Origin of the sequence: Micromonospora nigra, from assembly GCF_900091585.1 — a bacterium.
GTDB lineage: Bacteria > Actinomycetota > Actinomycetes > Mycobacteriales > Micromonosporaceae > Micromonospora > Micromonospora nigra.
Window position 1 is genome coordinate 2,225,486 of the sequence record NZ_FMHT01000003.1, and the last position, 230,686, is coordinate 2,456,171.

General features: G+C 73.4%; 200 protein-coding genes, 1 tRNA gene, 3 pseudogenes and 1 riboswitch (2 of these 205 cut by a window edge). Of the genes and pseudogenes, 81 read left to right on the top strand and 123 right to left on the bottom strand.

Annotated features, from left to right (window positions below; genetic code table 11):
* The 3 genes from GA0070616_RS09450 to GA0070616_RS09460 all read left to right on the top strand — a co-directional run.
* Positions 1–874, top strand: partial view of a DEAD/DEAH box helicase gene (locus tag GA0070616_RS09450; protein ID WP_175440020.1) — the 3' portion only. 836 nt of this gene lie to the left of the window's left edge; the window shows 874 of its 1,710 coding nt (coding positions 837–1,710); its start codon lies off the left edge, out of view; it ends in the stop codon at positions 872–874.
* Positions 875–1,004: 130 nt separating this feature from the next.
* Complete coding sequence (locus GA0070616_RS09455) at positions 1,005–2,153, top strand: class I SAM-dependent methyltransferase (RefSeq protein ID WP_091079551.1); 1,149 nt, start codon at positions 1,005–1,007, stop codon at positions 2,151–2,153.
* A 113-nt stretch (positions 2,154–2,266) separates the two neighbouring features.
* A complete protein-coding gene (locus GA0070616_RS09460) occupies positions 2,267–2,683 on the top strand; it encodes a helix-turn-helix domain-containing protein (RefSeq protein WP_091079555.1) in 417 nt (138 codons plus the stop codon).
* A gap of 128 nt (positions 2,684–2,811) precedes the next feature.
* Here GA0070616_RS09460 and GA0070616_RS09465 read toward each other — a convergent pair whose 3' ends face one another.
* Together GA0070616_RS09465 and GA0070616_RS09470 are read right to left on the bottom strand one after the other, a co-directional pair.
* Complete coding sequence (locus GA0070616_RS09465; protein ID WP_245712710.1) at positions 2,812–3,858, bottom strand: hypothetical protein; 1,047 nt, start codon at positions 3,856–3,858, stop codon at positions 2,812–2,814.
* A 190-nt stretch (positions 3,859–4,048) separates the two neighbouring features.
* Positions 4,049–6,223: a RecQ family ATP-dependent DNA helicase gene (locus tag GA0070616_RS09470; protein WP_091079559.1), complete on the bottom strand. Its 2,175-nt coding sequence runs from the start codon at positions 6,221–6,223 to the stop codon at positions 4,049–4,051.
* 246 nt (positions 6,224–6,469) lie between these two features.
* Between GA0070616_RS09470 and GA0070616_RS09475 the strand changes: the two genes are divergently transcribed.
* Complete coding sequence (locus GA0070616_RS09475) at positions 6,470–7,273, top strand: hypothetical protein (protein WP_091079561.1); 804 nt, start codon at positions 6,470–6,472, stop codon at positions 7,271–7,273.
* A gap of 149 nt (positions 7,274–7,422) precedes the next feature.
* On the opposite strand, the gene GA0070616_RS09480 is transcribed toward GA0070616_RS09475, so the two are convergent.
* The 7 genes and pseudogenes from GA0070616_RS09480 to GA0070616_RS09510 form a co-directional block, all read right to left on the bottom strand.
* A complete protein-coding gene (locus tag GA0070616_RS09480; RefSeq protein ID WP_091079564.1) occupies positions 7,423–8,169 on the bottom strand; it encodes an SDR family NAD(P)-dependent oxidoreductase in 747 nt (248 codons plus the stop codon).
* 124 nt (positions 8,170–8,293) lie between these two features.
* Positions 8,294–9,391, bottom strand: a pseudogene (locus GA0070616_RS09485) (branched-chain amino acid ABC transporter permease); the annotation flags it as partial.
* Entirely contained in the window at positions 9,388–10,278 is an 891-nt protein-coding gene (locus GA0070616_RS09490; protein WP_091079566.1) for a branched-chain amino acid ABC transporter permease, read from the bottom strand. The pseudogene GA0070616_RS09485 and the gene GA0070616_RS09490, both read right to left, overlap by 4 nt.
* Positions 10,278–11,078: an ABC transporter ATP-binding protein gene (locus GA0070616_RS09495; RefSeq protein ID WP_245712711.1), complete on the bottom strand. Its 801-nt coding sequence runs from the start codon at positions 11,076–11,078 to the stop codon at positions 10,278–10,280. Before GA0070616_RS09495 ends, GA0070616_RS09490 begins: the two co-directional genes overlap by 1 nt.
* Positions 11,078–11,821: an ABC transporter ATP-binding protein gene (locus GA0070616_RS09500; protein WP_091079570.1), complete on the bottom strand. Its 744-nt coding sequence runs from the start codon at positions 11,819–11,821 to the stop codon at positions 11,078–11,080. The genes GA0070616_RS09495 and GA0070616_RS09500 overlap by 1 nt, the downstream gene beginning before the upstream one ends.
* Before the next feature lie 6 nt (positions 11,822–11,827).
* Positions 11,828–13,036 carry a substrate-binding domain-containing protein gene (locus GA0070616_RS09505; RefSeq protein ID WP_091079574.1) on the bottom strand — a complete coding sequence of 403 codons (1,209 nt, stop codon included), beginning with the start codon at positions 13,034–13,036 and terminating at the stop codon, positions 11,828–11,830.
* Positions 13,037–13,673: 637 nt separating this feature from the next.
* Positions 13,674–14,795 carry a glycerophosphodiester phosphodiesterase gene (locus GA0070616_RS09510; RefSeq protein ID WP_091079578.1) on the bottom strand — a complete coding sequence of 374 codons (1,122 nt, stop codon included), beginning with the start codon at positions 14,793–14,795 and terminating at the stop codon, positions 13,674–13,676.
* A gap of 140 nt (positions 14,796–14,935) precedes the next feature.
* On the opposite strand from GA0070616_RS09510, the gene GA0070616_RS09515 reads away from it, so the two are divergent.
* Together GA0070616_RS09515 and GA0070616_RS09520 are read left to right on the top strand one after the other, a co-directional pair.
* Positions 14,936–16,270, top strand: a complete 1,335-nt coding sequence (locus tag GA0070616_RS09515) for a TrkH family potassium uptake protein (protein WP_091079582.1) — start codon at positions 14,936–14,938, stop codon at positions 16,268–16,270.
* Positions 16,260–16,928, top strand: coding sequence for a potassium channel family protein (locus tag GA0070616_RS09520; RefSeq protein ID WP_091079585.1), 669 nt, complete (start codon positions 16,260–16,262; stop codon positions 16,926–16,928). The genes GA0070616_RS09515 and GA0070616_RS09520 overlap by 11 nt, the downstream gene beginning before the upstream one ends.
* A gap of 14 nt (positions 16,929–16,942) precedes the next feature.
* Here GA0070616_RS09520 and GA0070616_RS09525 read toward each other — a convergent pair whose 3' ends face one another.
* From GA0070616_RS09525 to GA0070616_RS09555, 7 genes are all read right to left on the bottom strand, one after another.
* Positions 16,943–18,670, bottom strand: a complete 1,728-nt coding sequence (locus GA0070616_RS09525; RefSeq protein WP_091079589.1) for a serine/threonine-protein kinase — start codon at positions 18,668–18,670, stop codon at positions 16,943–16,945.
* A 70-nt stretch (positions 18,671–18,740) separates the two neighbouring features.
* Positions 18,741–20,294, bottom strand: coding sequence for a fused MFS/spermidine synthase (locus GA0070616_RS09530; RefSeq protein WP_091079593.1), 1,554 nt, complete (start codon positions 20,292–20,294; stop codon positions 18,741–18,743).
* A 36-nt stretch (positions 20,295–20,330) separates the two neighbouring features.
* On the bottom strand, positions 20,331–21,347 hold the full coding sequence (locus GA0070616_RS09535; protein ID WP_425412933.1) for a coiled-coil domain-containing protein: 1,017 nt from the start codon (positions 21,345–21,347) through the stop codon (positions 20,331–20,333).
* Between the two features lie 242 nt (positions 21,348–21,589).
* Positions 21,590–22,399 carry an inositol monophosphatase family protein gene (locus tag GA0070616_RS09540; protein ID WP_091079598.1) on the bottom strand — a complete coding sequence of 270 codons (810 nt, stop codon included), beginning with the start codon at positions 22,397–22,399 and terminating at the stop codon, positions 21,590–21,592.
* The gene (locus GA0070616_RS09545) at positions 22,392–22,844 is read right to left on the bottom strand and encodes a response regulator (RefSeq protein ID WP_091079602.1); all 453 of its coding nucleotides are present in this window, start codon (positions 22,842–22,844) and stop codon (positions 22,392–22,394) included. Before GA0070616_RS09545 ends, GA0070616_RS09540 begins: the two co-directional genes overlap by 8 nt.
* Entirely contained in the window at positions 22,841–24,616 is a 1,776-nt protein-coding gene (locus GA0070616_RS09550) for a sensor histidine kinase (protein ID WP_091079606.1), read from the bottom strand. Before GA0070616_RS09550 ends, GA0070616_RS09545 begins: the two co-directional genes overlap by 4 nt.
* Positions 24,613–25,821, bottom strand: a complete 1,209-nt coding sequence (locus GA0070616_RS09555) for a PP2C family protein-serine/threonine phosphatase (RefSeq protein WP_091090336.1) — start codon at positions 25,819–25,821, stop codon at positions 24,613–24,615. The genes GA0070616_RS09550 and GA0070616_RS09555 overlap by 4 nt, the downstream gene beginning before the upstream one ends.
* A 199-nt stretch (positions 25,822–26,020) precedes the next feature.
* Between GA0070616_RS09555 and GA0070616_RS09560 the strand changes: the two genes are divergently transcribed.
* Positions 26,021–28,399, top strand: a complete 2,379-nt coding sequence (locus GA0070616_RS09560) for a M28 family peptidase (RefSeq protein WP_091079609.1) — start codon at positions 26,021–26,023, stop codon at positions 28,397–28,399.
* Positions 28,400–28,480: 81 nt separating this feature from the next.
* On the opposite strand, the gene GA0070616_RS09565 is transcribed toward GA0070616_RS09560, so the two are convergent.
* The 4 genes from GA0070616_RS09565 to GA0070616_RS09580 all read right to left on the bottom strand — a co-directional run bounded on the left by GA0070616_RS09565 (position 28,481) and on the right by GA0070616_RS09580 (position 31,313).
* Positions 28,481–29,422, bottom strand: coding sequence for a threonine/serine dehydratase (locus GA0070616_RS09565; RefSeq protein ID WP_091079612.1), 942 nt, complete (start codon positions 29,420–29,422; stop codon positions 28,481–28,483).
* 121 nt (positions 29,423–29,543) lie between these two features.
* A complete protein-coding gene (locus GA0070616_RS09570; protein ID WP_013736060.1) occupies positions 29,544–29,798 on the bottom strand; it encodes a Smr/MutS family protein in 255 nt (84 codons plus the stop codon).
* A 158-nt stretch (positions 29,799–29,956) separates the two neighbouring features.
* Positions 29,957–30,325 (bottom strand): tetratricopeptide repeat protein, encoded by a 369-nt coding sequence (locus GA0070616_RS09575; protein WP_091079615.1) that lies wholly within the window; start codon positions 30,323–30,325, stop codon positions 29,957–29,959.
* A gap of 232 nt (positions 30,326–30,557) precedes the next feature.
* On the bottom strand, positions 30,558–31,313 hold the full coding sequence (locus GA0070616_RS09580; protein WP_091090341.1) for an ROK family protein: 756 nt from the start codon (positions 31,311–31,313) through the stop codon (positions 30,558–30,560).
* Positions 31,314–31,451: 138 nt separating this feature from the next.
* Here GA0070616_RS09580 and GA0070616_RS09585 point away from each other — a divergent pair, with 138 nt between their 5' ends.
* The 5 genes and pseudogenes from GA0070616_RS09585 (at position 31,452) to GA0070616_RS09605 (ending at position 36,936) form a co-directional block, all read left to right on the top strand.
* Entirely contained in the window at positions 31,452–33,089 is a 1,638-nt protein-coding gene (locus GA0070616_RS09585) for an ABC-F family ATP-binding cassette domain-containing protein (RefSeq protein ID WP_091090345.1), read from the top strand.
* Positions 33,090–33,127: 38 nt separating this feature from the next.
* Positions 33,128–33,373 (top strand): annotated as a pseudogene (locus tag GA0070616_RS09590) (hypothetical protein); the annotation flags it as partial.
* Positions 33,374–33,577: 204 nt separating this feature from the next.
* Entirely contained in the window at positions 33,578–34,303 is a 726-nt protein-coding gene (locus GA0070616_RS09595; protein WP_091079622.1) for a methyltransferase domain-containing protein, read from the top strand.
* 260 nt (positions 34,304–34,563) lie between these two features.
* Positions 34,564–36,222 (top strand): glycoside hydrolase family 10-like protein, encoded by a 1,659-nt coding sequence (locus GA0070616_RS09600; RefSeq protein WP_091079627.1) that lies wholly within the window; start codon positions 34,564–34,566, stop codon positions 36,220–36,222.
* 174 nt (positions 36,223–36,396) lie between these two features.
* Entirely contained in the window at positions 36,397–36,936 is a 540-nt protein-coding gene (locus GA0070616_RS09605; RefSeq protein ID WP_091079631.1) for a phospholipase, read from the top strand.
* A 244-nt stretch (positions 36,937–37,180) separates the two neighbouring features.
* Here GA0070616_RS09605 and GA0070616_RS09610 read toward each other — a convergent pair whose 3' ends face one another.
* A complete protein-coding gene (locus GA0070616_RS09610) occupies positions 37,181–40,027 on the bottom strand; it encodes an ATP-binding protein (RefSeq protein ID WP_091079635.1) in 2,847 nt (948 codons plus the stop codon).
* Positions 40,028–40,200: 173 nt separating this feature from the next.
* Positions 40,201–40,419, bottom strand: a complete 219-nt coding sequence (locus GA0070616_RS09615; protein ID WP_091079638.1) for an FmdB family zinc ribbon protein — start codon at positions 40,417–40,419, stop codon at positions 40,201–40,203.
* A 56-nt stretch (positions 40,420–40,475) separates the two neighbouring features.
* Between GA0070616_RS09615 and GA0070616_RS09620 the strand changes: the two genes are divergently transcribed.
* The 3 genes from GA0070616_RS09620 to GA0070616_RS09630 all read left to right on the top strand — a co-directional run bounded on the left by GA0070616_RS09620 (position 40,476) and on the right by GA0070616_RS09630 (position 46,196).
* Positions 40,476–41,735: a lytic transglycosylase domain-containing protein gene (locus GA0070616_RS09620; protein WP_091079642.1), complete on the top strand. Its 1,260-nt coding sequence runs from the start codon at positions 40,476–40,478 to the stop codon at positions 41,733–41,735.
* Between the two features lie 72 nt (positions 41,736–41,807).
* Positions 41,808–42,824, top strand: a complete 1,017-nt coding sequence (locus GA0070616_RS09625) for a GNAT family N-acetyltransferase (RefSeq protein WP_091079645.1) — start codon at positions 41,808–41,810, stop codon at positions 42,822–42,824.
* A 105-nt stretch (positions 42,825–42,929) separates the two neighbouring features.
* The gene (locus tag GA0070616_RS09630; RefSeq protein WP_091079648.1) at positions 42,930–46,196 is read left to right on the top strand and encodes a lamin tail domain-containing protein; all 3,267 of its coding nucleotides are present in this window, start codon (positions 42,930–42,932) and stop codon (positions 46,194–46,196) included.
* A 97-nt stretch (positions 46,197–46,293) separates the two neighbouring features.
* Here the strand turns inward: GA0070616_RS09630 and GA0070616_RS09635 are convergent, their stop codons facing one another.
* The 10 genes from GA0070616_RS09635 to GA0070616_RS09680 form a co-directional block, all read right to left on the bottom strand.
* A complete protein-coding gene (locus GA0070616_RS09635) occupies positions 46,294–47,082 on the bottom strand; it encodes a hypothetical protein (RefSeq protein ID WP_091079652.1) in 789 nt (262 codons plus the stop codon).
* Positions 47,079–47,414 (bottom strand): PadR family transcriptional regulator, encoded by a 336-nt coding sequence (locus tag GA0070616_RS09640; RefSeq protein WP_342672263.1) that lies wholly within the window; start codon positions 47,412–47,414, stop codon positions 47,079–47,081. Before GA0070616_RS09640 ends, GA0070616_RS09635 begins: the two co-directional genes overlap by 4 nt.
* A gap of 85 nt (positions 47,415–47,499) precedes the next feature.
* On the bottom strand, positions 47,500–48,483 hold the full coding sequence (gene hemB, locus GA0070616_RS09645; protein WP_091079654.1) for a porphobilinogen synthase: 984 nt from the start codon (positions 48,481–48,483) through the stop codon (positions 47,500–47,502).
* A 13-nt stretch (positions 48,484–48,496) separates the two neighbouring features.
* Positions 48,497–50,077: a bifunctional uroporphyrinogen-III C-methyltransferase/uroporphyrinogen-III synthase gene (locus tag GA0070616_RS09650; protein ID WP_091079658.1), complete on the bottom strand. Its 1,581-nt coding sequence runs from the start codon at positions 50,075–50,077 to the stop codon at positions 48,497–48,499.
* Positions 50,074–51,042 (bottom strand): hydroxymethylbilane synthase, encoded by a 969-nt coding sequence (gene hemC / locus GA0070616_RS09655; protein ID WP_091079662.1) that lies wholly within the window; start codon positions 51,040–51,042, stop codon positions 50,074–50,076. The genes GA0070616_RS09650 and hemC overlap by 4 nt, the downstream gene beginning before the upstream one ends.
* Entirely contained in the window at positions 51,039–52,430 is a 1,392-nt protein-coding gene (locus GA0070616_RS09660; protein WP_091079666.1) for a glutamyl-tRNA reductase, read from the bottom strand. Before GA0070616_RS09660 ends, hemC begins: the two co-directional genes overlap by 4 nt.
* Complete coding sequence (locus GA0070616_RS09665; protein ID WP_091079668.1) at positions 52,427–53,197, bottom strand: redox-sensing transcriptional repressor Rex; 771 nt, start codon at positions 53,195–53,197, stop codon at positions 52,427–52,429. Before GA0070616_RS09665 ends, GA0070616_RS09660 begins: the two co-directional genes overlap by 4 nt.
* A 368-nt stretch (positions 53,198–53,565) precedes the next feature.
* Positions 53,566–54,216 (bottom strand): HAD family hydrolase, encoded by a 651-nt coding sequence (locus GA0070616_RS09670; RefSeq protein ID WP_091079672.1) that lies wholly within the window; start codon positions 54,214–54,216, stop codon positions 53,566–53,568.
* A 24-nt stretch (positions 54,217–54,240) separates the two neighbouring features.
* Positions 54,241–54,492, bottom strand: a complete 252-nt coding sequence (locus GA0070616_RS09675; RefSeq protein WP_091079675.1) for a glutaredoxin family protein — start codon at positions 54,490–54,492, stop codon at positions 54,241–54,243.
* Entirely contained in the window at positions 54,485–56,149 is a 1,665-nt protein-coding gene (locus tag GA0070616_RS09680) for an AMP-binding protein (protein WP_245712712.1), read from the bottom strand. The genes GA0070616_RS09675 and GA0070616_RS09680 overlap by 8 nt, the downstream gene beginning before the upstream one ends.
* Before the next feature lie 394 nt (positions 56,150–56,543).
* Between GA0070616_RS09680 and GA0070616_RS29125 the strand changes: the two genes are divergently transcribed.
* The 4 genes from GA0070616_RS29125 to GA0070616_RS09695 all read left to right on the top strand — a co-directional run bounded on the left by GA0070616_RS29125 (position 56,544) and on the right by GA0070616_RS09695 (position 59,783).
* Positions 56,544–56,678, top strand: a complete 135-nt coding sequence (locus GA0070616_RS29125) for a hypothetical protein (RefSeq protein WP_281187932.1) — start codon at positions 56,544–56,546, stop codon at positions 56,676–56,678.
* Entirely contained in the window at positions 56,675–57,604 is a 930-nt protein-coding gene (locus GA0070616_RS09685; protein ID WP_091079681.1) for an ECF subfamily RNA polymerase sigma factor, BldN family, read from the top strand. The genes GA0070616_RS29125 and GA0070616_RS09685 overlap by 4 nt, the downstream gene beginning before the upstream one ends.
* A 287-nt stretch (positions 57,605–57,891) precedes the next feature.
* Positions 57,892–58,749, top strand: coding sequence for a DUF5667 domain-containing protein (locus GA0070616_RS09690; protein ID WP_091079685.1), 858 nt, complete (start codon positions 57,892–57,894; stop codon positions 58,747–58,749).
* Between the two features lie 161 nt (positions 58,750–58,910).
* A complete protein-coding gene (locus tag GA0070616_RS09695) occupies positions 58,911–59,783 on the top strand; it encodes an HAD family hydrolase (protein WP_091079688.1) in 873 nt (290 codons plus the stop codon).
* Positions 59,784–59,811: 28 nt separating this feature from the next.
* Here the strand turns inward: GA0070616_RS09695 and GA0070616_RS09700 are convergent, their stop codons facing one another.
* From GA0070616_RS09700 to GA0070616_RS09735, 8 genes are all read right to left on the bottom strand, one after another.
* Entirely contained in the window at positions 59,812–60,669 is an 858-nt protein-coding gene (locus tag GA0070616_RS09700; protein ID WP_091090354.1) for a lysophospholipid acyltransferase family protein, read from the bottom strand.
* Between the two features lie 284 nt (positions 60,670–60,953).
* Positions 60,954–62,027, bottom strand: a complete 1,074-nt coding sequence (locus tag GA0070616_RS09705; protein ID WP_091090351.1) for an NAD-dependent epimerase/dehydratase family protein — start codon at positions 62,025–62,027, stop codon at positions 60,954–60,956.
* A gap of 122 nt (positions 62,028–62,149) precedes the next feature.
* Complete coding sequence (locus GA0070616_RS09710) at positions 62,150–62,251, bottom strand: 30S ribosomal protein bS22 (RefSeq protein WP_007465623.1); 102 nt, start codon at positions 62,249–62,251, stop codon at positions 62,150–62,152.
* 220 nt (positions 62,252–62,471) lie between these two features.
* Positions 62,472–62,681 (bottom strand): helix-turn-helix domain-containing protein, encoded by a 210-nt coding sequence (locus GA0070616_RS09715; RefSeq protein ID WP_091079691.1) that lies wholly within the window; start codon positions 62,679–62,681, stop codon positions 62,472–62,474.
* Positions 62,682–63,124: 443 nt separating this feature from the next.
* On the bottom strand, positions 63,125–64,555 hold the full coding sequence (locus GA0070616_RS09720; RefSeq protein ID WP_245712713.1) for a hypothetical protein: 1,431 nt from the start codon (positions 64,553–64,555) through the stop codon (positions 63,125–63,127).
* 99 nt (positions 64,556–64,654) lie between these two features.
* Positions 64,655–66,193 carry a hypothetical protein gene (locus GA0070616_RS09725; RefSeq protein WP_245712714.1) on the bottom strand — a complete coding sequence of 513 codons (1,539 nt, stop codon included), beginning with the start codon at positions 66,191–66,193 and terminating at the stop codon, positions 64,655–64,657.
* Complete coding sequence (locus tag GA0070616_RS09730) at positions 66,186–66,734, bottom strand: alpha/beta hydrolase (RefSeq protein WP_245712715.1); 549 nt, start codon at positions 66,732–66,734, stop codon at positions 66,186–66,188. The genes GA0070616_RS09725 and GA0070616_RS09730 overlap by 8 nt, the downstream gene beginning before the upstream one ends.
* Before the next feature lie 54 nt (positions 66,735–66,788).
* Positions 66,789–67,709, bottom strand: coding sequence for a proline dehydrogenase family protein (locus GA0070616_RS09735; protein ID WP_091079695.1), 921 nt, complete (start codon positions 67,707–67,709; stop codon positions 66,789–66,791).
* Positions 67,710–67,841: 132 nt separating this feature from the next.
* Between GA0070616_RS09735 and GA0070616_RS09740 the strand changes: the two genes are divergently transcribed.
* Genes GA0070616_RS09740 through GA0070616_RS09750 form a run of 3 tightly spaced genes read left to right on the top strand, consistent with a single transcriptional unit; the run spans position 67,842 to position 69,908 of the window.
* A complete protein-coding gene (locus tag GA0070616_RS09740; RefSeq protein ID WP_245712716.1) occupies positions 67,842–68,138 on the top strand; it encodes a hypothetical protein in 297 nt (98 codons plus the stop codon).
* A gap of 1 nt (position 68,139) precedes the next feature.
* A complete protein-coding gene (locus GA0070616_RS09745; protein ID WP_091079698.1) occupies positions 68,140–69,327 on the top strand; it encodes a glutathionylspermidine synthase family protein in 1,188 nt (395 codons plus the stop codon).
* A complete protein-coding gene (locus tag GA0070616_RS09750) occupies positions 69,324–69,908 on the top strand; it encodes a CGNR zinc finger domain-containing protein (RefSeq protein WP_091079702.1) in 585 nt (194 codons plus the stop codon). The genes GA0070616_RS09745 and GA0070616_RS09750 overlap by 4 nt, the downstream gene beginning before the upstream one ends.
* Before the next feature lie 88 nt (positions 69,909–69,996).
* Here GA0070616_RS09750 and GA0070616_RS09755 read toward each other — a convergent pair whose 3' ends face one another.
* The gene (locus GA0070616_RS09755) at positions 69,997–70,803 is read right to left on the bottom strand and encodes a sugar phosphate isomerase/epimerase family protein (RefSeq protein ID WP_175440021.1); all 807 of its coding nucleotides are present in this window, start codon (positions 70,801–70,803) and stop codon (positions 69,997–69,999) included.
* Positions 70,804–70,877: 74 nt separating this feature from the next.
* Positions 70,878–71,822, bottom strand: coding sequence for a Ppx/GppA phosphatase family protein (locus tag GA0070616_RS09760; RefSeq protein ID WP_091079705.1), 945 nt, complete (start codon positions 71,820–71,822; stop codon positions 70,878–70,880).
* A 73-nt stretch (positions 71,823–71,895) separates the two neighbouring features.
* Between GA0070616_RS09760 and GA0070616_RS09765 the strand changes: the two genes are divergently transcribed.
* Positions 71,896–72,705, top strand: coding sequence for a DUF3109 family protein (locus GA0070616_RS09765; RefSeq protein WP_091079707.1), 810 nt, complete (start codon positions 71,896–71,898; stop codon positions 72,703–72,705).
* An 81-nt stretch (positions 72,706–72,786) separates the two neighbouring features.
* Here GA0070616_RS09765 and GA0070616_RS09770 read toward each other — a convergent pair whose 3' ends face one another.
* Together GA0070616_RS09770 and GA0070616_RS09775 are read right to left on the bottom strand one after the other, a co-directional pair.
* Positions 72,787–73,470, bottom strand: a complete 684-nt coding sequence (locus tag GA0070616_RS09770; protein WP_091079709.1) for a response regulator transcription factor — start codon at positions 73,468–73,470, stop codon at positions 72,787–72,789.
* Positions 73,471–73,494: 24 nt separating this feature from the next.
* Positions 73,495–74,775 carry an ATP-binding protein gene (locus GA0070616_RS09775; RefSeq protein ID WP_091079713.1) on the bottom strand — a complete coding sequence of 427 codons (1,281 nt, stop codon included), beginning with the start codon at positions 74,773–74,775 and terminating at the stop codon, positions 73,495–73,497.
* Positions 74,776–74,973: 198 nt separating this feature from the next.
* On the opposite strand from GA0070616_RS09775, the gene phoU reads away from it, so the two are divergent.
* Entirely contained in the window at positions 74,974–75,621 is a 648-nt protein-coding gene (gene phoU / locus GA0070616_RS09780; RefSeq protein WP_091079717.1) for a phosphate signaling complex protein PhoU, read from the top strand.
* Positions 75,622–75,675: 54 nt separating this feature from the next.
* On the opposite strand, the gene GA0070616_RS09785 is transcribed toward phoU, so the two are convergent.
* On the bottom strand, positions 75,676–76,443 hold the full coding sequence (locus GA0070616_RS09785) for a phosphoglyceromutase (protein ID WP_091079721.1): 768 nt from the start codon (positions 76,441–76,443) through the stop codon (positions 75,676–75,678).
* 149 nt (positions 76,444–76,592) lie between these two features.
* Between GA0070616_RS09785 and GA0070616_RS09790 the strand changes: the two genes are divergently transcribed.
* The gene (locus GA0070616_RS09790; protein WP_091079724.1) at positions 76,593–77,912 is read left to right on the top strand and encodes an MDR family MFS transporter; all 1,320 of its coding nucleotides are present in this window, start codon (positions 76,593–76,595) and stop codon (positions 77,910–77,912) included.
* Positions 77,913–78,005: 93 nt separating this feature from the next.
* Entirely contained in the window at positions 78,006–79,298 is a 1,293-nt protein-coding gene (locus GA0070616_RS09795) for an MFS transporter (protein ID WP_091079728.1), read from the top strand.
* Between the two features lie 380 nt (positions 79,299–79,678).
* Here the strand turns inward: GA0070616_RS09795 and GA0070616_RS09800 are convergent, their stop codons facing one another.
* The 3 genes from GA0070616_RS09800 to mshA form a co-directional block, all read right to left on the bottom strand.
* Positions 79,679–80,632: a hypothetical protein gene (locus GA0070616_RS09800; protein WP_175440022.1), complete on the bottom strand. Its 954-nt coding sequence runs from the start codon at positions 80,630–80,632 to the stop codon at positions 79,679–79,681.
* Positions 80,633–80,712: 80 nt separating this feature from the next.
* Entirely contained in the window at positions 80,713–81,330 is a 618-nt protein-coding gene (locus tag GA0070616_RS09805) for a type III secretion system chaperone family protein (RefSeq protein ID WP_425412934.1), read from the bottom strand.
* Positions 81,331–81,426: 96 nt separating this feature from the next.
* Positions 81,427–82,773, bottom strand: a complete 1,347-nt coding sequence (gene mshA / locus GA0070616_RS09810; protein WP_091079737.1) for a D-inositol-3-phosphate glycosyltransferase — start codon at positions 82,771–82,773, stop codon at positions 81,427–81,429.
* Positions 82,774–82,955: 182 nt separating this feature from the next.
* Between mshA and GA0070616_RS09815 the strand changes: the two genes are divergently transcribed.
* Complete coding sequence (locus GA0070616_RS09815) at positions 82,956–83,717, top strand: SDR family NAD(P)-dependent oxidoreductase (RefSeq protein WP_091079742.1); 762 nt, start codon at positions 82,956–82,958, stop codon at positions 83,715–83,717.
* 4 nt (positions 83,718–83,721) lie between these two features.
* Complete coding sequence (locus GA0070616_RS09820) at positions 83,722–84,501, top strand: SAM-dependent methyltransferase (RefSeq protein ID WP_091079746.1); 780 nt, start codon at positions 83,722–83,724, stop codon at positions 84,499–84,501.
* Between the two features lie 64 nt (positions 84,502–84,565).
* Here GA0070616_RS09820 and GA0070616_RS09825 read toward each other — a convergent pair whose 3' ends face one another.
* Positions 84,566–84,781, bottom strand: coding sequence for a helix-turn-helix transcriptional regulator (locus GA0070616_RS09825; RefSeq protein ID WP_245712717.1), 216 nt, complete (start codon positions 84,779–84,781; stop codon positions 84,566–84,568).
* Positions 84,782–85,045: 264 nt separating this feature from the next.
* On the opposite strand from GA0070616_RS09825, the gene GA0070616_RS09835 reads away from it, so the two are divergent.
* The gene (locus GA0070616_RS09835; protein WP_091079754.1) at positions 85,046–85,366 is read left to right on the top strand and encodes a hypothetical protein; all 321 of its coding nucleotides are present in this window, start codon (positions 85,046–85,048) and stop codon (positions 85,364–85,366) included.
* A gap of 3 nt (positions 85,367–85,369) precedes the next feature.
* On the opposite strand, the gene GA0070616_RS09840 is transcribed toward GA0070616_RS09835, so the two are convergent.
* Positions 85,370–86,461, bottom strand: a complete 1,092-nt coding sequence (locus tag GA0070616_RS09840; protein ID WP_091079758.1) for a UDP-N-acetylmuramate dehydrogenase — start codon at positions 86,459–86,461, stop codon at positions 85,370–85,372.
* 70 nt (positions 86,462–86,531) lie between these two features.
* Between GA0070616_RS09840 and GA0070616_RS09845 the strand changes: the two genes are divergently transcribed.
* From GA0070616_RS09845 to GA0070616_RS09875, 7 genes are all read left to right on the top strand, one after another.
* The gene (locus tag GA0070616_RS09845) at positions 86,532–87,293 is read left to right on the top strand and encodes a maleylpyruvate isomerase family mycothiol-dependent enzyme (protein WP_091079761.1); all 762 of its coding nucleotides are present in this window, start codon (positions 86,532–86,534) and stop codon (positions 87,291–87,293) included.
* A gap of 184 nt (positions 87,294–87,477) precedes the next feature.
* Positions 87,478–88,785, top strand: a complete 1,308-nt coding sequence (locus GA0070616_RS09850; RefSeq protein WP_091079764.1) for an ABC transporter substrate-binding protein — start codon at positions 87,478–87,480, stop codon at positions 88,783–88,785.
* Between the two features lie 133 nt (positions 88,786–88,918).
* A complete protein-coding gene (locus GA0070616_RS09855) occupies positions 88,919–89,926 on the top strand; it encodes a carbohydrate ABC transporter permease (protein ID WP_091079768.1) in 1,008 nt (335 codons plus the stop codon).
* Complete coding sequence (locus GA0070616_RS09860) at positions 89,923–90,756, top strand: carbohydrate ABC transporter permease (RefSeq protein ID WP_091079770.1); 834 nt, start codon at positions 89,923–89,925, stop codon at positions 90,754–90,756. Before GA0070616_RS09855 ends, GA0070616_RS09860 begins: the two co-directional genes overlap by 4 nt.
* Positions 90,753–92,123 carry a GH1 family beta-glucosidase gene (locus GA0070616_RS09865; protein WP_091079773.1) on the top strand — a complete coding sequence of 457 codons (1,371 nt, stop codon included), beginning with the start codon at positions 90,753–90,755 and terminating at the stop codon, positions 92,121–92,123. The genes GA0070616_RS09860 and GA0070616_RS09865 overlap by 4 nt, the downstream gene beginning before the upstream one ends.
* A gap of 20 nt (positions 92,124–92,143) precedes the next feature.
* Positions 92,144–93,148: a LacI family DNA-binding transcriptional regulator gene (locus GA0070616_RS09870; protein WP_091090376.1), complete on the top strand. Its 1,005-nt coding sequence runs from the start codon at positions 92,144–92,146 to the stop codon at positions 93,146–93,148.
* Between the two features lie 104 nt (positions 93,149–93,252).
* Positions 93,253–93,666 carry a RidA family protein gene (locus GA0070616_RS09875; RefSeq protein ID WP_091079778.1) on the top strand — a complete coding sequence of 138 codons (414 nt, stop codon included), beginning with the start codon at positions 93,253–93,255 and terminating at the stop codon, positions 93,664–93,666.
* A 16-nt stretch (positions 93,667–93,682) separates the two neighbouring features.
* Here the strand turns inward: GA0070616_RS09875 and GA0070616_RS09880 are convergent, their stop codons facing one another.
* Together GA0070616_RS09880 and GA0070616_RS09885 are read right to left on the bottom strand one after the other, a co-directional pair.
* Positions 93,683–94,198 carry an O-acetyl-ADP-ribose deacetylase gene (locus GA0070616_RS09880; RefSeq protein ID WP_091079781.1) on the bottom strand — a complete coding sequence of 172 codons (516 nt, stop codon included), beginning with the start codon at positions 94,196–94,198 and terminating at the stop codon, positions 93,683–93,685.
* A 1-nt stretch (position 94,199) separates the two neighbouring features.
* The gene (locus tag GA0070616_RS09885; protein ID WP_091079785.1) at positions 94,200–94,991 is read right to left on the bottom strand and encodes an EI24 domain-containing protein; all 792 of its coding nucleotides are present in this window, start codon (positions 94,989–94,991) and stop codon (positions 94,200–94,202) included.
* Between the two features lie 46 nt (positions 94,992–95,037).
* Between GA0070616_RS09885 and GA0070616_RS09890 the strand changes: the two genes are divergently transcribed.
* Positions 95,038–96,030 (top strand): helix-turn-helix transcriptional regulator, encoded by a 993-nt coding sequence (locus GA0070616_RS09890; protein WP_091079789.1) that lies wholly within the window; start codon positions 95,038–95,040, stop codon positions 96,028–96,030.
* On the opposite strand, the gene GA0070616_RS09895 is transcribed toward GA0070616_RS09890, so the two are convergent.
* Positions 96,014–96,928: an SDR family oxidoreductase gene (locus tag GA0070616_RS09895; protein WP_091079792.1), complete on the bottom strand. Its 915-nt coding sequence runs from the start codon at positions 96,926–96,928 to the stop codon at positions 96,014–96,016. The genes GA0070616_RS09890 and GA0070616_RS09895 overlap by 17 nt on opposite strands.
* A 77-nt stretch (positions 96,929–97,005) precedes the next feature.
* Here GA0070616_RS09895 and GA0070616_RS09900 point away from each other — a divergent pair, with 77 nt between their 5' ends.
* Entirely contained in the window at positions 97,006–97,701 is a 696-nt protein-coding gene (locus tag GA0070616_RS09900; RefSeq protein ID WP_091090380.1) for a nucleotidyltransferase domain-containing protein, read from the top strand.
* 31 nt (positions 97,702–97,732) lie between these two features.
* On the opposite strand, the gene GA0070616_RS09905 is transcribed toward GA0070616_RS09900, so the two are convergent.
* The 4 genes from GA0070616_RS09905 to GA0070616_RS09920 all read right to left on the bottom strand — a co-directional run bounded on the left by GA0070616_RS09905 (position 97,733) and on the right by GA0070616_RS09920 (position 100,481).
* On the bottom strand, positions 97,733–98,620 hold the full coding sequence (locus GA0070616_RS09905) for an alpha/beta fold hydrolase (protein ID WP_091079797.1): 888 nt from the start codon (positions 98,618–98,620) through the stop codon (positions 97,733–97,735).
* Positions 98,617–98,931, bottom strand: coding sequence for a DUF2516 family protein (locus tag GA0070616_RS09910; RefSeq protein ID WP_091079800.1), 315 nt, complete (start codon positions 98,929–98,931; stop codon positions 98,617–98,619). The genes GA0070616_RS09905 and GA0070616_RS09910 overlap by 4 nt, the downstream gene beginning before the upstream one ends.
* 69 nt (positions 98,932–99,000) lie before the next feature.
* On the bottom strand, positions 99,001–99,813 hold the full coding sequence (locus tag GA0070616_RS09915; RefSeq protein WP_091079804.1) for a hypothetical protein: 813 nt from the start codon (positions 99,811–99,813) through the stop codon (positions 99,001–99,003).
* Positions 99,810–100,481 carry a helix-turn-helix domain-containing protein gene (locus GA0070616_RS09920; protein ID WP_091079807.1) on the bottom strand — a complete coding sequence of 224 codons (672 nt, stop codon included), beginning with the start codon at positions 100,479–100,481 and terminating at the stop codon, positions 99,810–99,812. The genes GA0070616_RS09915 and GA0070616_RS09920 overlap by 4 nt, the downstream gene beginning before the upstream one ends.
* A 119-nt stretch (positions 100,482–100,600) precedes the next feature.
* Here GA0070616_RS09920 and GA0070616_RS09925 point away from each other — a divergent pair, with 119 nt between their 5' ends.
* Positions 100,601–101,392, top strand: a complete 792-nt coding sequence (locus GA0070616_RS09925; protein ID WP_091090383.1) for an alpha/beta fold hydrolase — start codon at positions 100,601–100,603, stop codon at positions 101,390–101,392.
* A gap of 41 nt (positions 101,393–101,433) precedes the next feature.
* On the opposite strand, the gene GA0070616_RS09930 is transcribed toward GA0070616_RS09925, so the two are convergent.
* The 4 genes from GA0070616_RS09930 to GA0070616_RS09945 form a co-directional block, all read right to left on the bottom strand.
* Positions 101,434–102,387 (bottom strand): asparaginase, encoded by a 954-nt coding sequence (locus GA0070616_RS09930; protein ID WP_091079810.1) that lies wholly within the window; start codon positions 102,385–102,387, stop codon positions 101,434–101,436.
* Between the two features lie 100 nt (positions 102,388–102,487).
* Entirely contained in the window at positions 102,488–103,315 is an 828-nt protein-coding gene (locus tag GA0070616_RS09935; RefSeq protein WP_091079813.1) for a beta-keto acid cleavage family enzyme, read from the bottom strand.
* Between the two features lie 84 nt (positions 103,316–103,399).
* Positions 103,400–104,527: a CAF17-like 4Fe-4S cluster assembly/insertion protein YgfZ gene (gene ygfZ, locus GA0070616_RS09940; protein ID WP_091079817.1), complete on the bottom strand. Its 1,128-nt coding sequence runs from the start codon at positions 104,525–104,527 to the stop codon at positions 103,400–103,402.
* On the bottom strand, positions 104,524–104,952 hold the full coding sequence (locus tag GA0070616_RS09945; protein ID WP_091079820.1) for a Fur family transcriptional regulator: 429 nt from the start codon (positions 104,950–104,952) through the stop codon (positions 104,524–104,526). The genes ygfZ and GA0070616_RS09945 overlap by 4 nt, the downstream gene beginning before the upstream one ends.
* Before the next feature lie 281 nt (positions 104,953–105,233).
* Here GA0070616_RS09945 and GA0070616_RS09950 point away from each other — a divergent pair, with 281 nt between their 5' ends.
* The gene (locus GA0070616_RS09950; protein ID WP_091079824.1) at positions 105,234–106,082 is read left to right on the top strand and encodes an aminotransferase class IV; all 849 of its coding nucleotides are present in this window, start codon (positions 105,234–105,236) and stop codon (positions 106,080–106,082) included.
* Positions 106,083–106,135: 53 nt separating this feature from the next.
* Here the strand turns inward: GA0070616_RS09950 and GA0070616_RS09955 are convergent, their stop codons facing one another.
* Positions 106,136–106,729, bottom strand: a complete 594-nt coding sequence (locus tag GA0070616_RS09955; protein WP_091090387.1) for a heme-binding beta-barrel domain-containing protein — start codon at positions 106,727–106,729, stop codon at positions 106,136–106,138.
* Positions 106,730–106,737: 8 nt separating this feature from the next.
* A complete protein-coding gene (mtfM, locus tag GA0070616_RS29130) occupies positions 106,738–106,842 on the bottom strand; it encodes a small membrane protein MtfM (RefSeq protein ID WP_275587258.1) in 105 nt (34 codons plus the stop codon).
* Positions 106,843–106,866: 24 nt separating this feature from the next.
* Here mtfM and GA0070616_RS09960 point away from each other — a divergent pair, with 24 nt between their 5' ends.
* From GA0070616_RS09960 to GA0070616_RS09970, 3 genes are all read left to right on the top strand, one after another.
* Positions 106,867–107,229 carry a DsrE family protein gene (locus GA0070616_RS09960; RefSeq protein WP_091079827.1) on the top strand — a complete coding sequence of 121 codons (363 nt, stop codon included), beginning with the start codon at positions 106,867–106,869 and terminating at the stop codon, positions 107,227–107,229.
* Between the two features lie 61 nt (positions 107,230–107,290).
* Entirely contained in the window at positions 107,291–107,671 is a 381-nt protein-coding gene (locus GA0070616_RS09965) for an SCP2 sterol-binding domain-containing protein (protein WP_091079831.1), read from the top strand.
* Positions 107,668–109,722, top strand: a complete 2,055-nt coding sequence (locus GA0070616_RS09970; RefSeq protein ID WP_091079836.1) for an amylo-alpha-1,6-glucosidase — start codon at positions 107,668–107,670, stop codon at positions 109,720–109,722. The genes GA0070616_RS09965 and GA0070616_RS09970 overlap by 4 nt, the downstream gene beginning before the upstream one ends.
* 49 nt (positions 109,723–109,771) lie before the next feature.
* On the opposite strand, the gene GA0070616_RS09975 is transcribed toward GA0070616_RS09970, so the two are convergent.
* Positions 109,772–110,629, bottom strand: a complete 858-nt coding sequence (locus tag GA0070616_RS09975) for a hypothetical protein (protein ID WP_091079839.1) — start codon at positions 110,627–110,629, stop codon at positions 109,772–109,774.
* Positions 110,626–111,213, bottom strand: a complete 588-nt coding sequence (locus GA0070616_RS09980) for a winged helix-turn-helix domain-containing protein (RefSeq protein WP_091079841.1) — start codon at positions 111,211–111,213, stop codon at positions 110,626–110,628. The genes GA0070616_RS09975 and GA0070616_RS09980 overlap by 4 nt, the downstream gene beginning before the upstream one ends.
* 289 nt (positions 111,214–111,502) lie before the next feature.
* On the opposite strand from GA0070616_RS09980, the gene GA0070616_RS09985 reads away from it, so the two are divergent.
* Positions 111,503–115,882, top strand: a complete 4,380-nt coding sequence (locus GA0070616_RS09985) for a S8 family serine peptidase (RefSeq protein ID WP_245712718.1) — start codon at positions 111,503–111,505, stop codon at positions 115,880–115,882.
* A 188-nt stretch (positions 115,883–116,070) separates the two neighbouring features.
* Here the strand turns inward: GA0070616_RS09985 and GA0070616_RS09990 are convergent, their stop codons facing one another.
* From GA0070616_RS09990 to GA0070616_RS10005, 5 genes are all read right to left on the bottom strand, one after another.
* A complete protein-coding gene (locus GA0070616_RS09990; protein ID WP_091079847.1) occupies positions 116,071–116,394 on the bottom strand; it encodes a DUF1416 domain-containing protein in 324 nt (107 codons plus the stop codon).
* 3 nt (positions 116,395–116,397) lie between these two features.
* The gene (locus GA0070616_RS09995; RefSeq protein ID WP_091079851.1) at positions 116,398–117,246 is read right to left on the bottom strand and encodes a sulfurtransferase; all 849 of its coding nucleotides are present in this window, start codon (positions 117,244–117,246) and stop codon (positions 116,398–116,400) included.
* Between the two features lie 206 nt (positions 117,247–117,452).
* Positions 117,453–117,530 carry an Ms5788A family Cys-rich leader peptide gene (locus GA0070616_RS29300; protein WP_342672298.1) on the bottom strand — a complete coding sequence of 26 codons (78 nt, stop codon included), beginning with the start codon at positions 117,528–117,530 and terminating at the stop codon, positions 117,453–117,455.
* A gap of 100 nt (positions 117,531–117,630) precedes the next feature.
* Positions 117,631–118,413, bottom strand: coding sequence for an LmeA family phospholipid-binding protein (locus GA0070616_RS10000; protein ID WP_091079854.1), 783 nt, complete (start codon positions 118,411–118,413; stop codon positions 117,631–117,633).
* 80 nt (positions 118,414–118,493) lie between these two features.
* Positions 118,494–119,522, bottom strand: a complete 1,029-nt coding sequence (locus GA0070616_RS10005; protein ID WP_091079856.1) for a hypothetical protein — start codon at positions 119,520–119,522, stop codon at positions 118,494–118,496.
* A gap of 243 nt (positions 119,523–119,765) precedes the next feature.
* On the opposite strand from GA0070616_RS10005, the gene GA0070616_RS10010 reads away from it, so the two are divergent.
* From GA0070616_RS10010 to mshD, 3 genes are all read left to right on the top strand, one after another.
* Positions 119,766–120,488, top strand: a complete 723-nt coding sequence (locus GA0070616_RS10010; RefSeq protein WP_217628254.1) for a winged helix-turn-helix transcriptional regulator — start codon at positions 119,766–119,768, stop codon at positions 120,486–120,488.
* A gap of 133 nt (positions 120,489–120,621) precedes the next feature.
* Positions 120,622–121,497, top strand: a complete 876-nt coding sequence (locus GA0070616_RS10015; RefSeq protein WP_091079860.1) for a polysaccharide deacetylase family protein — start codon at positions 120,622–120,624, stop codon at positions 121,495–121,497.
* Positions 121,498–121,595: 98 nt separating this feature from the next.
* On the top strand, positions 121,596–122,519 hold the full coding sequence (gene mshD / locus GA0070616_RS10020) for a mycothiol synthase (protein ID WP_091079863.1): 924 nt from the start codon (positions 121,596–121,598) through the stop codon (positions 122,517–122,519).
* Positions 122,520–122,579: 60 nt separating this feature from the next.
* Here the strand turns inward: mshD and GA0070616_RS10025 are convergent, their stop codons facing one another.
* Positions 122,580–123,413, bottom strand: a complete 834-nt coding sequence (locus GA0070616_RS10025; protein WP_091079865.1) for an NUDIX hydrolase — start codon at positions 123,411–123,413, stop codon at positions 122,580–122,582.
* A gap of 72 nt (positions 123,414–123,485) precedes the next feature.
* On the opposite strand from GA0070616_RS10025, the gene GA0070616_RS10030 reads away from it, so the two are divergent.
* Positions 123,486–124,454, top strand: coding sequence for a Gfo/Idh/MocA family protein (locus tag GA0070616_RS10030; protein ID WP_091090394.1), 969 nt, complete (start codon positions 123,486–123,488; stop codon positions 124,452–124,454).
* Between the two features lie 78 nt (positions 124,455–124,532).
* Here GA0070616_RS10030 and GA0070616_RS10035 read toward each other — a convergent pair whose 3' ends face one another.
* The 3 genes from GA0070616_RS10035 to GA0070616_RS10045 all read right to left on the bottom strand — a co-directional run bounded on the left by GA0070616_RS10035 (position 124,533) and on the right by GA0070616_RS10045 (position 127,228).
* Entirely contained in the window at positions 124,533–125,537 is a 1,005-nt protein-coding gene (locus GA0070616_RS10035) for an inorganic phosphate transporter (RefSeq protein WP_091079868.1), read from the bottom strand.
* Positions 125,538–125,541: 4 nt separating this feature from the next.
* Positions 125,542–126,168, bottom strand: a complete 627-nt coding sequence (locus GA0070616_RS10040; protein ID WP_091079871.1) for a DUF47 domain-containing protein — start codon at positions 126,166–126,168, stop codon at positions 125,542–125,544.
* Positions 126,169–126,310: 142 nt separating this feature from the next.
* Complete coding sequence (locus GA0070616_RS10045) at positions 126,311–127,228, bottom strand: PPK2 family polyphosphate kinase (RefSeq protein ID WP_091079873.1); 918 nt, start codon at positions 127,226–127,228, stop codon at positions 126,311–126,313.
* Between the two features lie 128 nt (positions 127,229–127,356).
* Here GA0070616_RS10045 and sigJ point away from each other — a divergent pair, with 128 nt between their 5' ends.
* Complete coding sequence (sigJ, locus tag GA0070616_RS10050; RefSeq protein ID WP_091079876.1) at positions 127,357–128,340, top strand: RNA polymerase sigma factor SigJ; 984 nt, start codon at positions 127,357–127,359, stop codon at positions 128,338–128,340.
* A 19-nt stretch (positions 128,341–128,359) separates the two neighbouring features.
* Here sigJ and GA0070616_RS10055 read toward each other — a convergent pair whose 3' ends face one another.
* Positions 128,360–128,866: a DUF402 domain-containing protein gene (locus GA0070616_RS10055; protein WP_091079880.1), complete on the bottom strand. Its 507-nt coding sequence runs from the start codon at positions 128,864–128,866 to the stop codon at positions 128,360–128,362.
* Between the two features lie 73 nt (positions 128,867–128,939).
* On the opposite strand from GA0070616_RS10055, the gene GA0070616_RS10060 reads away from it, so the two are divergent.
* Positions 128,940–131,156, top strand: a complete 2,217-nt coding sequence (locus tag GA0070616_RS10060) for an ATP-dependent DNA helicase (RefSeq protein WP_425412989.1) — start codon at positions 128,940–128,942, stop codon at positions 131,154–131,156.
* A gap of 52 nt (positions 131,157–131,208) precedes the next feature.
* Here the strand turns inward: GA0070616_RS10060 and GA0070616_RS10065 are convergent, their stop codons facing one another.
* Positions 131,209–132,507, bottom strand: coding sequence for an AI-2E family transporter (locus tag GA0070616_RS10065; protein WP_245712719.1), 1,299 nt, complete (start codon positions 132,505–132,507; stop codon positions 131,209–131,211).
* A gap of 158 nt (positions 132,508–132,665) precedes the next feature.
* Here GA0070616_RS10065 and GA0070616_RS10070 point away from each other — a divergent pair, with 158 nt between their 5' ends.
* Together GA0070616_RS10070 and GA0070616_RS28045 are read left to right on the top strand one after the other, a co-directional pair.
* A complete protein-coding gene (locus tag GA0070616_RS10070; protein ID WP_091079886.1) occupies positions 132,666–133,004 on the top strand; it encodes a GroES family chaperonin in 339 nt (112 codons plus the stop codon).
* Between the two features lie 122 nt (positions 133,005–133,126).
* Positions 133,127–133,294, top strand: coding sequence for a hypothetical protein (locus tag GA0070616_RS28045; protein ID WP_175440024.1), 168 nt, complete (start codon positions 133,127–133,129; stop codon positions 133,292–133,294).
* Positions 133,295–133,401: 107 nt separating this feature from the next.
* On the opposite strand, the gene GA0070616_RS10075 is transcribed toward GA0070616_RS28045, so the two are convergent.
* Both GA0070616_RS10075 and GA0070616_RS10080 read right to left on the bottom strand, forming a co-directional pair.
* A complete protein-coding gene (locus tag GA0070616_RS10075) occupies positions 133,402–134,850 on the bottom strand; it encodes a PrsW family intramembrane metalloprotease (protein ID WP_091090401.1) in 1,449 nt (482 codons plus the stop codon).
* A gap of 73 nt (positions 134,851–134,923) precedes the next feature.
* Complete coding sequence (locus GA0070616_RS10080; protein ID WP_245712720.1) at positions 134,924–136,153, bottom strand: FUSC family protein; 1,230 nt, start codon at positions 136,151–136,153, stop codon at positions 134,924–134,926.
* A 111-nt stretch (positions 136,154–136,264) separates the two neighbouring features.
* Here GA0070616_RS10080 and GA0070616_RS10085 point away from each other — a divergent pair, with 111 nt between their 5' ends.
* Positions 136,265–137,665: an FAD-binding oxidoreductase gene (locus tag GA0070616_RS10085; protein ID WP_091079893.1), complete on the top strand. Its 1,401-nt coding sequence runs from the start codon at positions 136,265–136,267 to the stop codon at positions 137,663–137,665.
* Between the two features lie 60 nt (positions 137,666–137,725).
* Here GA0070616_RS10085 and GA0070616_RS10090 read toward each other — a convergent pair whose 3' ends face one another.
* Positions 137,726–138,256 carry a hypothetical protein gene (locus tag GA0070616_RS10090; RefSeq protein WP_091079897.1) on the bottom strand — a complete coding sequence of 177 codons (531 nt, stop codon included), beginning with the start codon at positions 138,254–138,256 and terminating at the stop codon, positions 137,726–137,728.
* Between the two features lie 83 nt (positions 138,257–138,339).
* The gene (locus GA0070616_RS10095; RefSeq protein WP_091079901.1) at positions 138,340–140,163 is read right to left on the bottom strand and encodes a glycerol-3-phosphate dehydrogenase/oxidase; all 1,824 of its coding nucleotides are present in this window, start codon (positions 140,161–140,163) and stop codon (positions 138,340–138,342) included.
* Positions 140,164–140,264: 101 nt separating this feature from the next.
* Here GA0070616_RS10095 and GA0070616_RS10100 point away from each other — a divergent pair, with 101 nt between their 5' ends.
* The 3 genes from GA0070616_RS10100 (at position 140,265) to GA0070616_RS10110 (ending at position 143,972) form a co-directional block, all read left to right on the top strand.
* Positions 140,265–142,643 (top strand): S8 family serine peptidase, encoded by a 2,379-nt coding sequence (locus GA0070616_RS10100; protein WP_091090404.1) that lies wholly within the window; start codon positions 140,265–140,267, stop codon positions 142,641–142,643.
* Between the two features lie 64 nt (positions 142,644–142,707).
* Positions 142,708–143,643, top strand: coding sequence for a GNAT family N-acetyltransferase (locus tag GA0070616_RS10105; RefSeq protein WP_091079906.1), 936 nt, complete (start codon positions 142,708–142,710; stop codon positions 143,641–143,643).
* A gap of 86 nt (positions 143,644–143,729) precedes the next feature.
* Positions 143,730–143,972 (top strand): hypothetical protein, encoded by a 243-nt coding sequence (locus tag GA0070616_RS10110; protein ID WP_091079909.1) that lies wholly within the window; start codon positions 143,730–143,732, stop codon positions 143,970–143,972.
* A gap of 57 nt (positions 143,973–144,029) precedes the next feature.
* Here the strand turns inward: GA0070616_RS10110 and groL are convergent, their stop codons facing one another.
* Together groL and GA0070616_RS10120 are read right to left on the bottom strand one after the other, a co-directional pair.
* Complete coding sequence (gene groL, locus GA0070616_RS10115; protein WP_091079913.1) at positions 144,030–145,652, bottom strand: chaperonin GroEL; 1,623 nt, start codon at positions 145,650–145,652, stop codon at positions 144,030–144,032.
* 834 nt (positions 145,653–146,486) lie between these two features.
* Complete coding sequence (locus tag GA0070616_RS10120) at positions 146,487–146,690, bottom strand: cold-shock protein (RefSeq protein ID WP_091079916.1); 204 nt, start codon at positions 146,688–146,690, stop codon at positions 146,487–146,489.
* A gap of 222 nt (positions 146,691–146,912) precedes the next feature.
* Between GA0070616_RS10120 and GA0070616_RS10125 the strand changes: the two genes are divergently transcribed.
* On the top strand, positions 146,913–147,443 hold the full coding sequence (locus tag GA0070616_RS10125) for a GNAT family N-acetyltransferase (RefSeq protein WP_091079919.1): 531 nt from the start codon (positions 146,913–146,915) through the stop codon (positions 147,441–147,443).
* Positions 147,444–147,594: 151 nt separating this feature from the next.
* Here GA0070616_RS10125 and paaN read toward each other — a convergent pair whose 3' ends face one another.
* The 7 genes from paaN to GA0070616_RS10160 all read right to left on the bottom strand — a co-directional run bounded on the left by paaN (position 147,595) and on the right by GA0070616_RS10160 (position 157,800).
* Entirely contained in the window at positions 147,595–149,268 is a 1,674-nt protein-coding gene (gene paaN, locus GA0070616_RS10130; RefSeq protein WP_175440025.1) for a phenylacetic acid degradation protein PaaN, read from the bottom strand.
* Between the two features lie 52 nt (positions 149,269–149,320).
* The gene (locus GA0070616_RS10135) at positions 149,321–150,337 is read right to left on the bottom strand and encodes a GNAT family N-acetyltransferase (protein ID WP_091079926.1); all 1,017 of its coding nucleotides are present in this window, start codon (positions 150,335–150,337) and stop codon (positions 149,321–149,323) included.
* A gap of 73 nt (positions 150,338–150,410) precedes the next feature.
* A complete protein-coding gene (locus GA0070616_RS10140; protein WP_091079931.1) occupies positions 150,411–151,409 on the bottom strand; it encodes a GNAT family N-acetyltransferase in 999 nt (332 codons plus the stop codon).
* A gap of 271 nt (positions 151,410–151,680) precedes the next feature.
* A complete protein-coding gene (thrC, locus tag GA0070616_RS10145; RefSeq protein WP_091079934.1) occupies positions 151,681–152,967 on the bottom strand; it encodes a threonine synthase in 1,287 nt (428 codons plus the stop codon).
* Positions 152,968–152,978: 11 nt separating this feature from the next.
* Positions 152,979–153,115: riboswitch (SAM riboswitch) on the bottom strand.
* Positions 153,116–153,336: 221 nt separating this feature from the next.
* A complete protein-coding gene (locus GA0070616_RS10150) occupies positions 153,337–153,780 on the bottom strand; it encodes a DoxX family protein (protein WP_091079937.1) in 444 nt (147 codons plus the stop codon).
* 220 nt (positions 153,781–154,000) lie between these two features.
* The gene (locus GA0070616_RS10155; protein ID WP_091079941.1) at positions 154,001–154,933 is read right to left on the bottom strand and encodes an ABC transporter permease; all 933 of its coding nucleotides are present in this window, start codon (positions 154,931–154,933) and stop codon (positions 154,001–154,003) included.
* Positions 154,933–157,800: an alpha/beta fold hydrolase gene (locus GA0070616_RS10160; RefSeq protein ID WP_091079945.1), complete on the bottom strand. Its 2,868-nt coding sequence runs from the start codon at positions 157,798–157,800 to the stop codon at positions 154,933–154,935. Before GA0070616_RS10160 ends, GA0070616_RS10155 begins: the two co-directional genes overlap by 1 nt.
* A gap of 365 nt (positions 157,801–158,165) precedes the next feature.
* On the opposite strand from GA0070616_RS10160, the gene GA0070616_RS10165 reads away from it, so the two are divergent.
* Genes GA0070616_RS10165 through GA0070616_RS10190 form a run of 6 tightly spaced genes read left to right on the top strand, consistent with a single transcriptional unit; the run spans position 158,166 to position 166,053 of the window.
* Positions 158,166–159,338, top strand: coding sequence for a hypothetical protein (locus GA0070616_RS10165; RefSeq protein ID WP_091079949.1), 1,173 nt, complete (start codon positions 158,166–158,168; stop codon positions 159,336–159,338).
* Positions 159,325–162,054 (top strand): sensor histidine kinase, encoded by a 2,730-nt coding sequence (locus tag GA0070616_RS10170; RefSeq protein ID WP_091079952.1) that lies wholly within the window; start codon positions 159,325–159,327, stop codon positions 162,052–162,054. The genes GA0070616_RS10165 and GA0070616_RS10170 overlap by 14 nt, the downstream gene beginning before the upstream one ends.
* On the top strand, positions 162,051–162,527 hold the full coding sequence (locus tag GA0070616_RS10175; protein ID WP_175440026.1) for a roadblock/LC7 domain-containing protein: 477 nt from the start codon (positions 162,051–162,053) through the stop codon (positions 162,525–162,527). The genes GA0070616_RS10170 and GA0070616_RS10175 overlap by 4 nt, the downstream gene beginning before the upstream one ends.
* A complete protein-coding gene (locus GA0070616_RS10180) occupies positions 162,524–162,991 on the top strand; it encodes a DUF742 domain-containing protein (RefSeq protein ID WP_091079955.1) in 468 nt (155 codons plus the stop codon). The genes GA0070616_RS10175 and GA0070616_RS10180 overlap by 4 nt, the downstream gene beginning before the upstream one ends.
* Positions 162,969–163,688 carry a GTP-binding protein gene (locus GA0070616_RS10185; RefSeq protein ID WP_091079959.1) on the top strand — a complete coding sequence of 240 codons (720 nt, stop codon included), beginning with the start codon at positions 162,969–162,971 and terminating at the stop codon, positions 163,686–163,688. The genes GA0070616_RS10180 and GA0070616_RS10185 overlap by 23 nt, the downstream gene beginning before the upstream one ends.
* Positions 163,689–163,728: 40 nt before the next feature.
* Positions 163,729–166,053, top strand: a complete 2,325-nt coding sequence (locus tag GA0070616_RS10190; protein ID WP_091079962.1) for an AAA family ATPase — start codon at positions 163,729–163,731, stop codon at positions 166,051–166,053.
* Positions 166,054–166,100: 47 nt separating this feature from the next.
* Here the strand turns inward: GA0070616_RS10190 and GA0070616_RS10195 are convergent, their stop codons facing one another.
* The 5 genes from GA0070616_RS10195 to GA0070616_RS10215 all read right to left on the bottom strand — a co-directional run bounded on the left by GA0070616_RS10195 (position 166,101) and on the right by GA0070616_RS10215 (position 170,302).
* The gene (locus GA0070616_RS10195; RefSeq protein WP_091079966.1) at positions 166,101–166,610 is read right to left on the bottom strand and encodes a GNAT family N-acetyltransferase; all 510 of its coding nucleotides are present in this window, start codon (positions 166,608–166,610) and stop codon (positions 166,101–166,103) included.
* 83 nt (positions 166,611–166,693) lie between these two features.
* Positions 166,694–167,212, bottom strand: a complete 519-nt coding sequence (locus GA0070616_RS28700) for a DUF3263 domain-containing protein (protein ID WP_245712721.1) — start codon at positions 167,210–167,212, stop codon at positions 166,694–166,696.
* A gap of 155 nt (positions 167,213–167,367) precedes the next feature.
* The gene (locus GA0070616_RS10205; RefSeq protein ID WP_091090411.1) at positions 167,368–168,384 is read right to left on the bottom strand and encodes an ABC transporter permease subunit; all 1,017 of its coding nucleotides are present in this window, start codon (positions 168,382–168,384) and stop codon (positions 167,368–167,370) included.
* Positions 168,381–169,361 carry an ABC transporter ATP-binding protein gene (locus GA0070616_RS10210; protein ID WP_281188595.1) on the bottom strand — a complete coding sequence of 327 codons (981 nt, stop codon included), beginning with the start codon at positions 169,359–169,361 and terminating at the stop codon, positions 168,381–168,383. The genes GA0070616_RS10205 and GA0070616_RS10210 overlap by 4 nt, the downstream gene beginning before the upstream one ends.
* 155 nt (positions 169,362–169,516) lie before the next feature.
* A complete protein-coding gene (locus GA0070616_RS10215; RefSeq protein ID WP_091079973.1) occupies positions 169,517–170,302 on the bottom strand; it encodes a DeoR/GlpR family DNA-binding transcription regulator in 786 nt (261 codons plus the stop codon).
* Positions 170,303–170,499: 197 nt separating this feature from the next.
* Between GA0070616_RS10215 and GA0070616_RS10220 the strand changes: the two genes are divergently transcribed.
* Genes GA0070616_RS10220 through nagA form a run of 3 tightly spaced genes read left to right on the top strand, consistent with a single transcriptional unit; the run spans position 170,500 to position 173,569 of the window.
* Positions 170,500–171,429, top strand: a complete 930-nt coding sequence (locus tag GA0070616_RS10220; protein WP_091079976.1) for an SIS domain-containing protein — start codon at positions 170,500–170,502, stop codon at positions 171,427–171,429.
* Complete coding sequence (locus GA0070616_RS10225; RefSeq protein ID WP_091079979.1) at positions 171,426–172,463, top strand: ROK family protein; 1,038 nt, start codon at positions 171,426–171,428, stop codon at positions 172,461–172,463. The genes GA0070616_RS10220 and GA0070616_RS10225 overlap by 4 nt, the downstream gene beginning before the upstream one ends.
* Entirely contained in the window at positions 172,460–173,569 is a 1,110-nt protein-coding gene (gene nagA, locus GA0070616_RS10230; protein ID WP_091079983.1) for an N-acetylglucosamine-6-phosphate deacetylase, read from the top strand. The genes GA0070616_RS10225 and nagA overlap by 4 nt, the downstream gene beginning before the upstream one ends.
* A 36-nt stretch (positions 173,570–173,605) precedes the next feature.
* Here the strand turns inward: nagA and GA0070616_RS10235 are convergent, their stop codons facing one another.
* Positions 173,606–174,817 (bottom strand): DUF4032 domain-containing protein, encoded by a 1,212-nt coding sequence (locus GA0070616_RS10235; RefSeq protein WP_091079986.1) that lies wholly within the window; start codon positions 174,815–174,817, stop codon positions 173,606–173,608.
* 109 nt (positions 174,818–174,926) lie between these two features.
* On the opposite strand from GA0070616_RS10235, the gene GA0070616_RS10240 reads away from it, so the two are divergent.
* Complete coding sequence (locus GA0070616_RS10240; RefSeq protein WP_091079989.1) at positions 174,927–175,694, top strand: phosphatase PAP2 family protein; 768 nt, start codon at positions 174,927–174,929, stop codon at positions 175,692–175,694.
* Positions 175,695–175,703: 9 nt separating this feature from the next.
* Positions 175,704–176,945 carry an APC family permease gene (locus GA0070616_RS10245; protein ID WP_091079993.1) on the top strand — a complete coding sequence of 414 codons (1,242 nt, stop codon included), beginning with the start codon at positions 175,704–175,706 and terminating at the stop codon, positions 176,943–176,945.
* Here GA0070616_RS10245 and GA0070616_RS10250 read toward each other — a convergent pair.
* From GA0070616_RS10250 to GA0070616_RS10265, 5 genes are all read right to left on the bottom strand, one after another.
* Positions 176,916–177,419, bottom strand: a complete 504-nt coding sequence (locus GA0070616_RS10250) for a hypothetical protein (protein ID WP_091090415.1) — start codon at positions 177,417–177,419, stop codon at positions 176,916–176,918. The genes GA0070616_RS10245 and GA0070616_RS10250 overlap by 30 nt on opposite strands.
* 1 nt (position 177,420) lies before the next feature.
* Complete coding sequence (locus GA0070616_RS29435; protein ID WP_425412935.1) at positions 177,421–177,969, bottom strand: DUF6346 domain-containing protein; 549 nt, start codon at positions 177,967–177,969, stop codon at positions 177,421–177,423.
* 53 nt (positions 177,970–178,022) lie between these two features.
* Positions 178,023–184,571: an RHS repeat-associated core domain-containing protein gene (locus tag GA0070616_RS10255; RefSeq protein ID WP_091079996.1), complete on the bottom strand. Its 6,549-nt coding sequence runs from the start codon at positions 184,569–184,571 to the stop codon at positions 178,023–178,025.
* Between the two features lie 219 nt (positions 184,572–184,790).
* Entirely contained in the window at positions 184,791–188,738 is a 3,948-nt protein-coding gene (locus GA0070616_RS10260) for a LamG-like jellyroll fold domain-containing protein (protein WP_091079999.1), read from the bottom strand.
* A gap of 348 nt (positions 188,739–189,086) precedes the next feature.
* Positions 189,087–190,874, bottom strand: coding sequence for a potassium channel family protein (locus tag GA0070616_RS10265; protein WP_091080002.1), 1,788 nt, complete (start codon positions 190,872–190,874; stop codon positions 189,087–189,089).
* A gap of 89 nt (positions 190,875–190,963) precedes the next feature.
* Between GA0070616_RS10265 and GA0070616_RS10270 the strand changes: the two genes are divergently transcribed.
* The 3 genes from GA0070616_RS10270 (at position 190,964) to GA0070616_RS10280 (ending at position 194,086) form a co-directional block, all read left to right on the top strand.
* Complete coding sequence (locus tag GA0070616_RS10270; protein ID WP_091080006.1) at positions 190,964–191,458, top strand: MSMEG_6728 family protein; 495 nt, start codon at positions 190,964–190,966, stop codon at positions 191,456–191,458.
* 38 nt (positions 191,459–191,496) lie between these two features.
* Entirely contained in the window at positions 191,497–193,038 is a 1,542-nt protein-coding gene (locus GA0070616_RS10275; protein WP_091080010.1) for an FAD-dependent oxidoreductase, read from the top strand.
* 79 nt (positions 193,039–193,117) lie between these two features.
* Positions 193,118–194,086: a hypothetical protein gene (locus GA0070616_RS10280; protein ID WP_139128867.1), complete on the top strand. Its 969-nt coding sequence runs from the start codon at positions 193,118–193,120 to the stop codon at positions 194,084–194,086.
* A gap of 36 nt (positions 194,087–194,122) precedes the next feature.
* On the opposite strand, the gene GA0070616_RS10285 is transcribed toward GA0070616_RS10280, so the two are convergent.
* Both GA0070616_RS10285 and GA0070616_RS10290 read right to left on the bottom strand, forming a co-directional pair.
* Positions 194,123–194,893, bottom strand: coding sequence for an enoyl-CoA hydratase/isomerase family protein (locus tag GA0070616_RS10285; RefSeq protein ID WP_091080017.1), 771 nt, complete (start codon positions 194,891–194,893; stop codon positions 194,123–194,125).
* A 138-nt stretch (positions 194,894–195,031) separates the two neighbouring features.
* Positions 195,032–197,419: a M4 family metallopeptidase gene (locus GA0070616_RS10290; protein ID WP_175440027.1), complete on the bottom strand. Its 2,388-nt coding sequence runs from the start codon at positions 197,417–197,419 to the stop codon at positions 195,032–195,034.
* A gap of 259 nt (positions 197,420–197,678) precedes the next feature.
* Here GA0070616_RS10290 and GA0070616_RS10295 point away from each other — a divergent pair, with 259 nt between their 5' ends.
* On the top strand, positions 197,679–198,101 hold the full coding sequence (locus GA0070616_RS10295; RefSeq protein WP_175440028.1) for a protealysin inhibitor emfourin: 423 nt from the start codon (positions 197,679–197,681) through the stop codon (positions 198,099–198,101).
* Between the two features lie 66 nt (positions 198,102–198,167).
* Here GA0070616_RS10295 and GA0070616_RS10300 read toward each other — a convergent pair whose 3' ends face one another.
* The 4 genes from GA0070616_RS10300 to GA0070616_RS10315 form a co-directional block, all read right to left on the bottom strand.
* The gene (locus GA0070616_RS10300) at positions 198,168–198,581 is read right to left on the bottom strand and encodes an ASCH domain-containing protein (RefSeq protein ID WP_091080029.1); all 414 of its coding nucleotides are present in this window, start codon (positions 198,579–198,581) and stop codon (positions 198,168–198,170) included.
* 49 nt (positions 198,582–198,630) lie between these two features.
* Positions 198,631–198,888: a VOC family protein gene (locus tag GA0070616_RS29305; protein ID WP_342672299.1), complete on the bottom strand. Its 258-nt coding sequence runs from the start codon at positions 198,886–198,888 to the stop codon at positions 198,631–198,633.
* Positions 198,786–199,181: a VOC family protein gene (locus tag GA0070616_RS29310; protein WP_342672300.1), complete on the bottom strand. Its 396-nt coding sequence runs from the start codon at positions 199,179–199,181 to the stop codon at positions 198,786–198,788. Before GA0070616_RS29310 ends, GA0070616_RS29305 begins: the two co-directional genes overlap by 103 nt.
* Before the next feature lie 224 nt (positions 199,182–199,405).
* Positions 199,406–199,482 (bottom strand) — tRNA-Thr (locus GA0070616_RS10315).
* A 325-nt stretch (positions 199,483–199,807) separates the two neighbouring features.
* Here GA0070616_RS10315 and GA0070616_RS10320 point away from each other — a divergent pair.
* Positions 199,808–200,899, top strand: a complete 1,092-nt coding sequence (locus tag GA0070616_RS10320; protein ID WP_091080033.1) for an ABC transporter ATP-binding protein — start codon at positions 199,808–199,810, stop codon at positions 200,897–200,899.
* Positions 200,900–201,005: 106 nt separating this feature from the next.
* On the opposite strand, the gene rlmB is transcribed toward GA0070616_RS10320, so the two are convergent.
* Positions 201,006–202,133: a 23S rRNA (guanosine(2251)-2'-O)-methyltransferase RlmB gene (gene rlmB / locus GA0070616_RS10325; protein WP_091080037.1), complete on the bottom strand. Its 1,128-nt coding sequence runs from the start codon at positions 202,131–202,133 to the stop codon at positions 201,006–201,008.
* Positions 202,133–203,548 (bottom strand): cysteine--tRNA ligase, encoded by a 1,416-nt coding sequence (gene cysS / locus GA0070616_RS10330; RefSeq protein ID WP_091080041.1) that lies wholly within the window; start codon positions 203,546–203,548, stop codon positions 202,133–202,135. The genes rlmB and cysS overlap by 1 nt, the downstream gene beginning before the upstream one ends.
* Before the next feature lie 63 nt (positions 203,549–203,611).
* Here cysS and GA0070616_RS10335 point away from each other — a divergent pair, with 63 nt between their 5' ends.
* The gene (locus GA0070616_RS10335) at positions 203,612–204,331 is read left to right on the top strand and encodes an IclR family transcriptional regulator (protein ID WP_091080045.1); all 720 of its coding nucleotides are present in this window, start codon (positions 203,612–203,614) and stop codon (positions 204,329–204,331) included.
* Positions 204,332–204,683: 352 nt separating this feature from the next.
* A complete protein-coding gene (locus GA0070616_RS10340) occupies positions 204,684–205,778 on the top strand; it encodes a hypothetical protein (protein WP_091080048.1) in 1,095 nt (364 codons plus the stop codon).
* Between the two features lie 239 nt (positions 205,779–206,017).
* Here GA0070616_RS10340 and GA0070616_RS10345 read toward each other — a convergent pair whose 3' ends face one another.
* Genes GA0070616_RS10345 through GA0070616_RS10355 form a run of 3 tightly spaced genes read right to left on the bottom strand, consistent with a single transcriptional unit; the run spans position 206,018 to position 209,499 of the window.
* Entirely contained in the window at positions 206,018–207,709 is a 1,692-nt protein-coding gene (locus GA0070616_RS10345) for a S8 family serine peptidase (RefSeq protein ID WP_091090419.1), read from the bottom strand.
* Positions 207,710–207,767: 58 nt separating this feature from the next.
* The gene (locus GA0070616_RS10350) at positions 207,768–208,487 is read right to left on the bottom strand and encodes an HAD family hydrolase (protein WP_091080051.1); all 720 of its coding nucleotides are present in this window, start codon (positions 208,485–208,487) and stop codon (positions 207,768–207,770) included.
* A gap of 13 nt (positions 208,488–208,500) precedes the next feature.
* On the bottom strand, positions 208,501–209,499 hold the full coding sequence (locus GA0070616_RS10355) for an EamA family transporter (RefSeq protein ID WP_091080055.1): 999 nt from the start codon (positions 209,497–209,499) through the stop codon (positions 208,501–208,503).
* A gap of 76 nt (positions 209,500–209,575) precedes the next feature.
* Between GA0070616_RS10355 and GA0070616_RS10360 the strand changes: the two genes are divergently transcribed.
* On the top strand, positions 209,576–210,118 hold the full coding sequence (locus tag GA0070616_RS10360) for a CGNR zinc finger domain-containing protein (RefSeq protein WP_091080058.1): 543 nt from the start codon (positions 209,576–209,578) through the stop codon (positions 210,116–210,118).
* A gap of 243 nt (positions 210,119–210,361) precedes the next feature.
* Here the strand turns inward: GA0070616_RS10360 and GA0070616_RS10365 are convergent, their stop codons facing one another.
* The 5 genes from GA0070616_RS10365 to GA0070616_RS10385 form a co-directional block, all read right to left on the bottom strand.
* Complete coding sequence (locus GA0070616_RS10365) at positions 210,362–211,771, bottom strand: class II fumarate hydratase (protein ID WP_175440029.1); 1,410 nt, start codon at positions 211,769–211,771, stop codon at positions 210,362–210,364.
* 49 nt (positions 211,772–211,820) lie between these two features.
* The gene (locus tag GA0070616_RS10370) at positions 211,821–214,799 is read right to left on the bottom strand and encodes an AfsR/SARP family transcriptional regulator (protein ID WP_091080065.1); all 2,979 of its coding nucleotides are present in this window, start codon (positions 214,797–214,799) and stop codon (positions 211,821–211,823) included.
* Positions 214,800–214,998: 199 nt separating this feature from the next.
* Positions 214,999–216,669, bottom strand: a complete 1,671-nt coding sequence (locus GA0070616_RS10375) for a fumarate hydratase (RefSeq protein ID WP_091080069.1) — start codon at positions 216,667–216,669, stop codon at positions 214,999–215,001.
* 144 nt (positions 216,670–216,813) lie between these two features.
* On the bottom strand, positions 216,814–218,259 hold the full coding sequence (locus GA0070616_RS10380) for an outer membrane protein assembly factor BamB family protein (protein ID WP_425412936.1): 1,446 nt from the start codon (positions 218,257–218,259) through the stop codon (positions 216,814–216,816).
* Between the two features lie 58 nt (positions 218,260–218,317).
* The gene (locus GA0070616_RS10385; protein ID WP_139128869.1) at positions 218,318–219,790 is read right to left on the bottom strand and encodes an MFS transporter; all 1,473 of its coding nucleotides are present in this window, start codon (positions 219,788–219,790) and stop codon (positions 218,318–218,320) included.
* Here GA0070616_RS10385 and GA0070616_RS10390 point away from each other — a divergent pair.
* Positions 219,762–220,772 carry an ArsR/SmtB family transcription factor gene (locus GA0070616_RS10390; protein ID WP_091080072.1) on the top strand — a complete coding sequence of 337 codons (1,011 nt, stop codon included), beginning with the start codon at positions 219,762–219,764 and terminating at the stop codon, positions 220,770–220,772. The two genes, GA0070616_RS10385 and GA0070616_RS10390, sit on opposite strands and share 29 nt — an antisense overlap.
* On the opposite strand, the gene GA0070616_RS10395 is transcribed toward GA0070616_RS10390, so the two are convergent.
* Positions 220,753–221,238 (bottom strand): Lrp/AsnC family transcriptional regulator, encoded by a 486-nt coding sequence (locus tag GA0070616_RS10395; protein WP_091080076.1) that lies wholly within the window; start codon positions 221,236–221,238, stop codon positions 220,753–220,755. The two genes, GA0070616_RS10390 and GA0070616_RS10395, sit on opposite strands and share 20 nt — an antisense overlap.
* 155 nt (positions 221,239–221,393) lie before the next feature.
* Here GA0070616_RS10395 and hppD point away from each other — a divergent pair, with 155 nt between their 5' ends.
* From hppD to hisC, 3 genes are all read left to right on the top strand, one after another.
* Complete coding sequence (gene hppD / locus GA0070616_RS10400) at positions 221,394–222,599, top strand: 4-hydroxyphenylpyruvate dioxygenase (RefSeq protein WP_091080079.1); 1,206 nt, start codon at positions 221,394–221,396, stop codon at positions 222,597–222,599.
* Between the two features lie 256 nt (positions 222,600–222,855).
* Positions 222,856–223,776, top strand: a complete 921-nt coding sequence (locus tag GA0070616_RS10410; protein WP_091080087.1) for an RDD family protein — start codon at positions 222,856–222,858, stop codon at positions 223,774–223,776.
* A complete protein-coding gene (gene hisC / locus GA0070616_RS10415) occupies positions 223,773–224,876 on the top strand; it encodes a histidinol-phosphate transaminase (protein WP_091080090.1) in 1,104 nt (367 codons plus the stop codon). Before GA0070616_RS10410 ends, hisC begins: the two co-directional genes overlap by 4 nt.
* 107 nt (positions 224,877–224,983) lie before the next feature.
* Here the strand turns inward: hisC and GA0070616_RS29135 are convergent, their stop codons facing one another.
* The 6 genes and pseudogenes from GA0070616_RS29135 to GA0070616_RS10440 all read right to left on the bottom strand — a co-directional run bounded on the left by GA0070616_RS29135 (position 224,984) and on the right by GA0070616_RS10440 (position 229,661).
* On the bottom strand, positions 224,984–225,115 hold the full coding sequence (locus tag GA0070616_RS29135) for a hypothetical protein (RefSeq protein WP_281187949.1): 132 nt from the start codon (positions 225,113–225,115) through the stop codon (positions 224,984–224,986).
* A 62-nt stretch (positions 225,116–225,177) separates the two neighbouring features.
* Positions 225,178–226,425, bottom strand: coding sequence for an outer membrane protein assembly factor BamB family protein (locus tag GA0070616_RS10420; RefSeq protein ID WP_091080094.1), 1,248 nt, complete (start codon positions 226,423–226,425; stop codon positions 225,178–225,180).
* 146 nt (positions 226,426–226,571) lie between these two features.
* Complete coding sequence (locus GA0070616_RS10425) at positions 226,572–227,051, bottom strand: SRPBCC family protein (protein WP_091090430.1); 480 nt, start codon at positions 227,049–227,051, stop codon at positions 226,572–226,574.
* Between the two features lie 105 nt (positions 227,052–227,156).
* On the bottom strand, positions 227,157–227,366 hold the full coding sequence (locus GA0070616_RS10430) for a DUF397 domain-containing protein (protein ID WP_091080097.1): 210 nt from the start codon (positions 227,364–227,366) through the stop codon (positions 227,157–227,159).
* Between the two features lie 182 nt (positions 227,367–227,548).
* On the bottom strand, positions 227,549–228,745 hold the full coding sequence (gene fahA / locus GA0070616_RS10435) for a fumarylacetoacetase (protein ID WP_091080102.1): 1,197 nt from the start codon (positions 228,743–228,745) through the stop codon (positions 227,549–227,551).
* A pseudogene (locus tag GA0070616_RS10440) lies at positions 228,742–229,661 on the bottom strand (hypothetical protein). The gene fahA and the pseudogene GA0070616_RS10440 overlap by 4 nt, the downstream one beginning before the upstream one ends.
* An 84-nt stretch (positions 229,662–229,745) precedes the next feature.
* Here GA0070616_RS10440 and GA0070616_RS10445 point away from each other — a divergent pair.
* Positions 229,746–230,686, top strand: partial view of a homogentisate 1,2-dioxygenase gene (locus tag GA0070616_RS10445; protein ID WP_091080106.1) — the 5' portion only. Its footprint extends 226 nt past the window's final position; only the first 941 of its 1,167 coding nucleotides appear in the window; it begins with the start codon at positions 229,746–229,748; its stop codon lies off the right edge, out of view.

The window sequence follows — 230,686 nt, forward strand, 5'->3', positions numbered from 1 at the left end:
GCGGGCCGCCGACCGCGTCGCCGAGGACCTGGACTTCCGGGGATTCGCGGTGGCCGCCGTGCACGGCGACCTCGGGCAGGGCGCGCGGGAGCGGGCGCTGCGGGCGTTCCGGGCCGGCAAGATCGACATCCTGGTCGCCACCGACGTGGCGGCGCGTGGGCTGGACGTCTCGGGTGTCACCCACGTCATCAACTACGACTGCCCGGAGGACCAGGACACCTACACCCACCGGATCGGCCGGACCGGCCGCGCCGGGGCCACGGGTGTCGCGGTGACCTTCGTCGACTGGGACGACATGCCCCGCTGGCGGATCATCGACAAGACCCTCGGGTTGGAGATGCCGGAGCCGCCGGAGACGTACCACACGTCCCCGCACCTCTACACCGACCTGGACATCTCCACCGAGGTCAGCGGCACCCTGCCGACCGCCGAGCGCACCCGAGCCGGGCTGTCCGCCGAGGTCGAGGAGGACCTGGGTGGCCCGTCGCGGCGCGGCGAGGGCCGGGGCTCCCGCCGGGGCGAGGGCCGGGGTCGCGGCGAGGGCCGGGGCTCCCGCCGGGGCGAGAGCCGGGATCGCGGCGAGGGCCGGGATCGCGGTGGTGCCGGCTCCTCAGCCGGGCCCGACGCCGTCGAGGCGGCGACCGACGGTCCCGCCGAGGAGGGCACCCGCAGCCCGCGTCGCCGCCGGCGCCGCCGGGCCGGCGAGACGGTCGCGGGTGAGCCGACCGCCGTGGTGGCCACCGACGGCACACCCGCCACGGGCGCGGCGGAGGCCCCGGGCGCCGAGGGCGAGCCGGCCAGGCCACGTCGCCGCCGACGCCGCCGGAGCGGATCCGCCGCCGGTACGCCGGCCGAGGCGACCGCCGCGGACTGACCGCACGAACGTCGACGTCCCCCGTACCGCTGAGCCGGTGCGGGGGACGTCGCCTGTCCCGAGGCGACCCCACACCCGCCGCCGCAGGTCGGTCCCCCGCCGCAGCCCGCCCGAGCAGGAAGATGACGAGATGCCCGAACCCCTGGACGCCGCCCTGGCCGAGGTCCGCACGCTGCTGCTCGCCCCCACCCTGACCAGGGCCGTGGCGGCCGGCCGGCGGCGCGGTCAGCGCCCCTCGGTGGTCCGGGCCGAGCTGCGCCCGGTCAGCCTGAAGGCGGGGCGCCGGCTACAGATCTCCACCTCCGACGGGTCCCGACCGCACACCCGCAACGTCGCACCGGGCGCGGAGGCGGACGCCGCGGTCGACGTCCTGCTGGCGGAGCCCTTCGGCAACTGGCACGTCGAGACGGCCGACGCCACGCTGCAACTGCGGGTCACCAAGTCGGGCGAGGCGCAGGTGCACCGGGCCGCCGCCACGCGACCTGCCGACGCGCCCACCGGGCACGACCGCGCCAAGGAGTACCTGCTGGACCCGGGCGACCCGATCTTCGCCGAGATCGGCGGCACGGCGGCGAAACGCCGCCAGGTCGACGCCTTCCTCCGCGCGCTGGCGGCCACCCTGCCAGACGACCTGACCGGCCCCCTGCGGGTCGTCGACCTGGGGTGCGGCAACGCGTACCTGACCTTCGCCGCGTACCGGTACCTGACCGGGCGGGGCCTCGACGTCGACCTCGTCGGAGTTGACGTCCGCGAGGACCAACGCCGCCGCAACACCGAGCTGGCGGAGCGGCTGGGCTGGGCGCACCGGGTCCGGTTCGTGGCCGGCACCATCGCCGACGCCGTCGTCGAGCCCGCTCCCGACCTGGTGCTGGCGCTGCACGCCTGTGACACCGCCACCGACGAGGCGCTGGCCCGGGCGGTGCGCTGGCGGGCCCGCTGGGTGCTCGCCGCGCCCTGCTGCCACCACGACGTCGCCAAGCAGCTGCGGAACCGACCCGCGCCGGGGCCGTACGAGCTGCTCACCAGGCAGGGCATCCTGCGGGAGCGCTTCGCGGACGTCCTCACCGATTCGCTGCGCGCGGGGTTGCTCCGGCAGCACGGCTACCGCGCCGAGGTGGTCGAGTTCGTCGACTCCCGGCACACCCCGCGCAACCTGCTGATCCGGGCCCGCCGCGCCGACACCGCCCCGACCGGCGACCAGCGCGACGAGTACCGCGAACTCGTCGACCAGTGGCGGCTGACGCCGCGACTGGAGACCCTGCTGGCGCAGCCGACCTGACCGGTCCCGCCCCTCGGGACTGTCTGGCCGGTCAGTCAACTGTGTCGGTCCGTTCCCGTACTACCCTCGAATGGCGCACCGAAGGGTGCCGGTCGGGAGGGAAGACCCCGCGGATGGGTTCGGCAGACGTATCGCCGCAGATGGCGTTCGCCCGGTTCGTGCGACGGGCCATCGACGACGCCCGCGAGGAACGCGGCTGGACGGTCACCGACCTGGCGTCGCACACCGGCGTCGGGCGGTCCACCGTCTTCCGGTGGCTGGCCGGCGACTGGCAGGACTACCCCGAACTGGCGAAGGTGCGCGGCTTCTGCGCTGCCCTGAACCTTCCGGTGGCCGCCGCGTTCCGGGCTCTCGGCCTGCCCGACGCCAGTCCGGCCCGCCACCGGCGCGGCGACGAGGGCCCCGTCGAGGCGGACGTGCGGATCATCATGCAGCGGCTGGCCGACCCGGCCGTGCCGGCCGAGGAGAAGCACCACATCCGGGACCTGCTGCGCTACCTGGCCCGCCGGCCTGTCCGCCGGGCCGGCTGACTCCACCGCACCGGCTGGCTCCACCGCACCGCTCGTCGGAATCGCCGGCCGGCGGGCGTCGGCCGAGCAGGCGTCGGCCGAGCGGGCGCCGGTTCGGTGGGTGGGCGGGCATCGACGGCGGGCCGCTGTCAGGGGACGTCGACGGTGAACTCCGCCGTGCGCACCGTGCCGCCGACCTGGAAGTCCAGGTAGAGCCGGTACCGGCCGGGGGTCGGGGTGGTGACCCAGAACGTGACCGTCCCGTCGGCGGCCTCCGGCTCGGGGTGGACGTGCAGGTAACCGAGGTCGCCCTCGCGCAGCGCCACCAGGTGCCCGTACGCGCCGAGGTAGCGTTCCAGCGCCGCCGGGGCACCGCCGGGCCCGGTGACCCGGAAGGTCAGCGGCGCGGTCAGGCCGGGCTGCGGGGTTCCCGTGGAGTCGACCGTGAACCCGTCGACGGTGGCCCCGGTGGCCGCCGCGGGCAGCGGCCGGGGCGCGTACTCCCCCGGCACCACCAGATCCACGCCGAGCGTCGTCGCGGTCTGCCGGCCGTCGTCGGCCACGGCCGTGAAGTCGGCGTACGCGCGCCACACGCCCGGCTGTGGCAGGGTCAGCGGCACCGACCAGGTGCCGTCGGCGGCCATGGTCGGGTGCAGGTGCTGGTAGCCGGTGAGATCGCGGCGGACCACGATCAGGTGCATCGGCCGGTCGTGCACGACGGCGAACCGGGTGGCCGGCCGGCGCTGCGCGTCCCGGATCTGGAAGCGCAGTTCGCCGGCCCGACCGGCGGTGAACTCCACGCCCGACGGGTGGAGCGTCCAGCCGTCGCGGCTGACGGCCAGGCCGCCCGCCTCGGTCGCCGCGCCCTGGTCGACGCCGTGCGAGTGCGCTCCGGTGCCGGGGGTGTGGGAGTGGTCGGTGACGGCGCTGTCGCCACCGGCCGTCGCCGGGGAGGCGGTGCCGTCCACGCGCCCCAGGCCGAAGCCGAGCAGGACGGCGAGGACCAGCCCGCCGACGACCAACGCCAGGCGCAGTGTGCCCCGGTCGGGGACGGCTGACGCCGGATCGGGCGCGGCCGAGGTGGGCTGCGCGCCGCTCTCCCCGACCCGGGCTTCGCCCGCCGTCGGCGTGCCCGGGTCCCGCCGGCCGGTCAGCACGGAACCGAGCACGGGCGCGTGATCTCCCTGCTCACCCATGCCACCACGGTACCGCCGCCCCGTCCCACCGCCCGCTGACCCCGGCACGTCGCACTCGCGCCGACCGCGCCGGGCCGAGCGATCAGGCGGCCGGTCGGAGGCGAGCCGCCGCCCACCGCCCAGGGCGCGCCCGCCTCGGGCCCCCGACCCGGACCGTCGCGCGCCCCCGGAAGGTGGGGGCGGGCGTCGGTCAGGAGGCGACGGCTAGGGCCAGGGGGAGGACGGCGGGAGCGCCGGCACGCCGCAGTTCGCGGGTCACCATGGTCATCGTCCAGCCCGATTCGACCAGGTCGTCGACGAGCAGGACGGGGCCGTCGAGACCGGCCAGGACGTCGGCGAGCGCCGCCGGCACGTCGACGGTGCCGTGCAGGGCGCGTACCCGCTGGGCGCTGTTGCCGCGCGGACCGCCCACCCCCGGCGATCCCGTCGCCGGCACCTGGCCGAGCAGCGGTAGCCGGCCGACGGCGGCGATCCGCTCGGCGAGCGAGCCGACCAGCAACGGGTGGGTGCGGGAGCCGACCGCGACGACGCCCGCCGGGCGGCGCGGCCACGGATCGTCGCCGTGCGCCCACGCCTTCAGCACCTCCACCACGGCCGCGACCACGTCGTCGGGAACGGGGCCGTCGGGCGTGTCCGGCCCGACCAGGCCGCGCAGCCGCCCACCCCAGCCCAGGTCGGACAGCCGGCCGACGGCCCGACCGGGCAGCGCCTGCTCCGCCGGGGCGATCCGCCCCTTGAGGGGTACGCCCACCGCGTCGAGCCCGGTCGGCCAGAGCTTCTTGGGCGCGATCTGCACGCCGGGGCGGCCGAGGAAGGTCTGCGCGGCGGTCAGAGCCGCGTCGGACACGTCCGCGCCGAACAACGGGGTGGCGCACCGGTCGCACCGACCGCAGTCGGCCGCCCCGGTGTCGTCGAGGCATTCCCGCAGGTAACGCATCCGGCAGCCGGGCGTGGTCGCGTACTGCGTCATGGCCTGCTGCTCGGCGGCGCGGGCGGCGGCGACGCGGCGCAACCGGGCCTCGTCGTAGATCCACGGCTGCCCGGTGGCGAGCCAGCCGCCGCGCACCCGGCGAACCGCGCCGTCGACGTCGAGCACCTTGAGCATCAGCTCCAGCCGGGCCCGGCGCAGGTCGACGAGGGGTTCCAGGGCCTGGGTGGACATGGGCCGGTCGGTGGGCAGCGCCGCCAGCACCGCGCGGACTTGCTCCTCGGGTGGAAAGGCCAGCGAGGCGAAGTACCGCCAGATGGCCTGGTCCTCCGGGCCGGGCAGCAGCAGCACCTCGGCGTGTGCCACGGCCCGGCCGGCGCGACCGACCTGCTGGTAGTACGCGATGGGTGACGGCGGCGCGCCGAGGTGTACCACGAAACCGAGGTCGGGCTTGTCGAAGCCCATGCCGAGCGCGCTGGTCGCCACCAACGCCTTGATCTTGTTGTCGAGCAGGTCCTGCTCGGCGGCCCGCCGGTCGGCGTCCTCGGCCTGCCCGGTGTAGGCGGCCACCGACCAGCCCCGGGTACGCAGGAACTCGGCGGTCTCCGTCGCCGCCGCCACCGTGAGCGTGTAGACGATGCCCGAGCCGGGCAGCCCGTCCAGGTGGTCGGCGAGCCAGGCCAACCGGTGCGCCGGGCCGGGCAGGTCGACCACGCCCAGCCGCAGCGACTCCCGGTCGAGCGTTCCCCGCAGCACCAGCGCGTCACCCAGTTGCTCGGCGACGTCCCCGGTCACCCGGGCGTTGGCGGTGGCGGTGGTGGCCAGCACCGGAGTCCGGTCGGGCAGGTTGCCGAGGAAGGTCCGCAGTCGGCGGTAGTCGGGGCGGAAGTCGTGCCCCCAGTCGGAGACGCAGTGCGCCTCGTCCACCACCAGCAGGCCGGTGGTGGCGGCGAGCCTCGGCAGCACGCTGTCGCGGAAGTCGGGGTTGTTGAGCCGTTCCGGGCTGATCAGCAGCACGTCCACGGCACCGGCGTGGATCTCGGCGGTGATCTCGTCCCACTCCGCCAGGTTGGCGGAGTTGATGGTGCGGGCCCGGATACCGGCCCGTGCCGCGGCCTCCACCTGGTTGCGCATCAGCGCCAGCAGCGGCGACACGATCACGGTGGGCCCGGTGTCCGGCGGCGTCGGTGCCGGGCCGGCGGTCGGCCCGGCGGCACTCGGCGCGGCCGGACCGTGACCGCGCAGCAGGGCGGTGGCCACGAAGTAGACCGCGGACTTTCCCCAGCCGGTGCGCTGCACGCAGAGCACCCGCCGCCGGTCCACCACCAACGCCTCGATCGCCCGCCACTGGTCCTCGCGGAGCCGGGCGTGCTCCCCGGCCAGCCGCCGCAGCACCGCCTCGGCCCGCTCGCGTACCGCCGCCCTGTCCTGGCTCATCCGGCATTTCTACCAGCGGCGCAGCGCTGGCATAGGATCGGCGTTCCCGGGCCCGTCGCGGACCCCGCCCCGGCCGGCAGCGGACGGCGGTCCGGCCGGCGACCACCGGCGGCGGCCAACGGTCCGGCGGGCAACCGCCGGCGGCGGCCAACGGTCCGCCCAACGGTCCGTCCCGGCGGCCAACGGTCCGCCGCGGCGGTCGCCGCGCCGGGGCGGCCCACCCACGTACGCGAGGAAGAGAGACCGATGACACTGCGTACCGGCACGACCCGTCGGGTCGGCACCGCCGCCGTCGCCGTCCTGGCCGTCGTCCTGGCGGGCGGCTGCACCGGCTCCGACGACTCCGGCGGGGCCGCCCCGACGCCTTCGCCGTCGCCGGACCCGAAGGCCGACCTGCTGGCCGCGGTGCCGGACGAGGAGGACCCGGCCTTCAGGTTCACCAGCGCCGACAACACCGGCGACGTCTCCGGTGTCGTCGACCCCCTCAACCGGGGCCTCGACATCGACACGGTGGTCAAGGAGAAGGACTTCACCCTCACCATGTCGTTCCGGGTGCTGGAGTCGCGTACCTGGATGAAGGTCGACTTCAAGGGCGCGGAGGAACTGCACGACCTGATGAAGCTGCCGAAGGAGTGGATGGAGCTGGACCTCGCCAAGCTCGACGATCCGGCCGGCGCACCCACCTACGACGGCACCGACCCGGGCAACACCCGGACGATCATCCGGGCGGCCAGTGACATCCAGGAGCAGGAAGGCACCTACACCGGAGTGGTCGACCTGACCGCCGACCCGGCAGTGGCGGAGGTGCTGGAGGACGTCGACGTGGTCGAGCTGGCCGACGCCGCCCGGCAGGTCCCCCTCACCGCCCAGGTGGACGCGGAGGGCAACCTCACCTCGCTCGTCCTGGAGATTCCGGCGGCCGGCAAGCGGAAGGCCACCGAGTACGCCGTGCGGTACTTCGACTACGGCACCACGCCCCCGGTGACGGCGTTCACCGACACGGACGCGACGAAGGCTCCCGCCTCGGCGTACGAGCTGCTCAACGACTGAGGCGATCCGACCGGCCGCCGTCGCCCCGCAGCGGAGGTCACCCGCCCCCGCGCCCGGCCGGCGGCCGTCGCCCCCGTGGCCCGGCACGGCGGCCGTCGCCCCCGTGGCCCGGCACGGCGGCCGTCAGCCCCGTGGCCCCGGTGTCGCGGTCAACGCCCGAACACGGACCCCCCGTTGACGCCGAGCACCTGACCGGTGACGTAGGCCGCTGCCGGGCTGGCGAGATAGCGCACCGCCGCGGCGACGTCCTCGGGCGTGCCGACACGCCCGAGGAGCGTCCCGGCCACCTGCCGGGCGCGCTCCTCGGGCGTCGTCCGTTCGCCGGAGAACTCCGTGTCGGCGACGTACCCGGGACTGACCACGTTCACGGTCACCTCGTCGGGCCCCAGCTCGACGGCCAGGTCGTACGCCCAGCCGTGCAGCGCCGCCTTGGCCGCCGAGTACGCCCCGCCGCCGCCGCGCTGGGCGGCGACGGAGCTGACCAGGATCACCCGACCGCCGGGGCGACACAGGTGCGGTAGCAGCGCCTCGGTGAGCAGGACGGCGGTGAGCAGGTTCGCGTCGAGGTTGGCCCGCCAGTACGCCGCGACGTCCGCCAACGTCCCGGTTCCGCCGCCCCGACGCCCCCCGGCGTTGTTGACCAGCACGTCCACCTTCCGACCCGCGAGCGCGTCGACGACTCGGCCGACCTGCTCGGGGTCGGTCAGGTCGGCGGTCACCGGACGCACCGCGCCCGACCGCCCCCACTCCACCCCGGACCGCTGGGCCGTTGCCTCCAGCACCTCCGACCGGCGGCCGACGATCAGCACGTCGTACCCGTCGCCGACCAACGCTCCCGCGATGGCCGCCCCGATTCCCGTCCCGCCTCCGCTGACCACCGCCACCCGGCGTCGCATGAGTCCGCCCTCCCCGTGTGGATGACCCGTCGATCATGAAGTTATCGCGGTCGATGGTGCCTTGTCGCGGCAATAACTTCATGATCAACAGGGCGGGGGTGGGGCAGCGAGGGTCAGGGGTGGGACGGCGGAGGAAGGGCATGCGGGCGGCGAGGCTGGCCAGGCCACCGGGGAAGAAGTACACCGCCAGGATGAACACCGTGCCGAGCACGAACAGCGGCTGGGACAGCGGCCGGCTGAGGAACGCCGGCAGGGCGTCCACCGCGCCGGAGGAACCGACGGAGACCAGCCGGTGGTCGAGGTAGACGTAGAGGATGCCGCCGAGCACCGGGCCCCACCGGGTGCCGGGGCCGCCGAGCACCACCATCACCAGCAGCGACAGGGTCAGCTCGCTACTGGTGATGTGCGGCGAGGCGCCACCGACGATCAGGCAGTAGACCACCCCACCCGCCGCCGCGAGACCGCCGGCCAGGGTGAACGCCACCAACTTGAAGCGGTACGGGTCGAGCCCCAGCACCCCGATCCGCCGTTCGTCGTCGCGCAGCCCCGCCAGCACCCGCCCGGTCGGCGAGCCGCTGACCCGGTGCACGACGAACACCACCACGACCAGGTAGGCCAGGGCCAGCCAGTACAGGTTGACCGTGTTGGCCACCCCGACCAGGCCCGCCGGCAGCCCGGAGACGTCCAGCGGCAGGCCCTCCTCGCCGCCGGTCAGCCCGCCGAAGTCACGGGCCACCAGGATCGCCCCGACCTGGGCGAAGGCCAGCGTGACCATGGCGAAGGCGATGCCGACCGTACGCAGCGCCACCGCCCCGAGCAGCCCGGCGAGGATCGTCCCGCCGGTGACGGCCAGCAGCGCCGCCTGCCACAGGGGCAGCCCGGCCCGGGTGATCAGGATGTCGGTGCCGTACACCCCGGCGGCGAAGTAGAGAGCGTGCCCGAAGGAGAGCATGCCGGTGCGACCGAACAGCAGGTCGTACCCGGCGGCCAGGCCACCGAAGACCAGGCACACGGCGAGCAGTTGCAGGGTGCCCGGCGAGTTGAGCGCCCCCTCGAAGACGCCCGGCAGGTGCAGCGTCGAGTACGGCAGGACCAGCGCCACCGCCAGCGCGACCAACGGCAGGAAGGGGCGCAGCCGGCCCCACGGCCCGCCGTGCGGCGTCAGTTCCCCGGGCACCGCCGCCGGGGGCGCCGCGCTCTCGGGACTCTTGACCTCGGTCATGCCGTTGCCACCTTTCCGGCGATGCCCTGCGGGCGCAGCAGCAGCACCACGGCCAGCAGTGCGACCACGCAGATGTCGCCCAGCCCGGAGGTGCCGTAGTAGTTGACGAACTGTTGCAGCAGCCCCACCGCGACGGCCGCGTACGCGGACCCGACCACCGAGCCCATGCCGCCGATGACCACCACGATGAAGGCGAAGATCAGCAACGAGCCGCCCTGCTGCGGTGACACGGTGCCGAAGTAGACGCTGCCCAGCGCCCCGGCCAGCGCGGCAGCAGCCCCACCGATGGCGAAGACCAGGGTGAACGCCTTGCGCACGTCGATGCCGAGCGCGGTGACCATCTCCCGGTTCTCCACCCCGGCCCGGATGATCAGGCCGTAGCGGGTCCAGCGGAGGAATGCCAGGATCGCCCCGAGCACCAGCACCGCCGCGACGATCAGCAGCAGGCCGCCGTTGGGCACCTGTGCCCCCAGGATGCCGGTGACCTGCCGGGTCCACTCCGGGCGCGGAAACGGCCGGGCGTCGGCACCCCACACGGCCTGGAGCAGCGCCACCCCGGCCAGCGACAGGCCGACGGTGACCAGCACCTGCTCGATGGTGCGGGAGTAGAGCGGGCGGATCAACACCAGCTCCACCAGCACCGCGACCAACGTGCCGGCGGCCACCCCGAAGGCGACCGCGAGCACGAACCCGAAGCCGTCCGGGCCGGCACCGGGCAGGTTCCCGGCCGCCCACCAGGTCGCGTACGCGCCGACGCCGAGGAACAGCCCGTGCGCGAAGTTCAACACGTCGGCCAGGCCGAACACCAGCGACAGCCCGGAGGCGACCAGGAAGTACAGCGCCGCCAGGCCGAGCCCGGTCAGCGTCAACAGGATCACGGTGTCCATCAGTGGCTGTCCTTCGGCGTCGTGGCGGGCACGGCGGCGGGGTCGGCGGCGCCCGGCTCGCCGGGCGGCCCGACGTGGTGGTGGCCCTCGGCCGAGCCGACGCCGAGCAGTGACCTCGTCAACGCGGCCTCCGACAGCAGCTCCCGCGCGTCACCGGCCCAGGCCACCCGCCCGGCGGCGAGCACCACCGCGTCGTGGGCGAGCCGCCGCACCACGGCCAGGTTCTGCTCGACCAGCAGCACCGGCACGTTCTCGGCAACCCGTTCCAGCACCTCGGCCACCTCGGTCACCACCTTCGGCGCCAGCCCCTTGGTGGGCTCGTCGACCAGCAGCAGCCGGTTGTCGTTGAGCAGCACCCGACCGATGGCGAGCATCTGCTGCTGGCCGCCCGACAGCGAACCGGCCCGTTGCCGTCCGCGCCGGTCCAGCTCGGGGAAGAGGGCGTACACCCGGTCGTACGCCGGGGTGGTGCCCCGCCGTTCGGCGAGCCGCAGGTTCTCGGCGACGGTGAGGCCGGCGAAGACGCAGCGGTCCTCCGGCACGTAGCCGAGCCCGTCACGGACCAGCCGGTGGGTGGGGCGTTCCAGGAGGCTGCGCCCGTCCATCCGGGCCTCGCCGCGCACCTCACCGGCGCGGGGGGTGAGCCCGACGACCGCGCGCAGCGTCGTGGTCTTGCCGACGCCGTTGCGGCCGAGCAGCACGGTGACGCCGGTGGGGGCCACCGTGAACGACACCCCCTGGAGGATGTGCAGTCCGGCGATCCGCACGGACAGGTCCCGCACACTGAGCACCGGTTCCATCAGAGGGACTCCCCCAGGTATGCCTCTTGCACCGTCGGGTTGGCCATCACCGTCTCCGGGGTGTCGCAGGCCAGCAGCGCGCCGTGGTGCATGACGGCGATCCGGTCGGCCAGTTCCAGGATCACGTCCATGTGGTGCTCCACCATCAGCACCGCCCGGCCGCTGTCGCCGGTCAGCGAGCGGATCACCTGCACCAGTTCCGGCACGTCCTCGGCGCTGACCCCGGCCATCGGCTCGTCGAGCAGCATCACCCGCGGTTCGGCGGCGAGCAGCAGGGCGATCTCCAGCTTGCGTTTCTCGCCGTGGGCGAGGGTGCCGGCGAGCGCCGTACCCCGGTGGGCGAGGCCGACCCGGTCGAGCGCCGCGTCGGCGGCGGCGGCCACCTCCCGGTCGGCCGCCGCCCGCCGCCACAACTTCATCGAACCCCCGCGGTACGCCTGCACGGCGAGCCGGACGTTCTCCCGCACGCTGAGCGAGCCGAAGACCGAGGACGCCTGGAAGGTACGCCCCAGCCCGAGCCGGGCCCGCCGGTGCGGCGGGAGACCGCCGATGTCCCGCCCGTCGAGGGTGACCTGGCCCTCGGTGGCCCGGCGCAGCCCGGTGATCAGGTTGAACAGCGAGGTCTTGCCGGCGCCGTTGGGCCCGATCACGCCGAGGAACTCCCCGGGTGCCAGGTCGAGGGTCACCTCGTCGACGATGGCGACCTCACCGATCCGCCAGGTCAGACCGCGGGTGGCGAGCATCGGCGATCAGCCCTTCATCGCCACGACGGGCGGGGCGGTCTCGTCGCCGGTGAGCGCCTTCTGCACGGTCGCGGTGTAGTCCGTGCCGCTGCCGGTCAGACTGGCCTGGAACATGGGCTGGAGCAGGGCGTGGTCGTCGGCGCGGATGGTCATGGCACCCTTGACGCCCTCGAAGCTCCAGCCCTCCAGGGCGGTCACCATCTTCTCGACGTCGTCGCCGCCCTCCTCGATCGCCCGCACCACCATCTGGGCGGCGGCGAAGCCGTCCGGGTGGAACAGGTCGAGGACACCGCCGGGCACCTTCGCCTTGGCGGCCTTCGCCGCCTCGGTGTCGGCCGCCCCGTCGAACCAGTGCGACAGGAACGAGATCTTGCTGCCGGCCGCGCCGAAGGTGGGCCAGGTTGCGCGGATGTCCAGCCCGGTGACCACCGTCGTGGAGGTGAGCACGCCCTGCTGGTCGAGGGTCTGCCACATGGCCGGTCCGGTGGTGCCGGCCCAGGCGACGAAGAGCAGGTCCGGCTCGGCGGCCTTGATCTGGCTGGCGAACGGGGTGAACTCGGTGGCGCTCGCCGGCGCCCGGACGCTGGTGACCGTGGCGCCCGCACCGCCGATGACGGCCTTGACGGCCGCCTCGTTGGCGTCGCCGAACGCGCCGTCCTGGGCGAAGACCACCACCTTCTTGCCGGCCGGGTCACCGATGAACGACCTCGCGGTCACCACGTCCTGGTACGACTGCCGGCCCGAGCGGAACGTGTACCTGTTCGCGCCGGTCAGGCCGTCCGTGGCGGCGGGACCGGAGATGAACAGGACCTTGTTCTGCGCGGCGATCGGGGCGACCTGGAGGGCCACCCCGGACGCCGTCGAACCGGCGATGATCCTGTGCCCCTTGCCGATCAGGTCCTTGGCGGCGGAGACCGCCTTGGCCGGGTCGCCCGCGTCGTCGACCTCGGTGATCTCGACGGCCCGGTCGCCCACCTTGCCGGTGCCCTTGGTGGCGAAGTCCAGGCCGGCCCTGAACCCTTCGATGTACTGCTTTCCGTAACTGGCCAGCGCGCCCGACTGGGAGTAGACCAGGCCAACCTTCACCGGGGCGGCGTTGTCGCCGTCACTGCCGGTGGCGGTGTCCTGCGGGCTGCCGCAGGCCGTGGCGGCGAGCGCCGCGGCCATCATCGTGGCGGCGGAGAGGAACACCCGCCGCGTCGTCCGGACCGTCATTGCGACTCCACGTGAGGACTGGGAGGAAGGAACGTCATGTGTCGGCTCACGCTAGAAGTGACGTCACCCACGGGCTATGTGGCGGAAACACACAAGTAACGGAGGTGGGGTGGCCGGCCGGTACAACACCGGGGCGGCGAGGGCGGCGTCCCGGGTGGGCGATGGCCTCCGCCCCCACGCGCACACCCACCGATGTGTCGCCCCGGGCCACCGGCCGGGCCACCGCAGGTAGCGGTGATCGGCTCCGCATTGCAACGACTTGCGGCAAGTTGGTGTGATCCGGCGGCTTGATCGCCCGATTTGCCGCAAGCAGAGTCGATCATGACGGCGGTCGGCCCGACGTGCCGCACGTCGCGTCGATCAGGCAGGCGGGCAGCACAACCGGCCGGAACTGGCGCTGTCCCGCCGCGACCTCGGCACGCGGTCCCGGGGTCCGGCAGCCCCGGATCCCGGAACTGCCATCGGTCCGCCACCCGGAGACGGGTGACGGACCGACACGTGGCAGATCAGAACGAGCCGGGTCGACCGTCGAACGGCTGATCACCCGCCCTCAGGTGGTCGAGGTTGCCCCGCTGTCGAGATGACACCGGTCAGGGTGTCGGAGCGGCGGCACCCGCCCGACCAAGGGCAACGGTGGTCAGCGGCGGGGCAGCCCCGACCGGGCGGCCACCGCGGTGTCGGGGTGGTCGGTGAACACGCCGTCGAGCCCCAGCCCGTAGAACAGCTCGTACTCGGCCTGGATGTCGCCGCGCGCGTTCGGGTCGGTGCCGATGCGGAGGTCGGCGGGCAGGAACATGTTCTCCGCCCGGAACGTCCAGGCGTGCACGACCAGCCTCTGCCGGTGCGCGTCGCGGATCAGGGTGGTGGGGGCGAGCAGCCGCCCGGCGGAGTCGCGGGGCACGATCAGGTTCTTGTTCGCGCCGATGCCGTCGGCGTACCGGGAGATCCACCGCAGGCCCGCCGGGGTGGCCAGGTCACGGTAGGTGCGGGCGTCCCCGGCGGCGGTGAAGTCGTACGGGCGGCCGGTGGCGTCGAGGAGCTGGACCAGCTTCACGTCGATGACCCTGTCCAGCGCGCGCAGGTTCGCGGTCTCGAAGGACTGGATGATCACCGGGGCGGAGCGCCTCGTCCACCCGTTGCGCCGCAGCACCTCGACCAGCGGCTGCTCCAGCGCCAGCCCGATGGAGGCGAAGTACGTCGGGTGCTTGGTCTCCGGGTACACGCCGATGGTGCGGCCCCGGGCCCGGCTCTCGGCCCGGGCCAGGTCGATGACCTCCTGGAGGGTCGGCACCTGGAACCGGCCGTCGAAGGCGGTGTTCGTCACCCGCACCTGCGGCAGGCGCTCCTTGGCGCGCAGCGTGCGCAGCTCGGCCAGCGTGAAGTCCTCGGTGAACCAGCCGGTCACCGTCACGCCGTCGATGGTCTTCGTGGTGCGGCGGTCGGCGAACTCGGGGCGGTCCGCCACGTCGGTCGTGCCGGAGATCTCGTTCTCGTGCCGGGCGACCAGCACGCCGTCGAGGGTGGAGACCAGGTCCGGCTCGATGTAGTCGGCACCCTGCCGGATCGCCAGCCGGTACGCCTCCAGGGTGTGCTCCGGCCGGTAGCCGCTGGCGCCCCGGTGGCCGATGACGATCGGCCGGTCGGTGGCGTGGGCCCGGTCCTGGTGGGCCGGGCCGGCCGAGGCGGCCACCGTGGGCACGGCCACGGCGGCGGCCAGCAGGGCCACGGAAACACCGAGGGCGGAAAGGGAACGTCGCAACGCCGTCTCCTGTCGTCGAGGGATCGCCCACAGCAGACCGGGCGGGTCTGGCCGGCAGTTGGTCGACGCCTGACCAGCGGGTGAACGCTCTCCGGCACCGTTTCCCCACCCCGAAACGCCGGAGAAAGGAAGATTGTCTGGTGCGCCGGTTCCTTCGTCACCCCGTCCGGCTGGTGCCGCTCGCTTTCCTGGTGACGATCCTGGCCAGCACCGGCCTGCTGATGCTGCGTCCCGCCACCATCGAGTACCAGCGCACCGGCTTCGTCGAGGCGTTGTTCACCGCCACGTCGGCCATCTCGGTCACCGGCCTGACGGTCACCGACACCCCCAACTACTGGTCCGGTTCCGGGCTCGCCCTGATCACCGTGCTCACCCAACTCGGCGGCCTGGGCATCCTCACCGGTGCCGCGCTGGTCTTCCTGACGGTTTCCCGGCAACTCGGAATACACAACCGGCTGCTCGTCCAGGCCGAGACGCAGGAGTACGGCGTCGGCGACGTCCGCCGGCTCGTGCTGCGCATCGCGGCCACGGCGCTGGCCTGCGAACTGGCCATGACGGTCGTCCTCACCGGCCGGCTCTGGCTGGCGTACGACTACTCCCCGGCCCGAGCGCTCTGGTCGGCCACCTTCCACTCCGTGCAGGCCTTCAACAACGGCGGTTTCACCCTCTACACCGACAGCCTGCTGGCGTTCTCCCGCGACCCCTGGGTCTCGCTGCCGCTGGCCATGGGCGGCATCGTCGGCGGACTCGGCTTCCCGGCCCTGTTCGAGGCCGCCCGGCACTGGCGGAAGCCGAAGCGCTGGGCGGTCGCCACGAAACTCACGATCTGGGGCAGCGTGGTCCTGCTGGTCGTCGGGTTCGCCGGCCTGCTGCTCGCCGAGTGGGCCAACCCACGCACCCTCGGCCGGTACGACGTGCCCGGCAAACTGCTCGCCTCGTTCGGGCAGAGCGCCTTCGCCCGCACCGGCGGCTTCGAGATGTTCCCGACCGACCTGCTGACCGAGGAGAGCTATCCGCTGCTGATCGGTCTGATGTTCGTCGGCGGCGGCAGTGCCAGCACCGCCGGCGGCATCAAGGTCTCCACGTTCTTCCTGCTCGGCTACACCATCTGGGCCGAGCTGCGCGGGGAACCCGACGTGACCGTCGGGCACCGCCGGGTGGCGACGTCCAGTCAGCGGCAGGCCCTCGCCGTCACCCTGCTCAGCGTCGCTCTGGTGGCCGGCGGCACCACCATGCTGATCCTGTTGACCGAGGGCGTCGTCTTCTACCAGGCACTGTTCGAGGTCGTGTCGGCGTTCAGCACCACCGGGCTGTCGGTCGGCATCTCGTCGTCGCTGTCCGACGGTGGGCAGTTGCTGCTGACCGCCCTGATGTACGTCGGCCGGGTCGGCCCACTCACCCTGGGCTCGGCACTGGCCCTGAACACCCGCCGCAGGCTGTACCGCTACCCGGAGGAGCAACCCATTGTCGGCTAGGAACACGGACTCCAACGGCATCGTCGTGATCGGGCTGGGGCGCTTCGGTTGCCACCTGGCCAGCGCGCTCGTCGCGCTCGACCACGAGGTGCTCGCCATCGACCACAGCCCCGAACAGGTGCAGCGGTGGTCGAACCACCTCGAGCGGGTGGTGCAGGCCGACGCCACCGAGGAGGGCGCACTACACCAGCTCGGGGTGGCGGAGTTCCGTCGGGCGGTGGTCGCCATCGGCGCGTCGGTGGAGGCCAGCGTCCTCACCGTGCTCGCCCTGGTCGAGCTGGGTGTGCCGCAGATCTGGGCGCGGGCCACCTCGGACAAGCACGCGAAGATCCTGGACTCGGTCGGCGCGCACCATGTGATCTTCCCCGAGGCGGAGACCGGCGAGCGGGTGGCGCACCTGATCGTCAGCAAGATGCTCGACTTCGTCGAGTTCGGCGACGACTTCGCCATCGCCAAGGTCCGGGCCCCCGGCACGCTGGTCGACCGCACCCTGGGCGAAATCGGTCCGGCACAGCGGTGCGGCGTACGGGTGGTGGGGGTGAAGCTGCCCGGCGAACGCTTCCGCTACGCCACGGACGACATCCGGCTGGGCCGCGACAGCATGCTGGTCATCGAGGGCACCATCGAGCAGGTGCAGGGCTTCGCCGCGCTCAGTTGAGCCGGGCACACCGCTCAGTCGTCGTCCCCGCCGTCGTCGTCACCGTCATCGTCGTCATCCCCGTCGTCGTCATCCCCGTCCCCGTCCGCGTCCGGGGTGACCGCTTTTTTTCCGCCACCCGACCCCTTCTTGGCGCCCTTGGGCTGAGGCTTCCCCTTACTCCCGTCCGCCGGTTTCGCCTTCCCGTCGTTCGACGGCTTCCCCTTGGTGCCGCCCGAGCCGCCCTTGGTCGAGGTGGTCGCCTTCTTCGTCGGGGTCTTCGGGGTCGGCTCGACCTTCGGTGCGGTGCCCGCGACCCCGGAGACCTGCACCGCGCACGCCGACTCGCCGACCCGGAACTGCACCGGCAGTGGGTTCGCACCCGTGTACGTGCCGGTCAGGTCGACCTTCTCCGCGGCACCGGGCGCGAGCGCCGGACGCTCCGGCACCGGCTGCACCACCACTGCCCGGCCCTGCTGACGCACCGGCGCGGGCGCCGCCTTCGTCACCGTCTGCCCGCCCGGGAAGGTGAAGCTCATCGTCCAGTCCCGCAGCTCCCGGTCGCCGGTGTTGGTCAGGGTCACCTCGGCGGTGAAGTCCTTGCCCGAGTCGGTGCGCAGCGCGTACGTGACCTGGCACGGGACCCGCTGCTCGACACCCATCCGGGCCTGCGTGGGCTGGTCGATCCCGCCGCTGGCCGGGCTACGCGAGGTCACCCCCCACACCGCACCCGTCACCGCCAGCAGGCCGGCCGCGACCACTCCCGCCTCGATCCGGCGTCGCCGGGCCGTCGCCCGGCGGGCCCGTGCCCCGGAGAACGGCAGCGCGTCCGTCGCCGCCGACCAGGGCAGGATGGTGGTGCCCACGCTCGCCAGCAGGGCCGGGTCGGTGGGCGTGCCCTCTGCGGTGACCGGCACCGCCGGAACCATCCCGGCCGCCTCGGCGAGGGTACGGGTCAGTTCCGCCGTCGACGGGCGGTCAGTCGGCTGCTTCGCCAGGCAGCGGTGCACCAACGCGACCACGTCGTCGGGCAGCCCCGGCACCGGTGGCATCGGTTCCGGGTCGTTGTACATGTGGGCGCGCAGCATCTGCGTGGTGGTGTCGGCCTGCCAGGGCAGCCGACCGGTCAGCATCCGGTACAGCAGCAGGCCCACGGCGTACACGTCGGTGGCCGGGGACACCTGGCCGATGTCCAGCCGCTCCGGGGCCAGGTACGCGGGGGTGCCGAGCAGTGCGCCGTCCGGGCCCTTCTCGCTCTCCCCCACCAGCGCGGAGATGCCGAAGTCGACCACCTTCACGCCGGTCGGGGTGAGCATGACGTTGCCCGGGGTCACGTCCCGGTGCACCACGCCCCGGGCGTGCGCGGTGGCCAGCGCCGAGGAGACCTCCGCGCCGATCGCCACCGCCTCCCGCCACGGCAGGTGCCCGTCGCGGGACAGCCGCGCCGTGAGCGGGGCGCCGTCCACCAGCTCCATCACGACGTACGGCACGGTCAGCCCGACCTGCTCGGACTCGCCGTAGTCGTACACGTTGGTGATGTTGGGGTGGCACAGCCGCGCGGAGGCCTGGGCCTCGATCCGGATCCGGTGCCGGAAGGCCCGGTCGGCGGCCAGCCGCGACGCGAGCACCTTCACCGCCACCTGACGACCGAGCACCTCGTCGTAGCCGCGCCAGACCACGGACATGCCACCCGCGCCGAGTTGCTCGATGAGCCGGTACCGCTCACCGAGCAGCTGCGCGCCCTTGCGTGCCGCTCCACCCATGATGTGCGTTGTTGCCCGGCCCCGGGCCGGCTACACCTGGCCGGTCGGAATCGGTCAGGCAATCACCCGATCAGGCGGTGGCGAGCAGTTGGTCCACCGGTGCGTAGTCGTCGGTGAGGACCAGGGCGTCACCCGCGAAGGCCGTCAGGTCGGCACCGGAGAGCAGGCTCACCGGCTCCTCGTCGGCGTCGAGACGGGCCCGTACGGCGGCCAGCGGCAGCGGCGCGTCCGACGCGACGATCAGGAAGTTCGCGCCCCGCTCCCCCGCGAGGGCCTCCGGCGGGGCGATCAGGGCGACGTGCCGGAACTCGGCGGCGACGGTGGCCACCTCGCTGCGGATGAAGCGCAGCGGCGGATAGTCGATCACGTTCTGCACGTAGACGCCGCCGGGCCGGGTGACCCGGCGTACCTCGGCGACCATCTCCCGGGTCGCCAGGTGCCAGGGCACCACCAGGTGCCCGAAGGCGTCGCCGACCACGAAGTCGCGGCTGTCGGTGCCCTCCTCCGCGACGAGCATCCGGGCGTCGCCCACCACCGCCCGCAGGTCGGGCCCCTGGCGTACGCCGAGCTTCTCCTCGCTGAGGTCCACCAACCCGCCGTCGATCTCGAACACCACGTTGTCGGTGCCCGGCCGGGTCGCCGTCAGGTAGCGGGGCACGGTGAACCCGCCGCCCCCCAGGTGCAGCGCGTCGAGACGCCGCCCCGGCGGGGCCACCACGTCGGCGACCGCCCCGATCCACCGGGTGTACGCGAACTCCAGGTGCGTCGGGTCGGCCAGATCCACGTACGAGTGCCGTGCCGAGTTGAGAAGCAGCGTCCGCCCGCTGTCCCGCGCCGGATCGACCTCCACCCGGGCGCAGTGGTACGCCGTCTCGATGTCGCACGGGTCCGGTGCGACGGTGGTCAGGCCCACCCCGACCAGGCCCAGCACCGCCAGGGCCGCCTTGGCGCGGGCCGGGCCGGGCAACTCGGTGCGGTCCTGCCGGTGCAGCCACACGCCGAGGGCGATCCCGGCGACGCCGAGCGCGGCGGCCAGCCCGAACAGGATGACCGTGCTGGGCAGCGCGGCGACCAGCACGAAGCCGGTGACGAGGGTCGCCGTGACCGCGCCGAGCGTACCGACGCTGGACAGCTTGCCCACCACCTGACCGGTGCGGCGCAGGTCGGCGAGCTGAAGCTTCACCACCAGCGGGGTGACCGCCGACAGCAGCAACGCCGGCACGAACACGGCCAGCGCGACCAGCAGCAGGACGGCGCTGGCCGCCCCACCCCGCAGCACCTCCCCGGCGTAGCGCACCACCGGCAGGGTGACCGCCGTGGCGACACCGGACAGCACCAGCGCGGGGGCCAGCAGGGTGCGCGGGTCGCGCCGGTCGGCCAGTCGACCGCCCGCCCAGGCCCCGTACGCGATCGCGGCCAGCGCGATGCCGATGACCGAGCTGGTCACCTGGAGGGTGACCCCGACGTACGGGCCGACCAGCCGCAGCGCGGCGGTCTCCAGCACCAGCACGGCGCCGCTGGAGAAGAACACCAGGAAGGCGGCCAGGGCGTTCGGCAGGGCCCGTGGCGGTGCCGGGTCGGGCAGGGCGGGCGGGACCGTGACGTCGGGCGTTGGGGAACTCACCCGCGCGATGCTACGCAGTGAAACTGGGTCGCCGGGTCAGTACATCGAGAGATGAACATGGTTCGTGTGGTCGGCGGCCGGGCTGCCACTGCCGCCGTACGCCCGCCAGCCGGTGCCCGGGTGCCAGATCTGGCGGTACCAGATGACGTAGAGCACACCCAGCCGGTTGGCGTTGCGCACGTGCCAGGCGGCCAGGCTGTCGCCGTAGGACTTGTCGCCGCCGGTGGCCGTTCTGTCCTCGAAGCCGCCCGTGGCGGCCGAGAAGTCGCAGGCGCGACCCTTGGGGTGTTCGCCCGACCCACCGCTGCGGTAGCAGGAGACGTACCTTTTGTAACCGGCCGCCTTCGTCTGGTTGAGGGCGTTGAGAGTGCGTGGCGTGATGCAGCCGGACGTGGTCGGGTCGTCCACGGAGCACGACTCGGACGGCCACGAACCGTCGGAGTTGCGCGGCGCGGGCCTCGCCGAGGTGGAGCTGCCGCCGCTGAACCCGCCGCTGGAGCCGGAGCTGACCTCCGCGAGGGCGGCCTCCGCCTCCTTCTTCTTCTTGGCCATCACGGCGAGTTGCTTGCGTTGCTCACGCACCTCACCGTCCAGGGCGATCTTGGCCTGGCGGGCCTCCTCGCGGGCGTCGGTCAGCTCCCGCACCCGCCGGCCGTCGCGCTGAGCCAGCATGTCGAGACTCGCCGCCCGCTGCACGAACAGCTCCGGGTTGGCGCTGTCGAGCAGCATCGCCGCCGGGGTCAGCCGCCCCACCTTGTACGACTGCGCGGCCACCTCGCCGACCTGCGCGGTCAGGTCGACCAGCCGGGTCTCCATCATGGTCACCTGGAGGGCCAGTTCCTTCTGCCGCTTCTTCGAGGTGTCCAGCTTGCGCTTGGCCTCGATGTGCGCCTTGGCCGTGGCCGCCAACGCGTCCCGCAGCTTCTTGGTGCCACCCTCGTTCGGTTCGGCGTGAGCGGGCACGGCACCCAGACCGAACAGCAGCGCCGCGACGGCGAGCAGGGTGGTCAACGGGCGGGCACCGCGCCACCCGACGGGCATGGTCCTGCGCACGAAGGCATCCTTCCGGTCAACCGCCGGCCCCCGAGGAGCGACCCGGCGGCGTCTCCACCGGCGCCGGACGGCGGCCTGCTGGCGGAGACCGCCGGTCAGAATACCGGACCGCACGCCGTCGTCCCTCCCCGCGAACCCCGAGCACCGCCGATGCTCCACACTCCGCGACCATGCCGTCACGCAGGGCGTACGAGGTGTCGACGGCCACGCCCGCCCCGCAGGGACCGGTCCGGTGGAGCGGGTCAGCGGGCGACGAGGGCCGCGTGGACCTCGCCCCACACCTGCTCGTTCGCGGCGACCAGCAACCCGATCTCGGAGTCCGCCGGGTGGTACTCCGTGCCGTCGAGGTGGCGGGCCACCCCACCGGCCGCCCGCACGAGCAGGGTCCCCGGGCCGTGGTCCCAGGGCAGCGTGCGCCAGAAGAGGACGAACTGCTGCTCGCCGGTGAGGATGTCCAGGTACTCCCGGCCCGCGCAGTGCTGTCCCGGCAGCAGTTGCCCGATCCGGCCGCCGCCGGCCTCCATCGCCGCACGGGAGTCGGGCGGCAGGAAGTGGGTCATCGCGGCACCGCGCAGCGCACCCACCGGCCGCACGTCGGCGCTGGTGCGCACCCGCCGGCCGTCCAGGTACGTGCCCTCGCCCGACCGGGCCGCCGCGAGCGTGCCGGCGAGGGGGTCGAACACCCAGGCGGCGGTCGCCTCGCCGTCACGCAGCAGCGCCACCATCAGCGCGAACGGCCGGCGTCCGGCCGCGAAGTTCGAGGTGCCGTCGACCGGGTCGACCAGCCAGACGTCCCCGTCCGACCGGAGGTGCCGCAGCAGCCCGGGATCGTCGGCCACCGCCTCCTCGCCGACCACGACGGAACCCGGACGCAGGCGGCGCAACGCCGCGGTGATCTTCTCCTCGGCCCGCCGGTCGGCGACGGTCACCAGCTCGCCGGGGGCCTTCTCGGTGACGTCGGCGTCGTCGAGCGTCCGGAACAGCGGCAGGACGACCTCGTCGGCGGTCTCCCTCAGCAGCCCGGCGACGTCGTCGAGCAGGGTGTCAGCCACGCGGCGGCAGCTTCACCACACTGACGAAGAACTCGTCGATCTGCCGGACCACCGAGATGAACCGGTCGAAGTCGACCGGCTTCGTCACGTACGCGTTGGCGTGCAGTTGGTAGCTGCGCAGTATGTCCTCGTCGGCCTGGGAGGTGGTGAGCACGACCACCGGGATCCGGCAGAGCTGCTCGTCCTTCTTGATCTCCTCCAGCACCTCCCGGCCGTCGCGGCGGGGCAGATTCAGGTCGAGCAGGATCAGGTCCGGCAGCACCGCGTCGGCGTACCGGCCCTCGCGGCGCAGGTACGCCAGTGCCTCGGCGCCGTCGGAGACGACCGTCAGCCGGTTGCGCAGCTTGTGCTCCTCGAACGCCTCCTGGGTCATCAGCACGTCGCCCGGATCGTCCTCGACCAGCAGGACCTCGATCGGGCTGTTGCCGTCCGCCGGCGCGGTCATCCCACCGTCTCCTTCATGCCACCCTGCCTACCGCTTCCCGGCTCCGCGCCGGTGTCGTCCGCGCCGTCGCCGGTCGCCGTGGGCGCGCCATCGTCCGCCCCGGCCCGCGGTCCGCCCGCCGGATCGCCGTCGGCCGCAGGCTCCCCGTCGGGCGCAGGCTCCCCGTCGGCCGACGTCGCGGCGGCTCCCGCCACCTCGGCCTCCCCGGCAGCGTCGTCCTGCGTGGCGTCGGGCAGCGCGGGCAGCGTGAACCGGATCGTGGTGCCCTCGTCGACGTCGGTGTCCACCCAGACCCGCCCGCCGTGGTACTCCACGATCTTCTTGACGATCGCCAGCCCGATGCCGGTGCCCGGGTACGCGTCCTTCGCGTGCAGCCGCTGGAAGATCACGAAGATCTTGTCGGCGAACTCCGGCTCGATGCCGATGCCGTTGTCCCGGCAGGAGATCTCCCACTCGCCGTCGACCAGGCGGGCCGACACGTGCACCTTCGGCGGCACGTCCGGCCGCCGGAACTTGATCGAGTTGCTGACCAGGTTGGCCAGCAGGTTGGTCAACAACGGCTCCTCGCCGCTGATCACCGGCAGCTCGTCCCAGGTCAGTTCCGCGTCGGCGTACTGCCGGGCGGCCTCGGTCTGCGCCGCGACGTCACCCATCACCCGGTCGAGGTCGACCTCGGTGAAGCCGCTGGTGAGCCGGCCGATGCGGGAGAACGCGAGCAGGTCGTTGATCAGGCGTTGCATCCGCTGCGCGCCGTCCACCGCGAAGGCGATGTACTGGTCGGCCCGCTCGTCGAGCCGGCCGGCGTAGCGACGCTGGAGCAACTGGCAGAAGCTGGCGACCTTGCGCAGCGGCTCCTGGAGGTCGTGCGAGGCGACATAGGCGAACTGCTCCAGGTCACGGTTGGAGCGGGTCAGCTCCTCGGCCTGCTTCTGGAGCTGGGAGTTGACCCACTCGATGCGCTCCCGTGCCTCGCGCACCTCGGCCAGGTCCGCGGCGATCTTGCGGCGCATCGCGTCCACGTCCTCGCCGAGGTGGTGGAACTCCGGCGGCCCGCTGCCGACGATGCCGTGCTGGTAGTCGCCCTCCGCCACGTCGCGCACCTGCCCGGCGAGCTGGGCCAGCGGGCGGATGACCATCCGCTCCAGCGAGGTGAGCAGCAGCACCCCGGCCACCACCACCACCAGTGCCGCGACGATCAGCAGTACCACCAGGATGTTGCTGGTGGTGCGGACGTCCCCGGCGGTCTGCTCCCGGGCTTCGAGGATGCCGTCCTGGAGGGTGTTCACGGCCGACCGGATCTGGTCGAACTGCTCCCGCGCCTCGTCGGTGAGCAGCCCCTGCCCGGCGGCGGTGCCGCCGTTGTCGATGGCGGCGATCACCGGGATCACGACGCTCTGCCGCCACTGCTCGGCCCGCTGCCGCACCACGGCGAACTCGTCCTGGAGCTGCGGATAGTCCGTCAGCAGCCGGGACATCGAGTCGACCAGGTTCCGCTCCCGGTCCAGCCCGGTGGCGTACGCGGCGAGGTCCTGCTGATCACCGGTCAGGGCGAATCCGCGGATCGCCGTCTCCTGGTCGACCAGCACGGCGAGCAGCTCCTGCGACTGGGCGCGCAGCGGACCGGTCTCGTTGAGCACCGCGTCGATCTGGGCCCGGTTGCGAGTGGCCACCACCGCCGCCGCGACGGCCACGCCGACCAGGAGCACACTCACGATCGCGATCAGCACCACCAGCCGGCCGCGGAGAGTGCCACCGGTCTCCCGCGCCGTCACCGGCCACCACCCCGGCTGACCAGCAACATGGCGACGTCGTCGGCGAGCGGACCACCGTTGATCTGCTCCGCCCGGCCGACCAGCCAGGCGGGCAACTCGGCCAGCGGCACGGCTCGGCTGTCGGGCTCGGCGAGCAGACCACTGAGGCCGGGCACGTCGAGGCGCTCGTCGCCCACGCCCACCCGCCCCTCGATCAGGCCGTCGGTGTACATCAACAGGGACCAGTCCTCGGTGTCGAACTCCAGGTCGAAAGCCACGGGGCGGCGGGGCCGCACGCCGAGCAGCAGGCCGCCGGGCGCCGGCACCGGCACCACCCGGCCCTCGGCCAGCAGCAACGGCGGCGGGTGCCCGGCCAGGCGTACGGTCGCCCGGTTGACGTCGAGATCGAGCCGCACCGTCGCCACCGTCGCGAAGATCTCCTGGAGGCGGCGTTCGCTCATCAGCACCTGTTCCAGCGCGGGCAGCACCTCGTCGTCAGGCACCCGGGCGAGGATCAGGGCCCGCCAGGCGACCCGCAGCTCGACGCCCAGCGCCGCCTCGTCCGCCCCGTGGCCGCAGACGTCACCGACGATCAGGTCCACCCGGTCGGGCCGGGTCTGCACCACGTCGAAGAAGTCCCCGCCGATCAGCGCGGCGTGCCGACCGGGCCGGTAGAAGGTGTGCACCGCGATCTGGTCGGTGGACATTAGCGGCTGCGGCAGCAGGCCGCGCTCCAGGCGGGCGGACTCGGCCTGGCGCAGCTCCACCTCGCGCAGCCGGCGGGCGTTCTCGTCGGCCCTCTTGCGCTCGACCGCGTACCGCAGCGCCCGGGTCAGCAGGACGCCGTCGACCTGCCCCTTGACCAGGTAGTCCTGAGCGCCTTCGGCGACCGCGACGATGCCCAGGTGCTCGTCGGAGCGGCCGGTCAGCACACACACGGCCGAGCTGCGGGACATCTCCAGCACCTGCCGCAGCCCGTCCAAGCCCTGCGCGTCGGGCAGACCGAGGTCGAGCAGGACGCAGTCCACGCCGGCGATCCGTTGCCGGGCCTCGCTGAGGCTGGTCGCCACCAGCAGCTCGATCCCCGAGTTCGCCTCGGCCAGCAGCTCCCCGACCAGGAAGGCGTCGCCCTCGTCGTCCTCGACCAGCAGGACCCGCAGCCGCTCGCCCGGGGGCAGATTCGGGTGCGGTCCGAGACCACCACGCGGATACGCCCACGACACCACGGAGGGACCGGTCGTACCGGTCCCCCGTTGCGGGCGGGCCACCGCCGCGACGGGCGGGTGATCGCTGGTGATGTCGGGCTCCTTCCGAGTGCCCCGCTGATCCTGTATTAGACAACGTTCGCACACAACCTGGCGGAAGCAGCGGCGGGTGCCATGGAGGATGATGTCCACCCCTGCCCCCACCCCCCGAGGAGTCGTCGTGGGCGCACCCCCCGTCCCCGCCGCCGACCGCGCGCTCTCCCGGCCGCGTCGGCGTGTCCCGGCCGCCGTGGCGGCGCTCGCCGCGCTCGTCGCCGTCGCCGCCGGCACCGTGTTCGACCTGCGCGCCCCCGCCCCCCGTCCGGCCGACGCGCCGGCCGGGGAGTTCAGCGCCGGCCGGGCGTACGCGCACGTCGAGGTCGTCGCCGCCCGTCCACACCCCGCCGGCAGCCCCGCCAACGACCAGGTTCGCGCCCACCTGGAGCAGGTGCTGCGCGGGTTGGGCCTGGAGACCACGGTGCAGGACACCGTCGCCGAGGAGGCCGGCCAGCTCAGCGGCGCGGCCGGCGGCGCGACGCTGGCCCGGGTCCGCAACGTGGTGGCCCGACTGCCCGGCACCGACCCGACCGGGAAGGTGTTCCTCGTCGCCCACTACGACTCGGTGCAGTCCGGGCCGGGCGGCAACGACGACGGGGCCGGAACGGGCGCGATCCTGGAGGTGGCCCGGGCGTTGACCGAAGGTCCCCGGCCCCGCAACGACGTCGTCTTCGTGTTCACCGACGCGGAGGAGGCGTGCCTGTGCGGCGCGTCGGCGTTCGCGTCGGAGCACCCGCTGGCCGCCGACGGCGGAGTGGTGCTCAACCTCGAGGCCCGCGGCACCACCGGCCCGGTCATCATGTTCGAGACGTCACGCAACAACGCCGCGCTGGTGGCCGCCTTCGGTCGGGCCGCCCCGCACCCGGTCGGCACCTCGTTCGCGGTGGAGGTCTACCGGGCGCTGCCGAACGACACCGACTTCACCGCCTTCCTGGGCGCGGGGTTCCTCGGGCTCAACTCGGCCTACCTGGACGGCGGGGCGATCTACCACACCCCGCTGGACACGCCCGCCGCGATGGACCGGGCCAGCCTCCAGCACCACGGCGACAACACCCTGGGGCTGGCCCGGGAGTTCGGCGGGATGGACCTGGCCGACCTGCGCGCCGGGCACGACGCCACCTACTTCCCGGTGCCCGGCGGCCTGCTCCACTACCCAGGCTGGCTGGTGCTGCCGCTGGCCCTGCTCGCCGTGGCCGCCGTGGCCGCCGCCGGCTGGCTGGCCGTGAGGCGGGGCCGGGCGACCGTCGGCCGCCTGGCCGCCGGTTTCGGGCTGGCCCTGGTGCCGGTCGTGGTCGCGCCGGTGGCCGCGCAACTGTTCTGGGCGGGCGTCACCGCCGTCCGTCCCGGGCACGCCGAACTGCTCGACCCGTACCGGCCGACCTGGTACCGACTGGCCGTGGTCGCCCTGGCCGCGACGGTGCTGGTCGCCTGGTACGCGGTGACCCGCCGCCGGGTCGGGCCGGCCGCGCTGGCGCTGGGCGGGCTGGGCTGGCTGGCTCTGCTCGGGGTGCTCCTCGCGGTGCTGGTTCCGGGTGGGGCGTACCTGGTCAGCCTGCCCGCCCTGGCCGGCGCGGCCGGTGCCCTGGTCGCGTTGTCCACCCGGGTCGACGGGCCGTGGCCCGTGGTCGCGGTGACCGCCGCCGGTGCGGTGGCCGTGCTGGTGCTGCTGCCCACGGTGGTGCTGCTGTTCCCCGCGCTGGGCATGGCGATGGGCGGGGTGGCGGCACTGTTCGCGGTGCTGCTGGGCCTGGCGGTGCTGCCGGTGGTGGACCTGCTGCATCCACAGGCCGGCGGCCAGCGCGGCCTGGTCGCGGCGCGGGCCCGCCGACTGGGCGCGCTGCCGGCCGGTGCCGCCGCGCTGGCCGCGGTGGTGTTCGCCGGGGTCGGGCTCGCCGAGGACCGCTTCGACGCCGCGCATCCCGCGCCGACCCACCTGATGTACGCGCTCGACGCCGGCACCGGCCAGGCCCGCTGGCTCAGTCACGAGTCCGATCCGCAGCCGTGGACCGACGGGTACGTCGACGGCGACGTCTCCGTGGCCGACGAGTTCCCCGGGATCGGCGACGACGACCTGCTCGGCGGCCCGGCCCAACCGGCCGACCTGCCGGCGCCGCGCCTCGACGTGCTGGCCGACACCAGCGCCGGCGCGGAACGCACCCTGCGGCTGCGGCTCACCCCGCAGCGGCCGGTACGGCTGACCACCCTGCACGTCGACTCCGCCACCGCGACGGTGCTGCGCGCGGAGGTGGCGGGCCGGGCCGTGCCGGTGGAGACCCGCGCGGGCCGCTGGGGCTTCGGGGTGGTCTTCCACGCCCCGCCGGCCGAGGGGATCGAGGTGACGCTGACGGTCACGCCGAAGACGGATCAGGTGGCGTTCCGGGCGATGGACGCCAGCGACGGACTGGACGGGCTGCCGGGCTTCCGCCCCCGCCCGCCGGACGTCGGGGTCGCCGGCTCGCACAGCTCGGAGATGCTCGCGGTGGCCCGCACGTACCCACTCTGACCGGCGTCGCCCGGCCGGCATCCGGAGCCGGCCGGGCGGGGCTGTCCGGAACCGGCCGGGCACGCCACGCGGCGGAACCGGTCACCGCACGCGGTGGGGGGCGAGGTCGCTCGGGTCGGTGTTGCCGCCGCAGACCACGACGACGACCCGCTCCCCCTGCCTTGGCACGTACGCACCGGTCAGCAGCGCGGCGAGCGCCGTGGCGCCGCCCAGCTCGGCGGCGATCCGCAGCTCCGACCAGAGCAGTCGCCGCGCCCGGACCACGTCCTCGTCAGGGACGAGGACCGACCGCACACCCGTACGGGTGGCCGCCTCGAAGGCCAGGTCGCCGATGCGGCGGGCCCCCAGCGAGTCGGTGGCGACGCCCCCCACCTCGACGTCCACGGGACGGCCGGCGGCCAGGGCGGCGTGCAGCGTGGGTATCCCCTCCGGCTCGACCCCGACCACGCCCACCGCCCCGTCGAACCAGCTCGCGATGCCGCCGACCAGCCCACCGCCACCGACCGCCACCAGGACGGTGTCGATCCGGTCCAGCTGTCGCTCCAACTCCCGCGCCAGCGTGCCCTGACCCGCCACGACCTCCTGCTGGTCGTACGCGTGCACGACGAGTGCGCCGGTCTCCTCGGCGCGACGGGTGCTGGCGGCGAACGCCTCCGCGTAGTGTTCGCCCACCTGCCGCACCTGGGCGTCCAGCCCGGCCAGCCGCTCCACCTTCACCGGCGACGAGGTGACCGGCACGAAGATCTCGGCGGGAACGCCCAGTTCCCGGGCCGCGTACGCCACGGCCAGCCCGTGGTTGCCGCCGGAGGCCGCCAGCACCCCGGCGGCCGGCAGCGGACTCTGGAGCAGCCGGTTGAACGCCCCCCGCGGCTTGAACGAACCGGTGTGCTGGTGCAGTTCCAGCTTCAGGGCCAGTTCCCCGGACACTCCCAGGTCCCGGCCGTCCACGCAGAGCACCGGGGTCTGCCGCACCCGACCCGCGACGAGCTTCGCCGCCGCCTCGACGTCGCTTCTGGTCACCATCTCGAACTCCCACCTCCGCGCGGTGCCGACCCGCCCGTCCTCGACACCGCGGCACGCCGCCCGGGGGACCGGTGGCGCCGGGGCACGGCGAGCCGGACCGGACCCGGCGAACGCCGGCGGCTCACTTCCAGCGGAAGTGTACGAACAGGCGGCCGAAGTTCTTCGAGTCCTTCTCGACCCGGTGGTAGAGCTGCTTGACGTCCTTCTGGTCGAGGAAGCGCAGCACCCGCTTCTTCAACTGGCCGGAGCCCTTGCCCGGGATGATCTCGACCAGAGTGGCCTTCTTCGCCACCGCCTCGTCCATGATCCCGCGCAGCGCCCGGTCGATGTCGTGGCCCTTGTTGAAGATGTCGTGCAGGTCGAGCTTCAGCTTCATGCCGCGTCCACCGTCCGGTCGGCTCCCATGCGGCCATGGTAGGCACGGGTCTCCGGGCCCGGACGCGTCGAGGGGGCGGCCCCCCTCGGGCCGCCCCCTCGTCCGGTCGCCGGGCCGGCGACGCCCGCCGGGTCACTGCCCCGGCGACGCCCACCGCGTCACTGCCCGGCGCTCACCCGGGTCTCGACCCGGCGCAGGGCCGTCGCGTAGTCGTCGTTGGTGGCGTGCATGGCCGCCGCGATGCGCAGGTGGCGCAGCGCGTCGGCGGGCCGGTTGAGGCGCTCCAGCGTCCGGCCCAGCACGTGGTGGGCGTAGTGGTCGGCCGGGTCACGGTCGACCAGCTCACGGAGCTGCTCCTCCGCGCGGGTGAGCTGCGCCGACTGGAAGTACGCCCGCGCCAGCAGCTGCCGCACCGAGGCGTTGCCCGGCTCGGCCTCGACGATCGGCTCCAGCAGCCGGGCGGCGTTGCCCGGGTCGCCGGCCTCGAAGAACATGGTCGCCCGCCGGTACTCGGCCAGAAGATCCATCTCGACCCCTCCCTCGCGTCGACGCTGTCCCGACGCTGGCACAACACCGTCCGTGCCGCGAGTGTTCCCCCCACGCCCGGAGCCAGACAACGCCGGAGCCAGACAACGCCGGAACCGGCCGGAGCCAGACAACGCCGGAACCGGCCGGAGCCCGGCAACGCCGGAACCGGCCCCGGGACCGCCGGGTGGCCCGGGGACCGCCGGGTGGCCCGGGGACCGCCGGGTGGGCGGGTCAGACGGCGGCGGCGAGGTCCCAGGCCCGCACCCCGCCCACGATGCCGGCGCTGTTGGGCACCACCACCACGTCGTCGCCCATCCGGGCCAGCTGCTCGGGTCGGACCAGTCGGGAGTTGCCGCCGCCCAGATACAGCCGGTCCCAGCGGAACACCGGCCGCAGCCCCTCCACCACCTGCCGCACCCGGCGGGACCAGAAGGCGTCGCCGAGGCGGCGGCGTTCCGGCTCCCCCACGTACGTGTCGTAGGTGGTGCCCCAGCGCACCGGGGCGTGCGACAGCTCCAGGTGCGGGGCGATCCGCCCACCGTCGAACAGGGCGCTGCCCAGCCCGGTGCCCAGAGTCAGCACCAGCTCGCAGCCGGTGCCAGCGACCACCCCGGCTCCGTGCACCTCGGCGTCGTTGAGCACCAGGGCGGGCACTCCGAACGCGTCGGCGAGGGCGCTCTGCGCGTCGTACCCGGACCATTCGGCGAGCAGCGCCGGGTCGACCCGGCTGCGCGGCCCGGAGCGGGTCACGTAGTGCGGGGTGGACACCACCACCCCGTGCCGGATCATGCCGGGCATCCCGACGGTGAGCCGGTCGGCGGGCGGCAGCCGTCCGCCGAGGGCCAGCAGGGTCTTGACGAAGAGGTCGGGCGACAGCGGGTAGGGCGTCGGTACCCGCAGGGCCCGCGCCCGCATGGTCCCGGCGGCGTCGAGGACGGACGCCTTGATCCCCCCGCCCCCGCAGTCGATCGCCAGAGTGGTCACCACGCCGAGCAGTGTGCCCCCTCCCGCCCCGCCCCACCGCACGACCATGCGGATCTGGTCCGTTTGCGAGGAATGTTGGGCGGAAGCCGGAGCTCTCGCGCAAGATCGGACGAGCGGGAGCGGCAGGTAGGGTCGGTGGCCGTGAGTGCGACTCTGGTGGTCAAGGGGCTCGGCGCGGGGTACGGGGAACGGGCGCTGTTCAGCGGGCTCGACCTCGTGGTCGCGCCCGGTGACGTGGTGGGGCTGGTCGGGGTGAACGGGGCCGGCAAGTCGACGCTGCTGCGTACCCTCGCCGGGTTGTTGCCGGTCGAGATAGGCGGCGTCACGGTGAGCCCGCCCGGCGCGAGCGTCGGGCACCTGCCCCAGGAGCCGGAGCGCCGGCCCGGCGAGACGGTACGCGCGTTCCTGGCCCGGCGCACCGGGGTGGCCGCGGCGCAGGCGGCTCTCGACGCGGCCACCGAGGCGCTGACGGCGGGCCTGCCCGGTGCCGACGACACCTACGCCGACGCGCTCGAACGCTGGCTCGGCCTCGGCGGCGCCGACCTCGACGAGCGGGCCGAGGAGGTGGCCGCCGAGCTGGGCCTGACCGTCGACCTCGACCACGCGATGACCGGGCTCTCCGGCGGCCAGGCCGCCCGCGCGGGCCTGGCCTCGCTGCTGCTCAGCCGCTACGACGTCTTCCTGCTCGACGAGCCGACCAACGATCTGGACCTCGCCGGCCTGGACCGGCTGGAACGGTTCGTCACCGGGCTGCGCGCCGGCACGGTGCTGGTCAGCCACGATCGGGAGTTCCTCGCCCGCACCGTGACCCGGGTGCTGGAGCTGGACCTGCACCAGCGGCAGGTCAACCACTACGGCGGCGGCTACGGGGCGTACCTGGAGGAGCGCGAGGTGGCCCGCCGCCAGGCACGCGCCGAGTACGAGGGGTACGCCGACACGTTGGCGGGGCTGGAAGCGCGGGCCAGGACGCAGCGGGCCTGGATGGACAAGGGCGTGCGCAACGCCCGGCGCAAGGCCGGCGACAACGACAAGCACGTGAAGAGCTTCCGGGGGCAGACCTCGGAGAAGCAGGCCGCGAAGGCCCGGCAGACCGACCGGCTGATCGAACGGCTGGAGGTGGTCGAGGAACCGCGCAAGGAGTGGGAGCTGCGGATGGAGATCGCCGCCGCGCCCCGTGCCGGCGCCGTCGTGGCCACCCTCCGCGACGCGGTGGTACGCCGGGGCGGGTTCACCCTCGGCCCGGTGGACCTCCAGCTCGACTGGGCCGACCGGGTGGCGGTGACCGGGGCGAACGGCTCCGGCAAGTCCACCCTGCTGGCTGCCCTGCTGGGCCGGTTGCCGCTGGAACGGGGGCACGCCGCGCTCGGCCCCGGGGTGGTGGTGGGCGAGGTCGACCAGGCCCGGAACCTGTTCCTGGACGACGTACCGTTGCTGGACGCCTTCCGGGCCGCCGTACCCGACATGTCGCCGGCCGACGCGCGGACGCTGCTGGCCAAGTTCGGCCTCCGGTCGGGCCACGTGCCCCGGCCGGCGGCGACCCTGTCCCCTGGGGAGCGAACCCGGGCGGCGCTGGCCCTGCTCCAGGGACGCGGGGTCAACCTGCTGGTGCTCGACGAGCCCACCAACCACCTCGACCTGGCGGCGATCGAGCAGTTGGAGTCGGCGCTGGCCGGCTACCCGGGCACGCTGCTGCTGGTCACCCACGACCGGCGGATGCTCGACTCGGTGGCGGTGAACCGGCGGTTGCGGGTCGACGCGGGGCTGGTCACCGAGCACTGATCCGTGCCGACCCGCCGCCGCCGGGTGACAATCGACCCATGCTGAAGTGGGAGTACGCGCTGCTGGTCCGCCGTCGTCAGCCGGCCCCGACCGACCTCGGCTTCGAGATCGCGTTCGTCTGGTACGGCCCGGACGGCTCGATGGTCGACGTGACGCCGTACGGCGACACGGCGCTGGCCCACCTGAACCGGGCCGGCGACCAGGGCTGGGAACTGGTGGCGATGAGCGAGGACCCGTCCCTGCCCGGCACCAACGAGCTGCACCGCTACCACCTGAAGCGTCCGAAGGCGGCGGCCCCGTCACCCCGGCAGCGGATGCGTGCCGCCGGCCGCCCCCGGCGCACCATCTCGGGCTGACCTCTCCTGCGGCGGTGGGGGCGTCGGTGACCGCCGCGCGGGGTTGGCATCCGCTGCCACCGTCCTGCCATTTCGGGATCGTCGGGGCATAACGGGCGCGAACCCGGGTAACGGGCGGCCGGAGGTGGGTCGATGGTCGCGCTGGCACTGACTCCGCCCTCGGCCGAACGGCTGCGGGCGGTCGACGGGTTCCTCACCGAGGCGTGGGCCGACCAGGCCCGCCACGACGAGCGGTTGCGTGCCCTCGCCGTCGAGGTGCGCTTCGACCGGGGGGTGGCACACCTGACCGGCGAGGTCGACGAGCCGGAACAGCTGCGGATGCTGCGGGACCGGGTGGGCCGGCTGGCCGGCGTGTACGGCGTCTGGTGCCGGGTCCGGGTCGGCGGACGCGACCCGGTGGTGGTGGACCTCGGCTGCGGGGCCACCAAGCAGTGGCCGGGCAACCTGGGGCTGGACATCTTCCCGGCCGCCGGCGTGGACGCGCTGGCCGACCTGTCCGGCTCGCTGCCGCTGGCCGACGACTCGGTGGACGTGCTGTTCGCGGTGCACATCCTGGAGCACCTGATCGACTTCCTGCCACTGGTCGACGAGTGCCACCGGGTGCTGCGTCCCGGCGGGGTGCTGCACGTGATGAGCCCCTGGTGGGGCCACGTCAACGCGGTGGCCGACCCGACCCACGTCCGGCTGCTCGACGTGCAGACGATCAAGGGCGTCTGCCTGATGCGTCCGCCGGGCACCCCGCGCTGGCACCCCCTGCACGCGGCCACCGACGGCGCCTCCATCTTCGCCGACCTCACCCCGCTGGACCCGGACGCCGCCGCCCCCACCCCCTCCCACCTGGCCCGCTTCTTCGACTGACCCCCACCCCTGGCCCACCTGGCCGACCCCGCCCCACCCGCTGGGTTGATCATGAAGTTGTCACCCGCGCCAGGCGTGCCGGCGCGCCAACTCCATGGTCACGCGACCCGCTCCGGGAAGGGCGGGACGGATCGATCGACGCCGCCCTCTTGCGCCGAGCCGGACGGTGTGAAAATTTCCTACCAGAGGTAGATAGCTGACGGCGAATCTTGTCGCCTCGATCCCCCTTGCAGGGCAGCCCCAACGAAGGGACACACCGCATGAAGGCATCTCGGCTCTCGGTCGCCGGGTTGACCGCGGCCATGCTCGGCGCGCTCGTCGCCACACCCCCCGCCGCCGCCGCGCCCGACGCCACCACCGCGCCCCCCAGCGCCACCTGCGCCACCGACCCGGCCGTCCCCAAGCGGCAGTTCCGGGCCATGTGGATATCCTCGGTGGTCAACATCGACTGGCCGACCAAGGCCTCCCAGACCGCGCCGGACCGGATCGCCACCCAGCAGGCCGAGTTCCGCGGCCTGCTGGACCTCGCCGAGCGGTTGAACCACAACGCCGTCGTGGTCCAGGTCCGCCCGACCGCCGACGCGTTCTGGCCGTCACCGCACGAGCCCTGGTCGGAGTACCTCACCGGCGTCCGGGGGGAGGACCCCGGCTGGGATCCACTGGCCTTCCTGGTCGACGAGGCACACCGCCGGAACCTGGAGTTCCACGCCTGGTTCAACCCGTACCGCGTCTCGATGCCCGCCCCGGGCGGGGCCGGAGCCGACCTCGACCGGCTTGCGCCCGGCCACCCGGCACGCGAACATCCGGAGTGGACCTTTGTCTACCCGCCGGCCGGCGTCGCCGGCAGCCGGCTCTACTACAACCCCGGCATCCCCGAGGTCCGCGAGTTCGTCCAGACCGCGATGATGGACGCCGTCCGGCGGTACGACATCGACGCCGTCCACTTCGACGACTACTTCTACCCCTACCCGAGCGGCACCCACCAGGTGCCCGACGACGCCACGTTCGCGGAGTTCAACCGCGGCTTCACGGACCGGGCGGACTGGCGGCGCAACAACGTCGACCTGCTGGTGCAGGAGATGAGCGCCAGGATCAAGGCGGCCAAGCCCTGGGTGAAGTTCGGCGTCAGCCCGTTCGGCATCTGGCGCAACGCCTCCGCCGACCCGCTCGGCTCGGACACCACCGGCAGCCAGTCGTACGACATCATCTACGCCGACACCCGTAAGTGGATCAAGCAGGAGTGGATCGACTACGTGGTGCCGCAGCTCTACTGGTACATCGGCCAGTACCCGGCCGCCGACTACGCACGACTGGTGCCGTGGTGGGCGGAGCAGGTGCGGGGCACCCGGGTGCAGCTCTACATCGGGCAGGCCGACTACAAGAGCGGCCAGCCCGCGTACGGGTCGTTCTGGATGAACCCGCGCGAATTGTCCGACCACCTCACGCTGAACCGGCAGTACCCCGAGGTGCTGGGCAACGTCCACTTCTCGGCCGTGCAGGTGCGGGCCAACCGGCTCGGCGCGACCGACATCTACGCCGCCGAGCACTACGCGCGGCCGGCGCTGGTGCCGACCATGTCGCACCTGCCCGCGAAGCCGCTGCTGCCCCCGGTGGTGACCCGCGTCCGGTGGCAGGACGACGGGGTGGCGCTGCGCTGGCGGCAGCCGGCTGACGGGCGGGGTCCGTTCGGCACCGCCACCTCGTACGCGATCTACCGCCTCGACGGCACCACCGTCGCCGACCGGTGTGACCTCGCGGATGCCGCCCACCTCGTGGACACCGTGCGGGCAACCTCCGGCGCGGCCCAGTCCTGGGTGGACACGACGGCCGAGCCCGGCCGGCGCTACACGTACCACGTGACCGCACTCGACCGGGTGGCGAACGAGAGTCCGGCGAGCCCGCCGCGCTTCGTCGGCTGACCGACCGGCGACATGCCCCGGACCCCGCGGGGTCCGGGGCATTCGTCTGTTTCGACTCCTGCCATGAATTGTTCAGGCCGATACAAGATCCATGGCGACGGATTGATCGACACTACTCGACATCCGGAAACTCGCCGGTAACAACGGACCCATCCACCCCCACGGAGGTCATCCATGCCTCGTCGGCTCGCCACCATCCTCGCCTCGGCCACGCTCGGCCTGCTGGTCGCGCTCGGTGTCGCCACCCCCGCCGCCGCCGTCACCCCGGCGCAGAAGCTGTCCGTGCTGTCCAGTTGGACCCAGACCAGCGCCACCAGCTACAACGCCTGGAACTCCGCCCGGCTGAACAAGGCCCCCTGGGCGGGCTACAACTTCAACTGGTCCACCGACTACTGCTCCTCCAGCCCGGACAACCCCCTCGGGTTCACCTTCAACCTCTCCTGCCACCGGCACGACTTCGGCTACCGCAACTACAAGGCGGTCGGCCAGTTCTCGGCCAACAAGTCCCGCCTGGACAGCGCCTTCTACGCGGACCTGAAGCGCGTCTGCGCCCGGTACAACACGGCGGTGCGGCCCGCCTGCTACAGCCTCGCCTGGACGTACTACCAGGCGGTCAGGGTCTTCGGCTCCACGGCAGCGGTACAGCAGGCCGACATCGACCGGGCCGCGAAGATGAAGGCCGACGCCGAACGCCGCGCCAGCGCCCGCGCCTGACCCAACCCGGCCGCCGGCCCGGCGCGGGTCACGAGGTTCCGGTCGCGGTGCGTACCGACGCGGGGCCGGACCTCGCGCCGCCGCACGACCCCGGCAGACCCGGGCCGGGCGGGGGCCGAGCCGGGCCGGGCGGGGGCCGGGCCGGGCGGGGGCCGGGCCGGGCGGGGGCCGGGCGGGGGCCGAGCCGGGCGGGGGCCGAGCCGGGCGGGGGCCGCAGATCCGGGGCGGCTGGCAGGGCGGATCGTCAGGCGTGTTCGGAGCGGCGGGGCGGGCGGCCGATCGGTTGCGCGGGGGCCGGGTGCGGGAGCGCGGGCGGATGCGGACCCGTGGCGAAGCGTACGGAGTCGGCCGCCAGGTCCGGGTGCTCCACCCCCAACGCCAGCGCCACCGCCTCGTCCAGCCCCAGCTGGGCCCCCTCGCCGTACGCCTCGTCGAACGCCGCGTCGCCCAGCAACCCGCACAGGGCCACCTGCCGTTGCGTCCAGTACGTCCCGTAGATGCCCGGCGTCGACCGCAGGCTCGCCCGCGTCGCCTGCGCCGCGCCGAAGAGCCGTGCCCCCGTGAGCGGGTCACCTCCCACCGCGCAGCGCACCGCGATCGCGTTCAGCGTGTCGCAGGCCCGACCGTGGAAACCGTGGCCCATCCGGGAACGCAGCGCCACGAGCAGGTGTTCGTGCGCCGCCACCAGATCACCCCGGGCCAGGGCGACCATGCCGAGGAGCATGTCCACCGACCGGCGGCCCCGCTCCACCGGCCGGGCCGCCTCCACCGGCCGGGCCGCCGCGAGCAGTTCCGCCGCCTCGTCCAGAGCACCGCGCCGCCACAGCAGCTCCGCCAGGCTGAACACCGCGAACAGGGCCTCACCCACCACCTGTTGCCCGTCGGCCCAGTCGATGACCTCGCGGCACACCCGCTCGGCCTCGGCGAACTGCCTCATGTCGACCAGCGGCGCGGCCCGGCCGGCGAGGACCCGGGCGAGCAGGCCCGCGTCGCCGGCCTGCCGGGCCGCCGCCTCGGCCCGCTGCGAGTAGCGCAACTCCTCGCCGAACTCGCCGTCCGCGCCGGCATGCAGCGAATGCATGTGGTACGCGGCGGCCAGTTCCGCGTCGGGAATCGCCTCACCCGTCTCGGCGATGCGCCCGTACAGCCGGAACAGCCAGAGCCGACCCTCCCGGGCCAGCCCCCGCTCCCGCCACCACTGGTCCAGCCCGGCCGCCAGCCGCAGGCCCGCCCGGGCACTGCCCCCGGTGGCGCACCACCGCAGGGCCGCCCGCAGTTCCCCGGCGAGGGGATCGAGCGCATACAGGGACAGGGTCACCGGGCTGCCGTCCGGGCCCAGGTGCGCCCGTTCCAGCGCGTGCGCCGACCAGGCCACGTGCCGGTCCCGGGCCGCCTGCTCCTCCCCCGCCTCGGCCAGCCGGCGCGCGGCGTACGCGCGGATCGGGTCGAGCATCCGGTAGGTGCACCCGGCCGCGTACGGCTCGGCCAGCACCATCGACTTGTCCACCAGCACGCTGAGCGGGTCGAGCGGATCGTCTTCGAGCAGCCACTCCACGGTCGGCAGGTCGACGGGGTTCGCGAACACCGCCAGCCAGCGCAGCAGCCGGGCCGCGCGGGGCCCCAGGGTGCGGTACGACCAGGTGACCGTGGCCTGCATGGTGAGGTGCCGCTCGACCGCCGAGCGTTGCACCGCCCGGGACGCCGGGCTGGGCGGGGACGCCCCGGCCGCCGCCGCGACCAGGTCCACGGTGTCCTCCTGGTTGCCCGTCCAGCCGCGCTCGACCGGCGGCGGCTGCGGGGCGTCCCGCCCGGCGTCGAGCGTGCCGAGCACGTCGTCGAGGCGTTCGGCGAGCTGACCGACCGACAGCACCCGCAGCCGCGCCGCCGCCAACTCGATGGCCAGTGGCAGCCCGTCGAGGCGGCGGACCACCCGACGCAGGTCGGCCGACTCCGCGGCGTCGGGCTGTCGGCCACCCCGGGCGGCGGCGGTGCGGTCCAGCAGGAGGGCGACCGCGTCGCTCTCGGCCCCCTCGGCGGGCGGGTCGACCGCCAGCGGCGGGATCCGCCAGACCACCTCGCCGGGCAGCCCGAACGACTCCCGGCTGGTGGCCAGCACCCGCACCCCGCCACCGCCCGCGAGCAGCCGCGAGATCAGTTCGGCGGTGGCCGCCGGCTGGGCGTCGCAGGTGTCGAAGACGACCAGCATCCGGCGGGGTGCCGCGTACTCCACCAGGGTGTCGACCATCGGGCGGCCGGGCTCCGGACGCAGCCCGAGCACGGCGGCGACCGCGAACGCCACCAGCCCCGGGTCGGTCACGGCGGCGATGTCGACGAACCAGACCCCGTCCGGGTACGTCTCGACGAGTTCGGTGCCCAACTCGACGGCGAGCCGGGTCTTGCCGGCCCCGCCGGCCCCCAGCACGGTGACCAGCCGGTGCCCCTCGACCAGCCGGCGCAGCTCGGCGCGTTCGGCCTGCCGCCCCACGAACGTGGTGACCTGCACGGGCAGGTTGTGGGCGACGGCGTCGGCGGTGCGCGGCCGGGGGAACTGCCGCTCCAGGCCGGGCGCGACGAGTTGGAACAGCCGTTCCCGGTCGTCGAAGCCACGCAGCCGGTGCAGACCGAGATCCAGCAGGGACGCCCCGGCGGGCAGCGGCTCGGCGCGCGACGCGGTGGCGGCGGAACAGAGCACCTGCCCGCCGTGCGCGGCGGCGGCCACCCGGGCCGCCCGGTGCACCTCGGGGCTCGCGTACTCGCCGTCGCGGGGCTCCGCCCAGCCCGTGTGCAGGCCCATGCGTACCCGGGGCGCGGCCTCCTTGGTGGGCCACTCGTGCTCGGCCAGGGCACGTTGCGCGGTGAGGCAGGCGGTGAGCGCGGCGGTGGCGTCCCCGAAGGCGAGGAAGAACGAATCGCCCTCGGTCAGCAGCTCCGCGCCCTCGGTCGCGGCGATCGTGCGGCGCAGCAGGCGGCGGTGTTCGCGCAGCACCGGCCGGTAGCCGGGGCCGAGAAGCTGGGCCAGGCGGGTGGAGCCCTCGATGTCGGTGAAGACGAACGTCACCCAGCCGCTGGGGAGGTGGATCCGTGTCGACACGCCTGCACCTCCCCTGACCGTGGCTTCATGCTGCCCGACATCACACCGTCACGCATCGTGAGAACGGTCGGGCTTCGCCCCAAGCTGCCACCGGACGAGCGCGCGGGCAAGGTCGCACCCCGCGTCAGGCCGGCGGGTGCCGCGCCGACCACCGGGCACCCTGGGGAGCCGGCTCAGCAGCCGCAGCCGCCACCGCAGCAGCCGCCGCCGGTCGGGGCTGACGCGGGACCGCTCGGGGAGCCGCCCCGGCCGGTGACCGCCACCGTGGACAGCAGCTTCACCGTGTCGGTGTGCCCCTGGGGGCACGACGCCGGCTCGCCGGCCCGGGCCATCGGACGGTTGATCTCGAAGGTGTCGCCGCAGGCGCGGCAACGGAACTCGTACCGGGGCATGACAACAGGGTACGACCGGACCTGACGTCGGCGGGGACATGGGTGATACTCGACGGGTGGTGGACGGCGAGGACAGATCGGTACTTCGGCCCCTGCGACCGGCCGCGCCGCCCGACGGGCCGGCGACCCGGTCGTCGGCGGCAGCCGAGGCGCCGGCCAGCAGGCTGCCGCGACCCCGCCGGCCGTGGTCGAGGTCCACCACCGATTCCCCGGCCGCACCGCCCGCCGCACCCTCCTCCGGGGACGTCCCGACGAAGGACGCCACGCCGGCCGAGAGCGCCACGCCGGCCACGGACGCCGCGCCGGCCGAGAGCGCCACGCCCGCCAAGGACGCCACGCCGGGCCCGGCGGCCACGACAACCGACGAGGTCACGTCCGCTCCGACCCCGGCGGGCCGACGTCGCCGGGTCCCACTGGCACACGCCGTACGCCTGCCGACGCCGCGCCAGGCGGCGGCGCGGGCCACCCGGGCGACCCGTGACTGGTCACGGCGACCCAGCGGTCGGCTCACCCTGCCGGGCGTCTTCCTGCTGGTCCTGGTCGCCGGCACGGCGACGGCCGGCGCACTGGTCGTGCCCGCCGCCGCCCCGCCACGGCCGGCCGCGGTCGACTCCTCCGCCGACCCGTCCACCGGCCCGACCGACCTCGTGCCCGCCGCGCCCGGCGCGACGCCCCCGCCCACCGCCACGCTCCCGCCGGGTGCCGCGCTGCCGACCGTGCCCGGCACCGCCCCGGTCGGTGGCCGGCCCTCGGACGCGCTCGCCGACTGGGCCCGCCAGGTGGGCCCGAAGGTGGGCATCGCGCCGGTGGCGATGCAGGCGTACGGCTACGCCGAGCTGGTGCTGGCCGAGACCGACCGGAGCTGCGGCCTGAGCTGGACCACGCTGGCCGCGATCGGGTTCGTCGAGTCGGGGCACGGGCAGGCCAACAACGCCAGCCTCGGCGCGGACGGTCGGGCCCTGCCCGAGATCATCGGGCTGCCGTTGGACGGCCAGGGCAACCGGATGCGCATCGCCGACACCGACGGCGGTCGGCTCGACCGGGACACCACCTACGACCGGGCGGTCGGGCCCATGCAGTTCATCCCGACGACCTGGCAGGAGATCGGCGCGGACGCCGACAACGACGGCGTGAAGGACCCGCACAACATCCACGACGCCGCCCTCGCGGCCGGCAACTACCTGTGCAAGGGCGGCCGGAACCTGACCATCCCGGGTGACTGGTGGAACGCCATCCTGTCATACAACGCGGTGCGCCGGTACGCCCAGGAGGTCTTCGACACCGCCAACCGGTACGGACAGGCCAGTCGCACGTGACGTGATCGTCCGCATACATTAGAGAACTGGACACTTCCCCCAAGCTGCCGTTACCGGCAAGCTAGGAGCGTGATGGTGCGCGAGTGGGACCCCAGGACCGCGTCGTCCGCCGAGATCGCGTCGCTGCTGGACACGCTGAACGCGGTCCTGGCGGCCGACCTCCCGCAGGATCCGCCGTGGCGGGAGAGTTCCCTGCGGGAATACCTCGCCGAGGTCATGCCCGGCGAACGACGGCTCTCCTGGGTCGCCCAGGAAGATCCGGCCACCGGCGGCACACCGGGAGCCATCGTCGGCCACGTGCACGTGCTGCTGCTCGGTGACATCGGTGTGCTGGAGGTGCTGGTGCACCCCGCGCACCGGCGCGGCGGGCTCGGCCGCGACCTCGTGCTGACCGCCGCCCGCCGGGTCTACCAGGAGGGCTTCTCGTCGATCGGGGTCGAGGTCGTGGGCGACACCCCGGCCGTGGCCTTCTACGAGGCGCTGGGCTTCGCCCGGGAGTACGTGGAGACCCGCAGCGTCCTCGACCTGTCCTCGGTGGACTGGGCGGAGCTGGCCGGCATGACCACCGGTGTGGACACCGGCTACCAGCTCCAGTTCCACCCCGGCGGCCCGCCGGACGAGCTGATCGAGGCGTACGCGCGGACGAAGGCCGAGGTGCGGGACGTCGACGACGGCGAACTGCGTCCCAGCTCCTACGACCCGCAGCGGCTGCGGGACAGCCTGGACTGCCTGCACCGGCGGGGCATGAAGCCGTACATCGTGCTCGCCCTGCACGAGCCGACCGGCGAGGTCGCGGGCCTGACAGAGGTGGTGGTGCCCGCCCAGCACCCGACCCGCGCCGACCAGTACGACACGATCGTCGTGGAGGACCACCGCGGGTACGGCATCGACCGGGCGATCAAGGCGCGGATGCTGCTGGAGCTGCGCTCGGCCGAACCGCAGCTGGCCGAGGTGCAGACCTGGAACGCGCAGGCCAACGAGACCATGTTGAAGGTCAACGCCGAGCTGGGCTACCGCCCCGACCGCGACTGGTGCGAATACAGCATCGACGTGGCCGAGCTGGTGCACCGGCTCGACGCCGCCCGTTGACCGTCCCGGGGCACGAATTCACCACACCGACCTCCGGGGGATGGACGCTGGACAGCATCGACGCTTAACGTGCGTTGACCCCCGTCCACCCATCGTGGAGGCCCCATGCGCCCGCGCCGCACCATCGCCGCGCTCGCGACCGCCGCCGCCGTCATCACGGCCATCGGCGTCGCACCCCCCGCGGCCAGCGCCGCGCCCACCGATCTTCTGATCTCCGAGTACGTCGAGGGCTCGTCGAACAACAAGGCGATCGAGCTGTTCAACGGCACCGCTTCCGCCGTCGACCTGACGGTCGGCGGATACCAGCTCCAGGTGTACTTCAACGGCTCCACCAACCCGACGACCCTGACTTTGGACGGCACGGTCGCGGCCGGTGACGTGTTCGTCCTCGCCGCCGCGTCCGCCGCGCCCGCCATCCTGGCCGCGGCCGACCAGACGACCGGCGCGAGCCTGTTCAACGGCGACGACGCGATCGTGCTCCGCCGGGGAACCACCGTGGTCGACTCGATCGGTCAGGTCGGCGTCGACCCGGGCACCGAGTGGGGCTCGGGTCTCACCAGCACCGCCGACAACACCCTGCGCCGGTCGGGCAGCGTCCCGACCGGGGACACCGACCCGTCGGACGGGTTCGACCCCGCGGCCCAGTGGGCCGGCTTCCCGACCGACACCTTCGACGGTCTCGGCGCGCACACCGTCGACGGTGGAGGGCCCGTCGACCGGCCCGCCACGGTCACCTGTGGCCCGCCGCTGACCACGGCGGTCGGCACCGCCGCCGCCCGTGAGGTGACCGCCACCGACGTCGACGACCGGGTCGTCGACCTGGCTGTCACCTCGGTCACCCCCACCCCCACCGCCGGCTCGATCACCCGCACCGCCGGCACCCCGGCCGACGCGGTCGGCGGCACCGCCACCGCCACCGTCACCGCCAGCGCCGAGCTGCCCTCAGGGGCGTACTCGGTGGTGGTCACCGCGACGGACGTCGACGGCGGCACCGCCACCTGCACCCTGACTGTGCAGGTCACCCGGGAACTGACCGTCGGCGAGGTGCAGGGCCCGACCAGTGACGACGAGTCCGGCCCCGCCGACCGGTCGCCGCTGGCTCCGGCCAGTGGCACCAGCCCGACCCTGTACGACGTGCGCGGCGTCATCACCCAGCTGACCCTGGCCCGCTCGTCGGCCGGTGCCGAGCAGCGCGGCTTCTTCCTGCAGAGCCGGTCCGACGCCACCGACGGTGACCCGACCAGCTCCGACGGCATCTTCGTGTTCATGGGTTCCTTCACCTCGCTGATCGGCGGCTACGTGCCGACGGTGGGCGACGAGGTGGTGCTGCGGGCGCGGGTGTCGGAGTACTTCAACATGACGCAGCTCTCCGGCGCGTCCCTGGTCCGCCGGCTGGCCTCCGGCCTCGACGTGGACGCCGTCGTCACGGTGACCGACGCCGTCCCGCCGGTCGACCTGGCGGACGCCGGCCGGTTCTGGGAGCGGCACGAGGGTGCCCGGATGCGGGTGCGCGCCGGCAGCGGCGCGGTCAGCGGCCGGGACGTGTTCTCCGGCACCGCCGACGCCGAGACCTGGGTGGTCGACCGGGACGATCCGCTGCTCGACCGCGCCGACCCGTACGCCCGCCGGGTGTTCCGGGACGCGCACCCGCTCGACAACGACCCGACCCGCACCTTCGACGACGGCAACGGCCAGCGGATCATGCTGGGCAGCATGGGCGTCAAGGGCACCACCGGGGACAGCGGTGCGCTGCTGCCGCCCGCACGCACCTTCGACACGCTGACCGCCGACGCCGTCGGCGGCGTCTACTTCTCGTTCGAGAAGTACGGCGTCCAGGTGGAGAGCGCGGCGTTCACCGCCGGGGCCGACCCGTCGCGGAACGCGCCGCCGCGACCGGCGAAGCGCACCGAGGAGGTCGCGGTCGCCACCTACAACGTGGAGAACCTGTACGACTTCCGCGACGACCCGTTCGACGGCTGCGACTTCGTCGGCAACTCCGGCTGCCCCGGGGTACGCCCGCCGTTCAACTACGTGCCGGCCAGTGAGCGGGACTACCTCGACCAGCTCGCGGCGCTGGCCGACCAGATCACCAGGGACCTGCACGCACCGGATCTGATCCTCGTGCAGGAGGCCGAGGACCAGGACATCTGTTCCGTCGCCGGTGGCCGGCTGGTCTGTGGTGACACGAACGACGCCGACGGTGCCCCCGACACCCTCCAGGAGTTGGCGCTGGCGGTGACGGCGGCCGGCGGGCCGGCCTACGCCGCCGCGTACGACCGCACCGGCGCGGACGACCGCGGTATCACCTCGGCGTTCCTGTACCGCACCGACCGGCTGTCGCTCGCCGAGGCGAGCGCCGCCGACCCGGTCCTGGGCTCGTCGCCCACGGTGCGGTACCGGTCGGCGGGGCTGCCCGGCAACGCCGACGTGCAGAACCCCAAGGCGCTCAACGCGTCGCTGCCGGCCGACGTGGACACCTCGACGGGCCTCGACGGCGACAACGTCTTCACCCGCGCCCCTCAGCTCGGCAAGTTCACCGTGGCCGCCGCGCCCGGGTCGAGCGAGACCTTCACGCTGTGGGCGGCGAGCAACCACTTCTCGTCGGGGCCGGACCGCCGGGTCGGGCAGCGCCGGGAGCAGGCCGCCTACGGGGCGGCGATCGTCACCGCGATCGAGGCGTCGGACCCGCACGCGCGGGTGGTGTTCGGCGGGGACCTGAACGTCTTCCCCCGCCCCGACGACCCGGTGGCGACGGCGGCTGCGCCGACTCCGTCGGACCAGCTCGGCCCGCTGTACGGGGCGGGGATGCGCAACCTGTGGGACGACCTGCTGGCCGACGCGCCGTCCTCGGCGTACTCGTACAGCTTCGCCGGGCAGGCGCAGACGTTGGACCACCTGTTCGTCAACGCCGCACTGCACGCCGACCTGGTGCAGGTACGGGCCGCGCACATCAACGCGGACTGGCCGGCGGAGCACGCGGGTGACGGCTCGCGCGGTTCCAGCGACCACGATCCGCAGGTGGCCCGGTTCCGGTCGCGGGCGACGCTGAGCGTGGCGGACGCCTCGGTGGTCGAGGGCGACAGGGGCACCCGCCAGCTGACCTTCCAGGTGACCGTCTCCCGGCCGCTGTCGCAGCCGATGACGCTGTGCGCCGCCACGGTCGGTCTGACGGCCAGGGCCGGCGTGGACTTCGACCCGTACGTCGGTTGCCGGATCCTGCCCGCCGGGCAGACCTCGCTGGCATTCCCGGTGACCGTCCGGGGTGACCGGAAGGCGGAGGCGAACGAGAGGATCCTGTTCGCGGTTGCCGGTTCGCCGGCCCTGCGGTTCACCGATCCGCTGGCGATCGGCACCGTCACGAACGACGACTGACGGGCACGGTGACCGGACGGGCCCTGCGCGGGCCGGCGACCAGCCGGCTCTCGCAGGGCCCGTCCGCTTCGCACCCCGGACCGACGCGCGGACGGGGTCAGGGCGCTCCGGGGGCCGACGTCAGCACCGGCGCGTGGTCGTGGCCGACCAGCAGCCGGGTCCCCGCCCAGGTCGTCCAGGTCAGGTAGCTGGGCACGAGCACCACCAGCGAGAGCACACCCGTCGCCGCGGCGAACCACCGTGCGCCGGGCGCGACGGCGGGAAGCTGCGCCGCCAGCAGGACACCGACCAGTGCGGCGCCGGCCGTGACTCCGAGCGCCGCCAGGAGCATCGGCCCCTGACGGCGGCGCAGGGCGGCACCGTTGGTGGCGATCAGCCACCCGCCGGGAACGACACTGCCGAGCAGTGCCACGAGTGGCACGTCGAGGACGACCGACAGCGCACCGGAGGCGACCGGTCCGGTGCCGGCGAACGCGGTCAGCAGCACGGCGACGCCGTGCCGCACCGGCCCTCCGCCCCGAAGTGCCGCCCACTTCCAGGTGCGGGCCACCACCGCCAGCAGCATGCCGCAGGGGGCGACGAGGAAGAGGAACTCGGCGGTGTCCTCGCCGATGAGCGGGGCGAGGGTCAGCGCACCCAGGAGCACCACCGGGGTGCCGAGCAGCCCGACGCCGGCCATGACCGCCGCCCACCGTGCGGCCCCCGGGTGGCGGTGCTGCCAGGCGAGCAGGGGCACCTTGAGCACGGTGTCGAGGCCGTAGCGCCAGCGTCGCAGTCCCCGTACGGCGAGCAGGACGGCCAGAGCCTCCTCGCGCCACCGGGCCCGGTGCGGACGGGGCAGGGCGATCGACGCCACCGCCAGCACGGCGGTCAGCAGCCGGGTCATCGGGCTTGCGCCCCGCGAAGCCGGCCGGCCGGGACGGTACGGGTGCGATCGCGTCGTCGGGCGCCGGCGGCGGCCAGCGCGGTGCGTGCCTCGGTGACGCCGTTGGACGCGAGCCGGTAGTAGCGCCGGCGCGGGCGTCCCTCGGCGTGCTGGTCGATCACCTCCCAGCGGCTCTCGACCCAGCCGGCCGATTCCAGGCGCGACATGATCGGGTAGATGGTCCCCGGCGGGAGGCCGGTGGAGTCGACGATCTCCAGGCCGTACAGTTCCCGGTCGGGTTCGTGGAGCAGGGCACGCAGCACGAGCTGCACCTGCAACGTCATCCGCAGCATGCTCGTACTCTATATAGGGTCGAGGGTCGGCACAACGCACCGGTTCCACTTTCCCGGGCCGGGCCGGCCGTCAGGGACGGTGCACTCAGTAACGCTCGCGGAGCAGTAGCGCGGCCTCCACCGCCCAGTAGGTGAGGATGACCTGCGCGCCGGCCCGCCGGATCGAGGTGAGCGTCTCCAGCATCACCCGCTCCCGGTCCACCCAACCGTTCGCGGCGGCGGCCTCGACCATCGCGTACTCGCCGGAGACCTGGTAGGCGGCGACCGGCACGTCGACCGCCGCGCGCACCGCCGACACCACGTCGAGGTACGGCAGGGCCGGCTTCACCATCACCATGTCGGCACCCTCGGCGACGTCCAGCTCCACCTCGCGCAGCGACTCCCGCAGGTTCGCCGGATCCTGCTGGTAGGTGCGCCGGTCGCCGTCCAGCGCCGACTCCACCGCGTCCCGGAACGGCCCGTAGAACGCCGAGGCGTACTTGGCGGCGTACGCCAGCACGGTCACGTCGGTGTAACCGGCGGCGTCGAGCGCCCGGCGTACCACCCCGACCTGGCCGTCCATCATGCCGGACGGCCCGACCACCCCGACCCCGGCGGCGGCCTGGGCGACCGCCATCTGCGCGTAGGCGGCCAGCGTGGCGTCGTTGTCGACCTCGCCGCCCGGGGTGAGCACCCCGCAGTGCCCGTGCGAGGTGAACTCGTCCAGACAGAGATCGCTCATGACCACCGTGGCGTCGCCCACCTCGGCGACCACGTCGCGGATCGCCACGTTCAGGATGCCGTCGGGGTCGACCCCGCCCGAACCGCACTCGTCACGCGTGGCGGGCACCCCGAACAGCATGATGCCGCCCACGCCGGCCTGGACCGCCTCGACGGCGGCCTTGCGCAGCGAGTCCCGGGAGTGCTGGAACACTCCGGGCAGCGAGGCGATGGGCCGCGGCCCGGCCAGCCCCTCCTTGACGAACATCGGAACGACCAGTTCGGCCGGATCGACGCGGGTCTCGGACACCAACCGCCGCATCGCCGCGGTGCGGCGCAGCCGGCGGGGCCGGATCTCGGGGTACGGCATACGAGCCTCCTGCCTAGCGGAACCTCAGGGCGGTCGGCCCCTGCACCTTCGAGCCCCGGCGCTGCTTCGCCGGCATCGCGGCGAGCTTCTCCCGCAGCTCGACGGCGTAGGCGGCCAGCGCCTCCACCAGATCGGGCACCGAGGCGTGCGGCGGCTGCACGTCGACCCGAAGGCCGAACTCCGTCGCGGTCTCCGACGTCTTGGGCCCGATCACTGCAACCACGGTACGAGCGTGCGGCTTCCCCGCGATACCCACCAGGTTGCGTACTGTCGAGCTGGACGTGAAGAGGACCGCGTCGAATCCGCCGGACTTGATCGCGTCCCGGATCTCGGCGGGCGGCGGCGCCGCGCGGACCGTCCGGTACGCGGTCACGTCGTCGACCTCCCAGCCGCGCTCGGTCAGGCCGGCGGCAAGGGTCTCCGTGGCGATGTCGGCGCGCGGCAGCAGCACCCGCCCCACCGGGTCGAGCACCTCGTCGTGCGGCGAGAACTCGGCCAGCAGCCCCTCGGAGGACTGCTCCCCCGACGGGACCAGCTCCGGCTGGATGCCGAACGCGCGGACCGCGTCGGCGGTCGCCTCGCCGATGCAGGCGATCTTGACGCCGCCGAAGTGCCGGGCGTCCAGGCCGTGCTCGGCGAACTTCTCCCAGACCGCGCGGACCGCGTTCACCGAGGTGAAGATCACCCAGGCGTACCGGCCGTCGACCAGGCCCTTCACGGCCCGTTCCATCTGGGCGGGGGTACGCGGCGGCTCGACCGCGATGGTCGGCACCTCGCACGGGATCGCGCCGTACGCCCGCAGCCGCGCGCTCATCGCCCCGGCCTGCTCCTTGGTGCGGGGCACGAGCACCTTCCAGCCGTACAGCGGCCGGTTCTCCCACCAGCTCAGCTTGTCCCGCTGGCCGACGCCCGCACCGAGGGTGAGCACCACCCGGCCGGTGAAGCCGAGCGCCGCCGCGACGAAGGAGTCGACGGTCGACGTGGTCGTGTACTGCGTCTCGCCCGTGCCGTCGCCGGTCACCCCGACACCGGTGCCGCCGTCGACCCCGGCGGCGAGCAGCCCGTCGCGGATCGCCGCGAGGTCACCGGCGTCCACCGCCAGCGCGAGCGAGCCCCGGCCGACGGCCGAGGCCAGCGCCTCGAAGTCGAGCGCGCCCACGTCCTCGACGTCGGCGGCGGTCCGTACGCCCGGCAGCGGCACACCCGCGTAGGTGGCCACGCCCTCGGCCTGGCCGACGCCCGGAACCACCTCGAAGTGCGCGGCGGTCCGCGCCACGGCCTGCACCTCCTTGACCACCGAGTCGTGGCCGAAGGGGTCGCCGGCGACCAGGTGCACGGCGTTGAGGCCCGCGCGGGCCGCCGAGATGAGCACCTTCGCCACGTCACCCGGTGCGCCCTCCGCCGGGGTGAACTGCGCGTCCTCCCGCGCCTCGGTGCGCACCGCGTCCAGCAGCGTTTCGGGGACTCCCCGGTCGTAGACCACCTGGTCGGCGTCGACCAGGGCGTCGTGCGCCCGGCGGGTCAGCAGGCCCGGGTCTCCGGGGCCGGCCCCGACGAACGCGATGCGGCCGACGGGCTTACGGGTGCGGGTCATTCTGTGCTCCCAATGTGCTGTGTCCCCGGGCCGGTGTGTCCGTCCTTGCCGAGGATCGAGTCGGCGCCGAGGTCGAGGAGGTCGGCGGCGAGTGCCTTGCCGATCTCCGCCGCGTCGGCGGGCGTTCCGGTGCGGGACAGCCGGATGTCGCGGGCGCCGTCCGGGCTGATCACCGCCCCGCGCAGGTAGATCTCATCGCCGTCGTCGCCCTCGGCGAGTTCGGCGTAGGCGGCGACCGGAGCGGAGCATCCGGCCTCCAGGGTGGCCAGCAGCGCCCGTTCCGCGGTGACCGCGGCGCGGGTCGGTGCGTGGTCGAGTGCGGCGAGCAGCTCGACCAGGTCCGGGTCGTCGGTCCGGCACTCCACCGCCAGCGCCCCCTGGGCGGGCGCGGGCAGCATCAGCATCGGATCCAGCGTCTCGGTGATCACGTCGGTGCGGCCGAGCCGGGCCAGTCCGGCCCGGGCCAGCACGACGGCGTCCAGGTCGGCCTCCGGGCCGAGCACCCGCGCGAGCCGGGTGTCGACGTTGCCCCGGATGGGGGTGACCTCCAGCTGCATGCCGAGCGCGTGCAGCTGGGCGATCCGGCGCAGGGCGCCGGTGCCCACGTTCGCCCCGGAGGCGAGTTCGGTGAGCGTACGGCCGTGCCGGGCGACCAGCGCGTCGCGCGGGTCCTGCCGGGGTGGCACGGCCGCGATGTGCAGCCCGGCCGCCGGGGCGGTGGGCAGATCCTTGTACGAGTGGACGGCGAAGTCGATCGTGCCGGCCACCAGCGCGTCGCGCAGCGCGGAGACGAAGACGCCCACGCCGAGGCGATGCACCGGGGCGCTGGAGCGGTCACCGGCGGTGACCACCTCCACCAGCTCGACGGGCCGGCCGGTGGCCGTGGTGAGTGCCTCGGCGACCTGCCCGGACTGGGCCATCGCCAGCTTGCTGCCCCGGGTGCCGAGGCGCAGAGGGGTGGTCATCGCTCACCTCCGGTGGGTGGGACGTCGACCGCCCCGAACGACTGGGACAGGTCGGCCCCGCCGGCCGGGCCCGGGTCGGGCTCGACCACGTCGGGAACGCTGTCGACCGGGGACGTCTGCGGCACCTGGAGGTCGAACAGCTCCCGCAGCAGGGCCGCGTACTGGTCGCCGCCGGGTTCCGCGGCGAGCTGCCGGACCCGCACGGTGGGCTGGTGCAGCAGTCGCTGCACCACCCGGTGGACCGTCCGGGCCACCTCGGCGCGCTGGTCGTCGTCGAGGTCGGGGCGGCGCTGGGCGAGCCGGCGCAGCTCGGCGGTGACCACGTCGTCGGCGCGTCCGCGCAGGGCGGCCACGGTGGGTGCCACGTCGGCACCGCGCAGCCAGCTGAGGAAGCTGTCGACCTCGGCGACCACGATCCGCTCCACGGCGGCGGCGTCCGTGGCGGCCGGGCCACCGGCGAGCACCGCGGCCATCCGGTCGATGTCGACCACCTCGACGCCGGGCAGCTCGGCGACGCCCGCCCCGACGTCACGCGGGACGGCCAGGTCGAGCAGCACCAGCGGCCCCCGGGCCGGGTCGCGCCCGGCCAGCGCCCGGGCGACCACCTCCCGGGTGAGGACCGGCTCGGTGGCGGCCGTCGCGGCCACCACGACGTCCACCCCGGCGAGGGTGACGGGCAGGTCGGCCAGGGGGGCGGAGTTGGCGCCGTACGACTCGGCGAGCCGCACGGCCCGGTCGGTGCCCCGGTTGGAGACGGTGACCGGGCCGGCGCCGAGCCGGGACAGCGTGGCCACTCCCAGCGAGCCCATCGCCCCGGCCCCGACGACGAGGGCGGGCCGCCCGGCCAGGTCGCCGTCGAGGTGGCCGGCGGCCAGCTCCAGCGCGGCGGTGACGACGCTCTGGCCGGCACGGTCGATGCCGGTCTCGGCGTGCGCCCGCTTGCCCACCCGCAGCGCCTGCTGCATCAGCTCGTGCAGCAGCCGGCCGGCGGTGTCGGCGCCGGTGGCCCAGTGGTAGGCGTCGCGGAGCTGGCCGAGGATCTGCGCCTCGCCGACCACCATCGAGTCCAGCCCGGCGGCCACCCGGAACACGTGGTCGACGGCGGCGGCGTCGAAGTGCACGTAGAGGTGGTTGGCGAGGGCTGCCGGCTGGCAGCCGGCCTGCTCGGCGAGCACCGCGCAGATGTCACCGAGGCCGCCGTGGAAACCGGACACGGCGGCGTAGACCTCCACCCGGTTGCAGGTGGAGACGAGCACGGCCTCGCTCACGTACGGCTGGGCCACCAGGCGGTCCAGGATGCGGGTGAGGTCGGCGGGGGCCACCGCCAGCTGCTCCAGGGTGGCGACCGGAGCGGTGCGGTAGGACGCGCCGACGACGAGCAGTTTCACGTGCCGATCGCCTCCTGGGGGTCGGTGGCCGCGAGGCCGCCGGGCAGCGCGGTGAGGGCGGACCCGCCGGTGGCGGGCAGCGCGGTCAGGGAGGCCTTACGGTGCTCGTGGAACGACAGGATCTGCAACTCGATGGCGAGGTCGACCTTGCGCACGTCGACGCCCTCCGGGACCGAGAGGACGCACGGGGCGAAGTTCAGGATGCTCGTCACCCCGACCGCGACGAGCTGGTCGGCGACCCGCTGGGCGGCTGCGGCGGGGGTCGCGATCACCCCGATGGCGATGGCCTCCTCGGCGGCGACCCGGGGCAGCTCGTCGACGTGCCGCACGACCAGGCCGCCGATCTCCTCGCCGACCCGGTCGGGGTCGGCGTCGAGCAGCGCGGCGATCCGGAAGCCACGGCTGGCGAAGCCGTCGTAGCCGGCGAGGGCGTGACCCAGGTTACCCACGCCCACCAGGGCCACCGCGCGGCGCTGGGTGAGCCCGAGCACGTACTCGATCTGGTCGACCAGCAGGGCCACGTCGTAGCCGACGCCGCGGGTGCCGTACGAGCCGAGGTGGGACAGGTCCTTGCGGAGCTTGGCGGAGTTGACCCCGGCGGCGCTGGCCAGCCCCTCGCTGGAGACTGTCTCGTGCCCGCTCTCGGCCAGGTTGTGCAGGGCGCGGAGGTATTCCGGGAGCCGTGCGACGGTCGCCTCGGGAAGGTCCGGGAGCGCCGGTACGGCACCGGCGCGACCGGGCGCGCCTGGGTGACGGTGCTGACTCATGAGACTCCGTGGAGTGCGATCCTCGACCAACTCCGTCGGCCGGCCGTTTCGGGACTCCCGCTGGCGACCGAGATTGCCGGCTGTGCTAGCAGGGCGCGTCGAAACTACACAGTAGGCGCTTGTGAAGACGTGCACAAATCGCGATCTTGTAGGCACGCGCCGCGCCTCCACCTGCCCTCCATTCCGCAAGATCGATCGGTGAGCCTCGCGTCACCGCCCGTGCGATTATTGCCCAATCCCGACTTCTCTGACCAATCACACGCGCGCCGCCGCGTACTCCGACACGCTTCGAGCATGGCGTTATCGGCCCCGGAACGCCATTCCCGATCGTGCCAACCTCATCATCGGCACGACGGCGGGCGGAACGGTCAGGGCAGGGTGGTGGCGAGGGTCACCGCCGCCGCGAGGGTGTCGGCCACCGGGTGGCCGGAGGCGCGCAGCCGGTCGGGGTCGGTGAAGCCGCCGGTGTACAGCACCACCCGGCCGCCCACCGACAGCGCCGCGTCGGCGTCGTCCAGCGAATCGCCGATCAGCACCACCTCCCGGCCCGGCACCCCCAGCTCGGTCAGGTGCCGGCGCAGCGACTCGGCCTTGCGACCGCCGCCCACCTGGGCCCGCAGGCCGTCCATCCGGGTGAAGCGCCCGGCGAGGCCGTACGTGTGCACGGCGGGCACCAGCTCGTCGTGGAACCACATGGACAGCAGCGACTGGGTGCCCGGCCAGGCCTCCATCGCGACCGCCGCGTCGTGCGCGAGCTCACACGTGGTCAGGCCGGTCCGGTACGCGTCGTGGAAGATCCGGTCCAGCCGGCCGAACGCCTCGTCGTCGACCGCACGGCCGAGCACCTCGGCGTAGTAGTCGGCGATCGGCCGACGGAACCGCACCCGGTGCTCGTCGGGGGTCACCGTGGGCCCGCCGACGCTGGCGAAGGCCGCATTGGTGGCGGTCACCACCAGACTGAGATCGTTCAGGAGAGTCCCGTTCCAGTCCCACACCAGGTGGGGTCGCACAGGGGTCATGCCCGCACCCTACCGACGCGGGCGCTACAGCTGGGGGGTCGTGAGGTCCCGCAGCAGCCGTTCCTCCTCCACCCGCCAGTAGCCGTGCTCCTTGCCGTCGAGCAACGTCACCGGCAGCCGGTCGCCGTACTCGCGTTCCAGCTCCACGTCCTCGCTGACGTCCTTCTCGATCCACCGGTCGCCGGTGACCGCGACCACCCGGTCGAGGGCCGCCTTGGCGTCCTCGCACAGGTGACAGCCGGGCCGGGTGATCAGGGTGAGTCGGGGCTCACGCATCCGCGTCCTCCGTCGTGGCGGCGCCCGCCGGGCCGGCGGGTCGGGGTCGGTGGATGCCGCGTGGGGGCGGCACCCGGGGTGTCGCGGCGGCCGACGACGGCCGGAGCAGGACCTTGCGCACCTTGCCGATGGCCGAGTGCGGCAACTCGTCGACGAACTCGACGTCGGTCGGACACTTGAACCGGGCCAGGTGACGTGCGCAGTGGGCGAGCAACTCCTCGCCGGTGACCCGACGCCCCGGCACCGGCACCACGTACGCCCGGACAGTCTCCCCGGTCCGGGGGTGCGGCACACCCAGTACCGCGGACTCCGCCACCGCCGGGTGCGCCGAGAGCACCAGCTCCACCTCGCGCGGGTACACGTTGAAGCCGTTGACGATGATCAGGTCGCCGAGGCGGTCGACCAGGAACAGGTCGCCGTCGGCGTCGGCGTACGCCACGTCCCCGGTGGGCCACCAGCCGTCGGCGTCCGGGCCGCCCCGGCCGTCCGGCCAGTACCCGGCGAACAGGTTGGCCCCACGCACCACGACCTGCCCCGGGTCGGTGCCCGACGTCGGGTCGGACAGCTCCAGCTCGTCGGCGTCGTCGTCGGGCACCTGCACGCCGTCGCGCCACAGCTCGATCCCGTCCGGGTCGACCAGGCGCAGCTCGACGCCGGGCAGCGGGCGGCCCACCGACCCGGGCTTGGGCTCCCCACCCACCAGCGTCGAGGTCAGCGCGGGAGCGGTCTCGGTCAGGCCGTAGCCCACGTGCACGGGTCGACCCGCAGCCGCGGTGAGGCGTGCCGCGTCGGCCGGCTCCAGCGGCGCCGCGCCGCACACCACCACCCGGACCGCCGCCATCGCCGCGGCCAGGGCGGCCGGCTCCGCCCGAGCCCAGGACTGCACCATCGACGGTACGCCGACCAGGACGCTGACCCGGTGCCGGGCGATCTCACCGAGCGCGGCGTCGGCGCCGAGGTCGTCGACGAGCACCCCCGTCGCGCCGTGGTGCACGACCGCACCGAGCCCCGAGTTGAGCCCGTACGCGTGGAACAGCGGCAGCGCCAGCAGCACGGTGTCGTCGGGACCGACCACGGGCGGTTCGATCCGGTCCACCTGCTCCTGGTTGGCGGCCAGCGCGCCGTGGGTCAGCATGGCGCCCTTCGGCCGGCCCTCGGTGCCGGAGGTGTAGAGCAGCACCGCCAGGTCCTCGGCGCGGCGGGTCGGGAACCGGGCCGCGACACCCCCGGTCGGCGGCGCGGTGTGCACGGCCACCAGCGCGGGCAGGGCGGCGGCGGACCCGGCGACCAGGTCCCGCACCCGCTCGGTGCCGATCAGGACGGACGCGCCGGAGTCGGCCAGGACGTGGGTGAGTTCGCCGGCCGTGAGGTCGGGGTTGACCGGCACCGCCACCAGCCCGGCCCGCAACGTGGCGAGCAGGCCCACGACGCAGTCCGGGGAGTTGGGCAGGGCGACGGCCACCCGGCCGGGGCCCTGCCCGTCGCCGGGTACGGCGGCGGCCAGCGCCCGGGCGGTCGCCGTGACCGCCGCGTCCAGTGCGGACCAGGTGAGGGTGTGGTCCCGCCAGTGCAGCGCGGGTCGGTCGCCGTGGGCGACGGCCGCCCGGCGGAGCCGGTCGGCGAGGTTCGGCGCGGAGCCGTCGGCTGGGTCCTGCACGGTGGCTGAGTCTGGCACAGCCCGGCTCCCACGGCCATGGGCGGAGCACGGCGGCAGCCCGGATGCGGCACACTGACGCCGCCGCACCACGCTCCGCAGTGGTGTCCACCGGTCGCCTGAGAGGTTGTTGTCGGTGTGCCCACGGACCGGCCGACACCGCCGGATTCGCCGCCACATCGACCCTGACCTGCGAATCTCCTGTGGAGCACCAGCCCACCCGGATGTCAACCACCCACGACGGACAACCGGTCCGCCGGAGGCGCGACACGGCGGGAAATACTATGGCTCTGTGTAACGGACTTGCCACGCGCGGGTGACGTTGGCCCTATCATCACTCGGGTCGGCTCACCCCATTTTGCCGTGAGTCGACACCCCTCAGCCCGAGGAGGCCCCCGTGCCCGTAAGCGCATTGGACCAGCACCTCAAGGGGATCTGCCGCTGGTCGGCACACCCCGGATCCGGCCTGCCCGGCCACAACCTGAACGGCCGGGCCGCGCGGCCCACCGACGGAACGGGGGCGGCGCGATGACCACCTACGGTTACGCGGAGCGACCCATCGGGCTGACCCGGTCGTCCGGTCGGCCCCCGGTCAACGAACGTGCCGGGGCCCACGACCCGTCGGACGAGACGGTCACGCCCACGAGTCGGGGCGACGGCACCGCCAGACGGGTGCACCAGAACGAGCCACCACCGCGACCAGCCACGCCCGGCGGGAACACCAGACCCGCCGGCGGCCGGGTCGCCGTCCGGCCCCCCATGCCGACCCAGGCCCGTCGGACGGGCGACACCCCGGTGGCGGACCCGTCGGCCGGGGAGACGGCGCTGCTCCCGACCGTGCCGCCCGCCGCCGTGACCGCCACGGGTTTCCCCAGCCGCCCCGACCCGTCCGACCCGGCCACCGAGGTCTGGACGCTGGTCGAGCGGGCGCAGGCCGGTGAGGCGGAGGCGTTCGGGCTGCTGTACGACCGGTACGTGGACACGGTCTTCCGCTTCGTCTACTTCCGGGTGGGCAACCGGCAACTGGCGGAGGACCTCACCTCCGACACGTTCCTGCGCGCGCTGAAACGGATCAGCAGCTTCACCTGGCAGGGTCGCGACCTGGGGGCGTGGCTGGTCACCATCGCCCGCAACCTGGTCGCCGACCACTTCAAGTCCGGCCGCTACCGGCTGGAGGTCACCACCGGGGACGTGCTCGACGCCGACCGCGAGGACCGGGGCCCGGAGGGCAGCCCGGAGGCGGCGGTGGTGGAGCACATCACGAACGTCGCGCTGCTGACCGCCGTCAAGCAGCTCAATCCCGAGCAGCAGGAGTGCATCGTGCTGCGCTTCCTCCAGGGCTTCTCGGTGGCGGAGACCGCCCGCGCGATGGGCAAGAACGAGGGTGCCATCAAGGCGTTGCAGTACCGGGCCGTACGCGCGCTCGCCCGGCTGCTCCCGGACGGCTTCCAGCCGTAGCCGGACCCGTCGTCGACGCCGGTCGATGTCACGTTCGCCCAGCTCAGCGGCCATCTACTGTCGTGATGGCGATCACTTTCCGTAATTTCGCCTCCGCCGCCCCCGTAACCCGCCCCCGGCACGGCGCGTTTCTCCGGGTGCGACCGGTGACAGTTCCGGCATCCCCCCGGGTCTGACGAGGTACGGCGACGCGGCCCACCGCGACTCCGCCCTTGATGTCACGACGTCCAGGTCGCTGGCCAGAGACTGCGGCCGACCGGCCGCGACCAGCGAGAGGAGGTGCCGCGGTGGACAGCACCCTCTTCTCCCGTCGGCGCGCCGAGCGCTTCGCGCAGCTTCTCGACGAAGCCAACGGCGGCCGGCGTCACCACGTACGGTCCCGGGCCGACGACGAGCTCGTCCGACTCGTGGCGGTGGGGCGGCGGTTCAGCACCGACCCCCCGCCCGCAGAGGTGGATCCCGACTTCCGCACCGGCCTGCGGGCGATGCTGCTCGCCACCGCCGAGCGGGAGGGCATCGGCGCTCCCGCCGGGGTCACCGGGCAGCCGTCGACGGGTCGCGGCCCGCTGCTGCCGGCAGCCACCGCCCGGCGGGCCCGTGCCCGGGGCGCCATCCTGGTCGGCATCGCCGCCGGGGCCGTGGCCGTCTCCGGCATCTCCGCCGCCAGCGAGAACGCGGTGCCCGGCGACGCGCTGTACGGCATGAAGCGCGGCACCGAACGGGCCCAGCTCGCGCTGACCAGCTCGGACGTCAGCCGTGGGCAACTCTTCCTCGGCTTCGCCCGTACCCGGCTCGGCGAGGCGGCGGAACTGCGCGGCGACGCGGTCGGCTTCGACACCGTCCTCGACGACATGGACGCGGACACCCGCCAGGGCGTACGCCTGCTGACCGGCGCCGCGGCACAGCGGTCGGATCCGGCGGCGCTGGACGCCGTCGACACCTTCCTCGACGGTCAGCGGCGGGCGGTCGGCGCGCTGGCCGACGGCGCGTCCCGTGCCGAGCGGGACCGCGCCCGCCGTTCCCTCGCCCTGCTCGACGCGATCGACCGGCGGGCGGCGGCGCTACGCGCCGCCATCGCCTGCGGCCTGCCGGCGTCCACCGGCAGCGACGCCCTGGGCCCCACCCCGGCCGGCTGCCCGCGTTGACCCGGTCCGGCCGTCGTGGCCGGGCCCCGGGCGCACCCGCCGTTCCGCCGGGCGGGCGGTACCGCGAGCCGTGGGCCACAGTCCGGTCAGCTAAGAGCTGGAGACCGGGAGGGTCCGGCTAACCTCGCGGTGGCGTTGCCGGATCGAGCGGAGGAGGCCGGATGGTCCGCAGCCGTAAGGTGACCGTGAGCACCGACGGGCACGGTCACACCGCCGGCTGGGCCGAGACCGGCCTGGCAGCACCGGCAATGCCCGCCGACGACAGCGCGGCGGCCTTCTTCGACATCGACAACACGATGATGCAGGGCGCCTCGATCTACTGGTTCGCCCGCGGGCTCGCCGCCCGGAACCACTTCACCGCCGTGGACCTGGCCCGGTTCGGCTGGCAGCAGCTGCGCTTCCGGGTGTTGGCCACCGAGCACGCCGGCGACATGTCGCGGGCGAAGGAGGCGGCCCTCGCCTTCGTCAGGGGCTGGCGGGTCGACGACGTGGAACACCTCGCCGAGGAGATCTTCGACGAGCTGATGGCACCCCGGATCTGGGCCGGCACCCGGCGGCTGGCGCAACACCACCTGAACAGCGGTCAGCGGGTCTGGCTGGTCAGTGCGGCCCCCGTGGAGATCGGCCGGGTGATCGCCGCCCGGCTCGGGCTGACGGGCGCGATCGGCACGGTCGCCGAGATCGTCGACGGGGCGTACACGGGTCGGCTCGTCGGCGACGTGATGCACGGCCCCGCCAAGGCGGAGGCGGTCACCCAGCTCGCCGCCGTGGAGGGGCTGGAGCTGGCCCGCTGCGCCGCCTACAGCGACTCCTGCAACGACCTTCCGCTGCTGTCGGCGGTGGGCCGGGCCGTGGCCGTCAACCCCGACGGCGCGCTGCTGCGGGAGGCCCGGGACCGCGGCTGGGAGGTGCGGGACTTCCGCACCGGTCGGCGCGCGGTCAGGATCGCGGTCCCCTCGACCGCCGCCGCCGGGCTGCTGGCCGGAGCGGTCACCGCCGGCCTCGCCCTGCACCGTCGCCGCCGCCCCACCTGATCCGCACCGCGGCCCGTGCCGACGGTCGTCACGGTCCGAACGGGTCGGGGCGGCGTTCCAGCAGCCGGTGCAGGGACTGCTGGATGGTCTCCCGCACCTGGTCGGCGAGGTTGAACACCACCAGCGGGTCGTCCGCCGAGTCGACGAGGTGGGCGGTGGGGATCGGCGGGCAGAACTCGATCAGCCACTTGCTCGGCAGCGGCACCATGCCCAGCGGCCCCAGCCAGGGGAAGGTCGGCGTCACCGGGAAGTACGGCAGCTTGAGCAGCCGGGCCAGCGGCTTCACGTCGGCGAGCATCGGATAGATCTCCTCGCCGCCGACGATGGCGACCGGCACGATCGGGGTGCCGGTACGCAGTGCCGCCGACACGAATCCGCCCCGACCGAAACGTTGCAGCTTGTAGCGCTCCGAGTAGAGCTTGCCGATGCCCTTGAAGCCCTCCGGGAAGACGCCGACCAGTTCGCCACCGCTCAGCAGCCGTTCCGCGTCGGGGTTGCAGGCCACCGTGCCGCCGGTCTTGCGGGCGAGCTCGGAGACCACCGGCATCCGGAAGACCAGGTCGGCGCCGAGCAACCGCAGGTAGCGGTGGTTCGGGTGCCGGTCGTGCAGGGCGGTGGACAGGATCAGCGCGTCCAGCGCCACGGTGCCCGAATGGTTGCCCACCACCAGGGCGGGCCCGTCGTCGGGTACGTGTTCCACGCCGGTGACCTCCGTGCGGAACCAGTCCCGGTAGAGCCGGCGCAGCAACGGGTGGAAGACCGCGTCGGTGAGTTCCCGGTCGAAGCCGAACTCGTCGACCTCGTACTCCCCGGAGAGCCGTCGGCGCAGGAACGCCAGGCCCCCGGCGACCCGCCGGTCCCAGACGTCGCCCGGCCGGCCGGTCACCGCCGGGGCAACCGGGTCGCCGGCCGGAACGGACGCCGACGGCCGCGCGACCACCGGGTCGCCGGCCGGAGCGGACGCCGACGGTTGCGGGGTGTCGGTCGGCGGGTCCGGCTCGTCGTCGCTCATCGCACCGGTGCCACCGGCCGGCTCCACGGCGCGGGGCGCGGCAGCCCCGGCGGGGCGGTGGCCGTTGCGCCGCGCCGGCTCCGCGCTCGGCCCGGCCACCCGCCGCGGTACGGCGTACCGCCGGCCGAGGCGGGCGTCGTCGTGCTCGTCCGGGCCCGTCACGGCAGTTCCCGAACGGTGGAGCGGACCTGTCGGATGCCCTCCAGCACGAGCTGTTCGGCCAGCGCCAACTGCTGGCGGGTCACCACCACACCCCCGTGGTGGGCCCGGATGAACTCCTCGAAGGCGGCGGCGGTGGAACGGGGCGTGAAGCCGTACTCCCGCTCCAGCCGGCTGGTGTCCACGACCCGGCCGTGGACGAACAGGTCGACCTGGTCGAGACCGTACCGGCCGAAGCCGAGGGTACGGGCGAGCGCGGCCCCGCCGGAGAGCCCCGGTTCCAGCACCGGCACGGCGACCCGACCGGCCCGTCGGATGGCCTGCGACAGCGCGAGCACGCCCGGCCCGGCCACGTTGTAGGTGCCCGGATGCTCCTCGACGATCGACCGGTGCAGCACCTCCAGCGCGTCGTCGAAGTGCAGGAACTGTAGGCGCGGGTCGCGGCCGAACACGGTGGGCACCACCGGCTGCGAGAAGTAGCGGGTCAGCGTGGTGTCGGCCGTCGAGCCGATGAACGGCGCGAAGCGCAGCACGGTGGCGGTGACGTCGGGCCGGCGGCGACGGAAGCCGCGGACGTACCCCTCGATGTCGAGGATGTCGCGGCCGAAACCGCCGCGTGGCACCTCGCGCGGCTCGGTCTCCTCGGTGAACACGGCCGGATCGCGGAACGACGCGCCGTACGCGGCGGTGGAGGACCGCACCACGAGCTTGCGCAGCCGGGGCGCCCGTTGACAGGCGGCGAGCAGCTGCATCGTGCCGATGACGTTCTGCTCCTTCATCGCCGACCGGCCACCGTTCTGCGGGTCGGGGGCGCTGACCAGCGCCAGGTGCACCACGGCGTCGACGTCGAGGTCGGCCAGGAAGTGGCCCAGGGAGCCGGGGTCGAGGCGAACCCGCTCGACCCGGTCGAGCAGATCGGTGAACTCGGGACCAGGACTCGTCGGGTCCACCCCGATGACCCGTTCGACCCGGGGGTCGGCGGCGAGCCGGGCGGCCACGTGAGCGCCGAGATAGCGACCCACCCCGGTCACGACGACGACCCCCGGGACACCGGTGGTGTCTCCGGGGGTCACCTCGCGCACCTCCCCCGGCAGGTGAGATCGAGCCGGGACAACCACGGCCTGATCACCTGAGCCTCCGGGGGTCGACAGTTTGGCAAGTGACGCCGGTGAGCCGGGCCTGGGCCCGGCGCCGGTCACTTGCCGAGACGGCGACGCTGGACGCGGGTCTTGCGCAGCAGCTTGCGGTGCTTCTTCTTAGCCATGCGCTTGCGGCGCTTCTTGACCACCGAGCCCATACGACAGCCTTTCGATGCAACGTGCGGGGCGATCGACAGACACCCACCGAGGGGTGGTGTCGGCGACCGCGTGCGGACAACGGACCGGACCAGCGCGGTAAGCGGCGGGGCGCACCTGAGGTCACGATCGACGTCCAGCGTAGCGGCAGAGCCCGAGCAGGACCAACGCGCCCCCGTCGAGGCCCGGCCGCCCGGCCACCCGTGGGGCCGCCCGGCAGGATCAGGCGGTCTCCTGGAAGGCACCACGGAGGTACTCGTGCACCGCGTGCTCGGGCACCCGGAACGACCGGCCCACCCGCACGGCGGTCAACTCACCGCTGTGCACGAGACGGTAGACCGTCATCTTGGACACCCGCATGACCGTCGCCACCTCGGCGACGGTCAGGAACTTGACGTCCGACAGCCGACCGTCGGACTGCGACCCGGCCATGGCTCACCAACCCATCCCATGCCCGGCGCGTGCCACCGCACGGGTCTTCCCGCACGGTTCGCGACGCGCGTGTTACCAGTACGGTAACGGGACGGCTGTGACCGGCGCGATCCCTTCGTACAACTGATCACCATTCGCACGCATGTCACCCCGGTGGGTCACCTCGTCGACCGACCCGCCGCGCCGACTGTCCGATTCCCTGACCGGTGGACCCGTCGATCCGCCCCGGGCACGGAGGCGTCCGGTGGCCCCGGCGGCGCCACCGGGGCCACCGGACGGGTGCCCCGGACCGCTTCCGGACGCGGACCGGGGCTCCGCGCTGGGAGCGGGCACCAGTGTGTCAGGTCGATCATGAACGGTCGCACCCCGGCACCCCGTCCGCCGGTGACGGCGGAGAAGGCGACCGACGTCGGAGAGGGGCGACGAGGCCGCGCGCCCGTCCGTCAGCCGGCCAACCGGCGAACGTACGCGACGCAGTCGTCCTGCACGACGGACCAGGGCTCCCCGAGGATCTCCTCGGCCGTCTGCCTCGGGATCCGGCGCTCGTGCAGCACCGCCTTGGCGAAGGCGAACAGCCGCTGCTCCCCGAACCGGTCGGCGAGACACCGGACGGTGAGGTAGGAGACCCCGTACGCGGCGCTCACCCGCCAGTCGGCGGTGTCGTGGTCGGGGGCGATCCGGTCGAGCGGGCCCTTCCAGCCACGGCCGACCAGCCGCCGCACCTCCGCCATCCGGGGGTGCCGGTCGGCGGGCTCGCCGTCGGCCTCGGCCAGCTCGGCCAGCCCTTCGACCAGCCACCAGGCCGAGGCGCCCGTCGGCCCGTGCTCGGTCAGCGAGGCGACGTGGGTCAGCTCGTGCCGCAGCAACTTCTCCAGATCGGCACCGCTGTGGCTGTCCGCCCTGACCACCACCTCGTGCCGGTCACCGCCGACGGGGACCGCGTACCCGGCGCTCCACGACGGCTGTTCGCCGCCGTACCAGCGCTTCCACTCCCTCGGCCCGGCGTAGAAGATCCGGTACCGGTCGGGCGGCGCGTCCCCCATCGCGTACGCGTCGGCGACGGTGGCCGCCGCCTCGGCCCGCCGCAGCAGGTTCGGCAGCCGGTCGCGCAGCGCCGGGGTGGTCGCCACGATCGTGCGCTCGCCCACCGCCGCGACCAGCTCGCTGACCTCCCAGGGCAGGGCGGCGTACTGGCTGTGCGCCCAGCCGTTCACTTGGGCGTCGGGCTCCGACACCGCCAGCGCGAGCAGGCGCGGTGCCGCCGTGCCCTCCCGCCACCGCGTGTTCACCAGCAGCGGGCTGGTCCGACAGCCCGGCACCACGAAGCAGTACCGGAACTCGACCACCAGCCGCCAGTCGCCGGCCCGGCTGGTCGGCGTGGGCAGGCCGTGCGGGCGCGCCTGCCAGGCGGACACCCGCAACGCCCGGAGCGCGGCGAACCGCTGCCGCAGGTCGGCACGGGCGGCCGGGGCCGCGATCGCCAGGAATCCCTCGCGGTCGCCCGCGAGCAACGCGGCGGACTGCCGCTCCAACTGTCCGCTGATCCGCTCGGCGAGCTGCCGGGCCGCCACGGTGGTCGGGTTCTCCGGTGCTGCGGCGGCCCTGGCCAGCGTCGCGACGCCGGAGCCGCCGGCCGACAGCGCCGCGGGCAGGCCCAGGGTCAGCAGCAGGCTGACCGCGACGAGCGAGGCCCACAACGGCCAGCGGTGACGCGGTCGCCGGTCGGGCCCCGGTGCGGCCACCGGCGACGGCGGTTCCGGATCGACCGTCGCGACCGGCTCCGGATCGGCTGCCGGGCTCGGCACCGGGTCAGCCGCCGGGCTCGGCGCGGTGCTCGTTGTCGGTTCGTCGGCCACAGCTCCCCCGTCGCTCACCGGCGAAGGGTACGGCCCGCCGGCCGGTCGGGCCACCACCACCCTCGGCCGGGGCCACCGGGCAGCGAGCCGTCACCTGCGTGAACGCTGCGGCCGAGGTCAGCCGACGACCGCCCGAACGTACGCGGTGGCCCTGTCGTGCACGCCCGGCCACGCCTCGCCCAGCGACTCCTGGGCGGCCTCGGCCACCGGCCGCAGCTCGTGCAGCACCAGCCGGGTGAAGGCGAGCACCCGGCCCGGCCCGTACCTGTCGATCAGGTGCCGGACCGCCAGATAGGACACGCCGTAGCTGCCGGCGACCCGCTCCGCCGTGGCGTCCTCGCCCGGGGCCACGTCGTCGAGCCGGCCGGTCCACCCCGCACGGACCATCTGCCGCACCGCGGTCAACCCCTCGTACCGGTCGACCGGTTGCCCGTCGGCGGCCGCGTACTCGGCCAGGCCCTCCACCAGCCACCAGGTGCTCCGGCCGGGGTAGCCGCGTTCGGGGAGCGACGCCGCGTGGGTCAGTTCGTGCCGGAGCAGGTCGGCCAGGCCGTCGGCGCTGACCCGCTCGGCGTTCAACACCACCTCGTGGTGTCCACCCCCGACGGTCACCGCGTAACCGGCGGTCCACTCCATCCGGTCGCCGCCATACCAGCGGCGCCACTCCTGCGGCCCCGCGTAGAACACCCGGTAGCGGTCCGGGGGCGGGCCCGAGACCACGTAGTCGTCGGCGACCCGCGCCGCCGCCTCCGCCTTGGCCAGCAACTCGGGCAGCGTCCGGCGAAGCTCGGGGGTGGTGGCCACCACGGTCCGGGAGCCGTGCGCGACGACCAGTTCGCTGATCTCCCACGGCCGGGTGCCGGTGCGGGCCGACCGGGACGCCTCGACGGCCACCAGGCGGGGCTGTCCACCGTCCAGGCGCCAGCGGGTGCCGGCCACCACACTGCTCACCCGGCAGCCCGGCACCACGAAGCAGTAGCGGTACTCCACCAGCAGCCGCCACTCGCCCGGCCGTCCCGGCACCTCCGTGGGCAGATCCTGGGCCCGGACCTGCCAGCCGGTCACCCGCAGGGCACGCAGCGCCGCGTACCGGCGCAGCAGCTCGGGGTGGGCGGCGGGCTCCGCCACCGCCAGCCAGCCGGCCCGGTCGCCCGCGAGCAGCGCGGCGGCCTGCCGCTCGAGCTGCGCGGTCAGCCGCGCGGAGAGCTGGCGGGCGGCCAGCACGGTGGGATCCTCGACCTGCGGGCTCACACGGCGGACCACACCGACTCCCGCGTCGCGCACCGCGCTGGACAGCAGCGCGGCGGGCAGGCCGCAGGTGAGCAGCACGACCACGGCCACGAGCGCCGTCCACAGGGGCCAGAGGCGGCGGGGTCGCCGGTCGAGCGCGGGCATCCAGGCGGCGGCCGGCGGGGCGAGGTCGTCCCCGGCCCAGTCGGGAACAGCCGGCCCACGCGGCACGGCGACCGGCTCGGGCGACACAGCGGCAGGCTCGCCGGACGGCGCAGGGGCGGGGTCGCCCGACGGCGCAGGGGCGGGGTCGCCCGACGACGCGGGGGCAGGCTCGCCGGACGACGCGGCGGCGGGGTCGGGCGACGCCGGCGGCGCGGGTGCGGTGTCCGGTCGGGCGTCGGGCAGGGGCCTCCCGTCAGTCACCCGGCGAAGGGTACGGGCTTTCGGCCCCCAGTGGCGAGGCGCACCAACCCGACGGACGGCCACCACGCCCGCCGGTGATCCTCACCGTGGCGCTCAGTCCTGCTCGGTGGGCCACTCGCGAAAGGCGACGTCCAGTGCGGACACCATCCGCTCGGGCGGGGTCGGGAAAGTCCGGGTCCTTCGCTCCCGTCAGGACCAGCACGGGCTGCCGCACGTCGGCGACCCCCGCGGTCCAGTGCGGCTCGACGGGCTCGGCCACACCCCGGGTGGCGGCCATCCGGCCGGGTTCGCGCAGGTTGGCCACCATGGCTCGGCGGTAGGCGGCGTCGTCGGCCGGTCGGTGGACCGGGAACAGGGTGCGGTGGAACATCCCGAACAGGCGTGGGCTGCGCAGCACCGCCGCCACCGCCAGGCGCATGAGCGGGTTGAGGCGGGGCTGACCCACGAAGGCGCCGGTCAGCACCAGGCCGCCGACCAGTTCGGGGTGGTCGGCGGGGGCGTACGACGACCAGCCGGCGCTGGACTGCCCGTGCCCCCGCACGTCGACCGCGGCGACCCGCCCTGCCCGGCCGTCGCCGGCTGCCCGCCTGCCCGGCTACTTCCTGGAGGCCAGGGCCCGGGCGAAGAAGGCCAGGTTGGCGGGACGCTCGGCGAGACGACGCATCAGGTAGCCGTACCAGTCCTCGCCGTACGGCAGGTAGGTGCGCACCGTGTAACCCTCGCCGACGAGCCGGGCCTGCTCGTCGGGCCGGATGCCGTACAGCATCTGGAACTCGAATCCGTCGGGGCCACGGTCGTACCAGCGGGCCCGGTCCTCGCCGATGGCGATCAGGCGCGGGTCGTGGGTGGCCAGCATCGGGTACCCGTCACCGGACATCAGGATGTTGAGGCAGCGCACGTACGACTTGTCCACGTCCCGGGCGGACTGGTAGGCCACCGACTCCGGCTCGGAGTACGCACCCTTGCACAGCCGCACCCGGGATCCCGCACCGGCCAACTCCCGGCAGTCCGACTCGGTGCGCCGCAGGTACGCCTGGAGCACCGCGCCGGTCGACGGGTGGTCCTTGCGGAGCTTGGCCAGGATGTCGAGCGTCGAGTCGGTGGTGGTGTGGTCCTCCATGTCCAGGGTGACCGTGGTGCCCGCCGCGTCGGCGGCGGCGCAGATCGCCCGGGCGTTGTCGTAGGCGAGCTGCTCGTCGAAGGCCTGACCGAGCGCGGAGAGCTTCACGCTCACCTCGGCCGCCGGGGTCAACCCGGCGGCGGAGAGCATCGACAGCAGCCGCAGGTACTCCTCGCGGATCGAGGTGGCCTGCTCGGGGGTGACGGTGTCCTCGCCGAGATTGTCGAGGGTCACCGCGAGACCGTCGGCGACGAGTTCGCGGGTCGCGCGCAACGCGTCGTCGGTCTGGGCGCCGGCGACGAACCGGCGCACGACGTCCCGGGTGAAGGGGACCGTCGCGAGGAGCCGCTCGACCTGGGATGACCGGGAGGCGGCGAGAATGACGGTACGGAGCATGAACCGAGCGTAACGCCCCGCCCCCGACGCGCGCCGCTCGGCGACCGGTCCGCCCGACGGCCGCCCGACCGCAGGACGGCCGCGATTCGCGACCGGAACCCGGACGGCGGAGCCGTCCGGGGGACGACGGGAATGGCGTCCATCGGTTACAACCATGACGTGGACCAACGCCCCCGCCGCCGGCTCCGGTCGGCCTCCGTGCAGCTCGGCGCACTCACCGCACTGGCGCTCGCCCTGTCGGGCTGCAACATGACCTCGGACGACGACGACGATGACGACTGCGCCCTCGGGCCGGCCGGTGGTGGCGGCACCGTGGCGCTGGCCCTGCGTGCGCCGACACCCGTGCCGGGCGGGCGGACCGAGCCGGCCGCCGCCGCGCTGCCCGACAGAGGCGGCTTCGGCACCCACCTCGCCGCCTGCGGCGGCTGAGGTGCGCCGGGAGTCCGTCACCCCGCGCCCCGACTGGGACGCCACGATCCGCGCCCAGGGCCTGGTGTACGTCGACACCGAACTGCCCGACGGCGGGGTGATGTCGTACTGGGACGAGAGCGCGGCGTACGCCTTCGAACTGGACGAGGTGCTGCGGCTGGAGGAGGCCACCGAGGAGCTGCACCGGATGTCCGTGGCCGCCGCCGCGCACGTGGTCGCCCGGCACCGGTACGCCGAGTTCGGCATCCCCGACTGGGCGGCCGAGGCCGTCGCGAGGTCACTGCGGGAGGATCCGCCCAGCCTGTACGGCAGGTTCGACCTCGCCTACGACGGCAGCTGGCCGCCGAAGCTGCTGGAGTACAACGCCGACACCCCGACCGCGCTGGTCGAGGCGAGCATCATCCAGTGGTACTGGCTGGAGGACACCCGGCCGGAGGCCGACCAGTGGAACAGCCTGCACGAACGCCTGGTGGCCGGCTGGGCGAAGATCGGCGCCGGGCTGCACGACCGGCGGGTGCACGTGGCCTGGTCCAACGAGGAGGAGTCGGGCGAGGACCACATGACGGCCGGCTACCTCGCCGAGACCGCCCGGCAGGCGGGCCTGGACGTGGACCTGCTGCCGATCCAGGAGATCGGCTGGGACGGGCGGCGCTTCGTCGACCGGGCGAACCGGCCGGTCACCACCTGCTTCAAGCTCTACCCGTGGGAGTGGATGCTGGCCGAGCCGTACGGTCGCCCGGCACTGGACCCGGGCACCCCCACCACCTGGATCGAGCCGGCCTGGAAGCTGCTGCTGTCGAACAAGGCGCTGCTGGCGGTGCTGTGGGAGCTGTACCCGGGGCACGAGCTGCTGCTGCCGGCCTACCTCGACTCGCCGCGCGGGATGCCCGAGTACGTGGCGAAGCCGCTGCTCGGCCGGGAGGGTGGCTCGGTGCGCATCGTCACCGCCGACGGTGAGATCACCAATCCGGGCGACTACGGCGACGAGGGGTTCTGCTACCAGGAGTTCCGGGCGCTGCCGGAGTTCGCCGGCAACCGGCTGGTGCTGGGCAGCTGGACCGTGGACGGCGAGTCGGCGGGCGTCGGGCTACGGGAGAGCGCCAGCCTGATCACTGACGGTTACGCCCGGTTCCTGCCGCACTACATCGACGCGCCGCGCCCCGCCGAGTCGTCTACCGTTGGGGTGTGAACTTCGACGCGTACGCCCGGACCGGTGTTGACCTCGTCAACGCACGACTGGACGACCTCGACGACCTGCGGGCCATCTTCCCCGACGAGAACGCGTGGATGCGCGACGAGGTCGCGGAGCGGGACCTGGCGATCTTCCGGCGCGCGCAGAAGCGCCTGCGCGACGTCTTCGACTACGGCACCTCGGGCCGGGACGCCGAGGCGGTGTCCGAACTGAACGCGCTGCTGGAGGCCCACCCGGTGCAGCCGCGCATCTCCGGGCACGACTCCAGCGACTGGCACATGCACGTCGCCAGCCGGGGCTCCTCGGTGAGTTCCGAGTTCCTGGCCGGCGCGGTGTGGGGCCTGTCGGTGTGGTTGTGCGAGTACGGCAGCGCCCGGTTCGGCGTCTGCGCGGACGACCGCTGCGGCAACGTCTACCTGGACACCTCGTCGAACTGCTGCCGCCGGTTCTGCTCGGAGCGCTGCGCGACCCGCTCGCACGTCGCGGCGCACCGGGCCCGCAAGCGGGCCGCGGGCGGCGACCAGCCGCCGGTCGCGGCGCAGAAGACGCCGACGGACTCGTTGACCCCGGTCAGCTGACGCGCGTCGCCGGGCGGCTCCGCCGTGGCGGGCGCAGGCGTGGAGCGGCTCCGGCGCGGGCGGGCTCCGGCGCGGGCGTCGACCGGGCTCAGGCGTCGACCGGCGACGGGGTGGCCAGGTGCTGGCGGGCGAACTCCAGCGACTCCCGCAGGTCGGCCTCGCGTACCGCCCGGCTCTTCGCGCCCCGGGTGGTCACCTCCACGGCGACCGACCCGGTGAAGCCGCGCCCCGCGAGGGAGCGCAGCACCTCGGCGCAGGGCTGGTTGCCTCGCCCCGGCACCAGGTGCTCGTCGCGCCCCTCCCCCGTGCCGTCGCCGAGGTGCACGTGGGCCAGGCCGTCGCCCATCTGGTCGGCCATCTTCATCGCGTCGGTGTGGGAGGCCGCGCAGTGGGACAGGTCGAGGGTGTAGGAGGCGTACCCGGTGGCGGTCGGGTCCCATCCGGGGACGTACGGGACGAACTGCCGGCCGGCCATCCGCACCGGGTACATGTTCTCCACCGCGAACCGCAGCCCGCTGAACCGGTCGGCGACCTCGGCCAGGCCCTCGGCGAAGTTGCGGGCGTACTCGCGCTGCCAGGTGAAGGGCGGGTGCACGACCACGGTCGGTGCCTCCAGGGTCTCGGCCAGCTCGCCGGCCCTGCGCAGCCGCTCCCACGGGTCGGGGCTCCACACCCGCTGCGTGACCAGCAGGCACGGCGCGTGCACCGACAGCACGGGCACGCCGTAGTGGCCGGCGAGACCACGCAGGGCGCCCGCGTCCTGGCTGACCACGTCGGTCCACACCATGACCTCGACGCCGTCGTAGCCGAGGGCTGCGGCCAGCTGGAACGCCGCCGCGGTCCGCTCAGGGAAGACCGAGGAACTGGACAGGAGCACCGGCACGCGGGAAGTCACACTCACCAGGGTAGCCCGGCCGAGCCGGGGCGATCGGTACGGAGATTGACGAATCGGTACCGGTCGGTCCAGGGTCACCCGGGAGCGAGCTGGTCCAGCCGGCGCAGGATGACGCCCTCGCGCAGCGCCCAGGGGCAGATGTCCAGCGCGTCCACGTCGAGGCGGCGCAGCACCGCCTCGGCGACGATCGCCCCGGCGAGCAGCTGGTGGGCCCGCCCCGCGCTCACCCCCTCCAGCTCGACGAGCTGGGCGGGCGGGATGTGCCGGATGAAGCCCAGCACCTGCCGCAGCCCCCGGCGGGTGAGCCGGCGGGGCGCCCACAGGCCCGCCCCCGACGGGGCGGCCCCGGCCAGCCGGGCCAGGGTGCGGAACGTCTTCGACGTGGCCACCGCGCGTTCCCAGCCCACCTCGGCCATCCGGGCCACCACCGGGTCGAGCTGCTCGTCGACGTACTCCCGCAGCTCCTCGACCAGGTCGGCCGACGGCGGCAGGACGCTGGCCGGATCGATCCGCAGCCGTTCCCGGGTGAGCCGGCCGGCCCCCAGCGGCAGCGACGCCGCCACGCCCGGCTCCTCGTCGACACCGGCGGCGACCTCCAGCGAACCGCCGCCGATGTCCAGCACCAGCAGCCGACCGGCCGACCAGCCGAACCACCGTCGCACCGCGAGGAAGGTCATCCGCGCCTCGTCCGCGCCGGACAGCACCTCCAGCCCTACGCCGGTCTCGTCCCGGACCCGGGTCAACACCTCGGCCGCGTTGGTGGCGTCGCGGACGGCGGAGGTCGCGAAGGCCAGCAGGTCGTCGGCCTCCAGGCCGGCGGCGGCGGAGCGGGCCATGCCCACCGCCTTGACCAGGGAGTCCGCGCCGGCCTCGGTCAGGGCACCGTCGGGGCCGAGCTGCTCGGCCAGGCGCAGCACCATCTTCTCCGAGTGTGCCGGCCACGGGTGGGCGCCACGGTGGGCGTCGACCACCAGCAAGTGAACCGTGTTGGAACCTACGTCGAGGACACCCAGTCGCATGTGACGACACTAGGGCCAACGGGTTTGCACGGCTCGCCAGCCCGCGACACGTCCCGCGCGTAGGCTGTTGCGGGTGACGGGTCAGATCGAACTGCGCGTGCTGGTGGACGATCCGGCGGACCCCCGCAGCCGGGAGGTGCCGCTGGACTTCCCCCGCGAGTGGCTGGAGTTCGTCGACCCCGCCGACGACACGCACGTCGTACGAGCCGACCTGACCTGGCTGCTGTCCCGCTGGACGTGTGTGTTCGGCCGGGGCTGCCACGGCATCGTCGCCGGCCGTGCCGCCGACGGCTGCTGCTCGCACGGCGCGTTCTTCACCGACGCCGACGACGAGAAGCGGGTGCGGGCGGCGGTGCGGCGGTTGACTCCGGCGAGCTGGCAGCACCATCGGCGGGGCTTCCACAACTGGACCACCGAGGACACGGTGGACGGCACGACGCCGGCGCGGCGCACCGCCACCCGGGCCGAGAACGCCCCCTGCGTGTTCCTCAACGACGCCGACTTCCCGGCCGGTGGGGGCTGCGCCCTGCACGCGCAGGCGCTGCGCGACGGTGTGCACCCGCTGGAGTACAAGCCGGACGTCTGCTGGCAGCTACCGGTCCGCCGGGACCAGGAGTGGGTCACACGGCCCGACAACACGAAGGTGCTGGTCTCCACGCTGGCCGAGTTCGACCGGCGGGGCTGGGGCGCGGGCGGGCACGACCTCGACTGGTGGTGCACCTCGTCGACCGACGCGCACGTCGGTGCGGAGCGGATGTACCTGTCGTACGGGCCGGAGTTGACCGCGCTGATCGGCGAGCCGGCGTACGCGAAGCTGGCCGAGCTGTGCGCGGCGCGCGCCCGGCGGGGCCTGGTCGCACCCCACCCGGCCGACCCCGCCTGACCCGGCCGGGCACCAGCTGTTCGTCGGCACCGCGACCGACCCGGCGGCTCGGGCCGAGGCCGGATCAGGACCCGGTCCGGATCACGGCTCGAACTTGTAGCCCAGGCCGCGGACGGTGACGATGTAGCGCGGCGACGACGGCTCCGGTTCGATCTTGGAGCGCAGCCGCTTGACGTGCACGTCCAGGGTCTTGGTGTCGCCCACGTAGTCGGCCCCCCAGACCCGGTCGATGAGCTGCCCCCGGGTGAGCACCCGGCCGGCGTTGCGCAGCAGCAGCTCCAGCAGCTCGAACTCCTTCAGGGGCAGCTGCACGGCCTCGCCACCGACGGTCACCACGTGCCGCTCGATGTCCATGCGCACCGGGCCGGCAGCCAACGTGGGCGCTCCGGACTCGGCCACCTCGGCGGTCTGTCGTCGCAGCACCGCCCGGATGCGGGCGACCAGCTCGCGGGGCGAGTACGGCTTGGTCACGTAGTCGTCGGCACCGATCTCCAGGCCGACCACCTTGTCGATCTCGCTGTCCCGCGCGGTGACCATGATGATCGGCACGTGCGAGCGCTGCCTGAGCTGCCGGCACACCTCGGTGCCCGACATCTCCGGCAGCATCAGGTCGAGCAGCACGATGTCGGCGCCGGTCCGGTCGAACTCGGTGATGGCGGAGGTGCCCGTCGCGGCCACGGAGACCTCGAACCCCTCCTTGCGGAGCATGTACGACAGGGCGTCGGAGAACGACTCCTCGTCCTCGACCACCAGAACGCGGCTCAACGGGTTTCCTTTCGATTGCTGCTGTCAGGCCTGACGGAGCTCGGCCGGACCAGACTCGATCCCACCGGAGACCAGTGTCGCCAGGAGGTCGTCCGGGGGGCGGGCGGGCAGCCGGAGGGTGAACGTCGACCCACCTCCCAGGGTGCTCGACACGTCGACCCGTCCGCCATGGTTGCTGGCGATGTGCTTCACGATGGCCAGGCCGAGACCCGTGCCCCCGGTCGACCGGGACCGGGCCTGGTCAGCCCGGTAGAACCGCTCGAAGATCCGCTCCACGTCGGTCGGGGCGATGCCGATCCCCTGGTCGGTGACGGCGACCTCCACGTGGTCGTCGCCGCCGGTCGCGGTGATCCGTACCGTGGTGTCCTCGCCCGAGTAGTTGATGGCGTTCTCCACCAGGTTGGCGACCGCCGTGGCGAGTTGGGTGTCGCTGCCGTACGCGGTCAGCCCCCGCTCGCCGTCCACCACCACGTCGACCCGGCGGGCGGTCGCCGAGGTGCGGGTCCGGTCCACCACCTCGGAAATGACCCAGTCCATCGCCACCGGCTCCGGCGCCGGCTGCGGCTCGGCGCCCTGGAGCCGGGTCAGCTCCAGCAGCTCCTGCACCAGCCGACCCAGCCGGGTCGACTCGTGCTGGATCCGCTCGGCGAACCGCCGGGCGGCGACCAGGTCCTCGGAGAGGTCGGGCTGGCCCTCGCCGGCCGGCTCGGTGGCGTCCAGCAGCGCCTCGGCGAGCAGTTGGAGCGCCCCGATGGGGGTCTTCAACTCGTGGCTGACGTTGGCCACGAAGTCCCGGCGCACCCGGGCCAGCCGGTGCGACTCGGTCACGTCGGTCGCCTCCACGGCCACGTGGCCGCCACCCAGCCCCATCGCACGCAGGTGCACACCGAGCGGGTTCTCCGCGGCGTTGTCGCGGCCCCGGGGCAGGTCCAGTTCGATCTCGCGGCGCACGCCCGTGCGGCGCACCTGGCCGGCCAGCGTACGAACCAGGGGGTGCGCGGCGACCGAGCCCGGCCTGGCCCCGGTACGCAGCAGGCCCATCGCCCGCGCGGCCGGGTTGACCAGCACCGGCTCGTCCTGCGCGTCGAGCACCACCACGCCCGCCCGCAGCGAGTCGATCGCGCGGCGGCCGAGCCCGGCCTGCTGCTCCTCGGCGATCACGAGCCTCCCCCTGCGCCATCGGGAGCCGGCCCGGCCGCTCCCGCCCGCCGTCTGCCGGCCGGCGACGTACCGGGCCACCAGCAGGCCGGCGGCCAGTCCGGCCACCACTCCCACCACCGCCACCACCGTCACCGCCCAGTCCACCCGGCGATCGTAGGGTCATTGTTAACCTGCCTACCGCCCAGAACAGGACGAAGCACTCTCGCTTCCCGCAATGTTCATGCTCACGTCCGGCGTCGTTCACCAGCGTTCATCCACGGTCCCGTCGCCGCCCCCTAGCGTGGTCATCGCACCTGCTCACGCCGCCGAGACCGGGGCGGACACCGACCACAGGACGTGATGATGCGCGACGAGTTCCGGGCCGATCTGAAGACCGTCAGCCAACTGCTGGTGGACATGGCCGAGGGGGTGCGCGCCGCCATGCGCCAGGCCACCCGCGCCCTGCTCACCGCCGACCGGGGGGCGGCCGAGACGGTGATCGCCGGCGACGCCGAGATCGACGAGGTGTACCGGCACGTCGAGGAGCGGGTCTTCGACCTGCTCGCCCGCCAGGCTCCCGTCGCCTCCGACCTGCGCGCCATGATCACGGCCCTGCACGTCGCCGCCGACCTGGAACGGATGGGCGACCTGGCCGACCACGTCGCCAAGACGGCCCTGCGCCGGCACCCGTCCCCGGCCGTGCCGGCGGAACTGCGCCCCGTCTTCACCGACATGGCGACGATCGCCGACCGGATGGCGGCCAAGATCGGCTCGGTGCTGGCCGAACCCGACGCCGACCTCGCCGCCGAGCTGGACCGCGACGACGACGCCATGGACGAGCTGCACCGCAGCCTGTTCGGGGTGCTGCTCGGGGAGGACTGGCCGTACGGCGTGGAGACCGCCATCGACGCCACCCTGCTGGGCCGCTTCTACGAGCGCTTCGCCGACCACGCGGTGAACGCCGGCGAACACGTGGTCTACCTGGTCACCGGGGAGACCACGGCGGGCTGACCCGCGACGCGCGACGGCCCCGGCCCGTACTGGACCGGGGCCGTCGAGAGTACGTCAGCGGCCCTGGTTGGCCACGGCCGCGGCGGCCTGCTTCGCCGCCTCCGGGTCGAGATACGTGCCGCCCAGCGTGTGCGGGCGCAGCTGCGCGTCCAGGTCGTAGCGCAGCGGGATGCCGGTCGGGATGTTCAGCTTGGCGATCGCCTCGTCGCTGACCTGGTCCAGGTGCTTCACCAGGGCCCGCAACGAGTTGCCGTGCGCCGCCACCAGCACCGTCCGGCCGGCCAGGATGTCCGGCACGATCGAGTCGTACCAGTACGGCAGCATGCGCTCGACGACGTCCTTGAGGCACTCGCTGCGCGGCATCAGCTCACTGGGCAGCAGCGCGTACCGGGGGTCGCCGACCTGGGAGAACTCGTCGTCGTCCGCGATCGGCGGCGGCGGGGTGTCGTACGAGCGGCGCCAGAGCATGAACTGCTCCTCGCCGTACTCCTCCAGGGTCTGCTTCTTGTTCTTGCCCTGTAGCGCGCCGTAGTGGCGCTCGTTGAGCCGCCACGACCGGCGCACCGCGATCCAGTGCCGCTCGGCGGCGTTCAGCGCCAGCTCGGCGGTGCGGATGGCGCGGCGCATCACGCTGGTGTGCACCACGTCCGGCAGCAGGTCGTGTTCACGCAGCAGTTCGCCGCCGCGCCGCGCCTCGTTCTCCCCCTTGGCGGTCAGGTCGACGTCCACCCAGCCGGTGAAGAGGTTCTTGGCGTTCCAGTCACTCTCGCCGTGCCGCAGCAGGACCAGCGTCCCGACGGTGGGCCCTTCGCTCGCAGTCATGCGGATCATCCTGCCGCAACGGCGTCCCGGCCGCGCGGCAAGGGTGGTGACGACCACCACGTGGAAACTCCGGTGACCGGAGATCGGCCCCGACACTAGGTTGTAAGGCGCTTGGGGATGAGCGGTCATTACGAATCGGGGGCGTCCAGGTGCGGACGGTGCGGGACTGGTTGCGGGACACGACGGGCGGGCTGCCCACCACCTTCTGGTATCTCTGGGCCGGCACCCTGATCAACCGGCTCGGCTCGTTCGTGCTGGTCTTCCTCGCCATCTACCTGACCCAGGCACGCGACTTCTCCGCCGCCCAGGCCGGCCTGGTGCTCGGCCTCTGGGGCGTCGGCGGCGCGGTCGGCACCACCGTCGGCGGCACCCTGGTCGACCGCTGGGGCCGCCGGCCGACACTGCTCACCGCCCACCTGGGCGCGGCGAGCATGATGCTCGCCCTCGGCTTCGCCCGCGACCTGCCCACCGTGGCCCTGGGTGCGCTGCTGCTCGGCATGTTCGCCGAGGCGGCCCGCCCGGCGTTCGGCGCGATGATGATCGACGTGGTGCCGGAGAAGGACCGGTTGCGTGCCTTCTCGCTGAACTACTGGGCGGTCAACCTCGGTTTCGCCTGCGCCGCGGTGCTCGCCGGTGTCGCCGCCGAGGCCGGCTACCTGCTGCTCTTCGTGGTCGACGCGGCCACCACGGCGGTCACGGCGCTGATCATCTTCGTGAAGGTGAAGGAGACCCGCACGGTCACCGTCGCCGCACCGGTCGTGGGCCGGGCCCGCGCCGGTGCGCTGCGCACCATCCTCCGCGACCGGGTCTACCTGGGCTTCGTGGTGCTCAACCTGTTCGCCGCGCTGGTCTTCCTCCAGCACATCTCGATGTTGCCCATCGCCATGGCGGACTCGGGCCTGTCCCCCGCCACGTACGGCTCGGTGATCGCACTGAACGGCGTGCTGATCGTGGTCGGCCAGCTCTTCGTGCCCCGGCTCGTCAAGGGCCGCAACAGGTCGCACGTGCTCGCCATGGCGACGCTGGTGATGGGGCTCGGCTTCGGGCTGACCGCCTTCGCCGACGTCGCCTGGTTCTACGGCCTGACGGTCCTGATCTGGACCGTCGGCGAGATGCTCAACTCACCGTCCAACGCCACCCTGATCGCCGAACTGTCGCCGAGTGAGCTGCGGGGCCGCTACCAGGGGGTGTTCTCGCTCTCCTGGCAGGTCGCGGCTGCGGTCGCCCCGGTGCTGGGCGGCGTGGTGCGGGAACAGGCCGGCAACAGCGCCCTGTGGCTCGGCTGCGCGGCGATCGGCGTCCTGACGACGGTGGCCCACCTGGTCTCCGGCCCGGCGCGGGAGCGGCGCGCGAGCGCGTTGCGGCAGGTCGGGAGAACCGTCACGCCGGTGGTCGCGGTCCAGCCCCCGGCTCCGGCGGTGGCCGAGGCCGCCGCGACCGGCCCGGCGAAGGTGCCGAACCGCGGCTGACCCGCAGGTGACCCACGACACGCTGGCGCACGGCCCGTGGGATTCCTACGGTCAGGGGCGCAACTGTTAGTTAACTAACCTGTTGGAGGACCCGTGCGGGGCCTGCGCCGCTGGCTGGACGACACCGCCGGAGGGCTGCCCGCCACCTTCTGGTACCTCTGGGCCGGCCTCCTGATCAACCGTGCCGGTGCGTTCGCGATGCTCTTCCTGTCGCTCTACCTGACCGCCGCCCGCGGCGCCAGCGAGTCGGTGGCCGGCATCGTGGTCGGGGCGTACGGGGCCGGCGGCGCGGCCGGGGTGCTGCTCGGCGGCGTCCTGGCCGACCGGTGGGGCCGACGCGCCACCCTGGTCGCGGCACACCTGGTCACCGGTGCCCTGATGGTGGGGCTGGCGTTCAGCCGGCACCTGGCGGCGATCGCCGTGCTCGCCGCGCTGGTCGGGGTCGCGCACTCGATGCCGAGCCCCGCCTTCGTCGCCGCGATCGTCGACGTGGTGCCCGAGCACCGCCGGTCCCGCGCCTTCAACCTCCAGTTCTGGGCCTTCAACCTCGGCATGGCCGTGGCCTCCCTGCTGGCCGGGGTGCTGGCCGAGGCGAGTTACGTCGCGCTGTTCCTGGTCGACGCCGCCGCCACCCTCGCCACCGCCGCGTTGATCGCCTGGAAGGTCCCCGAGACCCTGCCCCGCCGCCGGCCCTCCGCCAGCACGCCCCGTCCCGCCCCACCGCCGGGTGGGGCGACCGGGCGGACGCGCCGACCGGGGCTGGGCACGGCACTGACCGACCGGATCTTCCTGACCTTCGTCGGGCTGACCTTCGTGTTGGCCGTGCTGACCATGCAGACCTCCACGATCATGCCGCTGGCGATGCGCGCCGACGGGCTGCGACCCTCGGCGTACGGGGCGGTGGTGGCCCTCGGCGGGGTGCTCATCGTCGCCGGGCAACTGTTCGTGCCCCGGCTGATCGACCGGCACCGCAAGGACCGCGTGCTGGCCACGTCCACCGCGCTGCTGGCGCTCGGCTTCGGCGCGCTGGCGGTGGCCGACGACCTCGCCGTCTACCTCGGCGCCTGCGTGGTCTGGACGGTCGGCTCGATGCTGGCGGCACCGCCGAACGCCCAGATCAACGCCGACCTGGCCCCACCGGCACTGCGCGCCCGCTACCAGTCCGTCTTCTATCTCGCGTTCCCGGCGGCGTCGTTCGTCGCGCCCACCCTGGGCGGGTTCAGTCTGCAGCACCTCGGCGACCGGCACTGGCTGATCGTCGGCGCGGCGGGACTGCTGGCCGCCGGCGGCCACCTGCTCGCCGGGCCGGCCCGCGAACGCCGGGTCGCCGCGCTGCGTCTGCGGGACGTCGAGCGGCGGGAGGCGACCCCGGCGGGCCGGTCGTGACCGTCCCGGCCGCAGGAACGCCCGCCACGACCGATCGTGGCGGGCGTCCGCGCGTACGACCGGCGGCGGCGGGCGGCACTCACCCCCGTAAGCGTCGCCCGCTCACGCCGCCGGTCCAAACAGGTGGGCACCGTCCCCCAACGGTGTGGTCCACCCGTCCCCCGACACCTCGCTCGGTGCACGGATCTGATCGATCCACCGCTCCCCCGAACGGTTCCGAGCGTGGCGCGGTTCAATAAAGCTAGTTCGACCTGGTATTCCGGTTCAACCTCAGCGCCTGTCTCGCCCGTCACAGCACGTGTCCTGCGGCACTCCGGGCCCATGGCGCCCGGTCACGGTGGCGCACACAGCGTCTACCCGTCGACCGTCCCCCTAAACGTTCAGCCGTCCTCCCGAGCGGGTGACTCGGTCCGGAAGAAGTTGCTCTGCCGGCCGTCGCGCAACTGCTCCTGGTAGATCAGGTTGAGCCCACGCTCGTCGAACGTACGGAACCACTCGTCCCAACTGATCGCACGGATCCGACCGCCCTCGCGGTAACCCGGCATGTCGAAGGTCAGCACCCCGGCACGATCCGGGCGCTCGGTGCCGCTGATCGTCGCCGGCATGGCACCGCGTTCCCGCGCCCAGCGGCGGATCACGTCGTGGTTGGTGGTGACGAGACTGCGACCCGGCCGCTCCGGCCGGTCGGCGAGCGAGCTGATCACCTGCGAGGACCGTACCGAACGCGAGGTGGCCGGCCCCGTACGGACGCCACTGCCCTTTCCCGCCGCCTCTCGTGCTCCCCGCCTCGCGGCACCGCCCCCGGCAGGAGCCTTCTTGGCCCTGGTCTTCTCCGCCCGACCGGCGGACTCCTTCTTCGCTCCCGCCTTGGCCCGATCCGGCGCGGCCTTCGCCCCGCGACCCGGCGCAGCCTTGGCCCGACCCGGCGCGGCCTTGGCCCGACCCGGCGCGGCCTTCGCCCCGCGACCCGGCGCAGCCTTGGCGCGATCCGGCGCGGCCTTCGCTGTGGATGCGCGAGCAGATTCCGTCTTCTTCGCCGCTGAGGTGCGGCCGGCTGGTGCCTTCGTGGCCTTGGCCCGGCCGGCAGGGCCCGTGCCACGACGGGCCGCCCCACCTGACCGCAACGTCTTCGCCAGCGTCTTCACCAGTTCCGGCTTGCGCAGCCCGGAAATCCCGGAGACGCCGTGCTGGCGCAGTTGCCCCCGGATCTCGTCCACCCGCAGCCGCGAGATCTCCGACTCGGAGATCCGGGGCGTGTTCGGCGTCTGGTTGCCCGGTTGCTGCTTCGTCCTGGTCGCGGTCCCGCCGCGACCCGAGCTGTTCCGCTGAGCCATGAGACGCTCACGCTCCTCGACAGTCCGTCCTCGGCGCGCGGCGGATCCCCAGTGCCGCACCGCGCGGTGCGGCATACCCGTCAGGGCCGATCCGAACCTCCGTCGGCGGAACGACCCACCCCGGCGTCCGGGCCCCGCCCGCCCGGGGTCGCCCCGCCGGCCGTCGAACCGCCCGGGGTCGCCCCGCCGGCCGTCGAACCGCCCGGAGCGGGCGACGAAGGCTCGAAGAGGTGCGCGAAGGCCGCCAGGTTCGCGGTGGATTCGCCCCGCTTGACCCGCCACTCCCACTCGCGGCGGATGGAGCTGCCGAAGCCGATCTCGAGCATCGTGTCGAAGGACTCGTCGGCGTACGTCAGGACGGCACCGAGAATCCGGTCCAGCTCGTCCGCGTCGACCCCGGCCGGGTTGACCCGCCCCGTCAGGTACACGTCGCCCACCGCGTCGATGGAGAACGACACGGCGTACATCCGGGCGTTGCGCTGCAACAGCCAGGACCACAGCTCCTCACGCCGCTCGTCCGGCTGCCGCATCACGAACGCCTCGACGCGCAGCGCGTGTTCACCGACGATCAGGTTGCAGACCGTCTTGAGCTTGTGGGTGCCGGGCAGGGTGACGGCGTACGACCCCGGGCCGGTGGACTCCCAGGCGAGCTCACGTTCGTCACAGACCGACTCGATCAGTGCCCCAAGGTCGCTCATCGCACCCACTCTACGGTCGGCGGCGGACGCCGGCCCGCCAGGCGAGCCGGCTCCACCGTGAACTCCTGCACCGCACACCGGGTCTCGGCGGACAGCTCAGCGGGAACAGGTCAGCGCCGAGCCACCGGCGAGCTCCGAGGCCAGCCGGGCCCGGTGCTCGGCGATGGCCTCGCCGTACACGGCGAGCAGGCCGGAGACCGTGCGGTCCCAGGAGAAGTTGCGGGCGTGCCGGGTGGCCCCGAGGGCCAGCTCCGCCCGGCGTGCCCGGTCGGGCAGCAGGCGACCGAGCGCGCGGGCCCAGTCGGCCGGGTCGTGCCCGTCGACCAGCACGCCACTGTTCTCGTCCCGCACGGCGGTCACCAGGCCACCGACGGCCGCCGCCACCACCGGCGTACCGCAGGCCTGCGCCTCCAGGGCGACCAGGCCGAACGACTCGTTGTACGAGGGCACCGCGACCAGGTCGGCGGCCCGGTACAGGGCCGGCAGATCGTCGCCGGTCTGCGGGGGCAGGAACCGCACCCGGTCGGCGACGCCGAGCGAGGCGGTCAGCTCGATCAGGGCGGTCGGGCGGTCCAGGCCGCTGCCGCTGGGACCGCCGCAGATCACCACGGTGACCTCCCGGGCCAGCTCCGGATCCCGCTCACGCAGCTCGGCGACCGCGCGGATCAGCACGTCGGGGGCCTTCAGCGGCTGGATGCGGCCGACGAAGGCCACCACGTACCCCCGCTCGGGCAGGCCGAGACGGCGGCGCGCGGCGGCGGCGGCCCCGGGCAGCGGCCGGAAGCGGTCCAGGTCCACGCCGGGTTCCACCACCGAGACCCGGGTCGGGTCGGCGTCGTACCGGTCGATGAGGTCACCGGCCTCGACCTTGGTGTTCGCGACCAGGCGGTCCGCCTCCGCGACGACCTGCTCCTCGCCGATCACCCGGGCCTTCGGCTCGGGCCGGTCACCGGCGGCGAGCTGGGCGTTCTTGACCTTGGCGAGGGTGTGCGCGGTGTGCACCAGCGGCACGCCCCACCGCTCCTTGGCCAGCCAGCCGACCTGCCCGGAGAGCCAGTAGTGGGAGTGGATCAGCTCGTAGTGGCCCGGGGCGCGGGCCGCCTCGGCGCGCAGCACGCCGGCGGTGAAGGCGCACAGCTGGCCGGGCAGTTCCTCCTTGGTCAGCCCTTCGAGCGGGCCGGACGGGACGTGCCGGACGTGCACCCCGGGCGTCATCTCCACGACCGGGGGGAGGTCACCGGAGGTGGCCCGGGTGAATATCTCCACCTCGACGCCGGCTGCGGCGAGTCGCCGGGCGACCTCCAGGATGTAGACGTTCATCCCACCCGCGTCGCCCGTGCCGGGCTGGTGCAGCGGCGAGGTGTGCACCGAGACGGTCGCGATCCGCCGGGGCCACGGGCGGGCACCTCGCTGCCGGCCCACACCGGTGTGCATCCTCGCCACGTCCGCTCCTTCAGTCACGGTTCATGCCGTCCACACGACCGGCGCTTCTCGGTCAACCGCCACACCGCGTGTCATCTTCCCGATCGCCCACCCACAATGCCCCGGCAAGGTCCCGGGGGCGTGACGGAACTCATCGCCGCACCGGCGGCCGGCGGGCCGGTGGGCGGGGTGAAAATGGTCGGATGACTCCTGTCGCCATCGTCACCGGAGCGTCGAGCGGCATCGGCGCGGCCACCGCACGCCGGCTCGCCGCCGAGGGCTTCCACGTCCTGGCCGCCGCGCGGCGCACCGACCGGCTGGCCGAGCTGGTCGAGCGGATCGCCGCCGACGGCGGCACCGCCACCGGTGTCGCTTGCGACGTCACCTCCGACGAGGCGGTGGCCGGGCTGGCCGCGACGGCGCAGGCGGCGCCCGGCCCGGTCACCCTGCTGGTCAACAACGCCGGCGGGGCACGGGGCCTGGACCCGGTGGAGTCCGGCTCGGTGGCCGACTGGCAGTGGATGTACGACGTGAACGTGCTCGGCACCCTGCGGGTCACCAAGGCCCTGCTGCCGGCGCTGGAGGCGTCCGGCGCCGGCACCGTCGTGATCGTCTCGTCGACGGCCGGTTTCACCGTGTACGAGGGCGGCGGCGGGTACACCGCCGCCAAGCACGCGCAGACCGCGGTGGCCGGCACGCTGCGCCTGGAGCTGTGCGGCCGACCGGTACGGGTGGTCGAGATCGACCCCGGCATGGTGCGCACCGACGAGTTCGCGATGGTCCGGTTCGCCGGGGACGCGGACCGGGCCGCCGCCGTCTACGAGGGGGTGGCCGAGCCGCTGGTCGCCGACGACGTCGCCGACTGCATCGCCTGGTGCGCCACCCGTCCGCAGCACGTCAACGTGGACCGTCTCGTCGTCCGGCCACTGGCGCAGGCCGCCCAGCACAAGGTGCACCGGGGGTGAGCCCGTGAGGCCGCTCGGCGTCGTCACCCGGGGCACCACGAACCCGAACCGGCTGCGCCGGGTGGACAACTGGATCGTCGAGACCTGCGGTGACCCGCTGCGGGCGGCGGCGGACCCGCTGGTGGTGGATCTCGGCTACGGCGCCACCCCCGTCACGGCGGTGGAGCTGCGCGCCCGGCTGGCAACGGCGGTCCGCGGCGACGTGCGGGTGGTCGGGCTGGAGATCGATCCGGTACGCGTCGCCGCCGCCCAGCCCGCCGCCGACCCACCCGGGCTGACCTTCGCCCGGGGCGGCTTCGAGCTGGCCGGGCTGCGGCCCACCCTGGTCCGGGCGTTCAACGTGCTGCGCCAGTACGACGAGGGGCAGGTCGCCGACGCCTGGTCGACGGTCACCGGGCGGCTGGCACCGGGCGGGTCGCTGGTCGAGGGCACGTGCGACGAACTGGGCCGGCTCGGCGGCTGGGTGCGGGTGGACGGCGAGGGGCCCCGCACCCTCACCCTGGCCGCCAAGCTGACGACCCTGCACAGCCCCGCCGAGCTGGCTGAGCGGCTGCCCAAGGCGTTGATCCACCGCAACGTGCCGGGCGAGCGGGTGCACGACCTGATCCGGGCCCTGGACGACGCCTGGCGGGCCGCCGCCGGCTACGCCCCCTTCGGTCCCCGGCAGCGCTGGCTGCACACGGTGGCTGCCGTACGCGACCTGGGCTGGCCGGTCCTGGGCGGCCCCCGCCGCTGGCGGCTGGGCGAGGTCACCCTTCCCTGGCCCGCCGTCGCCCCCACCTGAGCCGATCCGGCACCGAGGGCACGCGAGGAATCACCAGAGCCGGGATGCTCTGCGTTCTGGCCGATCAGCCCAGCGAGTCCTCGTCGGCGGGCCGGGGTTGCCGGTATTCCTTGATCCACTGCTCGATGTCCTCGGCGAGCCACACCTTCATACCGCGCAGTTCCTGGTACGGCTTTGGGAAGGTCGGGTACCGGGCGAGCTGCTGGAACCGCTGCCGCGAGACGTTCAGGCGCTGAGCGATCTCGTAGGGCCCCATGAGCTGCCCCGGCCCTCGGTCCATGCCCTGAACGTAGGCAGACACGCGGTAGTCAATTAGCTATTGCCAGTTGACTAACCCCCTGGCTGACCGGGATCGTGGCTCCATGCCGCGAAACGTGCGATACGACCAGTACCTGCTGGCAGCAGCTATGACCCTGGCCCGGCGGCATCGGCCGGTGTGGTCGTGGGTGAAGTGGCGGCGGGTCTGCCGGTGCGGGGGTGACCTGCCCTGCCGAACCAGACACCGGATACCCATCAACCGGGGGCACTGGCCAGGTGAACACCGATGACCCGGCACGACCCGGCCACACCCTCCGCTGGCCGTGCGCGGGTGGATGGGGTGAAGCCGGGTGACGTGGTGCTCGTCGGGGCGGAGTGCTCGGTGCAGTTCGCGGGAGATCGCGCCCTGCGGTTGCGGGTGTCAGCAGACCCGAAGCCCACGTACGACGGGTGGATCTGGATTGCCGGGTACGTCCTCGACGCACGGGGCCTGGCCACGGACAAGCGCGAGGTGTTCGTCATGAAGGCCGGGCTGCGGGTTGCCCCGGCACCCGCCATCGGGAACCCGGGGCACCAGAGGCGGCGACAGGTCGTTCGTAAGGGCTGAACGTCAGATGGTGCAGTTGACCAGGACGGGTTCGGGGTGGAGGGTGACGCCGAAGCGGGCCCGGACCCCGTCGCGGATGTCGCGGGCGAGAGCGACCAGGGCCCGGGTGCTGGCGGTGCCGGTGGGGTTGGTCAGCGCCAGGGTGTGCTTGCTGGAGATGGCCACGCCCTCCGGCCCCGGGTACCCCTTGCCGAAGCCCGACTTGTCGATCAGCCACGCCGCGCTGACCTTGACCACGTCACCTGCGCCGGGCCAGGCCGGCGGCTCCCCCACGTCGGCCGCGCGCTCGCGCAGCAGCTCGTACGCGGCCCGGTCGAGCACCGGGTTGGTGAAGAAGGAGCCCACCGAGCGGGTGTCGGGGTCGGTCGGGTCGAGCACCATGCCCTTGCCGGCGCGCAGCCGCAGCACCGTGGCTCGGGCGTCGGCCAGTGGCACCCGGTCGCCGGCCTCGACGCCCAGCGCCTTCGCCAGTTCGGCGTAACGGACCGGGCCGGACAGCGGCGACCGGGTCAGCCGGAAGTCCACCGAGAGCACGACCCAGCGGTCGCTGTACTTGAAGACGCTGCCCCGGTACGCGAACCCGCAGTCCGTGGCGGTGATCCGCCCGACGCTGCCGGTGACCCGGTCGAGCACCTCGACGCCGGTGATGGTCTCGGCGACCTCCTGCCCGTACGCGCCGACGTTCTGGATCGGGGTGGCGCCGGTCGAGCCGGGGATGCCGGACAGGCACTCCAGGCCGGACCAGCCGTTGTCGACGGTGGCGGCGACCAGGTCGTCCCACGGTTCGCCGGCCTCGACGCGTACGGTCACGGTGCCGGCGTCCTGTGTGACGACCCGCAGCCCTCGCGAGCGGACCAGGACCACGGTGCCGGGGAACCCGGCGTCGCCGATCACCACGTTGCTGCCGCCGGCGAGGACGAGCACGGGCTCGTCCCGGTCCGCGGCCTCGGTGACCCGGGCGACGAGGTCCCCGGCACTGGTCGCGGCGACGAGACGGCCGGCCGGCCCGCCGAGGCGTAGGGTCGTGTATCGCGACAGTTGACCCGTGGTGACGGGTTCGGCTCCTGATGTCGGCTGGGCGTGGACGTCTGACACGTCTCTCACCCTAGGCTGAGGGGTAGCCGCGGCACCCACTGGTGGCCCGGTCACCCCCGGGAGGATGGCGATGAGCAGATTGCACGGCACCAAGGACTTCTGGATCTCCGCCCTGCGGGCGGACGGCCCGGCGTTCGCTGCGGCGGTGGCCGAGGCTCCGCCGGAGACACCGGTGTTGTCGTGTCCGGGCTGGACGGTCACCGACCTGGCCCTGCATCTCGCTGGCGTCTACCGGTGGGTGCACGAGGTCGCCGGTTCCGGCGCGGCGGCACCGCCGCCCGCGCGTGCGGAGCGGGTGGAGCCGAGGCCGGGCGACACCGCGCTGGGGTTGTGGCAGCAGGCGTACGACCAGCTCATGGTGCTCTTCGACGGCCTCGACCCGGAGGCCCCGGCCTGGAACTGGGCGCCGCAGCCGAAGCGGGCGGGTTTCTGGCCGCGCCGGATGGCGCACGAGACGGCGGTGCACCGGTGGGACGCGCAGCTCGCCATCGGGGCGGGCGACCCGGTCGAGGCGAAGCTCGCGGCCGACGGGGTCGGTGAGGTGCTGGACACCTGGCTGCCCGCCGGGCGGCGGCGGACGGCCGGCCAGTGGCACGGGGTGGTGCGGTTGACGGCGACGGACGCGGCGCAGGAGTGGTTCCTGCGGCTACGTGGTGAGGGGGTGGCCCTGCTGGACACGGCGACCATCTTCGACCACGACGACCACCATGCCCGGGTGCAGGCCAGCGGCCCCGCCAGCGACCTGCTGCTGGCGCTGTGGGGTCGGGTGAGCTTCGACTCGCTGAGCGTCACCGGCGACCGGAGCCTGCTGGAGGGCGTGCGCACGGGCTGACCGCGCCGGATCGCGTCCACCGCCACGGGCGGCTCTCTCCGCGGAGGGGGCCGCCCGTGGCTGTTTCGTGATCGGATTGCGAGAGAGCGCTCTCTTGACAGTGCTGCCGGCGGCGCGCACCCTACGTGAGAGCGCTCTCAACTCACCTACCACCACCCGTCCGACCTGGGAAGGGGTCACCCCAATGGGTGCATTTCCGCGCCGCCGCCTCGCGGCTGTCGCCTTGGCCGCCGCCAGCTCGCTGCTCCTCACCGCCGGCTGCGCCGGCGGCGACGACGACGCCGGGGACGGCACGATCACACTCACCGTCGACGTGTTCGGGCAGTTCGGCTACGAACAGCTCTACCAGGAGTACATGGCCGCCAACCCCGGCGTGAAGATCGTCGAACGGGGCACCGGCGGCAACCTCGACGAGTACTCGCCGAAGCTGACCCAGTGGCTCGCCGCCGGCAAGGGCGCCGGTGACGTCGTGGCCATCGAAGAGGGCCTGATGGTCGAGTACAAGGCCAACCCCGACAACTTCGTCAACCTGCTCGACCACGGTGCCGGCGAACTCAAGGGCAACTTCCTCGAGTGGAAGTGGAACCAGGGCCTCACCGCCGACGGCCAGAAGCTGATCGGCCTCGGCACCGACGTCGGCGGCATGGCCATGTGCTACCGCACCGACCTGTTCGCCAAGGCCGGCCTGCCGACCGACCGTGAGGAGGTCTCCAAGCTCTGGCCGACCTGGCAGGACTACATCGCCGTCGGCGAGAAGTTCGTCGCCGCCAAGACCGGGGCGGCGTTCCTGGACGCGGCCACCAACACCTTCAACACCATCGTGTTGCAGACCGCCGGCAACGCGCAGGGCTACCACTACTACGACACGAGCAACAACCTCGTCGTCGACAGCAACCCGGCCGTGAAGCAGGCCTGGGACACCACCATGGACATCATCGACTCCAACCTGTCCGGCAAGTACGGCTCCTGGTCGGAGGAGTGGGTCTCGGCCTTCAAGCAGGCGAAGTTCGCCACCATCGCCTGCCCCGCCTGGATGACCGGTGTCATCGAGGGCAACGCCGGCCCCGAGGCCAAGGGCAAGTGGGACATCGCCCGGGTGCCCGGCAACGGCGGCAACTGGGGCGGCTCGCACCTCGCCGTGCCGAAGCAGAGCAAGAACCAGGCCGAGGCGATCAAGTTGGTCAAGTTCCTGACCAGCGCCGAGGGCCACATCGGCGCGTTCAAGGCCAAGGGCCCGCTGCCGTCCTCGCCGCAGGCGCTGGACGACCCGGCCATCGTCGAGTCGACCAACGCGTACTTCTCGAACGCGCCCGTCGGCACGATCTTCGGTGAGGGCGCCAAGACCCTCAAGCCGGTCTACATGGGCCCGAAGAACCAGGCCGTGCGTACCGAGGTGGAAAACGCCGTGCGCACCGTCGAACTCGGCCAGCGCACCCCCGAGCAGGGCTGGCAGGCCGCCGTCGACAACGCCAAGAAGGCCGCCGCCAAGTAGCCCGCCACCCCCTCGCCCCGCCCCGCCCCGCCGATCCGGAGGTGGCCGTCGCAGCCGTCCGCTGGCGACGGCCCTCCGGACCGGCGGGCAGGGGGCTGGACGGGCAGGGGAGGGCCCGGAAAGGAGAGTGGTCATGGCGGTGCAGCTCGACGCGCGGGCGCCCGTGGCGCCACCGCCGCGCGGCGGCCGTCCGACCCGGACGACACTGTTCGCCCGGCTGGACACGAAGTATTCGCCCTACCTGTACATCGCCCCGTTCTTCCTGCTGTTCGCGGTCTTCGGGGCCTGGCCGCTGGCGTACACCTTCTGGGTGTCGCTGCACGACTGGGACCTGCTCGGCAGCAATCCCACCTTCATCGGCGCGGAGAACTACACCCGACTGCTCGCCGACTCCGACTTCTGGCACTCGGTGGTCAACACCCTGGGCATCTTCGTCATCAGCACCGTCCCGCAACTGCTCGCCGCCCTCTGGCTGGCGAACCTGCTCAACCGGCAGCTGCGGTTCCGCACCGGCTGGCGGATGGCGGTGCTGGTGCCGAACGTCACCTCCACCGCCGCCGTGGCGATCGTCTTCGGCGTCCTGTTCGGCCGCGAGTTCGGCATGGTCAACTGGATGCTCGACGTCGTCGGCATCGACGCCATCCAGTGGAAGTCCAACCGGTTCGCCTCCTGGGTGGCGATCTCCACGATGGTGGACTGGCGGTGGACCGGCTACAACGCCCTGATCTTCCTGGCCGCCATGCAGGCCATCCCCCGCGACCTCTACGAGTCGTCGGCCATCGACGGCGCGGGCCGCGCCCGGCAGTTCTGGTCGATCACCGTGCCGCTGCTCAAGCCCACGATCATCTTCTGCGTCATCATCTCCACCATCGGCGGGCTCCAACTGTTCACCGAGCCCCGGCTGTTCCACTCCGGCACCAACGCCATCCGCGGCGGGCCGCTGCGGGAGTCCCAGACCATGACCATGTACATGTTCGAGAACGCCTTCGCGCCGTACTACAACTTCGGCTACGGCTCGGCCGTGGCGTGGATGCTGTTCGCCCTGATCGCCATCGTCGCCGCGATCAACGTGCTGATCATCCGCCGGCTCGGTAACGGTGCCCGGCCGGACGTGGCCGGACGAAAGGAAGGCTCCCGATGAGCCGGCTGTGGCGGGCGAGCCCGCTGACCTACGGCGCGCTGGTCGTCGCCGGATTCCTGTCGATCTTCCCGATCTACTGGATGTTCGTGGTGGCCAGCCGCAGCAGCGACGCCATGGGCCAGATGCCCCCGCCGGTCACTCCCGGCGGCAACCTCGGCGCGAACATCGCCCGGCTGTTCTCCAACACCGACGCGTACTTCCTCACCGGCCTGATCAACTCGGCGATCGTGGCGACCACCGTCACCGTCTCCGTGGTGTTCTTCTCCACCCTGGCCGGGTTCGCCTTCGCCAAGCTGCGCTTCCGGGGGCGCAACGCCCTGCTGATGGTGATCATCGCGACGATGATGGTGCCCACCCAGCTCGGCGTGATCCCCCTGTACCTGCTGATGACCAGGTTCAACTGGAACGACCGGCTGCCCGCGGTGATCGTGCCGGCGCTGGTCACCGGCTTCGGCGTGTTCATGATGCGCCAGTACGCCGGGCAGGCGGTCAGCAACGAACTGATCGAGGCGGCCCGGATGGACGGCTGCGGCACCGCCCGCGTCTACTGGAACGTGGTGCTGCCCGCCCTGCGTCCCGCCGCCGCCGTACTCGGTCTGCTGACCTTCATGACCACCTGGAACGACTTCCTGTGGCCGTACGCGGTACTCAACGACCCCGAGAACCCGACGGTGCAACTATCGTTGCGGGCACTGTCGGACGGGTACTACCAGGACATGTCGCAGGTGTTCACGGGGACGGCCATCGCCACCCTCCCCCTGCTGCTCGTGTTCGTCGTGTTCGGCCGTCAGATCATCGGCGGGATCATGGAAGGTGCGGTCAAGGCGTGAGCAGTCTGCGATTTCCTGAGAACTTCGTCTGGGGCGCCGCCACGGCGGCCTACCAGATCGAGGGCGCGGCCCGTGACGACGGTCGCGGCCCGTCCATCTGGGACACCTTCAGCCGTACGCCGGGGAAGGTCTTCCAGGGGCACACCGGCGACGTCGCCTGCGACCACTACCACCGGTACGCCGACGACGTGGCGCTGATGGCGGAGCTGGGGTTGAAGGCGTACCGCTTCTCGGTGGCCTGGCCCCGCATCCAGCCGGACGGCACCGGCCCGGTCAACCCGCGCGGCCTGGACTTCTACGACCGGCTGACCGACGCGCTGCTGGAACGCGGCATCGACCCGATCGTCACCCTCTACCACTGGGACCTGCCGCAGTCGCTGGAGGACCGGGGCGGCTGGACGGCCCGGGACACGGCCGAACACTTCGCCACGTACGCCACCGCCGTGTACGCCCGCCTCGGCGACCGGATCGGCACCTGGACGACGCTCAACGAGCCCTGGTGCTCGGCGTACCTGGGTTACGGCAACGGGGTGCACGCCCCCGGCGTGCGCGACGGGGGCGCGGCCTTCGCCGCCGTGCACCACCTGCTGCTGGGTCACGGCCTGGCCACCCAGGCGCTGCGGGCGGCCGGCGCGGGCACCATCGGGATCACCCTCAACCCGGCCGACATGCAGCCCGCCGATCCGGCCAGCGCGGCCGACGCCGCGGCGGCCCGCCTGGTCGACGGCCTGCACAACCGGATCTTCCTCGATCCGCTGCTGGCGGGCGGGTATCCGGAGGACGTGCGGGACCATGTGGCCCGCATCGTCGAGCCGACGTTCGTCCGGGACGGCGACGAGAAGATCATCGCCGCGCCGATCGACCTGCTCGGGATCAACTACTACTCCCCGACGTACGTGGCCGGCAGGCCGGACGGCGCGGGCGGCGGCGCGTACCCGGGCACCGAGGGCGCGGTGGAGTTCCTGCCACCGGTCGGTCCGCTGACCGACATGGGCTGGATGATCGAACCGGCGGGCCTGACCCGGCTGCTGGAGCGCATCGCCGCCGACTACCCGGGCGTACCGTTGATGATCACCGAGAACGGGGCGGCGTTCCCGGACAAGGCCGGTGCGGACGCGACCGGTCCCCTGGCCGACCACGACCGGATCGCCTACCTCGACGGTCACCTGCGCGCGGCGCACGATGCCATCTCCCGGGGCGTGGATCTGCGCGGCTATCTCGTATGGTCATTGCTGGACAACTTCGAGTGGGCCGAGGGTTACCGTCGACGGTTCGGCATCATCCACGTCGACTACCTGACCCAGCGACGCACACCGAAGTCGAGTGCCCGCTGGTACCAGGAGGTGATCTCCCGGAACGGGCTGTGACCGAGGTGGTGGTAGCGGGGATGACGGGGGCGCAACGGCCGACCCTGGAGGCGGTGGCGCGGCTGGCCGGAGTGTCCCGCGCCACCGTCTCCCGCGTGGTCAACGGTTCGACCACGGTGGCGGAGCCGATCCAGGAGGCGGTCCGCCGGGCGGTGGCCGAGCTGGGGTACGTGCCGAATCTGGCCGCCCGCACCCTGGTCACCCAGCGCACCGACTCGATCGCCCTGGTCATGCCCGAGGAGGCCACCCGCGTCTTCTCCGACGACCAGGTCTTCCCCGGCATCATCCGGGGTGCCGCGCAGGAGTTGGAGGCGGCCGACAAGCAGTTGGTGCTCATGCTCGCCGGTTCGCCGGCCGGGCACGAGCGGGTGGAGCGGTACACCAGCGGGCGGCACGTCGACGGGGTGCTCTTCGCCTCGCTGCACGGCGCCGACCCGCTGCCCGGCCGGCTGGCCCGGCTCGGCATCCCGGTGGTGTGCAGCGGCCGGCCCCTCGACGGCGCCGACGTCCCGTACGTCGACGTCGACCACATCGGCGGGGTGACCCGGGCGGTGCGCCACCTGATCGAGCAGGGACGGCGGCGCATCGCCACCATCGCCGGTCCACAGGACATGGTCGCCGGCATCGAACGGCTGGCCGGCTACCGGGACACGGTGGCCGCCGCCGGGCTGCCCGAGCTGGTGGTCACCGGCGACTTCACCCGCGAGTCGGGAGGCGCGGCGATGCGCCGGTTGCTCGCCGTCCACCCCGACGTCGACGCGGTCTTCGCCGCCTCCGACCTGATGGCGCATGCCGCCCTGCGGACCCTGCGCGAGTCGGGACGACGGGTGCCGGACGACGTGGCGGTGATCGGATTCGACGACATCGAGACCGCCGCGTACACGGAGCCGCCACTGACCACCGTCCGGCAACCGATACAGGAGCTGGGCCGGGAGATGACCCGGATGCTGCTGCGGATGGCGGCCGGCGAGCGGGTCGACCCGTTGCTCCTGCCCACCGAGCTGATCATCCGTCAGTCCGCCTGAGCGCACCCCGGCCCGCGCCGGGCCTCGCACACGGCGGCGCTCCCCACCCGAGGCACGGGCGATAATCGGTCGAGCGGGCGGGGCAGCGACGCTACGGTCGGGCCGTGACCGACGCCGTCAGCCTGCTGCACGTACCCGCGCTCACCGACACCGCCCCGTACGCCTACCTCGCCGCCGTGGCCCCGTCCGCCCGACTGGTGTTCACCGCCGGGGCCTGCCCGCTGGACGCCGAGGGCCGCACGGTCGCGCCGGGCGACCACGCCGCCCAGGCCCGGCAGGTGATGGCGAACCTGGAGGCCGCCCTCGCCGCCGCCGGGGCCAGCCTCACCGACGTCGTCAAGACCACCGTGTACGTGGCGTCGGCGCACCGCCCCGACCTGCTGACCGTCTGGCAGGTGGTCCGGGACGCGTTCGGCGACCACGACCCACCGAGCACCCTGCTGGGTGTGGCCGTGCTCGGCTACCCCGAGCAGCTCGTCGAGGTCGAGGCCGTCGCCGCCGTCCCGACGGTCGGTTGAGGGCGGGCCGAGCCGCTCAGCCCGCGTCGTACACCTGGCGGGCCGTGGCGTGGGTGTCGGCACCGAACAGCACCAGCCGCGCCTCGGTGACGGTCGCCGGGGCCGCCGCCCGCAGCACCGTCAGCGCCTGCCGGACCGCGTCGTCGACCGGCCAGCCGTAGATCCCGGCCGAGATCAGCGGGAACGCCACCGTGGCCGCGCCCAGTCCGTCGGCGACGGCGAGGCTGTTGGCGTAGCAGGCGCGCAGCAGCGCCGACCGGTCCTCGGTCGCCGACCAGACCGGCCCGACGGTGTGCACCACCCAGCGGGCCGGCAGGTCCCCGGCGGTGGTGGCCACGGCCTGCCCGGTGGGCAGGCCCCGCCCGTACCGGGAGGCGCGCAGCGCCCGGCACTCCGCCAGGATGGCCGGGCCTCCCCGGCGGTGGATGGCGCCGTCCACGCCGCCGCCACCGAGCAGCGACGAGTTCGCGGCGTTGACGACGACGTCGACCGCCTGCGCGGTGATGTCCCCCTCGACCAGGGTGATCTGCATGTCAGCGCTCCTCGGTGGGCTCGCCGAGGCTACGGCGGGCCAGCAGGGTGGCCCCGGCGACGGCGGCCGGCATGAGCAGCACCGCGCCGAGGGGGATCAGGAAGCAGACGAACACCGCCATGCCGAAGCCGAGCGTGGTGGGGCGGTCGGCCTTCAGGGCCGCCCGGCGTTCGGGCAGGTGCCGACCCCGGCGGCTGAACGGTGCGCCGACCAGCTCCACGGCGAGCAGCCAACCGCCCACCGCCGCCCCGAGCACCGGCACCACCGTCTGCCCGACCACGGGGACGAACCCGGCGGCGAGCAGCGGGACGCCGAACAGGATCGACAGTCCGACCAACCGCAGCGAGTCTCCCGCGCTGCGGCGCAGAGACGCCCAGAAGGGCACCTCGACCTCGGCGGCGGGGCCGCCGTACCGCCGCTCGACCCGCTCGGAGATCTTCTCGTAGAACGGGTCGCCGACGACCAGGGTGACCGCCGTGAAGGTGACCACCGCGAGCAGGCCGCCGATGCCGAGGAAGGCCAGGCCCGCGACGACCCGCGCGAGCGACCGCCAGCCCTCCGACCAGTTGTCGGCGAAGGGGGTGACCAGGGCGGCCAGGTCGTCGACGACGTAGACCAGGGTGGCGTACGCGGCGACGAACAACGCGCCGGTGATCAGCGCCGGCACCACGCCGAGCAGCATCAGGCCGGGGCTGCGGACGTAGAGGCCGATGCCGCGCAGCAGCAGGCCGGTTCCACCGAGGAAACGGCGGGCGGCACTCGTCGTGGAGGCGGGGATCCTGGCGGCGGTCACGAGCCGTGAGCCTAGTGGCCGGGCGGCGGCCGGGCAGGATGGAGTCGTGCGCGCCGCCCGCCTGATCTCCCTCGTGCTGCTGCTCCAGGCACGGGACACGATGACCGCCACCGAACTGGCTCGCGAGCTGGAGGTCTCCGAACGCACCGTCTACCGGGACGTGCTGGCGCTCTCCGCCGCGGGAGTGCCGGTCTACGCCGACCGGGGCCGCTCGGGCGGCTACCGGCTGCTCGGCGGGTACCGCACCCGGCTGACCGGGCTGACCCGTGGCGAGGCGGAGGCGTTGTTCCTGGCCGGGTTGCCCGGCCCGGCGGGCGACATGGGGCTCGCCGAGGCGGTGGCGGCGGCCCAGTTGAAGGTGCTCGCCGCACTCCCGCCCAGCCTGCGCGACGCGCCGGCCCGCGCCGGGCAACGGTTCCACCTCGACGTGCCGGGCTGGTTCCGGGCCACCGACCCGCCGCGCTGGCTGGCGGAACTGGCGGGCGCGGTGTGGGGAGACCGGGTGGTCGGGCTGCGGTACCGGCGCGGCGACCGCGAGGTGGACCGGACGGTGCTGCCGTACGGCCTGGTGCTCGCCGGTGGCATCTGGTATCTGGTCGGACGCGTCGGGGACGACCTGCGCACCTACCGGGTGGACCGGGTCACCGGGGTGGCGGCCGGCGGGGAGACCTTCGACCGGGAACCCGGCTTCGACCTGGCCGGACACTGGCGGGAACAGGCCGACGGGTTCCTGCGGGCCATGCTCCGGGCGGAGGTGACCCTGCGGCTGAGCCCCGCCGGCCTGCACCGGCTCCGACACACCGCCGACGCGCCGTTCGCGTACGCCGAGGCGGTCGCCGCCGCCAGCGAACCCGACGGGCAGGGCTGGGTGGTGACCCGGCTGCCCGTCGAGTCCGTCGAGGTGGCGTACACCCAGTTGCTGGCGCTGGGGCCGGAGGTGGAGGTGCTCGACCCGCCGGAGCTGCGCGGACGCCTGGCGGAGGCGGCAGCGCGGGCCGTGGCGCTCTACGCCGGCCCGGCGGTCACCGGTAGCCGGTGACGTCGGCGGGCCGACCGGCGTCGACCACCTCGGCGAGGTAGCGGAAGGCGTCGGGGCGGCTGCCGTCGACGTCGGTGAAGCCGTACACCCCGGCCAGTTCGCCCGCCGAGACGGACCCCTGGTTCCAGCGGGCCCGGTCGGCGTCGGCGGCGAGCGCGACGACCGCGCGTCCGACGAACGCCGGGGTCTCCGAGATGAGGAAGTGCGGGTCCCTGGCCGCGCCGTCGCGCCAGTTCTCCTCGGTGACCCCGTAGTGCTCCAACATGGCCTCCGACCGGATCCACCCGGGGGTGAGGGCGACGGCGGTGCCGCCGTGCGCCGCCAACTCGTGCCCCCAGCTGAACGCGAGCCGGTTCACCGACGCCTTCGCCAGGTCGTAGAAGACCGACAACCGGTAGGTGGTGTCGTTGTACGCCCGCGTCCCGTCGCCGATCTCGACCACCAGGCCGCCCGGGCGGCGGATCAGCAGCGGAAACGCGAAGTGGCTGGTGATGATGTGGGTGTCGACGGCCAGCCGCAGCACGCGGAAGCCGTCGTCCAGCGACTGTTCCCAGACGGGCTTCTCCCAGGAGATCAGCGGGTCGGCCCCCCAGATGTCGTTGACCAGCACGTCGAGGCGGCCCTGTTCGGCGTCGATCCGGTCGACCAGGGCGCGTACCTCGTCGGGCACCAGGTGGTCGACGCGGACGGCGATGCCGGTCCCCCCGGCGGCGGTGACCAGCTCGGCGGTCTCCTCGATGGTCTCCGGCCGGTCCATCTCGGAGCGGCCGGCGCGGCTGCTGCGCCCGGTGGCGTACACGGTGGCACCGGCGGCACCCAACTGGACGGCGATCTGCCGGCCTGCGCCCCGGGTCGCCCCGGCGACCAGCGCCACCCGTCCTGTCAGCGGTTTCGTCATGGCACCCACCGTGTCAGGGATACCTGACAGCCGAAGTCCGGTTTCGCGAAGCCGGACGGTGGGTCATGCTCACCGGCATGCACCTGCTGCTCTCCGGCGTGGTCGGCTCGGTCGCGTACGGGCTGGCCGGCCCGGGCTCCGACGTCGACCGGATCGGTGTGTTCGCCGCGCCCACGGTCGCCTTCCACGGGCTGCACCCGCCGAAGGAGTCCGTGGTGAGCACCGACCCGGACGTCACCCAGCACGAGGCGCGCAAGTGGTGCCGGCTGGCGTTGGGCGGCAACCCGACCGCCTCCGAGCTGGCCTGGTTGCCGGACGAATGCTACGAGACGCGCACCGGGTTCGGGGACCGGCTGATCGCCATCCGGTCGGCGTTCCTCAGCGCCCCCCGCGTCCGCGCCGCCTATCTGGGGTACGCCGGGCAGCAGTTCCGCAAGCTGGAGTCCCGGGGCGACGGCACCTTCTCCTCGGACGTGCGGCGGCGGACCGCGAAGCACGCCCGGCACCTGGCCCGGCTGGTGCACCAGGGACGGCTGCTGTACGCCACCGGCGTCCTGGAGATCCGGCTGGCCGACCCGCACTGGTTCCGGGAGTTCGGCGACCGGGTGGCTGACGGGGACCTGGCCACGGCGCGGGCACTGCTCGTCGGGGCCGAGCGGGACTTCGACCGGATCCGCACCCCGCTGCCCGACCGGCCCGACGAGGCTCCGGTGGAGCGGTGGCTGCGTGACGTACGCGCCGCCCACCTGCCCCCGGAGCGGGGCGCACGCTGAGCTGGGCGCCCGCTGAGCTGGTGCGGACAGCTCAGGCGTCGAGGAAGGTGGAGATCCGTTCACGCAGGTCGGCGCGGTCCGTCCAGAGCACACCCGGACGGTCGTAGACGTGCAGTGTGGCCCGGGGCAGCGCGGCGGCGAGCCGCTCGGCGACGTCGACCGGGTGCAGGTCGTCGCCCGCGCAGCCGATCACCAGGGCGGGCGCGGTAACCGCCGCCAACGCATCCGCGTCACGCAGCGGGGCCTGCTCGGGCAGGCTCGCCAGGCCCGCCGCGAGTCCGTCGCGCAGCAGCTGGTCGATCCGCTGCCGCAGGTACGCCCAGCCGGCGGGAGTGTTGCGTACGGCCGGCGGCAGTTCGGCCGAGACCACCTCGGCCACGGCGGAGGCGTCCCCGCCCTCCACCGCCTCCACCAGGGCGGCCAGCCGGCTCCGGGCGACCTCGCCCCGGGGACGGTCGAGCGCGGCGGGCAGGAAGAACACGAGCCGTTCGAACCGTGCGGGGCTCTCCACGAGCAGCCGGCACAGGGCACCCGCACCGAGGCTCGCGCCGAAGGCCCGGGTGGCACCGCACAGGTCGGCCATGGCGCGCAGGTCGCGGGCGAGGTCGAGATAGGTCCACGGGCCCGGCGGAGTGTCGGACCGCCCGTGCCCCCGGAACTGGAAGAACACCTTGCGCCCGGAGACGCCGCTGCCGAACGGGCGGGTGGTGGCTATGCCGTTGCCGAGCCCGTGCGCGAACACGGTGACCTGGTCACCGGTGCCGGTGACCAGCCGTTCCAGGCGTACGCCGTGCGGGGTGGCGACCAGTTCGGTCTCCGGCTCGGGCAGCGCGGGCCGCCCGGTGCGGGGGCCGCCGGGGCCCGGGCCCCAGGTGCGGGGCCCGCCGTCGGGCGGTGGCGGCCAGCGGAAACCTCTCACCAGAACCCTTTGCCGTCGCTGATGTCCTTGAGGCCGACCCGGACGTCGAGCAGGTAGATCAGCCCGGCCGCGATGCCGATCAGGCCGAAGATGCTCAGCGACGTGCGGGTGACCAGGGTCAGCAGCAGGGTGACCGCCAGGATGGCGATCCAGCCACCCTTGGGCAGCGTGCCGATGGCGGGGAATGCGTCGGACCGCTGCGTGATGGCGTGTACCAGGGCGACGGCCTGCACGATCAACGCGAACACGAGCAGGAGCAGCTCGATCACGTAGCGGACTTCGAAGGCAAAGAGCGGCGCGGCGTAGGCCATGCGGGCAAGCTTATGCCGGTGACCCCGGATCCGTCCCTCGGGACGCCTCCGGGGTCACCGGCACAGTGGTCACTCGGCGGTCGGGCGGGTCCGCTTCGTGGCGCGCGGCAGCTTCGCCGAGGGGGTGGCGGCCGGCTTGGCTGCCGGCTTCGTGGCGGCCTTGGTGCGGGTGGCCTTCTTCGCGGCGGCCGGCTTGGCCTCCACGACCTCGGCCACGTCGGCCGGGGTCGGCACGTCGGCAGGCGTCGCGCCGGCAGCCTCGACCGGCTTCGTCGCGGCGGGCTTCGTCGCGGCCGGCTCGGTGGCGGCCGGCTCGCTGGCCGTCGTCGGGGCCGTCGGGGCCTCGGTGGCCTCGGTGGCCTCGATGTCGGCGTTCACCGTGTCGGCGGCCTCCAGCACGCCGGCACCGACGACCCGCTCACCCCGGGCGACCAGGGCCCCGTACGCCGCCAGCGCCCGCTCCTGCGCGGCGTGCGCGCCGGCGACGACCACGGCGGCGTTGCGGGTGGCCAGCTCCCGGAGCTTGTCCAGGTCGGCGGCCTCGCGCAGCTTGGCGACGTCGGCGGCCTCGCGCAGCCGGTTCAGGTCGGCGGCCTCGCGCAGCTTGGCGAGGTCGGCGGCCGGGGCGGCCTTCTCGCGCAGGGTGTCGGCGGTCAGGTTGGCCGTGCGCAGCGTCTCGTTGGCCTTCTGGCGCAGCTCGAGGCCGGTGACGACGGCCTTGCCGCCCAGGTCGGTGACGACCCGGGTGCCGTCGGCGAGCACCCGGGTGCGCAGCTCACTGACCACGGTGGGCAGCTTGCGCAGGTGCTCCAGGGCCAGTTCACCGGCGCCGGCGGCGGCGTAGAGGGGGGCGGGGATGCGGTTGGTCTTCGGCTGGTTCATGACTTCTCCTCTTCGGCTGCGGCGGCGGTCTTCCGGACGACCGTGCGGATCGCCTTCTTGGCGGACGGGCGGGGCGGCGCGGGCGCGGGACCCGCCTCGGTCACGGCGACCGATTCGAGGACGGCCTCGGTCGGGGTGCCCTGCGGGGTGGTGGGGCCGGTGGCGGCCAGGTTGGCCAGGTCCGGCGCGGCCCCGCTGGCGTCCGGCGCGGCCCCGGCGGCGGGCGCGGTGTCGCCGACGGCCGGTGCGGTGTCCCCGCCCGCCTGCGGCGCGGTGCCACCGGCCGCCCCCGGCGTGGTGCCGCTGGCGACGGTCGCCTCGGCGAGGCGCGTGTTCTCCCGCCGGAACGTCTCGTAGATCTGGGTGAGCGACTGCTTCTGGGCCATCGTCAGGTCCGGGTCGACCGCGATGGCCGCGAGCACCCCCTGGCCCTCCTTGTCGTCGAGCAGGCCGGCGCGCAGGTACATCGCCGGGGTGGAGACCCGCAGCGCCGTGGCGAGCTGCTGGAGCACCTCGGCGCTCGGCTTGCGCAGGCCGCGCTCGATCTGGCTCAGGTAGGGGTTGCTGACCCCGGCCTGCTCGGCGAGCTGCCGCAGCGAGATCTTGGCGTTGCGCCGCAGGTCACGAATGAACCCGCCGACGTCGGGTAGGTCCTTGGAAGTGGCCATGACCCCACGCTAACCCGCACTGCTAGCTGCTGCAAGCAAAGCGCTAGCCAGAGTTAGCAAGGTCTCATCGAGCCGGTTGCGCAGCTCTCCCGCCCGGCCGTACCGTCCCTGCCGTGACCATGATCGAGATGAACGGGGCACTGCTCGCGTACGACGACACCGGCGACGGCAGCCCCGTGGTCCTGCTGCACGCCGGGATCGCCGACCGCAGGATGTGGCGCCACCAGATCGACGCGCTGGCCACCCGGCACCGGGTGATCGCGCTGGATCTGCGCGGCTACGGGGAGTCCGAGCTGCCAGCCGTTCCGTTCGCCCACCACGACGACGTGGCCGGCCTGCTCGACGCGCTCGGCATCGACCGGGCAGCCCTCGTGGGCTGCTCGTTCGGCGGCGCCGTGGCCGTCGACACCGCCCTGGCCCACCCGGGCCGGGTCAGCGCGCTCGCCCTGCTCGGTGCGGCCGTCTCCGGCAACGAGTGGTCCGAGGAGGCGAACGGCCTCTGGGAGACCCTGGTCGGCGAGGTGGACCCGGAGGACTTCGCGGCCACCGCGGCCGGCGAGGTGCGGTTCTGGGTGATCGGCCCGAGGCGGCGGCCCGAGGACGTCGACCCCGACCTAGTGGCCTTCGCCACCGAGATGGACCAGCGCGCCCTCGCCGCCGAACTGGCCCTCAGCGCGGTGGACGTCGCGGAACTCGAACCGCCGGCGATCGGGCGGCTCGGCGAGCTGCGGGTGCCGGTCCTGGTCACGGCCGGCGCGGCGGACGTGCCGGACATCGTCCGGTTGGCCGACCGGATCGCCGCCGAGGTCCCCGGCGCGGTCCGCCTGCCCGACGTCCCCGACGCGGCCCACCTGCTCCCCCTGGAACGGCCCGCCCCCGTCAACGCGGCACTGCTGGACTTCCTCCCCTGAGCCCGGCCGGGCACCCACAGCACCGGCACGAGGCGGGGCGGTCACCAGAGGGAGCGGACCACCCCCACCGGGAGGCCGCCGCCGAACACGGGAACCTCGGCGAACTCCGCCAGCACCGGCGCGTCGACGCCGAGCCGGCGCAGCGCCGAGGCCAGGACCGGCATGCGGGCCCGGCCGGCACCGTCGTCGATCTTGAGCGCGACCGCGCCCACCCCCGGCAGCGCCGCGGCGAACACGCCCTCCGCGCCCACCTTCCCCAGCAGCCCGGGTACGCCCCGCATGAGCCGGGTGTCGTCGGCCTGGGTGCCGCCGACGAGTTCGGGGTGGGCGCGCATGGCGTCGGCGACCGCACGCGGCACGCTGCCCGGTTCCGCCGACACCAGTCGCAGGAACGCGCCGGCCAGGCCGGTCAGTGACACGGCGAACACCGGCGCACCGCACCCGTCCACGCCGACCGCCGCCGCACACTCGCCCGTGAGGTCCTCCACCGCGGCCCGAAGCGCCACCTGCAACGGGTGCTCCGGTCGCCAGTAGCCGTCCACCGGCCATCCGGCCGCCCGGCAGGTCGCCAGCATGCCGCTGTGTTTGCCGGAGCAGTTCATCTGGAGCCGGGTGGGGCCGCCGCCGGCCCGCAACGCGGCCTCCCGCGCCTGTTCGCCGACAGGCAGCTCCGGCGGGCAGTGCAGGGCCGAGGCGTCCAGCCCGGCACCGGCCAGCAGCGCGGCGACCCGGGCCAGGTGGAACTCCTCCCCGGCATGGCTGGCCGAGACCAGCGCCAGGTCGGCCGGATCGGTCAGCGGCAGACCGGCGCGGATCATCCCGACCGTCTGCATCGGCTTGTTCGCCGAGCGCGGGAAGACCGGCGACCGGACGTCACCGGAGGCCCCCACGGTTGCGCCGGTGGCGTCCAGCACCACCACCGAACCCCGGTGTGTGCCCTCCACGAACCCGGACCGGACCACCTCGGCGAGCTGCGCGCCACCCTCGTACGTCATTCCCACGTGGTGGACGGTACTCAGCGGGTCGACGGCGTCGGCCGCGGGGTGACCTGGGGACGGGTTGCCCGTGGTAAAGGGGCGTGGGGTGGCGCTGTCCTTACAGACCGAGCAGCCGTCGGGCCTCGACGGTGGTCAGCGGCGGGCGCTGGGCGAGCTGCGCGAACCCGACCGCACGGGCGACGAGTTGCATGTTCGACTCCACCGGCCGGCCCTTCGCGTACGTGACCGTGTCCTCCATGCCGACCCGCAGATGCCCGCCGGTCGACAGCGCCGCCAGCATGACCGGGATGGTGCTGCGGCCGACGCCGGTCGCCGAGAAGGTGGTGCCCTCAGGCAGGTCACGCAGCATCTGGTGGGCGGCCACCAGGGTCTGCGTGGTGCCCGGCATGCCGCCCGGCACCCCCATCACGAAGTCGACGTGCACGTGCCCGCCGTGCGGCAGGCCGTACTTGTCGAGCAGGCGCTGGAGCGAGGCGAGATGACCGAGGTCGAAGATCTCGTACTCGGGCACCACGCCCCGTTCCTGCATCCGGGTGTGCAGGTCGACGACGAACTCCCAGCGGTTGAGGAAGACGTCGTCACCGAAGTTGACCGTGCCCATGGTGCAGGAGGCCATGTCGGGGGCGGCGTCGAGCACGGCGAGCCGGTCGGCCTCCGGGTCGGTCACCGCGCCGCCGGAGGAGAGCTGCACGACCAGGTCCGTGGCGTCGCGCAGCGCGGCCACGGTCTCCCGGAGGCGACCCGGGTCGAGGGTGGGCCGCGCCTCGTCGTCGCGGACGTGGACGTGGATCACGGCGGCACCGAGCGCCTCGCACTCCTTGGCGGTCGACACCAGTTCGTCGAGGGTCACCGGCAGCGCCGGCACCTCCGCCTTCGCCGACTCCGCACCGGTGGGGGCAACCGTGATCAACGTCCCTGTCGTCATGCCCCGGATCCTAACCTTCGGCCGGCAACACGATCTCCTGCCGAACGGGCATGATTCCGTGAAACGTCAGGCCGAACTGGCCGATCACCGCTGGATCGACGGTTCCGGGTCGATCGCGGCGGCACTCTCGCCGACCAGCAACCGGGCGTCGGCGGCGACGTTGCGCTTGACCACCGCGAGGGCGACCTGACCCAGCTCGTGGTGGTGCACCGCCGTGCCGACGAAGCCGACCGCCCGACCGTCGAGGGTCACCGGCGTGCCGGCCTCCGGCAGTTGGTCGGTCGTCACCCCGTCCAGGTGCAGCAGGACCAGCCGGCGTGGCGGCCGACCCATGTTGTGCACCCGGGCGACCGTCTCCTGCCCCCGGTAACAGCCCTTGTCCAGATGCACGGCGGGGGCCACCAGGTCGACCTCGGCCGGGATCGTGCGGTGGTCGGTGTCCACCCCGACCCGGGCCCGCCGGGCGGCCACCCGCACCGCCTCGTACGCCCAGAGCCCGGCGACGGGGACGTCGCCGCCGCGCAGCCGCCCGACCACCTCGTCCAGCGCGGGCCGGGGCACCAGCAGGTCCACGCCGAGCGGACCGCGCCGCGCCCAACCGCCCGTGGGCAGCGGCGCGACGGCGTACCGCACGGTCGGCCGGGGCGGCACCTCGCCGGCACGGAACTTCGGGCCCGGCACCGCGACCACGTCCGGTGCGGCCAGCCCGGTCACGCCCAGCGTGGCCGCCGCGTCGACGGCCTGCGGCCCGACCAACGACAGCAGCGCGTGCGCGGGCGTCACGTCACGCGGTTCGACCTTGCTGAAGAACCGCATCTTCTCCAGGTACGACAGCAGGCCGGCGGTGGCCCCGGGCTCGGTGTCCAGCCAGGTGGTGGACCCGTCCTCGGCCACCATGGCGTGCTGCTCGACGTGCCCGTGCGGGGAGAGCACCAGCAGCTCGGTGCCCTGACCCGGTGCGAGCTGGGTCAGGTGCTGCGTGGTCAGGGTGTGCAACCAGCCGATCCGTTCCTCGCCCGGCACCGCGATCACGCCCCGGTGCGAGCGGTCCACCAGCCCCACGGCCGTGTCGAGCAGGCGCTGCTCGCGCATCGGGTCGCCGTAGTGGGCGGCGACGCCCCGCACGCCCGCCGCCACGTGCTCCTGATCGGGCTGGTCACGGCTGGCCCTGTCGATGCTCTCGACGGCCACCGCACCCGCAATGTCGATCATGTCTGGTCCCCGTTCTCGCAGCGGTCGCAGACGCCGAAGAGGGAGACGTGGCCGATGTCCACCCGGAACCCCCGCTCGCGCGCCAACTGGTCGGTCAGCGGGCGCAGCAGGTCGGGGTCGATCTCGTCGACCCCGCCGCACTCCCGGCACACCAGATGGACGTGCTGGTCCTCGCCGGCCGCGTGGTAGGTCGGCGAGCCGTGCGAGAGGTGGGTGTGGGTCACCAGGCCGAGCCGTTCCAGCAGCTCCAGCGTGCGGTAGATGGTGGTGATGTTGACTCCCGCGGCCACCTCCCGGACGGCGGTGTGCACCTGCTCGGGTGTCGCGTGGCCCAGGTCCAGCACCGCCTGGAGGATCAGCTGCCGCTGCGCCGTCAGCCGCAGCCCACGGGAGCGGAGCAGTTCCGCAAGGGAGGATTCGGACACCCTCCGATCATAGTTCGGCCCGGCGCGACGCTCCGGCCACCGGCCTGCCGACCCCGCACGCCCCCGCCGCGTCGGCCCACCGCGCCGGCCCACCGCGCCGGCCCACCGCGCCGGCCCACCGCGTCGACCCCCACCGGGCCCGGCTGCGGAAACGTGGCTGATCACGACGTTGCAGCCCGACACTCTGGGCCTGACCCGCGCCGCGGATGATGAACGCCGCTGGGGCGCCCCTGGGAGGCGTTCCCCGCATGACAGGGGCGGTGTGCGTAGGCTCGGCGGTCATGGTGGCGTCGCGGATGGCCGTGCTCGGCCGGGGTGTCGTGCCCGCCGGGGAGCCGGTGCTGCGCGGCGACGACCTGGGCGTGCTGCGCGGCGACGGGCTGTTCGAGACCATCCACCTGCGCGACGGACGGCCCTGGCTGCTCGACGCGCACCTGGCCCGGCTGCGCGCCGGCGCGGCGGCCGTGGAGCTGACGCTGCCCCCCACCGACGCCCTCGCCGCCCTGCTCCACGACATCGCCGCGGGCTGGCCCCCGGCGGTGGAGGGGGCCCTGCGGCTGGTCTGCACGCGAGGGCCGGAGGGCGGGGGCCCGCCCACCGTCTACGCCACCCTCGGTGAGGTGCCGGCGGCCTCCGTACGGGCCCGCCGGGACGGGGTACGGGTGGCCACCCTGCCGCTCGGCGTACCCGCCGCGGCGCGCCCCGGCCTGGACTGGCTGCCCGCCGGCGTCAAGTCCACCTCCTACGGGGCGAGCACCGCCGCCCGCCGGTGGGCCGTCCGGGCGGGCGTCGACGACGTGCTGTGGGTCTCCACCGACGGCTACGTGCTGGAGGGACCCAGCGCCAACGTGGTCTGGCTGGCCGGCTCGACACTGTGCACGGTGCCTGCCACGACCACCGGCATCCTGCCCGGGGTGACGGTGCGCTGGCTGCTCGACACCGCGGGCGAGGTGGGCCTCGCCGCCGCCGAACGCATGGTCACGCCGGCCGGACTGGCCCGCGCCGACGGGGTGTGGCTCACCTCGTCCGTCCGGGGCGCGGTCGAGGTGACCGCCCTGGACGGGACGGCCCGGCCCGGCTCGGCGCACACCGCCGCCGTCCAGCGGCTGCTGGGGTTCCCCGTTCCCTGACCGACCGGGGTTCGGCCGGTCAGTCGCGACGCGGGTCGGACCGACCGAGCCGGTCAGCCGGCGACGCGGGTCAGCCGGGCGGACAGGTGCGGGCTCAGGCCGTGGCCCACCGCCGCCATCTCCTGCGCGTAGAGCAGCGCGCCCTCGACGATGCCGAACAGCCGCGCGCCGGCGGTGACCTGCTTGGCGGTCGCGGTGCGGACCACGGCGTCGGTGGCGAACTCGATCTGGGTGCCCGTGCGCTTGCCGATGTGCAGCTCCATCACCCCGGTGGGCACGCTCATCAGGGCCTCCAGTTCGTCGGTGACCCGGTCGCCGTCCAGCACCGGACGCCACCAGCCGACCTCGCGGCCGGCGGGCCGCACCGGGCGGCTCTGCTCGTCGAGAATCCAGGCGCGCGACTCGTAGAACAGGAAGGGTCGGCCGTCGTGGCTGATCCGGATCTCCTGGGCGAAGTCGAAGTCCTCGATGCTGGGGAAGCCGCCGCGTCCGCGCCCCCGCCACACCCCCACGTACGGCAGCAGACCGTCGAGGCTGCGGTGCAGCTTGGGCCCGACGCGCAGGTCGTGGCTCTCCTCGTACGGGTACTCCTCGACCGGCGGTGCGTGGAGCCAGGGCGGCGGCTGTAGCGGGTTGTCGTCGCTCACCGGATCACTCACCACTTACCTCTCGAGATGCGTACCGCGACATAGACCAGGCCACCGGCGAGCGCGCCCAGACCGGCGACCAGCAGGCTGACGAACCCTATCTCGGTGACCATCGGCGACCATCCTATGCTGGGCCCATGGCCCGCACTCTCGTCGTCAAGGCCACCGCCGGCACCGACTCCCCGGAGCGGTGTGCCCAGGCGTTCACCGTGGCCGCCACCGCCGCCGCGGCGGGGGTGCCCGTGTCCCTGTGGCTGACCGGCGAGTCGACCTGGTTCGCCCTGCCCGGCCGGGCGCAGCAGTTCGAGCTGCCACACTCCGCGCCGCTGGGCGAGCTGCTACACGTGATCCTGGCCACGGGCACGGTGACCGCGTGCACCCAGTGCGCGGCCCGACGGGACATCGGCCCCGACGACGTGCTGCCCGGTGTCCGGATCGCCGGTGCCGCGGTCTTCGTCGAGGAGGCCATGGCCGAGGGCGCGCAGGCGCTCGTCTACTGACACCCCACCCGGCGGCGCCGGAACCGACCCGGCAGGTCGGACAAGTGCCTACGATTCGGATGTGTCCGAGGCGATCGAGCAGTTCTTCGCGGAACTTCCCGCGCGTGCCCCGGCGGTGCTGCGCGGCACGGTCTGCGGCACCCTGCAGCTCAACATCTCCGACGGCGAGCGCACCGACCACTGGCTGGTCCTGCTCCGACCCGGCCACGCGGAGGTGACGCACGGGCGGGGTCCCGCCGACGCTATCTGGTACGGCAGCCGCAGCCTGTTCGAGCGGCTGATCACCGGGCAGGCGCAGGGGATATCGGCGATGCTCCGGAGCGAGAGCAACCTCATCGGCGAGGTCCTGCTGTACCTGGCCTTCCGGCGCTTCTGGCCCGCCCCGCCCGGCACCCGGGACCCGCGGGACGTGGCCCGCGAGCAGGCCGGGCGGCCCCGGTGAAGGAACTCGTCAACATCCTCGACGGCAACACCTTCCTGGTCAGTGACCGGCGGGGCGACATCGAACCGTCGCTGGAGTTCCCGACCGGCCTGTTCTCCTTCGACACCCGCTTCCTGTCCACCTGGCTGCTGACGGTCGACGGGGAGCGGCTGCACGCCCTCTCCGTCGACGACGCAACGTCCTTCCGCACCCGGTACTTCCTCGTCCCCGGCGAACCCACCCACTATCTCGACGCGCGGGTGTCGGTCATCCGCAGCCGCGCGGTCGGCGGCAGCTTCACCGAGGACCTGAGGGTGCTCAACCACTCCGGGGAGGAGATGCGGTTCACCGTCCGGGTGGAGATCGGCGCGGACTTCGCCGACCTGTTCGAGATCAAGAACGTCCGGCCCAAGCGCGGCCGGACCACCACCGAGGTCGGGCAGAGCGAACTCCGGTTCACCTACCGCCGGGAGGGCTTCCACCGGGCCACGATCGTGAGCACCAGCGAACCCGGGGCCGTGGACGCCTCGGGCATCACCTTCACCCTGACGATCGACGCGCACGACGAGTGGACCACCCGCCTGCACGTCGCCACCGTCATCTACGGGGCCCAGGGCGAGGACATCCGCGCGATCCTGCCGCTCGGTGGCAGCCGCAGCCCGGCCGCGATCGAGGCCGAGCAGAACGAGCTGGTCGCGCGCGCGCCGAAGCTCGGCTGCGACTGCGAACCGCTGGCCGGGGCGTACCGGCGCAGCCTCAACGACCTGACGGCGCTGCGCTACGAGTCGATCTCGCTCGGGGTCCGCCTCATGGCGGCGGGACTGCCCTGGTTCATGACCCTGTTCGGCCGCGACAGCATCTTCACCTCGTTGCAGATCCTGCCGTTCCTGCCCGACCTGATCCCGCCGACCGTCACGGTGCTGGCCGGCCTCCAGGGTTACCGGATCGACGACTTCCGCGACGAGGAGCCCGGCAAGATCCTGCACGAGCTGCGGTACGGCGAGACGGCGGGCTTCGAGGAGCAGCCGCACTCGCCGTACTACGGCGCGGCCGACTCGACGCCGCTGTTCGTCGTCCTGCTCGACGAGTACGAACGGTGGACCGGGGACGCCGACCTGGTGCGAAAGCTGGAAGCCCCGACCAGGGCGGCGCTCACCTGGATCGACAGCTACGGCGACCTGCTGGGCACCGGGTACGTCTGGTACCGGACCCGCAACCCGCAGACCGGGCTGGAGAACCAGTGCTGGAAGGACTCCTGGGACGGCATCTCCTACGCCGACGGCCGGCTGCCGGGATTCCCCCGGGCCACCTGCGAACTCCAGGGGTACGCCTACGACGCGAAGCTGCGCGGCGCCCGCCTGGCCCGGCAGTTCTGGGGCGACCCCGCGTACGCCGACCGGCTGGAGCAGGAGGCGGCGGCGCTCAAGTTACGGTTCAACCGGGACTTCTGGCTGCCCGAGAAGGGGTACTACGCGCTGGCCCTGGATGCCGACGGCACCCCGGTGGACGCGCTGACCTCCAACATCGGGCACCTGCTGTGGAGCGGCATCGTCGAGGAGTCCCGGGCCGGCCGGATCGCCGAACACCTGCTCGGCCCCCGACTGTTCTCCGGGTGGGGCGTGCGGACGCTCGCCGACGACCAGGGCCGCTACAACCCCATCGGCTACCACGTCGGCACCATCTGGCCGTTCGACAACTCCCTGATCGCCTGGGGCCTGGCCAGGTACGGGTTCCGCGAAGAAGCCGGGCGGATCTGCGAGGCGCTCCTGACGGCCTCCCGGTACTTCCACGGCCGCCTGCCCGAGGCGTTCGCCGGCTACGAACGGAGCCTCACCGACTATCCGGTGCAGTACCCCACCGCGTGCAGCCCGCAGGCCTGGTCGGCCGGCACCCCGCTGCTGCTGCTGCGGGTCCTGCTCGGCCTGCAGCCGCAGGGTGAGCACCTGATCATCGACCCGTTCGTGCCCGACGGAATGGGCCGGGTGGAGCTGCTCGACATCCCCGGCCGGTGGGGCCGGGTCGACGCCCTGGGCCGTAGCCGCCCCGAACACCGACGGCCCGGCGGCCACTGACCGTCGGCCAGGCCGGGCCGGGCGCCGTGGACGGTGACGACGCTGACGGTCAGCCGGAACAGACCGAGGTGGCGCTGATTTCCAGCTCGTCCGCGCCGAACTCGGCAACCACGGACACCGCGCCGGCACGGTAGGCGTACACCTCGAGGGTGTCGACCGCCGCGTTCCCGGCGGCGAGCCGGGTGAGCCCCGGCCGCGGGTCGGCCAGCGGCGGGCCGGCGACCCGCGTGGTCCGCACGACGCCCCCGTCGGGGCAGAACGCGATCTGCACCGACCGCCCCCGGGCGAACGGGCTGTCGACCAGGGCGGCCGCCGCGCTCAGCGCCGGCGTCTCGGGACCGGTCGGGTCACCGTCGGGCGGCTGCCACCCGTCGCGCACCGGACGGCACCCGGTGACGGCACGCAGCTGGACCCGACCCTCCGCCACGACACGTCCCTCAACCAGAACGAAGTCTCCGGCGTCGGCGCGCAGCCGGGGGCCTTCCGTGCCGACCCGCACCCCCGCCCGCCAGTCGGCCGGCAGGGCCTCGGAGACCCGCTCCAGCAGGGCCCGCTCCCCACCGGCGGGGGTCAGCACCGTGACGGCGCGCACCAGCTCGGCCCCGGGCGCGAACGGGCTGATCCGGCAGCCCGGCTCGACCTGCGCGGGAACCAGCGCCAGCGGGGCGTCGCCGGCTGCCAGGGCCAATCGGCCGACCGCGCGGTCGGCCACCCAGGCGGCCTGGGCCAGGGTGCGCTGCTCCCGGACGGTCGGCGGATCCCGGCGTACGGACAGTGCGGTCAACCCGACCAGCAGCACGGCCCACACCAGGCTCAGGGCGACCAGCCACCGCGGCCAGCCGCGTTCCGGGGCTTGCCGCGACGGTGGGGCGTACCCCTCCTGCACGGTGCCGCTGCGCTCGTTCACGGTGCCATGGTGTCACGCGGTGGCCCGGCTGCCGGCGATGGTGGCACGGTCGGGGCCGGGCGGGGTTCCGGGGGCGCGAGCCGGTAGCCGACGCCCCGCACGGTGTGCACCCGGGGGCCGTCGGTCAACGGGCGTAGTTTGCGCCGGAGCCGCTTCACCGCCGAGTGCAGGATCGCCGTGTCCCCCAGGTACGCGCCGCCCCACACGGAGGCGAACAGCCGCTCGTAGCTCCACAGGGTGACCGGCGGGGTGGCCAGCCGGCCCAGCAGTTCCCGCTCGGTGCGGGTCAGCGCCAGCGGCACGCCGCGCCAGGTCACCAGGTGCCCGGCGCGGTCGACCACCAGCTCACCCCAGGTCACCGGCCGCTCGGTCCGCCCTGCGGCGGGCCCGTCGGGCGGGGCGGTCCGCTCGGTCGGCGGGGTGGTCTCCCCGGTCGGCGGGGCGGCGGGGAACACCGCCCGCAACTGGGCGAGGTCGGCGCAGACCACGACCGGCCCGACCCCGTCGAGGCGCCGGATCACCCGCTCCCGCACGGAGGCGTCGGAACTGACGCAGACCAGGATCGGGACCTCTTCACCGGACACACTGCCTCCCCGGGCCGCCCGTGCTGACGTGACAGCTCCCCGCCCCACCGGGAGTTGCCGGCCGGTGGGCCCGAGTCAGCCTAACGGTCAGGATCGCGCCTCGTCACTGACCAAGTACTGACCGACGCCATCCATTGATCACCGACTCTCCCTTCACGAGCATGACTGTCAGCGGACGTGGGGGCCACCACCTGCCACCGACATCTCCCCGACCGCTCCCGGTGCCGCCCACCCGGCGTGCGCCCTGCGGGCCCGAACGGATCGGGCCCGCGAAACGTGGGGAGGAACAGTGTTCACACGACCATCCACACGGTCGGCGCGGTGGCGGGCGGTGGCGGTGCTCACCGCCGCGCTGCTCGGCCTGACCGCCCAACCCGCCGTCGCCGCGCCCGCCACCACGCCGGGCGTCGGCCCCGAGCGGGCCACCGTCGACCGGGAACTGCTCGACCGGCTGGGCAGCACCGGCACCGGCACGTTCCTGGTATACCTGCGCCAGACCGCACCGCTCGCGAAGGCCGCGAGGCAGGGGGACGCGGACAGCCGGGCCCGCGAGGTGCACCGCCTGCTCACCGACACCGCCGCGACGACCCAGCGCGACCTGCGCGCCCACCTGGACGCGAGGAAGGTGCCGCACACCTCGTACTGGATCGCCAACGCGCTGCGGGTGCAGGGCGACCGGGTGCTGGTCGACGAACTCGCCCGTCGGCCCGAGGTCGCCCGGATCTCACCCACCCGCAGCTACCCGCTGGTGGAACCGACCCCGGCCGACACCGACCGGGCCCGCACCGCCGCCGTCGAGTGGGGGCTCACGAACATCGGCGCGCCCCGGGTCTGGGACAGCTTCGGCAACCGCGGCGAGGGCGTCGTGGTCGCCAACATCGACAGCGGGGTGGCGTACGACCACCCGGCGCTCGTCGGCTCGTACCGGGGCAACCTCGGCGACGGGGCCTTCGACCACTCGTACAACTGGTTCGACCCGGCCGACGTCTGCCCGGGGACCGCGCCCTGCGACAACAACGACCACGGCACCCACACGATGGGCACGATGGTCGGCGACGACGGGGCCGGCAACCAGATCGGCGTGGCGCCGGGTGCCCGGTGGATCGCCGCGAAGGGCTGCGAGGCGACCAGTTGCTCCGACGCCTCCCTGCTGGCCGCCGGCCAGTGGGTGCTCGCCCCGACCGACGCCGACGGCGGCAACCCCCGCCCCGACCTGCGCCCCGACATCGTGAACAACTCGTGGGGCGGCGACGGCGGCGACCTCTGGTACCAGCAGACGGTGGCCGCCTGGCGGGCCGCCGGCATGTTCCCCGTCTTCTCCGCCGGCAACGACGGCCCGGCCTGCGGCAGCGCCGGCTCCCCCGGCGACAACGGCAACGCGTACGCCGTCGGGGCGTACGACGTGAACGACACGATCGCCGGGTTCTCCGGGCGCGGCTCCGGCACCGACCCGCTGAAGCCGAACGTGGCCGCGCCGGGCGTCAACGTACGCTCCAGCGTCCCCGGCGGGTACGCGGCGTTCAACGGCACGTCGATGGCCGCCCCGCACGTGTCCGGCACGGTGGCCCTGGTGTGGTCGGCCGCGCCGAGCCTGCGCGGGGACGTGGCCGCCACCGAGGCGCTGCTGGATCGCACCGCCCGGGACGTCGACGCCACCACCTGCGGTGGCACCGCCGCCGACAACAACGTGTTCGGCGAGGGCCGGCTCGACGCGTACGCGGCCGTGGAGGCCGCCCCGCGCGGCCCGGTGGGCCGGGTCGTCGGCACGGTGACCGACGCCGACGACGGCGACCCGGTCGCCGGGGCGACCGTCAGCGCCGGCAACCGCACCGCCACCACCGCCGCCGACGGCCGGTACGCGCTCACCCTTCCCGCCGGGGAGGCCACCGTCGCCGTGACCGCCTACGGGTACGCCGGCGACCAGGCGACCGTCACCGTGCCCGAGGGCGGGTCGGTCACCCGGGACTTCGCCCTGACGCCCAGCCCGGCCGTCACCGTCAGCGGCACCGTCAGCGACGGCTCGGGCCACGGGTGGCCGCTGTACGCGAAGGTGGACGTCGCCGGCCGGCCCGGCGGTCCGGTCTTCACCGACCCGGTGACCGGGCGTTACTCGTTCAGCGTGCCCGGCGGCAGTTCGTACCGGCTGACCGTCTCCGCCCACTACCCGGGCTACCGCACCGTCACCCGCGACGTGCCGGTGGCCAACGCCGACACCACGGTCGACGTGGCCGTGCCCGTGGAACCGGCGTGCACGGCCGCCGGATACACCGGCAGCTACGGCGCACCCCTGCTCACCGAGAGCTTCGACGGCACCGACGCCCCCGAGGGGTGGTCGGTGACCAACCGCACCGACCGGGGCGGCTGGTCCTTCGACGACCCCGGCGACCGGGGCAACCTCACCGGCGGCAGCGGGAACTTCGCGATCGTCGACAGCGACGAGTTGGGCGTGGGCAACACCCAGGACACCGACCTGGTCACCCCCACGCTCGACCTGGGCGGGGCCGCCGCTCCGGTGCTGCGCTTCCGCAGCGACTGGCGGGCCGTCGGGGTGACCGACACCGCCGACGTCGACGTCTCCACCGACGGGGGCGCGACCTGGACGAACGTCTGGCACCAGACGGCCAGCCGGCGCGGGCCCCGCGTCGAGGAGATCTCCCTGGCCCCGGCCGGCGGCGCGTCCGCCGCGCTGGTGCGGTTCCGGTTCAAGGGCACCTTCGCCTGGTGGTGGCAGGTCGACGACGTGGAGGTGCTGAACCGGGAGTGCGCGCCGGTGCCCGGCGGCCTCGTGGTCGGTACCACCACCGACGCCAACACCGGCTCGCCGCTCGACGGGGTGACCGTCACCAGCGACGACCGGCCCACCGACCGTGGGGTGTCGGCGGCGACCCCCGCCGACCCGAACGAGCCGGACGGCTTCTACTGGCTGTTCTCCGGCCTGACCGGCGAGCACCCGTTCACGGCCACGCGGTCGTCGTACCAGCCGGCGACGAAGGACGTCGCCGTGATCGGCGACGGGGTGCGGCGGGCGGACTTCTCCCTCGGTGCCGGCCGGCTGACCGTCGGCCCGGCCACGATCGAGTCGCACCAGCCGTACGGCAGCACCCGCACCACCCGGCTGACGGTGCGCAACACCGGCACCGCGCCGGCCACCGTGGACGTGCTGGAGCGGGCCGGCGGTTTCGAGCTGCTGAACCGGGCGGGTGCGCCGCTGCGTGAGCAGCGGATGAAGGGCATCAGCAAGGCCCGGACCGGGACCGCGTACGGCGGGGCCGCCCCGGAGGCGGGCGGGCAGGCCGCAGACGCGTGGACGCGCATCCCGAACGCCCCGGCGGCGATCTACGACAACGCCGCCGCCTGGCTGGACGGGAAGGTCTACTCGGTCGGTGGTGGCGGCGGCACCGTGACGGAACGCAAGGCGTGGGCGTACGACCCGGACGCGGGCGCCTGGACCACCCTGCCCGACCTGCCGCGCGTACGGTCCAAGGCGGCAGCCGCCGCCGTCGGCGGCAAGCTGTACGTGTTCGGCGGGTGGGGCGCGGACGACGCACCGGTCGCGGTGGTCGACGTGTTCGATCCGACGGCCGGCACCTGGAGCACCCTGCCCGGGGCGACCAACCCGACGCCGACGGCGGCGGCCGGAGCGGCCGTGGTGGGGAACCGGGTGTACCTCGTGGGTGGCTGCGCCGACGCGGCCTGCACGGACACCGACAAGCTGGTGGTGTTCGACGCGGGCACGGGCACGTTCCGCACCGGGGCGGCGTACCCGCACCCGGTGTCGTGGCTGTCCTGCGGCGGGATCGGCGAGGCGGTCTACTGCGCCGGTGGCACCGGCACGACCGAGTACACCGACGCCTACCGGTACGACCCGGTGGGCGACTCCTGGAGCGAACTTCCGGACATGCCGGTCGACCTGTGGGGCTCGCAGCACGCGGCGGCCGGCGGGATGCTGGTGCTGGCCGGGGGCGTGACCAGCGGGTCGACGGCGGTGACGAACCGCACGATCGGGTACGACCCGGTGGCCGGGGCCTGGCGGAACCTGCCCAACGCCGAGTTCGGCCGGTACCGGGGTGCCGCCGCCTGCGGGGCGTACAAGATCGGCGGTTCGCCCAGTTCGTTCGTCGGCAGCGCGGACAGCGAGCACCTCGCCGACCTGGGGTCGTGCGCGGCCTCGTCGGACGTGCCCTGGCTGGGCAGCAGCCCGTCCACCTTCACGCTCGCCCCGGGCGAGTCGAGGAGGGTGACGGTCACGCTCACCGCCACGGCGGCGGCCGGTGTCGCCCAGCCGGGCACCTACACCGGTGAGCTGGCCGTCGCGACGGACACCCCGTACCCGGTGGCCCCGGTGGCGGTGGAGATGAACGTCTCGCCGCCGGCCGGCTGGGGCAAGATCCGGGGCACCGTCACGGGCACCACCTGCGGCGGGGTGACGGTCGGCATACCGGCGACGGTACGGGTGAACCTGATCTCGACGGGCACCGGCAGCACGCTGACCGCCGGCGCGGACGGCAGGTACGCCTGGTGGCTGCCGAAGGGCCGCTACGAGGTGATCGTCGCCAAGGACGGCTGGGTGCCGCAGGTGCAGCGCACCCGCGTCGAGGCGGGCATCGTCGGCACGCTCGACTTCGCGCTGGAGCCGGCATCGACCTGCACGAGGGCCACGGGCATCTGACGCGGCGACGGGGCGGGGGTGGCCACGCTCAGGCCACCTCCGCCCCGTCGACTGGCACGCCAACAGCGATGTGGAGACGGCCGTCGGGTTTTCGTACCGGCGGTCGTCTCGTGCCGCACCACGGCCGGAGACGGGCCGTGGCCCGCGCCCTCGGGTGAGGGGCGGGCCACGGGCCGATCAGGGGGTTATCAGGCGGCGACCGTGACGGCGACCTCGTTGATGCCCCGGGCGGCGGTCACGGCGGTGTCGCCGTTGCCGTGCCGGGACAGGGCCCGCAGGGTCCAGTTGCCCGGCGCGGCGAAGAACCGGAACTGACCGGCCGGCGAGGTGACCACCTCGGCGGTGAACTCACCGGTCGAGTCGAGCAGCCGGACGTACGCGCCCGGAACGGCCTCGCCCTCACCGGAGCGGACGACGCCGGTGATGACGGTCTCCTTCTCCAGGTCGAGGCTGGCGGGCAGCGGAGCGGCCTGGTCCGGAGCGGCGCAGCCGGCGGCAGTGGGTGCAGTCATGGCTCAGGCCTCCCCGGGCTCGTCGCCGAGCGCCACCGGCACGCCGACCAGCGAGCCGTACTCGGTCCAGGATCCGTCGTAGTTCTTCACGTTCCGGTGGCCGAGCAGTTCCTGGAGCACGAACCAGGTGTGCGAGGACCGCTCGCCGATCCGGCAGTACGCGATGGTCTCCTTGCCGTCGTCCAGGCCGGCGTCGGCGTAGATCCGGCGCAACTCGTCGTCGGACTTGAAGGTGCCGTCCTCGTTGGCCGCCTTCGACCACGGCACGCTGATCGCGGTCGGGATGTGCCCGGCCCGCTGCGCCTGCTCCTGCGGCAGGTGGGCGGGGGCGAGCAGCCGGCCCGCGAACTCGTCGGGCGAACGCACGTCGACCAGGTTCTTCGTGCCGATCGCGTCGACGACCTCGTCGCGGAAGGCGCGGATCGAGGTGTCGGGCTCCTGCGCGACGTACTGCGTCGCCGGGCGGGTCACCGCGTCCTTGACCAGCGGTCGGGCGTCCAGCTCCCACTTCTTGCGGCCACCGTCGAGGAGCCTGACGTCGCCGTGGCCGTAGAGCTTGAAGTACCAGTACGCGTAGGCGGCGAACCAGTTGTTGTTGCCGCCGTAGAGGACGACGACGTCGTCGTTGCCGATGCCCCGCTCGGACAGCAGCGCCTCGAACTGGCTCTTGTTGACGAAGTCCCGGCGGACCGGGTCCTGGAGGTCGGTCTTCCAGTCGAGCTTGATCGCACCGGCGATGTGGCCGGTGTCGTACGCCGAGGTGTCCTCGTCGACCTCGACGAAGACGACGCCCGGAGCGTCGAGGTTCTTCTCGGCCCATTCGGCCGAGACGAGTGCGGTGTCGCGACTCATCAGTTCACTCCCTGAGGATGGATGGTGAGCCAGCGCGCGGATATCGATGCACATAGGAGTCGCACCACGCGCGGGACCCTGAGCTGGAAACGGATCACGGGTACGTGCGACGGCGCCGCTGCCGGGCGTTCGCTGGGAGAGCACCGGGAATGGGTAGGACCCCGAGTGCCGGGTCGGCCGCTAGGCGACCGGAGACAGCCCCGCCGTCAGATGACGGGGCGACACAGGCAGGTGGCCACGCGGCACAGGTCGACCGCGCGCCGTTTGGTGAGGAGTATCCCCATGGGGACGGAGCCTACCAGCGATCCCGGACTGTGCCAGCGGGCCGACCAGCATCCGGGACGTGCCGACGGTCACCCGGCCGACCGAGGGCTGACCCGCCGGTCAGCCGGCGGAGTTGATCGGGACGTCGCGGGCGTTGGCGGTGACCTGCAGGCCCTCCGGCAACGGGCGCACCTCGCGGACGGTGAGTTCGAACGGCAGCTCGGGCAGGGGCACGTCGATCGAGATGCTCCGCGCGTAGTTGTTCAACAGGTTGCGGGCCAGCGGGACGTTCGGCAGCCCCTCGGCGCTCAGGTCGTTGAACTGCAACGACACCTGCCCCTGGTCGCTGACGTTGACGTCGGCGGTGCCGACCACGGTGAGTCGCTGACCGAGGATGTCCACCGGCGCGGTGACGGCGAGCCGGCCGTCGCGCTCGCCGAGGGTCAGCCCCTCCCGGTCGAGCAGCGCGGCGAGGCTGTCGTAGGTGACGGTGCCGGTGCCGGTGACCGTCTCCGCGACGATCTCGCCCTGCCCGGAGCGGATCACGTCCAGCGGGGCGCTCACGTCGCGGGCGTCCACGTCCAGCGTCGGCAGGGCCACCGCGTCGCCCTGCACCGAGCCGCGTACGTCGCGCAGGCCGATGGTGATGCGCTCGTACCGGCCGTCGAGCACCTGGGTGAGGAACGGGAAACCGCCGACCTCCACGTCGGGGCTCGACGCCTGGGCACCCTGGTTGGACACCTCCTGGCTGACCTGGTCGGCGATGGCCCGCTCGGCCACCCCGGCGGCCACCCGGTCGGCGACGGCCAGCAGCCCGACCAGCACCAGCAGCAGGACGACGAGGGTGATCAGCACTGTGCGCCCGCGCCGGGGCCGCCGCCCGTACGTCTGCTCCTGGCCCACGCCGTCTCCTCCTCGCCAGTGCCGGGGTGCCGCGCCGCGGCCCACCCGTCGTACCCGAACCGGTGGATTGTCAATCGCCGTCAGAGAACGAGCCTGCTCATCAGGTAGGCGGTCGGTGCGGCCAGCGCGACACCGGCGAGCGGACCCTGCATGTGCCGGACGACCCACATCGTCGGCGGCTCGCCGGCCATCAGCCGGCCGGCCTCCGCGTACCCCGCGGCGAGGTCGGCCAGGACGGCGGTGACCGCCGCGACCAGGCCGATCAGCGCGGCTCTGGTGGGGGTGAAGGGCAACACCAGGTAGCTGCCCAGGAGAGCGCTCACCAGGGTGCCGACCATCGCCCCGCCCACCACGCCGGAGGCACCGCGGGGCACCTGGGGGGCCAGGCGCGGCCAGGCGGCGAAGGCGTCCGTCACCCGGGCGACGGTCAGCGCGACCGTGGCGGCGGTGAAGCAGACGGTGATGGCCTGGGTGCCGGCCGGGTGCCGGACGAGCACGAGGAGCGAGGCGAGTGCCACCGCCCCGAGCACGATCCCGGCGGTGGTGCGTAGCGAGTCGGTGACCCTGGCGCGGTCGACCCTGCGGACGAGTTGCCCGAGCACCGCCACGGCCACCCCGCCCAGGGCGACCCAGGTCAGTGGGAACAGGCGGGCGGTGTCCGACTGGACGGCCAGCAGGTCGGCCCCGACGGCCGCCGCGACGGCGGCCACGACGACCACCAGCGTGGCGGGCGGCGCGGCGGCCACGACCCAGGCGGACACGTAGAGCACCTGCACGGCGAGCACCACCAGGGCGAAGGGCAGCCGGTGCCCCGGGCCGGCGGTCTGCGCCCCGACCACCAGGCCGAAGCCGAGGAGGGCGGCGAAGCCGCCGACGGCCAACGACAGGTCGCGGCGCACCTCGACCGGGGGTTCGGTCTCCTCTTCCGGGTCGGCGTCCACCCCGTCGTCGCCGCGCCGCGCCGCGCCGCCCCGGCGCAGCCGGCGGGGACCGCGGCGGCGGGACCCGTCCTCACCGACGGCCGGGCCGCCGCGTGGCGCGGCGTCGCCGGTCGGGGCGTCGTCGGCCCACGGGTCGCGGCCGGTCTCGGGCGAACTGGAGGGAAGCACCCACCGATCGTGCCAGACCGGCCGGCGGGTGCGGGCGCCACGGTTTCCGTGACGTTAAAACCTGAGCCGCGATAGGGGGTGAAAGGCGCAAACAGGAAATGTCGGCCAGGAGTCGGGCGGGCGATCGGTTACGCTCAGGCCGTTACCTGCCCGTCAGCGACGCCGGGACCACGCAAGTTTCCCAGCGCACGCCCCCGAGGAGTGCCGCTGGTCGCGTGCGGCCAGCGAGCCGCCGGGACGGAGGTGATCGTGGAGATCCTGCTGCTGGTGACCGCGCGCGCAGGTGAACCATCGGCGGTGCTGCCCGCCCTCGACCTGCTGCCGCACTCGGTCCGCACCGCGCCGCGCGACGTCCGCACCCTGGTCGCCGGGCCCAGCCCGGACGCGGTGCTCGTCGATGCCCGGTCCGAGCTCAGCGAGGCCCGCGCCACCTGCCGGATGCTGCACGCCACCGGCCTGGGGGTGCCGCTGGTGGCGGTGGTGACCGAGGCCGGGCTGATCGCACTGAACGCCGACTGGGGCGTCGACGACGTCATCCTCGCCTCCGCCGGCCCGGCCGAGGTCGAGGCCCGGCTGCGGCTCGCGGTCGGCCGGCTCAGCAACGCGACCTCCGGCGCGGGCGGCTCGATCCGGGCCGGCGAGCTGTCCATCGACCCCGACACCTACGCGGCGAAGCTCAAGGGTCGGCCACTCGACCTGACCTACAAGGAGTTCGAGCTGCTGAAGTTCCTCGCCCAGCACCCCGGCCGGGTGTTCACCCGCGACCAACTGCTGCGCGAGGTGTGGGGCTACGACTACTTCGGCGGCACCCGCACCGTGGACGTGCACGTGCGGCGGCTGCGGGCGAAGCTCGGCTCGGAGTACGAGTCGATGATCGGCACGGTGCGCCAGGTGGGCTACAAGTTCGTGGTGCCGCCGTCCCGCTCGCTGCCGGTCGAGGCGGAACACGCCCCGCTGCCCGTCTGACCACTCGGCTTCCCTCGATAATCTAATTTGCCCCTTTTGGCTGACTCGTCGGTTTTATCCTGACTGCCGAGTCCGTCAGAGGGAGGCACGTCGTGGTCACGGGGGCAACAGGTACGCGGGGACGGGACACGTGATGGCGGCCGGCGCCGCCAGGTCCCTGGGCATGATCGCGCTGACGGTGACCGCCCTGCTCGGGTCGGCGTACGCACTGGGGCGCACCCTCGTCCCCGACGCGCCGCCACAGGTCGTCGTCACCACCGCCACCAGCGCCGAGGACCCCCACCACGCCGACCAACCGCCCGCCACGAGCCGGGAACCGGCCGAACCGACGCCCGACCAGCGGCCCGGCGAACCCGACGGCACCGCCCAGCAGGACGGGCCGAGCACGCCCGACAACGCCGACGGGCCCGTCCCGGGCACCCGCACCACCACCGGGACGGGCCAGGTCGCGCTCACCTTCGACGACGGACCGCACCCGCAGTACACCCCGCAGGTCCTGGCCGCGCTGCGCGAACATCAGGTCACCGCGACGTTCTGTGTCGTGGGCCAGAACGCCGAGGCGTACCCCTGGTTGATCCAACAGATCGTGGCCGACGGGCACACCCTGTGCAACCACAGCTGGGACCACGACGTCGCCCTCGGCGCGCGCGCACCGGAACACATCCGCACCGACCTGCTGCGCACCAGCGCGGCCATCCGCGCCGCCGTCCCCGACGCGCCCATCTCCTGGTACCGCCAACCCGGTGGCGCCTGGACCTGGCCGGTGGTCTCCGTGGCCCGGGACCTGGGCATGACACCCCTGCACTGGAGCGTGGACACCTCGGACTGGCGGGCCCCGGGCGCGAGCCGGATCACCGCCGCCGTCGTCGACTGGGTGCAGCGCGGCTCGGTGGTGCTGCTGCACGACGCGGGCGGCGACCGGCAGGGCACCGTCGACGCGTTGTACCGCATCCTGCCCGACCTGACCAGCCGGTTCGACGTCGCCGCGCTGCCCACCGGGACGACCTGAGCCACACTGGACACGGCCACGGCACGGGTCAGTGGATACGGCCACGGCACGGGTCAGTGGATACGGCCACGGCACGGGTCAGTGGATACGGTGACGGCATGAGCAGCGCCGAACCGACCAGCGAACAGGTGACCCGGACCGACAGCCTCGATGCCCCGACCATCGCCGACGTGCTCGCGCTGGCCGCCGCAGCGGGCAACGCCGACGGGGCCGACCCGCTCGACGAGCACGTCCTGCTCCGGCTGCGCGACCCGCACGCCCCGGCCACGCACCTCACCTCCCGGTCGGCCGACGGCACCCTGACCGGGTACGCCCACCTGGACACCACCGATCCCGCCGGCACCGGCGTGGAGCTGGTCGTCCACCCCGCCTACCGGCGTCGGGGCACCGGCCGGGCGCTGGCCCGGGGCGTCCTGGCGACCGCCACCGGGCCGCTGCGGGCGTGGGCGCACGGCGACCACCCGTCCGCGGCCGCGCTCGCCGTCGACCTCGACTTCCGCCGCGCCCGGGTGCTCTGGCAGCTACGTCGCCCGCTCACCGCCCCGCTGCCCGGGCCGCGCCTGCCCGACGGGGTCACCCTGCGCGCCTTCCGCCCCGGCGCCGACGACGAGGCCTGGCTGGCGCTCAACGCGCTGGCATTCGCCGAACACCCCGAACAGGGCCGGTGGACGGCCGAGGACCTGCGGGTCCGGCAGTCCGAGCCGTGGTTCGACCCGGCCGGCTTCCTGCTCGCCGAGGAGTCGGCGACGGGCCGCCTGCTCGGCTTCCACTGGACGAAGGTGCACGAGCGCCCCGGGTCGGCGCGGATCGGCGAGGTGTACGTGCTCGGGGTGGACCCCTCGGCGCACGGCGGCGGTCTCGGCCGGGCTCTGACCACGGCTGGCCTGGCGTACCTGCGGGACCGGCGCGGGCTGGACCGGGTGATGCTCTACGTGGACGAGTCCAACACCGGCGCGGTGGCCCTCTACGAGCGGCTCGGCTTCGCCCGCTGGTCGGCGCACGTCAACTACCACCTGGGGTGACGCGGCGGCGACTCTCGCCCCCGGCGTCCCGTACCGCGGGTTCCCCGCGCGTTCCCGCCGTCAGCCCAGCAGGAACCGGGCCCCGCCGTCGGCGGACAGCTCCAGGCGGGGCTGGACGGGGCTGGCGGCGTCCCGGCCCGCTGCCGCGCGTACCACCTCGTCGAGCCCGCCGCAGGCCGCGACCTCGGCCAGGGTGACCAGGGTGGGCGGCAGCATGGTCAGCTCGCCGGCCGAGGCCCGGGCGTGCGCCTCGGCCGGGCGGATCCACAGCGTGTGGTCGGCCTCGCCGGAGACGTCGCGGGTCCGCTGCCCCTCCGGCAGCAGGGCCACGAAGAAGTACGTGTCGAAGCGGCGCGGCTCGAACTCCGGGGTAATCCAGCGGCTCCACGGAACCAGCAGGTCAGAGCGGAAGGTGAGCCCCCGCGCGGCGAGCAGGTCGGCGAAGCCGCTGTCGCGCCGTTCGAGGGCGACCCGGGCGGCCTCCCAGTCGTCGCCGCTGACGTCGCCCACCACGCAGCCCGCGTCCGGGCCGGCCAGCAGCACCCCGGCCTCCTCGAACACCTCCCGGGCAGCGGCGCAGACCACCGCCTGGGCGGCTGCCGGGTCGAGCCCCAACCGCCCGCCCCACTCCTGGGGACCGGGCCCCGCCCAGTCCAGGTGGGTGCGCGAGTCCGACCGGTCGACGCCACCACCGGGGAAGGCGTACATGCCACCGAAGGTCATGGCGGCGACCCGGCGGATCAGGTAGACCTCGAAATCGTCGCCGGCAGGGCGCAGCAGCAGCACGGTGGCGGCCACCCGGGGCACCGCCGGCACGCCACCGGACTCGGCGAACCTGCGGGCGTGCTCCACCAGCGCGGGCGGCGCGGCGAAGCCGTGGCGGTCGGTCGTCATGGTGGGAGCCTAGTTTCCCGGCCCGTGGATCCCCTGACCGGCCACCTGGCGATCTTCGCTAGCGTGGCCGGCATGACTCGATGGGGCATCCTGGCCACCGGCAACATCGCCGCGCAGTTCGCCGAGGACCTCCGGCTGGTGCCGGGGGCCGAACTGGTCGCGGTGGGCTCACGCACCGCCGAGAGCGCGGAGCGTTTCGCCCGCCGGCACGGCGCGGCGCGGGCGTACGGCACCTGGGCGGAACTGGCCGCCGACCCCGAGGTGGAAGTGGTGTACGTGGCCACCCCGCACGCCGCGCACCACGAGGCGGCCCTGACCTGTCTGCGGGCGGGGCGGGCGGTGCTGGTGGAGAAGCCGTTCACCCTCGACCTGCCGACCAGCGTCGAACTGGTCGACACCGCCCGCGCGGCCGGGGTGTTCCTGATGGAGGCCATGTGGATGCGGACGAACCCGCTGATCCGCCGGGTCTGCGCGCTGCTCGCCGACGGGGCGATCGGCCGGGTGACGGGTGTCCAGGCGGACTTCGGGGTGGGCGGCCCGTTCCCGCCGGAGCACCGGATGCGGGCCCGTGCGCTGGGCGGCGGGGCGCTGCTGGACCTGGGCGTCTACCCGGTGAGCTTCGCCCACCTGATGCTCGGGGTGCCGGAGCACGTCCGCTCCTGGGCGAAGCTGACCCCGGAGGGTGTGGACGAGAACACCGGCATCGTGTTCGGGTACGAATCGGGCGCCGTGGCCACGCTGAGCTGCGGGATGGTCGGGGTGACCCCGGTCGTCGCCTCGGTCGTCGGGGAGGCGGGCCGGGTCGACCTGCCGTCGCCGTTCTTCCGGCCGGGCTCGGCCGTCCTGCAGCGTACGGGCGCGGAACCGGAGACGATCTCCGCGGAGCTGGTCGGCAACGGCTACCAGGACGAGGCGGCCGAGGTGCAGCGGTGCCTGGCGGAGGGGCTGACGGAGAGCCCGCTCGTGCCGCACTCGGCCACCCTGGAGGTCATGACCCTGCTCGACGGTATCCGCGCCCAGATCGGCGTCTCCTACACCTGACGGTGGTCGGCGCCGGTGGTCCCGGACGGCACCGGCCCCCGCCGCGGGTGACGCGACGGGGGCCGGTGGACGGGCCGGTCAGCTGAACAGCGGGCGGGCCAGGAAGTACATCAGGGCGCCAATGGAGCCGGCTGCGGGGAAGGTCAGGATCCAGGCTCCGATGATGTTGCCGGCCACCCCCCACCGCACGGCGGACAGCCGCTTGGTGGCGCCGACCCCCATGATCGCCGAGGTGATCGTGTGGGTGGTCGAGATCGGGGCACCGAGCACCAGCGCGTTGAAGTAGAGCACCGAGCTGGCCACGGTTTCGGCCGCGAAGCCCTCCGGCGGGCGCAGGTCGATGATCTTCCGACCGAGGGTCCGGATGATCCGCCAGCCCCCGGCGTAGGTGCCGGCGGCCAGGACGGCCGCCGAGGTCCAGAACGCCCACTCCGGGATGGACTCCGGGTTGTCCTGGTAGCCGCCCACGTAGAGGGCGAGCACCACGATGCCGATGGTCTTGGCGGCGTCCTGCATGCCGTGGCCGACCGACATGGCCGCCGCCGAGGCGGTCTGGGCCCAGCGGAAGCCCCGGTTGAGCTTGCCCGGGTGCCCCTTCCGGAAGATCCACTGCACGGCGATCATGACGATGTAACCGAGCAGGAAGCCGACCATCGGCGACAGGACCATCGGGATGACGACGTTCTCGCCGAGACCGTCCCACAGCACCGTGCCGGAGGCCGCGACGGTCGAGCCGACCAGGCCGCCGATCAGCGCGTGCGACGAGGACGAGGGCAGACCGAAGTACCAGGTGATGATGTTCCAGGTGATCGCACCGATGACACCGGCGAAGACGATCGCCAGGCTGGCCCGGCCGGTGGGCAGACTCACCAGGCCGCTGCCGACGGTCTTGGCCACCTCGGCACCGAAGTGGGCGCCGATGAAGTTGCCGACCGCCGCCATGGCCAGGGCCACCCTGGGGGTCAGGGCGCGGGTGGAGATGCTGGTGGCGATCGCGTTGGCGGCGTCGTGGAAGCCGTTGGTGTAGTCGAACACCAGGGCCACCCCGATCACCGCCAGCACGGCGATGAGTTCGGGACTCACGGCTTCAGGACTCCTTGACCGCGATGGTCTCGACGGTGTTCGCCACGTGCTCGAAGGCGTCGCAGGCGGCTTCCAGCTCGTCGGCGACCTCCTTCATCTTCAGCACGGTCAGGGCGTCGTACTCGCCGGAGAAGAGGCGGACCAGCAGCATCCGGTACGCCTGGTCGCCGTCGTTCTCCAGGCGGTTGCACTCGATCCAGTAGTCCTCAAGATCCTTCATCGACCTCAGCCGCGGCATCGCCTCGGCGGTCAGCTTCGCCTGCAGGTCGAGGACGTGCACCAGCTCGTGCATCTCGCGGGGCAGCGAGGGGAGCTGGGTCAGGCCGTAGAGGTAGAGCAGGTTGCCGACCGCCTCGAGGTGGTCCATCACGTCGTCGAGCAGCGAGCCGAGCCGGTAGATGTCCTCCCGGTCGAACGGCGTGATGAAGGTGGAGTTGATCTTCTTGAACAGCTCGTGGGTGATCTGGTCGCTGTCGTGCTCGACCTCGGTGAGCCGCTCGCTGACCGACTGCACCTCGACGTCCGGCAGCGCCAGCTCGTTCAACAGCGCCGTGCCCTTCACCAGATTCTGCGCGGCCCTGGTGAACAGCTCGTAGAAGGCACCCTCGTTCGGGCGGAAGGAAAACTTCACAGCGCGGACCTCGTCGTGTCGGTGGAAGGGGTGGCGACCGCCCCGAACGGCGGCTGCCCTGGGAATGCTAGGTGCCGGGTGAACCGGGGCTTCGGCGGCCCACCCCCGGCCAACCCGCATTCACCGCCCGTTCAACTTCTGTTCACCTTGACCGTTCCTCCGTCCCCAGCAGCCGCTCCCGTTCCCGCCGGACGTCGAACCCGGCCGGCGGATACCCGAGATCGAGAGCGTCGAACGTCTCGCGGAGCAGGTGCGCCACCGCCCAGTCCCGGTACCACTTGCGGTCCGCCGGCACCACGAACCAGGGCGCCTCGTCCGTGCCGCACCGGCCCAGTGCCTCGGCGTACGCGGCCTGGTAGTCGGCCCAGCGGGCCCGCGCGTCGACGTCCGACGGGTCGTACTTCCAGTGCTTGCCCGGGTCGGTCAGCCGCTCCAGCAGCCGCTCGGCCTGCTCACCGTAGGAGATGTGCAGGAACACCTTGACCAGGGTCACCCCGTCGTCGGTCAGCTCACGCTCGAAGTCGCCGATTTCCGCGTAGCGGGCCCGCCAGACCTCCTCCGGCACCAGCGACTCGACCCGCGGCACCAGCACGTCCTCGTAGTGCGACCGGTTGAAGATGCCGACGTGGCCGGGCTGCGGCAACTCCCGGCGGATCCGCCACAGGAAGTGCTGCCGCGCCTCCTCGGCCGTGGGTGGCCCGAACGAACGGATGTGCAGGCCGAGCGGGTTCATCGCACCGGCCACCCGCTTGATCGTGCCGTCCTTGCCCCCGCAGTCCATCGCCTGGAGCACCAGCAGCACCCGCCGGTCGGAGCCACCGGCCCGCGCACTCGCGAACAGCATCTCCTGCTGCCGCGCCAGCCCCGCACCGACCAGCCGCACCTGGTCCCGCGCCCAGGCCTTGGCGTCCACGCCCGTCACCTCCGGCCCCGGCAGGCCCGGCGTGGACCGGGGCTCCACCGCCGCCAGGTCGACCGGCCCACCGACCGGCAGCCGCAGCAGCCCACGCACCGTCCCGCCGACCGGCGTCACCACACCCGCACCACCCGATGAGTCCATCTCCGGATCATCACCCACCCCGGCGGCACCCGCATCCCGCCGGCCCCACGGCGGCTGTCACGTTCCGCACCCCTCACCCGTCAGCGGAGCACGGCAAAATCTGTCCACGACAGCGGGAGGAGTCGGACATGAGCGACGCGGAGGCGGACCGGGACCCGGCGGCGGAGTTCGAGGCCGAACGGGGGCGGCTCACCGCCGTGGCGTACCGGATGCTCGGCAGCCGCAGCGAGGCCGAGGACGCCGTCCAGGAGACCTGGTTGCGGTACGCGGGCGCGCTCGGTGACCCGGCGGCCCGCGCCGAGGTACGCCAGCTCGGCGCCTGGCTCACCACCACCTGCGCGCGGGTCTGCCTCGACGTGCTCCGCTCGGCGCGGGTGCGCCGCGAGGCGTACCCCGGGCAGTGGCTGCCCGAGCCGGAGGTCGCGCCCCTGGACGAGGGCCCCCGCGCCGACGGGTTCGCCCCCGACCCGCAGGAGCGGGCCGTCCGCGCCGACCAGGTCGACACCGCCCTGCGGGTGGTGCTGGACCGGCTCGGGCCGGAACAACGGGTCGCCTTCGTGCTGCACGACGTGTTCGGCGTGCCGTTCGGCCGCATCGCGGAGGCGCTCGGCACCACCGAGGCCGCCGCCCGCCAGCTGGCCTCCCGGGCCCGCCGGGCCGTGCACGCTCCCGACCGGCCCCGGCACACCGCCGACCCGGCCGAACAGCGCCGGGTCGTCGCCGCCTTCGCCGCCGCCGCCCACTCCGGGCGGCTGGACGAGCTGGTGAAGGTGCTCGCCCCGGAGGTGGTGCTGATCGGCGACGGTGGCCGGCACTTCCGGGCCGGTCCGCGCCCGATCCTCGGCGCGGCCAAGGTGGGTCGCTTCGTGCTCGCCCTGTTCAGCGCGACCGGGCACCACGCCGCCCACCTGCGGGCCCGCCCGGTGCTGGTGGACGGGGCCGTCGGGCTCCTGCTGGAGACCGTCTACGCCGACGGCCGGCCGGTGCGGCTGGTCAGCGCCTTCGCCGTGGCCGACGGTCGGATCACGGGCATCTTCAACCAGCTCAACCCGGAGAAGGTGGCCGGCGTGCCGGAGCTGGGCGCCGACGACCGCTGGCCGCTGCGCTGGTGACCGCGCGAGCCCGGCGCGGTCAGACCACCAGGGCGAGCCACTTGCGGTACGAGCTGGCGAACGGCTCCGTGCCGTCGCCGAGCGCCCCGAGCAGCCAGCGGGCCGCCGTCTCGGCCTCGACCACCAGGTCGTCCGGATAGCCGAACCGGGCCCGGTGCTCGGCGAACTCGTCCTCGTCGCGCAGCTCGACCAGGCCGGTGCCGCGCCGGCGCACCACGTCCAGGTCGAGGTCGACCAGGTGGACGACGTCGTCGCTCTCCCAGCGCGCCGGGCTGGCGATGTCGCAGTAGACCTCGCTGGTTCGCGGGGGCGGGTTGAACATGCCCGTCCACCAGGCCCGGTGGGGCACCAGGAGCACGAACGGGATCTGCTCGACCGACGGCCGGCCGTGGTAGACGGAGCTGGTGCCGGCGGTGACCCCGAGCCACACGCCGAGATCGTCCTCGGCCAGGCGGCGGGCCGGGTAGTCGCGGTGGGCGCTGCCGTCGTACTTGCGGTAGATCACGCGGACCACGTCGCTCGGCATGATTCGCACCCTAGCCGATTCGGCGCAGCCGTCGCCGTCGGGAAGTTACCGGACTCCGGGGTCACGATGACCGATCGGGGACGTCGCCACGCGGTGGCGCGGCGGGGGCGGTGTCGGGGCCGGCGGGTACCGTCGCACGGTGACTCCGCTGCGCACCGCCACCGGCTCCGCCTCCCCGTCGAGCCGGCCCCGGGGCCGGCGTCGGGGTGACCGGCCGAGCGGGGCCGAGCTGCTCGCCGCCGCGGTCGGCGCGGTGCCCGGCGGCGCGGCGCGGCCCGGCCAGCAGCAGATGGCGGAGGCCATCGAGGAGTGCGTCCGGGACCGGGAACACCTGCTGGTGCAGGCCGGCACCGGCACCGGCAAGTCGCTGGCCTACCTCGCCCCCGCCCTGACCGTCGACGGGCCGGTGGTGGTCTCCACCGCCACCCTGGCACTACAGTCCCAGCTCGTCGAGCACGACCTGCCCCGGCTGGCCGACGCCGTCGAGCCGCTGCTCGGGCGACGACCCACCTTCGCGGTGCTCAAGGGCCGGCACCACTACCTGTGCCTGGCCCGCCTCGACGGCTCCACCGAGGCGGAACCGGAGGACACCCTCTTCGACGCCCCGGCACCCAGGGCGGGCGGCGGCACGAAGTGGCTCGGCGAGGCCGGCCGGCTCGGCAGGCAGGTGCAACGGCTGCGCGACTGGGCGATGGAGACCGACACCGGCGACCGTGACGAACTCGACCCGGGTGTCGACGAGCAGGCCTGGCGGCTGGTCTCCATGCCGGCCCGCGAGTGCGTCGGTGCCGCCCGCTGCGCGTTCGGCGCGGAGTGCTTCGCCGAGGCGTCCCGGGCCCGCGCGCGTGAGGCCGACATCGTGGTCACCAACCACAGCCTGCTCGCGGTCGACATGCTCGCCGGCCGGCACATCGTCCCCCCGCACAGGCTGCTGGTCGTGGACGAGGCCCACGAGCTGGCCGACCGGGTCTCGTCGGCCGCCCAGGCCGAGCTGGTGCCCGAACTGATCGACCGGTCCGCCCGGCGGGCCCGCCCGTTGCTGCGACCGGAGACCGCCGACGCGCTCACCGCGGCCGGCGACGCGCTGGCGGTGGGGCTGGCCGAAGCGCCCGTCGGACGGCTCACCGGCGAGCTGCCGGGGCCGTTGCGCGAGGCGTGCACCCTGCTGGACGCGGCCACCCGCGCCGCGCTCGACGCTGTCGGCGACGTGAAGGCCGACGACCCGGATCCGGTGCGTAAGCAGCAGGCCAAGGCCGTCCTCGACGAGTTGTCCACGACCGCCCAGCGGCTGCTGGAGGAGGCCGACCACGACGTGGCCTGGGTGGAACGCAACGACACCACGGGTCGCCGTGCGCTGGTCGTGGCCCCCCTGTCGGTGGCCGGCACCCTCGCCACCCACCTGTACGAGGACCGCACGGTCGTCGCCACCTCCGCGACGCTGACGCTGGGCGGCCGGTTCGACACGGTGGCCCGCGCGCTGGGCCTGGAGGCACCCGCCGCCGCCCCGCCGTCACCGGCCGCCGCCGCCCTGGCGGCCTCGACCGCCCGGCCGGACCCCGGCGGGGGTCACCTGCCGGCCGCCGGCGGGGCGGCGGGTCCGGGGCCGGCGACCTCGGGACCGGGCTGGCGGTCGCTGGACGTGGGCTCGCCGTTCGACTACGCGCGGCAGGGCATCCTGTACGTCGCCGCCCACCTGCCCCGGCCCAGTGTCTCCGGTCTGCCGGACGCGGCCGGGGAGGAACTGCTCGCGCTGGTCACCGCGCTCGGCGGGCGTACCCTCGGGCTCTTCTCCTCACGGCGGGCCGCCCAGCAGGCGGCGGAGCTGCTGCGCGCGCGGACCGACCTGCCGGTGCTGTTGCAGGGCGAGGAGGCGCTGCCGCTGCTGGTCCGCCGGTTCCGGGAGGAGCGGTCGAGCTGCCTGTTCGGCGTCATGTCCCTGTGGCAGGGGGTGGACGTGCCGGGCGACTCCTGCCAGCTCGTGGTCATCGACCGGCTGCCGTTCCCCCGGCCCGACGAACCGCTGGCCGCTGCCCGCGCCGCCGCCGTCGACGCCAACGGCGGGTCGGGTTTCGCGGCGGTCAGCGTGCCGATCGCCGCAGTCCGGCTCGCGCAGGGTGTGGGCCGGCTGATCCGGGCCACCGGCGACCGGGGGGTGGTGGCGGTGCTCGACTCCCGGCTGGAGACCGCTCGGGGGTACGGGCCCTTCCTGCGCCGCTCCCTGCCGCCGTTCTGGTACACGACCCGCCCCGAGGTGGCGCGCGGCGCGCTGACCCGCCTCGCCGCTTCCTGACCGGCCCGTCGGCCCGCACGGCCCGGGGCACCGGGTCGCGCGGGCCGGGGCGTCAGGGAGACTGCGCGGCGACGACCACGGCGTCGGGTGGGGTGTCGGGGACGCTCCGGGCGGAGAGGCGGCGGATCGCCGTGTTGAGGACCGCGATCAGCGGCACCGCGACGAGCGCCCCGGTGATCCCGGCGAGCACCACCCCGGCGGTCAGACCGATGATCACCGCGAGGGGGTGGATGGCGACCGCGCGGCCCATGATCAGTGGCTGGAGGACGTTTCCCTCCAACTGCTGCACGCCGATCACCGCGCCGAGGATGATCAGTGCGGTCACCGCCCCGCTGTCGACCAACGCGACCAGCACCGCCACGCCGCCCGACAGGGTCGCGCCGACGATCGGGATGAACGCGCCGAGGAAGACCAGCGCGGCCAGCGGGAAGGCGAACGGAACGTCGAAGATGACCAGGAAGATGCCGATGCCGACCGCGTCGATGAAGGCCACCAGCACGGTCGCCCGTACGTAGGCGACCAGGGTGGACCACGCTGCTCGGCCGGCGTCGTCGACCTTCCAGCGCGCGGCGACCGGCAGCAGCCGGACCAGGAAGCGCCAGATCATGGAGCCGTCGCGAAGGAAGAAGAAGGTCGCGAAGAGCACCAGCAGTGCGCCGGTCAGCACCTCGGCCAGGGTCGTCGCCGTGGAGAGCGCTCCGCTGGTGAACCGTTCGGTGTTGTTGTTGACCCACTGCTGGGCCTCGTCGAGATAGCGGTCGAGCTGGTTGTCGGACAGGTGCAGCGGCCCGGTCCTGAGCCAGTCCTGGATCTGCCGCAGGCCCTGCGAGGACTTCTCGCTCAGCTCCGGCACGCCCTGGATGAACTCGTTGACCACCAGGGTCAGCGTGCCGACCACCCCGGCCAGGCCGCCGACCAGCACCACGGCCGTCGCCAGGGACCGGGGCAGCCGGGCCCGCAGCAACCAGCCCACCGCCGGCGCGAGCAACGCCGACAACAGCATCGCGACCGCCAACGGGATGATCACGATGCTGATGGTGCTGACCACCTCCATCAGCGCCCAGAAGACGACGCCGATGACGATCAGCCGCCACGACCAGGCGGCGGCGATCCGCAGGGCGTGCGGCACGTCCGCGTCGTCCCGGCTGGCGGTCGAGTGGTGCGCCGATTCCTGGGGCTCGCCTTCCACCACGGTCGCCGTGGGCGGCGCGGTCGGCCCCGGCGAGCTGGGCGACGCCGTCCTGGCCGGCTCCGGCACGTCCGGCGGTCGCGCCCGCCCGGCACGTACCGCCTCCCGTCCCGACTCGTAGGCGCGGCGCAGCCGCCCACGCATCCGCTCGAAGCGGTTCAAGCGCACCTCCCGGCAAGAGACTCGGCCCGCCCACGATGTCGGGCGCACAGGATACGCCCGCACGCGCCACGCTAGGGCAGTTGCGCCACACAGTGCCCGACCGGACCCCGCGGTAACCACCGGCGGCGCACCGACCCGGACACGGTAGCGTCTGCGGCGTGACCGCCGACCCGAATCTCGACACCGGCCTGCCGATCCGCCTGCTGCACGACCGCGTGCTGGTGCGGACGGAGGGCGGCGAGGGTGAGCGCCGTTCCACCGCCGGCATCGTCATCCCGGCCACCGCCGCCGTGGGCAGACGTCTGGCCTGGGCCACCGCCGTGGGCGTCGGACCGAACGTGCGGTCCATCGTCTCCGGCGACCGGGTGCTCTTCGACCCCGACGACCGCTCCGAGGTCGAGTTGCACGGCCAGGGGTACGTCCTGCTGCGCGAACGCGACGTGCACGCCGTGGCCGCCGAGCGCGTCGACAACGACGCCACCGGCCTCTATCTCTGACCGGGCACGACGCCACCGGCCGCCACCGTTGAGCCCGGTTGGCGGCCTTCACCCGGTCCGGCGTCGTTTGCCGCGCCTCCCGTCGGGAAGCCAGCCGCACCAGCCGGCCCTGGGGAGGGATCATGCCGGTATTCGTGAAGAAGGTGTTGACCTGGGGAAGCGTCGCGTTCCTGATCTACTTCATGGCCTTTCGGCCGGACGGCGCGGCGCAGATGTTCAAGGCCATCGGTGGCGCGCTGATGATGATGGCGCAGGGCCTCGGTGACTTTCTCACCAGCCTGATGAGTTGACCGGGCGTCGACCGGCCGGAGACGAAGCGGTCCCGGCCGGCCGGCGCGGCCGGCACGGGCGAACGGGCCGGCACGGGCGAACGGGCCGGCACGGGCGAAGCCGGCCGTCAGGGCTGGCCGGGCCGCCACGGGGCGGCCGGCGGCGGGCCGTACCAGCCGGGCGGACCGTACCCGGCCGGATACGCCGGCGGTGGCGGGGGCAGCACCACCGGGATCGGCACCACCGGCTCGTCGGGGGCCTCCACCGCCCGCTGCGAGCCGTCGGGAAAGCGCAGGTGGTAGCGCCGGCCGTCCCAGATCCCGACCGGTGCCTGCGGGTCCCGGCCGACGAAGAACGTCCGGTACGCGCTGATCGCCTCCAGCAGCTCCCGTTCCTCCCGCGCCGTCCGTTCCCGGTCGACGGGTCGACGGTCCAGCCCCCGGTGCACGCCGTCCCGCAGCAGGGCCAGCCGGGTCGCGGCGAACTGGTAACCGCGCATCGCCCGTACCCCCGGGTCGCCGGCCACCCGCCGCGCCCAGGTCCGGGCAGCGTGCCGGCGGCCGAGGCTGCTCAGCGCCGCCACCTCCGGCGGGGTGAGCCAGCCGGCGCGCACGTAGTCGGGCAGGATCCGCTCGGTGAGCCGGCCCTCCCAGGCGCGCAACCAGACCGCCAGCCCCACCATGCCGAAGAAGATCGGCGCCATCACGCCGACGAACCCGACCACCGAGATCAACGCCTCGCCGGTGGCCTGGGTGAGCGTCGGCAGCAGGTTCCACGTGCCGTGCAGCATCATCGCCAGCAGCAGACCGGCGACCGGGGCGAGCACCCGGACCCGGCGGTCCGCCGTCCGCGCCGCGATGCCCAGTCCCACCGCCGTCATCGAGGTGAACAACGGGTGGGCGAAGCCGAACAGCAGGATCCGGACGATGAAGATCGCGATGACCTGCTGGGCGCCGGTGGCGGGGCCGTACTGCTCCGCACCGGAGGCGTAGCCGTAGCCGCCGAGGTAGAGGATGTTCTCCACCATCGCGAAGCCGACCGCCGAGAGCCCGCAGTAGACGAGCGCGTCGGTGATGCCCGAGAACTCCCGGCGGCGGAACACCAGCAGCAGGATCGGCCCGAGCGCCTTGGTCAACTCCTCGATGAACGGGGCGACCAGCACGGCGGTGAGCGCGACGGGCAGCCCCTGGTCCTCGAAGAACCCGGCCGCCGTCTCGTTGACGGTCAGCGAGGCGGCCGTGGAGACGAACGCGCCCCAGGCGAAGCAGAAGACCAGATACTTCAGTGGTTCCGGTTCGTAGCGGTCGAGCCAGAGGAAACAGGCGACCAGCACCGGAACCGGCAGCATCGCGGCGATCAGGCCGATCACCAGCGCCTCCGCGCCGAGGCTCGCGCCGAGGGTGAAGACCATGAACAACGCACAGGCGGCGATCAGGAGCACCACCCCCGTCAGCACCAGGGCACGCCGCCAGCCGAGCCGCCGCAGCGGCATCCGGGGGGCGGGGCCACCCGGCTGCGGGACGGCGGGAACGCTGGGCGACGGCGGCAGGGGTGCGCCGGTCGGGGTGTCGGCCATGGCGTCAGCGTAGCCATCCCCGGCCGCCGCGACCGGCCGCACGCGCCACCGGCACCCGACGCGGCGGCCGTGCTCAGCCGAGCGGTGGTGGGGCGGGCCGGTTCGCCCCGGTGGTCCGCTCGACGGAACCGTCCGGCCGGTCCAGGTCGCCGAAGGACTGCCGGACGAGCCGGTTGGCCTCCTCCTGGCTGAGTCCGGAGGCCACCATCAGGTCACTGGCGGTGGTCCGCACCTGCGCGATCACCACACTGCCGGAGAAACCGACTCCCTCCGCGTACGCCCGACCGGCCTCGCTGACCGCGCGCAGCAACCGTTCGCGGGTCTGCTCCGGCTCCTCACCGACGGCGAACTCGTGCTTGAGCAGGCGCACCGACTCGGCGAGGTGGGCGACGGCGTCCGGCATCGCCGCCGGGACCTGCTCCTCGTCCTCGATCAGGGTGACCGCACGCCGGATCAGCGTGCCGCTGTTGCGCATGGCCCGGTCGACCGGGTCGGCCGCCTCGGCGTAGTGGGTCAGTTCGCTGCGCCGGTGCCAGCGCGCCGGGGACAGCAGCGCCGTCTCCTTCGCGCCCTCGATCGCCTCGCTGAAGGCGGTCAGTTCCTCCTTGTTGTCGCGGAGCCGCTCCAACGCCTCCTGCACCTTGTCGCGGTCCCGCTCCCGCAGCCCCTCGGCGGTGATGTCGAGCTGTGCGGAGAGCAGGTCCAGTGCGGGCCGCGCGGCCCGGTTGAGCACCCGCAGCGGATTCAGCGGCAGCAGGATCGCGGTGACCAGCAGGGCGATGCCGCCGCCGACGATCGCGTCGACGAACCGGGGGATCTCCAGGTCCGCCACCGAAGGGCTGAGGGTGACGATCAGCACGCCGGTCGCCGCGGCCTGGATGACGATGGCAACACTGCCTCCGGCGAACACGGTGACCAGGATCGCGGAGGTGACCACCAGGCCGAGCTGCCACGGCCCCGTGCCGAGCAGGTAGATCAGAAGGTCGCCGAGCGCGACGCCCACCCCCACCCCGATGATCAGCTCGACGGTGCGTCGGAACCGTTGCCCCACCGACACGGCCAGCGTGCCCACCGCCGAGATCGGCGCGAACACCGGTTGCGGGTTGCCCAGCAGCTCGTGAGCGGCCAGCCAGGCCAGCCCGGCGGCGAGGCCCGCCTGCACCGCCAGGCCCAACGCCATGCGCACCCGGTGCAGCCGGTCGTGCAGGGTGGCCTTACCACGGTGGCGGAGCTGGTGCACGGCCTCCGCGATCCGCACGCTGTCGACGTCGACGGCTCCCTCGCGCCGCAGGGCACGCCGCATCGGCGAGGATCGGCGGTCCCGGGCCACGGCCATGGCGGGGACTACCCGCGCCGGCGCGGGTGAATCCTGGCCGGTTGGTGATCGCCGGGATCGGGTCGTAGCCTCTGCGACATGGCCGGTACCCCCCTGCTGAACGAGCTGCGCGCCGCCCTGGGGCCGGACGCGGTGCTCACCGACCCCGACCTGCTCCGGATGCACGAACGCGACGAGGCCGACCTCTGCGCCGCCGGCACGCCGCTGGTGGTGGTGCGCCCCCGCAGCACCGAAGAGGTGGTCGCCGTGGTCCGGGCGGCCGGGCGGCACGGCGTACCCGTGGTGCCGCAGGGGGCGCGGACCGGGCTGGCCGGCGCGGCGAACGCGGTCGACGGCGCGGTGGTGCTCAGCACCGTGGCGATGGACGCCGTCGTGGAGATCGACCCGGTGAGCCGCATCGCCGTCGTGCAGCCGGGAGTGGTCAACGCGACCCTCGCGGCGGCCGTCGCGAAGCGGGGCCTGTGGTATCCGCCCGACCCCGGTTCCTGGGAGTCGTCCACCATCGGCGGCAACGTCGCCACCAACGCCGGCGGCATGTGCTGCGTCAAGTACGGCGTGACCACCGGGTACGTGCTCGGGTTGGAGGTGGTGCTCGCCTCCGGCGAGGTGCTGCGCACCGGCCGGCGCACCGCCAAGGGGGTGGCCGGATACGACCTGACCAGCCTGTTCGTCGGCTCCGAGGGCACCCTCGGCGTGATCACCGAGGTGACCGTGGCGCTGCGGCCCGCCCCGGCGGAGTCGTTGACCATGGTGGCGGTGTTCCCGTCCACCGCCACGGCGGGCGAGGCGGTCGCCCAGATCGCCGCCCGAGGGCTGTCCCCCAGCCTGTTGGAACTGCTTGACCGCACCCACCTGCGGGCCATCGAGGCCTACCGGCCGATGGGTCTGCGCACCGACGCCGAGGCGCTGCTGCTGGCCGCCGCCGACACCGGCAGCCGGGCCGCCGAGGACCTGGCCGAACTGGCCGGCGTCTGCGAGGCGGCCGGCGCCGACGAGGTGTACGCGGCCACCGACGCGGTCGAGGCGGCGGCACTGTTGCAGGCCCGCCGGCTGGCGCACCCGGCGATGGAGAGGTTCGCGGCCGACGCGTACCCGGACGGCAACGGCGGCCTGGTCATCGACGACGTGGCGGTGCCCCGGGCGGCGCTGGCCGCCCTGCTCGACGGGGTGGCCCGGATCGCCGCCGAGTGCGCGGTGCCGATCGGGGTGGTGGGGCACGCCGGGGACGGCAACATGCACCCGAACATCGTGGTCGACCGCGCCGACCCGGCCAGCCTGGAGCGGGGGCGGCGGGCGTTCGACGAGATCATGCGGCTCGGTCTCGACCTGGGCGGCACCTGCACCGGCGAACACGGCGTGGGCCTGCTCAAGCGGGACTGGCTGGCCCGGGAGGTCGGCCCGGTGGGGATGCGCGTGCACCGGGCGGTCAAGGCCGCCCTCGACCCGACGGGCCTGCTCAATCCCGGCAAGGTGCTCTGACCGGCGACCACGACGGGCCTGCCCACCGGTGGTGCCGCCGACGCGGTGTGCGGCGTGGGCTCAGGAGGTGGGCACGGCCGGGGTGGCCTGGGTGAGCAGCAGCAGGATCTCGTACGCCACCGGGGGCCGGATCTCACCCGGGCAGTCCTGGGAGGTGATCAGGCCGGCCGAGGTGAGCAGGCTGGAGGTGAGGGCGCCCACGCAGGCCACCCGGTAGCCGCGCGCCTCGTCGGTCTCCCCGGTCAGTGCCGGGTCGGCGAGCAACCGCTGGAGCCGCTGCACCTGCTCACCGTCGAGCCGCCCGGTGGAGGTCACCCCGTCGCCCGCACAGTCGATGCACTCCCAGCGGCCGTCGGGTTCCACGTTCAGCGTTCGCAGCGGCCCCTCGGTGCCCTCCTTCTGGAGCAGACTGACCCGACCCTTGCCGGTGGTCGCCGCCTGCGGGGGGCCGGGCAGTTCCGCGCCGGAGTCGCCGGCCGCCGGGGCGGCCACCGGATCGTCCGCACCGGACGGGGCGCATCCGGTCAGGAAGACGACCAGCAGCGCGGTGACGGACAGTGGGGCGATTCGTGACCATGGGGCGGCAACCACGCGCGGAACTTTACCCACCGTAGGTTACCGTCGGAACCACCGACCGGACGGGCATCGATGGCGGACGTTCACCACCGGGCAGGTCAGCGGGACGAGGGAAGTTCGGCGTCGTCGGTTCCCCGGTCGGCGGCGAAACCCCGCACGTCGGGCGCGCCGAGCCGGGCCGCGTCGGCGGTGGCGTCGTCCGGCATGAGCTGCGACTGCCGCTCGGCCTCCACCCGCGCCCGGTAGTGCTCGACCTCCCGCGCCCGTGTCGCGGCGTCCCAGCCGAGCACCGCGCCCATCAGCTCGGCCGTGTGCTCGGCCGACTCCAGGCCCCGGTGGGTCGTCTCGAAGGAGATCCGGGTGCGGCGGGTCAGCACGTCCTCCAGGTGCAGCGCACCCTCGGCCTGTGTCGCGTACGTCACCTCGGCGGCCAGGTACTCCGGGGCACCCGCCAGGGGCGAGGCGAGCAGCGGATCGGCGTCAACCAGCGCCAGCAGGTCCCGGGTGAGGGTGCCGTACCGCTCCAGCAGGTGTTCGACCACACCGACCGGCAGACCGTGGCGGCGGGCCAGGTCCGCGCGATCCCGCCACATGGCCGGGTAGCCGTCCGCGCCGAGCAACGGCAGGTCGGCGGTACGCGACGGCGGGCCGCCGCCGAGCCGACGGACGGCCCGGTCGACCACGTCGGAGGCCATCACCCGGTACGTCGTGTACTTGCCGCCCGCCACCAGCAGCAGGCCGAGCATCGGCTCGAAGACGGCGTGCTCACGGGACAGCTTGGAGGTGGAGTCCGCCTCGCCGGCCAGCAGCGGGCGCAGCCCGGCGTACACGCCTTCGATGTCGGCCGTGGTGAGTGGCCGTTCCAGCACGGTGTTGACCTGTTCGAGCAGGTATTCGATGTCGCGGGCGGACGCGGCCGGGTGAGCGCGGTCCAGCCGCCAGTCGGTGTCGGTGGTGCCGATGATCCAGTGCCCGCCCCACGGGATGACGAACAGGACGCTCGACGGGGTGCGCAGGATCAGCCCGGTCTCGCCGGTGATCGCCGAGCGGGGCACCACCAGGTGCACCCCCTTCGACGCCCGCACCCGGATCCCGGGGCGCAGCCCGACGTCGTTGAGCATCCGCGACATGTCGTCGCTCCACACCCCGGTCGCACCGATGACCGTGCGGGCGCGTACCTCGAACTCGGCGTCCGGGGAGCCGGCGGGCGCCTCCAGGTCACGGATCCGGACCCCGGTGACCTCCCGGGCCTGCCGCACCAGGCCGACGGCACGGGCGCTGCTGACCACGGTCGCACCGAGGCTCGCCGCGGTGCGGGCCAGGGTGACCACCAGCCGGGCGTCGTCGACCTGCCCGTCGTAGTAGCGGATCGCGCCGGCGACGGCGTCCGCGCGCAGGCTCGGGAAGATCCGGCGGGCGCCCTCGCGGCTGAGGTGCCGGTGCAGCGGCATTCCCCGGCCGCCGCCGAACAGGCCGGCGAAGGCGTCGTACGCCGCCACCCCGGCACCGTAGTAGGAGCGGCGGAACATCCGGGCCGGCAGGTTGCGCAGGCCACGGCCGGCGGGCAACGGCACCAGGATCGGCACCGGTCGGACCAGGTGCGGCGCCAGGCGGGTGGCGAGCAGACCGCGCTCGGTGAGCGCCTCGTGCACGAGGTGGAACTCCAACTGCTCCAGGTAGCGCAGGCCGCCGTGGATCAGCTTGCTGGACCGGCTGGAGGTGCCGGCAGCGAAGTCGCGCGCCTCCACCAGGGCCACCTTCAGGCCGCGTGAGGCCGCGTCGAGGGCGGCGCCCGCACCGGTCACCCCACCCCCGATGACCAGCACGTCGAACCGCTCGGCACGCAGCCTGCGCAGGTCGGCGGCGCGGCGCTCGGGGGAGAGCTGACCGGCGACGAATCGGGAGAGGTGAGGTTCGCGCACCTGCCCACGGTAACGCTCGCGGCGAGCCGGTGACACCGGGTCGACCAGCCAAGATCCTCCGATGGGCGGTGGGTCGGGACACCTCGTCGTACTGTGTGCGGATGCGGGCGCAATCTCCCGGGGGTCCGGTCGGCGAGCGGACCAACCCGTGGGTCGTGGTCGCCGCCGCGCTGGTCGGATGCGTGGCGGTGGTGGTCACGGCGGTGCTCCAGATCCTCGGCTGGGGGGTCGACCAGTTGCTGCTCGCCAGCGGCCTCGACCGGGCGCTCTGGCTGTGGCCGACGGTGGTGCTCGTCACGGTGCTGGCCGTCGGCGTCCCGGCGCTGCTGCTCGCCCTGCTGCCCCGGGCGGCGTCGGTGCGCGCCACGGGTCGGGTCTGGCTGGCCGGGTTACTGGCGGCGGGCGCGCTGGGTCTGCTGCGCCTGGTGCCGCCGGTCCACCACGAGGCGTACCTGATCGCCCTGGGCGCGACGGCGGCGCTGCTCACGGTGCTCGTCGGCCGCCTCCTCGGCCGCGCCGGCCGCCCGCGGGTCGGGACATCGCCCGCGGTGACGCTGCTGGCGGTCGCAGCCGGGTTGGCGCTGCTGCTGCCCTGGGCGTGGCTGGGGGCACCGGGCGGGCTGCTGGAGACCGTTCTCGCCGCCCTGGCCGCGGCGGCCGTCGGGGCCCTGGCCGGGGCGCTGCTCGACGCGCGGTTCTGGGGCTGCTTCGAGGTCGGTGAGCCGCCCCGACCGGCCCGGCTGGTGTTGGTCGGCGGGCTGGTGGCCGGGGTGACCCTGCTGCTGCTCGGTGCGGGCGTCGGGCAGTCCGGCGCGCAACTGCCCCTGCTGTTGTCCCTGCCTCCGGCCGCCTTCACCCTGGCCGCGCTGCACGCCGCCGCCCACCGGACCGGTCGGTCCGGTCGGGCACCGACCCGCTGGCTGGTGGGGCTCGCCGTCGCCGGGCCACTGGCGTTCACCGACCCGGAAGAGGTCACCCTGCTGCTGGCCGGCACGCGTGACGTGCCGTTCTGGGTGCTGGCCGCCGCCGTCGCCGGGCTCGCCGTCGCGGTCCTGCTCGCCCTGGCGTACGGGGTGCTGCTGGCGCGGCCCGCCGCGCCCCGCCCCAGCCGACGGGTGGCCGCGCTGACCGCTGTCGTCCTGCTGGTCGGGGTCGGTGCGGTGGCGGTGGGCCCCGGGCAGGCCGGGCTGCACGGGGAACGGCTGCTGGTGGTGCTGCGCGAGCAGGCGGACCTGACCGGCCTGCCCGGGGGCACCGGCCGGGCCGGCCGGGACGCCCGTGCCACCGAGGTGTACCGGCGGCTCGTCGCCACCGCCGAACGCACGCAGGCCGACCTGCGCCGGGACCTCGACCGGTTGCGCCGCGCGCACACGCCGTACTACCTGGTGAACGCGGTGGAGGTGGACGGCGGCCCGGTGCTGCGGGCCTGGTTGTCCCGCCGGCCGGAGGTCGACCGGGTGCTGGTCTCCCAGCGGCTGCGACCGCTGCCCGCGCCCGCCGGCACCGCCCGGGGCACCGAACCCGCCCCTACCGGCGTCCCGTGGAACCTCCGCATGATCCGCGCGGACCGGGTCTGGTCGGAGCTCGGCGTCACCGGGGCCGGCGTGACCGTGGGCAGTTCCGACTCGGGCGTCGACGGCCGGCACCCGGCGCTCGCCGACGGCTTCCGGGGCGGCGGCGACTCCTGGTACGACCCGTGGGACGCCACGGTCAGGCCGACGGACCAGAGCGGACACGGCACGCACACGCTCGGCAGCGCGGTCGGCCGGGGCGGCGTGGGAGTCGCCCCGGGAGCCGACTGGGTCGGCTGCGTGAACCTGGACCGCAACCTCGGCAACCCGGCGTACTACCTGGACTGCCTACAGTTCATGCTGGCGCCCTTCCCGACCGGCGGGGATCCGTTCACGGCGGGTCGGCCGGACCGGGCCCCGGACATCCTGACCAACTCCTGGGGTTGCCCGCCGGTCGAGGGCTGCGATCCGGCGGCGCTGCGGCCGGCCACCGCCGCTCTGGCCGCCGCGGGCATCCTGGTGGTCGCGGCGGCGGGCAACACCGGCCCGTACTGCGGCTCGGTGGACGACCCGCCCGCCCCGTACCCGGACGTGCTGACGGTGGGTGCGATCGACGAGCGACGCCGGGTGACGAGCTTCTCGGCGCGCGGGCCGGCGGCGGGCGGTGCGACGAAACCGGACCTGATGGCCCCGGGCGCGGGGGTGCTCTCGGCGATGCCCGGCGGCGGGTACGCCACGCTGGACGGCACGTCGATGGCGACGCCGCAGGTGGCGGGCGTGGTGGCGCTGATGTGGTCGGCCAATCCCACGCTGGTCGGCGACCTGCCCCGGACCCGGGCCATCCTGCGCGACACGGCGACCCGGGTGGGGGTGGCGGAGGCGTCCGCGCAGACCTGCGGCGGCACCGCCAACATCACCGGGGCCGGTCTGGTGGACGCGTACGCCGCCGTCCGCGCCGCCGGACCCTGACCCGATCGCCCCGGACGCCCCGCGCCTCGTTCTCCTGGGGTGGGTTGGCCTAGGGTCGGCAGGCATGGGTGACGAGATCAGCGTCGTCGAGGTGAGCGCCGACCGTTTCGCCGACGTGGTCGAGCTGTGCCGGCGGTCCCTGGACCTGCCGGAGGACGCGGCAGAGGCCGCCGTGCTGGTGGAGACGCTGTGGCGCCGGGCCGGTGCCGACCGTCCCGTACTGGCTTTCGGCGCGTACCGGGGCGACGACCTGATCGGGGTGCTGATCTGTTCGCTGCCGGCCAGGGGCAGCGCGGTCGGGCACGTGGATCTGGTGGCCGTCGACCGCGGGCACCGCCGGCAGGGCGCGGGACGGGCCCTGCTCGGGCACGCCGAGCGGGCGCTCGCCGGGCTGGGCGCGGCGGAGGTGCTGCTGGCCGGCAACCCGCCGTACTACGGGTGGCCCGGGATCGACGTGCGGTACACCCCGGCGGTCTGCGCGGCGCTGGCGTCGGGCTACCGGCAGGACGGTACGGCCTGGAACATGACCGCTGACCTGTCGTACCCGGACTCGCCGGCCCTGCGGTCGACGGAGGCTGCGGAGGAGCGGCTGACCGGTCGGGGCGTGACCGTGCGCCGGGCGGTGCCGGCGGACCTGCCGGCGCTGACGGCGTTCGCCCGGTCGACCTTCGGTGGGGCGTGGGACGGCGAGCTGGCCGGTTCGGTGGGCCGCGACGGGGCGGGGTGCCACCTGGCCCTGCGAGACGGCGAGGTGCTCGGCTTCGCCGCGTGGGGGTCGTCGCGACCGAGCTGGTTCGGGCCGATGGGCACGTCCCCGGCGGCCGAGGGGGCGGGGATCGGTGGGGTGCTGCTGCGCCGCTGCCTGCGCGACCAGCGGGCGGCGGGCGTGGAGGCCGCGCAGATCGGTTGGGTGGGGCCGGTGCCGTTCTACTCGGGCAGCGCGGGGGCGCGCATCGAGCGGGTGTTCTTCCTCTACCGTCGAACCCTCGACCCCCAATAGGGCGAAAGGGATATAGACCCCGATAGCGCCATTCGTCCGCCGTGGGCGACGTCGCCCCCTACCGTTTCGGTAGAGGAGGGCACCCGATGACCACGGACGACGACCAGACCGAGGACCCGCCAGGCATTCCCTGGATCCCGGCCCCCGGACTCCCCGGCCAACTGCCGATCGACCGCCTCGACTTCGGCGACGCCGAGCAACTGGCCGAGATGACCGGCGCCGACGAACCGCCCGAGGAGCCGGTCGCACTGGTCGACGAGGCCGGCCAGGTCATCCCGCCGTACGACCGGGCGCAGAAGCGGCGCAACCAGCGACCACTGCCGACGTGACACGACAGGGGCGGACCGCAACCGCGGCCCGCCCCTGTCGGCGTGGTGGAACTGGACTCAGAAGTCCATCTCCCCGCCACCCGGGCCAGCCGGGGCGGCCGGGGTCTTCTCCGGCTTGTCCGCGACGACGGCCTCGGTGGTGAGGAACAGCGCGGCGATCGACGACGCGTTCTGCAGCGCCGAGCGGGTCACCTTGGCCGGGTCGATGATGCCCGCGGCCAGCAGGTCGACGTACTCACCGGTGGCGGCGTTCAGGCCGTGACCGGCGTCCAGGTTGCGGACGCGCTCGACCACGACGCCACCCTCGAGACCGGCGTTGACGGCGATCTGCCGCAGCGGGGCGTCCAGCGCGATCTTGACGATCTGCGCGCCGGTGGCCTCGTCGCCGGTCAGGTCCAGCTTGTCGAAGGCGGTCTTGCCGGCCTGCACCAGCGCGACGCCACCACCCGGGACGATGCCCTCCTCGACGGCGGCCTTCGCGTTGCGCACCGCGTCCTCGATGCGGTGCTTGCGCTCCTTCAGCTCGACCTCGGTGGCCGCACCGACCTTGATCACCGCGACGCCGCCGGCCAGCTTGGCCAGCCGCTCCTGCAGCTTCTCGCGGTCGTAGTCGGAGTCGCTCTTCTCGATCTCGGCCCGGATCTGGTTGACCCGGCCCTGGATCTGCTCGGCGTCGCCGGCACCGTCGACGATGGTGGTCTCGTCCTTGGTCACCACGACCTTGCGGGCGCGGCCCAGCATGTCGAGGCCGACGGCGTCCAGCTTGAGGCCGACCTCCTCGCTGATGACCTGGCCACCGGTGAGGATGGCGATGTCGGCGAGCATGGCCTTGCGGCGGTCACCGAAGCCCGGCGCCTTGACGGCGACCGACTTGAAGGTGCCCCGGACCTTGTTGACGACCAGGGTCGCCAGGGCCTCGCCCTCGATGTCCTCGGCGATGATCAGCAGCGGCTTGCCCGACTGCATGACCTTCTCCAGGATCGGGAGCAGGTCCTTCACCGAGGAGATCTTGCTGTTGACGATCAGGAGGTACGGGTCGTCGAAGACGGCCTCCATACGCTCCGGGTCGGTCATGAAGTAGGCCGAGATGTAGCCCTTGTCGAAGCGCATGCCCTCGGTGAGCTCCAGCTCCAGCCCGAAGGTGTTGCTCTCCTCGACGGTGATGACGCCTTCCTTGCCGACCTTGTCCATCGCCTCGGCGATGATCTCGCCGACGGTGTTGTCACCGGCGGAGATGGAGGCGGTGGAGGCGATCTGCTCCTTGGTCTCCACGTCCTTCGCGAGCTTGAGCAGCTCCTCCGAGACGCTGGTCACGGCGGCCTCGATGCCCCGCTTCAGGGCCATCGGGTTGGCACCGGCGGCCACGTTGCGCAGGCCCTCGCGAACCAGGGCCTGGGCCAGGACGGTCGCCGTCGTCGTGCCGTCACCGGCGACGTCGTCGGTCTTCTTCGCGACCTCCTTGACCAGCTCGGCGCCGATCTTCTCGTACGGGTCCTCGAGCTCGATCTCCTTGGCGATGCTCACACCATCGTTGGTGATGGTGGGGGCACCCCACTTCTTCTCGAGCACGACGTTGCGGCCCTTGGGGCCGAGGGTCACCTTCACGGCGTCGGCGAGCTGGTTCATGCCCCGCTCGAGGCCGCGGCGCGCCTCTTCGTCGAACGCGATCATCTTGGCCATACGGCGTTGTCCTCCTGGACACTCACGGGCCACCCGAGTGTGTGCCCCGGATGGGCCGCCTGGTGTACGCACCTTGGGACGTCGCCACCTGGCGACGACGACGTCCTTCGGCCGGGCCGGATAGCCCGCGACGACCGGCCATGTGCCCCGACGACGTCTCGAACGCCGCCGCGACCGTGGCCCCACCGTCCCGACCATTGGCACTCACGGTATGCGAGTGCCAATGACTTGTTTAGCACTCTGCCCTGTCGAGTGCAAGCACGATCGGCCCGGTCAGCCGAGTTCCGTTCCGTGTCACCCGCCGTTCACCGCCCTCCGCGACGGTGCCGCCACCTGCCCCGCCGCCCTACCGGAAGCGCCGCCGAGCAGGGCGGACGGCCCCGAAGCACTGGACCGGCTGAACCAGCCAGGGAAGGTGGGTGAGCGGTGACGCGGCGGCACGAGGGGGAACCGACGGTGCGCGGCAGCCCCGACGGGGGCGCGGCAGCCCGACGGGGGCCGCCCGGAGCAGCGGGGCCGACGGCGGCAGAGGGCCGACGGCAGGGGGCCGGCGCGAGCGCAGATCGGTCAGCACACCGGGGCGCGGCGGACCAGGACAGCGCGTCGGCACGGTCACGTCCACCGCGACCACGCCCCGTGTGGGCGAACGGGAGCACGGATCAACGGGCGGCCGGCACAGCTTCACCTCGACCGTGGCGGAGGTCGACGCCACGGGGAGGGGCCGATCGACTCCACGCTCCACGTCGGACAGCCGGGGCCAGAGCCACCGGACGAGGGGGCCGCACTGCCACCGGACGGATGCCCGCCGGGCGGGTGGCGGCTCCAGAAGCGGAATCAGGCGATGACGCGTACCCGCTCGGCCTGCGGGCCCTTCTGGCCCTGGCCGACCTCGAACTCGACCCGCTGGCCGTCGTCCAAAGCCTTGTAGCCGTCCATCTCGATGGCGGAGAAGTGAACGAAGACGTCCTGCCCGCCGTCGACGGCGATGAAGCCGTAGCCCTTCTCGGCGTTGAACCACTTCACGGTGCCCTGTGCCACGGTGTTCGTCCTCACTGTGCGCGGCGTTCCACAACCCGGGACGCCGGCACGCCGACGCCCTCGGCAGCACCGCCGGGGCGACCGGGGAGGGCCGCAGAAACGGTGACCGAAATCGCACGCTACACGAGGCGTGACGACGGCGCACGACCACAAATCGGGCATATTCCAGCCGGATGCGAGTGGCCCGAAGCCCGCGTACCCGGCTGTGGTAGGCATGCCGGCATGACCAGCGTGCGGCACGGCCGTGACCTGCGGCGGGTGGAGGTTCGGCGGGTGCGGACGGCGGACGCGGCCCGGACCAGGGCGCTGCGGATCGAGATGCTCGCCGATGCCCCGCTGGCGTTCCTGGAGACGATCGCCGACGCCGCGGCCCGCCCGCACGCCGAGTACGCGGCCCGGATCGCCCAGGTGTCCCACGGCTGCCGCACCGCCCAGTTCGTGGCCGATCCGGGCGGTGCGCTGGTCGGCCACGCGGGCGGGACGGCGCACCCCACCGAGCCCGGCCTGACGGTCGTCTACGCCGTCTACGTCACGCCCGCCTGGCGCGGCAGCGGAGTGCTCGCCGACCTGGTCGACGCGGTGGCCGACTGGTCGCGTGGGTGCGGCCGGCGCGAGCTGATGCTGGAGGTCGTGGTGGGTAACGACCGGGCGTACCGCGCCTACCGCCGGCTGGGCTTCGTCGACACGGGCGTGCGGGTCCCGCACCCCACGGTCCCCGTCCTCCGCGAACTCCAGATGCGCCGCCGCGCCTGACCCCGCCCCGGCAGGGCGGGGTCAGACGGAAGCGCCGCCCCGCGAAGCATCCGGGCCAGACGGAACCCCCGCCCCCGAAGCGGCCGGGCCAGGCGGAACCCCCGCCCCCGAAGGGGCGGAAGCACCGGGCCCGGAGGCCCCGGCTTCGCCGTCAGACGTGCCGGCGGCTCTGCACGATCCGGAACCTATTCGCCACGTACGCCCCGTCGGTCAGCGCAGAGTTGGCGGCCGGGTTGGCGCCGCTGCCGTGGAAGTCGGAGAAGGCCGCCGACTGGTTCACGAAGACACCGCCGGTCAGGTTGCACGACAGGTGCACCCCCACCTCGACCGCCGCGGCCTCGGCGGCGTCGAGCACCGCGTCGTCGGTGGAGTAGACCGCTGCGGTCAGCGCGCCCTTCTCCCCCACCGTCGAGCGCAACACCTCCAGGCTGTGGGTCGTGGAGTCGGTGGCGATGGCGAAGGAGATGGGCCCGAACCACTCCCGCGAGTAGGTCGCGGTGTCGCCCGCGTCCAGCTTCACGATCGTCGGGGTACGCACCACCGCGCCCGGGAAGGACGGGTGCTCGACGGTACGCGACTCCAGCACCGGCTCGCCGACCTTGGTCACCTCGTCGAGGCGTTCCAACACCCCGTCGTTGACGATCGCGCCGGTCAGTTCGACGCCCCTGGCCGGGTCCGCGGTGAGCTTGCCGACGGCGGCGGCGATGCCGGCGGCCACCTCGTCGAAGCTCTTGCGCCCCTGGTCGGTGTCGATGCCGTCGCGGGGGATGAGGATGTTCTGCGAGGTGGTGCACATCTGGCCGCTGTACAGGGTCAACGTGAAGCCCAGGTTGCGGCACATGCCGGCGAAGTCGTCGGTGGAGTCGACCACCACCGTGTTCAGGCCGGCCTTCTCGGTGTAGACGGCGGCCTGCCGGGCGTTGGCCTCCAGCCAGTCGCCGTACTCGGTGGAGCCGGTGAAGTCGACGATCTTCACGGCCGGGTGCAGGGCCAGGGTGGAGGCGATCCCCTCGCCCTGGGCCTCGGGGGCCAACTGCACCAGGTTCGGATCGAAGCCGGCCTCGGCGAGCACCTGACGGGCGTAGCGCACCGTGACGGCCAGCGGGAGCACGGCGCGCGGGTGCGGCTTGACCACGACCGGGTTGCCGGTGACCAGCGAGGCGAACAGCCCGGGGTACGAGTTCCAGGTCGGGAAGGTGTTGCAGCCGATCACCAGGGCCACGCCCCGGGGCACCACGTGGAACGTCTTGGTCATCCGCAGCGGGTCGCCCTTGCCGGCGGCCTTCTCCCAGCCGGCGGTGCCCGGGTGCCGGGTCATCTCGGCGTACGCGTAGGCCAGCGCCTCCAGCGCGCGGTCCAGCGCGTGCGCGCCACCGGCCTGGAAGGCCATCACGAACGCCTGCCCGCTGGTGAACTGCACCGCGTTGGCCAGCTCGAACACGTTCCGGTGCAGGCGGTCGAGGATCTCCAGGCAGACGCCGACGCGGACCTGCGGGCCGGCGTCACGCCAGGCGGGCAGCGCGGCGGTCGCGGCGGCCACGAGCTGGTCGGCGGCGGCGTGCGGGTAGCGCACGCCCAGCTCGACGCCGAACGGGCTGGTCTCGGTGGCGACCGTGGTCCCGTCGCCCGGCTGGTCGAGGGGGAAGTCGCCGCCCAGGTACGCCTCGAAGGCGGCCCGGCCGTCGGCGGCGGCGGTCTCGCCGTACACCCGAGGGCTGGGCGACTCGGGGTAGGCGGACCAGTAGCCCCGCTCCGTGATGGCGGTCAGCGCGCGGTCGAGGGTTTCGGCGTGCCTGTCGTACAGGGGGTGCGGGGTCTCCGTCATGCCCGCAATCATGCAACAGGAAGGCCCGCGATCAGTAGGGGCCTGTCACAACTCAGATGGTCAGTTGCCAGTCCGTCCAGGCGTCGACCGGTTGGTAACCGAGCTGGGCGTTGATGCTGACCATGTGATCGTTGGCGGCGGCGTTCCAGGTGTCGATCGCCCGCAGGGCGGGTTCGTGCGCCAGGACGTACCGCAGGTTCTCGACCTTGACCAGCAGGCCGAGTCGATGCCCCCGGTGGTCCGGGTCGACGATGGTGATCTCCTGCCAGGCGTGCCAGGTCTCCGACGGTCCGAGGTCGATCATCGTCCAGGCGACCAGCCGGCCGCTGGGCTCGTGCACCGCACCGGCGTGGTACTGCCGTCGCCGGCGCGCCGCCCGGATCCGTTCGATCTGGCGCAGCCGCTCGCCGTCGACCTTCTCGGCCTCCACGATCAGGTCGCCCATCGGCGCGTCACCGATCAGCCGGGACTCCAGCCGGGCCACGTCGGCCACGTACTCCTCCGGGACCGCGCCGTGGAAGGTCACCGTGCGATATCCCGAAGACCGGGCGCGGGCCTCCGCCTCCAGCGCCGCCAGCGCGGCCCGGTCGAGCGCGGTGACGTCCTGCCGGCGGCGGACCTCGGCCAGCGCCGCCTGCGCCCCGACCGCCGCCGCGAACGCCGCGCCCGCCGTGGACCGGGCCGGGCCGCCGGGCAGCGCGCCGACGGTTGAGGAGATCAGCCGCCGGCGACCGTGGTCGAGGGCGACCCGCCGGGCGTACGCCAGCAGCGCCCGGCCCACGCCCCGCCGCCGGTGGGCGGGGTCGACGACCAGTTCCCCGCTCGCGTTCTCGGTGTTGTCGAGCTGCGGCATCCGGATCCACACGTGCCCCACGGCGACCCCGTCCTGCCGGGCCAGAGCCCGGACGACCTGGTTGCCGTGCGGCGGGTGGGCCACGTCGAGCCCGAACTCCGCCCGGTCGGGTGCGGGGATGTCGGGCAGGTCGACGGCCTGCGCCGCCGCGACGATCCGGTGTGCCTCGTCGACGGCGGCCTCGTCGGTGGGCTCGTACGGAGTGACGACGGTCATGGCCGCGAGGATGCCCGGAGCCGCCCGCCCCGGGCCATCGAATTTCCTTCCGAGCGACACCTGTGCTCCGCCCTCAGAGGGTCAGCTGCCAGTTGGTCCAGGTGTCGGCGACCTGGAAGCCGAGCTGTTCGTTGATCGCGATCATGTGGTCGTTCGCCGCGGCGTTGAACGTGTCGATCACGCGGACGGCGGGCTCGTGCGCCATCAGGTGCCGCAGGTTCTCGATCTTCGTGAGCAGGCCGAGGTGGTGCCCCCGGTGGTCCGGGTCGACGATCGTGATCTGCTGGAAGGCGTGCCAGTCGGCGGAGTCGCCCACGTCGAGCAGGGTCCAGGCGACCAGCCGGCCGGATGCCTGGTGCCGTGCCCCGACGTGGTAGCGCCGCCGGCCCCGGGCCGTCAGCGCCGCCTCGATGCCCCGTACCCGGGCCGCGTCGATCTGTTCGGGCTCCCAGGCCAGGTCGCCCATGGGCGCGTCCGCGATCAGCCGCCCGTCGAGGTAGGCGACGTCGGCCACCTGGTCGTCGGGGGTGTCCCCCTGCCAGCGCACGGTCTCGTAGCCGGCGGACCTGGCCCTGGCCCCCGCCAGCAGGTCCGCCAGCACGGACTGGTCGAGCCGGGTGGTGTCGAGCCGGCGGCGGACGTCGGCCAGGACGGAGTCGGCGCCCAGCGCGGCCGCGAAGGCGGTCCCGGCCGGCACGGTGTCCGCGGTCATCGTGCTCACCCGCTTGCGTCCCTCGGCGCGCAGCACCCCGATGGTGCGGTCGACCAGCGCCCGGCCGACCCCCCGGCGCCGGTGCCGTGGATGCACCGACAGCTCGATGGACGCGTTCTCGGTGTTGTCGAGCTGGGGCAGATCGATGGTGACGTATCCGGCGGCCTCCCCGTCGAGGCGCGCGAGCAGGTGCACGGGGGCGTTGCCGGGCATCGGGTGCCGGACGGACGCGGAGAACCGCCGGGGGCAGAACGGCGGGAAGTCGGGCAGGTCGGCGGCAACGGCCGCCGCGCCGATCCGACAGGCCTCCCCGATCGCGTGGTCGTCGGCGGCGCCGAAGGGCGTGACGGTGATGCTCATGCAGGCAGGGTGCGCCAGGAACGACGAACGGGCCAGCGATTTTGCCGCTGGCCCGTTCGGACGTTGGTCGGGAGGGACGATCGCACAACGCCTCCGGCGCTGGGTCGTTACGACTGAAAGTCGTACGGCGAAACGCCCTCCCGCACGGAGCATCTTGCGCCGTCCACTTGCGGACGTCAAGTCCCGGGTGGGGGGTTTTCCGCACTCTCTGCGAAATCCCGGTCACCAAGCGGGGCGGTGGGGGCAGCCGCGGACGGCCGGGCGGTGGGGGTCAGCCGAGGAGGCCGGCGTCGCGGGCGGCCCGCAGCGAGGGCTTGATCCGGTGGGTCGGGCCGACCTGCCCCGCCACCGCGTCGAGCGTCTTGAGCCCCTCGCCGGTGTTGAACACCACGGTCTCGGCCGTCGGGTCGAGCCGGCCCGACTCGACGAGCTTGCGCAGCACGGCCACGGTCACCCCGCCGGCGGTCTCGGCGAACACCCCGGCGGTACGGGCGAGCAGCCGGATCGCGGCGCGGATCTCGTCGTCGTCGGCGTGGTCCATCCAACCGCCCGTGCGGCGTACCGCCTCCAGCGCGTAGAGGCCGGCGGCCGGGTCGCCGATGTTCAGCGACTTGGCGATGCCGGTGGGCTTGACCGGGGTGATGGTGTCGGTGCCGCCGTGCAGTGCGGTGGCGATCGGGTTGCAGCCGAGCGACTGCGCGCCGAAGACCTTCCAGCCGTCGGCCGGTGCCTCGACCAGCCCGATCTCGACCAGTTCGGCGAACGCTTTGTCGATCTTGGTAAGCAGCTCTCCGGAGGCCATCGGGATGACCACCTGGGCGGGGATCCGCCAACCCAGCTGCTCGGCGACCTCGTACCCGAGGGTCTTGGACCCCTCGGCGTAGTACGGGCGCACGTTGACGTTGACGAAGGCCGTGTCCTCGAACTCGTCGGTCTCCACCAGCTCGCCGCAGAGCCGGTTCACGTCGTCGTACGAGCCGTCGATGGCGACCAGCTCACCGCCGTAGACGGCGGTGGTGACGACCTTGCCCTGCTCCAGGTCCCCGGGGATGAAGACCACCGACGGCACCCCCGCGCGGGCCGCGTGCGCGGCGACCGAGTTGGCGAGGTTGCCGGTGGATGCGCAGGCGAAGCGGGTGAAGCCCAGCGCCTGCGCCGCGGTCAGCGCCACCGAGACCACCCGGTCCTTGAACGAGTGGGTCGGGTTGGCGCTGTCGTCCTTCACCCAGAGCGGGCCGGTGATGCCCAGCTCGGTGGCCAGGTGGGGGGCGGCGACGAGGGGGGTGAGACCGGGGTCGAGGGTGACCCGGCCGGACGGGTCCTGACCGGCGGGCAGCAGGGCGGCGTACCGCCAGAGGTTCTGCGGGCCCGCCTCGATCTGCTCGCGGGTCACGGTGGCCAGCGCGGCGGTGTCGTAGTCGACCTCCAGCGGGCCGAAACACTCGTAGCAGGCGTGCTGCGCGGCGAGCGGGTAGCGCGCGGAACAGGCACGGCAGACCAGGGCCCGGGCGGGGCTGACGGTGGTGTCGATGCCGGAGGGGGCGAGCGCCGACGTCATGGCGATGATTCCTCTCATCTTTCCCCGCATCGCACCCTGCGGCGGGGACGGAATTGGCACCTGCCCCGCCGGGTCGCTCAGCGGTGAGCGCGCGGGGTGGTTGCCGGGGCGTCATCGGGCCGTATCCCTCAGCCCCTCTGGATGAGGTGTTCAGTTGTGCCGCCGAGTCTAGGCCGTCGCCGCGCGCCCGTCAGCGCCTCGTCTCAGGGTGTGAGCCAGTCCGCACCGGGCCGCGGCACCGGGCGGGTGCGGTTCCGGCCGGCCCGGTGTGGGTGGGCGCGACTCACGCAGGGTGCGGCACCTCGCGGCATCCCGGCTCGTTGACACCGCGAGACGCCGCACCCCGTGTGCTTGATCGGGAGCGGCGAATCAGGCCGGGACGGAGACGCCATCGGGTGTGCTCGCCGCGGCGGTACGCTGGCCGCGCAGCAGGGTGTCGATCGCCCAGGGGCCGGGCCCGAGCGCCGCGACCAGCAGGAACGACCAGCAGAACAGCGCCGCCAGCTCGCCGCCGTTGCGCAGCGGCAGCAGGGCGTCCGGCTGGTGGACCACGAAGTACGCGTACGCCATCGAGCCGGACGCGACCAGGGCGGCCGGTCGGGTCAGCAGGCCGGCGAGCACCAGAGCGCCACAGACCGCCTGGATCAGGGCGGCCCACCAACCCGGCCACTGGCCGAGCGGTACGGGCTCGCCGGTGCCGCGGTTGCCGCCCAGGACGCCGAACAGCGACGCCAGGCCGTGGCAGAGGAACAACAGGCCGATGACCGCGCGGAAGAGGGACAGCGCCGGTCCACCGATCCGGTCAGCAAGCATTCCGGTACCTCCTTGTCGAAGGGGACGAGGGCACCAGGATGCGCCAGCAGATACATGCTAGTCGATACATTCCTTCAGTGTGGGAACGCTCCCACGATAACGGCACCCGCTGGCCCGGTCGAGCGGCGCCCGGCGCGGGTGGGGCGGCGCCCGTCGCGCGCCCGAACCCACGGCCGGAACGCGCCGAGGGGTGCCGGGAGCGGAAGCCGGATCCGGCCGGTCAGCTCGTGACGTCCTTGCGGGTGAAGCGCCAGAACGCCAGCCCCCAGAACAGCGTCGCGTAGCAGACCGCCGACACGGTCCCCCGCACCACGTCGTCGGTCTGCACCGGCGTCGACAGCAACCCCAGCCAGGCGGTGCTGAAGTGGGTGGGCAGGAACGCCCGGATCGCGCCCAGCGCGGTGATCTGATCCAGGATGCTGGACAGGATCCACAGCAGCACCGCGCCGCCCACCGCGCCGAGCGCGGCGTCCGTGGTCACCGACAGCAGGAACGCCAGCCCCGCCACCACCAGCAGCACGATCGCCAGGTAGCCGAGCACCGCCAGCAGCCGCAGCAGCCCCTCGCCCGGCTCCAGCTGCGCGGCGACGGTGCTGCGCAGCGGCTCCCAGCCGTAGCGCAGGGTCCCGATCAGCAGGGCGGTGCCGGCGAGCGTCACCACCGCCAGGCCCGAGTACGCCAGCGCCACCAGCAGCTTCACCGCGAGCAGCCGGGCCCGGGGCACCGGCACCGCCAGCAGGTAGCGCAGGCTGCCCCAGCTCGCCTCGCTGGCCACCGTGTCACCGCAGAACAACGCCACCACCACGACCAGCAGGAACGAGGCGGAGACGAAGATGGTGAACAGGGTGAAGTTCAGCCCGCCGGAGGTGGCGAACTCGACGAGGCTGCCGAACTCGCCCCGGCCGTTGTCGTCGTCGCCGGTGTCGAACTGGAAGGCGATCAGGATGATCAGCGGCAGCAGCACCATGAAACCCAACGCCAGCTGGGTCCTGCGCCGCGACGCCTGCCGGCGGAACTCGGCGGCGAAGGGCAGGGTGGCCGACGGCCGGTAGCCGGCCGCCGCCCCCGACGGCGAGAACCGGCCCGGCGCCTGCTGCGTGGCCCCGCCGGTCGGGTCCCCGCCCGCCGTCGGCTGCCCGGTCGATCCCGTCATCACCGGTCTCCACTTCCGCGCGAGTTCTCGCCCACCAGGGCGAGGAAGGCGTCCTCCAGCCGGCGCCTCGGCACCACCCGGTCCACTCCGATGCCGGCCCGGACCAACTCGGCCACCACCTCGCTGCGGGCGGTGCCGTTGGTGTCCACCACCAGTTGCCCCTCGGTGTCCGGCAGCACCCGGACGCCGTCCAGGCGGCCCAGGACGCTCCGCGCAGCCGCCGGGTCGGAGACGTCGAACAGCACGCTCGGCGACTCGCCGACGATCTCCTCGACCGGCCCCGAGGCCACGATCCGGCCCTTGTTGACCACGACGGCGTGGGTGCAGGTCTGCTCGACCTCCGCCAGCAGGTGACTGGAGACCAGCACCGCACGCCCGTCGGTGGCGTAGCGCTGGAGCACCCGGCGCATCTCGGCGATCTGTGGCGGGTCCAGCCCGTCGGTCGGCTCGTCGAGCACCAGCAGTTCCGGCAGGCCCAGCATGGCCTGCGCGATGGCGAGGCGCTGCTTCATGCCGTGGCTGTAGTTCCTGATCCGGCGGTGCACCGACGCCCCGAGCCCGGCGATCTCCAGCGCCTCGTCGAAGTGCGCGTCCTGCCACGGACGGCCGGTCGCCCGCCAGTACGCCTTCAGGTTCTCAAGACCCGACAGGTGCGGCAGGAAACCGGGCCCCTCGACCAGGGCACCGATCCGCGAGAGCACCGGCGAGCCGGGCACCAGCCGGTGACCGAACACGTAGATCTCACCGGCCGTGGGCTGGGTCAGCCCCATCAGCACCCGCAGGGTGGTGGTCTTGCCGGCTCCGTTGGGGCCCAGCAGACCCACCACCTGGCCCGGGTGCACCTCGAAGTCGACCCGGGACACCGCGACGAAGCCGTCCGCGTACTCCTTGCGCAGCTCGCGTACGGCCAGCGGGACGTCCGCGTACGCCGGATGCACGGAGCTGTCCTGGCGACGGTGCCGGCGGCGCAGCAGCGCGACGAGCACGACGAGCCCCACCGCGATCGCGGCGAGCAGGCCCGCCAGCACCCAGCGCCAGATCACGGCGGTGGTCGGGATCACCGTCCCGTCGACCGTGGGCAGGACCACCGGGCCGTCCCCCGCGGCGACGGTGTAGACGGTCGGCTCGACCGGCGTGGCGTACGCCTGGTCGGAGGTGGCGACCACGAGCCGCAGCCGGTGCCCGGCCTCGATGCGGCGCACGATCGCCGGCAGCGTCACCGTGACCGGCCGGGCGGCCGAGACGTCGGCGGGCAGGCCGGTGAGCCGCACCGGCGCGACCAGCCCGTTCGGCAGGGTCGCCGCACCGTCGGGGCTGACGTCGTAGAGCTTGACGAAGAGCACCGCCTCGCCGGTCGGCGAGGCCGCCCGGATCGACACGGTGGGCGCGCCGACCACGTCGACCGCATCGTCCAGCGGAGCCGACTCGAACCGGGCGTGCTGGCCGGGGATGTCGCCGGCCACCCCGCCGAGCAGCGAGGACAACGCCCCCGCGAACGGCACCGAGGAGATCGCGGCCGGATTGCCGTCCGGCGGGTTCGCCACCGGCTGCGCCGGGCCCGACACGGCCACCTCGCGGCGACCGTCACCGGACGTGCCGGGGTAGTCGGAGGTGCGGTAGCCGGTGGCCACCAAACCCCGGTCGAGAGCGTCGAACCCGGCGATCCGGGACCAGGTGAAGTCGTCGCCGGGTGGCTCGCCCGCACCCTTGACGTAGTGGTCGAGCCACTGCACGGTCAGGAACCTCACCCGGTCGGAGTCGGTCTGCGGGCCCTCCCCCCCGTCGTGGCCGCCGGTGAACCAGGCGACCCGCACCGGGGTGCCGTTCGCGGCGATGCCCCGGGCGTTGGCGTCGGCCTCACTCAGCGGGAACAGGGTGTCCGCCTCCCCCTGCACCAGCAGGGTGGGTGCGGTGATCCGGTCCAGCACGCCGGCCGGGCTGCTGCGCCGCAACCGGTCGACCGCCGCCTGGTCGGCCCGGCCGGTGGTGGCGATCCGCAGGTACGCGGCGCACACGTCGGCCGCGAACCGCCCACAGGCCGGGTCCGCCGTACGGGCCGGAGCGCCGGTCGGCCCCGTTCCCGGGCCGGCGCCCGGACCGGGGCTGGGCGGACCGGCGTCGGCGGGCGCCCCCTGCGGCTGCTCCTCGGTGCTGCCGGAGATCCCGGCCGGTCCCGAGCCGACGTTGCCGCCGCCACCGAAGAACAGGCCGGCCCAGCCCTTCTTGAACACGCCCTGGGTCGGGTCGCCCCCGGTGCTCTCCGGCAGGAAGGCGCGGGACAGGTCGTTCCAGGTGATCATCGGAACGATCGCGTCGACCCGCTGGTCCTGGGCGGCCAGCAGCAGGGCCAGCCCTCCGCCGTACGAGCCGCCGACCACGCCGACCTTCGGATCCCCCTCGGCGTCGGTCGCGACCTCCGGCCGGGCGGCCAGCCAGTCGAGCAGGCGCTGCGCGTCGCGTACCTCGTGGTCGGGGTCGTCCAGGTGGATCTGACCGCCGCTGCGGCCGAACCCGCGGGCCGTCCAGGTCAGCACGGCGTAGCCACGCCCGGCGAACTCCTCCGCGTCGGTCCGCACCGACTCCTTGGTCCCGCCGAAGCCGTGCGCCAGCAGCACGGCCGGAACCCTCTCGCGGGCGGAAGCGCCCTCGGGGAGGTAGAGCGTCGTGTCCAGGTCGACCGGTTCGTCGCCCGACGGCCCGGAGCGGACCGTGAGCATGGCGGCCTCGGTGCGCACCCGGGGATCCTGCGGGCGTGCCAGCCAGGCCACGGCGGCGGCGAGCAGCACGACGACCACCGAGGCGGCGACCACGCGCCGCCGGGTGGACAGGACGCGCCGCACCCGGGCGGCCGACAACGGCGATCTCATGCCGCACACGCTACGGCCCGCTTCCTGAACGTTAGCTGGGATCCGCCGTCCGGCCAGCCGAGCGACCCGATCGGCGCTCCGACCAGGCCACCCGATCCACGTCCGTCACCGTCCCAGCGAGTTGAATTCGGATCACGTGAATTCCGATCTTCCTCGGAAATCAACCTTCATCCATCCATCTCGCCCCCTCCGGACCCACCCAGCGTGTCCACCGGATGAGCGACTGGTGACTTCGCGCCAAGTGACACGCAACTGACTGACGGTGGGCGGGAACAGACCAGCACAAGTCGACTAGTTTTCCGGTCCGGTGCACGGGACCACCCCGCACCCGCCGCCCTCTCCCGCCCGCCGGAGGAGACAGACCCATGACAGTCCCCGCGCCGCGGGTCCGTCGCCGACCCTCCCTGCCGGGCCGCGCGCTGCCGATCCTGCTGGTCGTGGCCGTGCTGGCACCGCTGGCCCTGCTCTTCGGCCAGACCTGGCAGCTCATCGGCGACGACCGGGACCTGGCCGCCCGCGAACGGCTCGGCGTGGAGTACCTGCGCGCCCTGGGCCCCGTCACCGACGCCCTGGCCACCGCGCAGACCGCCGCCGTCTCCGGGCAACCCGGCAACGGTGCGGCACTGACCCGCGCCGTCGAGGAGGCCGCCGCCGTCGACGCGCGGCTCGGCGAGGAACTGCGCACCCAGGAGCGCTGGGCGGGGCTGCGGGCCCGGATCGAGGCGCTGCGGGGCCGGGCACCGGGCGACCCGGTGGCGGCCTTCACGGCGTACGGGGAGGTCACCGACCTGCTGTTGGAGCTCTACCGGAAGGTACGGGAGAGCTCCGGCCTGATCCGGGACCCCCGCACCGACTCGTTCTTCCTCCAGGACGCCGTCGGACAGGACCTGCCGACCGCCGTGGTCGCCGCCGGCCGGCTGTCCGACCTGGCCCTGCTCGCCACCCGCAGGCCCGCCGCCGACCGGGACCGCACCCTCGCCGAACTCGCCGGCCAGCGGACCGCCACCCTGGCCACGGCCACCGGGGTCGTCACCGACCTGCGTGCCGCGCTCGACACCTCGGAGAGCACCGACCTGGGCACCAACGTGCTCACCCCGCTGGACACCTACCAGCGGTCCGTCGAGGCGATGGCCGCCTACTCGCAGCCCACCGGCCGCGGCAGCACGATCGATCCGGGCCCCCTCGGCGCGGCCCGGGCCACCGCCCAGTCCACCGCCACCGACCTCGGCCCCGTCATCCTCGACGAACTCGACGCGGCGCTCGCCGACCGCGTCGACGGCCTCGACACCGATCGCCGGCTGGCCCTGGCCGGAGCCGCCCTGGCCCTGGTGCTGCTGGCCGCGCTCGGCGGCGTGCTGGTCGCCGCCGCCCGCCGGGCCGCCCGACGCGCCGCCGAGGCCCGCCGGCAGCAGCAGGCCCAGCGGGAGGCCGAGATCCCGTCGACCGTCGCACCGTGGTCGGCGGAGCCGCTCACCCCGGCGATCGCCGGACGCGAGCCCGAACCCACCCAGTGGAGGGCCTTCGATGCTGCTCGGTAGGCTCCGGATCCGCGGCAAGCTCGCGCTGCTGGTGGTCATCCCGCTGCTGAGCATGGTGATGCTCGCCGTGCCCGTGGTCCTCGACCGGGTCTCCGCCGCGCAGCGCGCCGGCGAGATCGCCGAACGGGTCCGCGTCGCCAGCCGGATCGGCAGCCTCGTGCAGGACCTGCAACAGGAACGCATCCTCTCGGTCGGTCTGCTGCTCGGCCGGGTCGACCGCACCGAACTGGTGCTCAAGTCGGCCACCGTGGACGACCGGGTCGCCGACCTGCGCGCCGAGCGGGGCGAGCAACTGCCGGCCGAGGTCGACGCCGCACTCGACGCCGTCCGCACCCTCACCGACGTCCGCACCGCGGTGCTCGCCGGGGTCGCCACCCCCTACGACGTGTTGGCCGCCTACAGTCCGGTCAACCTGGGCCTGATCACCGCACTGCGCCTGCCCTTCCAGGTGGACACCAACACCGCCGCCGGGCAGCAGGTGCTGGCCCTGGACGGGCTGCTGCGCGTCGACGAGGCGCTGGGCCGCTGCGCCGCACTCATCGTGCTGGTCAAGGCGACCGACGACCCGCAGGCGATCCTCGGGTACGCCGCCTGCATGGCCGCCCTGAACGTGGACAACCAGCGGTTCCGTAGCCTGGTCACCCCCGAGCAGTTGCAGCTCGCGATGCTCAACGACGCGGCCGTGCAGGCCCGCACCAGCCCCGACTTCCTCCGGGCCAGCATGGTCGACCCGACCGGCGCGGTGCGGGACGTGCCGCTGGACGCCCTCTTCCCCGCGGCCCGCACGATGATCACCCTCGGCCAGTTCGTGGAGAAGAAGATCGTCGCCGACGTCATCGCCGAGGTGAACGACGAGCAGCGACGCGCCCTGACCGCCGCCTGGCTCGTCGGCAGCGCCGCCGCGCTGATCCTCGCGGCGGTGGTGCTGCTGAGCGCGGCGGTGGCCCGCACGGTCGCCCGGCCGCTGACCCGCCTCACCCTGTCCGCCGACCGGGTGGCCCGGGTCGCCGAGGCCGAGCTGGTACGGGTCGCCGACGACGACGCCGAGTCCGTTCCGCCCGTCCGCCTCGACACCGTCGACGTGCGGGCCCGGGACGAGATCGGCGACCTGGCCCGGGCCTTCGACCGGGTGCAGACCACGGCCGCCCGGCTGGTCGAGCGGCAGGTCGCCGGCCGGCGCAACGTCGCCCAGATGTTCGGGCACGTCGGGCGGCGCACGCAGAACCTGGTGGGCCGGCAGATCGCCCTGATCGACCGGCTGGAACGGCAGGAGACCGACCCGGGCCGGCTGGAACACCTGTACCGCCTCGACCACATCTCCAGCCGCCTGCGCCGCAACGCCGGCAACCTGGTGGTGCTCTCCGGCTCCACGGGTGCCGACCCGCACGTGACGCCCGTCCCGCTGGGCGACGTCGTCCGGCTGGCCCTCGGCGAGATCGAGGACTTCACCCGGGTCGACGTTCAGGTCCCCGCCGGTCTCTCGGCCGCTCCCGGCACCGTCGGTGACCTCGTGCTGGCCCTGGCCGAGCTGATGGAGAACGCCACCGCGTTCTCCCCACCGCACACCCGGGTGGTGGTCGGCGGCGAACTGACCGACACGGGCGCGCGGCTGACCGTGGTCGACCACGGCATCGGCATGTCCGAGGAACGACTGGCCGAGGAGAACGCCCGGCTGACCCGGCGGGAACGCCTCGACCTCGCCCCCACCGAGGTGCTCGGGCTCTTCGTGGTGGGCCGGCTGGCCCGCCGGCACGGTTGGGCGGTGGAACTCGTCCCGACCACCGGCGGCGGGGTGACCGCCCGGATGGACATTCCTGAGGCGTCGTTGGTGGTGCGGCGTGCCGACCGGGTCGGCGCGACCGTGGCCCGGGCGGCGGTGCCGGCCCGCGACCGGCGCTCCCCCGCCGGTGCGCCCGACACCGCCCGGGGCGGGCTGGCGCTGACCGCGGTTCCCGCGGATCAGCCCCCCGCCCCGGCCGCCTTCGAAGACTCCCTGCTCAGCCGCGCGACCCGGAGCATGGCGGCCGGCGAGACGTGGGACGCCTTCGCCACCGGAACCGCCCCGGCCGAGCAACCCGACGGCGGGGACCCGGAACCGCCCGCCACCTCCCGCACCGGCCGCCGAGCGGCGCCCGTCGCGGGACGACCCCCGGCCGACCTCGGCCCGGACGCCGCGCCGTCGGCCGTCGTGGCCCTCGCCCCGGCGGCCGGGCCCGGCGGCGCACCGGCCGCCCCGCACGCCCTGACCGGCGCGGGCCTGCCCCGCCGGCCCACCGCTGCCCCCGCCACGACCGGCACCCCCGCCGGAACCTTGGGCGGGCCACCGGCCGACGCCACGGGGTTCGGCACCGCCGGCGTCCGCCGGCGGGTGCCCGGGGCCAGCCTGCCGCCACCCGGCCCGCAGGTCCGGCCGGTCGACGCCGTCGGCACCGACGCGGCGGACGCCCGCGCGCTCGTCGAGGCCGTCGAGTCCGGGGTACGCCAGGCCGAACGCACCGGCGGGCAGCCCTCCGAGGGTGCCGGACGGGCCCCGTTGAGCCGTCGGGTGCCCGGCGCGAACCTGTCCGTGACGGCACCCAGCGCGCCACGGCCCAACGGCCACCCGGGGGACCCCAGCGAGGTCCGCCAGCTCGTCAGCGAATTCGAGGCGGGCGTCGCCCGCGCTCTGCGTGAAGTCAGTCCAGATCGCCAGAACGAAGAGGGATCGACACGGTGACCAGCCCCTTCCTGCACGACAACCTCGACCAGCAGAACCCGCCGGGCGCGGCCGGTGACCTCAGCGCGGAGGCACGCACCTTCAACTGGCTGCTGGACTCCTTCACCTCCAGCACCGCCGGGGTGCTGGAGGCCATCGCCGTATCGTCGGACGGCCTGCTGATGGCCATGTCGGCGATCAAGGACCGGTCCAACGCGGAGCGGCTCGCGGCGGTGGTGTCCGGCATGACCAGCCTCGCCGGCGGCGCGGCGAGCTGGTACGCGCTGGGCGGCCTGAACCGCGTCATCGTGGACATGGCCGAGGGCTACCTGCTGATCAGCGCGATCAGCAGCGGCTCCGTGCTGGGGGTGGTCGCCGACCGCTCGGCGAACCTGGGCACCGTCGCGTACGAGATGACCCTCTTCGCCGGCCGGGCCGGCGGCGCCCTCACCCCCCGTCTCATCGCCGAACTCAAGAACTCCGTCCAGCAGTGACCTCCGACGTCGGCGGCGCGGATCCGGACCCGGTGGTCCGGATCCGGCCCTACCTGCGCTCGTCCGGCCCGGCCGGCGACGCGGGTCGGGCGGGCGCGCCGACGGCCGGCGGACCGGACCCGGAGTCCGACGGCCCCACCGGGCCCCGACCGTTCGTGCTGACCGCCGGACGGGTCGCCGGGGCGGACCCGGCGATCGGGTTGGAAACCCAGGTCACGGCCCGGGCCACGACCGGATCGTCCCTGCTCACCCCCGAGTCCCAGGCGATCGTCGCGCTGTGCGGCGAGCCGATCTCGGTCGCGGAGATCTCCGCGAAGACCCGCCTGCAGTTCGGCGTCACCCGGGTCCTGGTGGGCGACCTGCGCGCCGCCGGGCACCTGGACGTGCACGTCAGCGACGTCGACGACGCGCTCGACCCCGACATCATCCTGCGAGTGATTGATGGACTCCGTGCGATCTCCTGACTGGCCGGTGGTCCCGCTGGGCGGGCTGACCGCCAACAGCGCCACCGCCCGCTACGGCGGGTCGACCCCGCCCCCACCCGCCGTCGGCCGGGCGGCGCCACCACCGGCCACCGGGCCGGCCGCCGCACCGCCCACGGCACCGCCGATCCCGGTCAAGATCCTGGTCGCGGGTGGCTTCGGGGTCGGCAAGACCACCACGGTCGGCTCGATCTCCGAGATCTCCCCGCTGACCACCGAGGCGGAGATGACCAGCGCCGGGATCGGCGTGGACGACCCCGGTTCCCGGGCCGACAAGACCACCACCACCGTCGCCATGGACTTCGGGCGGGTCACCATCGACCGCAGCCTCAAGCTGTACCTGTTCGGCACGCCGGGGCAGGCCCGGTTCGGGTTCATGTGGGACGACCTGGCGCGGGGTGCCCTCGGCGCACTGGTCGTGGTGGACTCCGCCCGACTCGACGACTGCTACCCGGCGATCGACTTCTTCGAGCAGGCGGGACTGCCCTTCGTGGTGGGAGTCAACGCCTTCGACGGCAGGCTGGCGCACGATCTCCCGTCGATCCGGTGGGCACTGGCCATCGGCGAACACGTGCCCCTGGTTCGGTTCGACGCCCGGGACCGGCTGTCGGTGCGGGACGCCCTGCTGGTCGTGCTCGACCGGGCCCTGGACCGGGCCACCGGGGGCAGGGACGCCTGACCCTGGTCAGGCAGGTGACCGGGGCGGCTAGGGTCGGGCGGTGGCGCAACCCGACCTGATCCTGACCGCGCGCCTGCGGCCGGCCGCGCTGGACGCCCGACGGGGCGTCGTCCGGCTGCACCCGGAGGTGCTCACCGCGCTGGCCCTCCGCCCCGGCGACCCGGTCCGCCTGACCGGCCGGCGGGTCACCGCCGGCATCGTCGCGGCGGCCGGGCCGACCGCCGCCCCCGCCCTGCTGCACGCCGACGACCTGCTGCTGGGCAACCTCGGGGTGCGCGACGGCGGGCAGGTGACGGTGAGCCCGCTCCCCGTCGTCGCCGCCCGGCGGGTGGTCCTCGCCGGCCCGGCCGGGGTCGTCGCGGCGGTCTCCCCCGAGATGCTGCGACTCGCCCTGCTCGGCAAGGCGGTGACCGCCGGTGACGACGTCTCGCTGCTGCCGCAGGACGTGCAGCCGGACGCCTCCACCCGTTCCCTGGTGGAGGCGGCCCGCCGCAGCCTGTCCAGCCGCGTCGGCTACGCCTGGACCAGCACCCTGCTGCGGGTGGTGGCCGCCGAACCGGGCCCCGGTGCCCTGGTCACCATGGACACGCTGGTCGGCTGGGAGCACGGCCCCGCCACGCACGGCCCCGACGGCGCGCGGCCGACCGAGGCAGGACGGCCGACCGGCGCAGGACGGCCGACGAACCACGCCCCGGGCGGCGGTGCCGGCGGCGCGGCGACCGCATCCCGGGGCCGGGCCGACCCGGGGGTCGCGGCGGCGGACGGTCGCGACGCCGTCGGGACCGCTCCCGCCGATGCCGACGCCCCCTCCCTGGAGGACCTGCCCGGCCTGCGCAGCCAGGCGCAGGAGCTGACCGAACTGCTCGATCTGGGCTTCCACCACAGGGAGGTGCTGGGGCGGCTGGGCACCACCGTCTCGCTCGGGGTGCTGCTCGCCGGGCCTGCCGGCTCCGGCAAGTCCGCGCTGGTCCGGGCCGTCGCGGCCCGGGTAGGGGCCCGGATCCGGCCGGTGTGGGCACCCGAGGTGGCCGCGCTGACCAACACCGCCGCCGCCGAACGGCTGCGCGCCGCCGCCGCCGACGTGACCGGCGACGGGCCGGCGGTGCTGCTGGTGACCGATGTCGAGGCGCTGGCCCCGGCGGAGGAGGCCGGCCCGGTGGCGACCGTGTTCCGCCAGGTGCTGGCGGAGACCGTACGGGCCGGAGCGGCGGTGGTCTGCACGACCGGCCGCCCGGAGGCCGTCGACCCGGCGCTACGCGCGCCGGACCTGCTGTCGCTGCGGATCACCGTCCCGCTGCCCGATCCGGCGCTGCGCCGCGAGCAACTGGGCGTGCTGACCCGGCAGGTGCCGCTGGCCGAGGACGTCCGGCTGGACGAGGTGGCGGGCCGTACGCCCGGGTTCGTCGCCGCCGACCTGGCCGCGCTGGTGCGGGAGGCCGGCGTGCGGGCGGCGCTGCGGCAGAAGTCGGCCGAGACGCCGACGGTGGCGATGGCCGACTTCACGGCCGCGTTGGAGGTGGTGCGGCCCACCACGATGGCCGGGTCGACGCTGGAACTGGCGTCGGTGACCCTGGACGACGTGGGCGACCTGGTCGAGGTGAAGCAGACCCTGACCGAGTCGGTGCTGTGGCCGCTGACCTACCCGGACACGTTCGCCCGGCTCGGGGTGCAGCCGCCGCGCGGCGTGCTGCTCTACGGCCCACCGGGCTGCGGCAAGACGTATCTGGTCACCGCGTTGGCCGGGTCGGGGCGGGCGAACGTGCTCTCGGTCAAGGGCGCGGAGCTGATGTCGAAGTGGGTCGGTGAGAGCGAACGTGCCGTGCGGGAGCTGTTCCGCCGGGCCCGGGAGGCCGCGCCGACGCTGATCTTCCTCGACGAGGTCGACGCCCTGGCACCGGTACGCGGCCAGGCCACCGACGGGGGCACCGCCGACCGGGTGGTGGCCGCGCTGCTGACCGAGCTGGACGGGATCGAGGCGCTGCGCAACGTGGTGGTCGTCGGCGCGACGAACCGACCCGACCTGGTCGACCCGGCCCTGCTGCGCCCCGGCCGGCTGGAACGGCTGGTGTACGTGCCGCCGCCGGACGGTCCGGCCCGGGTGGAGATCCTCCGGGCCGCCTCCCGGGGCGTGCCGTTCGCCCCGGACGTCGACCTGTCCACGCTGGGCGAGGAGCTGGACGGCTTCTCGGCGGCGGACTGCGCGGCGCTGGTCCGCGAGTCCGCGTTGGCCGCCATGCGCGAGTCGCTGTCCGCGTCCACGGTCACCGGCGCGCACCTGGCCGCCGCCCGGTCCCGGGTCCGGCCGTCGCTGGATCCGGCCCAGGTCGCCTGGCTGGCGGCGTACGCACAGCAGCGGGCGGGCTGAGCCGCGCACCGTGGGCGGCGGCGGACCGGGTCGGCCCGGAAGGCCGATCAGGGCGCCGGCGGAGTCGAATCCAGACAGATCTCCGCCCGCACGCCGCCGTCCTGGTCGTGGAACTCGGCCCCGCACTTCGCCAACGCCGACAACGCCCCGGGATTGTCCCGCGTGGTCTCGGCCACCACTCGTCGCATTCCGGCCGCCGCGGCCAGGTTCAGCAACTCCCGCAGGGCCGCCGGGCCGATGCCCTGGCCCCGGGCGGAACGCCCCAGCCACAGGCCCGTCTCCACGGTGCCCGGCTCGTCGCGGCGGGTCATCCGGATCATGCCGACCACCTCACCGCCGGCGAGGATGGCGTACATGCGGGTACGCGTCGGCCCGTCCAGACCGGCGAAGCTGGCCCGGTGGAAGTCGCGGAACGCCTCCCGGCGGGCGTGCGACCAACCGGCCGGCGCCTCGACCGGTGGCATGACGTCGGCAGGCTCGGCCTCGGCAGCCGCCACGGACAGCAGCGACTCCAGGTTCCGCTCGTCCACCGGCTCCAGCCGCACCGTTCCCGTCACGTGCCGGAGTCTGCCCGCCCCACCGGCCCACGTCCAGCCAGTTGACGGTGAACTGCCTGGTCGGCCGACCCGGAGACCCGACGTCAGCGGCGCCGGCTGCGGGCCCGCGACGAACGCAGCCGCCGCAGCCGGCCGACCAGCACCGGGTCGGCGGCGAGCGCGGCCGGATTGTCCAGCAACGCGTTCAACAGCTGGTAGTAGCGCGTGGCGGACAGGTCGAAACGGTCACGGATGGCCTGTTCCTTCGCGCCGGCGTGCCGCCACCACTGACGTTCGAAGGCGAGGATCGCCTGGTCCCGCTCGGTCAGGCCGCCGGTGGGGGCGTCCTCGGGTGCGGCGTCGCCGCTCCGCTCGCTGGCGACCAGGTCGGCGGGAGTGGCCGGGGCGGCCCGGGGCGCGGGCACCGAGGGCGTCGCGGGGTCGGGCGACGGCCGGGGGGCGGGCACGGTGGCGGGACGGTCACCTCCGGCCCGCTGGCCGGGGGCGGCCTTCCCGGCCGGCGACGGCTCGGGGGCGCCCTCTCCGGCCGGCGACGGCTCGGGGGCGGCCTCTCCGGCCGACGACGACTGCTCGGGAGTTGCCGGGGCGGCGTCGGGCTGCATGGCGCTCCTTGACGGCGGGCCGGCTCGGCGGCGGGGCGGCCGGCCGGGCGACGCCAACCGGGGCTCACCAGCCTAACCAGGGCCTGCGACGGTCGCATCCGACGCGCACGGCCGCGGCCCGGGCACCTGCCCGGGCCGCGACCGTCCCCCGTTGCTCAGGTGATGTCGCGCCGGCGCATGAACCACATGGCCGCTCCGAGGATCACCGTGACGGCGACGGCGAACAGCACCGAGGACTGCTGCCAGGTGATCTCCAGGACGTCGGGCTGACACTCGCCGGTGTAGCTGACGTTGCAGGCGTCCCAGTCCTGCAACTCCACCTTCTTGGCCATCCAGGCGTACACGTAGGTCGGCAGCAGCCAGGCCTCGGGGAAGCGCACCCCGGACATGCCGAGCAGGATGCCCAGGCCGACCTGGCCGACGATCATCACGCCGATCGCCCCGCCGAGCGCCATCGCGGTGTGCCGACCGAGGGAGGCGAGCGCGAACCCGATGATGGCCGCGACCAGCGCCAGCGTCACCCCCCGCAGGCCGGTGAGCGCGAACGACTGCCACGCACCGGAGGTGACCCCTTCCGTGCTGCCCCGGAAGGTGGCGACCAGCCAGAAGCCGGCGGCCCAGAGCACGGCGGTGGGCAGGGCCACCGCGAGCAGGCCGGTGAGCAGCGCGCCGAGCTTGGTCAGCAGGACGGTGAGCCGCTTCGGCCGCCACAGCAGCAGGTTCATCATCCCGCCGGTGCTCCACTCGGCACCGACGAAGGAGGCCCCGACGACGAACCCGATGAGCGCCATGATCGCCGCGAACGGGATGACCATCTCGCCGAAGCCGTCCCGGAACACGAAGGTCGGGGGCAGGTGCCACTCGGCCTGGAAGGACTCCCGGGGGGCCGGGGTGATGTCGGCGCAGTCGGCCGGGAAGCGCTGCTCGTCGGCGGTGCCCGCGGCCTTGGCCTGCTCGCACTCCGTCCGGTGCTGCTCGACGTAGCGCAACTGGCTCTGGTATTCGGCCTCGGCGGCGCGTTCGGCCTTGGCGAGCTGCGCGGCGTCGATCTTCTGGTTGGTGAAGAACATCCCGGCCAGCACGGCGGCCAGCACCAGCAGGCCGGCGAGCGTGGCGAAGCGGGCGAAGCGGCGCTTGGCGAGCCGGCGCAGCTCGGTACGGAAGAGGCTCACGCGCCCCACCCTCCTGCGGTGAACGCGGACTCCGCCCCACCGACCTTCGTGGACTGGTCGACCTGCCGGTGCTGGCCGGGAACCGGCGCGGTGGCGGTCAGTTCGAGGAAGACGCTCTCCAGGTCGACGGCGACCGGTGACAGCTCGCTGACGTAGAGCCCCTGCTCGGCCAGCAGTCGGGTGACCACGGCAGGTTTGTCGACGCCGGCGAGCATCAGGTGGTCGGGTTGCCCGGTGACCCGGATGCCGGCGCGGGTCAGCGCGTCGGCGGCGGCGGGCAGGTCGGTGACCGCCTCCAGGCGGACCCGCACCGCGCCGGAGGAGTGCTGCGCCAGCACCTCCTCGACGGGCCCGAAGGCGACCCGCTGGCCCAGCGAGATGATGGTGACCGAGTCGCAGATGAGCTGGATCTCGCCGAGAATGTGGCTGGACAGCACCACCGTCATCCCGGATTCGGCGAGGGTGCGCATGAGGGTGCGCATCTCCCGGATGCCGCCGGGGTCGAGACCGTTGGCCGGCTCGTCGAGGATCAGCAGCTTCGGGTTCTTCAGCAGGGCCGAGGCGACCGCCAGCCGCTGTTTCATGCCGAGCGAGTACGTTCTGACCCGCTCGCCGGCCCGGTCGCGCAGCCCGACCAGTTCCAGCACCTCGTCGACGCGCTGCTGCGGCACCTCGCCCGCACCGGCCAACAGGGACAGGGTGTCCCGGGCGGTGAAGTGCGGAAAGAACTGCGGGCTCTCGACGATCGCGCCGACCTGGCCGGCGACCTGCGGCAGGGCGGCGGGCACCTCGTGGCCGAGGATCGACATCCGCCCGCCGTCGGGGCTGATCAGCCCGAGCAGCGTACGCAGCGTGGTCGTCTTGCCGGAGCCGTTGGGGCCGAGGAAGCCGTGCACCTGCCCCGCCTCGACCCGCATGTCGAAGCCGTCCAGGGCGTGGCGGGTGCCGCGCCGGCGACTCTTGTACGTCTTACGCAGACCTTCGATTTCCAGGACAGCTGGCAAGCTGCACCTCCCCCGTAGGTGAACGAGTCAGGCCACACCATACGTGGTATGCAGGCGAAGGCAATACCGGGTATGCACCGCCACGCCGAGAACCGCCGACGGTGTGACGTCGGCGACGGAGAGTGAGGTCAGGCGCAGATCACGTGCACGCCGGCGGCGCGGAACGCCTCCACCACGTCGGGGGCGGCCCCGGAGTCGGTGACCAGCGTCTCGACCCGGTCCACGGGGCAGATCCGGGCGAAGGCGTGACCGCCCAGCTTGGACGAGTCCGCGATGATGACCACCCGCTTGGCACGGGCCACCATCAGATTGTTCATCGCCGCCTCACCCTCGTGGTGGGCGGCGGCGCCGAGCTGCGGGTCGATGGCGTCCACGCCGAGCAGGGCCACGTCCAGGGTGACCTCGCGCAGCAGGGCCCCGCCCAGCGGGCCGACCAGCTCGAACGACTTGGGCCGCACCACCCCGCCGGCCACCACGACCTTCATCCGCGAGCGGACCAGCAACTCGTTGGCGATGTTCAGCGCGTTGGTGACCACGGTGAGCTGCGCACCCTCGGCGTTGGTGTTCAGGTCGGGCCGCACGGCCAGGGCGCGGGCCACCTCGGTGCTGGTGGTGCCGCCGTTGAGACCGACCACCGTGCCGGGGGTGACCAGCGCGGCGGCGGCGGCACCGATGCGCTGCTTCTCGGCCGAGTGCTTGGCGGTCTTGTAGCGCAGCGGCAGGTCGTACGACACCCCGTTGGCCACCGCGCCACCCCGGGTACGGGTGATCATCTGCTGCTGGGCGAGCTGGTCGAAGTCCCGCCGGATGGTGGCCTGGGAGACGTCCAGCCGGCCGGCGGCCTCCTCGACGCTGACCCGTCCGCTGTCGGTCAACATCTCCAGCAGGGCGTTCCATCTCGCGTAGCGGTCCACCCCGGAGCCTCCAGTGACTTGCACGCACGGTGATTGATTGCGTGCACACTAGTGCGCGAAACTGGGATGGCGCAAAACTCTCGGCTGCTCGATCCGCCGGGCGGTTGCGACGAGCACAGAAGATCGCGCAGAATGACGCGCGAAACATGGGCTTAACGAGCCCTATCGCGCAACGACCTCCCCGGCGAGGAGTTCCCATGGCGTACGTCCACGCGGAGATCGCGAGCCAGCCGGAATGCTGGCGGGAGGCGGCGCAGCTCGCCCCCACGGTCGCCAGCCACCTGCCCCGCCCCGGCGAGCGGGTCGCCGTCGTGGGCTGCGGCACGTCGTGGTTCATGGCCATGGCGTACGCGGCCCGCCGCGAGGCCGCCGGGCAGGGCGAGACCGACGCGTTCCAGGCCAGTGAGTTTCCCGCCGGCCGGCACTACGACCGGCTGCTCGCCGTCACCCGCTCCGGCACCACCACCGAGGTGACCGACCTGCTCGCCGCGCTGCGCGGGCGGGTGCCGAGCACCGTACTCGTCGGCGACCCCGGATCCCCGGCGGTCGACCTGGCCGACGCCGCCGTGACCATGCCCTTCGCCGACGAACGGTCGGTCGTGCAGACCCGCTTCGCCACCACCGCGCTGGCCCTGCTCCGCGCCCACCTGGGCGACAACATCGCCGCGCTGGCCGCCGACGCCGAGGTGGCCGTCCGCGCCCCGCTGCCGATCGACCCGGCGCTGATCGAGCAGGTGACTTTCCTGGGGCGGGGCTGGACGGTCGGGCTGGCCCAGGAGGCCGCACTGAAGTGCCGCGAGGCGGCCACCTTCTGGGCCGAGGCGTACCCGGCGATGGACTACCGGCACGGCCCCATCTCGATCGCCGCACCGGGCCGGCTGGTGTGGGCGTTCGGCGGGATCCCCGACGGCCTGCCCGAGGACGTCGCCGCCACCGGCGCGGCCTTCGTGCACAGCCGCACCCACGGTGCCCGCACCGTGCTCAGCACCTGGGCCGCCGGCCGCACACCGGTCGACCCGATGGCCGACCTGATCCTCGCCCAACGCTTCGCCGTGGCGCTCGCCACCAGCCGGGGTCTCGACCCGGACGCGCCCCGACACCTGAGCCGGTCCGTGGTGCTCACGTGACCGACGGCAACGTCGTCGTCGCACTGGACGTGGGCGGTACGGGGATGAAGTGCGCCCTGGTCCGCCCGGACGGCACGGTGGCACACGCCGAACGGCACCCCACCGACGCCGAACGCGGGCCCGCGGCGGTGGTCGACACGATCCTGTCCGTGGCCGGGGCGCTGGCCGGAAAGGCGCACGCCGCCGGCCTGGCCCCGATCGGCGCGGGCGTGGTGGTGCCGGGGGTGGTGGACGAGGCGCGCGGGAGGGCCGTCTGGTCGGCCAACGTCGGCTTCCGCGACATACCGCTGCGGGACCTGGTCTCGGCGCGGCTCGGCCTGCCGGCGGCGCTCGGCCACGACGTGCGGGCGGGCGGCCTCGCCGAGGCCCGGCTCGGCGCCGGCCGCGACGCCCGGCACGTGCTGTTCGTCGCCATCGGCACCGGCATCGCCGCCGCGCACGTGGTCGACGGGTCGGCCGCCGTCGGCGCGCACGGTGCCGCCGGGGAGATCGGCCACATCCTGGTACGTCCCGACGGCCCGCGCTGTGGATGCGGACGCCCCGGCTGCCTGGAGGCGGTCGCCTCCGCCTCAGCGGTCGCCCGCCGCTACGCCGAGCTCGCCGGCAGGGCAGAGTCGACCGACGAGCCGCAGCAGGCCGACGGCGCGACGCAGGCCCACGGGCCGCAGCCGGCCGACGGGGCGGACGGCGCGTCCGTCGGCGTCCCGGTCCCCGGCGCGACGATGGTGACGGCCGCCGAGGTGGCCGACCGGGCGGCAGCCGGCGAGTCGCTGGCCGGGCGGGTGTGGCGGGAGGCGGTCGAGGCTCTCGCCGACGGCCTCGCCACCGGGCAGGCGCTCTTCGACGTGGAGACGGTCGTGCTCGGTGGCGGCCTCGCGCAGGCCGGCGACCTGCTGCTCGACCCCCTGCGCGTGGCGCTTCGCGAACGGCTGACCTTCCACCGGGAACCGCGGTTGGTTCCGGCCACCCTGGGCGACGAGGCCGGCTGTCTCGGTGCCGCCCTGCTCGCCCTCGACCAGTTGGAGACGCGATGACCGTACGGGTGAACGGCAAGGTGGTGACCCCGAACGGGGTGATCTGGCAGGGCTGCGTCGAGCTGGCCGACGACCGCATCACCGCCGTCGCGGAGTACCCGTCGGTGCGCGACGGCCACTGGATCGTGCCCGGCTTCGTCGACATGCACACCCACGGTGGAGGGGGTCACACCTTCACCACCGGTGACCCCGGGCAGGCCCGCGACGCCGCCGCGTTCCACCTGCGCCACGGCACCACCACCCTGCTCGCCAGCCTGGTCAGCTCGCCGTTCGAGCTGATGCGCGACGCCACGGCGGCGTACCGGCCGCTGGTGCGGGAGGGGGTGCTGGCGGGCGTCCACTTCGAGGGGCCGTACCTGTCGACGGCCCGCTGCGGCGCGCAGAACCCCGAGTTCCTCCGCGACCCGTCGACCGACGAGCTGACCGAGCTGGTGGAACTCGGCGCAGGCGCGGTGCGGATGGTCACCATCGCGCCCGAGCGGGACGGCGCGCTGGACGCGGTCCGGCTGCTCACAGCGGCCGGGGTGGTCGTCGCCGTCGGCCACACCGACGCCACGTACGAGCAGACCCGGGCCGCGGTGGCGGCGGGCGCGAGCGTCGGCACCCACCTGTTCAACGGGATGCGACCGGTGCACCACCGTGAGCCCGGCCCGGTGGTGGCGCTGCTCGGCGCGCCGAACGTGATCTGCGAACTGGTCGCCGACGGGGTGCACCTGCACGACGGCACGCTGGCCTTCGCCACGTCGACCGCCGGCCCGGAGCGCTGCGCCCTGGTCACCGACGCGATGGCCGCCGCCGGCATGCCCGACGGCGAGTACGAGCTGGGCGGCCAGACCGTGACCGTGGCCGACGGGGTGGCCCGGCTGACCCGGGACGGCGCGATCGCCGGCAGCACCCTCACCATGGACGCCGCCCTGCGCCAGGCGGTCGCCGCCGGCATCCCGATGCCCGACGCCGTCCGCATGGTCGCCACCACGCCCGCCCGCGCGATCGGCCTCGCCGACCGGGTCGGTGCCCTCCAGGTGGGAATGCGCGCCGACCTGGTGGTGCTCGACGACGACCTCAACGTGGTCCGGGTGATGCGCGCCGGCTCCTGGGTGGAGTGACGGCACCCGGACCGCCCGCCAGCACCAGGCCCCGTGTCAGCTCGCCGTCGCGATGTCCACGCCCAGGACGGCCTGTTCGTCGGGACGGTGCACGAGCACGTCCGCCAGGAACGACTGCACCGCGTGGCGCATCCCCACGTCCCGGCCGGCCCGCTCGGACAGCAACCACTTGTGCTCGATGATCTGCGCGAACAGCTCCTGCGGCTCCAACTTGCGGCGCAGGTGCGCCGGCACGGCGCGCACCACCGGCTCGAAGACCTCGGTCAGCCAGCGGTGCGCGGCCTGCTGCTCGTCGGTGAGGTCACTTTCCGCCCGGTACGCGTCGAGGTCGTTCAGCAACCGCCGGGCCTGGTTCTCCTCCGCGTCCAGGCCGGTGAGGCGCAGCAGCCGGCGGGTGTGGTAGCCGGCGTCGACCACCTTCGGGCGAACCAGGTAGCGCCCGTTGTCGATGGTCGACATGGCCACCTCGGCCACGTCGAAACCCAGCTCGTTGAGGCGTCGGATGCGGCCCTCGATGTCGTGCCGGGCCGCGCGTTCGACCTGCTGCTCGTAGGTGATCTCGTGCCAGAGCCGCTCGTAGCGCTGCACGACCTCCTCGCACACCACCTCAGGGTCGATCGACTCGTGCAGCAGCCCCGCGGCCTGCAGATCCAGCGCCTCGCCGAAGATGTTGACCCGGGCGATCTCCAGGTCCTCGCCGCGCTGGCCGTTCGACAGCGAGCTGTGCAACGCCCCCGTCTCCGCATCCACCAGGTATGCGGCGAACGCGCCCGCGTCCCGCCGGAACAGCGTGTTCGACAGCGAGCAGTCGCCCCAGAAGAAACCCGTGAGGTGCATCCGTACGATCAGCGCGGCCAGCGCGTCGAGCAACCGGCCCATCGTCTCCGACCGCAGGGTGTGGGAGAACAGTGCCCGGTACGGCAGCGAGAACTGCAGGTGCCGGGTGATCAGCACCGACTCGAGGGGTTGCCCGTCGTCGGTCTGCCGGTCGGCGACGATCGCCACCGCCTCGACCGACGGGAAGTCGATCCGTTCCAGGGCGCGCAGCAGGTCGTACTCCCGTTCGGCGATCCGCTCGCGGGTCTCCTTGAACGCGTACACGAAGTCGCCGAGCCGGACGAACCGCACGATGTGCCGGGAGATGCCCTGCGGCAACGCCACCAGGTGCTCGGCAGGCCACTGCTCCAACGGTGTCGACCAGGGAAGGTCGAGCAGCGCCGGGTCGACGAGGGCCGAGGTGATCCGCACGGGGACAAGTGTGACGGCTACCCCCACCGCCGCGCCTCCCTTCGTGGTTGGGCACACAGACCCCCGGCACGTCCGGGCCGGCGTCGCGGGTGGCCGGTAGCGTGGTCGCGTGCGGGAGACCACGACGGTACGGTCGAAGCCGCTGCTCCGGCCGGTCCGGCCGGTCGGCTGGTGGTTCGACGCCCTGCTGCTCGCCGGGCTGGTGGCGCTCACCGTCGCCCTCGCCAACGGTCACCTCTTCGGTCTCGACCGCGCGGTTGCCGACTGGTCCGACGCACACCGCCCCGCGGTGGCCTACTGGGTCGCCCGCATCCTCAACTACCTGGGTCAGGGCACCCCGCTGACGCTGATCGCCGCCGGGCTGGGCGTCCTGCTGGCGGTCCGGCTCCGGTCGGTCCGCCCGCTGCTGCCGCCGGTCGTCGCGTTCGCCTTCACCTACCTGACGATCGGCCCGCTCAAGGTGTGGACGGCCCGGCCGGCGCCCAGCGCCGCCACCCGTGAGCCGTTCCTACCGCCGGAGCAGACCCTCCCGCTCTTCCAGGACGACCTGCCGCTGCGCTTCGCCCAGTCCTACCCGTCCGGGCACGTCGCCAACGCGATCGTCTGGTACGGGGTGATCGCCCTGCTGCTCGCCCCGTTGCTGCGCTGCTACGGGCGCACGATTCCGCCCCGACTGGTGACCGTGGTCCGGATCGTCCCGCCGCTCGTGGTGCTCTGCACGACGACCTACCTGGGCTGGCACTGGTTGACCGACTCGGTGGCCGGACTGCTGCTCGGTCTCCTGCTGGACCGGCTGCTGCACCGGCTCCCGTGGGACGATCTCCCGTTGCCCGCGCGGTTGCGGGCCTGGGACCGGCCGTTCACCTCGTACCCCTAGGGTCGGCGCGTGGATCAGCTGGCACGCCGGTTGGGCGTACCCGAGGCGGTGGTCATCGGGTTGGGAGCGATGCTCGGCGCGGGCATCTTCGTGGTCTTCGCCCCCGCCGCAGCGGCGGCCGGCGGAGCCGGCCTGCTGCCCGCCCTGACACTGGCCGGGTTCGTCGCCTACTGCAACGCCACCAGCTCCGCCCGCCTCGCCGGCCGGTACCCCGAATCCGGCGGCACCTACGTGTACGGGCGGGAACGCCTCGGCCCGTTCGCCGGGTTCGTGGCCGGCTGGGGGTTCGTGGTCGGCAAGACGGCCAGCTGTGCGGCGATGGCGCTGACCATCGGGGCGTACCTGTGGCCCGGGCAGGCCCGGCTCGTGGCCGTCGGCGCGGTCGTGGCGGTGACCGCCGTGAACCTGCGCGGTGTGGCGAAGACCGCCGCCGCGACGAGGATCCTGGTCGGACTGGTGCTCGCCGTGCTGGCCCTGGTCGCGGTGACCGGCGTCGGCGACGTCGACCCGGGCCGCCTCGGCGAACCGGGCGGCGACTGGCGGGGCGTGCTCACCGCTGCCGGGCTGCTGTTCTTCGCGTTCGCCGGGTATGCGCGGGTGGCCACCCTCGGCGAGGAGGTCCGCGACCCGCAGCGGACCATTCCGCGCGCGGTGCCGCTCGCGCTCGGCATCGTGCTGGCGATCTACCTGGTGCTGGCCGTGGTCACGCTCGGCGTGCTCGGCCCCGACCGGCTGGCCGCGTCCGCCGCGCCCCTGGCCGACGTGGTGAGCGCCGCCGGGCTGCCCGGCCTGGCCTGGGTGGTCCGGGCCGGCGCGGCCGTCGCGGTGACCGGGGTGCTGCTGTCCCTGCTCGCCGGGGTCGGCCGCACCACTCTGGCGATGGCCCGCCGCCGCGACCTGCCCGGCGCGCTGGACGCCGTCCACCCCGTCCACCGGGTGCCGCACCGGGCCGAGCTGGCGGTGGCCGCCGTGGTGATCGTCGTGGTGCTGCTCGGCGACGTGCGGGACGCCATCGGCTTCTCCAGCGTCACCGTGCTGGTCTACTACGCGATAACCAACGCGGCGGCGCTGACGCTGGGGCGGGAACCGGAGCGGAAGCTGCCGGTGCAGGTGCTGGCCGCGCTCGGGCTGGTCGGCTGCCTGCTGCTCGCGGTCAACCTGCCACTGTCGAGCGTGCTGGCCGGCTTCGGGGTGCTGGCCCTCGGCGCCGTCTGGTACGGGTCAGGTCGATTCGGCCGTCGGCTCTGGTAGGTAAGCTGTGTACTTCTGCTTGATCAATGAGTTGTAGGCGTAACCCCACAACCGGGTGCCACGGAAGGTCCATACCTGGCCGGCCCTGACATCCACGATCGCTGGCTGGGCCATCGCTGCAAAGCCGCTGAGGTTCAGCCGGTAGGCCTTCTGTGTCAGCTTGGTGGTGGTGGAGTCCACCGACTCGGTCACCATGATGGGCAAGACGACGACGCCCGACTGCATGCCGCGCCACTGACCCTTGCGTTCCAGCCCCAGGTTGACCACATCATCGACGAAGGCACTCAAACCCTGCACATCGACTCGCTCCATCTTTGCGGCGGCCACGAAAATGTGAATCCTGGTCAGCGCCCTTACTTGTGCCCGGTACCCGACCAGTACCGGCAATGGGCCGAGCGACTCATCGGCTATCGCACACTTATCGGCAATCAATCGCTGCCGAACAACTTCCAGATAGCCATCTGGTGACATCATGTCAATTTCCCTCTCCACGCCGCCACCTATCGAGCAAAGAAAAGTAGGTTGGCACCCCCACGATTGCCCTGAAGAGGTAGACGGCAGCCGTCAACAATAGAAGTACCCCCAGAGCCCTACCAGCGATCCGGAAAGCTCCATAAACGAGAGACCAAAGCCCAGAGACTGGCGCGCCGTAGCTACATCCACTTCGTCCCGGCCCGTTGCAAGCCTCGCGGAGTGCGATGGTCTTCCCTATGTCCTGCGGGCTAGCGATGGATCGGCCCACGAACGCCTCTACTCGGCCGCCATCCTGCTGAACCGAGATCCGACAGGTCCACCAGTAGCCCAGCCCCTGGCGACTTACCGGACCGTCTCGATGACAACTCTCGACGGTCACTTGGACTGAACGCTCCGTCGGGCCAAATGGACGGATGGAGCCGGTGCCGGGGTACAAGCCTGCCAAGGTCAGGTAGAGGAGTGTCAGCCCGTAGGCCACAGCAAGGACGATCACCATGAAGAACAACTGTCGGACCCGGTAGAGGAACGGACCGTACCGTTGCCACGCCAAGACCTCGCGTGCCCGGAAGTCACGCGAGATCTTGGTCGACTCCGGTGGCTCAGTCAGAATCCACCTCCGAGCAAACCACCAGCAATCTGCGGCACCGCCGTCATCGGGTTGAAGGAGTATCCGTCGTTCACGAGCTGTACGACGTCATCTCTTGTGGTTGGAGCGACGGCCCCGACGACTCCAGCTGACAGACCACTCGGTGAGACAGCACCCTGTAGCACCATCCGGCCGGTTCCGAGTGCGATCGCCGCATGCCCCTTGACCCCTCCACCGGCCTTGGCCGCATCGGCCGACCACTGCTGAACGCTGCCCCTGAAGAACGTGCCGAGGTTGTTGTTGGTTGATCCGCCGATCGCTCGGCTGATCAGTGCTGGCGAGCCTTGTCGCGCGGCGGCGACCGTACCACGTCCCAGCGTAGTTAGGGCAGAGCCAGCACCTGGCGCGACGCCTCTGAGACCTCCCCCCACTAAACCGCCGAAGGCACCACCGAGAGCGGTGCCCGCAGCACCACCGACGATCCCAAGAAGTGCGCCAGCGCCCGTGTCGAGAGCCAGACTGCCCGCTGAACAACGACTCTCGTCACCCCCGGCGCACTTCAGCCCGCCCGCGACGAGACCAGAAACCGCGCCACCGAGGGCACCGCACAGGAGTGCCCCACTGCCACCGGTGATGACCGTGCAGGTGAGGCCGACAGCGACACCAGCGACCACGCCCACAACATCGGCGTTCTCCTTGGCCCAGTTCCAGCCAGCGGCAGCGGTGCTCTTGGCTCGCTTACCGCTGCGGCACCAGAAGCTGGCCTGGCATTCGCGCTGTTTGCGTGCTGCTTCGGCGCGTTCGTTGCTTGCCTGCCTGAACGCCTCACGTTGCGCCTGGCAGCTGGATCCGCAGGCCGGGGGAACGTACTTCTTGACGATCTTGGTCGATCGCTCCCCGGTGGAGGTGGTGGTGACGTAGGCGCGGTCACCCGTGTCCTCGCTGTTCTCGGTGTGGTAAAGGCCGGTGGGGTCGGCGTTGTCGACAGGATTGTTCCCGCCGTACTGGTAGGCGTTGTACTGGTCGGGGTCGTCGGCCATGAGGACCGGGTCGACGGAGATGAAACGGCCCAGGATCGGGTCGTACTGTCGGGCGCCGACGTTGGTCAGGCCGGTGGGGTCGATGTCGCCACCGACGAATCCCTTGTTGTTGGCCCAGGTGGGGTTCGCGCCGCGTGGTGCCCCGTACGGCGTCTGCCGCCGGATGGAGACGGCCTGGGTGCCGGCGTTGATCGCTGTCTGCTGGGTGCCCTGGTGATCGTGGTAGAGCCAGGTCAGGTCGGTCGACGCCGAGCCGCCCTTGCGGCTGGCGCAGACGTTGCCGGCGAAGCTGTAGTAGCGGGTGCCGGTGTTGACGGTGCCCTCGCGACGGATCTCCTGCCCGGGCAGGTAGAGGGTGGTGCCGCTGCTGTCGCGGCGGATGATCCGGGTGCCGTCGGCGTCGTAGATGTTGGTCTCGACGGTCTGTCCGCCGGCCGAGACAGTGGCGAGCTTGCCCTCGGCGTCCCAGCCCAGGGTCTGGCTGTTGGCCCCGGTGCCGCAGTTGTTGGCGGCGGTGCCGGCAGGGCGACAGGTGGTGTTGCCGGTGGCGTCGTAGGTGTAGTTGGTGACGACGGCGCTCTGGCCGGGCGCCTCGGTCGTCATGGCGGTGACGGCGTGCGGTCGTACGACGTCCTGGCCGCCGACGGGCACCGCGTACGTGCGGGTGGTGTCGCCGCCGGCAGCGTGGCTGGTCTCGATCGTCCGCGAGGCGGTGCTGTTGAACGTCCATTCGAGCCAGTACGGTGCCGGGCCGCCCAGGTTCGCCACCGTCGGATCGGTCTGGCAGGTCACCCCGGCCTTGGGCGTCCAGGCGCTGCGGAGTTGACCGAGAGGATCCGACCGGAAGCACTGCGTGTCCGCCTGGCCAACCTCAGGCTTCTCCTCGATGGAGGTGAAATTGCCGCTGTCGTCGTAGTAGTAGTTGCGGTCAGATACGGTGCCGGCCACGTTCTCACGGTGCACCGTGGTGCGTTTGACGCGACGGGTCGCCTCGTAGCGCTCGACGACGTCCTTTGCGTAGACCCCGCCGGGCAACTTGTACATCGAACCACTTCGCTCGCCGTAGGCCGTGTAACTGGCGGTGGCCATCGTGCCGGCCGAGCCGGTGAGACTGGTGTTCAGAGCCACGGGCATGCCGGTGGTGGCGTCGTAGTCGGTGGTGACCTCCTCGGTCACCAGACCACCTGCCGCGGGATAGGAGATCGACGTGGGGGCACCGGTCGCGGCCGAGTAGCCGTAGGTGTAGACGTAGGTGCCGTTCAGGCCGCTCTCGCTGGTGGGGATGACGTAGTTGACGCCCTTGGGCTGGTAGCGGTCGTCGAAGTTGCGCACCTGCCACCGGTACGCGTTGGTGCTGCCGGCCGGCTCGTAGCGGATCGCCTGGGTCAGTTGACCCCTGAACCCGCCCTGACCGGTGTAGAGGGTGTCGTACTTCCATTCCGTGCGGAGCGCACCGGTGGCCGAGTCGTCGCGCAGCTCCTTCTTCCGGCCGAGCACGTCGTAGCCGTGCCAGAGCACCTCGCCCCGCGCGTCGGTGGTGGTGACCAACTCGTCGGCGTCGTTGAAGGTGCTGACCGTCACGCCCTTGTCCGGGTCGGTGGAACGCCACAACCGGCCCTTGGCGTCGTACTCGTTGACCCACTGGTTGCCGGCGGGGTCGATCGTCTTGACCTGCTGGCCCTTACGGTCGAAGACGTACTGGGTCTCCTGGTACGCACCGCCGACACCGGCCGCGGTGGTGTGCTGGCGCAGCTTGACGACGCGCCCCTCGGCATCGGTCACCGTCGTGGTCGGGGTGCCGCCCTGCGGCGGAGTGACCTTGGTCAGATCCCCCTCGTGCGCGGTGACGGTGCGCCACTTCTCGACCAGGTTGGTGACACCGTCACCGGCCAGGAGGATCGTGTTCGTGGGCCGTGACGCCCGGTCGAAGATGGTCTTGGACACGGCCGGCAGCGACCATTCCGGTTCCCACCACAGCGTGCCGGAGGGCGTGCCGGGCTCGGCGTGCGCCCCGTAGGAGATCGAGGCGCGACCGAGGCTGTCGTGGAGGGTGTCGGTGACCACCCGGGCGCCCGTCCCGTCCGCCGCCGGGGTCTGGGTCTGCCGGGGGCGCAGCAGCCCGTCGAGGATCTCGTACGAGGTCAGGTAGTTGCCGTCCGCGTTCAGGGTCTGCGCCCTGACGAAGGGGTAGGCGTTACGGGCGGCAGCGAAGGTGTACGTGTACTGGGCCGACGGCGTGGTGGGGTTCGCCGCCTTGGGCCAGCCGAGTTCCCACACCTTGCTGACCCGCCCGAGCGCGTCGTACTCCACGTCCGCGATCACCCTGTTGTTGGGGTCGGTCGCCTTGACGGTTGATCCCCAGTAAGGGTTGGTGTCCGCCGACGAGGTCCAGTTGAACGGCGCCGGACCGGTGGTGGTCACCTTGGTGACCGGGCCGCCGACCGCGGGGGTGAAGGCGGTGGTGGAGACGTTGCCCTTGATGTCGGTCGAGCTGACCGGCCGGCCGGTGAAGTCGTAGCTGCCCTGGGACGTGGTTTGCCACACCGTGCCGGTGCCGGACGCCCAGTCCTTGAGCTGCTCGGTCTTCGTCACCGACCCGAATGTCGGCGCGGTGTCGACGCTGCTGGCCCCGTCGTAGTAGCTCCGGGCGTCGGAGATGACGTCATCGACGGTGGACGGGTTCGTGCCGCAGGCCAACGCCGTGGTGGTGGTTCTCTTCACCGTACGGGTCAGGTTCTTGCCGGTGTTGCGGTTGTAGCTGTAGGTGATGCACTTCTCGTCACCGGTGACGTCGACGTCGCCGTCGTCCTGCGACCAGTTCACCGTGCCGTAGGTGTGGTCGAGGCTCTTGGTGCCCCGCGAGGTGCGCCAGCCGCGGCTGCCGTCGACGCCGAGGGCCGTCGCCTTGTAGGTGGTCTGGGTGTCGACGAACCGGGCCTCGACGGTGTCGCCGTTGACCGTCCGGCTGGCGGTCGGGTTGGACCGCCACGGCACGTTCACCGTCTTCGACACCGGCTTGGTGTCGACGCCGTTGTAGACGATCTGCTCGCGCACCTGACCGGCGAACTGGTCCTCGTCGTAGACCGTCTCCGAGCCCAGCGACGCGGGCACGGTCACGTTGCGGGTGCCGCCGGTGGGGCTGGCCTTGTCCCCGTGCATGCCGCGCAGATATTTGGTGACGGTCAGGGTCTGGGTCGCGGGGTCGTCCCCGACACGGGTGTTGACCTGGGCGTAGCCCCGCCACTGCGACCACGTCTTGCGGTCCGGCTTGGACAGGCCGTCGTCGTCGGCGTAGTGCCAGGCCGGGTTGCCGACGTACTGGTACCAGGTGTGCCTCGACGGCGCCTGGTGCCCGTCGGTGAGCTCTACGTCGTCCTCGGCCACATGCTCGACCCGGTGCTTGTGCCACCACTCGGTGATCAGGCGCTGCCCGGTCAGGTCGGTCGGGTCGGGAACCCGTACCGGGTAGCACCGTCTGGTGTTCGTGTGCGGATCCAGCGTCTGCACCATGGCGGCGGTGCACTCGGGCAAGGCGTAGTCGACCTTGATCCGAGACCCGCTCTCGGTGACGATGCTGGAGATCCGCAGCCAGTTGTCGGTCGTGCCGTGCTCGGTCAACACCCGGTTCGGCATCGACACCGCCTCGAACGTCACCGGCGGCAGGCTGACGGTCCCGCCGACGTGGCCGGCGTGGTCGATCCGGTCCAGCCACAGCCCGGTGTGGGTGGAGTCAGCGGTGGCCGCGAAGGTGTGGCTCAGCGTCCACGACTCCACGTCCTGCCAGGCCGGCGTGGCCTTGGTGGTGTCCCAGACCTTCGTGGTGATCTTCTTCAGCCGCTTCGTCGTCCAGAACGTGGGCGAGTACTGCTGCGGACACGAGGTCGCCGACGCCTTGCACTCCTGATCCCACGGAGTGTCCTTCCACGAATCCTCAACCGGGGCCGCTTCCGTGCCGCAGTTCGCGAAGCACCGCATGTCAGTCTCGAAGACGACCTGGGCGTACGGGGTGACGTTTCGTTCGGTCACCCCGTGCGTGGCGAACGCCCGGTCGTACGTGCCGTAGTCGATTCGGTTCAGATACCCCGCGCGGTCGTAGGACACGTCGTCGGAGTCAGTGTCGTTGCGGGCGTACTTGTTGGTTTCCTTGCCGTACCACAGCGACATCGTGTTGCCGCGCACGTCCACGACGTAGTCGAGGTTCCACCGCCACGCCTGGGCGCAGCTAGAGTTGCTGTACGCACTCTGGTGGCAGGGCTCACCGCTGTGGTTACCGAAGACCGGCACCGCCAGGGTGGAGTTCGTCTTCGCGGTGTGTCCGGGCAGCGAGTGCAGGCCGAAGAAGTACTGCGTGCCGTCGGAGGTGGTCACCTTCCAGTGCTCACCGTCGTTGTCGCCGTTCCCCGACGCGCCGGTCAGTCTCTCGATCTTCGAGCCGTCCTCCGACCCCGGATGCCAGCCCTTACCGGTCTCGAACACCAGCTCGGTGCTCCGCCCGTTCAGACTCATGGTCGCGTTGTGCGACCGCCAGCACTGGTCGCCGGTGTCGGCGGTGTTGTTGGCCCCGTTCTTCTTGTCCTCGGCGCACGGCACGTACCGGCGCTCGACGAATCCCGGCGAGTAGTCGAAGCCCTCGCCGAGCCACGACGGCTGGTTGTTCGTCACCTCCGACCGGCCGTCCACCGAGGCCGAGGAGTACGCGAAGTCGACCGAGGGCTCGGGACCGGTGGCCGGTGGCGTCCGCACCGGGTAGTTCCACGAGAAGTCACCGGAGGAACTGCCCGCCGACCAAGTCGAGGACGGCGACAGGGAGGTGGCGGTGAAATCGCCATCCGCACCGGAGCCACCCGCGGCGAGCGCCAGGAAGGTGCCCGTCGACGGTGCCGGCGCTTCACCCGCCAGTTCCGCGCGTCCCGTGGAAGTCGACGGAGGTGGGGCGGCGCCCACATCCGCGGTCGCCACCCCCGCACCGAGATCGTTCCTCGTGGGCAACGGCACCGACCGGCAACCGGGCTTCTCTGGCGTCGCCAGCGCACACGCCGGGACCTGCCACAACCGCAGGCGCGACGCCCACGACCCACCCACGGCGTGCCGGAAGGAGCTGTAGTCAACCGACACCCTGGCCGTGCCGGGCGCCGCCCTGGTCGGTGCCGTCACCTTCATCACGAGGCCGTCACGCCAGGCGGCCGGAAGCGTCCTCCGGTCGAGCACCTGCACGTCCACGCTGGCCAACCGGGCACCGGCTGCCCCACCGGCGCGGGCGACCCAGACCGGCAGGTCTCCTGCCCTGGCACCTCGCCCGGCGGCTCCTGTCGCGCCGACCCGGACCCGCGCGGCCCCGGCCTCCGGCCACACCGGCCTGGGTGCCGGTGCGTCCTTCACCCGCTTCTGCGTCCACGCCCGCCCGGACACCGGACCACCGTGTGAATCCAACTTCTCCACCGGCGGTCGCGCCGGCTCCGCGGGCCGGGGGGCGGCTGGCGCTGGCGTACCGACCAGCAGGGATGCCACCAGTGAGGCGATCGTCATGGCGGTGATCCACCGGCGTGCACCCCGAATTCGGGGGGCGGGCGGTCGTAGCCGACGTGAGTGGTGGACAGGTCGCGCAATCATGATCTGTGCCTCCCCGAAAAGGACAGCCGCACGGGACAAGAGGAGTCGATGGGATGCGCGTGGTCGACACGCGCGGGGTCTCCTGCCCGGCCCGGGCAACGCCGGGCCGAGCAGGAGGTGAGCTCTGGAGGCGGTTTACTGGCGGCGCCAGAGGACCTGACCGTTGGGATCGAGCAAAACGAGATCACCGTCGTCGCGCAGGACGAGTTCAGTGGCGGCAGACAACCAGGTCGAGGTGTCCCAGATCGGGAAGCCGTCACTGCGATAGATCACCACGTTGCCGTCGGTCTGGAACCGCAGCTCAGCACCAGGGTTGGGCCAGGTGAAGGTGTCCCACAGCGGATAGCCCGCCTGACTGAGCACCAGGTTGCCGTCCGCCTGCATCATCAGCAGGTAGTTGCCGCTGTTGGACCGCAGATACTGGTCCGTTGTCAATGTCTGCCCCTTGAGGAGCGTGTTGCTGCCCGGACCTGGCGGAATCTGCGAGTTGTGGAGCATGAACACCGACGTGTCGGTCATCGGCCCCTGGAACAGGGCTACGTCGTCGATGCCACCGGTCCACTGGTCCATCAGCTGGCCCTGCCGCAGGGTCCGGCCCACCAGCAGCGGACCTGACGACGCCATCGGGGTGAAGGTGACGTTCTGCGTCGTCCCTTCCAGCACCCCGTTGACGTAGAGCCGGAGCTGCTTGCGCCCGGCGTCGTACACGCCCGTGAGGTGGGTCCACACGCCCTCCTCCGCGGGTGACGTGGAACTGATGCTCGCCGTGGTCGTGGGGGTGACGTCCTCGTCACTGACAACGAACTGCCACTTGCCCGACCCCGCCGTGTACTTGATCCAAGCGGCGCTCTCGTGAACACCCCGTTGGGACACCGCCGTGCGTTCACCATCGAGCCGGTCCAGCATCACCCAGGCAGACATCGTGAACGACTGGTCCGTCCTCACCACGGGTTTGTCCTGCCACTGGGTGAACTCCAGACCATCGCCGTCGGGCGCAGTGGTGCCCGTCTTCACCGCGCTGCGGCCGTACTCCGCCGTACTCTCGGTGAAGCCCTCGTCCGGGAAGTACTGGTCGTCCAGCCACAGGCCCGAGCCGTTGGCGGAATGCCCCGTGCCGACTGCGGAGCCCCGCGTCAAGGCCAACCATCGCCCCCACGCGGTCACCGTGTCCGGCGCCTCGCAGGTGTCCTTCAGGTCTGCCAGGTAACAGGGTGTGGCGGACTCGAAGTTCCAGTCACCCACCTGCACCGGCGTCAGGATTCCCGGCTCATGGAATCCGCTGGACTTCACGTCCTGTGCCAACTGACCGGTGAAGTCCTGCGGAACCAGCACCCGGTCGAACACCTGCACGTCGGCGATCTCGCCCTTGAAGTGGCCTCCGTAGTACCCGTACCCGCGGTCCCGGCTGATCTCGACCGGGCCGTCGGCGCTGAACCCGGCTCCACGGGTCGCCAGCCACGCGCTGCTCGGGGTGGTCGTCGAGGACAACATCCCATCCACGTACAGCTTGAGCTTCTGTTCTGGCTCGTCCCACACACCAGCGAGGTGCGTCCATCGACCCGTCACCGCGGGCTCGGACGAAATCGCATCGGCGTACTCCGCCAGGCCGACCTCACGGTCCGTGACGCGCCACGACCACTTGCCCGTCCAGCAGCTGTACCCGAGCCAGAACGGGCTGAAGGCCGCGTCAGGGTCCTGCATGGATGCGGCGGTCATGTTGACGCATCCTTCGAAGGGCTGCAGTTTGACCCAGGCGGCGACGCTGAAGGAGCCTGCCGTGTCCACCACCCGCGTCGAGGCCGACATCATGCTCGACGTCCCGTTGAAGCTGGCGGTCGTTCCGCCGATCAGGCGGGCGTCGTCAACCCAGGACACGCTCGTCGCGGTCAGGTTGGTGGCGCCGCCGAGGGTGGGTTGTTGATCGGCGAGTGCGGTGGTCTGGTTGACGCCGGGGTACGTCTCCAGGCCCCATTTGGCTACGGCCGGGGAGGAGCGGGGTGCGGTGAACGTGGCGGAACCGACGTTGCCGAGGTTGCCGGTCGCGTCGATGCCCCGCACCCAGAGGATGTTCTCGCCGAAACTCGGCACGGTGACGGTGAAAGTGGCTGTCTTCGGGTTGGTGCCGGTGGCGGCGATCTCGGTGGTGGGCGGGTTGGACCAGCCGTACCGGAACTTGGTCACATCGGTCGTGGCGGTGCTGACGGTGAACGTCATGGTCCTACCCGGTCCGCCGGCTGTGCCCGGGGTGACCGTCGGTGCGGGTGGCACCGCCGTATCCACGGCGAACTGGCACCACACCGACCACGGGCCGGTGATGGAGTACGGTGCCTTGTCGGTGCCTCTGGCGCGGAACGCGTACTTCGGGCCCTTCGCGACCGTCACCGCCGAACTCGTCGCGCGGCTGTTCGGCGTCACCCCCGTCTTCGCGGGCGGCGGGGACTTCCGCGTCGGGTAGGTGTCCGTCACCGCGCCGATTCCTGCGGCCGGCACCTCGATCCACTCGAACCTGCCGGTCAACGAGTCGCTCTTGTCAGCGTCAGGGAACACCGCGGAGAACGTCGGCGACAGGGTGCCGATCGTCAGTACCCCCGAACTGCACGCCACCCCCGCGGCCTGCAGGCTGTTCGGTGCCCCCGGCTTGGTGTCGTAGTCGACGATCAACTTCGCCTGGTTCGGGTGGAACTTCTTCCACCGGTCCTGCGTCGATTCGCCTGACCCGTCCGATGCCCGCGCCGTGAAGCCCACCGTGATCGTGTTCCAGTTTCCGGTGGCCGCCGCCTGCACCTGGCTGGTGACCTTCGTCCCGCTGAAGTTCATGATCATGTCGGGCTGGATCGACGAACACCCACCGGCCTCGTTGGCGTTGCCCGTGGCCGCGTCCAGGAAGGACTTCAACGACGTCGACCAACTCGCCTTCGGCGTCGCGTTGATCGCCGACGTCCAGTACATCGACGCCACCGTCGGCCCGCACGACCACGAGTGGTCCAGCTTCATCTGCACGTACGCCGACTCGATGTGCTTGCCCTTCAGCGTTATCCCGTTCGCCGTCGTCGAGAACTCGAAGAACGACCGGTACAACGCACCCGTGTCCGGGTTCAACCCCACCCGGGCAACGCTGGTGTCGGAGTTCGACGAACCGTTGTTCGTCGCGTACGCCCACTTGGTCTTGAACACCGACCACGCCGGGTCCACGAACAGCGGGAACACCGCCTCCGGGTCGTCGAGCAGCTTCGGGTCCGGACGCAGCACCAACTCGCCCCGGGACACCTCGGCTTCGACCCGGGCGACCCGGGCGGCGTCACCGGCCGCCGCAGCGGTCGACCGCTCGGCACCGTTCGAGCTCTGCGCCCTGGCGGCAGCACCCGTCGTCGGGACGCTCCGCGAATCCCACATCACCGCCGGCTCGGCCGACGCGAGCACCGCGCTGCCGACGACCGCCCGCAACCCCCCGTCCGCGGTGGGAAGGATGGTCGCGTCGCCGTCGACCCGGAACCGCGGCGTCCGTACCGCGGGATGCTTGGCCGCCGCTGGCGTCTTCACCACCAGTACGTGCGTGAACCCCGTCCGGGTCGCCCGCACCACGAGGTCCACGTCGGTCAGCACGTTCGGGTACGTCAGCGAATCACCCGACATCATCGGCGCCGGAAGCGACCCCGGCCAGGACAGGCTGACGGCCCTGCCTTCCCGGGTCAGCGTCACCAACGGGCCGTCACCGCCGCCGGAGAACGCCACGTCGGCCACCGACACCGCCGGCCGCCATCTGCCGTCCCCGCCCCGGTTCAGGTCCAGGTCGATCTCAGCCCACCCGCCGCTCTTACGCGTGCGTTGCGGCACCACCGCCGACGTGAATCGCAGCCGCCCAGCGGGCAGCGCGGTCACCTCCGCGAACTCTGTCCGGGATCCGTCCACCACCACCGGTTGCTGACACGAGACCGCCAGCCCCACCGCCTGGGCCTCGGAGCCGGCCACCGCCGGGCACACCGGTGCGGCTTCGGCCCGCCCAGGTCCGGGAACACCGATCAAGCCGACGACCACCAGAGCCGCCACTCCGCCAGCTGAACCACGCCGCCAACGACCGCCCACGTCCGACCCCCGTCTCACTGAGCAAGCAGTGGCAGGAACGGTAGGGGTCGATCCCTTGTCTCGTGTGCCCCCCCGAATCCGGAGTCGAACCAGGCAGGAGACGAGTTACATAGTTAGATCTGGATGCATCAATGACTGCGGGATCGCACGATGCGCTCACTACGCAAGGTCACCTAGCCAGATAGATGCTAATCAATCAAATGACCTGCATCACGTTTGTTTGGGTGACTGGGCGTCTTTGGATGGTATCGGCCGAATTCTCCGATGGGGTGCGCCCCGACTGGTAAGGCACTCGCTCGACGCGTGCACCCCGCGTACGGGCTCACTCCCCGAACAGGAGTCGAGGATCTACTCCTCTGCCACGCGGGGCACCGGGGCCCCCGCCGCCGGGGCCGGCGCCGGGGGCGGGCCCGCCTCGCGGAGCAGGGCGTTCAGCCCGGCGCGGCGCGCCACCACGGTGAGGCGATCACCGGCGACGATCACCAGGCGGTCGTCGGGCGACCAGTCGCCGCGCTGCCCCGCGCGGGCGTGCGCCAGCAGCCGCACGCTGCCCGGCCGACGGACGGCGGCCAACGGGCGGCCGTCCAGCGCCGACCCGGCGGCCACGTGCACCTCGGTCACCAGCAGCGCGTGCCGGCCCACGGGGATGGTGGCGATCACCGCCCGGTCCAGCAGGGCGGCGGCGAACGCGGGCGCGGCGAGGTAGGACACGCTGCGCGAGGTGCCGATGCCGAAGGCCCGCTGGATCCGCTCGGCGAAGTCGCCGTCGAACAGCCGCAGCACCACCCGCAGCTCCTGGTCGAGGATCCGGGCGTTCAACGCCGTGCGTAGGTTCGCCCCGTCGTCGGTCGACACCACCACCAGCGCCTGGCAGGTGGCGACGGAGGCGGCCCGCAGGGTCTCCTCCAGCGCCGCGTCACCCACCACCAGCGGTACGCCCAGCCGCCGCGCCAGCCCTGCGCCCCGCGCGTCGGGATCCTTGTCGATCGCCACCACCTCGACGCCGAAGTCGTTGAGCTGCGCCATCACCCGCATCCCGATGTTGCCCAGCCCGACGACCACCACGTGCCCCGAGCGTTCCGGCAGGATGCGCCCGGTGTGCAGGGCCAGTCGGGCGTTCACCACCCCGTCGACCACCACCGCCGTGATCAGCGGGATCAGGGCCAGGCCGGCGAGGTTCAGCACCACCTGCATGATCTGCTCGCCGGTCGACTTGGCCACGTCCGGGTCCTGCCCGGTGAGCGTGGTGACCAGGGTCAGGTAGATCGCGTCGGCCCAGCCGACGTGCGCGGCCGTGCCGTACAGGCCGCCGAGCGCCCCGATCACGGCGAGCAGCACCAGCACCGCCACGCCGATCTTCCGGGTGGCGAAGCTGCGGACCGCCCGCAGCACCATCGCCACCGGACGCCGCCTGCGTCGGGCCCGGCGCAGGCGACGCGCGGCCAGCTCGGTGCCGGGTGGCCGGCCGGTGGCCTCGGCGAGCACCACGTCGGCGGAGCCCTCGTCGGCGGGCAGCACCAGTTCCTGCTGCGGATCGCGGGTGTCGGCGACCCCGCAGACGACCTCACCGGGTCTGACGTCCTCCCGGCGGGCCAGGTACAGGGTGCGCCCGGCGTGCCGGAAGTGGGTGGGGGCCACCTCACCGAGCGCGGCGGCCACGAACGCCGGGGCGGCCATCGAGGCGTCCGACAGCACCGCCGAGTCGGGGAAGATCTGCCGCACCCCGTTGGCCAGACCCGTGTTGAACATCCGCACCACCAGACGCAGCCCGGGCTCCACCTCCTGGGCACACAGCGCGGCCTGCATGTTGCCCACGTCGTCCTGGTGCAGCAGGGCCAACGCGTCGGCGCCGGCCAGCCCCGCCCGACGGAAGGTGCGCTCGTCGAGGCGGTCGGCCAGCACCACCTCGATGCCGTCGACGTCCCGCCCGTCGGGGCCGGACGAGGAACGACGCTCCGGCACGATCAGGGTGATCCGGGGACGTACGGCCCCGCCGGCGAGCAGCGACCGCAGCACCCAGTACGCGAGCGCGTCCTGCCCGCAGATCACGACGTGGGCCCGGGGGTCGCCGTTGGGGCGCAGCCGGCGGCCGGCACGCAAGGCCCGGTCGAGCAACGGCTCCGCCATGCGCCGCATGGTAGTCAACCGGTCGCCGGCCGCGCAGCCCCGCGATCAGCACCCGACCCGTCGGGCATGGCCCGTCGGGGGACGGGTAGAGCAGGCGCATGCAGACGTTCCTGCCGTACCCGGACTTCCTGGCCAGCGCCCGCGTGCTGGACCAGAAGCGGCTCGGCAAGCAGCGGGTGGAGACCATCCAGGTGCTGCGCGGGTTGACCCGCCCGACGTACGGCTGGCGCAATCATCCGGCGGTGAAGATGTGGGCCGGGTACGAGGAGGCACTGACCCGGTACGGGCTGGACATGTGCGCCGTGTGGTGCGAGCCGGGCCGGGCCGACACCTGCGCGGCCACCATGACCACCGACCTGGCCGCCGCATGCGACGTCGACCGGATCCGCACCCAGCCGGAGCTGGCCGCCGCCGGCGAACTGCCACCCTGGCTCGGCCGCGACGACCTGCACCGCAGCCACCGCTCGTCGCTGCTGCGCAAGGACCCGGAGCACTACCGGCCCCTGTTCGGCGACGACGAGCCGACCGACCTGGACTACGTCTGGCCCGCCTCCGATCGTGAACGGCGCTGCCTGCTGCCGGTCGACGACTGACAGGGCAGACTGGAGGCTCCCGGTCGAAGAAGGTGCACATGGCGCTGTCGCAGGTGGTGGGTCGGCTCATCGGCGTACGCGAGCACGAGGTGGACCCCGGCGGTGGGGGTGCCCCCCGCGTGCCGCGCCCGGTCGGGGCCGTGGTCGTCGGCGGCGGGATCGCCGGGATGTCGGCGGCCGTGGTGCTCGCCGAGCGCGGCGTCGACGTGACCGTGCTGGAGGCCGCGTCCACCCTCGGCGGCCGGCTCGGCGCCTGGCCGGAGGTTCTGGCGGACGGCACCCGACAGCACAACGAGCACGGCTTCCACGCGTTCTTCCGGCAGTACTACAACTGGCGGTCGGTGCTGCGCCGCGTCGACCCCGGCCTGGGTTTCCTCAGGCCGGTCCCCGGCTATCCGATCCTGTCCGCCGACTGGCCGACGGAGGAGTTCGGCAGGCTGCCCCCGGCCCCACCCGCGAACCTGCTGGCGCTGCTGGCCCGCAGCCCCAGCCTGCGCCTGGGCGACCTGCGCGGAATGGACCGCGACGCCGCCCTGCCGCTGCTCACCTACCACCCGGAGCGCACCTACGCCGAGTTCGACGACGTCACCGCCGACGAACTGCTCACCTCGCTGCGGCTGCCCGACCGGGCCCGGGCGATGCTGTTCGAGGTCTTCTCACACTCGTTCTTCAACCACGAGGCGGAGATGTCGGCCGCCGAGATGATCGCCCAGTTCCACTTCTATCTGCTGGGTAACCCGGAGGGGCTGGCCTTCGACTGTCCCGACGACGACTACGCCACCACCATCTGGGAGCCGTTGACCCGCTACCTGGAGAAGCACGGCGGCCGGGTCGTCACCGCCGCCACCGCCACGGCCCTGCGCCGCAACGGCGACGGCTGGCGGGTGGTCACCGCCGACGGGTCGTACGCGGCCCGGCACGTGGTGCTCGCCGTGGATCCGCCCGCGCTCGCCGCGCTGGTCGCGGCCTCGCCCGGACTCGCCGAGGCCGCCCCCGAACTGGCGGCGCGGATGCCCGCGTTCGGTCGGCCCGGCCCGCCGTACGCGGTGGTCCGCCTCTGGTGCGACGGGGACGTCGACGCCGACCGGGCCGTGTTCAGCGGGGTGTCCCGGCAACCCACCCTGGACTCGGTGACGCTCTACCACCGGTTGGAGAACTCCTCCCGCCGCTGGGCCGGGCGCACCGGCGGTTCCGTGGTGGAGCTGCACGCGTACGCCTGCGACCCCGGCGTGTCCGCCGAGGAGCTGGCCGAGCGGATGCGCGCCGAGCTGTGCACGCTCTGGCCGGAGGCGGCGAAACTGCGGGTACGCGAGCTGCGCGCCCGGGTCGAGGCCCAGGCCCCGGCGTTCACTCCCGGCAGCCACGCCCGGCGACCCGGGGTACGCACCGACGCCGACGGGCTCTACCTGGCCGGCGACGGCATCCGCACGCAGTTCCCCAGCGCGCTGATGGAACGCTCGGCGGCGACCGGCATCATCGCGGCGAACCACATCCTGCGGGCCGAGGGCGGGGCGGCGGAGCCCGTGCGTTCGATCCGTCCGACCGGCCTGCTCGCCCGACGCTCGACGGCGCGCCGCTGAGCGACCGCGCTGCCGCCCGCCCGGGTTTGGCCTGCCGTGGTTCCCTGTCCGGGACGGGACGGTGGCACAGGAGGAAGCCGTGGCACGAAGGACGAACCTTCCAGCATCGAGCCCGGTGGACCAGTGGGAGGCGCTCGTCCTCGACGTCGAACGGCCCGCCCGCCCCGCGTTGCGGATGGAGGTGGCCGGCCGTGGGCTGCTCGTGCTGCGTCAGGCCGACAGGGTCGTGCTGATGGCCGAGGTCGACGAGGGTCGGTTCGGCGTCGAGTACGCGCTGACCGGTCAGTTCCGCCCGCCGGTTCCTCCCCTGCGCAGCTCGCACGTGGCAGCCCTCGGCAGCGGACCGGGCAGTGCATGGCAGGCGAGATGGGCTCACCACGTCGCCACCGCGCTGATCGGGGCTCCCGGTGGGCCACTGCACACCGGCCGCTGGGTGATCAGCGCCGGGGCCGACCACCTGCCACCGACGTGCTGGCCGCGCGATGCGGCGCGACGGTGGACGCAGCTCCTGCTTCCCCAGGATCAGGGTTCGATCGACTGGTTCGCCTCGACCGGGGCCGGGCGGGTCCTGCCGCTGCGCCGGCTGCCGGGCCCTGACGACGGGCGGGTCAGGTCGTACCGGAAACAGGCCCGGGAGGGGATCCTCGCTCCGGTCCTGCTGTGGTGGATCAGCGGTCTGGACTGCCATGTGGTGCTGGACGGCCACGCCCGGCTCGTCGCAGCCCTCGCCGAGCACCAGGAACCGCCGCTGCTGGCGCTCTCGACGGTGTGCCGGCGGCAGGTGGCGCGCGACACCGAAGCCGCGGTGCACCACTACGCGGCGACCGCCGACGTCATGCGGCGGCAGGTGGCCGCGGGCACCCCCGGAGCGGTGCAGGCGCTCGTCGCCGTCAACCGCCGGTTCGCCCGCGACCTACGGCGTGTCGAGGCCGGTCACGGGGCCACCCGGGCCTGGCCGTTGCGGGGCGGTACGACGACCTGGAACGACCTGGCCAGAGCCCACGTGGCCGACTGGTATGCAGAGGTCGCCACCGCCGACGAGCCGTGAATCCACGACCTCGCACCACGCCGAGCCGCCGCGTGGTCAGCGGACCGGCGGGGCCCAACCGAACCGGGGCGGGCGACGCTCGGCGAACGCGGTGACGCCCTCCCGGGCCTCGCCGCTGGCCCGGACCTGCCCGTGCCACCAGGCGACCCGGTCGTCGTCGGCGCGGCCGTCGACGATCTCCTTCGCGGCGGCGACCGTGAGTTGGGAGCGTTCGCCGATCGCGGCGGTGATCGCCGCGACCCGGTCCGCCAGGCCGTCGCCCGGCAGCACCTCGTCGACGAGGCCGACCCGCAGCGCCCGCTCGGCGTCGACCAGTTCGCTCGTGAACAGCAGGAACTTCGCGGTGGACGGCCCGACCAGCCGAGCCAGCCGCCGGGTGGTCGGCGCCGGGTAGACCAGCCCGAGCCGGGCCGGCGGGACACCGAAACGGGCGTCGTCGGCGGCGAGGCGCAGGTCGCAGGCCACGGCGAGCTGACAGCCGCCGCCCACGCAGGCCCCGCGGATCGCGGCCACCGTCGGCTTGGCGAAGGCCGCCAGCCGGTCCTCCGCCGCCACGGCGATGCTGGCGTCCCCGGCGTCGAGCAGCTCGTCCAGGTCGCCGAGGTCCGCGCCGGCGCAGAAGGTGCCGCCCGCTCCGGTGAGCACGACCGACCGCACCGCCGGGTCGCCCTCCAGGCCGTCGAGGAGCACCGGCAGCTGCCGCCACATGCCGGGGGTCATGGCGTTGCGGCGCGCCGGGTGGTGGATCGTCACCGTCGCGACCGTGCCGGTCACCTCGACGGTCAGCTCCGCGTCCGACACCGCCACCACTCCTTCCGTCCCGTCGGGCAGCCTGCTCCGGTGAGCCACCGCCCCGTCCACCGGCGGGTGCCGGCCCGGCGACCATAACGGCGCGGGCCCGGCGACCACCCGGGTGGGGTGGCCGCCGGGCCCGGCGGCGTCACGTCAGGAGACGGCCACCGCCGTGTCGTCGACCACGAAGGACGTCTGCAGGGAGGAGTCCTCGGTGCCGGCGAACTTCACGGTCACGGTCTGCCCGGCGTACGTGGCCAGCGAGAAGGTGCGCTGGGCGTAGCCGGGGGCGGCGTCCAGGTTCGAGTACGTGGCCAGGGTCGCCAACACCGTCCCGGAGGAGCTGACCACCTGCACCTTGAGCGTGTCGTACGCGGTGCCGGTGCTGGTCTCGGCGGTGTCGACGTGCAACCAGAAGCGGAACGTGTAGGTGGTGCAGCCGGTGGGCAGGCTCACCGGCTGGGTGAGGGTGTCGACCCGGGAGGTGCCGTAGCCGTTCAGCCAGGCGCTCCAGCTTCCGCTGCGGGCGGGTTGGGCGGTGTGCTGCCCGACGACCCCGAAGGTCTGCGCCCAGCCGGTCGCGCCGGACTCGAAGCCCGGGTTGCCGAGCTTCTGCCCGGGGCTGGTGCAGGTCCCGCCGGAGCCGTTCACGGTCAGCGTGTACGTCGCCGAGCGGGTGGTTCCGCCCGCCGTGCCGTTGACGGTTACGTGGTAGACGCCGGGCGGGGTGGCCGGGCTGGTGCTCAGGGTCAACGTGGACGAGGCACCCGAGGTGACCGTGGCCGGGGTGAAGGAGGCGGTCGCCCCGGCGGGCAGGCCGGTCGCCGACAGCGTCACGGTCTGCGGGGAGCCGTTGGTGGTGGCCGTGGACACCGTGGTCGTGGCGGCACCGCCCGGGTTCACGGCGCCGGCCGTGGGCGACAGGGTCACCGAGAAGTGGCTGCTGGTGCCGCAGGCGACGTCGGTGCCGGCGACGTTCACCGAGGTCCACGCCGCCTGCACGGCCCGGTACTCGGTGGAGCAGGCACCGTAGAGGTCGGTGGCGGCCCGCAGGGTGTACGCCCGCGCGGTGTTCGCCGGGTTGGCGGAGTCGACGTACGACGTGGTGGAGGTGAAGTAGACGTCCAGCGCCCGCCACCAGATCCTCTCGGCCTTCACCCGCCCGATCTTGGTGACGCCCGGGGCGGAACCGCACGGCGTCGAGGTGCCGTAGGGGGTGCTGCCGGTGCCCTCGGCCAGGTTGAAGAAGAAGTGGTTGGCCACGCCGGACGAGTAGTGCACGTCGGCGAACCTGGTGCTCGGCGACCAGCAGTTGTCGCTGGCGCCGTCCAGCGCCGGGTTGTGCATGTAGCGCAGCGGCGTACCGTCGCCGTTGATGTTGATCTTCTCGCCGATCAGGTAGTCGCCCGGGTCGGCGGCGTTGGCCGCGTGGAACTCCACGGCGGTGCCGAAGATGTCGCTGGTGGCCTCGTTCAGGCCACCGCTCTCGCCGGAGTAGACGAGCCCGCCCGGCACCACGTTGTCGGTGACGCCGTGGGCCATCTCGTGCCCGGCGATGTCCAGCGACACCAGCGGGTTGGCGTTGTCCACGCCGTCGCCGTAGGTCATCCGGGAGCCGTCCCAGAAGGCGTTCGAGTAGTTCTGGCCGTAGTGCACCCGGCTGGGCACGCCCCGCCCGTCACCGAAGACACCGTGGCGGCCGTGGACGTCCCTGAAGTAGGCGAACGTGACGGCGGCACCGTAGTGGGCGTCGACCGCGGCCCGCTGACGCGCGTCGGTGCCGCCCCACCTGTTGTCGGTGTCGGTGACGATGGTGCAGCCGGCCGTGCCGTTGTTCATGTCGCAGGTGGAGCCGTTGCCGTGCGACGGGTCGATCAGCTGGTAGGTGGTCGCCGCCAGCGTCGTGTCGAGGGCGACGGTGCCGCCGTAGACGCCGGTGCCGGTGCCGGCGATCGCCTCGATCTCGTCGTACGCACCGATGAGCGTGCCCGTGGTGGCGTCGGAGATGACGTGGAACCGCGACGGGGTCTGACCGTCGGGCTGCCAGCCGGTGATCACGGTCTCCCAGGCCAGCCGGCCCGTGCCGGAGCTGGCGTCGACGATCAGTTCCGGAGTGCCCACCTTCGTGATCGTCCCGGCGAACTCGGCCCGGGCGGCCCGCTTCGCGACGGTCGCCCTGACCTTCGCCGTGGTGCCGAGGGTGAGCGGGGCGGTCAGGCCGACGGAGGAGCCGGCGAAGCCGCCGTCGGCTCCGGTGTGGATGACGAAGTCGCCGCCGAGCACCCGCAGCCCCCGGTACGTTCGCGTGTAGCGGGTGTGGCCCGCGCCGTTCGCGTCCACCCTGGTGCTGTGCACCTGGTAGCTCTCGGCGTCGGTCCCCTGCACGGCCCCGGGGTTGGTCCGCAGCACGGTCGCCGCGCGGGCGGCCGGGGAGTCCGGCGCGGGGGCGGCGAGGGGTGTGGCGGGTGCCGCGGAGGCGACGCCGGTCACCAGGCCACTGGCGAGCAGGGCGGCACCGACGGCGGCCAGGGGTCTTTTCACATGCCCTCCTGAACGGGGGATGGCGTGCCCGGAACGGTCACGCCGACTGCGAGGATGGAACGAGACGGGGGCGGCGCGGCGACGGCCGGCCCCGCGCGGGTGCCGAGGGCGAGGTGGGAACGGGATGGTCGTGCCGGGCGTCCGAGCGGGCATGAGATCAGCCTCGAAGACCGGTGTCAAGATCGCGCTTGCGGCGCTGCTCCTGACGGGATGCTCAGCGACGGAACCGACGGGGACGATACCGGAGGAGGATGCTTCCGTGGGGGCGACCGTCCCCGCGTCCACGACGGCTGCATCCACGCCCACGCCGGAAGTACCCACGCCCACGCCCACGTCGGGCACCCCGCTGGTGGTGCTCTCCCGATCCGGCGGCATCGCGGGTCGGGGCGACACCGTGACGGTGCACCCGGACGGCCGGTGGATCGCCGTGGACCGCGCCGGGACGACCCGCACGGGCACCCTGGACGCCGCCGAGCTGGACCGGCTGCGCCGGCTGGTCGCCGATCCCGAGCTGGCGGCCGAGGCGACCCGGTCGCCGGGCCCGACGGCGTGCCGGGACGCGTTCGACTACCGGCTTACCGTCGGGAGGACGGAGTCACACTGGTCGGACTGCCCCGTCGACTCCTACCGGCCGAGGGTGACCGCCGAGGTGGTCGAGCTGCTGGTGAGGGCCACCGGCTGAGTCACGGACAGGTCGCCGCCTCGGCCGGGGCCGGTCGTGTCTACGCCGCCGCCGGAGCTGACGGTGTCAGAGGCGCTCGACCACCCGGAACCGCTCCAACACGGCGTACGTGTCGTCGTCCACGGTGAACTCCGGGTCACCCAGGTACGCCCGGAACTCGGACCCGTGCCAGAAGCCCTCGTGCCCGGCCCGCCACCGGGCCACCGAGGCGTACCCCTCACCCTCGTCCCGGGCGTGCGCCAGGTCGACGTCGGCGAGCCGGACGACCCGCACCCCGGTCACCTCGATCACCGCGACCGGTCGGTCGTCCGAGTCGACCACCACCGACCGCGCGCCCGCCACGGGCAGCGGGTCGCCGTCGCGCTCGTACTCGATCAGCAGCCCGGTGGTGGACGTCTTGGCACCGGACAGGATCGCGGCGACCAGTTGGTCCCGCAACGGGCCGGGGAAGGCGAACTCGGCCTTCGGCAGGTCGGACATGAGCGCGACGTTAGCCCGGATGCCCGCCCCGGCACAGACCGTCAGAGGGTCAACTCCGGGGGTGGATCTGGCCGATCCGGATCCGGTTGCCGAACGGGTCACGGATGCCGAAGTCGATCCCGTACGGTCGCTCGGTCGGCTCGTCGACGACGTCGACGCCCTTGGCGACCAGGTCGTCGTACGCCTTCTGGGCGTCGCCGGTGGTCAGGCAGAGCCATCCGCTGAGCGCGCCCTTGGTGAGAAGTTCGCGGACCTGCTCGGCGGTCTCCGGGTCCAGGGCCGGCGGGCCCGGCTTCTCCAGCAGGATCTCGCGGCTGCGGTCGCCGGGGACGCTGACCTCAACCAGCGCATGAAGCCGAGATCCTGGTCGGTGTTCACCTCGAAGCCCAGCTTGCCGACGTAGAAGTCGAGGGCCTCGTCCTGGTCGAGGACGTAGAGGGCGGAGTGGGTGATCGCGTTGATCGTCATGCCCAGGACGCTACGGCCGGCCCGGCCGGGGCTGCTTATCCAAATCTGCTGGCCTGGTCCACGCCTTCGTGAAGCACGTCGGCACCGGTGCCGGCACGGGCGACCGTCGGCGATCTGCACCAGCAGGTGCATCGCCCGCTCCACCCTCCGGCGTTGCAGGTAGCGGTGCGGGGTCTCGCCGAAGGTGGCGCGGAAGGTGCGGATGAAGTGCGCCTCGGACGTGCGCGATGCGGGCCAGGGCCGGGATGTCCAGCCGTTCGGCGTACGCACGGTCCATGGCGTCCCGGGCGCGCAGCATCGCCCGGTTGGACTGCTCCACCGCGTGACCCATTCACCCTCGGGACGTCCGATTCATATGGAGCCCCCGGCCGGGATCGAACCGGCGACATCTCGCTTACAAGGCGAGTGCTCTGGCCAGCTGAGCTACAGGGGCGGGTGTGACGTGGTCAGCATAGCGACTGACGTCCGGATTTCCCGCTCGGCAGGGGTCCCGAGCACGGGAAACGTCCACATCTCGCACTGACGTGAGGCGATTGATGTCCGCCCGTGCCCGAGTGACCGGAATGCGTATGCCGTCCGTCCCATCCAGTGTTCTCCTTCTTGGCACGGCGGCTCCAGCCGTTTACGGTGCAGTGACACGGACGACATCCGGCCCGCCCGGCCGTCGCCCGTGGCGCCGGCACGGGCATCCGCGCCGGTCGCTCCTTCACTCGGATCGTCCGGCACGTTCCTGCCGGTGAAAGGAAGCGCACCCCCTCATGGCTACGGTCACCTACGCCAAGGCGTCCCGGGTCTACCCCGGCACCGAGCGCCCGGCGGTCAACCAGCTCGACCTCCAGATCGGCGACGGCGAGTTCCTCGTCCTCGTCGGCCCCTCCGGTTGCGGCAAGTCCACCAGCCTGCGCATGCTCGCCGGCCTGGAGGACGTCGACGACGGCGCGATCTACATCGACGACCGGGACGTCACCCACCTGCCGCCGAAGGCCCGCGACATCGCGATGGTCTTCCAGAACTACGCCCTCTACCCGCACATGTCGGTGTACGAGAACATGGCGTTCGCGCTGAAGCTGCGCAAGACCCCCAAGTCGGAGATCGACCGGCGGGTCAAGGAGGCGGCGACCCTCCTCCAGTTGGAGGAGTACCTCAGCCGCAAGCCCAAGGCGCTCTCCGGCGGTCAGCGCCAGCGGGTCGCGATGGGGCGGGCCATCGTCCGGGAGCCGCAGGTCTTCCTCATGGACGAGCCGCTGTCGAACCTCGACGCGAAGCTGCGGGTGCAGACCCGTACCCAGATCGCCTCGCTGCAGGCCAAGCTCGGCATCACCACCGTCTACGTGACCCACGACCAGGTCGAGGCCATGACCATGGGCCACCGGGTCGCGGTCATGCTCGACGGCGTCCTCCAGCAGGTGGACACCCCCCGGACGCTCTACGACACCCCGTCCAACGTCTTCGTCGCCGGCTTCATCGGCTCCCCCGCGATGAACATCAAGACCGTTCCGCTGACCGAGCGGGGCGCGGCGTTCGCCGAGATGTCCATCCCGCTGACCCGCGAGCAGACCGAGGCGGCCCGCGCCGAGGGCGGTAACGACAAGGTTACCGTGGGCTTCCGTCCGGAGGACTGCGACATCGTCGGCCCGTCCGAGGGCGGCATGCCCGTCGTGGTCGAGCTGGTCGAGGACCTGGGTTCCGACGCCAACATCTACGGCCACGCCGCGCTGGAGGGCTCGTCGGAGCGGTTCGTGGTGCGCACCGACCGGCGCACCATGCCGAGAATGGGTGACACCGTCTTCGTCCGGCCGCAGCCGGGCCAGAGCCACGTGTTCAACGCCGCCAGCGGCAAGCGGATCTGACGTACGACGGAAGGGGCGGCCCGCCACGGCGGACCGCCCCTTCCGGATGTCTCAGACTCGCCGTGGCACGGGAACCCGAGCCGCCTGGGCACAGGGTCGCCCTGACTCAGCCCTCGACGGCCCGACGCCGGGCCACCTCCGCGAGGGTCACCGCGGCGGCCACGCTCGCGTTGAGCGACTCCACCTCGGAGACCATCGGAATGCTGACGGTCAGGTCGCAGGTCTCGCCGACCAGACGCGACAGCCCCCGCCCCTCGGAGCCGACCACCACGACCAGCGGGCCGACGGCGGCCTCCAGGTCGTACAGCTCGGTGTCGCCGTCGGCGTCCAGGCCGACCACCACGAAACCCGCGTCCCGGCATGCCTTCAACGACCGGGTCAGGTTGGTCACCTGGGCGACGGGCACCCGGGCGGCCGCGCCGGCACTGGTCCGCCAGGCGGTCGCCGTGATCCCGGCGGCCCGCCGCTCCGGTACGAAGACCCCCTGCGCACCGAACGCGGCGGCCGACCGGATCACCGCACCCAGGTTGCGCGGATCGGTGACCCCGTCCAGCGCCACCAGCAGCGGGGCGCTCTGCTCCAGTGCGGCGGCGAGCAGGTCCTCGAACGGCTCGTAGGCGAACGGCGGCACCTGGAGGCCGACACCCTGGTGCAGCACGCCGCCGGTCATCCGGTCCAGCTCGGCCCGGCTGATCTCCAGGATGGCGATGCCCCGGTCGGCGGCCGTCCGGACGATCTCGTTGACCCGGTCGTCCATGTCGATGCCCTGGGCGGTGTAGAGCGCGGTCGCGGGCACCGCGGCCCGCAGCGACTCCAGGACCGGGTTGCGCCCCACCAGCAGCTCCGGCGTGTCCCTGGCCGGGTTGGACTTGCGGCCCGGCGCCACCCGGGGGCCTCCCCGGCCGGCGGCCGGCCTGCCGCGACCGCCACCCGCGCTCCGGGCCGGAACCGCCCCCTTGGTGCCCTTGCCCCAGGTGGTGTCCTTGGTGCCCGGCTTACCGATCTTGGGGCTCCGCCCCTCCTCGGCGGCGGCGCGGCGCTCCTTGTCCTGCTTCCAGGCCGTGCGCTGGGGCAACTTCTCGGTGCCCGAGTACGCCTTGTGCCACGGCCGCTCGTCGGCGGGCAACGTCCTGCCCCGGCCGGTGAGGGAGTCCTTGTTCTTGCCACCGGAGCCCTTCGGGGCACCCGCCTTCGGCGTCAGTCGCCGGCCACGGCGCTGCGAGTTGCCGGCCATCAGTCCTGCTCTCCAATAGTCCAACGGGGGCCCTGGGGGGTGTCCTCGACCACCACGCCGGCCTGCTTGAGCTGGTCACGCACCGTGTCGGCGGCGGCCCAGTCCTTGCGGCTGCGGGCCTGCGCGCGCTGCTCCAGGGCCAGCGCGATCAGGGAGTCCACCACGCCGCGCAGGTCGCTCGCGCGGCTGCCACCCGTCCAGGCCGGGTCGTGGGGGTCGACCCCGAGGATATCCAGCATGGCGCGGACGGAGCCGAGCGCCGTGCGGACGGTCACATCGTCGTTGCCGGTCAGCGCGGTGTTGCCGTCGCGCAGCACCTCGTGCAGCACGGCCAGCGCGGCGGAGGTGTTCAGGTCGTCGTCCATCGCGGCGGCGAACGCCGCCGGCAGTTCACCGAGCTGGCCGGCGCCCACCCGCTCGGCGGCCCGCTGCACGAACCCCTCGATCCGCCGGTACGCCACCGCCGCCTCGCGCAGCGCGTCCTCGGAGTAGTCGATGCGCGAACGGTAGTGCGCGGCGGCGTAGTAGTAGCGCAGCTCCACCGGCCGCACGCCGAGGGAGGCCACGTAGTCGAGGTCGAGGGCGTTCCCCAGCGACTTGCCCATCTTCGCCCCGCCGATGCTGAGCAGCCCGTGGTGCACCCAGTAGCGGGCGAACGGCAGGCCGGCGGCCTGCGACTGGGCGACCTCGTTCTCGTGGTGCGGGAAGGTCAGGTCGAGCCCGCCGCCGTGGATGTCGAACTCCGCGCCCAGATACCGCCGGCACATCGCCGAGCACTCGATGTGCCAGCCGGGACGACCCCGGCCCCACGGCGACGGCCAGTACGCGTCGGCCGGCTCGTCAGGCTTGACGCCCTTCCACAGCGCGAAGTCGCGCGGGTCGCGTTTACCCCGGTCGGGGGCGTCCCCGGCGGACTGCATGTCGTCGGGCGACTGGTTCGACAGGGCCCCGTACGCCGGCCAGGAACGCACGTCGAAGTACACGTCGCCGGAGCCGTCGGTGGCCGGGTAGGCGTGCCCGCCGGCGATCAGCTTCGCGATCAGCTCGTGCATCTCCGGGATGTGACCGGTGGCCCGCGGCTCGTACGTGGGCGGCAGCACGTTCAACGCCCGGTACGCCTCGGCGAGCCGCAGCTCGTTGGCGTACGCGATCGACCAGAACGGCCGCCCCTGCTCCTGCGCCTTCACCAGGATCTTGTCGTCGATGTCGGTCACGTTGCGGATGAAGGTGACCTCGTTCTCGGCGGCGAGCAACCAACGACGCAGCACGTCGTAGTTCACACCCGAGCGAAGGTGACCGATGTGCGGCGGTGCCTGGAGGGTGAGACCACACAGGTAGACCCCCACCTTGCCGGCTTCCCGCGGGACGAAGTCCCGCACCGATCGGGTGGCGGTGTCATACAGGCGTAGCGTCACCGTACAAGGGTAGCCGTCCGCGCTTTTCCGGATCGGCCGGAGCCGGGTCGTACGCTGCGTGCTGTGGACACGGCGGCGCGACCCGGCAGCGACCCGACGGCACCGACCGGCGCGCGGGCCGGCATCCGGTCGGGAGGGGAACCGACCGCCCGGGGTGGTGAGACGGCGCAGACGCTGGACCGGGGACTCCGGTTGCTGCACCTCGTCGCGGACGCCGCCGGTGGCCTGACGGTCACCGAGGCGGCGAACCGGCTCGGCATCGGCAGGGCGGCGGTCTACCGGCTCGTCGGCGCGCTGGCCGGACACGGCATGCTGCGCCGCGACGCCGATGGCCGACTGCGCCTCGGCGCGGGGGTGCTGCACCTGGCCCGGCGGGCCCAGCCGCTACTCGCCGAGGGGGCGTTGCCCGCGCTGCGGCGACTCGCCGAACAGGCCGGTGCCACCGCCCACCTGACCGTGGTGGAGGGCGACGAGGGCGTGGCCCTGGCCGTGGTCGAACCGAGCTGGACGTCGTTCCACGTCGCGTACCGGACGGGGGCCCGGCACCCGCTGGAACGGGGAGCCGCGGGGCGGGCCATCCTCGCCGGCCGGGCAGGCGCCGCCGACCCGGTGACCACCGTCGGGGAGTTGCAGGCCGGGGCGTACGGGGTGGCCGCGCCGGTGCTGGGCGTACCCGGTCTGGAGGCGAGCGTCGGCGTGGTGGCGCTGGCCCCGTTGGACGCCGAGGCGGTCGGGGCGCAGGTGCTGGCCGCCGCCACGGCCATCGCCGCCGCCCTCGGCTGAGCCAAGCCCGCACGACCCTGCCAACGGTCAGGATCGCGGGCAGGTCGGATAGGTCGCGCGCGCGGGTCGCGGAATGTCGGGGTATCAGATGGCCGGGAAGCCGCGACATGCCGCAACCCACGCCCACCATCCACCGCCCACCACGCACCGCCACCACCCACCGCCCACCACGCATCACGCGACACGCACCGCGGTATCGGCACCGTGCTAGAGCGTGCACCGGGCGGAACCGGGTCGCCTATACCACGCTTCGCGCCTCGATGGCCGGCTGTCCACAGCACCTCCGCGTAGCCCTGCCCTCGGTTGTCCACAGGGGTGTCGCGGGCGTACCGGCAACGCGCACGCTTCCCACATGCCCCCTCACGCGTACCGGCCCGAGGCCCTGGCCTGGCAGGTCTTCCGCGGCTCGGCCGCCGTCCGTCGCGACCTGCTCACCGCACACCAACTCCGCAGCTCCGCGTGGGTACGACTGCGCCACGACGTGTACGCCGACGCGCGACTCGCACGAGACCATGCCCTGGCCTGTCGTGCCGTCGCACTGCAACTGCCCGCCGGATCGGCGATCGCCGGCCCGTCGGCGGCGTTCCTGCACGGCGTCGCGCACGCCGCCAAGTTCACCGACGACGTCCACGTGGTCGTGCCGGCCGGTGCCGGGCTGCGCAGCCAGCGCGGCCTGCGGGTGCACACGGCCGGCTCACCGCAGGGTTTCGTCCCGGCCAGCGTGACCATGAAGTCTGGTGCGGGGCAGGGCGGCGAACAGTGCCTCCGTGCTGGTCACGGCACGTCTGGCGCACTCCACCGTCGGGCTGGCACCCACCAGCCACGCGACGGTGATGGTGCCACCATGACCCGCGCGGATCCGTGGCCGGCCACCGCAGACCTGACCAGCGTTTCCGCAGCAGCACGCGCGGGGTCTCCCCTTCTCCCCCGCACGGATCCCACAGCAGCCGCCTGGGAGTCGGCCGTCTGGCTGGAGCCGCTCCGTTCCGTCGCCATCGTCGACAGCTTGCTCGGCCGAGGGCTGACGACCGCCGTCGCTCTCGCCGAGGTGGCAGCGGCGTACGCCCACCGGCCCGGCGCCCGGCGGGCCCGATGGGTGTTCGGCCTGGCCGATGCTGGCGCGCAGTCGCCACCAGAGTCCCAGCTGAGGGTCCGGCTGGTGCTGGCCGGGATTCCCCGCCCGGTCACCCAGCACCCGGTGCGCGTGCCTGGCGGTCCGGTCCTGCACCCGGACCTGGCCTGGCCGGAATACCGGGTGGCGGTGGAGTACGACGGGCTGTGGCACGCCGGCCGGGAGCACCTGCACCGGGGCCGGCAGCGCCTCAACCAGCTCGTGGGTGCCGGCTGGCTGGTGCTGCACGTCACCAGCCAACGCCTGTACCGCGACTTCCCCGCTGTCGCCCGCGAAGTCCGTGCCGCACTCGTCTCCCGGGGGTGGCGTCGATGACGGGGCGCTACGGGACTCCGCTCCGCTCGGCGACGACCCGACCCGGCTTGCGGCAAGCCGCGGTATCCCCCGGCCCGGAAACCGCACTGTGCCGCAACCCGGCCCACACTCACCCGGGCCCTCCCCGCACACCCGCCCAGGCCCGCCGTATACCCGTCCGGGCTCTCCGAACCCCCGCCTGGGCAGTGCGCGCAGCGGCCCGGTCGAGATCGACTCGACCGGGCCGCCGTGGCCGTCCGTTACGGGCGGATGCGGGGCTTGACCGGGCTCTTCACCGCCGCGAACGCGTCGATGATGCCGTAGCCGTAGAAGCCGTTGAAGTTGACCGAGCCGGCGCAGTAGGCGTCGTACTCGGCCGACCGGCCCTCGTCGGTGTAGCTCTGCAGCCGCGGCTCCGGGCACGCGCGCTCGGCGGCCGTCCGGTACAGGTGCTGCTCGACCAGGTCGGGGGCCATGCCGTAGCCGCTGCGGCCCTGCCGCTTGCCGTGGCGGCTGACGATCAGCGCGGCCACGCCGGCGGCGTGGGGTGCCGCCATCGACGTGCCCTGCAGGTAGGTGTAGTACCCGCACTCACCGTTGGTCCTGCACTCCTTGAACACGAAGGTCTCCGCACCCGGCACGATGTTGCCGTCCTCGTCGACCGTGCCCTCCTCCTGGAGCACCTTCTTCGGGTACGTGGAGAGGATCATGTTGGCGTCGGTACGGAACGAGTCGGTGCCGAAGCCGTCGCGGTACCAGCCACCCGGTGCCGCCACCGAGATCTGCTCGGTGCCGTAGTTCGAGAAGTCCGACTTCTTGCCGGACGGGCCGACCGACGACACGCTGATCACGTGCGGCCCTTCGGCGGGCAGGTCCCAGCAGCTGTCGTTGTCGATCTCGCGCGGGTACGGAGGAACGTCACCGTAGTTCGGGCTGGACGCGTCGGGCCGCGGGTCGCCCAGGTCCTCGTGGTTGTTGCCCAGTGCTCCGACCAGGGTCACGCCCCGGTTGTGGGCGAAGGTCAGGGCCCGCTTCATGGCCCTGATGGTGGCCCGCTGCGCGGCCTGCGCCTCCGGCGAGTCCGCCGGGTTCGAGGTGCAGTTGTAGAGCCACGGGTCGACGTAGAACGACATGTTCACCACGTCGAGGCCGACCTTGCCGGCGTACAGCAGCGAGTTGACCACCGGGTCGAGGAAGAAGTACCCGGAGTCCTGTCCGCCCTTGAGCCCGACCAGGGTGACGTTCGGAGCGACGCCGGAGAGGCCGAAACCGTTGGCGGCTGCGCCGATGGTGCCGGCCACGTGCGTGCCGTGGCCGCCGTCGTCGGTGCCGACCGGGTCGAGGCAGCTCGCCACCTCGCACTCGCCGTCGATCTCGACGATGTCGGGGGCGAAGTTACGCGACAGGGACCAGCTGAAGTTCGGCGCGATGTCCGGGTTGCTGGCGTCGACGCCGGTGTCGAGCACCCCGACGGTGACCCGGCGGTCACCCGGCTCGATCTTGCGTGCCTTGTCGGCCCGGATCATCTCCAGACCCCAGAGCTTGTCGTCCAGCGGGTCCATCTTCTTCCCGCGCTGCTTGCCGGCCCTCTTCGTGGCGGCGGCGGAGGCGAGCTGGTTCTCCTGCTCGACGCGGTCCAACTTCGGCTTGCGGCCGATGGCCTTCTGCTCGCTGGCCCCGATCAGGGCCGTCGCCGCGGTCGCCTTCGCGACGAAGTCGGCGCGGTCACTGGTCACCTGGAACATGCCGACCTCGTCGGTGCGGCTGACCACGGTGCCACCGGCGGCCCTGATCGCGGCGATCGCCGCATCGGCGGATACACCGTCCTCGGCGACGACCGTAAAGGTGCGGGTGCTGGTCGGCTCGGCGCTGGCCGGCACGCTCATTCCCGTCACCGTCAGTGCCAGCACCGTCGCGGTCGCGACGGCACCGGCGGTGAAGCGCTTGCTCACCACATCGGATCCTCTCGTTGAGGGACGTGGCAGCCATCAGACATCAATGAATGGCAGTTCACCAGATCACCGCCGGAGTTACGGGGGAAGATTCGTTTTGCCCGGACCAACGGGCGAGCAGGGCGGGCAGGTCCGCCACCGTGGACAGTTCGGCGTCGGGGGTGACGCCGGGCGGTCGGGCGACACCGAGCCGGTTGAGCCAGACCGCGCGCAGGCCGGCACGCTGCGCCGCGACGACGTCGTGGGCCGGGTTGTCGCCCACGTGCACGACCTGCTCGGCCCGCGCCCCTGACGCACCGACCACGGCGGCGAAGAACTCCGGGGCGGGCTTCTTCGGCAGTCCGTTCTCGTGCGCGTACCGTTCGAACGCGAACTGCCGGGCGAGCCCGCAGCGTTCGGCACGGCTGTTGCCGTTGGTGGCGAAACCGAGTGTCCACCGGCCACGCAGCGCAGCCAGCGCAGGCAGGACGTCGGGAAACGGCCGGGTCAGCGCGTACCGGCGGGCGAAGAACACCGCTGCCAGCTCGTCCAGGTGGGATCGGAGCCCCGCCCGGGCTGCGGACCGGGCCAGCGCCGCCCGCCTGATCTCCACCACCGGGGCGGCCGCCCACTCGCCGAGGACGGCACCCCAGTCCGACTCCAGATCCGCGAGCGTGACCTCGGCCGCCGCCGGGGTCAGCCGCCGCATCTGTTCCAGTACGGCCACCAGGCCCCCGGTCACCGCCGGGCGAAGGTCGACCAGAGTCTCGTCGGCGTCGAACACGACGGTGGTCAGCACACCCCCCAGGGTCTCACGGAAGCGTGGCCGTCGGGACGGCCGTCGGCCTCGGCTCGGCGGCCGTCGGCACCAGCTCGACGGCCGTCGGCCCCAGTGCGGGCACCCGGAGTTCGTCGACCCGGACCAGGGCCACCCCGGCGACGATCAGCGCGCCTCCGAGGAGCTGGACGGCGGTGGGCAGCTCGCCCAGCACGAGCCAGGCGATCAGCACCGCGAACATCACCTCGGTCAGCCCCACGAACGAGGCGAGCCGGGAGCCGAGCACCCGGGTGGCGGCGATTCCGGCGAGGTACGCGACCACGGCCGCCACCAGCACCAGCCCCACCACCGGCACCAGCCAGCTGGTATGCAGGCCGCCGAAGTCGACCGAACCGAGGGTGACGCTCAGTGGCAGCGCCCCGACGACGCCGAGCAGCAGAAGCACGCTCGCCCCGACGGCCATCCCGCCGCTGGCCAGCACGACCGAGGGCAGGCCCTCGTCGACCCGTCCGGCCAGCACGAAGTACCCGGCCAATCCCACGGCCGCGCCGAGCCCCCACAGCACGCCCACCGGGTCGAGGCCGCCGGCACCCGCCACGTCGAGCACCAGACCCAGTCCGACGAGCGCGGCCACCGAGCCGGCCACGGCGAGGCGTCGGGGGCGCTGGCCGTGCACCAACCACATCCAGCCCACGACGAGAACGATGCCGAGGAACTCCAGCAACAGGGCGATCCCGACGGGCAGGTACCGCACGGCGTTGAAGAAGCAGACCTGGGCGAGTGCGACACCGAGCAGGCCGAAGACACCGATCGTGGCGAGGTTGCGGCGCAGCACCGCCCACCGGCCACGCAGCGCGAGCGCCGCCGGGGCCGCCAGGATGAGAGCGGCCAGGCCGACGCGGACGACGACGAGAGCCGGGGCCGACCAGCCGCCGTCGATCAGCGGGCGGGCGAACGTACCCGAGGTGGCGAAGGTGACCGCAGAGAGCAGAGCCAGGGTCAGGCCGACAACGGCGGTGGGAGGTTGGCGCATCGGAACCGCTCCTGGCTGTCATGAGTCATCGGAATTAGGATGATGACGCTAGGCGGGTCCGACGACAGGAGTCAAGTTGCTTTTCACCCATGACACCAACTGCGCGTTGATCACCGCCACCGCCCTGGTCAACACCGCTGGCCCCAACCACGAGGGATTGCCCGACGCTGCGGCACTCGCCGCCTTCCTCGCCACTCACGCGTTCACCGGCCGTCATGAACGCACCCAGGCCGAGCTGCGATCGGTGCGGGCGCTGCGGCCCCGGCTGCGCCAGATCTGGGACGCCGACACCGACGAGGTGGTCTCGATCGTCAACGGTCTGCTCCGCAAGCACCGCGCGTTGCCGCAGCTCATCACCCACGACGACGAGCCGTACCACCTGCACGCCGTCCCTCGGGACGCGCCGCTGGCCACCCGGATGGCGGTCGAGGCGGCGATGGCGACGGCCGACCTCGTCCGCGCCGGTGAACTGCGCAGGCTGCGGCGCTGCGACCACCCGGACTGCGACAACGTGTTCGTGGACCTGTCGAAGAACCGTTCCCGTAGGTTCTGCGACACCGGCTGCGGCAACCGGGTCGCCGTCACCGCCTACCGGGCCCGCCGCTCCGCCCGCCCCTGACCCACCGCCCCGCACCGCACCTCCCTGCGCCGCGCCGCACCGGGTCACACCACACCCGCACGACGACGCACCCACGGTGCCGCACCACCCTGCGCCGCACCGCGCCGGAGCGAGCCGCCGCGTCGGTGAGAGCACAAACGCACTCAGCTCGGGAGGCACCAGCCAGCAGCTAGCAGGAGGGCGGTCAACAGGTAGCGGTCGACAGGAGGGCGGGCAGGCAGCGGTGGTCCCACCGGGCGAGGGTCAGGGATGGGTCATCCGGAGCAGGTCCAGGGTCTCGTCGAGCTGGGTCTCGGTGAGCGTGCCCGAGTCGACGTGCCCACGGGCGATCACCACCTCCTTGATGGACACCTGCCTGGCCAACGACTCCTTGGCGATGGAGGCGGCCTCGTCGTACCCGAGGTAGTGGTTGAGCGGGGTGACGATCGACGGCGAACCCGCCGCGTACGCCAGGCAGACCTCGGCGTCCGCGACCACGCCGACCACGCAACGGTCCGCCAGCAGCCGGCTCGACGCGGCCAGCAGCTTGATCGATTCCAGGATGTTGCGGGCCATGACGGGCAGCATGACGTTGAGTTCGAAGTCGCCCTGCGAACCGGCGAAGGCGATGGTGGCGTCGTTGCCGATCACCTGGGCGCAGACCTGCCGCACGGCCTCGCAGACCACCGGGTTCACCTTGCCGGGCATGATCGACGAGCCGGGCTGGAGGTCGGGGATGCGTAGTTCGCGCAGGCCCGCCCGAGGGCCGGAACCCATCCAGCGAATGTCGTTGGCGACCTTGTAGAGCCCGACGGCGACCGTCCGCAACTGGCCGGACGTCTCCACCAGGGCGTCCCGGGCCCCCTGCGCCTCGAAGTGGTTGCGCGCCTCGGTCAGCGGCAGCCCCGTCGAGTTTCGCAACCTGTCGATGACCCTCTCCGCGAACCCGAGCGGAGTGTTGATGCCGGTGCCCACGGCGGTGCCGCCCAGGGGCAGCTCGGCCAGCCGGGGCAGGGCCCCTTCCAGCCGCTCGATGCCGTAGCGGACCTGCGCGGCGTACCCACCGAACTCCTGGCCGAGCGTGACGGGGGTGGCGTCCATCAGGTGGGTACGCCCGGCCTTCACCACCGTCTCGAACTCCTCGGCCTTGGCCTCCAGGGCCTGCGCCAGGTGGGCCAGGGCGGGCAGCAGGTCCCGCGCGACGGCCTCGGTGGCCGCCAGGTGGATCGAGGACGGGAAGACGTCGTTGCTGGACTGGGAGGCGTTGACGTCGTCGTTCGGATGCACGTCCCGACCCAGCTCCCGGCTGGCCAGGGTGGCGATGACCTCGTTGGTGTTCATGTTCGACGAGGTGCCGGAGCCGGTCTGGAACACGTCGACGGGGAACTGGTCGTCGTACCCGCCGTCGGCCACGTGCGCCGCCGCCGCGGCGATCGCCGCCGCCACGTTCGCGTCGATCACGCCCAACTCGCCGTTGACCTCGGCCGCCGCGCCCTTGATCTGGGCCAGTGCCCGGATCTGCGCCGGCTCGATCCCCCGGCCGGAGATCGGGAAGTTCTGCACCGCCCGCTGGGTCTGCGCCCGCCACAGCGCGTCGGCGGGCACCTCCACCTCGCCCATCGAGTCGCGTTCGATCCGGTAGCCCGTCGCCTCTGGAGTCGTCACGCGTACCATCCTGCCGCGCCGCGCCCCGCCGTGCAGATGATCGGGCCAGCGGGCGGGCTCAGCCCAGTTCGACGAGCAGCCGTCGCACCTCGAGCCGGTCCGGCACGTCGAGTTGCTCGAACAGCGCCAGCGCCCGGGTCCAGTGCGAGCGGGCGGCGACCGGCTCGGTGGGCCGCAGGCAACGGGCGATCCCGTCGAGCGCACGGGCCTGCTCGTACCGATGGTTGATCTTCGTGGTGTCGCGGAGCACGCGACGGAACAGGTCAAGCGCGCTCGGCATGTCCCCCAGTTCCAGGAGCGATCGGGCCAGCAGGTTGCGGGAGGCACACTGCCCCACCCGGTCACCGGCCTCGGTGATCGCGATCAGCGCCTCCCGGTGCAGGGCCGCAGCCTCCTCGGGCCGCCCCGACTCCCGCTCGATCACCCCCAGCTCGTTGAGCACCTCCCCCTCGTTGAACCGGTTGCCCAGCGCGTGGTGCCGGCGCAGCGCCGCCCGCAACAGCCGCCGGGCTGGCACCAGGTCGCCCATCCGGCGGCGGGCGGCTCCGGTGTGCCCCAGCGCGTTCGCCAACTCCCGGTGGTCGGCCATCTCGCGTGACAGCATCAGGTGTTTCCGGCAGATCCGCAGCGCCTGCTCGTGGCGTCCCCAGTGCAGGTAGGCGTAGGCCACGTTGTTGAGCAGCGCGGTCACCTCGGCGCTGCGGTCGATGCTCTGCAACAGCCGCGCCGCCTCGTTGAAGTAGTCGATGGCGCGCTGGTGATTGCCCTCGGCCACGCACGCGCTGCCCAGGTTCCACAGGATGTTCGCCAGCGGACCGTCCGGCCCCTGCCGCCGGCTCAGCTCCGCCGCGCGCTCCATCAACCGCACCGCGTGCGGGAACCGGGCCAGCCGGAAGTAGCCGGACGCCAGATAGTTGAGCATCAACGCCACCGCCGGCTCGTCGCCCAGCGCCTCCGCCGCCCGCAACCCGACCGTGTGCATCTCGATCAGCTCGTCGAGCTGCCCACCGTTGAAGTAGGGCCGCCAGCAGGCCCGCGCGAGCTGCCAGCAGTGGCGTGGGAAGTCGTCCTCCGCCAGCCGCGCCAGCGCGGTCAGCGTCGCCCGGTTCTCGTCGAGCCAGCCGAGCCCCTGCGGCGTACACACCGCGACCAGGTCGGGACGGGGCGGATCGGGCAGCACGAAGTTACGGCGGTTACCCGGCGACTCGACCGTACGGGCGATCGCGGCGGCCACGTGCAGGTGGTGGTCGAGCAACCGCTGCACCGCGGCGCGGCGCTGCACCGCGTGGGCTGGCTCGGCCAACAGGGTCCGGGCGTACTCGCGGACCAGGTCGTGCAGGCAGTACCGACCCGGCGCCGGCTCGTCGACCAGGTGGGCGTCCACCAGTTCGTCCAGCACGTCCTGCGCCTCGGGCATGGGCAGGTCCGCGAGCGCGGCGGCGACGGTGTTGTCGAACCGGCCACCCGGGTGCAGCCCGAGCAGCCGGAGCAGGCGCTGCGCCGCCACCGACACCTGGGCGTACGACAGGGCGAAGGCGTCGCCGACGGAGCGCTGCCCGGCGGCCAGCTCCGCCAGCGGGTCGCTCGCCTCCCGCAGGCGCTCGACCAGGTCGGTGATCCGCCAGCGGGGACGGTGGGCCAGGCGGGCGCCGGCCAACCGGATCGCCAGGGGCAGGTAGCCGCAGCGGTGGGCCACCTCGGCCGCCGCCTCCGGTTCGGCCGCCACCCGCACCTCCCCGGCCACCCGGCCCAGCAGCTCGACCGCCTCCTCGGGTTCGAGGACCGGCAACGAGGAGGGGCGGCCCTCGTCCAGGCCCACCAGCCGGCGACGGCTGGTGATGAGGGTGAGGCAGCCGCGGCCGGTGGGCAGCAGGGGTGCCACCTGGTCGGCGTCCGCGGCGTTGTCCAGCAGGAGCAGCGCACGTCGGCCGGCGAGTTCGGTACGCCACAGCGCGAGGCGGTCGTCCGGGTCCGGGGGGATCCGCTCCTGCGGCACGCCCAACTGCCGCAACAGGGCCGCCGAGGCCGTCGCCGGGGTCAACGGCGCGCGGTCGCTGTGCCCGTGCAGGTCGATGAAGAGCTGGGCGTCCGGGTACCGGTCGGCGAGCCGGGTCGCGAGGTGCACCGCGAGGGTGGTCTTGCCGCTGCCCGCCATCCCGTCGACGAGTTGGATCCGGGCGCGGTTCTCCTCGATCTCCTTGACCAGGCGCGCGATCGTCTCCTGCCGTCCGGTGAAGTCGCTGATCGCCCGGGGCAGTCCCCGGGCGGGTGCCGTCGCCGCCCGCCCGGGGTCGACGACGGCCAGGTCTCCGGCGAGCACCCGCTGGTGCAACTCCTGCAATGCGGCCCCCGGCTCGATGCCCAACTCCTCGGCGTAGAGCCGGCGACCGTCGCGGTAGGCGGTGAGCGCGTCGGCCTGCCGGCCGACGGCGGACAGGGCGAGCATGAGCTGCCCCCGCAGCCGGTCCCGCAGCGGGTGCCGCTGCACCGCCTCGGTCAGCTCGTCGACCAGGTGAGCGGCCAGGCCGAGACGCAGCTCGACGTCGACGCACTCCTCCAGCACCGCGAGCCGCTGCTCGTCGAGGGCCTGGGCCCGCCCTCGTACGCTGCGGACGGTGACGCCGGCCAGCGCCGGGCCGCGCCACAGCGCCAGGCCGGTCCGGTAGTGCCGGCGGGCCTCGGCGGTGCGACCGTTGTCGACGGCGGTCCGGGCGGCGTCCACGGCGCGGGCGAAGACCTCGGCGTCCAGGTCCTGCGGCCCGATCCGGGCCGCGTAGCCGACGGGGTCGGTGACGATCGTCTCCGGCGGCAGGCCGAGCCGGGCGAGCCGCTGGCGCAGCCGCGACACGCAGGTCTGCAACTGGGCCCGGGCGGTGGCCGGCGGACGCTCCTCCCACACGGCGTCGACCAGTTCCTCGACGGCGACGACGCGGTTGGCGCGCAGCAGCAGCACCGCGAGGACGGTCCGGTCCCGCCCGGCGGAGACGGTGGCTTCGCCCCCACCGACCCGGAGTGGCCCCAGGATCTGAAACCGCATCCGCTCCCCCGCCCCGGATCCGCGCACCTCCGCCAGAGTAGTCCGACGGTCACAGAAGTCGCTCACCGGCGTGATAGCGATGTGAGAGTGGATCGACAGCAGCGGTCACCACAATCGTCGCGGGTCGTCGGCGCATCGACGACCGACGGGGGCGGTGCGCCCGGCGGTCCCCTGTGGCCGGCGGGCGCACCGATGTCGGTCAGCCGCGGCGACCGACCGTGAGAACCGGCTTGGTGACCTCGGCGAAGAAGTCGTTGCCCTTGTCGTCGACCACGATGAAGGCCGGGAAGTCCTCCACCTCGATCTTCCAGACCGCCTCCATGCCCAGCTCCGCGTATTCGAGCACCTCGACGTGCTTGATGCAGTCCTGGGCCAGGCGGGCGGCCGGGCCACCGATCGAGCCGAGGTAGAACCCGCCGTGCTGTTGGCAGGAGCGGGTGACCTGGGCGGACCGGTTGCCCTTGGCCAGCATCACCATGGAGCCGCCGGCTGCCTGGAACTTCTCCACGTACGCGTCCATCCGGCCGGCCGTGGTGGGGCCGAAGGAGCCGGAGGCGTAGCCCTCGGGGGTCTTGGCCGGGCCGGCGTAGTAGACGGCGTGGTCGCGCAGGTACTGCGGCATCGCCTCGCCCGCGTCGAGCCGCTCGGCGATCTTGGCGTGGGCGATGTCCCGGGCGACCACGAGCGGGCCGGTCAGCGAGAGCCGGGTCTTCACCGGATACTTCGACAGCTCGGCGCGGATCTCGCTCATCGGCCGGTTCAGGTCGACCCGCACCACCTCGGTCGCGTCGAGCGTCTCGTCGGTGACGTCGGGCAGGTAGCGCGCCGGGTCGGTCTCGAGCCGCTCCAGCCACACACCCGACGGGGTGATCTTCGCGACCGCCTGCCGGTCGGCCGAGCAGGACACGGCGATCGCCACCGGGCAGGAGGCGCCGTGCCGGGGCAGCCGCACCACCCGCACGTCGTGGCAGAAGTACCGGCCGCCGAACTGCGCCCCGATGCCGAAGTTGCGGGTCAGCTCCAGCACCTCGGCCTCCAGCTCCAGGTCGCGGAACCCGTGCGCGGTCATCGAACCGGCGGTGGGCAGGGCGTCGAGGTACTTCGCGGAGGCGTACTTGGCGGTCTTCAACGCGTACTCGGCGGAGGTGCCGCCGATGACCACGGCCAGGTGGTACGGCGGGCAGGCCGCGGTGCCGATGAGCCGCAGCTTCTCCTCCAGGAACTGCATCATCCGCGTCGGGTTCAGCAGCGCCTTCGTCTCCTGGTAGAGGTACGACTTGTTGGCCGAGCCACCGCCCTTGGCCATGAACAGGAACTTGTACGCGTCGGGCTGCCCGTCGGGGTCGTCGGCGTACAGCTCCACCTGGGCGGGCAGGTTGCTGCCGGTGTTGCGCTCCTCCCACATGGTCAGCGGGGCGAGCTGCGAGTAGCGCAGGTTCAGCTTGGTGTACGCCTGGTAGACGCCGCGCGAGATCGCCTCGGCGTCGCCGCCGTCGGTCAGCACGTGTCGGCCGCGCTTGCCCATCACGATCGCGGTGCCGGTGTCCTGGCACATGGGCAGCACCCCACCGGCGGCGATGTTGGCGTTGCGCAACAGGTCCAGCGCGACGAACCGGTCGTTGGGCGAGGCCGCCGGATCGTCGATGATCGACCGCAGCTGAGCCAGGTGCGCCGGGCGCAGGAAGTGCGCGATGTCGTGCATGGCCTCGGCCGTCAGGGCGGTCAGCGCGGCCGGCTCCACGGTGAGGAACCGGCGCCCTCCGGGGCCGTTGACGACGTCCACGCCCTCGTCGGTGACCAGGCGATACTCGGTCTGGTCGGGACCGGTCGGCAGCAAGGGGGAGTACGAGAACGCGGCGGCACTGCTCATGAGCGGAAAGCCTAGGGCAGAAGGGTCGATCAGTCCCACCCGCCGGGTCGGTCCTGGGACTCCGCTCTCATCCGGCGGCGTCTCATCCGGCGCCGTTTCACATCCGGCGGCGGCGTGGACCCTCGGCCGGAGCCACTCCGCCGGTCACCCGTCCTTGCCGGGCTCGTCGCACCGTTCGTTCTTCGGACCACAGCTGCCCTGCGGGGCCGGATTGGGTCCGCCGGAGCCGGGGTCGCCCGGGTCCGGGTCGCCGCCGTCGCCGGACCGGGTCGGCTCGCCGGGGCCGCCGCCGAAACGGGCGTACCCGATCTCCCGCCCCTCGCCGATGATCATGCCACTGGGGCCGACGGCGAGGACGTTCGCGGCGGTCCGCAGCACCGCCAGCTCGCGCCCGCTGCGCGGGTCCAGGGCCACCACGCGGGACGGCTTCTCGTCGACGATCACGGCCGCGTACGGGGTGAGCACCGCCCCCGCCTTCCCGCCCGCCGGCCGGGTCCACCGGGTACGCCCGCCGCCGAGCTCCCGGGCGGCCACCGCGTTGCCGTCGGCCGTACGGACCAGCGCGTGGCGGTCGTCGACCGCGAGCAGCCGCTCCCCGTCGCCGGTGACCAGCAGCAGCCGCCCGTCGTACCCGTCGAGGACCGCCTCCCGGCCGTCGGGTGCCACACCGATCAGGACGCTCCGCGCCCCCTGCGGGTCCTGGCGCTGCACGCAGCCGGCGTTGTCGGCGGTACGCAGGTTCAGCCCGGAGCGCTGCCACGCCTCCCGGCCGGTGGCCGGGTCCCGGCCGCTGAGCGCGAAGTAGCAGCTGCCGTCCCGCGAGACGGCGGACAGCCGCAGCAGCCGGCCGCCGATCACCGCGAGCCGCTCGTCGCGGCCCGGCTCCACGTTGACCAGCACCCGGCCGGTGGCGGTGTCGACCACGTGCACCCGCCCGTCGACGGGGAAGCCGAGCAGCGGCGGCACCGGCTCGGGTCCGGCGACCTGCTCGTCGACCCGCCGGGCCCCGAGCCGGCGGGTGTCCAGCAGGTTCGGGTTGTCGGCGAACAGGCCGGTGCTGACGCCGGGCAGAAACGCCGTCCACAGCGGTTGCGTGCCGCGCGGATCCCAGGCGCGCAGGGTGCAGTCGGTGGCCTCGAAGCAGCGGGCGTCGAGCAGCAGGTTCCGGTACGTCCACACGGCCACCGCGTCGTCGTCGCGCCGCCGGGTCACGCCGGTGGTGGGGTCGAGCACCTCGTACCCCTTGACCAGCAGCTTGCCCACGACGACGACCGCGTCCTTCTCACCGCCGGTCACCGCCGCCCAGTCGGCCTTGCGGTCCCACAGCGGGGTGCCGTCGGCGAGACGGCGGGCCTCGACCCGGGTGCGCTGCTCCACGAGGACGGTGTCGCCGGCGAAGGTGACGCTGCGGGGGGTGCCGCCGATGCGGTGCTGCCAGGCCACGTCCGGTTCGGAGATCGGGGAGCGCTTGTTCACCCAGTCCCACATGCCGGGGAAGGGGTTCCACACCCCGGTGGCGGCGAGCACCACCACGACGATCAGCCCGAGCAGCAGCCCGCCACGTACGCCGGGGCCGCCCTCCTTCGCCACCGGACCACGGTAGCCACCCGGGTGGCCGGCGTCGGTCCGCCCTCCGGCGTGTCGCCGGTCAATCTCCGTGACGCGGGGCGAGCACCGGCCACAACGCGAGGGTGGCGAGCAGCGAGGCCACCCCGGCCAGCGCCATCACGGTTCCCGGCGCGAGCACCTCCGCGACCGCACCCGCCCCGGCCGCCGCGAGCCCCTGCACCGCCATCAGGCCGGTGCTGACCAGCCCGAACGCCTGCCCCCGCCGGTCGGCCGGCACGGCGTCGAGGAACCGCCGGGCCAGGCCGAGCTGATAGGCGAAACCGGCGGTGGCCACCGCGAACAGCACCGCCCCGGCGGCGAGGCCCGGCCGGGCCACGAACGCCAACATGGGTACGCCGAGCAGCACGGCCAGCCACGGCGTCCACCGCTCCCGGCGGGCGGGTGCGACGAACCGGCCGACCACCAGGTCCCCCACGAGCATCCCGGCGGCCCCGGCCATCAGCAGCACCCCGGCGCTGGCTCCCGGACCGAGTCCGGCGGCGTACGGCACGGCCACCGCCTCGGCGCCCACCAGCAGCGAGCCGGGCAGCCACTGGGCGAGCAGCAGCCCCCGGATCCGGCGGTCGGCGAGCAACTGCCGGTTGACCCGCAGCGTCTCCCGCACCGCCCCGGCCCGCACCGGCCCGGCCGGGGCCGCCCCCGCCGGCCCGCTCGCGCCTGCCGGCGCCGGCCCGGCCGGACCCGCGGTCACCGACGTTGCCGGACCCGCGGCCACCGGCACCGCCGGATCCGGAGCCGGTGGCGTGGGCCGGGCCCGCGCCGGCCGGTCGCCCAGGCCGGCACCCACCAGTAGCGCCGACAATCCACAGGTGGCGGCGGTCAGCCAGAGCGCGCCGTACGGGCCGACGAGACCGAGCAGCAGGCCGCCGACCGCGAACCCGGCGACCTGGGTGCCGCCGGCGGCGACGGTGAACAGCGATCTGCCCAGCACGTACGCGTCGCCGTGCAGCACCTCCGGCAGGAGTGCGCTGCGGGCGGCACCGCTGACCGGGGCGAACAGGCCGACGACGGCGACCAGGCCGAGCATGGCGGGCGGGGCGAGCACCCCGCTGGCGAGCACCGCCACCATGGCGAGCCGGAGCAGGTCGTAGGAGACGATCAGGGTACGCGGCGGCCAGCGGTCGGCCAGGGCGAGCAGGAACACCCCGCCGAGGGCGTGCGGCAGGAACCCGGTCACGTACGCCAGTGCGGCCAGCAGCCCGGAGCCGGTGCGCTCGTAGACCAGCACGGACAGGGCGAGCATCTTGACCGTCTCGCCGATGAGGAAGGTCCCGAATCCGGCGAACAGCACCCGGAACTCGGCGACGCCGAACACGTCCCGATAGGTGGCGGCCCGCTGCTCGACGGCGCTGCTGGTGGTGGTCACCCGGTCAGCCTGCCCACCCGGCTCCGGCCGCACTATCCTTTCGCCAAGTGGCGAAACGAGGGATGCCCGTCGCTCCGCGACGAACCGGGGAGGCGACGTGCGGATCGAGGTCACCCCGGCCGACATCGCGGCCAGCAGGTTCGCGGTCTCCCCGCTGATCGAGACGATGGCGGCGCTGCGGCTGTGCTCCGGCAACCACCACCAGGCGCCGGCCCTGGTCCCCTGGGTGGCCCGGGTCCGTCCGGAGTTCGACCGGCTGCGCCGGGAACTGCCCGCGCTGGGCGCCCTGCTGGCGTTGCAACGCCGGCGTGCCTACAACGCGGACTTCGTCCAGCCTCCGCCGGCCGGGCTCGACCAGGACTTCGCCGCCGAACTGGCGGTGGTGCGGGCCACCCCGCTGGCCCGGGCCCGCGCCGAACTCGCCCGCAACCTGGCCGGTCACCGGACTCCGCCCGGGTACGCCCGCCGGGTCTACGACTCACCGGACGTGGTCGACCGGCTGGCCGACGCGATCGAGGCGGCCTGGACGACCCTGGTGGAACCGGACTGGCCCCGGCTGCGGGCGATCCTGGAACGGGACCTGGTGCAGCGGGCCGGCCGGCTGCTCGCGTACGGCTGGGGGGCGGTCGTCGGCGACCTGGACCCCCGGCTGCGCTGGGTGCCCGGTGGCGCGTCCGGCGCGATCGAGGTGGCCGACCGCGACCCCCAGGACCACGCGCTGGGCGGCCGGGGCCTGCTGCTCGTCCCCACCGTCTTCGGCTCGATGATGAACTACGTGGAGCCGCCCTGGCCCGTCGCGATCGTCTACCGGGCCTCCGGCGTGGCCGAACTGCTCGGGCCGCCCGACCCGGACCGCCCCGAAGACGCCCTCGACCGGCTGGTCGGCCGGTCCCGGGCCGCCGTCCTGCGGGCGCTGACCGTGCCGGCCACCACCAGTCAGCTCGTGGTCACGCTCGGGATGAGCCTCGGCGGCGTCGGCGACCACCTCGCGGTGCTACGCGACGCGGGCCTGGTCACCCGGCTGCGCGCCGGCCGGGCGGTCCGTTACCGCCGCACCGCCCTCGGCGACGCGCTGGCCGGGCAGCCGGTCAGCGGGCCGCCGACCTGACCAGGGGCAGGACGCGGTAGGGGATCTGCTCGGCCAGGGCGATGATCGTGGCGGCGCGGCGGATGCCCTCGTACGACACGATCTGGTCGATCACCCGCTGGAGGTCGGTGTTGGACCGGGCCACGATCCGGCAGAGCAGGTCGCTGGAACCGGTGATCGTGTGGGCCTCCAGCACCTCGGGGATGGCCGCGAGGTGGGCGGCGACCCGGTCGTGGCCGTCCCGCTGGCTGATCTCCAAGGTGACGAAGCTGGTCACCGTGAAGCCGATCGCGGCGGGCGACACCTCCGGGCCGAACCCACCGACCACCCCCCGGCCGACCAGCTTGTCGAGCCGGGCCTGGACGGTGCCCCGGGCCACCCCGAGCCGTCGGGAGCACTCCAGCACCCCGATCCGCGGCTCCTCGGTGAGCAGTTCGATCAGTCGGGCGTCGAGGGCATCCAGCTGCACAGGTTGACCAGCGTTCACGGTTCGACACCCTACCGAATGCGCAACCTGACCACCCTTGGACGCGACGGTTGCCCAGTACCCCCGGTCACGGCGATCCTCGCCGAAAGGCACCACGACGTGCAGGCACCACGACGTCGGCCCACGAGGCCGGCCGGTACGCGAGGGAGGCACCCATGACCCAGGCGATCGACCGACCCCAGTCGACCGAGGAGGTCGACGTCGACGCGCTCGTCGGCGCCGTCGACCACGACATCAGCCACGACCCGTTCCCGGTCAGGGGCCTCGACCACGTGCACTTCCTGGTGGGCAACGCCAAGCAGGCCGCCCACTACTACTCCACCGCGTTCGGCATGACCTGCGTGGCGTACCGGGGCCCGGAGCAGGGTCACCGGGACCACGCCCAGTACGTGCTGACCAGCGGGTCGGCCCGGTTCGTGCTGACCGGGGCGGTGCGCCCGGACGCCCCCGGCGCCGAGCACGTCACGAAGCACAGCGACGGTGTCAGCGACATCGCGCTCGAGGTGCCCGACGTCGACGCCGCGTACGCGCACGCCACCGCCCAGGGCGCGACCGGCCTGGTCGAGCCGCACGACGTGACCGACGAGCACGGCACCGTACGGATGGCCGCCATCGCCGCGTACGGCGACACCCGGCACACCCTGGTCGACCGGTCCCGCTACACCGGGCCGTTCCTGCCGGGCTTCGTCGCCCGCGGACCGATCGTGGACCGGCGGCCGATGATCGAGGCCGGCCTCCAGCCGAAGCGCTTCTTCCAGGCCGTCGACCACGTCGTCGGCAACGTGGAGCTGGGCCGCATGGACGAGTGGGTGGACTTCTACAAGCGGGTGATGGGCTTCTCCAACATGGCGGAGTTCATCGGCGACGACATCGCCACCGACTACTCGGCGCTGATGAGCAAGGTGGTCGCCAGCGGCACCCGGAAGGTGAAGTTCCCGCTCAACGAGCCGGCCGTCGCCCGCAAGAAGTCGCAGATCGACGAGTACCTGGAGTTCTACCAGGGCCCCGGCGCCCAGCACATCGCCGTCGCCACCAACGACATCCTGGCCAGCGTGGACGCCATGCGCGCGGCCGGCGTCGACTTCCTGGAGACCCCCGACTCGTACTACGACGACCCGGAGCTGCGTGCCCGCATCGGCAAGGTGCGGGTTCCGATCGAGGAGCTGAAGGCCCGCAAGATCCTGGTCGACCGCGACGAGGACGGCTACCTGCTGCAGATCTTCACCAAGCCGGTGCAGGACCGCCCGACGGTGTTCTTCGAACTGATCGAGCGGCACGGCTCGCTCGGCTTCGGCAAGGGCAACTTCAAGGCGCTGTTCGAGGCCATCGAGCGCGAGCAGGAGAAGCGCGGCAACCTGTAAGACTGTCGAGCGTGATCCCACCTCCGCACCCGACGTCGCCGGCCGGCGGGCCACCGCCCGCGGCCGGCGACGTCGCGCCGCCGTCCGTACCCCCGCAGTTCGCCGACCGGGCGTTCGGGCCCGGTTTCCGCCACCCCGACGGCTCCCCGCGGCAGGGCCGCCACAAGGTCTCCGGGCGGCAGGGTCACCCCGACGGCTCCCGGCGGCAGGGCCGCCACGGCAGGTTCGCCGGTCGAGGCGTCGTTAAGGTGGCACGGTGAGTGTCGCTCCCGGCTGGTACGTCGACCCGGCCGATCCGCAGACCCGCCGTTACTGGGACGGGGAGGGTTGGATCGGCGCGCCGATTCCCGTGGACGCCACCCCGCCCCACGGCCCGCCGCCCCCGGAACCCGAACCCGAGCCCGAGCCGCCGACCGCACCTCCGGTCGTCGTCGCCCCGGCCGGCACGTCGCCCGCCGGTGGACCGGCCCCGTCGCCCACTGCGGGGCAGCCGGGCCCTGCGGGGCAGCCGGGCACCGCACCCGGGTACGACCCGCGGCACGGCCCCCCGCCCGGCTGGCCCTACCCGACCTGGCCGGGCCGGCCACCCGAGCCGCGCCCGCACGGGCTGCCGTTGGCCGGCTACTACGAGCGGTTCGTGGCCCGGCTCATCGACTTCGGCATCGTCTTCCTGCTCAACGCCCTGGTCAACGGCTGGTTCGTCTGGCGGTTCCTCCAGGAGCTCTCCCCGTCGCTGAAGGAGGCCTGGCGCCGGATCGAGAACCAGGAGCAGACCACCGAGCCGCTCCCACCGGCCGGTGAGCAGGCCAGCGCCCTGGTGGTGACCATCCTGCTGATCGCCACCGCGCTGTGGCTCGCGTACGAGGTGCCGGCGATGGCCGCCAACGGGCAGACCTTCGGCAAGCGGGTGATGCGGATCAGGGCGGTGCCGGTGGACGCCGACGCCCCGCTCGGCTTCGGCCGGGCCCTGCGCCGTTGGAACACCCTCGGCCTGCCGACCCTGCTCTGGTACTGCTGCGGCCTCGGCCTGCTGCTCCAGCTCGTCGACGCGGTGTCCCCCCTGTTCGACCAGCCGTTGCGGCAGGCGCTGCACGACAAGCGGGCCCAGACCGTGGTGGTCCGGGCCCCCCACCCCGCCCCGAACGACCGTGCCGAACCCCCGGGAGACACCCCATGACCGACACCGGACGTCCCCAGCCGGCGCTGCGGCTGACCCGCGCCGACCTGGAGGCGCTGCCCAACTACGTGCCCGGCCGCAGCCCGGCCGACCTGGCTCGGGAGCTGGGCCTGCCCGAGGCGATCAAGCTGGCCAGCAACGAGGTCCCGTACGGGCCGCTGCCCGGTGTGGTGGAGGCGGTCGCCGAGGCGGTCGCCGGGGCGCACCGCTACCCGGACATGGGCGTGGTGGCGCTGCGGGCCGCGCTGGCGCAGCGGTACGGCGTGGACGCCGACCGGATCGCCACGGGCTGCGGGTCGGTGGCGCTGGCCGAGCACCTGGTCCGGGCGACCTGCCTGCCGGGTGACGAGCTGCTCTACTCGTGGCGCTCGTTCGAGGCGTACCCGATCGTCGCGGCGACCAGCGGCGCGACCAGCGTGCGGGTGCCGAACGACGCCGGGCACGGGCACGACCTGGCCGCGATGGCGGCGGCGGTGACGGACCGCACGCGGATGATCCTGGTCTGCAACCCCAACAATCCGACCGGTACGGCGGTACGCCGGGCCGAGCTGGACCACTTCCTCGACACCGTGCCGGACGACGTGCTGGTGGTGATCGACGAGGCGTACCGGGAGTTCGTGACGGACCCGGAGGTGCCGGACGGCTTGACCTACGCCGACCGGCCGAACGTGGCCGTGCTGCGCACCCTGTCGAAGGCGTGGGGGCTGGCCGGCCTGCGGATCGGCTGGCTGGTGGCGCAGCCGGCGGTGGCGGCGGCGGTCCGCAAGGTCGTCACGCCCTTCTCGACGAGCATGGCTGCGCAGGCGGGGGCGCTCGCGGCGTTGGCCCAGGCCGACGAGGTGGAGCGCCGGTGCGCCCTGGTCGTCGCCGAGCGGAGCCGGGTCACCGAGGCGCTGCGCAAGTTGCTGCCGGACGTGCCGGACAGCCAGGCCAACTTCGTCTGGCTGCCGCTGGGCGACATGGCGGTGGACTTCGGCCGGGCGTGCGAGTCGCGGGGGGTGATCGTGCGGCCGTTCCCCGGCGACGGGGTGCGGGTCACCATCGGCACCCCCGCCGAGAACGACGTCTTCCTCGCCGCCGCCGAGGCGGCGCTGGCCTGATTTCGGGCCGGCGCGAGCCGTAGAACGACGCCTGAGATCGTGCCGGCCCGGGCCACGACGGTGGTCCGGGCCGGTCCGCCATCCCCCAACGGACCGGCCCGGACGGCTCAGGCCGCCACGACGGGCCCGACATCTTCGGTCAGCGGCACCAGCGCCGTCCGGGCGCTCGGGGCCGCATCGGCAGGCGAGGCCGTCAGCAGGATCAGGAAGGCCCCCAGAAGGGCAGCAAGCAGACGCACGCCTGAGACTATAAGTAACTTATGTCCGTTTTGTCGAGTCGATCGGCTCTCGGCGTGGCGCGTCACGTGGCGGCGAGAATCACCGGCTCCGAGGTGAGGTAGTAGCGGTGGTCGTCCCCCTGCGGGTCGACCGGCCGGCGCAGCCGCTCCACGGCCACGTATCCAGCTTCCGCGTACGCCGCCCCCGGCGACCAGCCCGTGCCGTCCCGGCCCACGTCGAGCGGGAACCTCGACCGCACCGTGCCCGACCCCGGGTCGAGCGTCACCAGGTCGTTGGTCTCGGTCAGCACGTGCACCCGCCCCGGCTGCCCGGCCAGCACCCGACCCGGCCCCAGCACGACCCGCCACCGCTGTGCGCCGTCGCGCGCCGCCCGCCCCGTCAGGACGCCGTCCACCAGCACGACCGCCGTCCCGTCGACCAGGTCGGCGTCCGCCCGGTCGAGGGCCGGCACGGCGACCGGCCCGCCGGGCCCGAGCAGCCAGCCCCGCCCCGGCTCGTCGCCGGGGCCGGAGGTGCGCAGCGCGGTGCAGCCCGACCGGGCCACGCCGCAGCCCACCGGGGTCACCACCAACTCCTCCCCGGCCCCCGGCGGACGCCAACGGACCCCCACCCGGCCGGTCCGCGCGTCCCGGAACTCGACCTCCGCCGGCCCGTCGCAGGCGTCGACGGTGACCAGTTCCCCCGAGTCGGTGGTGGCCAGCGGCTTCCGGCAGGCGGAATCCTGCGCGGCCGACCACAACCGCTCGCCGTCGGTCAGGTCGAGGGCGGCCACCTCGTCCTCGCCCGTCGCCACCACCACGCGCCGGCCGTCGACCCCCGTCAGGTGCAGGCCGTGCGGCGTCCAGACCGTGGCGGCTCCGGTGCGCCGGGGCTCCGGTCCGGTGCCCGGCACCGGCCCGTCGGCCCGCCAGGCCACCCGACCCGTACGCGCGTCCAGCGCCACCAGCCGCCCGTCCGACCACCGGCTCACCACCGTGGTCCCGTCGGCCACCACCCCGACCAGTTCCGCCGGCCAACGCCGGTACGACCAGAACGGGGTGGTGCGGTGCCGGCCGTCCGCCGGCCGGTCCGCGTAGACCTGGCGCTGCGCCGCGTACACCCGCAGCCGGCCGTCCACGATCAGCGGGGCGACCGGGAGGCGGCCGACCACGCCGACGGCGGGGGTGACCGGCGGTGGGTAGTCGTCGGCGGCGGGGGTTACCACCTCGGCCGGGGCCAGCACCCGGTAGGCGGTGACCGCGACCGCCACGGCGACGACCAGCGTCGCCACCACCACCACGATCCGTCGCCGGCTGCCCGCCAACCCCATGCCGCACCTCCGCCCGGCACCCTACCCAGCGACGCTGTGCGGACCCGTGGCACGCCTCCCGGTCGTCGGATCGGCCCTCGACCGGCACAGGCGGCGGCATCGCCCCGCACCTCGCGGATCGACCGCCGCCCCGCCCGACCCGCGGGTCAGGCCGCCTCGCGCGTGGGTGCGCCGAGCACGGCGGCCAGATCGGCGAGATCCCGCCGCAACGCGCCCTCCACCGCCCGGGCGGCCAGCCCACCGAGCAGCAGGGCGACGGCCCGCCCGAACGGCGCCGTGGGCACCGCCTCCTGGGTCAGCCGGACAGCGGTACGGCGGCCCTCCCGCCGCCGTACCTCGCGCAGCGTCCAGTCGATCCGGTAATCCGCCCCCACGCCCGGAGAGGCGAGCACGAGTCGCCGGGACGGCTCGGCCACCAGCACCACGAACTCCTCGACCAACGCGGTTCCGTCGGGGCGCGACCGGGTCTCCCGCCAGGCCGTGCCGGGCGCGAACGGGCCGGGGGTCAGCACCTCGACGGCGGAGGTGCCGGTGAACCGGCCGGGGCGGGCCGGCAGGTCGGCGAGCAGCCGCCACACGTCGGCCGCCCGCGCTGCCAGCAGGCCGTTGACCGTCACCGTCGACATGCCACCTCCCGTGGCGTCGACGGTACGCCCGGTGAGCACCGCGCGGGACCCCGGAACGGGAAATTCCACCGGGCCCCGCCTGACGTCACCGGACACCGGCCGCGCTCAGCGGTCGAACCGCCCCGCCCGGATCGCATCGACGAACGCGGTCCAGCCGGGCGGGCTGACGGCCAGTACCGGGCCGGCCTGGTCCTTGGAGTCGCGTACGCCCACCACCCCGACGGACGCGGCGAGGTTGTCCGCCACCTCCACGCACAGACCCTGGTCGTTGGAGCGGCTGCTGGTACGCCACACGGCACCCACGAGATCGCTCATCGTTCGTCATCTCCCTCAGCTCGACGGGACGCCGGGCACCGGCCGGCCCGACCGGACGGACACCGGCCGACCCGGCGCGGCGTGGCGTCGGAATCCGGAGCGATCAACGAACGGAGTGACGGTTCCCGATCGCACAGCCGGTGCGACCGGGAAGCCGGGGCGGGAAACGGCCGGTTCGGGGATCAGCGGGCGGGCAGGATCGTCCCCGTCACCTCACCCAGGGCGACGGTGGTGCCGTCCGGGCCGGGTGCCGTGGCGGTGATCGTCACCGTGTCGCCGTCGGCGAGGAAGGTCCGTTCCGCGCCGCCGACCCGCACCGGCTCGGCGCCGCCCCAGGTGAGTTCGAGGAACGAGCCCACCTGGTCGCGTTCCGGGCCACTGACGGTGCCGGAGGCGTAGAGGTCACCGGTGCGCAGGGACGCGCCGTTGGCGGTGAGGTGCGCGAGCTGCTGTGCCGGCGTCCAGTACATGCCCGCGAACGGCGGCTCGCTGACCAGCTCACCGTTCCAGGTCACGGCCAGCCGCAGATCCAGGCCCAGGTGCGGGGTGTCGCGCAGGTAGTCGGCGACCGGCGGGTCCTGCGCGGGGGCCGGCACGAACGCGTGCGCCAACGCGTCCAGCGGGGTGACCCAGGCCGAGACGGAGGTGGCGAACGACTTGCCCAGGAACGGGCCGAGCGGCTGGTACTCCCAGGCCTGGATGTCGCGGGCCGACCAGTCGTTGACCAGCACCACGCCGAAGACGTGGTCGGCGAGGTCGGCGGCGGCCACCCGGCTGCCCAGCGGGCTCGGTACGCCGACGACGAAGCCCACCTCCGCCTCGATGTCGAGGCGTACGGAGGGGCCGTGGACCGGGCCGTCCGGGGTGGCGCGCTGCCCCTGCGGGCGTACCACCGGCGTGCCGGAGACCACCACCGTGCCGGCCCGGCCGTGGTAGCCGATCGGCAGGTGCCTCCAGTTCGGCAGCAGCGGCGGCTGGCCGGGCCGGAAGATCTGCCCGACGTTCGTCGCGTGGTGCTCGGAGGAGTAGAAGTCGACGTAGTCGGCCACCTCGAACGGCAGCGCCATCCGCACCTCGTCCAGCGGCACCAGCAACGGCTCCACGTCGGCCCGGTGGGTCGGGTCGGTGAGCAGTTCGGTGACGCGCTGCCGGACGGCCAGCCACTGCGGGCGGCCCAGGGACATGAACTGGTTCAGCGTGGGCCGGCCCAGCGTCCCGGCGGCGAGCACCAGGCCCGCCGCCTCCGCGCCGGCCAGGTCCAGCACGAGATCCCCCACGCGTACGCCCACCCGCGGTTCTGCGCCGTCGCGCCGGAACACCCCGTACGGCAGGTGGTGCACCCCGTACGGCGACCCCTGCGCACCCGTCACCCAGGTCATGCGTCGACTCCCCCGTTCACCAGCCCCAGCCGGATCAGATCGGTCAGTGGTTCCTCGATGCTGCACGAGCCGAAGCCGATCCACAGCGGACGCGCCGTGTCCCGCCGGGGCTGCGTCCACTCGACCAGTGGTCGCTCGTCCTGCATCGTGAGCAGATCGGCCACGGTCGCCAGGTCGGCGCCCTCGGCGGCGGCGAGTGCGGCGGCGAGCACGTTGCCGAAGCCGTGGTGCGTGAAGCCGGTCTCCGGGTCGAGGTGGCGCACCGCGTGGTGCAGCCCGGCGGTCAACTTGAAGGGCACCGCCCGGTCCCGGCAGGCGCAGATAACCGCGGCCAGCTCGGCGGGGTGGGGAAGAGTTCCGCGGCCAGCCCGCCGGTGCGGAACTTGGCCGCCACCGGGACTCCCTCGGCGCGGGCGGCGGCGAGCGCGTCCAGCGCCCCCATCAGCCCGAAGGTCAGCGGCAGCTCGGCATAGACAGTCGGGTTGGCGTCACGGTGCCGGTCGCCGTCACGGTGCCGGTCGGCGTGGGGCGGGCGGTCGGCGTGGTCCGGGTGGGCGTGCCGCCGGGCCAGCTCGACGAGCCGAGCGAGGCCGGGCAGCGGGTCCTCGCCCCGCTTGCCGACGGCCGCCTCCAGCTGCCGGACGTGGATGCGCCCGTCGCCCGGGTCGGGGTCGAGCCGATCCAGGGGGATGTCGCCGACGACGCCCACCTCGATGCGTTCCTCGGGGCCGAGCAGGTCGGCCAGCCGGGGCAGCGCGGTGGCGGGGACGAGCAGGGGGCCGACGAGGCCCGCGTACCAGGCGGTGCGGTGCCGCCGGTGGGCGACCACGGCGGCGGGCAGCGGCGCGCTGCCGGGCGGGAAGACGGCGGCGTCGTCGACCAGGCCGTCGACGAGCGCGGGCAGCTGCGTTGACACGAGACAAGAATCTACGGGACGCTACAAGGAGCGGACAACAGCGTCCGATTATCGGACGCGCCAGGCTGGTGACCGGGAGACGACATGCCGTACTACCGCAGCGTCGGCGAGGTGCCGCGCAAGCGCCACACCCAGTTCCGCAAGCCCGACGGCACCCTGTACACCGAGGAGCTGATGGGCCAGGAGGGGTTCTCCTCCGACTCGTCCCTGCTCTACCACCGGCACGCGCCGACCGCGATCGTGGCCGCCGAGGAGTTCACCCCGCCCCCGGTCACCCGCACCCCCAACCTGCCGCTCAAGCCCCGCCACCTGCGCACCCACCAGCTCGCCACCGGCGGGGCCGACCCGGTGCTCGGCCGGCGTCACCTGCTCGCCAACGACGACGTGCGCATCGCCTACGTGGTCGCCGACCGGCCCTCCCCGCTGTTCCGCGACGCCACCGGCGACCACTGCCTGTACGTCGAGGCGGGCACGCTGCGCGTCGAGTCGACCTTCGGCGTGCTGGACGCGGTGGCCGGCGACTACGTGATCATCCCCACGTCGACCATCCACCGCCTCGTCCCCACCGGCGAACAACCCGTCCGCCTGCTGGCCGTCGAGGCGGCCGGGCACATCGGCCCGCCGAAGCGCTACCTCTCGGTGCGTGGGCAGTTCCTGGAGCACTCGCCGTTCTGCGAGCGCGACGTCCGGGGACCGGACGCCCCGCTGCTGGTCGATGGCACCGACGTCGAGGTGCTGGTGAAGCACCGACGCGGGTGGACGAGGTACGTGTACGCCGACCACCCGTTCGACGTCGTCGGCTGGGACGGGCACATGTACCCGTGGGCGTTCTCGATCCACGACTTCGAGCCCATCACCGGCCGGATCCACCAGCCGCCGCCGGTGCACCAGACCTTCCAGGGCCCCAACTTCGTGATCTGCTCGTTCGTGCCGCGCAAGGTCGACTACCACCCCGACGCCATCCCGGTGCCCTACCACCACCACAACGTCGACTCCGACGAGATGCTCTTCTACACGGGCGGCAA

What these genes read in the sequence shown, in the direction of transcription:
- GA0070616_RS09960 (WP_091079827.1), top strand. Translation starts at nt 106,867, where the DNA reads ATGGCCCGCACTCTCGTCGTCAAGGCCACCGCCGGCACCGACTCCCCG.
- GA0070616_RS09800 (WP_175440022.1), bottom strand. Translation starts at nt 80,632, where the DNA reads ATGGCTCAGCGGAACAGCTCGGGTCGCGGCGGGACCGCGACCAGGACG.
- GA0070616_RS09855 (WP_091079768.1), top strand. Translation starts at nt 88,919, where the DNA reads ATGGCGGTGCAGCTCGACGCGCGGGCGCCCGTGGCGCCACCGCCGCGC.
- GA0070616_RS09860 (WP_091079770.1), top strand. Translation starts at nt 89,923, where the DNA reads ATGAGCCGGCTGTGGCGGGCGAGCCCGCTGACCTACGGCGCGCTGGTC.
- GA0070616_RS09545 (WP_091079602.1), bottom strand. Translation starts at nt 22,844, where the DNA reads ATGACCGCGCCGGCGGACGGCAACAGCCCGATCGAGGTCCTGCTGGTC.
- GA0070616_RS10420 (WP_091080094.1), bottom strand. Translation starts at nt 226,425, where the DNA reads ATGGGGTTGGCGGGCAGCCGGCGACGGATCGTGGTGGTGGTGGCGACG.
- GA0070616_RS10340 (WP_091080048.1), top strand. Translation starts at nt 204,684, where the DNA reads ATGCCCCCTCACGCGTACCGGCCCGAGGCCCTGGCCTGGCAGGTCTTC.
- mshD (WP_091079863.1), top strand. Translation starts at nt 121,596, where the DNA reads ATGAGCAGCGCCGAACCGACCAGCGAACAGGTGACCCGGACCGACAGC.
- GA0070616_RS10425 (WP_091090430.1), bottom strand. Translation starts at nt 227,051, where the DNA reads ATGTCGACGGTGACGGTCAACGGCCTGCTGGCAGCGCGGGCGGCCGAC.
- sigJ (WP_091079876.1), top strand. Translation starts at nt 127,357, where the DNA reads ATGAGCGACGCGGAGGCGGACCGGGACCCGGCGGCGGAGTTCGAGGCC.
- GA0070616_RS09815 (WP_091079742.1), top strand. Translation starts at nt 82,956, where the DNA reads ATGACTCCTGTCGCCATCGTCACCGGAGCGTCGAGCGGCATCGGCGCG.
- GA0070616_RS09870 (WP_091090376.1), top strand. Translation starts at nt 92,144, where the DNA reads ATGACGGGGGCGCAACGGCCGACCCTGGAGGCGGTGGCGCGGCTGGCC.
- GA0070616_RS10030 (WP_091090394.1), top strand. Translation starts at nt 123,486, where the DNA reads ATGACTCGATGGGGCATCCTGGCCACCGGCAACATCGCCGCGCAGTTC.
- phoU (WP_091079717.1), top strand. Translation starts at nt 74,974, where the DNA reads ATGCGCGACGAGTTCCGGGCCGATCTGAAGACCGTCAGCCAACTGCTG.
- GA0070616_RS09740 (WP_245712716.1), top strand. Translation starts at nt 67,842, where the DNA reads ATGGCGTCCATCGGTTACAACCATGACGTGGACCAACGCCCCCGCCGC.
- GA0070616_RS09650 (WP_091079658.1), bottom strand. Translation starts at nt 50,077, where the DNA reads ATGACCCGCACCCGTAAGCCCGTCGGCCGCATCGCGTTCGTCGGGGCC.
- GA0070616_RS10300 (WP_091080029.1), bottom strand. Translation starts at nt 198,581, where the DNA reads ATGTCCGACCTGCCGAAGGCCGAGTTCGCCTTCCCCGGCCCGTTGCGG.
- GA0070616_RS09465 (WP_245712710.1), bottom strand. Translation starts at nt 3,858, where the DNA reads ATGGGTGAGCAGGGAGATCACGCGCCCGTGCTCGGTTCCGTGCTGACC.
- GA0070616_RS09600 (WP_091079627.1), top strand. Translation starts at nt 34,564, where the DNA reads ATGAAGGCATCTCGGCTCTCGGTCGCCGGGTTGACCGCGGCCATGCTC.
- GA0070616_RS09910 (WP_091079800.1), bottom strand. Translation starts at nt 98,931, where the DNA reads ATGGCCTACGCCGCGCCGCTCTTTGCCTTCGAAGTCCGCTACGTGATC.
- GA0070616_RS09525 (WP_091079589.1), bottom strand. Translation starts at nt 18,670, where the DNA reads ATGGGTGGAGCGGCACGCAAGGGCGCGCAGCTGCTCGGTGAGCGGTAC.
- nagA (WP_091079983.1), top strand. Translation starts at nt 172,460, where the DNA reads ATGACCGTACGGGTGAACGGCAAGGTGGTGACCCCGAACGGGGTGATC.
- GA0070616_RS09895 (WP_091079792.1), bottom strand. Translation starts at nt 96,928, where the DNA reads ATGACGAAACCGCTGACAGGACGGGTGGCGCTGGTCGCCGGGGCGACC.
- GA0070616_RS10250 (WP_091090415.1), bottom strand. Translation starts at nt 177,419, where the DNA reads ATGATGTCACCAGATGGCTATCTGGAAGTTGTTCGGCAGCGATTGATT.
- GA0070616_RS09930 (WP_091079810.1), bottom strand. Translation starts at nt 102,387, where the DNA reads ATGACGTACGAGGGTGGCGCGCAGCTCGCCGAGGTGGTCCGGTCCGGG.
- GA0070616_RS09460 (WP_091079555.1), top strand. Translation starts at nt 2,267, where the DNA reads ATGGGTTCGGCAGACGTATCGCCGCAGATGGCGTTCGCCCGGTTCGTG.
- GA0070616_RS29300 (WP_342672298.1), bottom strand. Translation starts at nt 117,530, where the DNA reads ATGGGGATACTCCTCACCAAACGGCGCGCGGTCGACCTGTGCCGCGTG.
- GA0070616_RS10275 (WP_091080010.1), top strand. Translation starts at nt 191,497, where the DNA reads ATGGCGCTGTCGCAGGTGGTGGGTCGGCTCATCGGCGTACGCGAGCAC.
- GA0070616_RS09665 (WP_091079668.1), bottom strand. Translation starts at nt 53,197, where the DNA reads ATGAGTCAGCACCGTCACCCAGGCGCGCCCGGTCGCGCCGGTGCCGTA.
- GA0070616_RS10075 (WP_091090401.1), bottom strand. Translation starts at nt 134,850, where the DNA reads ATGGCCGACACCCCGACCGGCGCACCCCTGCCGCCGTCGCCCAGCGTT.
- GA0070616_RS10055 (WP_091079880.1), bottom strand. Translation starts at nt 128,866, where the DNA reads ATGCCGAGCGACGTGGTCCGCGTGATCTACCGCAAGTACGACGGCAGC.
- GA0070616_RS09475 (WP_091079561.1), top strand. Translation starts at nt 6,470, where the DNA reads ATGACACTGCGTACCGGCACGACCCGTCGGGTCGGCACCGCCGCCGTC.
- GA0070616_RS09695 (WP_091079688.1), top strand. Translation starts at nt 58,911, where the DNA reads ATGGTCCGCAGCCGTAAGGTGACCGTGAGCACCGACGGGCACGGTCAC.
- GA0070616_RS09470 (WP_091079559.1), bottom strand. Translation starts at nt 6,223, where the DNA reads ATGAGCCAGGACAGGGCGGCGGTACGCGAGCGGGCCGAGGCGGTGCTG.
- mtfM (WP_275587258.1), bottom strand. Translation starts at nt 106,842, where the DNA reads ATGGTCACCGAGATAGGGTTCGTCAGCCTGCTGGTCGCCGGTCTGGGC.
- GA0070616_RS09615 (WP_091079638.1), bottom strand. Translation starts at nt 40,419, where the DNA reads ATGCCCCGGTACGAGTTCCGTTGCCGCGCCTGCGGCGACACCTTCGAG.
- GA0070616_RS10105 (WP_091079906.1), top strand. Translation starts at nt 142,708, where the DNA reads ATGGGTGACGAGATCAGCGTCGTCGAGGTGAGCGCCGACCGTTTCGCC.
- GA0070616_RS09570 (WP_013736060.1), bottom strand. Translation starts at nt 29,798, where the DNA reads ATGAAGCTGAAGCTCGACCTGCACGACATCTTCAACAAGGGCCACGAC.
- fahA (WP_091080102.1), bottom strand. Translation starts at nt 228,745, where the DNA reads ATGACCTGGGTGACGGGTGCGCAGGGGTCGCCGTACGGGGTGCACCAC.
- GA0070616_RS10155 (WP_091079941.1), bottom strand. Translation starts at nt 154,933, where the DNA reads ATGACGGGATCGACCGGGCAGCCGACGGCGGGCGGGGACCCGACCGGC.
- GA0070616_RS09595 (WP_091079622.1), top strand. Translation starts at nt 33,578, where the DNA reads ATGGTCGCGCTGGCACTGACTCCGCCCTCGGCCGAACGGCTGCGGGCG.
- groL (WP_091079913.1), bottom strand. Translation starts at nt 145,652, where the DNA reads ATGGCCAAGATGATCGCGTTCGACGAAGAGGCGCGCCGCGGCCTCGAG.
- GA0070616_RS09605 (WP_091079631.1), top strand. Translation starts at nt 36,397, where the DNA reads ATGCCTCGTCGGCTCGCCACCATCCTCGCCTCGGCCACGCTCGGCCTG.
- GA0070616_RS09500 (WP_091079570.1), bottom strand. Translation starts at nt 11,821, where the DNA reads ATGCTCGCCACCCGCGGTCTGACCTGGCGGATCGGTGAGGTCGCCATC.
- GA0070616_RS10385 (WP_139128869.1), bottom strand. Translation starts at nt 219,790, where the DNA reads ATGTCGGCCGGGGTGACCTCGATCCGCACGTCGCCTCCCCGGTTCGTC.
- GA0070616_RS09505 (WP_091079574.1), bottom strand. Translation starts at nt 13,036, where the DNA reads ATGACGGTCCGGACGACGCGGCGGGTGTTCCTCTCCGCCGCCACGATG.
- GA0070616_RS09710 (WP_007465623.1), bottom strand. Translation starts at nt 62,251, where the DNA reads ATGGGCTCGGTGGTCAAGAAGCGCCGCAAGCGCATGGCTAAGAAGAAG.
- GA0070616_RS09785 (WP_091079721.1), bottom strand. Translation starts at nt 76,443, where the DNA reads ATGACTGCGAGCGAAGGGCCCACCGTCGGGACGCTGGTCCTGCTGCGG.
- GA0070616_RS09880 (WP_091079781.1), bottom strand. Translation starts at nt 94,198, where the DNA reads ATGCAGATCACCCTGGTCGAGGGGGACATCACCGCGCAGGCGGTCGAC.
- GA0070616_RS10125 (WP_091079919.1), top strand. Translation starts at nt 146,913, where the DNA reads ATGACCAGCGTGCGGCACGGCCGTGACCTGCGGCGGGTGGAGGTTCGG.
- GA0070616_RS09565 (WP_091079612.1), bottom strand. Translation starts at nt 29,422, where the DNA reads ATGGTGACCAGAAGCGACGTCGAGGCGGCGGCGAAGCTCGTCGCGGGT.
- GA0070616_RS10045 (WP_091079873.1), bottom strand. Translation starts at nt 127,228, where the DNA reads ATGGACTCATCGGGTGGTGCGGGTGTGGTGACGCCGGTCGGCGGGACG.
- GA0070616_RS09760 (WP_091079705.1), bottom strand. Translation starts at nt 71,822, where the DNA reads ATGCGACTGGGTGTCCTCGACGTAGGTTCCAACACGGTTCACTTGCTG.
- GA0070616_RS28700 (WP_245712721.1), bottom strand. Translation starts at nt 167,212, where the DNA reads ATGCAGCCCGACGCCGCCCCGGCAACTCCCGAGCAGTCGTCGTCGGCC.
- GA0070616_RS09990 (WP_091079847.1), bottom strand. Translation starts at nt 116,394, where the DNA reads ATGACTGCACCCACTGCCGCCGGCTGCGCCGCTCCGGACCAGGCCGCT.
- GA0070616_RS10110 (WP_091079909.1), top strand. Translation starts at nt 143,730, where the DNA reads ATGACCACGGACGACGACCAGACCGAGGACCCGCCAGGCATTCCCTGG.
- GA0070616_RS09825 (WP_245712717.1), bottom strand. Translation starts at nt 84,781, where the DNA reads ATGGACCGAGGGCCGGGGCAGCTCATGGGGCCCTACGAGATCGCTCAG.
- GA0070616_RS10270 (WP_091080006.1), top strand. Translation starts at nt 190,964, where the DNA reads ATGCAGACGTTCCTGCCGTACCCGGACTTCCTGGCCAGCGCCCGCGTG.
- GA0070616_RS10170 (WP_091079952.1), top strand. Translation starts at nt 159,325, where the DNA reads ATGCTGCTCGGTAGGCTCCGGATCCGCGGCAAGCTCGCGCTGCTGGTG.
- GA0070616_RS09715 (WP_091079691.1), bottom strand. Translation starts at nt 62,681, where the DNA reads ATGGCCGGGTCGCAGTCCGACGGTCGGCTGTCGGACGTCAAGTTCCTG.
- GA0070616_RS10160 (WP_091079945.1), bottom strand. Translation starts at nt 157,800, where the DNA reads ATGAGATCGCCGTTGTCGGCCGCCCGGGTGCGGCGCGTCCTGTCCACC.
- GA0070616_RS09675 (WP_091079675.1), bottom strand. Translation starts at nt 54,492, where the DNA reads ATGCGTGAGCCCCGACTCACCCTGATCACCCGGCCCGGCTGTCACCTG.
- GA0070616_RS09685 (WP_091079681.1), top strand. Translation starts at nt 56,675, where the DNA reads ATGACCACCTACGGTTACGCGGAGCGACCCATCGGGCTGACCCGGTCG.
- GA0070616_RS10375 (WP_091080069.1), bottom strand. Translation starts at nt 216,669, where the DNA reads ATGAGCAGTGCCGCCGCGTTCTCGTACTCCCCCTTGCTGCCGACCGGT.
- GA0070616_RS09495 (WP_245712711.1), bottom strand. Translation starts at nt 11,078, where the DNA reads ATGGAACCGGTGCTCAGTGTGCGGGACCTGTCCGTGCGGATCGCCGGA.
- rlmB (WP_091080037.1), bottom strand. Translation starts at nt 202,133, where the DNA reads ATGGCCGGCAACTCGCAGCGCCGTGGCCGGCGACTGACGCCGAAGGCG.
- GA0070616_RS10185 (WP_091079959.1), top strand. Translation starts at nt 162,969, where the DNA reads ATGGACTCCGTGCGATCTCCTGACTGGCCGGTGGTCCCGCTGGGCGGG.
- ygfZ (WP_091079817.1), bottom strand. Translation starts at nt 104,527, where the DNA reads ATGATCGACATTGCGGGTGCGGTGGCCGTCGAGAGCATCGACAGGGCC.
- GA0070616_RS10355 (WP_091080055.1), bottom strand. Translation starts at nt 209,499, where the DNA reads ATGCGCCAACCTCCCACCGCCGTTGTCGGCCTGACCCTGGCTCTGCTC.
- GA0070616_RS10015 (WP_091079860.1), top strand. Translation starts at nt 120,622, where the DNA reads ATGGCGGCCGGCGCCGCCAGGTCCCTGGGCATGATCGCGCTGACGGTG.
- GA0070616_RS09575 (WP_091079615.1), bottom strand. Translation starts at nt 30,325, where the DNA reads ATGGATCTTCTGGCCGAGTACCGGCGGGCGACCATGTTCTTCGAGGCC.
- GA0070616_RS10320 (WP_091080033.1), top strand. Translation starts at nt 199,808, where the DNA reads ATGGCTACGGTCACCTACGCCAAGGCGTCCCGGGTCTACCCCGGCACC.
- GA0070616_RS10220 (WP_091079976.1), top strand. Translation starts at nt 170,500, where the DNA reads ATGGCGTACGTCCACGCGGAGATCGCGAGCCAGCCGGAATGCTGGCGG.
- GA0070616_RS10135 (WP_091079926.1), bottom strand. Translation starts at nt 150,337, where the DNA reads ATGACCGTCGTCACTCCGTACGAGCCCACCGACGAGGCCGCCGTCGAC.
- GA0070616_RS10080 (WP_245712720.1), bottom strand. Translation starts at nt 136,153, where the DNA reads ATGCGGCGTGCCCTGCGGCGCGAGGGAGCCGTCGACGTCGACAGCGTG.
- GA0070616_RS09670 (WP_091079672.1), bottom strand. Translation starts at nt 54,216, where the DNA reads ATGACCCCTGTGCGACCCCACCTGGTGTGGGACTGGAACGGGACTCTC.
- GA0070616_RS09805 (WP_425412934.1), bottom strand. Translation starts at nt 81,330, where the DNA reads ATGAGCGACCTTGGGGCACTGATCGAGTCGGTCTGTGACGAACGTGAG.
- GA0070616_RS09950 (WP_091079824.1), top strand. Translation starts at nt 105,234, where the DNA reads ATGGTGGCGTCGCGGATGGCCGTGCTCGGCCGGGGTGTCGTGCCCGCC.
- GA0070616_RS10255 (WP_091079996.1), bottom strand. Translation starts at nt 184,571, where the DNA reads ATGACGATCGCCTCACTGGTGGCATCCCTGCTGGTCGGTACGCCAGCG.
- GA0070616_RS10085 (WP_091079893.1), top strand. Translation starts at nt 136,265, where the DNA reads ATGGCCGGTACCCCCCTGCTGAACGAGCTGCGCGCCGCCCTGGGGCCG.
- GA0070616_RS10430 (WP_091080097.1), bottom strand. Translation starts at nt 227,366, where the DNA reads ATGAGCGATCTCGTGGGTGCCGTGTGGCGTACCAGCAGCCGCTCCAAC.
- hemC (WP_091079662.1), bottom strand. Translation starts at nt 51,042, where the DNA reads ATGACCACCCCTCTGCGCCTCGGCACCCGGGGCAGCAAGCTGGCGATG.
- GA0070616_RS09850 (WP_091079764.1), top strand. Translation starts at nt 87,478, where the DNA reads ATGGGTGCATTTCCGCGCCGCCGCCTCGCGGCTGTCGCCTTGGCCGCC.
- GA0070616_RS09920 (WP_091079807.1), bottom strand. Translation starts at nt 100,481, where the DNA reads ATGGCCACTTCCAAGGACCTACCCGACGTCGGCGGGTTCATTCGTGAC.
- GA0070616_RS28045 (WP_175440024.1), top strand. Translation starts at nt 133,127, where the DNA reads ATGCCGGTATTCGTGAAGAAGGTGTTGACCTGGGGAAGCGTCGCGTTC.
- GA0070616_RS09490 (WP_091079566.1), bottom strand. Translation starts at nt 10,278, where the DNA reads ATGGACACCGTGATCCTGTTGACGCTGACCGGGCTCGGCCTGGCGGCG.
- GA0070616_RS09835 (WP_091079754.1), top strand. Translation starts at nt 85,046, where the DNA reads ATGACCCGGCACGACCCGGCCACACCCTCCGCTGGCCGTGCGCGGGTG.
- GA0070616_RS09900 (WP_091090380.1), top strand. Translation starts at nt 97,006, where the DNA reads ATGCACCTGCTGCTCTCCGGCGTGGTCGGCTCGGTCGCGTACGGGCTG.
- GA0070616_RS09635 (WP_091079652.1), bottom strand. Translation starts at nt 47,082, where the DNA reads ATGACCCGGCTGCTGACCGCCGTGCTGGCGGTGGCGTCGATCGCCCTG.
- hemB (WP_091079654.1), bottom strand. Translation starts at nt 48,483, where the DNA reads ATGCCGTACCCCGAGATCCGGCCCCGCCGGCTGCGCCGCACCGCGGCG.
- GA0070616_RS10150 (WP_091079937.1), bottom strand. Translation starts at nt 153,780, where the DNA reads ATGCTTGCTGACCGGATCGGTGGACCGGCGCTGTCCCTCTTCCGCGCG.
- hppD (WP_091080079.1), top strand. Translation starts at nt 221,394, where the DNA reads ATGACCCAGGCGATCGACCGACCCCAGTCGACCGAGGAGGTCGACGTC.
- GA0070616_RS09630 (WP_091079648.1), top strand. Translation starts at nt 42,930, where the DNA reads ATGCGCCCGCGCCGCACCATCGCCGCGCTCGCGACCGCCGCCGCCGTC.
- GA0070616_RS10165 (WP_091079949.1), top strand. Translation starts at nt 158,166, where the DNA reads ATGACAGTCCCCGCGCCGCGGGTCCGTCGCCGACCCTCCCTGCCGGGC.
- GA0070616_RS09935 (WP_091079813.1), bottom strand. Translation starts at nt 103,315, where the DNA reads ATGACGACAGGGACGTTGATCACGGTTGCCCCCACCGGTGCGGAGTCG.
- GA0070616_RS09915 (WP_091079804.1), bottom strand. Translation starts at nt 99,813, where the DNA reads ATGAACCAGCCGAAGACCAACCGCATCCCCGCCCCCCTCTACGCCGCC.
- GA0070616_RS10265 (WP_091080002.1), bottom strand. Translation starts at nt 190,874, where the DNA reads ATGCGGCGCATGGCGGAGCCGTTGCTCGACCGGGCCTTGCGTGCCGGC.
- GA0070616_RS09845 (WP_091079761.1), top strand. Translation starts at nt 86,532, where the DNA reads ATGAGCAGATTGCACGGCACCAAGGACTTCTGGATCTCCGCCCTGCGG.
- GA0070616_RS09925 (WP_091090383.1), top strand. Translation starts at nt 100,601, where the DNA reads ATGATCGAGATGAACGGGGCACTGCTCGCGTACGACGACACCGGCGAC.
- GA0070616_RS10370 (WP_091080065.1), bottom strand. Translation starts at nt 214,799, where the DNA reads ATGCGGTTTCAGATCCTGGGGCCACTCCGGGTCGGTGGGGGCGAAGCC.
- GA0070616_RS29310 (WP_342672300.1), bottom strand. Translation starts at nt 199,181, where the DNA reads ATGCACCTGCTGGTGCAGATCGCCGACGGTCGCCCGTGCCGGCACCGG.
- GA0070616_RS10140 (WP_091079931.1), bottom strand. Translation starts at nt 151,409, where the DNA reads ATGAGCATCACCGTCACGCCCTTCGGCGCCGCCGACGACCACGCGATC.
- GA0070616_RS10025 (WP_091079865.1), bottom strand. Translation starts at nt 123,413, where the DNA reads ATGACGACCGACCGCCACGGCTTCGCCGCGCCGCCCGCGCTGGTGGAG.
- GA0070616_RS10365 (WP_175440029.1), bottom strand. Translation starts at nt 211,771, where the DNA reads ATGGTACGCGTGACGACTCCAGAGGCGACGGGCTACCGGATCGAACGC.
- GA0070616_RS10100 (WP_091090404.1), top strand. Translation starts at nt 140,265, where the DNA reads ATGCGGGCGCAATCTCCCGGGGGTCCGGTCGGCGAGCGGACCAACCCG.
- paaN (WP_175440025.1), bottom strand. Translation starts at nt 149,268, where the DNA reads ATGACGGAGACCCCGCACCCCCTGTACGACAGGCACGCCGAAACCCTC.
- GA0070616_RS09640 (WP_342672263.1), bottom strand. Translation starts at nt 47,414, where the DNA reads ATGCTGCGGATGACGTTGCAGGTGCAGCTCGTGCTGCGTGCCCTGCTC.
- GA0070616_RS09480 (WP_091079564.1), bottom strand. Translation starts at nt 8,169, where the DNA reads ATGCGACGCCGGGTGGCGGTGGTCAGCGGAGGCGGGACGGGAATCGGG.
- thrC (WP_091079934.1), bottom strand. Translation starts at nt 152,967, where the DNA reads ATGACGTCGGCGCTCGCCCCCTCCGGCATCGACACCACCGTCAGCCCC.
- hisC (WP_091080090.1), top strand. Translation starts at nt 223,773, where the DNA reads ATGACCGACACCGGACGTCCCCAGCCGGCGCTGCGGCTGACCCGCGCC.
- GA0070616_RS09995 (WP_091079851.1), bottom strand. Translation starts at nt 117,246, where the DNA reads ATGAGTCGCGACACCGCACTCGTCTCGGCCGAATGGGCCGAGAAGAAC.
- GA0070616_RS09735 (WP_091079695.1), bottom strand. Translation starts at nt 67,709, where the DNA reads ATGCTCCGTACCGTCATTCTCGCCGCCTCCCGGTCATCCCAGGTCGAG.
- GA0070616_RS09625 (WP_091079645.1), top strand. Translation starts at nt 41,808, where the DNA reads ATGGTGCGCGAGTGGGACCCCAGGACCGCGTCGTCCGCCGAGATCGCG.
- GA0070616_RS09455 (WP_091079551.1), top strand. Translation starts at nt 1,005, where the DNA reads ATGCCCGAACCCCTGGACGCCGCCCTGGCCGAGGTCCGCACGCTGCTG.